The organism is Marinomonas aquiplantarum, assembly GCF_003314975.1.
Lineage (GTDB): Bacteria > Pseudomonadota > Gammaproteobacteria > Pseudomonadales > Marinomonadaceae > Marinomonas > Marinomonas aquiplantarum.
Genome location: NZ_QNRF01000005.1, coordinates 55,615 through 286,300, shown reverse-complemented (window position 1 = coordinate 286,300; position 230,686 = coordinate 55,615). Strand labels below are relative to the sequence as shown.

Here is a 230,686-nt window from a genome sequence, read left to right as displayed (position 1 = left end):
TCGGCCATCAAATCAGATACCGTCACCAAAGTCAGTGGAATACGCAAATCTGGCTTGTCGCTACCATAGCTTTCCATTGCTTCTGAATAAGGCATACGCGGGAAGGTTCCCAGATCAATGTTCATTAACTCTTTAAACAAGTTAGTGATCATTTCTTCCGTCATGGCAATGATCTGCTCTTCGCTCATGAAAGAGGTCTCAATGTCCACTTGCGTAAACTCAGGTTGACGATCAGCACGCAAATCTTCATCACGGAAACATTTAGCAATTTGATAGTAACGGTCGAAACCAGACACCATCAACAATTGCTTAAACAACTGTGGCGATTGTGGCAGTGCAAAAAAGCTACCTTGCTGCGTACGGCTTGGTACCAAATAATCACGTGCACCTTCTGGGGTTGCGCGCGTTAAAATTGGTGTTTCAATATCCAAGAAACCGTTGTCGTCTAGGTAACGACGTAGCACAGAAGTGACTTTCGAACGAAAACGCATTTTTTGTTGAATTTCAGGACGGCGTAAATCGATAAAACGATTTTTAAGACGAATGTCTTCGCCTACCGCTTGATGTTCATCCAATTGGAACGGTGGCGTTTGCGCAGCATTAAGAATCTCTAAGCTTGTGCCTAAAACCTCAATTTCACCAGTACGCATGTTTGGATTGATCGTGCCTTCAGGACGAGCTCGAACCAACCCCGTTAACTTGATCACATATTCGTTACGAACACTGTCAGCCAAAGCGAAGCTATCCGCACGATCTGGGTCAAAAACAACCTGAGTGATACCTTCACGGTCACGTACGTCTAGGAAGATAACACCACCGTGATCACGGCGACGATGAACCCAACCGCATAAAGTAATTTCTTGTGAAATGTTAGAAGCATTTAATTCGCCGCAATAATGGCTGCGCATAATTTCTTTCCTATTACTGTCTCAGTAAGAGAGCTATGTTCTTAGTGTGTCATCCTGCCAGCCAATCAACGTGAATAACTCCGTCATTTCAACCAGCAGGATAACAGAATATTTTAAGGCCAAGCATTATATGCGAAGCGAGTCCGACTCTCTATAGGTAGAGCCAAATTTGTCACGAGACAATGCAATTATTGAATTAAGTCAATCTCAAACTCTGTGCTTTTTCCAGCTAAAGTAAGTGAAATACACTCTCCTTCTTCTTGGCTTAGCAGAATTTTACCAACCGGGGTCTCTGGCGACACCAGCACCAAAGAAGAACTCTGGTACTGCAAACTCAAACCACCAGCAATATTTGAGATGAAAAAATACCTCAGAGGCATTGAACTGTTTAAGGGGACTAACCTAATTAAAGACCACAAAGCAACTTTTCCCTTCGCGTCGCCTTCAACCGGCACTTGACGACTAAATTGCATCCAATCATTTTCACATTCGATGACTCGTTGTGATTGACCGTGTGCTAAATAAGAGGATTCAAGACCAAACGTATCGTATTTAGTTTCAGCCACACTCTCCTCGTTTATTGCCGCCTCTCTTGCTTGCTGTGCAGCCGCTTTGGCTGTCTCAAACCGCGCCTCAAGCGCCCTTATAATTAAATCGATAACTGTCTTTCTATTCATATAGCGGCATACATTCTCAACATTTCTGAGCCTAGTTTTGGGATCACTTATACTAGCGTCCACAGATTCAATTATGCAAACAGTGAGATCTTGTCTAATAATAAAAAAATCCAAGTTGACAAAGTCAACTATAAAAAGTAAAGTACAATCATTCTCAAATAGAGGCAAGCCACATGCAACACAATATTAGCGAAGCACTACATGGCTTAACACTAAGTTATCGCAAAGCATTAAAGTCACTCGCTGCTGAGGCAGGTATTTTAATCCCTGTCACTCACATTCGGGCACTAAAGTGCATCACTAACATTGAAAATTGCAGCGCTCGCGATATTGCCCAAAAGTTGAGACTAGACAAATCTCAAGTCGCAAGGTTAGTAAAAGATTTGCTGGAACAAGATTACATTGAAAAAGCCAAACATCCGACTAATAACCGTTGCCAAGTTATTTCATTAACGGTGGCCGGTAAAGGATTACAACAAAAAATTGCCCATGTTGATAAACAGGCACGCACTCAAATGTGCAGTGGCATGACGCAACAAGAAATAGAAAGCTTTATTCAACTGACCGAGTTGATGAAAAGCAACCTAACTCAGTATTCAAAAGATTAAGGCCAAACATTATGAGCAGAATGCAACCTCGAGACTTCATTGTTATTCGTAAAGAACTGATTACACCAAATATGCTCAGAGTGACACTCGGTGGCGAAAACATTCAGACCATTCCAGATGATCAAGAGAGCGGCTATGTAAAGCTCATTTTTCCAACCAATGGTAAACCTTTATTTCGAACTTATACCATTCGCCATCAACGTCACAATGAAATTGATATCGACTTTATGCTACATGAGGATGGCGGTCCGGCATCATCATGGGCAAAATCTGCCGAGCCAGGCGACAGCATTAGCATTGGCGGCCCTGGCCCCAAAAAAATGATTGCCAACTCTGGTGACTGGTTTTTATTAGCGGGAGATATGACGGCTCTACCTGCCATCAGTGTCAATCTAGCTCAATTATCTGCAGACGCAAAAGGCTATGCTGTTATTGAAGTGGTATCTGAATCGGACATCCAGCCACTTACACACCCTGAAGGCATAAAAATTGTTTGGGCAATCAACCCTCACCCTGGTCAACAAAGTGATTTTTTACTGCAACAAGTGCAAGCACTAGACTGGCTACATGGCTTCCCTGCCGTATGGGCGGCTTGCGAGTTTAATAGTATGAAAATGCTTCGAGACTTCTTTAAGAAAGACAAAAGCGTGTCAAAAGAGAATCTCTATATTTCCAGTTACTGGAAATTGGGAAGTAATGAAGACCAGCATAAAGAAGCAAAACGACAAGATGCTGAAATGGCTTAATCCCAACAACTAGGATTTGTCCGCATGACGTCATGTTACAAACAAAAAGGCCTGCTCTTAGAGCAGGCCTTTTGCGTATTAAAGAAAAACCGTCTTTATAATCGAATGCTTTCTATGATTTGCTCAACCACATCGTCGACCACAGATCCAGTGATTGAATAATCAGCAATGTTGTCATCAGACACTAAAATTGCCACACCTGTTTGGCGAACCAAATTCGCTTCTTCATCGGTGGCATTCGCTTTCGCAAGAGCCGTTACACCGCTTCTTAACAGCAGACGCTCAATCAGTTCTGACTTATCCAACACCTGAGATGACAAAGCAATAATAGCTGGCTTTTGACCAAGGCGAGCCGCACGATCTTCAGCGGTCACTAGAGACTCTTGGTCTAACTCAACTACGGCCTCTTCGACCATACCAGCACCAACGGTAACATTGGTGAGACGATCAATAATGACCAAAGCCCCTGTCAATCGACTGTTTTGGTATTCATCAAATGCCACAGGCGTATCAAATTGTAAGACAGCATCACCAATGCCATTTAACTCAAGCTCATCAATCACACTATGCTCAAGAGTATTTACATCGATCTTATGATTAAAATGATGCACTTTACCTGGTACGGTCTGCGTACCCAACTTAAAGTCATACAGTTTACCAGGCACTAATGGCTGTTCCGCCATCCACACAAGAGACGCACGTAGTGCAGATGAAATCAACGGTTCTGCGTCTGCATGAGATAACATGTCACCACGGCTGATATCAATTTCATCCGTCAAAGTAATGGTAACGGCTTGCCCCGCTTTCGCTGAATCCAACTCACCATCAAAGGTAACAATTTTATCCACGTTAGAGGTTTTACCTGAAGGCAAAGCCACAACTTTGTCACCAGGTTTTACTTGGCCAGCTGCAATCGTGCCTGCGAAACCACGAAAATCCAAATTAGGACGGTTTACATATTGCACTGGCAATCGGAAAGCGGACTGCTTTACGTTACGATCAATTTGTACCGATTCGAGAATCGACATCAAAGAACCACCTTTATACCAAGGCGTACTCTCAGATGGATTAACAACATTGTCACCACGTAAGGCTGACATAGGAACAAATTGAATATCGGCAGGTTTACGATCGCCAAGCTGATCGACAAACTTCAAATAATCTGACTGGATGTCGTTAAAAGTTTGCTCAGAGAAATCAACTAAATCCATTTTATTAACGGCCACAACCACATGCTTAATACCCAGCAAAGAGGCAATATAGCTATGACGGCGTGTTTGTGTCTGCACACCATAACGGGCATCAATCAAGATGATCGCTAAATCACAGGTCGAGGCTCCGGTCGCCATGTTACGAGTGTATTGTTCGTGCCCAGGTGTATCGGCAATGATAAATTTACGTTTTTCCGTTGAGAAATAACGGTAGGCCACGTCAATAGTAATGCCTTGTTCGCGCTCAGCTTGTAAGCCATCCACTAGAAGCGCGAGGTCAACCTCTTCGCCCTGTGTGCCGGACTTTTTACTGTCGCGTTTAACCGCGTCCAAATGATCTTCATAAATCAATTTTGAATCGTGTAACAAGCGGCCAATTAAGGTACTTTTACCATCATCAACGTTACCACATGTCAGAAGACGCAACAGGTCTTTTTCTTCATGCTGTTTTAGGTAACCAAGTATGTCTTGGCTGATCAGTTCTGACTGGTGAGACATGCTCTTTTACTCCAAACTTAGAAATAACCTTGTTTCTTCTTCTCTTCCATAGACCCTGCTGAGTCATGGTCAATCATTCGCCCTTGACGCTCTGAACTCTTGGTCAGCAACATTTCCTGAATAATTTCAGGGAGTGTGTTGGCTTCTGACTCAACCGCCCCAGTCAATGGATAACAACCTAATGTACGAAAGCGCACAGATTTCATTTCAGGCTGTTCACCGTTTAATGGCATACGATCATCATCAACCATGATCAAAGTACCATCACGCTCGACAACAGGACGTTTTTCAGAGAAATACAAAGGAACAATTGGAATACTTTCTAAGTAGATGTATTGCCAGATATCCAGCTCAGTCCAGTTTGACAAAGGGAAAACACGAATACTTTCGCCCTTGTTCACTTTCCCATTATAGATATTCCATAATTCAGGACGCTGATTCTTAGGGTCCCAACGATGTTGCTTATCACGAAAAGAATACACGCGCTCTTTCGCACGAGATTTTTCTTCATCACGGCGAGCACCGCCAAATGCCGCATCAAAACCATATTTGTCTAAGGCTTGTTTTAGAGCTTGGGTTTTCATCACATCCGTATGTTTCGCACTGCCATGAGTGAAAGGCCCAATACCCTGTTCAAGGCCTTCCTGATTTTGATGAACAATGAGCTCAAGGCCAAGCTTGGCGACCATCTCATCACGAAACTTAATCATCTCTTTAAATTTCCAACCCGTATCCACATGCATTAGTGGAAACGGTGGCTTTCCTGGATAAAAAGCTTTCATGGCCAAATGCAGCATTACCGCTGAGTCTTTACCAATGGAATAAAGCATTACCGGATTATCAAATTCGGCAGCCACTTCACGGATAATATGAATACTTTCCGCTTCCAGCTGTTTTAGGTGTGTCAGTCTTGCCTCTGTCATAATGTCCCATCTCTAATATTAAGGCTTTAGCATTTCTCACACTATAACATGCCTTTAAGTTATAAAAACCACACCATCTAGACTTTAGTAGAATATGTATATTAAAAAAGCTATATAGACTCAACTTATGTAAAAGTACAAAAAAGGCTAAAGAGTCTCCCCTTTAGCCTTTTAAATTAGTGTGTTTCGCTGATTTCTATTGGGCGTTAAGTTGTTGCTCTAACATCAGCTGATTAATCTGCTTACGCAAACGGATTATTTCAGCATTTACCTGCGACCGGAAGGCGTCACTAGATTGAATCGCTTCTTGCTGTTGCTTCAAAGTTTGCTGCACTTGAGTTAAGTCTGACGCATTTGACGTCGAGGCTTTTTCTTCAACCGTGTTTAACTGATTCTGTAATCGGCTGAGCTCCTGTGATACGCTTTCAATGCTCAAAGCAAGCGCTTGTGTCGCTCCTTTTTGCTCATTGAGATTTTCGTCTACCCTAGTGAGCTGCACTGATTGCTGTTGAATTTTATCACTTTGACTTTTGACTTGCGTACTCAATTCTTTTGTTAAGCCGTCCATCTCTGCCACTGTTGGTAACAGCTTATTATAAGCGGCTTCCAAATCACTAAACGCATCATCTTGGTAAGCGATGCGTTTAGCTTGTGTGGAAAGATCTGATTTTAGCGTTTTAATCTGCTGCTTCAATAAATCAACAGCATCGCTGTTCTCAGCAATAGTTTTGCGGTTTCTGTCATAAGACACACCCCAAAGTTTACGGATCTCACTCTCATGAGTTTTAAGCGTTTGCTCAACGGTTTGCCCTTGTTCATTAGCCGATACATCTGCGGCCAGTAATTGATGATCAAGGTTTTCAATTTCGCTTTTTGCACCGTAAAGCTCGTTACGTAATTGCTGATTTTGCTGCCACAGCCAAAAACCAGCCGCCGCTGAAAAAACTAATATCAGAAACAAAAGAAGGTATATACCGAACAGGCTTTGCTTCTTATGAACCACAGCGGGGGCATGAGCGGGTTTAGCAGGGGAAGGCGTTGGACGCGTTTTAGGGACGTCACTCTTCTGCCTTCTTTCGCTTACTTCATCTTGATCCAAAGTCATACTTGGGATCTCTACATCATCGTCTCTTCGCATGAAAATCTAATATATTGGTTATTAACAAAAATTATGGAAAATCCAGATAGAACAATTCTAAATAATATTATCTTAGTTCTTTCGGTGCTACTATATAAGCACCATTAACTGCTTGATAACAAGCACTTTAGTTAATTAAAAGCAAGGAGAATCGTAATGTCTTTTGAATTGCCCGCGCTTCCATACGCGAAAGACGCACTAGAGCCACACATGTCTGTAGAGACATTGGAATATCACCACGGTAAGCACCACAACACATATGTTGTTAAGCTTAACGGTCTTGTTCCTGGCACTGAATATGAAGGCAAAAACCTTGAGGAGATCATTGAGTCAGCTCCTGCAGGTCCAGTTTTCAACAATGCGGCACAAATCTGGAACCACACTTTCTTCTGGAACAGCTTAAGCCCAAATGGTGGCGGTCAGCCTACAGGTGCACTAGCGGATGCGATTAATGCTAAATGGGGCTCTTTCGAAGCCTTCCAAGAAGCGTTTAACGACAAAGCCGTTAACAACTTTGGTTCAAGCTGGACTTGGTTGGTTAAAACCGCTGCTGGTGAACTAGAAATCATCAATACTAGCAATGCTGGCACACCGTTAACTGAAGGCCAAACACCGTTAATCACGGTTGACCTTTGGGAACATGCTTATTACATCGACTACCGTAATGTTCGTCCTGATTACCTAAAAGGTTTCTGGGCGCTTGCAAACTGGGAATTTGCAGCAGCGAACTTTGCCGCTTAAGATTCGTCAATCTCAAGCCAGTCAAAAAAAACGGCCTTAGTCTAACTAAGGCCGTTTTTTTATGGTTTAAACTGCGATAAGCAGTAATCACACTCTATTGCTGCAATTCTTGTTTGACCGCCAATTTAGACTGTATAAACTCAGAGTGAGGCATAAAGAGTAGTTCACTAATACGGCGTATCCTATGATCTTCATGGGCATCAAGATCGCCATCCGATAAAGCCACATGCCAAAGCCCTTTTAATAACTGCATTTTTTGCTCTAAGGATGCATGGTCATTGATCACTTTGGTAAATTGATACAGATCATTAGCCTCATCAACCCCTTTACGAGCCTCTTCATATATTAGTTCTATGTCATCACCAAGATCACTGACTTCATTTAAAATGCGTTTAATTTCTTTCTCTTCTTCTGGCGCCACGTGATGATCCGCTAACATCACCTCCATTAATAATGCCGCCACCGCCTTCTGATAGGATATTTGCTCTTCTGGCTCAATCGGCATGGAAAAAAGGCTTTTTAATAGGTTTAACATTTATAAGGTCTCCAACAAACTCTGTCTTAACTCTGAAATTAATGCATTTGGAAATTGACGATAATCTAAATATGGACACCAAACATAAGGTGGTTTAACCCAGCAATCCTGCCCCACCTGCACACTGCCTTCTAATACAGGCCATTCCTGTCGTAATTTAAGCCCAACTATAAAGACGGTGTTTGCCTTATCAGCAATGGGCTTTAGTTCCTTTGCACTAAAGGTGATCCCCACTTCATCAAATAAAGTGGCCTGTTTGTGTTCTCGCCACTGGTCAGGGTTAGCTGACGTTAACTTAGCCATGATAGTAAGGATTTTACGCCAATGATTGCCGTTCAGTTCAATCAACTGATCAACACTGTGATCTGTAGACAAGGTGTTTTCATCCAGCTTAGGTGGGGTTGGCAACAAAAATACATAATTAGCCGTCGTAATGTTTTTGCCCAATCTCATCGCATCCATATACCCTCTTTCAATAAATGAGGTGAATTTTACTAAATTCAACCTAAAACATTAGACAATACTAATAAATATAAATTAGAATTATCTAATATCAAAGGAGATCCTAATGGAAAATTTAACATACCCAATACTGGGTGGCCTATTAATTGGCCTGACAACCAGTTTCTACCTTATCACAACAGGTCGTGTGGTTGGCATAAGCGGAATTTTAGCACAGCTCTTATTCAATAAATGTCGTCTTCTGCCATTATTGTTTATTGCTGGTTTGATACTTGGTGGCAGCGCTTATGGTGTATTGGTTCAGCCAAGTATCCCCTTCCCTGAAATGAGAAGCCCTTTACTGCTGATTATTTCTGGCTTGCTGGTTGGCTATGGTACGCGCTTAGGGGGTGGTTGTACGAGTGGCCACGGGGTCTGTGGGATTTCTCGCTTATCGATTCGATCCATTGTTGCCACCATGGTATTCATGGCAACGGCCATTATTACAGTCGCAGCCACCAAATAGGAGTCGCTCATGTATGCATTCGTAACATTTTTAGCCGGCTTATTATTTGGCCTAGGCTTAGCCATCTCGGAAATGACGAACCCAGCTGTTGTCATTGGCTTTTTGGATATTTTCGGCGATTGGAACCCTTCACTAATTGCTGTAATGGGAGGTGCAATCTCTGTTGGCATGTTGGGCTACTGGATCAAAAATAAGCGTTTCAGCCCCATTATGTCGAAAGAGTGGCACGTTCCAAATCTAAAGCACATCGACCGCAAATTGCTGATTGGCGCAGGACTATTTGGTATTGGTTGGGGGTTAAGTGGCTACTGTCCAGGACCTGGGTTAACGGCATTAACAAACAACCCAATGGAAGGCATCTACTTTGTTGGAGCCTTGATAATAGGTAGCGCCATCCACCACTTTCAAAATGTGTTGTTTCGTAAATAACGTCTAAAAAAAGTGCAAACTATCCAAGGGGCTTTTTATTGCCCCTTTTTTTGTTTAAGGTGCCAAAAAATACTTGACGGGCAGTTAATTCAGCCTTAAATTGCGCCCGCGTCATTGCTGAACATAATCCGCACCGCTTCAACTGCTGCGCTAGTCGCTTAAGGCCTTCGAGCCGGATAAGTAACAGCCATAAGTAGGACGGGAGAAGGTAAAGACGTTTACTAATTTTCGGTTTATGTTTGCTTAATAGGAGCACCTCCATGTCTATTGACGTTAATGAATTCTACACACCAGAACGTTTTGCTCGTCTAAAAGCGTTTGCAGATAAAAAAGACACCCCTTTTGTTGTTATTGACACAGAAATCATCGATGAAGCTTACACTGAATTAAGTAAAGGCTTTCCTGTCGCTGATATTTTTTATGCGATCAAAGCTAATCCGGCACCACAAATTTTAGAACTCCTTAGAGATCGCGGCTCTAACTTTGACGTGGCCTCTCGCTATGAGCTGGATAAATTATTTGCCATTGGTGGCATATCTCCAGATCGTGTGAGTTATGGTAATACCATTAAAAAAGCCAAAGACGTACGCTACTTTTATGAAAAAGGTGTGCGTATGTTCGCGACAGACTCGGAAGCGGATTTACGCAACATCGCCAAAGCCGCTCCAGGCTCTAAAATCTACGTACGTATTTTGACAGAAGGCACGGTAACAGCTGACTGGCCACTATCACGTAAGTTTGGTTGTCGTCCTGACATGGCGATGGATTTGTTGATTTTGGCGAAAGAGCTTGGACTTGTTCCATACGGAGTGTCTTTCCATGTTGGCTCACAACAACGTGATATTGGCGCATGGGATGCAGCCATTGCCAGTGTGAAAGTGATTTTCGAACGTCTTAAGGAAGAAGATGGGATTATCCTTCAAATGATCAATATGGGCGGTGGCTTCCCTGCGAACTACCTTTCTAAGACAAATGAGTTATCGGTTTATGCTGAAGAAATTACTCGCTTCTTAGAAGAAGATTTTGGCGATGATATTCCACGTATCATTTTAGAACCAGGTCGCTCATTGATTTCAAATGCGGGTATTCTCGTCAGTGAAGTCGTGCTAATTTCCCGTAAATCCCATACTGCATTAAACCGCTGGGTATTTACAGATGTTGGTAAGTTTTCTGGCTTAATCGAAACCTTAGATGAATCGATTAAGTACCCTATTCATGTCGAAAAAGGGGGTGAATTGGAAGAAGTAATTATTGCTGGCCCAACCTGTGATAGCGCTGACATCATGTATGAGAACTATAAGTATGGACTGCCATTAAATTTGGCCATTGGGGATCGTATGTACTGGCTTTCGACTGGTGCTTACACAACCACCTACAGTGCCATCGAATTTAACGGTTTCCCACCATTAGAATCCTACTATCTATAAGCGTTTATCTGTGCTTATTAAAAACCTCGGAGGCTTGTGCCCCGAGGTTTTTTTATTCTTCTTTCTCAAGCACTGAAAATACGCAATAATAATTTCTTCAAGCAGGAGTTGTTATGTCTTATTTGCTCAGTGAACTTGCCATTTATCCGATTAAATCTATCCATGGAATCCAAAGCTCAAGCGCTGAAGTGCAATTTTCAGGGCTAAAGAATGATCGTCGCTATATGCTAATCAAGCCAAATGGCGAATTCATCACGGGTCGTAAACACCCTCAACTAATCCGAATTAAGGCTCAGGTGTTGCCGAACAATCAGCTTGAACTTAGTCACCCTGATGCACAAAGTACGTTAATTCTGAATCCAAATGAGTTTCCTCAGTCTTATCGAGAGGTGATCATCTGGGGCAATTCTATGGCCGCCCAGTCAGTAGGTGAAACGGCAAACCTTTGGTTTCAATCAATATTATCCGTCGAAACCGAATTGGTGTTTTTTGGTGAATCATCACAACGTTTCACCAGTCGTCGTCCTGATTCGCCTGTCGGCTTTGCCGATGGTTACCCATTTTTATTAACCACCGAAGCATCACTAGAAGAGCTCAATCGGACCTGTCCAGAACCTATCCGCATGGGGCAATTTCGCCCTAACATCGTAATCAAAGGCAATGAAGCGTTCGCTGAAGATACCTGGAAGCGCATTCGTATAGGTGAAGTGGAATTTGAAAACATTAAGCCTTGTGTGCGCTGTATCTTTACTACCATTGATCCTGATAATGCTGAGCGCAGCAAACTAGGCGAACCCCTAAAGAGCCTAGCAAAGTTCCGTAAGCTAAAAAACACCGGCATTACTTTTGGCAGCAATATGATTGCGTTAAATCAAGGGGTTATCCGACAGGGTGATAAAGTAGAAATATTAGAATATCAACAAGCGGACATCTATGAAGATAAACGCTAAATTAGCATTATCATTAATTTAAAAATAAAAAAGGGAAATCAATCGATTTCCCTTTTTTATAACAGTCTTTAGCAATGTGTTGCTAGCTGTCCATTTTGGCTAGATACTCATCGTATGTACCATGGAAATCCACAATGCCATCCGCAGTCACTTCCACGATGCGAGTTGCCAATGAAGAAACAAACTCACGGTCATGACTGACAAATAACAAGGTGCCAGGGTAATGTTCAAGCGCTAGGTTTAAGGATTCAATCGATTCCATATCCATGTGGTTAGTCGGTTCATCCATCACAAGAACGTTTGGCTTTTGCAACATCAACTTACCAAATAGCATTCGACCTTGCTCACCACCAGACAAGACTTTGACCGACTTTTTGATGTCGTTTTGTGAGAACAACAAGCGACCAAGAGTGCCACGAATCACCTGTTCATCGTCCCCTTCTTGCCCCCACTGTCCCATCCATTCTAATAGATCTACGTCTTTTTCAAATTCATGAGCATGATCCTGAGCGTAATAACCAATGTTCGCGTTATCCGACCAGTTTACGTCACCTTGAGTCAATTCAGTGTCGCCTACCAGACATTTTAGTAGGGTTGTTTTACCAATACCGTTTGGACCAATGACCGCAATACGCTCACCTACTTCGACCATCATATTCAGATCACTGAAAATCTTTTCATCGTAGGATTTTGCAACATTCTCAACCTGTAAAGCTAAACGGTGTAGCTTCTTCTCTTGCTCAAAACGAATAAATGGGTTTTGACGGCTAGACGGCTTAACCTCTTCCAATTGAATTTTATCAATCTGTTTGGCACGAGACGTTGCTTGTTTTGACTTAGATGCGTTAGCAGAGAAACGGCTAACAAAGGATTTCAATTCATTGATTTGCGCTTTCTTCTTCGCATTGTCGGCCAACAAGCGTTCACGTACCTGAGTCGCTGCAGTCATGTATTCATCATAATTACCAGAGAACAAACGCAGTTCACCGTAATCCAAGTCAGCCATATTGGTACAAACAGAGTTCAAGAAGTGACGATCGTGGGAAATAATAATCATGGTGCAAGTACGTTCGACTAACACCCCTTCCAACCAGCGAATGGTATTAATATCCAAGTTGTTGGTCGGCTCGTCCAACAATAAAATATCAGGATCAGAAAACAAAGCTTGAGCCAGCAAAACTCGCAGTTTCAAACCAGGTGCGACTTCGCTCATTAAACCGTAATGCTGCTCAGTTGGAATACCAACCCCTAACAATAACTCACCGGCACGAGCATCCGCCGTGTAGCCATCCATTTCAGCAAACTCAGCTTCTAAATCACCAGCTCGCAAACCATCCTCTTCAGTCATTTCAGCTTTCGCGTAGATGGCATCTTTTTCAGATTTAATCGCCCAAAGTTCAGTGTGTCCCATAATGACAGTATCAATAACTGAATATTCTTCGTAAGCAAACTGATCCTGTTTCAGTTTACCTAGGCGCTCATTAGGATCTTTAGACACGTTACCCGCGCTCGGCTCTAAGTCACCACCTAGAATTTTCATGAAGGTGGATTTACCACAACCGTTTGCACCGATGAGTCCATAGCGTTTGCCTTCGCCAAACTTTACAGAGACGTTTTCGAATAGAGGTTTTGCACCAAATTGCATGGTGATATTGGCTGTTGTTAACAAGGTTTTGTTCCACTCTTCATTAAATAAATTGTTTTTGCCCCATTGGGGCAATTAAGTGCGCGCATTATCGCATAGAAAGCCCATGGGTTGCGAACCTGTTCTGATATCGATCAATACACTTATTGCGAATAACGGACATTTCATCACCGCACTCTCACTTATGATTACAAAGGAATATGATGCGTTACTCGACCACACAAAAAGCACCTAGTGTATTGGCATCAATCGCGCCACACTTAAATTATGAAAAAATCATTTAGAAACACCAAAATTGGTCGATGATTAATAGAACAAAGAAAATGACGGGAGGGTTCTTATGCAAACCGTCTTAGCAAATGAAGCAAAATACGACATATCACCAGCTGAATTAAAAAAAGGCTCCATTTTTGGCGCTCTATCTGATTCTGGCATTCAATATCTATTGGATAATGGTGTGATTCATCAAGTGGGTATGGGGGAAGAGATCTTTTCCTATGGTAGCAAAGGCAATAGTTTTCACGCTGTGCTGCATGGCAATTTGGATTTCTATAAACAGCATGGAGATAAGCAAACTCGAACCCGAACAATTAAATTCGGTGAAGCCATAGGGTTTGTCTCTATGATTGCACTCCATGAGCGAGTCGGAAGCTTGCACGCTAATGAAGACAGCCTATTACTGGAAATATCAAGTCAGCTGTTTAGTGACTTTCATGACGATTACCCATTCGACTTTGGCATCTTACTCATGAACCTTTCAAGAGATATGGCAAGAACCATCAGAGTATTAAGTAACGCTTTAGTCGAAAATGATGTTGTCGTAAAAAGAAATTAAAAACTGGCATCGAACGACACCAGTTAATATTAAGCGAAAAATTATTTTTCAGCTGCAACCACAGAGACTTCAACTAACAACTCTGGGCGAGCCATTCTAGCCTCGACGCAAGCACGGGCAGGAGCATGCCCCTCTGGCACCCAAGCATCCCAAACGGCATTCATTGCTGCAAAGTCTTTCATGTCTCGAATGTAAACCGTCGCTGAAAGAATGTGTTCCTTATCTGAGCCTGCCTGAGTCAATAATGCTTCTACTTTATCTAGCATAGTTTGTGTTTGCTCAGCGATTCCAGCATTAGCATCTGCAGCCACCTGACCACACAAATAAATTGTGCCATTGTGTTTTACAATGCGGCTCATGCGTTGACCCACTTCCAAACGCTCAATAGAAGACATATCTCACCTCAAATACTGTCGATATAAAAAGAAAAATCATACCAGTGTGTGAGCAGTATATTCATCCAAATAAATTTCAATATATAGATGAAATCACCAAATTAAACTAAAACTCCAACCCTTTCTGCGCTTTTATACCACGTTTAAAAGCATGTTTGACTTCCTTTATTTCACTCACCGTATCAGCAAGCTCAACCAACGCATCTGAAGCGCCACGCCCCGTCACGACCAAATGTTGATTTTCTGGACGCGCCATCAAGGCATCCAAAACCTTACCTTCATCAAGGTATTCATAATGCAAAAGGTAGGTTAATTCATCTAACACCACAAGATCGAAACTATCGTCTTGTAACATTTCTTCAGCTTGACGCCAAGCTTGCTCAGAGGACTGAATGTCAGCGTCACGATTTTGTGTTTCCCAAGTAAAACCAGAAGGCATGATTTCCCAGCGAACATGCTCTTGTTTACGGAAGAAATCAATTTCACCTGTATTCCATTCTCCCTTGAGAAACTGCACAACCCCTACTTTCATCCCATGACCTAAGGCGCGAGCCACCATGCCTAAAGCCGAGCTGGATTTACCTTTGCCATTTCCGGTCAAGAGTACAAAGGTACCTTTATCCTCTTGTGCTTTGGCAATCCGCTTATCAACATGCTTTTTGATCGCTTGCATGCGATTTTTATGCTGTTCTGAGTCCTTAATAACCTTAGCCATGAAATCTCTCTGTCGATTTAGCTTTACACACGATCGTCTTCTGGATCGTATCCTAGATTTGGCGCTAACCAACGCTCAGCGTCATCTTTGCTCATGCCTTTACGTTCTGCGTACTCTTCCACTTGGTCTGGGCCAATTTTGCCGACACCAAAGTAGGTAGAATCTGGGTGCGCAAAATACCAACCACTTACGGCAGCCGTTGGCAACATAGCAAAACTTTCGGTGAGCTCCATATCAATACGCTCTTTAACCCCAAGCAGATCCCATAATTTCGTCTTTTCGGTATGATCAGGGCAAGCAGGATAGCCTGGGGCAGGACGAATGCCTTGATATTTTTCTTTAATCAATTCTTGATTGCTCAAGCTTTCTTGTGGCGCATAACCCCATAAGTCTTTACGTACTTTTTCGTGCAAGTATTCGGCTGTGGCTTCTGCTAAACGGTCTGCGACAGCTTTAATCATAATGGAATTATAGTCATCATGATCCGCTTCGTATTGAGCGACCAAAGGATCGATACCAAAACCCGCAGCACAGGCGAAAGCCCCCATGTAATCGGCAACACCAGATTCTTTCGGAGCAACAAAATCCGCTAAGCTGTAGTTGTATTTGCCTGGCGCGGTTAATTCATTTTGAATGCGTAAGAAAGATAAGGTTTCCACTACCTCATCACGTGATTCATCAGCGTAAATCTCAATGTCATCATGGTTCACTTGGTTTGCGGGGAATAAACCCACTACAGCTCTTGCTTTCAGACTCGCTTCAGCAATCACTTTATCTAGCATCACCAAGGAATCTTGATAAACACGAGTTGCTTCTTCGCCAACCACGTCATCCGTCAGAATGCGCGGATAAGCCCCCGCCAATTCCCATGTTTGGAAAAATGGTGTCCAATCTATGTAATCCTTAACCACAGAAAGATCGATATCTTTTTCACTGAGCACAGTCACGCCAAGTTGTTTCGGTGTCACCACTTGTCCGTCAAAGGTTACCGGTGGTTTGTTTTGTCTTGCTTTATCGATACCCACACGACGTCCAGCTTTCGCTCTGTCTTTATAGCGAATGCGAGTCTTTTCATAATCCGCTTTGATGTCATCAACAAAGCTCTGACGTCGATCAGCATCTTTGCTTAGCAAAGCACTGGCAACACCAACACTACGAGACGCGTTAGTCACGTGCACCACTTGATTACGCTTGTAGTTTTGTTCAATTTTCACTGCGGTATGGGCTTTTGACGTGGTTGCGCCGCCTATCATCACAGGTAAATCAAAACCTTGACGCTCCATCTCTTTGGCCACGTGAACCATTTCATCCAAAGAAGGTGTGATCAGACCAGACAAACCTATCATGTCCGCACCCTCTTCTTTTGCAGTACGCAATATGGTTTCCGATGACACCATAACGCCAAGGTCTATCACTTCAAAGTTGTTACATTGCAACACCACACCAACAATGTTTTTACCAATGTCGTGCACATCGCCTTTCACAGTCGCCATGACAATTTTGCCATTACTCGACGAAGCCGTGTCCATGTTTCGCGCTTTCTCTTCTTCAATAAAAGGCATCAAGTAGGCAACCGCTTTTTTCATCACACGTGCCGACTTAACAACCTGCGGCAAAAACATCTTACCCGAGCCAAACAGGTCTCCGACAATGCTCATGCCGTCCATTAATGGTCCTTCGATCACCTCCAATGGACGATTGTAAGACAAACGCGCTTCTTCAGTGTCTTCGTCAATAAATTCCGTAATGCCTTTAACCAGCGCATGAGATAAACGTTCTGCCACGGGTAAACCACGCCACTCTTGTGTTTCCTTCTCTGCTGCTTCTCCCGTACCTGCAAACTCTCCGGCAATAGCCAACAAGTTGTCAGTGGCATCAGGAGTGCGGTTCAAAACCGCATCTTCTACGGCATCGCGTAATTTCAACGGAATATCTTCATACAAAGCCAACTGACCCGCATTGACGATACCCATTGTCATACCTTGTTTTATAGCATGGTAAAGAAAGACCGCATGAATGGCTTCACGAACAGGGTTGTTACCACGAAATGAGAAAGACACGTTCGAGACACCACCGGACACCTTGGCATAAGGCAATTCTCGAGTGATGTCGCCGGTGGCTTCAATGAAGTCCAGCGCATAGCGGTTGTGCTCTTCTATGCCAGTGGCAATAGCAAAAATGTTTGGATCAAAAATAATGTCTTCTGGTGGAAAGCCAACTTCATCCACCAAGATATGATAAGAGCGACGACAGATTTCAATTTTGCGCTCACGAGTGTCGGCTTGTCCGGCTTCATCAAACGCCATGACAATCACGGCCGCACCGTATTTCATCAGTTTACGAGCTTGCTCTTTAAACTTCTCCTCGCCTTCCTTGATACTGATGGAGTTCACAACCCCTTTACCCTGAATCCATTTTAAACCGGCTTCAAGAATCTCCCATTTCGAAGAGTCCAACATAATCGGCACACGGGAAATGTCTGGCTCAGACGCAATCAGTTTCAAGAAACGTTCCATGGCCGCCTGTGAATCCAACATGCCTTCGTCCATGTTGATGTCGATGATTTGTGCACCGTTTTCTACCTGCTGACGCGCCACATCCAAGGCCGTATCAAAGTCCCCTTCCTTGATTAAGCGTTTAAACATAGCAGAACCGGTAACATTGGTTCGCTCGCCTACGTTGACGAATAAGGCATCAGCACCAATATTGAACGGTTCTAAACCTGACAAACGACACTCTTTAACAACCTCAGGAATAAGGCGTGGTTTTGCCTCGGAAAAAGCGTTTGCAAAGGTCTTAATGTGTTCAGGTGCCGTACCACAACAGCCACCAATAATGTTTAAGAAGCCAGACTCTACCCAACCTTGAATCTCTTCTAACATTTCCTCTGGAGATTCATCGTATTCACCAAAGGCATTTGGCAAGCCTGCGTTAGGGTGAGCGGAAACATGGGTGTCGGCAATGCGAGACATTTCTTCCACGTATTGACGTAGTTCTTTTGGTCCCAGAGCACAGTTAAGGCCAACAGAGATTGGCTTAGCATGGGCAATGGAATTCCAGAACGCTTCTGTCGTTTGACCCGATAATGTCCGACCAGAGGCATCGGTAATGGTGCCTGAGATCATGATCGGATAACGTACGCCAGTTTTCTCAAAGTAATCCAGTACAGCGTAAATGGCCGCTTTCGCGTTCAATGTATCGAAAATGGTTTCGATCAAAAGAATGTCCACACCACCTTTAATCAAGCCATCAACAGCCGTGGTATAAGCTTCTACCAATTCATCAAAGTGAATGTTTCGAAAACCTGGGTCATTAACGTCAGGAGAAATAGTACAGGTTCGGCTGGTAGGACCAACGGCTCCCGCCACAAAACGAGGTTTGGCTGGATTGTTAGCCGTAAATTCATCAGCGGCTTCGCGGGCTAATCGTGCGGATTCAAAATTTAATTCATAGCTTAAATCTTCCATGTGGTAGTCCAACATGGAAATATAGTTGGCATTAAAGGTGTTGGTTTCTATGATATCCGCACCCGCTTCAAGATACTTGGCGTGTATCTCTTTAATGATGGCAGGCTGCGTGATTGACAATAAATCATTATTGCCTTTTAAATCACTCTGCCAGTCAGCAAAGCGTTGGCCTCGGTAATCCTCTTCCTCAAGCTTATAAGCTTGAATCATGGTTCCCATCGCACCATCTAGGATCAATACATTTTCAGATAGACGCTGCTCAAGAACAGAATACGATACCGATTTAGCCACTCTTCATACCTCAGATAATTTTAAGCTAAGCTACTATAACAAAAGCATTCTGCTTTACGTTGAAAAAAAGTAATGTGCAAATGAATGATTCAGGAGTTCAAATACTCAGCATAAAAAAAGCCCATTCAACAATGGGCTTTCGATGTATATTTTGGGCTGAAATTTAAATGTCTACCAAACATTGTTGATATTACACTTCTGCTTTTAGCAAGCTGTCTATGTCTACTTCACCATTGCCCACTTTGTTAGGGTTGAACTATATCAGCAAGATACGTGCAGAAAAAAGCCAGCCCTTAGATAAGAGTTGGCTTAGTCATAAACGAAGATCTTCCTAGGTTAACTCACCTGAGCTGGCGCTTTTCCTTTACCAATACGGCCAATTAAGAAACCTCCTAGCAAGCCTAATAAGATGGCAATGGCCCAGTAACCGTATTTCTCAAATAGGTTGGTATTGATTAAGGCTAAACTCTGACTGTCTTGATAAACCAGTCTTTGTATGGCCTGATTTTTGAAGCTTAATTGTTGTCGAATCAGAAGATTAAGTTCCGCTTCAGGGTTCTCATTTAAACCAGCTACACGCCAACGCCATTGTAACTGTCCACCTTCTACGTTGGCCTTAACTTTGCTATTGCTAATCATTTGAATTTCACTATCGGTAATCAGTTCCGCTTCATAACTCTGTCCTAAAACGGGTTGTGCCACTGTTGCTGTGACTAGGATCTCGAATGTATCATTTAGTGCCATTTCATTTGGTAATTGCCAATTCACTGTTTGCATGCTGGACGCCAACTGTAAATCCATCGAGTGACTTTCGGCTTGTAAAGAAATGGTATCGTTTTCTAACACACCAAGATCATTTTTCAGTTTCACTAACGCTTCGTTAAGATCTGATACTTGCTGATTTTTTTCATTCAGACTCGCTTGAGCACTTGCTAATTGCTGAGCTAGGCGGGCGTTATTGGCCTGTGCAGTGGCCAATTTTTGGTCCATCGCCAGCCAGCGAGCTTCCATATCGGCATGACCGTCAATGGCTCCTTCCAATGCAATTACCTGCGATCGATAATCTTTTAAAGCCATTTCTTGACGACGTATCCTAGCTTGATAATCAGCAATACTGTTTTGCAAAGATGTAATTTGCTTGGCTTGAGCTTGCTCTAAGACATTAGATTCCGAGGGTGCGTTAGACAATTGATTGTATTGCTCTCTTAATAACTGGTGTTCTTCACGGGCTTCAGCTAACTCTCTGGCTAAAATACGGTTTTGTTGATGCAATTGTGAGACTTGCTGCTGTAAGCTTTGTTTTTCATCCAATGCTAATAAGTAATTTTGCTGCCATTGTTCACTTTGACTAGATTCACTGGCCAGTTGCGCCAATTGCTCATTGAGTGCGGTATTTTCTGTGCTTAACTGCTGAATTTTGTCTTTTAGCTGATTGTTTTCAAGCTGTAACGCTTGATATCGAGCTTCTAGAATATCACGTTGTGTTTTTTCACTTTCTAGATCAAGCAAGACTTCTGCATTGCTCGTAGATGACTGCAATTGTGCTATTTGACTGTCTTTGTCGTCGAGTAAACTGGCTAGTCTTTGAAGCTCAGCTTCGTTTTCTGCTAACGCTTGATTAAGACGGAGAATGTCTGAGTCAGACTGAGTTGTTGCAGGGTTTGCTTGAATAGAGGCAGCTGTTTGTGTCGACAATTCCATGTCTATTGGCGATTCTTCGCTACTGCTTTGGTCACTTGTGCTGGTACTTTGGTTACTGCATGCCGATAACAATAAGCCAACTGCAACGGGAACCCATAACGCCGTACGTGCTTTCATCATTCGCTCCTTAATCCCAAGGTAGTTAAACCTTATGCCAGATTTAAGTATAGAATGCAAAAAAGCCGTAAAGAAAATTATTACAAAAAGTATAAAAAAGCCAGTGAGTTAACTTGAGTAAAACTAACCCACTAGCCATGTTTGCTTTGCGACTAAGCGAGGCTTTTCGAAATCACTTCGTAAACGTCTTTCGACAACTCATTCGCCATAATGCGCTCCAACTCTGCCTTCATTTTGACGCTTAATTCAGGCGCCATTTTCTTCCAACGAGTGAGTGGTGTACAAAGACGTGACGCTATTTGCGGATTTCGCTTATCCAAGACTAATATTTGATCCGCTAGGAATTGATAACCGCTGCCGTCAACCTGATGAAAGGCGGCTATATTTTGACCAAAGCCACCCAAAAGAGAACGCACTTTATTTGGGTTTTTAAGGTCAAATGCCTCATGCTCCATCAGTGCAGTAACCTTGGCAATAGCGTCTTCCTGTTCACGGCTGGCGCTCAGCATTAACCACTTGTTTACTACCAAAGGCTCATTCTGCCATTGCTGATAAAAAGCATCGAGCAAGTCGTCCGCCTTATCGTGACCGTGATGGACAGCAATGGATAAAGCCGCAAACTGATCCGTCATATTATCTGCCGATTCAAACTGGGCAACGACAACCTGTTTCGCTGCGTCATCACCACTTTCTAGCCAGTATGACAAAGCAAGGTTCTTCAATGATCGACTGGCAATGTCTTTCGCTTCTGCTTGATATTGGCCAGTTACTTGATGCTGCTGATACGCTTGAGCAAAATCAGCCTGCAAGGACTCTGCTATCTGTTTTTTTAGATACTGGCGTGCTTGTTTAATGGCATTAGGATGAATCACCTGAGCCAACTCGGACAAATAAGCCTGACTTGGCAAGTTTAAGATCAAAGCTACCATAGCAGGATCCAAACTCGCATCTTGTAATAGAGATTTGAAACCTTCTACCAAGTTTGAGGTTAAAGACAGCGTTTCGCCTGCTACTGCTTGCTCAATCAAAGTATTGAGTTCATTCACAGCAAGCTGTTGCCCAGCATTCCAACGATTAAAACCATCTTGATCGGAGGATAACAGTAACAACAAATCAGCAGAAGAATAGTCGTAAGAAAGCTTCACTGGCGCAGAGAACCCTCTTAGCAAAGACGGTACTGGCTTGGTTGCAACTTGCGTGAATTCAAACACCTGCTCGGCTTCTGTCAATTCCAACAAATGCTCATCGGATACATGACCACTTGAAGAGACTGATAGTGCATTGCCAGACTCATCAATCAAGCCTAATCGCACAGGAATATGCAAAGGCAATTTGGTGGGTTGGCCAGGTGTCGCTGGTGTTTCTTGCTGTAAGGTTAACTGGTAAGTTTGGCTTTGCGCATCGTATTCGTCTGTAACACGAATCTGCGGTGTGCCTGCTTGCGAGTACCAACGCTTAAATTGTGTCAGATCGACACCGGAAGCGTCTTGCATCGCGGCGACGAAATCATCACAAGTCACGGCTTGACCGTCGTGACGCTCAAAGTACAAATCTGAGCCTTTGCGGAAGTTTTCAGCGCCAAGCAAGGTATGAATCATGCGCACAATCTCGGCGCCCTTTTCATATACGGTTAAGGTATAAAAATTGGAAATTTCAATAAAGGAAGCAGGACGAACCGGATGTGCCATTGGGCCTGCGTCTTCCGCAAATTGAGCCGTTTTCAAGAAAGACACATCTTCAACACGCTTTACTGTGTCTGAATGCATGTCCGCTGAAAAGCTTTGGTCACGGAATACAGTGAAGCCTTCTTTCAAACTTAACTGGAACCAGTCACGACAAGTCACTCGGTTACCAGACCAATTATGAAAATATTCATGTGCCACAATGGCTTCAACACGAAGATAAGTATCATCCGTGGTGGTTTCAGGGCTGGCTAACAAACAAGAAGAATTAAAAATGTTTAAGCCTTTATTTTCCATTGCCCCCATATTGAAGTCATCTACAGCAACGATCATAAAGATATCGAGATCATACTCTCGGCCATAGACGTCTTCGTCCCAACGCATGGAACGCTTTAAGGCTTCCATGGCGTAATCCACTTTGTCGATATTGTGTGCTTCGGTGAAAATCTGCAGCTTTACTTCACGTTGACTCTGGGTAACAAAGGTATCGTTTTTGACTTCCAGATTTCCGGAGACTAAAGCAAACAAATAAGCCGGTTTTGGGAAGGGGTCGTGCCAGACCACAGAGGTTTTGCCATCTTCTTGAAGTTCACGTGAAATTTCATTGCCGTTAGACAGCATCACTGGGTATTTAGTCGCATCAGCAATAATGCGCGTGGTAAACACAGACATCACATCAGGACGATCCAGATAATAGGTGATGTGGCGGAAACCTTCTGCTTCACACTGAGTACAGAACATAGAAGAAGAACGATACAGCCCTTCTAAGCGCGTGTTGTTTTGTGGCTCTATCAGGGTTTCACAGGTCAACACAAAATTGTCTGCGGTAGCGGTGATAATAAGCTGATTATCCACCAGCTGATATTCCCCAGACGGTAACACGTAATCGTCCATGGCAACTGCAACCAATTTTACATCTTCACCGCCATCCAAAACCAAGGGCGCGGTATTTTCAGTTGAGTCTGGATTGCGTCGCATGTGCAACTTGGATGTCACTACCGTTGTGGCTTCGTCTAACTCAAAAGTTAATTCTGTTTTATCGATCAGAAACGGAGGGACTTTGTAGTCTTTCAGGTAAATCGCTGACGGTTGACTCTCTTTCATAATCACTCTCCTAGAAACTTAAACTGGCTTGGTAACCTGTGTATTTGCGTAAATTGATGACACCAGTATCGAGAATCAAATATTGGCCTTTGATGCCCATTAACACCCCTTCAATCACGGGTGTTTTCTCTGCATTTAGACTGGTGATCTTAGTGGGGTATTCCAACACTGGATAGGTAAATTCGTGGGTTTCATTCTGGTCGGATAGATCGGTAATGGCCTGCAGCCCAAACTCTTGCTGTAAAGCATCCAATCCTTCATATAGCTGGCCAATCAAACGTTCTTGTTCTGCTTCAAGGTCTAACACTAAGTCGGAACCTTTTAGCATATTACGCCAGTTAGTTTTATCCGCTACTTCGGATTTAAATAAGGTTTCAACCAAACCAGACAAACGACGATTCTCAACACGGAAAATAGGTCTGGCTTGGGTTGCCCCTTGGTCAATCCAACGGATTGGTAGCTGATCGCCACGAGTAATACCGATTTTTAATGCAGAGGAATTAGCCAGATAAACATAGTGACTTTGCATGCAAAACTGCTCAGCCCACTCAGGTTCGCGGCAGGTGCCCAAATGATAGTGGCATTTTTCTGGGCTCATAATGCAGGTATCACAAGCTGCTAATTTACGAAAACAGTTAAAGCAATACCCTTGGCTAAAAGACTTTTTGGTCTTCTTCTGACAGTGAATACAATGAATGTCGCCACTGAAATCCAAGCGTATTTTTTGTCCCAAAAGATCATTCATCTGTTGTGATTGATCATTCAGATTAAGTTGGTATTGCACCTTGCCATCAATGGCCTCAACCTTCATTTTACGAATTTGACCTTGCAGCATTAAGATTTGCCTTCTGCTGAGTTATCAACCCACTTGATGGTTTCATGCTCATTGGTCGATTGTTTGCTATCACAGCCTTGATGAACTTGCGTATCAATGTATCCCACGCGCTTTTCTTCGGACTTATTGGTGTAATCGTAGGTAATCACTGCTTGCAAACACAATTCTTTTTGTTCTTCCGTTAAACGCACGCCATTTGGCCATTTACCAAGCTCTACAGCTTGCTTCAGACTGGCGTAAACTTCCGGTGACATATTGTCGATCATTTCTTTAAAGTTCATGTTTTCTCTCTTAAAACTGAATCCACAACAGCATTAATCGGCTTTATTTTGTTTACCAAAAAACGCATCAAATAATCCAAAACACACGCAAAGCGCTAAGCCGGAAAGCAAACCGATTGTATGTGCTGTGTTAGCAATACTGCCTAATCCCAATGTTTCAGGTAATGAAGTGTAGCCCACACCCAACCAAATCATAAAAAAGACCATTAAGCCCTTACTGATCAAAACAGGATAATGCGAACGCACAATCGGCAATAGCCAAGCGAAACCAATCAAACCATATACCACACCTGACAGGCCGCCAAAAATGGGATAACCACTAAAATAATATTGTAAAACGTTACTTAAGATTGCGGTAATCAAAACAGTAAACAACCAAACTAGCTTGCCGACCAGCACTTCTAACTTACGTCCTATATCCCATACCCATAAGCCATTAAAGACAATATGAACCACACTAAAATGCAAAAAAGCTGGCGTTAATAGTCGCCAAAACTCACCTTTCGCCATAACGTCGGATAAATTCATAAAATAGATATGACCATTAGAGACATTAAATGGGCTAATGGTAAACAGACTGACTAAAGACAGGTTCGCGCCCAATTCAGTTATAACAGCAAGGATAAAGCTGATCAGAAGCACAATCACAGTTAAGGGAGATTGTTTGGCTTGCGTCATTAGGTTGGTTGGTGATTTTCGCTCGACAGTCTTATTAACATGGGAGTTTTGCAACAGGGATGGGTCTTCCTTCCAGATCAGAATCAATTGCTGAACAGTCGCTTGTTGACTGGCGTCTAGCAGCCACAGCTCCCTTCCCTCTTGTTTGTCAACAATTTGGTGAGCCACTTTATGATGCCATAAAGCATTCGCTAGTAATTGCGGATCTTCTGTCTTGTCAAAGCGATATACAAAATACATGAAATTCTAAAAAGATACCTTTTTTAGACAATACCTACTTAATCTAATGAGATGAGATTAAGGACGATAACTTGACTGCCAACCCAGTTTATCACGACAAACATTGTAGAAATCATGGTCCTTGGGATGAATAAGGCGAATACCACCCTGCTTCTTGGTAATATGAATTTCGTCACCAGGAGCTGCAGTAATGTTCAACTGCCCATCACAACTTACGCTTGGATAGGTTAAATTGGATTCACACACCACAATTCGAATTTTTGCATTTGCATCAATCACAATAGGACGATTACTTAAGGTATGCGGGTGCATAGGAACCAGCACCAAGGCATCCAATTTCGGCAACATAATTGGCCCGCCTGCAGATAAAGCATAAGCAGTGGATCCTGTTGGTGTCGCGACAATCAAACCATCGGACTTTTGATTCATGACAAACTGGTCATCAATAAAGAGATCAAAACGTATCATTCGAGCCGATTTACCTGGGTGTAGAACCAAATCGTTTAACGCAATGCCATCACCACTCGGTCGATTCTGGCGCTTGATCTTAGCCTCTATCATAAAGCGTTTCTCTTCATGATAGTCACCTGCCAAAATAGGATCTAACTCTTCTTGTAGATGTTGAGGAGAAATGTCGGTCAAAAAGCCCAGAGTACCACGGTTAATTCCCAGCACAGGAATATCATAGTTACAAATTGCTCGAGCAGCGCCTAGGAAACTACCATCGCCACCAACAACCATTACCATATCACAATGATCGCCTAATTCTTTAAGTGGGGCTTGAGCTACTTTGATGCCGGGCATCATCGCCGCTAATTGACTTTCGAGAACAGGCTGCACCTCTTTATCCTGAAGATAATCCATTAACTTCTTTACGGTGTCTAAAATTTGCGGTTTGTCTAATCGGGCAATAATGCCAATACGTTTAAAAAGACTCATGCGTCCTTCTCTTTCCTGCTTTCAATGTATACAAATGAACTCAATGCGATCGCTATTGGAGTCTTACATAATTTGCGCCACTTTAACATGAAGCAGGCTATATTCGCTATGAGCGAAGCTTAATATCAAACTCAGATTGACTTTTTTCTTTCAAAACGGAGTCTGATGTGACGCGTATCCTCGCCACCCTTGCATTCCACCAGTATGAATCATAAGGGTTTTAGTATGCGGCCAAGAGCCAGCTTTCATTTTATGCCAAATACTAAATAGCACTTTTGAGGTATAAACAGGGTCCAATTCAACATCTGGGTTGGCGTCTGCAAATGCTTGAAGAAAGGTAATTAATTCTATCGGAAGTTTAGCGTAACCACCCAAATGAGCGTCATCATGAAAGTTAAGTCGATCACTAAAATACGTTAAGTTGTCCTGATGCTCCACAAGATCAGCAGCCAAAGCCACCACTTCCACTTGTTGTTGAGCCATCCCTTTTAATGCACTAAATACTTCTAATTTTGGACATGCCTCACTTGATAAAAAACCTGCAGCCGTGGTGCCGGTTCCGGCAGCAATAGCCCAAGCAGAATACTCGCCTGAAATGGCACCAATAGCATTAGCCCAGTCCGCACAACCCTGTGCCCCCAGCTTACCGCCACCGCCTTCTGGCACCCAGTAAATATTAGAATAATACTGTGTAATGCGTGATACCGCGTTGGCTTCTAACCCTAAACGAAAATCCGCACGCTGACTTGGCCAAAGCTCCGCTCCGTGTGCTACTGCATCTTGTAAAGTCGGCGTTAAGCCTGCTTGTAATTCGCCACGAACTAGCAGAACAGCCTGTTCATCTCTATCCTCGAGACTAGCAGCCAAGGCATGCAAATGATTTGAATAAGGCCCACCTAAAGAGCCAATGTATTTGGCATTTTGTTGTTCCGCAGCTTTTAAATGATGGCGCAACTTATGCCACTTATTGCCTGGCGCCTTAGCATGTTCTAAATCGCCACGATATAGGTCCAACTGATAGGATTGGTTAAGGTTAGACGCACCTAAAAAATTAAGGTTAATGGATTGAATTAAAGTCACAGCAAGCCTAATCAAAGTCGATTAATAAAATAATGCCTGCATTATACTCGGTATGACACATTGGCAGATTATCCTAATGATTTTTTTGTTAGAATCCCCCACTCTCATTACTTGTATTGCTCCCTTTCTTCAGACCTAAACTCAGATCGAAGTTAGAGTAAGACACCGTACTCAACAAGGATCTCCATGAGCCAACATAACTTATTGTATGATGCCGCCGATGAATTCGGTCCCATTCGTGTCTTTGATGATGGACAATATCGGATTTTATCTTTTGCTGATGGCGACGAACAAAGTCGTATTCGCTTATCTACGCCGCACGTATTGCAGCACGAATACACTCAAGCCATGATGCTCGCTTTATTATTTTGTACGCCTAAACGAGTGTGTATTTTAGGTTTAGGGGGCGGCACCTTGGTTCATGCTTTATATTATGCTGTGCCGAGTGTTCAAATCAGTGCCGTTGAATTAAGAGCCGATGTTTTGGATGCGGCCGACATGTTCTTCAAATTGCCAAAAGGTAAACGCATACAGCTAACCTTAGGCAACGCCATTGACCATGTTGAACAAGGACTTGATAAAAAAGTTGATCTGTTAATGACGGACATTTACAACACTCAAGGCATGGATATTCATGTACTTGCTCCGAGTTTTATTGAAAACTGCGCCAAAAACATTAAAGAAACAGGCTGGCTTGTTCTTAATTGCTGGATAGATCAAAAGCACAATGACGATTTAACCCAATGCCTAAAAGAACATTTCCGTTCCGTCAGTGCATTGGATACTGGAAGCGGTAATTGGGTGATTTTAGCAGGCAAACAAAAACCAGATCACACCGCTAAAGAGCTTAAAACCATGGCGCAAAAAATGAGCAACACTTTAGGTTTTTCTCTTAATAAGTGGCTTACCCGCTTGACTGAGCTTTGATACAAAAAAGCCAGCCATGCTCTTAGCTGGCTTTTCCATGTTCAAGTTGCACTGGGTTTAAGCTAAAACCGAATTAACTAAGGCTTTCGCTTCTACCTCAAGTGCAGATAAATGTGCTTCTGAAATAAAACTTTCCAGATAAATCTTATAAACATTCTCCGTACCAGATGGACGCGCAGCAAACCAACCGTTCGTTGTAGATACTTTTAATCCACCAATGGCGGCTTGATTCCCCGGAGCATGAGTTAGAATCGACTCAATTTTCTCTCCTGCGAGTTCTGTTTGCGTCACATTGTCAGCCTGTAAAGCACCCAATAAACGTTTTTGCGCAGGCGTCGCAGCCACATCAATACGTTTATAGTAAGGTTTGCCGTAACGCGCCACTTGCGCTTCATACAGACTCTGCGGGTCTTTACCTGTTACCGCTAATATTTCCGCAGCCAATAACGCCATAATAATGCCGTCTTTGTCTGTAGTCCAAACGCTAGCATCCTTACGCAAAAAAGATGCTCCAGCACTTTCTTCGCCGCCAAACCCCATGGAGCCTTGGTACATACCTTCTACGTACCATTTGAAACCAACAGGGACTTCGCACAATTGTTTGTTTAAGCCATTCACCACTCGATCAATCATGCCGCTAGAAACAAGGGTTTTACCAAACATGGTATCTGCAGGCCAATGTGGACGATGTTGTGACAAATACTCGATGGCGACAGCCAGATACGCATTTGGGTTCATTAAGCCAGACTTGGCACAGACGATACCATGGCGATCGTAATCAGGGTCATTGCCAACAGCAATATCAAAATCGTCTTTTAATTTGAGTAAAGACTGCATGGAATAAGGCGATGAGCAGTCCATGCGGATACGACCATCTTTATCCAATGGTACAAATCGAAATGTCGGGTCTACTTCTGTATTAACAACAGTAATGTCTAACCCATATCGATCTGCAATGGGTTTCCAGTAGTGAATACCGGATCCGCCCATAGGGTCAACACCGATACGAATCTTGGCTTTCGCAATGGCCTCCATATCAATCACATTTTCTAAATCACTGACATAATGTTCAATATAATCAAATGATTCGATCAAATCTGAGGCGTCTACTTCGCTTTGCTGAGCCGACTTAACGTCTCGCAAACCCGTTGCTAATAATTCATTCGCACGATTGGCTACCCAATCCGTAATGTCTTTATCAGCTGGACCACCTTTGATGGAGTTGTATTTTATGCCGCCATCTTCTGGCGGATTATGAGACGGTGTAATGACAATACCATCACTTAATTCGCTTGTATTCGCGTTGTGGGTCAAAACAGCGTGAGAGACTACTGGCGTCGGCGTAAAGCCACCTCCCGCCTGTACGCGCACCTTGATATTATTTGCCACCAACACGCTTAATACGGTTTGAAAAGCGGCCTCAGACAAAGCATGAGTGTCTTTAGCTAAGTAGACGGGACCGGTGATCTTTTGAGCCACTCGATATTCTGCCAATGCCTGGGAAATGGCGAGAATGTGATCTTCATTAAATGTGGTTTGTAGAGCGCTACCGCGATGACCAGAAGTACCAAAGCTGACTTTTTCATCTGGATGATTTACAACATCTGGCTTACTGCGATAATACGCTGTCATCAGTTGCGGTAAATTCACCAAAGAATCGTGATGTGCAAGCTGTCCTGCTTGTGGATGAATTGCCATTTAGAGAGCCCTATTGAATGTATTTACAATAAAGTCTCGCCTAAAATCATTAAATTTTCAATGAGTTATCTTAACCACAAAACGGGCTCAACCAGTATACAGAAATACCAGTTGAGCCCGTGCTGGGTGAGTTCGTTCAATGTTACTGACTAAACCAATCAGGATTAACGTTTTTTCAGAATCAAACTACCAATAGAGTAACCTGCTCCAAACGAACAAATCACACCAATATCACCTTGCTGTAGATCTTCATGGTATTTCGCAAAAGCAATAATGGAACCCGCTGACGCTGTGTTTGCATATTCATCTAGCACCACCGGTGCTTCCTCTAACCTTGCATCACGCCCCAGCAAACGCTTGCTGATCAATAAATTCATATTAATATTCGCTTGATGCAGCCACCAACGTTTCAGCTGCGATACTTCAATACCTTCACTGTTTAAGTGACTTTCAATGTGATCGGCAGCCATAGGGCAAACTTCTTTGAACACCTTACGACCATTTTGATGGAATAACTTATCTGCACCGTACGGATCTTCGTCAGTAATACGAGTCAGATAACCAAAGTTCGAACGGATATTATTGGAATAGGACGTCACACACTTGGTGCTTAACACTTCAAATGAATGATCAGATTGGCAAGTTTCTGCCAGCTCAACCACCGTCGCTGTCGCCACATCACCAAAAATAAAGTGTGAATCTCGATCCATGTAATTAACTTGAGCGGATGTCAATTCAGGATTAATAACCAACACCCCTTTTGCCGTACCCGCTTTCACCGCATCGACAGCACGCTGCAAACCAAAGGTCGCCGCGGAACAAGCCACCAGCATATCAAAGGCAAAACCGTCAATGCCTAGTGCCGCTTGAACTTCAATCGCGATAGCAGGATAAGACCGCTGCGTATAGGCACAAGACACAATCACCATATCGATGTCTGCAGAGGTTTTATTTGCTGCTAGCAAAGCTTTGTTTGCAGCGGCAATCGCCATTTCGGCCTGATGAGAGACTTCATCATCCTCACGAGGTGCCAGTAAAGGACGCATTCGATCAATGTCCAGTGCGCCCTCTTTCGAATAAATATAACGACTTTTAATACCTGACGCTTTTTCAATAAAAGCCGCACTGGATAAGGGCTTTGCTTCTAATTCGCCTTGCTCAATCGCTTTTGCATTCGTTGAATTGTATTTTTCCGCCCATGCGTTATAGCTATCGACGAGTTCTTCATTCGTGATGGAATGTGCAGGAGTCCATAAGCCGACTCCGCTAATGACAACAGAAGAATTCATTTCATTCGTCCTTATTATTGTTTTGCAATGTTAAGTATAGATGAGATTGTGAACGACAAATTCATCTTCGTCTACAAAAATGTAATATCAGAACAGCACAATCATTATCTAAATGCATAACACTATTGGATTTTTTACTCTATCTTCACCATACTCAATGTGAGTGATAAATTGTTTATAAGAAACAATAAGCTGGCTTGGATGTTATGAAAAACAATAATGCATTGATTTTATCGGGTGGCGGAGCAAGAGCGGCGTATCAAGTCGGTGTTTTATCTGCCATGGGAAAAATGCTACCCAAAAAAACCGCATTACCCTTTCCGATATTATGCGGCACATCTGCAGGTGCATTAAATGCGACTATGCTCGCCTCCTATGCTGATAATTTTTCTAAAGCTGCCTCCACTCTGGCATTTGTTTGGCGGCATTTAAGCCCGGATCAAATTTATACCTTAGGAAGATGGCCACTTGCTACGTCTGTCACCAAGACCTTATTGTCCCTTTTCCATCTTCACAATCACGCTGAATCCATTGCCATCATGAATAATGACCCTTTACGAGAATTACTCAGCAAGCATTTGGATTTCACAAAAATTCAGCAAGCGATTGATAACGAACTGCTATCAGCCCTAGCGGTGACTGCGATGAGTTACAGCACAGGGGAATCGACAACATTTTTTGAAGGGCGAGACACATTACAAAACTGGCAAGGTAAACGCCGTAAAGGCATAAAAGCTAAGCTTGGGGTTGATCACTTACTGGCTTCCAGTGCCATCCCTGCAATTTTTCCTGCTCATAAAATCAATCAACACTATTATGGGGATGGCGCGATTCGCCAAAAATCGGCCATTTACCCAGCGCTTCAATTAGGCGCTGAGAAATTATTTATTATCGGTGTAAGCGGCAATCGAAGTCCCAAAAAATGGTCGCAGTCAGAAGATAAAAATGAAGTCAGTGCACCAAGCATGGCGCAGATTCTAGGCCAACTCTTAAACAGTGCGTTTATTGATAATCTTGAAGATGATATTAACCAGTTAGAATTGATGAACTCTTTAATACGAGACTTACCCGCTGAGAAACGACAAAACTACCCTCAATTGCCAACCGAAACTTTAATTATTTCCCCTTCAGAAGAATTAAATGAAATTGCCAACCATTACCTGCACACTCTGCCTAAGAACATTCGGGTGCTATTAAAATCGGCTGGTGGATCGTCCACAGACAAAATCAGCTCAGCGGCCAGTTATCTGCTATTTACACCGCAATATTGTCGCGCTTTAATGGAGTTAGGCTACCAAGATGCCATGTGGGAAAAGGATAAAATTTTGGCTTTTGTCAATCCGAGCTAAACAGAGACAATACGTTTCTTATAGACTCGATCAGGCTGACACACCCAATTCAACAATCGCTCTAAACTGTCTTCTGATGAACTCGTGCATAAATCAATCTGTCCCTCTTTAGAGGAGTGGATAGCCAGACTCATTTTTTCAGGGTAAGCAGCTTCTAAGCGTCTTTTTAATTGTGCAGACACCCCTTCACTAGGCTCAACAATGTCGCACGCTGAACCAAGACACTCAATGAAATATGACTTTACTAACGGATAATGTGTGCAGGCAAGCACCAAGGTATCTATTTGATCCTGTTTCATCTTTGCACACAATGACTCAATGGTCTGTCGCACTCGCCCCTGACTTTCTGGCCAAGCATCGATATCATAGGCCAAGCTAGCACTCGACATAATGTGTACCTCACTGTCCGCTTGCCACAATGCAATCAACTGGTTTAAACGAGGACTTTTGGCGGTCACTGGCGTGGCCAATACAGCGACTTTGCGCTTCTTGCCTAATCGAAAAGCTGGCTTTACTGCGGGTTCAACACCAATAACCGGTAAATAGGTATTCGCTCTAAGGGTATCAATTGCGGCCACCGTTGCGGTGTTGCATGCTACAACGATAGCGGCAACTTGTTCCCGCTCAAAGAATTGACCAATGGCGATCAAACGCTGCTGAAGTTGCTCTGTTGTTTTGTCACCATAGGGAGCAAAACCATCATCTGCTAAATACAATAAATCTAAATATGCTTGCTTCTTATGGATAGCGTTTAAGATGGTTAAGCCTCCAGCGCCAGAATCAATCACTCCAACCTTCAAGTTTGCGGCTCCTCATTCGGCTTAGGCATCTGAACAGGCTCTCGCTCAAGCTCAACACCATATAAGTTGAGCACATTGGCTTTTATATTGGCTTCAAGTTCCAATAATGGTTCGGCCTTTACGGCTTGATGATTCACCAATACTAAAGCTTGCTTTTCATACACCCCAACACCCTGCTGAGTTTTACCTTTCCAACCAGCTTGATCAATTAGCCAACCAGCAGCCAGTTTAAATGCATCACCATGGGGGAATGACACTAATGATGGAAACGATTTCTTGAGTTGAATGTGCTGCGCCATACTGACAATTGGGTTTTTGAAAAAACTGCCGGCATTGGCTAATACTTTGGGGTCTGGCAGTTTACTACTACGAACCTGACAAACCGCTTGAAACACTTTTTTCAAGCTTGGCTCACCATCAATTTGATTGACTAGTCCGCCATAGCTAAGCATGAATTCAGCGCGTTTTTTTAAACTTAGTTCGATGGCAGTAATGAAATATTTATCTTTCCACTGACCTTTAAAATGACTATCACGGTAAGCAAAACCGCAGTCTTGAGCATTAATCCAGTAGACATCCAAAGTGTTTCGATCTAAAACCTGAACACGGGCTAATGCATCCTTTACTTCAACTCCATAAGCACCAATATTCTGTACTGGCGCCGCTCCAGCAGTACCCGGAATCAACGCCAAATTTTCAATGCCAAACCAATCGTTTTGCACAGTAAATTCAACAATTTCATGCCAATTTTCACCAGCACCCACTATTAAACTGATGCGATTACCGCTTTCTTCCTTGGCATGACAGCCTGTAAGGCGATTGATAATCACAAGACCAGGAATGTCCGCGCAGACTAGCAGATTACTACCGCCGCCTAACATAGTGATGTTGATATTCTGTTGTTGGGCCCAACTTACGAGAGACTTTAGTGTCATTAAATCTTCTACAAGGGCAAAAAATTCGGCCTGATAATCAAATCGAAATGTATTGTATTGCTGCAGAGAAACGTTTTTTTCTACCTTTGGTGGCAAAATCGTCGCGTCAGTAATATGTTGAGTCGAGTCCATGAGTCCAAGCTTAGGGTTATATGCGTTAATGGGAAGCGATATGATCTAAAAAGCGTTTGGCAATCTCAGTGAGATGATGACGCATTGCAGTAAAGCCTTCATCGCCACCATAGTAAGGATCGTCAACTTCACCTAAAGATACATGGTCTACAAATTCACCAAACATCACTAACTTAGCATGAGATTCACTTGGCTGAAGCTGCTTTAGGTTCTGATAATTTGCTCGATCCATGGCTAAGATCCAATCAAATGCAAAAAAATCGTCTTCTGTCACCTGTCGTGCCCGTTGACCGGTGATATCGATACCCACTTGTTTTAATGTTTCTATGGAACGAGGATCTGGAAGCTTGCCGATATGGTAAGCCGCTGTTCCAGCTGAATCTAGAGAAAGATTAAGACCTTTACGCTCAGCCTCATGCTGCAAAATCCCCTGTGCTGCAGGTGAGCGACAAATATTTCCTAAGCAAACAGTAAGTACCCGTATTGGTGTCATTTTGAAGAACCAGATTCCAAGCGTTCATCTGTATTTAAGGTACGTGCCTCTGTCTCTAATAGAACGGGAATACCATCACGAATCGGGTAAGCCATGCCGCCCATTTTACTGATCAGTTCAGTACCATCTTTACTCAATGTTAAACCAGACTTGGTCACTGGGCAGACTAAAATATCTAATAATGATTTATTCATGAGTCACTTCTACTTTTATCGAATTAAGTTTGGCTATAAAAGCCTTTTTAAAATCATCCGGTAACGCTAACGAAATAGGCAGATACCAAATGTTTGAGTTATTGAGAGCTAAAGCCTGACACTTTACAGCGTCTTTTTCCGTCATAATAACGGCTTTATCACTCGGAATGTCCGACGCCTTAAACCCATGATGATCTGAAAACCATTGATAAGTACACATGGCTTCATCTAAGCCTTTTTCCGTTAGGGTTTGTTTAAACCGTTCCGGATTACCAATACCTGCCATCACATGCCATTGTCGAGGCTCTAAAAAAGCAGTTTCACAGGCAAGTTGTCGTTTACCATCCAAAGAATATAAACAATCAGAGGTTAAAGGCATGACGCACACAGGTTGACTTAACGCTCTTAAAGAAGCAGTTTGCTGCTGCGCAATACTCACCACAAAATCCACTTCATTGAGGCGATTTTTTGGCTCTCTTAATGGCCCAACTGGCAAGAGTTTCTCATTACCTAATCCTCGCTGAGCATCTATCATGGCAATTTCGATATCACGATCTAAAGCATAGTGTTGCATGCCATCATCACTGATGATGACATCCAAAGTATGCTCTTCTAATAAAAGCTCAATGGCTTTTTTACGCTCAGGAAATACCACCATTGGACACTGAGTTCGCCGTGCCAGCATAACGGGCTCATCGCCAACCACTTCAGCCAAACTGTCCGCACTCACTTTCTGCGGTTTGGATAATGTCGCACCATGTCCGCGGGAAATGATGCCTACTTTATACCCGCGAGCGGTGAGCAGTTCGCACAAAGCCACTACCATAGGCGACTTACCGGTACCACCAACACTAATATTACCGACCACCACGACTGGAACTGGCGCACGATAACTGGCTGTTTTTCCCTGCAAAAAGTTTTGGCGTTTGTTCGCAACAAAATAACGCACCAAGGGTTGAATCGGCTGAAAAACATGAGTCCAACCAAATTTCCGATACCAAGCGCGTGTGAAGCAAGACTCTATTGTCACGGATTTGTCTCTTTTTGTGCCGTATGAGCCAGTTTAGTAATACCCAATTTAGCGGCCGCATCATACACTCGCAACACCATTTCATAAGATGATTGAGCGTCGGCTGTAATGATCAAGGGCCGAGTATTATCCCCTTGTGTGACTTCACTTAAACCTTGCACTAATGTGGCGACTTTTTCATTGATCAAGGTCTGGCCATTAATGACATATTGACCATCAGCGGTAATAACCAACTCAACGGTTTTATCTCGATCACTAGCCGGTGCATCCGAGGTGGCCGTTGGTAAATCGATGGTCAGTTCAGTGCTTTGGTTAAACGTGGTACTGACCATAAAAAAGATTAACAACAAAAAAACCACATCGATTAACGGCGTCAGGTTAATTTGCACGTCATCTATTTTTTGACGGCGAAATTTCACTGGGCCACTCCTGATTTTTCTCTATCACCATGAATAGCATCTACCAATTTAGTGGATTGTTGCTCCATAGTCACAACAAGTTCATCAATTCGGCGACTAAAGAAACGATGAAAGATTAATGCTGGAATGGCAACACCTAAACCTGCCGCCGTCGTCAACAAGGCTTCTGAAATACCACCTGCTAATAAAGCGGTATTACCTGCACCGTTTTCCATCAAGACGGAAAAGACCTTAATCATACCCACCACGGTTCCCAATAAGCCCAACAGAGGCGAGATGGCAGCGATGGTTCCTAAGGTATTCATAAAACGTTCTAATTCATGGATAACATGGCTTGCCGCTTCTTGCACGCTCTCTTTCATAGCACCACGACCATGCTTAGAAGACACTAAACCCGCAGCAAAAATGGAAGCCAATCCCGTATTAGACTGCATACCACGAATATATTCTAGGGTCATTTTATCGTCTCGCAGACGCATCATCACATCGCTCAACAATCCTTTTGGTGCCACACTATTTTTTCGCAATGTCCAAAATCGTTCGAGAATGATGGCCAATGTTAAAATTGAACAGGCCAATAATGGCCACATAAAGAAACCACCCGTTTGAATAAAGCTTAGCAAGGTCACTCTCCATTTTAAGTTTGATGTTAATTTAACACACTCTCTAACTTTTCTGCACGCTTGCAAGTGTCAGATTTAAAGAGAAAAAATGAATATCGACAACGGCTATGCTTAAGACGGATACCATCATCACGAAAATAAAAAGACAGCGTCTCGGATTGATTGATATTCAACCAATCAATTGACAGTGCCGTAAGGATGGCTTTATTAAAATGATCGTCGTTTTTAGCAAGAATAAGCCAATCTGGATTCACTTTTAACAAAGTTAGTGGTGACAGTCTATCGAGTTTATCCGGTGCCAACATAATAGACGTTTTTTTGTCATGCTGAGCGAATAAAGACTCTAACAGCAAACCAGTAGAAGGCTGAAACCAATCATTTGACCACTGCTCTTCACCCTTCTCTATTAACAACCTGCCTTGATCGTTTCTCATCACCATATCAGCCTTAGATTCGACAAACAAAGAATTAGAAAACAGTGATACCCAGATAATGCATAGCGCTATACCACCTCGCTTCAGAGGGGTTTGAAACACCCAAAACAATAGTAGAAAAAGCAAAATAAACTTAGGGAGACGAGAAGTCATGACGTCAAAGGTCAGTAGAGAGCACTCAAATGCAACCCACTCCAACAGACTAATAACATGAACCAAGCCCCAATCTAACCAAGCATATACAAACTGAGTTTGAAAAATAAATGCTTCAAGGCAAGCCAACATCCCCAGAGGAAACCAAAGACAGGCCGCAAAGGGGATCATTAATAAATTAACGATAATAGATGCAATGGATATGGCGTCTTGCCATCCCAAAATCAACACCATAGATGCAGTACTCAACATCACTTGAGTCGAAATCATTCGTCGCCACTGCCATTGTGCTATTGGGTAAAAACCAATGAGCAAATACACCATACTAAATGACAACCATAACCCAGGGCTTAATACACTTCTTGGGTTAACAAACAGTACTAACCACAAGGTAAAGCCAATTACCTGAAAAGCGCTTAGCTTTATCATCAAGACTCGACTTATTAAGTACACACTGAGCATGATGGACGCTCTGACAACCGGCTCCCCCCAATCAGTGATGAAGCCATATAACATTAACAAGGGTACGACCAAAGCGCACTCTAATTGCCAACGAGTAACACCCCGTAATAAAAAGCTGGAAGGAAAGCCCCACCAAATCACACGAGCAAAGACAAAACCAATCACCGCCATGAAACCAGTATGCAAGCCTGAAACCACAAATAAATGCGCCAACCCTAACGTCCTTACTACCCAGGTATCTCTTTGACTCCATAAATCATCGGAGCCTAGTAATAAGGCTTTTGAAAAACGCCAAGACTCAAACAATTTAAAGTCTTCATCCAGTCGATTTAATACTCCATGTCTAACCCCCTTTGGCAATTGCTCTAGCCACGCCCGCTCAACTCGAAACACCAATTGAAGCGCTTGTCTTTCAATGTAGAGATTCTTCAACCACCAGAGTCCCTCTTTATCCGCCAACGCATACCGAACTAACTTGGCTTCTTTATAATGAGACGGTATCCGACTGACGAGCAGCAATTCAAAGTCATTAAATTCAATCATCTTTAAGTCTCTTGATTGCTCATCTGGCGATGCTTGAAAAGTTACTTTCGCGCGTTTTTCCAGTCTCTCAGGAGAGTCAGTAGAGGAAGGCTTATCACTCAGCAATAAGACTTGTTTGCCTTCTACACTAATAAAATACGTATCATTTTTACTTAGTGAGATGCTCTGTTCGTTTTCCGTTTCAGAAACCACCACGGACAAAAGTGAAATAACGGTTAAAAACAAAACTAATACACGCTTTGTGTAGATTAGGTAGAGACAGAGAAAGGTGATATGCGTAGAATACAGCCACGAATAATCACTCGGCACCAAAATGGCGCCCATCAAAGTGGACAAACTACTTAGTAACATAAGACCTCCATGTCTTAGATTGCTAAATGACTTTTATCTGATTATGCCTAAGAATTATCTAAAGAAGTACATCCCAGATCCAGAGAAGTTAAGGAAAAATAAAGCTCTCGCGATTCTTGGATCACAAATTTATGAAGCAAACTTATGGCATCTTAACCGTCGCTCCGTTGCGCGTGCTTTTTTAAATGGTTTGTTTTGGGCCTTCATTCCCATGCCGTTTCAAATGCTGGCAGCGGCCTTGTTGTCCATTCCTCTAAGAGCCAACATACCACTTTCTATTGCGCTTGTTTGGATAACCAACCCCATTACAATGCCTTTTGTATTTTACTTCAATTACAAAGTCGGCACCCTTATCCTAGGCACACATCGCACCAAAGAATTCAAACTCTCTGTCGAATGGATCTGGGACAAAATGGAACATATCTGGCTTCCTTTATACACTGGATCCGTTGTCACAGGTCTCATGGTAGGCGCGATAAGCTACATAGGCATCACTATCTTATGGCGTTTACATGTAGTCAAACGCTGGAAAGAACGTAAACAGCGTAAATAACCCCTCTTAGATCGCTTTATTGATCAAGACAAAGTGCCAATACTGGTCACAATTCACCTATGACCTAACAAAAAAACCACTGCTTGATGTCATTCAAACAGTGGTTTTGATTAATAAAATGATCTCATTCAGCCAATTTTAACGGCTAAATCACCACCTATTTGAAGCCAAACAAGGCTTCTCTGGCAATGTTCAAAGCGGTGACAGCATCTTGCTTGCTCTGAGCTTCTTTCAGGGCCTCCCAATCCATGCGATCTAATGCGTTATCAATATGTTTTAGAAAAGAAATCGCACTATTGGCTGCAGCAACACAATCTTCTCTAAAAGGGAATTGATCAAGCTGCCATACACCTTGCCAATTATTTTTTCTCAAAACATAAAAGAATTCCATTAGCTCAATAGGGTGTACTGAGCCTGCAATCATATCGTCATCCCAGTTTCTAAGATTATCATTCACATCCATACCAAATAGACGTCCGTAATCAATGGCCAGTTGCGCTGAGTCCGCTGGCGATTCACCGCCATAAAGTGCATGACCAAAATCCAATAACACACCTATGTTTGGTAGATTAATTTTTTCAAGGGCCAGGAGCGTGCGAGTCATGCTGTCATAGCTCATATGATTTCTTGGTTCACGTGGCTTATATTCAACAACAAACTTTAAATCGGCATTTTTCTTAGCGACATTTGTCAGACCTTCCATTGAAAGGCGCCATAAATCATGGTGATCTACTTGGAATGGGTAATCCCAACCATCTTGACCAGGCCATAGTTTTACATACTCAGCCCCTAACTCTCTGACCATATCAGCCGCTTCATCAATCAAATCCTCAGCCAATTTACGAACCTCAGGGTCTGGATTAGTAAAAGCACCTTTGGAAAATTGACGAGTATAAATTTCTGGCGTAATGCCAATCACGCTTAGATTATTTTTCGCAAGAGCGGCTTTCACTTCAGAAACAGACACATCCCCACCGGGAAAGGGGTAGTTAATGTCTACTACCGACAAATCATCCACTTGACCCGCTAAATCAATCATTTCAAGTAACGATCTTTTCGGTCCATAACCATCCGTTGCGTAACGATCTACATAAGTCGCAAAGTGCCAAATACCGGCACCAAACTTTAGATTGCTAGACATATCCTACCTCATTGCTTTGTTAATTTTATTGTTACAAGTTCAGTAAACAGAAAAAAGCCACCAAGATTTATTGTTATCAGGAACAAAAATTACGTTGGGAACTGGTCTATTTATAAATCGGAATGAATATATTGTCAATACAGAATAATTATTCACAAATATTAATACTTCAATTTCTTCGACTGCTTTTCAACAAAAAAAGACAGTTGAAATTAAATGATATAAACCTGCGTTCGTATAAACATCACATGCAGTAATAACGAATGTGCTTTGAATCAAGCAAAGGAAGGCATTACACCAACCCAGTTAGGCTGGTGTAATGATATATATAGTGTCAGCTATTGGCTTTAATTGGACTGAGCTTGCCTTGTGACAATCGATAAGCTGAATCCATCCAACTCAGCATTTTTTCATCATGAGTTACGATAAGAAACGCCATATCGTATTTAACTTTCAACTCATTAATAAGATTTTGCACTTCTAGGGAAGTCGTTTCATCGAGGTTACCTGTTGGCTCATCCATCAGCACACATGCTGGACGGTTCGCCAAAGCTCTCGCAATAGCAACACGTTGACGCTCACCACCCGAAAGTTGTGACGGTTTGTGATTCAATCGCTCTCCAAGACCAACTTGAGTTAATAGTTCAGTACCTCTTGAAATCGCTTGGGATTTATTCATGCCAGCAATCCACATTGGCATCAAAACATTTTCTAAAGCGGAAAACTCGGGAAGCAAGTGATGGAACTGATAAACAAAGCCCATTTCTTGATTGCGAATCTTGGCACGTTTAGCATCGCTCAAACTAGACCAGGATACTTGCGTCAATTTTACATCACCTGAGCTGGCCAAATCTAAGCCAGCTAACAAGTTAAGCAAGGTAGTCTTACCTGAACCTGAAGCGCCAACAATGGCACAGGCTTGACCCTTGTTAAGCGCAAAATCAATAGATTGAAATACGTCAACCGTTTGCTTTCCATCTTGATATTGCTTAGAAAGTGCCTCGCATTCTAAAACTAAATCACTCATATCTTAGCGCCTCCGCTGGCTCAACTTTCGAAGCTCGCCACGCTGGGTATATCGTCGCTACAACAGTCATAATAAAAGCCGATGTGACGATTAATTCCACATCAGACCATTCTAATTGTGAAGGCAAATAGTTAATAAAGTACACATCAGCACTTAAGAACTGCACCCCCAACAAAGTTTGAACACCAGCAATAATATCGCTTACGTTCAACGCCAAACTGACACCAAGGATGACGCCAATAAGCGTCCCTAACATACCGATAAACATGCCTTGAACAATGAAAACCCACATAACTTGAGTTGAGGTTAAGCCCATTGTTCGCAAGATAGCAATGTCATTACGCTTATCGGTAACTACCATCACTAGAGTAGAGACAATGTTAAACGCTGCCACTGCCACAATCAGCAGCAGCAGCAAACCAATCATGGTCTTTTCCATCTTAATGGCTTGAAATAAATTACCATGAGTCCGTGTCCAATCACTCACACGGTTCTGCCCAGGCACCGCTCTAGCAATGTCCCAAATTTCTTTTGGTGCAACAAACAGGTCAGTAAAAGAGATTCGTAATGCTTCGACCTTACCAGGTTGATAGCGTTTCAACTTTGCCGCATCTGTTATGTTGATGTATGCCAAACTGCTGTCCAGTTCGGCTCCAACCTCAAAGGTTCCCACCAAAGTAAAACGTTTTAAAACAGGTGCGACACCGGCAATAGAGACGCTTGCTTTAGGCAAAATGGCTGTGACTTTATCACCAATAGAAACTCGGAGTTGTCTTGCTAACTGAGCGCCTAGAACAATACCAAAGCGCTGATCTTTGAGCGCATCAAGCGAGCCGGACGCCATATTATCGTCAATAATCGATACTTTCTTTTCCATATCAGGGTTGATGCCATTGAGAATCGCACCATGAACACTGTCACCTGATTGAAACATTACTTGTGCTTGAATATGCGGGGCAACGGCCACCACATTTGGCATTTTTTCAACTAACTTCGCAGTTTCCTGCCAATCATCCAATATTGGATTTCCCCATAGTGTTGCATGAGGCACCATTCCTAATATTCGCTCTCTGAGCTCACGATCAAAGCCATTCATCACCGAAAGAACGGTGATCAACACCATCACCCCAAGCGCCAACCCGGCGATCGATGAAAAGCTGATAAATGAAATAAAATGATTGGAACGCTTTGCTCTAGCGTAGCGTAGCCCAATGGTAACCGGAAGGAAGTTAATCAAAATATACCCTTACATGGCAAAATGGAGGACAAAGCCTCCATTAGTACAAATTGCCAAGACGAATTAAGCGTCGAAGTCGATGCCAATACGACGGCCAATGTCCTCGTATGACTCAATCACGTTACCTAAACCTTGACGGAAACGGTCTTTATCCAGTTTTTCTTTGGTTTCTGCGTCCCACAGACGACAGCCATCGGGTGAAAATTCGTCGCCTAACACAACCTCACCTTTGAAAAGACCAAATTCCAACTTGTAATCCACTAAGATCATGCCGCCTTGAGCAAACAATTCTTTTAGAACATGGTTCACTTTGTAGGTTAATTCTTTCGCTTTGGCTAAATCATCTGCTTTTGCCCAACCAAAAGATTCAACATGAGACTCATTGATCATCGGATCGCCAAGTTCATCGTTTTTCAAAAACAGTTCAAATGTTGGCGGTGTTAATGTCGTCCCCTCTTCAACACCTAAACGGCGGCACAAGCTACCAGCCGCAACATTACGTACCACACATTCTACTGGCATCATATCAAGACACTTTACCAAACACTCAGTGTCGCTGAGCAGTTTTTCAAAGTGAGTTGGAATGCCAGCTTCTTGTAACTTAGTCATGATGAAAGCATTAAACTTGTTGTTGACCATGCCTTTGCGGTCCAACTGTTCAATTTTTTTACCATCAAAAGCTGAGGTATCATCACGAAATACTAGAACCATTTTGTCAGGATCATCTGTACGAAATACAGATTTTGCCTTACCTGCATATAGCTCTTGTCGTTTTTCCATTGGAGAGTCTCCGGTTTAATTACGAGGGGTTAGTCTTAAATTATTTTACAAATCGCTGTGCAATTCTAAAGGAAGCAATTTCTGGGTTTTCTAGGGCAGATACATCAACCACTAAGAAATTACCTGCTTTCTGCTGAGTGATTTGATAAGGGTATTCTCTTTCTTGCCAGCTAACGTCGTCCAGATCGCGACGATACACATTGAATAACTTCTGCTCTTTGCCATCAGCACCCAGTGGCAACGTAAAATCAATAACATCCCCAACACGAGCCACTTTATCAGCTGGTACAGGTGCCAATAACTTCTCATCACCTGGCATTAAGTAAATTCCTGATGCATTCAGTTTTGCCTCAAACTCCGCTTCAGAAAGATTTTTGCCTAAATAAATAGCATACATCCCCTGATGGTCAACCCAAATAGGGAAGGCAGCAACACCATCCTTGCTATTTGAAAGATATGCAGAAGACTGATTGAGCTGACGACCAAACGTTCCCCAAAGACGAACCGCTACGGATTCAGCATCATGATTGGACATAGGCGATTGCCAATTGATCGTTTGCTCGTCGCCCTGCTCTACTTCTCGGTATTGCAAGGTCACGGTGGTGACACCATCTGTTTCATTAAACTGGAAGAAAAAGGCCGTCTTCGCAGGGTGCACGCGAGTAATATCGCTCCATAATGACGCCCACCAGCCCTGCGGATGGAAATCAAACGGAATAGAAGTGATGGTATCATCCGTTTGAGAAGCAACAGATTGTCCTGCACCATGCAGAGCAGTTAGAAAATCAACAACGATTTGCTTTGCGTCTGCAGCTTTTGTGTTGAGAGTATAAGTCACGGATGTGTCTTGTTCAGCAAAAGCGACTTTATCCATTGGATAATAGACAAATGGAGCACGAGGCGTTTCAAACGGTTCTGGATTGTTCAAATCCGCTATGTCATTTTCATTTGGGATAACCAAAGCATCTTTAGACTCTATCGAGCCCGCTGGCACTTCTAGAGTATGATGAGTACCTGCTTCTTGCTGGTAATCATTTGAATGATCGGTAAAAAAGCTACTACAAGCCGTTAATGTCAATGCCACGCCTGTTGTACCAACAACTTTAATCAAACCCTTATTCATACTAATAACACTCCTGCTTCAACCATAGCTTGCCTAACCGCTGCATGATATTGCTCTGACAATGGCGTCAAAGGCAAACGAATACCGTCATGACACAATCCAAGCTGGCTAGCAGCCCATTTAACTGGGATTGGATTGGATTCTAAAAATAGGTTTTTATGCAAAGATGAAATGGAGCTGTCTAAGCTGTGGGCTTTTTCAGCATTTCCTGCAATGGCAAACTCGGCGGCTTGAGCAACTGCTTTAGGGGCCACATTGGCGGTCACAGAAATATTACCTTTACCACCCAACAACATCAGTGCTACAGCGGTTGGGTCATCACCGGAATACACAGCAAAATCAGCAGGAACGGCTTCTAGCAAAGCTTGCCCACGTTCCAAATCACCCGTTGCATCTTTGATGCCCACAATATTGCTCACGCTGGTCAGACGAACCACGGTCTCATTCTGCATATCACAGCCAGTACGTCCGGGAACATTATAAAGGATTTGAGGAATATCAACGGCTTCCGCGATGGCTTTGAAATGTTGATACAAGCCCTCTTGAGTTGGCTTATTGTAATAAGGCGTCACTAACAAACAAGCATCCGCACCAGCCTCTTTTGCACTCGCCGTAAGGTCGATGGCTTCATGAGTTGAATTCGCCCCAGTACCTGCAATGACGTGAACTCGTCCATTCACTTTTTTCACAACCTGACGAATCACATTGGCATGCTCTTCATGGGTTAATGTAGACGACTCACCTGTCGTACCAACGGCGACAATACCGTGAGTTCCTTCATTAATATGAAACTCAATTAGATCATCCAACTTCTCAGTGTCTACAGCGCCATCGGGTAACATGGGAGTGATAAGCGCAACTAAACTACCTGTGATCATTTTTGAGTCTCCGATAAAATTATAAGCGCGCCTATAGTACCGCTCAGACACAGGTTTAACAATAATGGAGCGCTGTAAAGCCTATGTAATTTTCGCTTATCGAGGTTTCACAAGATTTTTTTGCCTTGAATTGTTAAGCTAATAATATATCTATCATTTTCATACAATTTAGAGAGATTTTATGACCATTGAAGTAGGACAAGTTGCACCTGATTTTTCGGCTAAAGATCAAAATGGCGAAACCATCACCCTAAGCCAGTTCAAAGGTAAAAAAGTCGTTCTGTATTTTTACCCGAAAGACAACACCCCTGGTTGTACCGCTCAAGCTTGTGATTTACGCGATAATTATCAAGCGTTACTAGATCAAGGCTACGTGGTACTAGGAATTAGCCCTGACACCGAGAAAAAGCACCAGAACTTCATCGCTAAATACGAACTGCCTTTCCCACTGATCGCCGACACCGAGAAAGAAGTTCATGAACTTTATGGCACTTGGCAGCTGAAAAAATTCATGGGTAAAGAATACATGGGGACAGTGCGTACAACCTTCATCATTGATGAAAACGGTGTGATCGAAGAGATTATTGCAAAGGTAAAAACCAAAGCACACGCAGAACAAATCTTAAAATAACCGCATCACAATAAAAAATGCTCCTAAGCCACTGGTTTAGGAGCATTTTTCTTACCTAAATACCGCCACGAATATGCTGGCGTACTTTCGTTTGATAGAAACGCTTTAACATAGCATGAAGTTCACCATCCAAGGCAGGCAACTCTGATGCTTGTGCATTTCGAATAACCTGACTCGACTGGCTAGCCCCAGCGATAATAGTTGAAACCTGTGGTTGATCAAGTATCCAACGTAAAGCTACATCTAACACATTCTGATTGGCTGTTAGCTTCGCGCTTAGTTCACTAACTAAATCCACTCCAGTGTCGAATGGAATACCATTAAAGGTTTCACCGACATGGAACGCTGCTCCATCTTTATTATAAGAGCGGTGATCCTGTTCACTAAATTGATAACCGTGATGCATTTTTCCTGTTAACAAACCACTGGCAAGGGGCAGGCGAACAATCACACCAATATTTTGCTGCTCAACGAGTGGAAAGACCTCTTCAACGGCGTCTTGACGAAAGACATTGAACAGCATTTGCAAACTAGCAAGCTTATCACTTTGACAACAGAACTTAGCTTCATCAAGCATCTCAACACTGGCACCAAAATGCTCAATTACGCCCTCCTTCTGCAAGTCTTCCATCCAGGCCAATATGTCGCCCGCAAACAAAACGTCTCTCGGCACACAATGAAGCTGAGCGAGGTTGATGACATCAACGCCAAAGCGTTTAGCCGAGGCTTGAAGACTCTGTTTAACTTTTTCTTTGGTGTAACCGTCGGGATAAAGAGCCGCGTCACGACCGACCTTTGTTGCTATTTTTTGCTTACTTGATGATGAGGCTAGCCAACGACCAATTCTCTCTTCGCTCAACCCTGCGCCATAGACATCAGCTGTATCAAAAAAATTAATACCTTGTTCCATAGCCGCCTCTAATACGGCTAATGCTTGTCTTTCTTCAACTGGCCCAAAATCATTACCTAATTGCCAACACCCCAAGCCTATTTCTGAGATCGTCCAGCCGGTTTTGCCTAGTATTCTTGTTTTCATCTGTTATCCTTATTTTTTCGATTTTAATCATGCAGTTAAGAGGCATTTGTGCTTTCCTCAATTACCCTCGCTCTCACCCCCATCATCCTGATTGCAGGTCTAGGATTTTTATTAGGTAAACGTACAGATTATTTAGATGCACCGCAAATCGGTAACCTAATATCCAATATTGGTATGCCTGCACTGCTTTTGACTTCCGTCTTATCGATGAACATGGAAATCTATTCCATGGCAAAAATCCTACTTGCCAGCATACTGATATTGTTCACTATGACACTTATCACTCTAGCTTTCCTTAAGCTAACAGGTCAATCCATTCGCTTTTACCTGTCACCTTTAGTGAATCCAAATGCCGGTAATCTGGGCATTCCAATTGCTTACGCTCTATTTGGTGAATCTGGGCTAGCCGTCGCCGTTGTAGTATCGTCGGTCGTACAAATTAGCCATTTCACCCTAGGGGTGGGTCTGATGTCGGGTCAATACCACCCTAAACAGTTACTTAAGAATGGACCTGTGATTGCCCTGCTAATTGGCGTTATCGCCTTATCACTTTCCATTAAGCTGCCTGACGCCATCATGAATACCTTAACAATGGTCAGCCAAATCACCTTACCAATGATGCTCTTACTGCTGGGAAATTCTTTAAGCAAACTGACTATCAAGGACAGCGGAAAGCTGAAAAATGCTGTTCTTTTCTCTTTCTATCGACCTTTTATGGGCACTTTGGTAGCCCTAGGCATTACCAGTCTATTGCCTCTGACCCCAGTGGAGAAAAGTGTATTGATTATTTTGAATGCTATGCCTGTGGCCGTTATCAGCTATATGTTAGCAACCAAATACAAGGGGCCAAAAGAAGAAATGGCGCTGATGATTTTAGTGTCCTTACCGATTTCATTAGGCATCAGCGGAATGCTTGGCTGGCTCTTCTAACAGATTAAGAAGTGACTTTAATTTGCCATAAAAAAACCACACTATGTGTGGTTTTTTTATGGCTCAAATCCTACTGCCTACTCAGTCTATCATTACCTAAGACTAAGCCTTGCTGAGTTGAACGATATGGGTTGATGTCCAAACCACCTCGACGCACATATCTTGCATACACAGTCAAAAACTCTGGCTGAAAATGACGCATGATGTCGATAAAAATGCGCTCAACACATTGCTCATGAAAATCGGTATGCTCACGGAAAGAGATAATGTATTTCAACAAGCTTTCATGATGAATTTTTGGGCCACGATAATCGATAAACACCGAGCCCCAATCAGGCTGATTGGTCACTGGACAATTTGATTTGAGCAAATGACTCACCAAGCGCTCTTCAACCTGTCCAGCCTCTTTATCAAGTTGCAACAGGTCACTGTTGGGATGATAGTTCTCAATGGTCACATCCAAATCGTCAATACAATAGTCTGGCGTTAACACAACCAACGAGGACATCGCATCAAGATCTCGAATGGCGACACTAACGCTCGCTCCCGCGGCGGCGGACAAGTCTTTCTCAAGGATGTCTTGAACCTGATCACGACTCTCATAACGCATTTGATTTAACGAGTTAAGGTATAATTTGAACGACTTAGACTCAATAATATTAGGCGACTCACATGGCAGACGAAATTCAGCCATAGCAACCACAGGTTTGCCATTCATATCCAACCAAGACAACTCATATGCATTCCAAATGTCTTCTCCATAAAAGGGTAAACGTTCAGACGCGATTCCCATCTCTGTCCATTTATCAACCCGTGCAATGGGATAAAGCAACCCTGCATCGTATTCAGAAACATACTCCGTTTGCTGACCTAAGGGTAAAAAGCCCATAACTTACCTCAACTTCGAATGCCTTTGCCCTGATTGAGCAAACGCAAACCGTACCAAAACAAAACCACAATAAACACACTCACCATCACTAGGGCCCAATATATATTGATATCAGAGACACCTAAAATCCCGTAACGGAAGGCATTCACCATATACAGAACTGGATTCAATAAAGATACCGACTGCCAAAAGTCAGACAGTAAATCAATCGAATAAAACACCCCACCCAAGTAGGTTAAAGGCGTCAAAATAAAAGTAGGAACAATGGAAACATCATCGAAACTACGAGCATAAATCGCGTTCACAAAGCCACCAAGCGAGAACATGATGGCAGTCAGGCAAACCACCAACACTGTTAAAAATAGGTTTTCTAGTGCTAAGTGAGTAAAGAAAAGCGACAAAATGGTTACAATGAAGCCAACAAACAAGCCACGAGCAACCCCACCTAGCACATACCCTAGCAGGATAACCCAATTAGGCGTTGGCGAAACAAGTAACTCTTGAATGCTGTGCTGAAACTTCGCCGAAAAGAAAGAGGACGACACATTTGAATACGAGTTGGTAATTACCGACATCATAATCAAACCAGGCACAATGTATTGCATGTAACTAAAGCCGCCCATTTCACCAATACGGTCACCAATCAAATTACCAAAAATAGCAAAATACAAGGTCATGGTAATGGCTGGTGGTAACAGAGTTTGCGGCCAAATACGTGTAAAACGGCGAATTTCTCTCACCAAAATGGTATAGAATGCAATCCAAATTTCTGAGTTTTTCATCTACTTAGCCTTTAATCAATTTAACAAACAGCTCTTCCAATCGATTCGACTTATTGCGCATGCTAACCACATTCACATTCGCCTGATCTAAAGCACTGAATATACGATTTATCGATTGCCCTTTTACCACCTCTACTTCCAAACTGCTGCCGTCATTATTCAAAACGACATTAAAGCCTTCAATCGACCAGTCCAGCGGTAAAGCTTGATCCAAATCCAAAATAAAGGTTTCTTGATTAAGCGTTTTTAAGAGCGCTTTGACACTGGTGTTTTCAACAATTTCACCCGCATTGATAATGGCGATATTACGGCAGAGCTGCTCAGCTTCTTCGAGATAATGGGTGGTTAAAATAATAGTGGTACCATTTTCATTTAATCCTTTAATGAATTCCCACATAGAGCGACGCAGCTCAATGTCCACGCCAGCAGTAGGCTCATCCAAAATTAACACTTCAGGCTCATGAATTAACGCTCGAGCAATCATTAGACGACGCTTCATTCCACCCGACAACATGCGAGATTGAACGTCTTTCTTATCCCACAAATCCAGCTCTTTAAGGTATTTTTCGGCACGCTTAGCGGCAGTCTCTTTATCAATGCCATAAAAGCCAGCTTGGGTTACAACAACATTAAAGACCGTCTCAAACACATTAAAATTAAACTCTTGTGGCACGACCCCTAGATACTGTTTTGCTTTGGCAAAATTTTTATCGATGTCTTCACCAAAAATCGCCACTTTACCTGAAGATTTATTGACTAAAGAACACAGAATGCCAATGGTAGTAGACTTGCCCGCTCCGTTTGGACCAAGTAAAGCAAAGAAATCGCCCTTCTCTACCGTTAGGTTTACGCCTTTTAATGCCTCAAAACCACTTTCATAACGCTTTTTGAGGTCACTAATTTCGATCGCATATGTCATAATTACCGCTCTCGTACGGCATCAGCCGACTCAATAGTTACTAATTAAATAGGGTTTTACGTGGAATCACGCACACAATACATACTGAGCGCCTTTGCAGACTTACGTCAGCGAATTGCCGAACATGATCCTTTTAACACAACAGATCTGGCAGAAGAAGAAATTGATTTTCTTGAAAAGTGGGATCAACTAATCGCTCGCATTGAATCAAATGCACCAGATTATACATTTGATGCCCAAGAAGTATTGTCTCGCTTTATTCGCTGCTACCCAAACCTCGTCCCCTTGATTAAACGTGAGTTACTTTGGTTTATGGGCGGTGAATGTTTGCATTTCTTAGGCGATGAAGAAATCAATTTCTACCAACAGCTTGAAGATCAATTATATGAATTAGACCGCCAACAAATTGACTATAATTTGCAGGACGAAATCGACAAGCTAAGAGACACATCAAAAAACTTGCACTAACGGAAAAGTTGGGCGGCGCAAACCCGCCCAACTCAGCCTATAGCTTTTTAAACACTAACGTGCCATTGGTCCCACCAAAGCCAAACGAATTGTTTAGCACCACATCTATCTTGCGTTTCTGTGGCGTAATCGGTACATAATTTAAATCACAACCTTCGCCGACTTCTTCCAAATTAATGGTTGGTGGCGCGACCTGGTCGCGAATCGCCAAAATAGAAAAAATAGATTCGACGGCACCAGATGCGCCCAACAAATGCCCAATCATAGACTTAGTTGAGCTAATGGCCACGTCAGAAGCGTCTTCTCCCATTACCGATTTTACAGCTTGAGTTTCGGCTAAATCCCCAGCCAAAGTGGATGTACCGTGGGCATTGATGTAATCAATTTCCATTGCGGCAATTCCTGCATCGTTCAGAGCGGCCGTCATCGCAGCCGTAGCACCTTCACCACCTTCTGGCGGCGCGGTCATATGATGCGCATCATCACTCATACCGAATCCTGCCAATTCCGCATAAATGGTCGCACCACGTGCAACAGCCTGCTCATATTCCTCTAGTACAAGAATGCCGGAACCGTCACCCATAACAAAACCATCGCGGTCTTTATCCCAAGGACGACTCGCTGTTTTAGGATCGTCATTACGGGTTGATAAGGCCCTCGCTGCCCCGAAGCCCCCAATTCCTAGTGGAGTGATCGCCATTTCAGCGCCCCCCGCAATCATGACATCTGCATCACCATAAGCAATCATTCTACCAGCCATGCCGATATTGTGAGTGCCCGTAGTACACGCTGTCACAATTGAAATATTCGGTCCTTTAAAGCCAAAACGTATCGCTACGTGGCCAGAAATCATATTTATAATCGCGCCTGGAACAAAAAAAGGCGAAATACGTTTAGGGCCGGATTCATTCAATAGCTCTAGATTTTTTTCAATCATTGGCAGACCACCAATGCCCGAACCTATTGCACAACCAACGCGAGCCAGATCCACTGTCTCATCACGAATGTCAGCATCCTCCAGTGCTTGAACAGCAGCGGCGATACCATATTGAATAAAAAGATCCATTTTGCGTGCTTCTTTAACGCTCATATATTGAGTCGCATCAAAGTCACTTACTTGAGCCGCAAAACGCGTGGAGAACTGATTAGTATCGAAAGAGGTAATGTCAGACACACCACTTTTGCCTTCTAATATATTATCCCACGTATCTTTCACATTATTGCCAAGGGGTGTCACCATTCCCATACCAGTGACTACAACCCGACGACGAGACATAAGATTCCTCCAGAAATCCACCACCACAACTTGAGATGGCTATTAATAAGAAAAGCCGCTGTAGCGAATACAAGCGGCTTTTCGGGAAACTCAGTTCACCAATAGATTACAAGTTAGCGTTGATGTAGTCGTTCGCTGCTTGTACTGTAGTGATTTTTTCAGCTTCTTCATCAGGAATTTCAGTATCGAATTCCTCTTCAAGAGCCATAACCAACTCAACTGTGTCTAGGGAATCTGCACCTAGGTCATCAACAAAAGATGCTGAAGCGACAACCTCTTCCTCTTTAACACCTAGTTGTTCACAAACAATTTTTTTAACGCGTTCTTCAATGCTACTCATTAGAAGTTCCTACTCTACTCATTAACAGCTCATTGTGAGCATATTATAATATTCGATCGCCTTACGGCATGATTCTCAACATGAACCGGAGACGTATTTTCGTTGAATTAAAACTAAAATTCAACTCAAATTACGACATATACATGCCACCGTTGACATGTAAGGTCTCACCGGTGATGTAAGCAGCGCCTTGCGACGCCAAAAATGCGACAGCAGCCGCAATTTCTTCAGGTTGACCAAGACGAGCGGAAGGCACTTTTTCAACCAATTTGGCTTTGTGCTCTTCTGGTAACACCTTAGTCATATCTGTTTCAATAAAGCCTGGGGCAACACAATTAATAGTAATGCCACGAGAAGCAATTTCAGCAGCCAAAGAGCGACTAAACCCTTCTAGACCCGCTTTCGCTGCAGAATAGTTAGTTTGTCCACCATTCCCCATAGAGCCAACCACTGAACTAATGCTAATCACTCGACCAAATTTTGCCTTGGTCATGCCGCGCAAGCAAGCTTTTGTCACACGGAAGACAGATGTCAGGTTAGTGTTTACCACTTGCTCCCACTCATCTTCTTTCATGCGCATCATTAAATTATCGCGAGTAATACCGGCATTGTTCACCAAAATAGTTGGCGCACCGAACTCAGCTGTAATTTCTTTAACAACAGCATCAACTGAATCACTGGATGACACATCCAAAACCCAACCTTTACCATTTTCACCTAGGTATTCGCTAATACTTTGCGCACCAGATTCACTTGTCGCAGTTCCAATTACCGTTGCACCCTGCTCAGCAAGAACGGTTGCAATGGCTTTACCTATGCCGCGTGTCGCTCCTGTCACTAGGGCAATTTTTCCTTCAAGACTCATGCCTGTCTCCAATATTTACAAATTAAACTGAATACTTATCCAGCCAAAGTTGATTCAAAGCCAGCCAAATCTCCAATAGAAGACGCAGCTAGTCCTTTGACAATTCGTTTGTTCAATCCACTCAACACCTTGCCAGGACCACACTCAATCGTTGTGGTCACACCCAGCTCAGACAGCAATAACACAGACTGTGTCCACAACACTGGTTCACTCAGCTGTGCCACCAAGTTTGCTTTGATTACCTGCGGATCGGAAACGGCCTGACCAGTCACATTTTGCACCAAAGTACAGGTCGGCTCTTTGAATTCAATAGAATTTAACTTAACCGCCAGTTTTTCACCAGCTGGAATCATTAATTCACAGTGCGATGGCACGCTAACAGGTAAAGGCAAAGCACGTTTAGCACCGGCCTCTTTTGCGTTTTCCATTGCTGCTTCAACGGCTGCAACATGACCCGCAATAACGACTTGACCTGGGGAGTTGAAGTTAACGGCACTAACAATTCCGTCTGCCGCCTCACAGGCTGCGACGACTTTAGCATCATCCAAACCAATGATCGCCGCCATTGCACCTTCACCAGCAGGAACAGCCTGCTGCATATATTCACCACGCAACTTAACCAGCGCCACAGCGTCAGCAAAAGCCATAACACCAGAACACACTAAAGCAGAATATTCACCAAGACTATGACCTGCGACATAAGCAGGCTGATCACCGCCCTGTTGCTCCCATAAACGCCACAAAGCAACACTTGCCGTAAGAAGCGCTGGCTGAGTTTTATCGGTTTGACTAAGTTTCTCGGCATCATTCTGCACAAGATCCCACAGATCATAACCAAGTACTTCAGACGCTTCAGCAAAAGTTTGCTGAATAATGTCGTGTTTTTCAGCTAAATCAGCCAACATCCCCAATTGTTGAGAACCTTGACCCGGAAAAACAAACGCTGTTGTTGTGCTCATCACATCTCCTCTTTACTAAGTCGCGACTCAATGGCTTCACTTAAATTAGCCCGCGCAATATCCATTCCATATTCTATCGCCCCAATCATAGCAGGCAGATCAGAGCGACCATGACCTTTTACCAAATTGCCACGTACACCCACTAGGCAAGCACCATGGCGACGTTCAGTTTGGTAAAAAGTCTCAAAAACAGGCGCAACCTGTTTTGAATCACCAAATTTATTCATCAAAAAAGACAGCAGACCTTCCGAAGCTTTTAGGACAGCATTGCCAACCATACCATCACAAACGATGACATTTTTTTCGCCTTCAAATAGATCAGTTCCTTCAGCATACCCTAAATAATTAGGCCAGCTCTTATCAATTAAAAGGGCATCGGCTTCTTTTATTACCACACTTCCCTTTGAACTCTCCACGCCAACATTGAGCAGACCAACATTGGGAGTCTCATCACTTAATGCCTCGACGTAAGCCGCTCCCAACTCTGCAAATCCTACCAACATAGAAGCTGGACAATGCACATTGGCGCCCAGGTCAACCAAACATCTCAGTGGATTTGAATACAATTCGCGAATTAATGCTGGGTATAACTTCGGCCGGATAACTCCTAGCAGATGTCTCGCTAAAGCCACCATAACGCCTGTATTACCAAGAGTTACAACTACATCAGCTGCGCCCGATGATAATGCATTAATGGATTGATAAAGTGAGGTATCGTGTCGACGAAATAGAGATAAAACAATCTCTTCATCCGCTTTAATCACGTCGCGACAAGCGATCAATGTTAAGCGATCATGATGTGCAGGCAGATCAAGCCCATCAATTGGAGTGTAGTAGAGAGTAATCACGACATCCGGATATTGAGACAATATCGAGACCGCACCCTCAAAAGCAATGCGGGGACCTAAGTCCCCGCCCATAGCGTCTAAAGCTACCCTGATCATGGGTATCTTAGTTACTCACCTTTAGGGGCGATAACTTGACGGCCACGGTAAAAGCCGTCTGCAGAAATGTGGTGACGACGGTGAAGTTCACCAGTTGTCTTTTCTACAGATAGTGTTGCGCTAGTCAAAGCATCGTGTGAACGACGCTGGCCGCGACGTGAACGAGTTACTTTACTTTTTTGTACTGCCATTTTTGGAGCTCCTAACTTTACTTAGCCTTTAATTGGGCCAATATACTAAATGGATTCGGTTTTTCGTCATCCGCTGCGTCATCGGTAGACGATGCATACTTTTGAGCTGTTGGGTTGCAACCACTTTCTTCGTGATAAGCGACTATAGGTAAAGCGAGTATAATTTCTTGCTCAACCATGTCTGCTAAAATTACTTCACCATCGGTCATGACAACAGGATCGTAATTGTTAGGAAGATTCTTAGCATGATCTTCGTCATAGACGAAACCCAATGCAAGATCGACCTCCAAATCATGATGAACCGCACCCATACAACGCTGACAAACAACCTGTACATTTGCAGTCAATGATCCGGTAGCAATATATCGCCTATCCTCATCAACTCTAAAGTCTAAATGTATAAATGCATTACCCTCATCAGAGGCTAAAATAGCACAAAGCTCCTCAAATTGATTAAGGGGCATGTTCCCTTCGAATGCCAACTCATTGTTAGCATATTTACGAGGGTCAAAATATTTAGGTAATGTGTCATTTAACATGGCGGCAAATGATATTGCCAAGGGGCGCTATTGTCAAAGTCTAAGTACGCTTTAAACGCTTTTTTTCACTTTATTTTGAAACAGATAGGCAAAAAAAAGTAAAATTCATTCACTCCACTGCAATCTGGTTGAATTAACATGCAAAAAAACATCATTCTAGGCTCCTCCTCTCCTTATCGAAAGGCGTTACTAGAACGCTTACAACTGACATTTGAATGCCTATCACCAGATATAAATGAAGAGGCACACCCAGCAGAAACACCGCAACAACTAGTAGCACGACTCAGCATTGAAAAAGCTGAAGCCGTTGCCAAACAACTAAAAGAACAAAAAACCTCAGCAGATGAAGTTTGCGACATCATAATTACATCCGATCAAGTCGCTGTATTAGACGGTGTCATTCTTGGCAAGCCACACACTCACCAGAAAGCCATACAACAACTTACAAAATTCAGTGGACGTAAAGTCAGCTTTTTAACTGGGCTGTGTGTTTACAATAGCATCACCAATAATTACGAATACAGCTTGAGTCAGTATGATGTGCATTTTCGCTCCTTAAGTGACACGGAAATAAAGCACTATATTGAGATTGAACAACCCCTTGATTGTGCAGGCAGCTTCAAGTGTGAAGGGCTAGGAGTCACCCTGTTTGAGAAAATGGCAGGCAATGACCCAAATTCATTGATCGGCCTACCATTGATTGAGTTGTGTCGATTACTTAGAAATCAGGGCATCAACCCTTTGGAAATGAGTGATAAATCGATTGATTAGACTCAAGATCGGTAACTGCCTTACGAGCAACCTGATAACCAAATTCAACCAACTCTTCAGCTCGCCAAAATTCATAGAAGCCTGAAATATCTTTCGGTATGGATATCAACAAATCTGGCGGGTAACCTGCCAGTTTGTATTGAGTTAGCGACTCCTGCATGGTTTCAAACATCATGTTAATGGTTTGCAAGCGCCCCCAGCTTTCAGCGTCATAATTTGAATTTGCCTCCACTTCGTCTTGCTTGTGCTTAGAAAATAAGCTTTTTGCACTGCTCCACCAAGCAGGACCATCACCTTCAGCTTCTTCCTCTTTTTCTGCCATACGAGCCAGATTATCAGCTGGTCCATTCAAATCCACGGCGATAATATAATCAGCCCCAACAGGCACAGACGGAATAATTGGCAATGGATTCAATACACCACCATCGACATACTTACGACCATTAATTGATACCGGAGACACAATAGAGGGAATTGCAGACGATGCACGCATTGCACTGATTAAATCACCACGCTGAAACCAAAACTCCTTTTGGTACAGCAGATCAACCGCAACCGCGGTGTAATCTATAGGTAATTCCTCAATTGAGGGAGTACCAATAATTTCTTCAATCCTCTCAAAAAATTTATCACCCTTAATATAGCCGCCATTGAAAATTGACATATCCAGGAGCCTGAGCACGCTCACTTTATCTAAAGACAAGGCCCATTCTTTATATTCATCAAAGCATCCCGCGGCATAAGCTCCACCGACAATGGCCCCAATAGAACAACCTGAAATACTAACAATATCGTAACCTTGTTCTTCAATTGCCTGTATCACGCCAATATGTGCATGACCACGCGCCGCGCCACTTCCCAAAACTAAAGAAACCGTTTTTTTCCTTTCAACTTTTTCCATGTTACTTCCTAAAACTATGGCCTAGCCATCACAAAACTCACGCGATCCACACCAAGAGACGCTCGTCCCATATCGGCTAAATTAATAAAACGCACTTTTTCCGCCAAACGCACTCCCAGTCCGGAAATCAAATCTTCAATATAACGATCTCCTACACTCACCGCGGACTCTCTATCTCGTTGCTGACTAGTGACAAAACCAATGACTGATTGCCCAGCAGGTAAATCGGTTAATAAACGACGGATACGAGGTATGTCATTGATATCGTGTTGCGCCATGACATTAACAAACGCCATATCTTCGTTAGGCATAGCCACTTGATCTAAACGCACCATAACATCACCCGCACCACGGCGGTTTACATACAATATTTGATACAAACTGCTGGCTGTTTTCACCACCAATAGAGACTGACTTTGATCTGAGCCATACAACAAGTAATCGTCAAAAAAGTTATTTGCCCAAGCATTACTGCTACCACAGCTACGACTCTGACACTCAAACAAGATCTGATGATTATTTTTCGTTAATTCAGCGTAGTAGTGCTGGTAAACATCGGTTAAAAGCGCGTTACGATCAATTTTATACAAGGAAGTCACAAGATTTCCCGTTAAACGCTCAACCTTCTCTGGCTCCCAACCACGACCTGATCGTTGAATCTTTGCTAATGGCACTTCAACTGATACAGCCTGCTCGGAACGACTTTTCACCAGTTGCGCATCTCGGTAGCTCTCAACCCCTAATGAATCAGCAAACGTAAAGCTCGCCCAAGAAAAACCTAACAATGCAAAAAGACCGAGCTTAACCATAATTTCTTACCCTTACACAAGCTAACCTGTGGCCAATTAATTTTGATCAATAAATTGCTTAATTTCTGTGGCCACTTCAAAACAGCTATCAGGCTCCAGATGAAAATGATGATTCCCCTCGAGCCACTTCATTTTCACCCAAGGAAATTGCTTTATACGCTGATCGACCGCTTCTGGATGGCTTTGATAAATACCGTCTTTTGCCAACAACACTAACGTTGGACATTTAATCTCTTGGATAAACGCCTCAACACCAGCTTCATCCATGCGAAAAGGTGATGGAAACGTCAGTTTTACATCATGACGCCAAACCCAGCGCTGTGACTCTGCCAATTTAGCCCCTCGATCCACCAAACTTTGTGATGCGGCTTTAGAAAGTTTAGTAAAACCCTCCATTCTCGCCAGCACCATTGCCTCTTCTGATGGATAACCGGTTTCTCTGCCTTGCTTTAGCTTGGCCATTTTGTTCACAGCTCGCTGTAAATGAACCACTCGCTCCGAAGCCGTCCCACTCATTGGCCCTACGTTATCCAAAACAATTAAACCGCGGACTTTATCCGGAGCAATGGCGGCCACCAACATAGCAACGGCACCGCCCATACTGTGCCCTATCAACCATACACTTTGCTTAGATTGATTTAATATCGACACCACATCCAGAACATAATCCCATAAGTGATAAAAGCTGCCCGCAGGACGATGGCTCGATAATCCATGCCCCGCCAAATCCAATGCGGTATGGGAGTAATCAGACAAATAAGGAGCAAGCTGACTAAAACTGCCAGCATTATCCAACCACCCATGAAGGGATAAAATTTTAATGTCAGAGGAATCTTTAGAAAGCCATTGAATGGCCGCCAGCTCAGTATGTGCTAGCTTATATACGATGTCATGTCCCATAATACGTACTACCAATCTATGAGAGTTATTATCATTATCTAGGGGAAGTATACCAACGAAATTGACAGCAAGCTGGCGCTAATAAATCCCCTTCTAAAGCAGCCATTGTGGCCGTTGTCATAGCAAATTGAAGCGGCAATGGCTCGTCACTTAAATATTCCACAAGCTGTTGCGCAAAGGGTTGATGTGTCACCAATAAAATCGACTCGCCATCCTGCTGCTGTAACCAGTCCACCACATCAGATAACTGACCGGATGGCGTTATCTTTGCTGTCGTATCAAAGGACACACTCACGTCCAATTGAGCCAAAAATATTTTTGCCGTCTGTTGAGCTCGAACATACGGACTAACAAACACACGATCAAACACCTCGGACTTTGCCATGAACGATTGAGCCGCTGACTTTACCTCAGCTACCCCAAGATCGGTTAACTCTCGTAACTCATCCCCGCCATGACAATAAGGCGCAGCGTTACCATGACGCAAAACATATAGACGCTTAGGCTTCATCATCAGGCGTAACTTGCGGCCAAGGTTGAAAAGGAAAAGGTTTTTCCTCATCTACATAAGACAAATAAGCAAATATTTGACCGATAAAAGCGGAGACATTGGTTAGCCAACAAGCCAAAGTAACAGGCTCATGCTTTGAGCCTAACTTTACCAAACTGACCAACACCACCAAGATACCAAATACAGTTAGAGCCAAATTTAGAACAAACCAATAAAACACCATAAAGATCAAACGAAACCAAAAGTCTTGTTTAGCATAACCTGGTTTAGACATGTTTATTCTCCTCATTCGTTGCAAATTCAACGTCCCACTTCTGCTCACCTGTCATCATAGAACCAATAAGAGAGTCCAAAGTAGCACCGTCAAAAATCAATTTAAACAGACCTTCAGCAAGTGGCATATAAAGACCATGCTTATGAGCCTCCTCAACCACCATTTTCAGGGTATTAACCCCTTCTGCCACTTCACCAATCGAACCAACCGCGTCATCTAAGTTTTGGCCAGATCCAATAGCAAAACCAACCCGGTAGTTGCGACTTAATGGCGAAGTGCAAGTGGCAATCAAGTCGCCCATTCCAGCCAAACCTAAAAAGGTCATCGGATTGGCACCAAAGTGCACAGCAAACCGACTCATTTCAGCCAAACTACGGGTCATGATCATCGACATGGTATTCTCGCCCACTTTAAGCGCTTTTGCCAAACCACATACAATCGCATAGATGTTTTTTAATGCACCCGCTAATTCCACACCCTTGCTGTCAGCATTTTCGTATACACGAAAAGTAGGTGATTTAAGTAACTCTATCACTCGATGACGAACTAAGTCATCAGAGCTGGCGATAACAGAGCCTGTCATCTGACCAGCAGCAATCTCTTTCGCTAAATTAGGACCGCTTAACACCCCAATTTTTTGCGTCACTGCATTTCGCTTCAACACATCGCTCATCAACTCAAAGCGATTCGGGTTGAATCCCTTAGTCGTACTAATTAGGATCTTATCTGGTGTCAGCAGCGGCTCTATTCGCTCAACCACTTGCTCAAAAGATTTAGAAGGAATGGACACAAATACTGTATCACTGTCACGTATCGCTTGCTCTAAATTACTGGTAGCCAACAACTCTTGATGCAAAGGAGCATTAGGAAGATAACGGCTGTTCAATCCGGTTAAATTAATCTCTTCAACTTGTTGCTCGTTACGCATCCATTGACTCACTTGGTGACCATTCGTTGCCATAATATTGGCTAGTGCGGTACCAAAACTTCCGCCACCTAAAACACATACTGAATGCTTAATCATGATCTGTTCCTTTCTTGCCATCTTAACGTTAGGATGAACAACTGACTTCTAAGGATTTTCCCCATTCAGGCGACCTTTGAGCGAGCTCATCAGACTCTGGGTGCTCTTCGAAGGGGGAGTTTAAAACATTTAACAAACGTCTGAAGGGCAAATAATCGCCCTGCTCAGCCGCCTGAATGGCACTGTGCGCCAAGTAATTTCTCAGTACAAATTTGGGATTGACCGCTAGCATAGCCTCTGACACATCACTCCAAGATAGCGCATTCGATTGTCGAGCGGCCTGATATCGCTGCAACCATGCTGATAAAGCCTGACGATCTACGACTTCATCCAACAACAGATCAAATTCAGCCTCTTCTAACTGAGCCAACAATCGGAAGAACACACTGTAATCCATTTTTTCTTTAGCCAGTAATTGAAACATTGAAGGCAACAAATCATGAAGATCTGTGGTTTTTTCCAGTCCCATTTTCGCCAGCATCAAGTCGTCATAATGTTGCTGTAGCTCGGCTTCATAGGTTTGTAAAATTGAAACTAATTGATCTCGCTCTAAATGCTTAGAAAAGCAACGCATCAAACAATTCAAATTCCATAACCCAACACCTGGTTGACGCGAAAAAGCATAACGCCCTTCATAATCAGAATGATTGCATACCCATGATTCATCAAAGTCTTCCATAAAACCATATGGACCATAATCAATGGTCTCCCCAGTAATGGAAAAGTTATCCGTATTCATAACCCCATGCTGAAAACCGACAGCCTGCCACTTGGCAATCATCTGCGCCGTTCGCTTCACCACTGCCAGCAACATAGCGACAAGGGGATGTTCTGCACGAAGACACTCTGGGTAATAATATTCTAGACAATGTTCAATCAACTGATCTAATTCAGCCTGTTTACCTTGGTAAAAGAAAAACTCAAAATGGCCGAAACGAATGTGCCCGTTTGCTGTTCGCAACAGCATAGCTCCGGGCTCAGGTCTTTCTCTGTAAACCGCTTCCCGACTATCAAATAGTGCCAACGCTCGCGAACTTGGAATAGACAAAGCAGACATGGCTTCACTGGCCAAATATTCGCGAATACAGGATCTTAGTACCGCACGACCATCCCCTCGTCGAGAATAAGGCGTCGGTCCGGCCCCTTTCATATGCAAATCATATAAAAGACCATCCTGACCACGAACTTCACCCAGTAACACACCTCGCCCGTCACCCAGCTGAGGTGAAAAACCACCAAACTGATGGCCTGCGTAAACCATACTTAAGCTCTGCGGCAAAGTTACTTCGCCCATCAGTAACGCTTTGGTGTGAGGAGATTTGATATCAATCGATAAGGAAGTGGCTAGCGTTTGGTTAAATTCAACCAAACGCTGCTCATGAAGTGGCTGAACCGCCACATGCGTGTAAAAAGCGTCACCCAGAGTTGCATAATGATGTTCTAAGTTCATCCTAGCCTACTCGTTAGATTTACTTATTTAGACATGTCTACCATGTACTCACAACGAATACTTTCCCCTACCGTTTTTTCAATTTCAGGAATCATAAAAGCATCGTCTTCACTGGCAAAACTAACCGATTTACCCGTTTCACCACCTCGACCAGTACGACCAATACGGTGTACATAATCTTCAGGGTCTTCAGGCAAAGCGTAATTCACCACTAATTCAACGTTATCAACGTGGATACCACGACCAGCAACATCGGTTGCCACCAACACTTGGATACTACCGTCTTTGAAGCTTTTAAGCGTTTTCACTCGCTTATCTTGCGCGACTTCGCCTGACAAAATAGCACAATTGATTTTTTCCATTTTCAAACGTTCGTACAGATCACGAGTTTCATCTCGACGATTGGCGAAAATAATGGTTCGTTGACTGCCATTTTCTTCGATCAACTGTTTTAACACAGGCCACTTTTGATCGGCTTCAACCGTATAAATGACTTGATCAATGTTTTGATTGGTTGCTTCTTTCGGTACAACAGACACTTCTTTCGGAAAATACGTCCACTGCTTAGCCAACGCTTGAATGTCTTTCGGGAAAGTAGCACTAAACAGCATAGTTTGACGTGTTTCTTTATGCGGCGTCATACGAATAATGCTTTTTACATCAGGAATAAAGCCCATAGACAACATACGGTCTGCTTCATCCAGAACCAAACACTCCACTTTGTTTAGTAAGACTTTACGACTGCGCGCAAAATCCAACAATCGGCCCGGAGTAGCCACAAGAATGTCTACATTTTCAGTTTGCAAAGCCTGCTTTTGCTTTTCGTAGCTTAACCCACCAACCAACGCCACAACATTCAAATGACAGTTAGCGGTTAGTTTTACCGCTTCATCCGCTATCTGTAATGCCAATTCACGGGTTGGCGCAATAATCAAACCACGAGCAAGGTTGTTCGCTCGCTCTTCTTCTAATGGGTAATCAAGAAAATCTGTGATCATAGCAATCAAAAAAGCGGCCGTTTTACCGGTACCCGTTTGAGCCTGACCTATGATGTCATAACCTTGCAATGTGGTTGGCAAGGTTTCTGCTTGTATCTCACTGCAGTATTCAAACCCCATTTCAGCAATGGATTTTAACACTCGATCCGGCAAATTCAGATCATGAAAGCGCAATTTGCCTTCCACTTCTGGCACCTGAAAATCATCAATAGACCACACACCTTTATTCGACGTCGCTTCATCCATTTTTGCTTCACTCGTCTTACCTTGAGCTTTTCTAGGTCGCTTATTCTGACGACGAGTTCGTTTCGGTTTCGGGGTACTTTCTGGTGCTACGTCTTGATTTTGGTTTTCCATATCGGAATCTATACACTTCTTCGGTTAGAGGTTAATTATCTGAGCATGGAGTGTACCTAATTGATCCAGCTTTATCATCTTTTCCTTTCAAACAGGGTCAAACGTAAAAGACTCATTGACGATCACTTTCACCATTACCCCAATCGATAAGGCGGTAAACTTTGCACTAATTGATTTCCATAACGCTTCGTTTTGAGACGTTTATCCAATATGTGAATGGTCCCTGAGTCTTTTTCACTTCTCAACAAACGGCCAGTAGCTTGTACTAAGCGCAAAGAAGCATCTGGAATGGTGATTTCCATAAAGGGATTACCGCCACGCTTTTGAATCCATTCTGCTAGCGTTGCATCCACGGGGTCATCCGGCACAGCAAACGGAATTTTGGCAATAAACACCGACGTCAGATAATCACCAGGCAAATCCACCCCTTCTGCGAAACTGGCCAAACCAAACAACAAACTGCCTTTACCTTCATCAATTCGAGCTTTATGAGATTCCAAAATAATTCGTTTAGATTGCTCACCCTGTATAAGCAAAATGTCTTTTAACGATTCTTTTAGCGATTGCGCAACCTCCTCCATTTGACGCCGAGAGGAGAACAACACCAAACTGGCTTTGTCTTGAGCGACGTTCTCATTAAGATAGTCAACAATTTCAGCCGTATGCTGTTCAACCTGATTCGGCTCAGACTTCATTTCAGGTATCACCAACACCCCATTATTCTGAAAATCAAAAGGACTTAATACACGTAAATATTCACTTTCTCTCGGCACTCCTGAGCGCATATTAAAACGATGAAACTGATTCAACGCAGTCAGTGTTGCGGATGTCACTACGGCACCAAAACACTTATCCCACAATTGCTGACGTAAGGTATTGGCTGCCAATATTGGTGAGGCACCTAATTCAATATCTTGCTCCATACCTTGACCAGATAAAATCAGCCAACGGGCATTTGGCGGATACTGCTGGTCATCCGTTGTGGAATACAATTGCCACAAACCGACACTTTGCTCAATTCGCCCTAGTATCGCTCCTAAAATAGGCTGCCAAGTTTCGGCCATTTCCGGCGTGACACCCATACCCTCATTTTGCTTGGCCTTTTTGCATTCATCCTGAATGCTTTCAATACTGTTAAATAACTTTTGATAACTAGTCGACAAGCTGTATGCCAACTGTTTCAGCTCATCCGGCACAACACCAAATTCAAAGCGATGTTGATTATTGTCCTGATCTAACCCTAAGCCATTAATATAGGGTGATAAGCCTTGCTGAGCATATTGTATGAAATTCACAATGGTCTGGATTTGTTGCGGTATTTTGATCAGCAACTGCCCCGTCAAACTCACTTCATCAGTCAATTCCTGCTTCAAATTCACCAAATTCTTTTCTAACTGTCGAAGCCAGCTAATACTTTGCTGCAAGCGGACCTCATGACGAAAGTGCCCAATCGCTTTATCTGGCAGATGATGGCCTTCATCAAACACATAAATGGTTTCTTTCGGCGCAGTCAGGATAGCGCCGCCACCTAGGGATAAATCTGCCAGTACAAGGTCATGGTTCGCAACAATGACATCCGCCACATCTATCTCAGCACGGGCTTTGAAAAATGGACACGCCGAGTAATTGGCACAATTACGGTTTGTACATTGTTGATGATCCGTGGTTAAACGACGCCAGTCTTGCTCTCGTACAATGCCTTCCCAATTATCTTTATCGCCGTCCCATTTACCTTTACTCAGTGCTTCATCCATTTCCTGATATAGCACAGTATTGACATCATCGGATTGCAAATGTTGCTCAAACAGACCAGCAAACATATCGTCCATGGCCTGCTCTTCTGCCCCTAGAAACGCCTCTAAATTATTAAGACAAAGATAACGGCCACGACCTTTCGCTAAGGTGTATTTGAAATTTACCTCAGTGTTAGACAAGATATCGGGTAAGTCTTTATGAAGAATCTGTTCTTGCAACGCTACGGTCGCCGTCGAGATAACGAGTTTTAACCCTCTTGCCTTCGCAATAGGAATGACGGCAAGACAGTAAGATAAGGTTTTACCCGTACCTGTGCCCGCCTCAATGACTGCCACATGCTTTTCATCGAGCCGCTCCCCCTCGGAATCTTGTTTAATATTGCCCAAAGTGCGCGCGATCGCGCCTATCATTTGGCGCTGACCAACCCTAGGCTTATGGGATTTAGCATCCAGCATATCGCGATAGGCTGATTGGATTTTATTTTTTAATTCGTCTGAAAGCATTTATTTTATTGAGAATCGTTAAGAATGCTGTATATAATAACAGTTACTGTATAAACAACCAGATAGTGCCATGATTAAATTAACCAAAAGACAATCTGATGTGCTCGATACCATTCGCGAGTTTATTAATGAAACCGGATTCCCACCCACTCGTGCGGAAATCGCGAAACGACTTGGCTTTAAATCCCCAAATGCAGCAGAAGAACATTTAAAAGCCCTATGCAAAAAAGGTGCGATTGAAATGCTTTCTGGCGCCTCTCGCGGCATTCGATTGGTTGAGTCTTCCGAAAACAATGCCCCAGAAGACGACTTAGGTTTGCCTGTTATTGGTAAAGTGGCCGCAGGATACCCTATATTAGCCCAAGAGAACATAGATACCCATGTCACCGTACCTGGCAATATGTTTTCCCCTAAAGCAGACTATTTCCTGTCAGTCTCAGGCACCAGTATGAAGAACATTGGCATTATGGAAGGCGATCTACTGGCCGTTCATAAAACCAATACCGTTCGTAATGGCCAAATTGTCGTTGCACGCATTGGCGACGAAGTCACCGTTAAACGCTTCGAACAAAAAGGGCGTATTGTTCGTCTAATCCCTGAGAATGAAGACTATCAAGACATTGTTGTTGATCTTGAAAGTGAAGAGTTTGCCATTGAAGGTTTGTCAGTTGGCGTCATTCGACAAGGCCTGTAAACAATACAAATCCAAAAAAGGTGGCCTAAGCCACCTTTTTTTTTACTTTTTAACTTTTTTAAAATTCTTTAATGAAGAATTTTTGGACGAAAATCATCGTCCATGTAATCCAACCCTTCGTCAGCCATAGACTCATCCGAATACACAAAATCAATGCCTGCATGGAACATGCATTTTGCCAATTCAAAATAACGATCCTGTAGATAAGAACGTGTCGTGTCTGAAATTTTCAGGGTCGCTAACGGCTCTGCTTCCTCGCCACTGTCACTGGCTGGACGCAATACAATATCGCCGTTTTCCAGCTCAACAATTTCAAGGTATGACTCTTTCATATTAATACTCAGATGACTCTTCTCTAAAACGTAACACCAAGTCAGTTAGCCTGGTCAAATACAACTGCATTGAAGCCCCATCATCGCCACCAGAACCGATAAGATCCGCTCGATCAAAAGATGATTGAACCAAATGACACTCTAGCTGTTGCTGATAAGCACTCAAAAGCTGACAACACCAAGACCTAGGCTGAGCCATTAAATCCTTAAGCTCTGACAGCACAGGGACAATAGATTGTTTGGCTTCTGCTTCATTTGCCAAGGCAACCACATCCAAACAATCAGACAAAGCATAGGATTGCGCTACTTCTTGCAACAAACCATTGAAGGCGCTTCGCAACTGAAACAAAGCTGAACCTTCAAAGCTACTAACCAACCAAGTCTCTTCGCTAGATTGGGCAAGAGCCAGCAAGCGCTTAGCGGCATCAAGCCTTTGATTGGTTGCGCTGGCGTAACTGACGCTGATCATTTTTTCTTTTTACCTTCTTCGATGACCCATTTACCGCCATCGTAAAACGCTTTCCAACCCGTTGGCTTCCCTTCGTTCTCCGTCATAATGTATTGCTCTTTCGTCTTACGACTATAACGAATCAAGGTAGGACGCCCTTCAGAGTCCGCAACGGGTGCATCCGCAAAAAAATGATACTTAGGATCAATTTGATCCATGTAAGGCAACAACTCTTTTACATAAGGTGCACGGGTTTCTCGCTTACGAGGGAATTGACTAGCCGCCAAGAACAAGCCGGTCGCACCATCTCGCAGAACATAATGATCTTCCACTTTCTGACACGCCAAATCAGGCATTGGCACTGGATCCATTTTAGGCGGCGCCACTTCACCACTCTTCAACAGCTTACGAGTGTTCTTACAGTCTTCATTGGTACAGCCAAAATACTTACCAAATCGCCCTGTTTTAAGCTGCATCTCAGATGAACATTTATCACATTCGATAACAGGCCCATCATAACCTTTAATCTTGAAACTCCCGGCCTCTACTTCATAACCAGAGCAGGAAGGATTGTTACCACATACATGTAGCTTACGATGTTCATCCATCAAGTAACTGTCCATGGCAGAACCACAGATTTTACAACGATGTTTGTTAATCAGGGCTTTAGACTCACCTTCTTCATCATCAACGGCAACCGCTTCATCACCACGAATAAGGTTAATAGTGGCCTTACAGCGTTCTTTTGGCGGCAAAGCATAGCCAGAACAAGACATGAAAACACCCGTACTGGCAGTACGTATCTGCATGGGGCGGCCACAAGTTGGACACTCTACATCCGTTGGAGTCGGCTCATTTGGCATCATACCGTCATCAGGTGACTCTGCTTTTGCCAGCACATTACTGAAATCACGATAGAAAGCATTCAAAGTCTGAATCCAATCTTTATCGCCTTCAGCAATTTCATCCAATCGCTCTTCCATTTGGGCTGTAAAACTAAAATCCATCAGAGATGAGAAGCTACCAACCAAACGATCGGTGACAATGTCTCCCATTTTTTCCGCATAGAAACGACGATTTTCAACTCGAACATAACCACGATCTTGAATGGTCGAGATAATAGACGCGTAGGTAGAAGGTCGACCAATACCACGCTTTTCCAATTCTTTCACTAAACTGGCTTCGCTGAATCGAGCCACAGGCTTAGTGAAATGTTGTTCAGGCAACAGCTCTTTAAGCTCTAAAAATTCACCCTGAGCGACATCAGGCAAGATGTTATCTTCACCTTTCTTGACAACGGTTTGCATGGCTCTGGTGTAACCATCAAAACGTAAGATACGACCTTTGGCTTTGAACTCATACTCATCAGCGGCCACCGTAATGGTCGTAGAAGTGTACTCAGCCGGCGTCATTTGACAGGCCATAAATTGACTGCGAATCAAGTCATAAAGACGATGCGCATCTTTTTCCATGCCGAGCAAATCATCCACGCGGACATTCACATCAGAAGGACGAATCGCTTCGTGGGCCTCTTGCGCACCTTCTTTGCTGGAATAGCGAATGGGATCGGCTGGTAAATAGGCCTCACCAAATGAATTTAGAATGTATTGACGCAATGACTCTACCGCTTCCGCACTCAAGTTAGTCGAGTCAGTACGCATATAGGTAATATAACCCGCTTCATACAAGCGCTGAGCCAACATCATGGTTTTCTTAACGCCATAGCCTAAGCGAGTACTGGCTGCTTGCTGCAAAGTTGACGTAATAAAAGGTGCTGAAGGCTTACTCTTAGTCGGTTTGTCCTCACGACTCCGGACAAGGTACTTAGCTGCTTGCAATCGAGCCACATGCTCATCTGATTCTTGCTGGTTAACAGGACGATATTCTTTACCCTGATATTTCGCAGCCTCAAATTTAATGATGTCACTAGCGGAAGTTGACAACATAGCGTCCAATTCCCAAAACTCTTCAGGAACAAATGCACGAATCTCTTTTTCACGCTCAACAATCAAACGTACCGCTACCGATTGAACTCGACCAGCAGACAAACCTCGCGCCACTTTCGCCCATAGCAAAGGCGACACCATAAAGCCCACTACGCGATCTAGAAAACGACGTGCTTGCTGAGCATTAACTCGATTTAAATCCAGCTCAGACGGGGTTTCAAATGCTGATTGAATGGCTTTCTTGGTAATTTCGTTAAACACTACACGTTTATAACGGCTGTCATCACCACCAATGGCTTCACGTAAATGCCACGCTATCGCTTCCCCTTCTCTATCCAAGTCGGTCGCGAGATAGATAGTGTCAGCATTTTTGGCCAGCCGTTTGAGCTCATCAACAACTTTCTCTTTACCAGGCAGAACCTCATAATTAGCATGCCAATTATTTTCAGGATCCACCCCCATACGCGCAATTAACTGCTTACGAGACTTACGGCTTTTATACTCAAGCTTTTCTTCAGGACTCATCTTGCGTGTCAAAGCCGCTTGCTTAGCTCGCTCCTGAGGCGTCGAAGTCGCGGTTTTACCCGACGGAAGGTCTCGAATATGACCAACACTCGACTTAACGACAAAGTCATTGCCTAAGTATTTATTAATAGTTTTCGCCTTGGCTGGCGATTCCACGATTACCAGTGATTTTCCCATTGAACTGTGTAAGCCTTTTATAAAGTCGATCTGCAAATACTAATTGCACGAAGTTTAATCTCTCGGGGCGCTGATATTAAGCAAACACCTTTTATATGACAAGCGATCCCTGTATTGTTTCAATAATAATTCTTGCTGAACTTGGTATTTCTTATTTAACATACTGAATTCATTGCTAAAGGACAATCATGGCTACGCTGCAAATTTTAACCATCGCGTTTTTAATTATCATAGTACTGTTATCAGTCATCATTGGATCACGCGCCCATCAAAAAGAAAAAGAAATCACTGAACGTCGAGTTAAGCAACTTCAACTGTCTAATCGCGCCGATCGAGTAGAACAACATATCCGCGGTTTAAAGGACATCAACACTGACACCATCGCTTCAGATGTTCTATACGACTTCTATCTAGACACACTTCGAGAGCTTCTGCAATATTCCGACGATCCAGAAAAAATTGAAATTCGCATCGCGACCGCCGAAGAAGGCCGCAATACAGAACCGGTTGAATTTAGCCCAGAACCTGAATTGTTCAGTTTTCAAGAAAAAAGCAACTATAAAGAAAGGCTGACCAAATTAGCCAAAATGTTACTTTATTTACGCCGTAAAGGTCGCATTAGTAATGCCCACTATCAAGCCTGCTACGACTATTTACGTTGGTTGAACTTGTGGATTCAGCTCAATCGTCAAATTGTTCAAGCCAATAAAAACTTTGATAGCGGTGATAACCGTGTCGCACAAACCCTATACGGCGTTATCTTGTCACACCTCAAATCTGACTCGATTGAACGGCCAGAAAAAAACACCTTAAAAAACTTTGTTACAGATCGTATGAAGGAAATCCTATCGCCACAAATTGAAGCCATGAAAGACAGTGAAAACCCAGAGGAAGTGCTGGCTAAATTAATGCAAAGCGTAGAATCCCCAGACGCCCCATTGAAACCTAAATAACACAGCAAACAGCTCATTAATAACCAACAAAGCCCCCAACTCGCTTATGCTGGCTGCCATGAGCTTAAGCTTTTCAATAGCTCAGCAATCGACTCGACACTGGCTTCATCTCCCTGCTCCTGCCAATAAAAGTCAACACTGCCAGCGTGTATTTTAATGCCCTCTATTCGACCCTCAAATTCTGACAAAATACCCTTATCACGCTCAGTTAAAGTCATTGACTGACTAACCCAAAAACCGGCAGAAATTGAATCGAATTTCCACACTTCATAAGGCAAAATCCACACAGGTTTACTGAATGAGGACAAGGGCTTGGCTCGATATAAAGAATAACTAACCACTTTTTTGCGTGTCATTGACTTATCCCACTTGTCAGGAAGGTCAATTGATGTAAGCTGGACAGTGAGGTTTAGCTGACGCGCATGCATACGCAGAGCCATACGTTGACGCTCTTTTCTTGGTGGCATAATCCACAAAGCGGAGCCCATTAAAGATAGAACGATACAAATAACAATAAGAGCAGTCATTTTAGTGTCTCTTTGATTTTAAACTACAATGAATATATCAAGCCAACTCTGGAGGTATTCTAGATGTATAACAGAATTCTACTCGCTGTTGATCTAACGGATGAAAGTATCAAGGTGGCCAATAAAGCTGTTGGTTTATGCAAGGCAACAGGCGCCAAGTTAACCATATTGCATGTTATTGAGTCACTTAACTATGCTTATGGCGGCGATGTCCCTATTGATATCACCGACATTCAAGCGCAACTTCAAGACACAGCAAAAGAACGCATTGCTATCCTCGAAGATCAAATTGACGTACCCGTTGATGAATGCTGCATCACGCAAGGCGGCATCGAAAGCGAAATTCACCGCATTGCTGAAGAGAAGCAAGTTGACTTGATCGTGGTTGGCAGCCATTGCCGTCACGGCTTAGCCCTTCTACTTGGCTCCACAGCAAACGGCGTCCTTCATGGCGCACCCTGTGATGTGCTTGCAGTAAAAGTCGTCAAAGACTAAACCTTTAGCGATACGCAAAAGAAAGGCGATGCACACATCGCCTTTCTCAACTTTTTATCACCTTTAATGGATTAGCTTCTTGTCCAAGTAGTGCCTTCACGACTGTCTAACAGCTCAATACCTTGAGCCGCTAATTCATCTCGAATCTCATCACTGCGAGCAAAATTTTTGTCTTTACGAGCTTGAGTTCGCTCATCGATTAATGCTTGAATGGCTTTTTCATCCAACCCTTCGCTTAGAGTACTGTTTTGCAAAAAGTACTCAGGCGCTTGATGAAGAAGTCCCAGCAATTCCGCCAGAGTCTTCAGCTCCGCCGCCAAGGCTTCTGCTTTAGCTGGCGCCTCTGTTTTCGCCTTATTTAACTCTCGAACCAACTCAAACAACACAGACACAGCAACAGGCGTATTGAAGTCATCACTCATGGCTTCTTCAAATCGCTGAGTATACTCTGTTGCTTGATATGACTCAGCAATAGACTGTTGACGCAAAGCCGTGTACAAGCGCTCCAAGCCGACTTTTGCCTCGTTCAAGCTTTGATCTGAGTAATCAATCGGACTGCGATATTGGCTAGACACCATCAAGTAGCGAATTACTTCCGCATTGTATTTTTCCAATACATCACGCACCGTGAAAAAATTTCCCAATGATTTAGACATTTTTTCATTGTTAACGCGAACAGCACCACAATGCATCCAATAGTTCACATAATCTTTGCCAGTCGCCGCTTCAGATTGCGCGATTTCGTTTTCATGATGGGGAAACTTAAGATCAGGGCCACCACCATGAATGTCAAAATGACTGCCTAAGCAGTTAGTTGACATGGCCGAACACTCAATATGCCAACCAGGACGACCCAACCCCCAAGGAGACGGCCAAGCCACCTCACCAACTTTTGCCTGCTTCCACAAAACAAAATCTGCAGGATGCTCTTTTGCTGTCTCTACATCAATACGTGCCCCCGCCAGCATGTCTTCTAGCTTACGGTTATTGAGCTTACCGTAATCTTTAAATGCATTGGCGCGATAATACACATCACCAGATGAACCTTGATACGCAAATCCCTTATCAAGCAGGATTTGCACCATATCAATGATTTCCTGCATAAATTCAGTCGCTTTCGGTTCACGATCAGGCATTTTATTACCTAAACGCAATTCGTCTTCACGCTGTGCGGCAATCATACGCTCCGTTAGAGCTTGCGTACTTTCATTGTTCTCTTCAGCACGCTTAATGATCTTGTCATCTACATCCGTGATATTACGGACATAATTTAACTCATAACCTAAGTGACGAATAAAACGCGAAATCACATCAAAAGAAATCATGGCACGAGCATGACCAATATGGCAGAAGTCATATACTGTGTTACCACACACGTACATGCCAACTTTACCTTCTTCAATTGGTTTGAAAATTTCTTTCTTCCCACTTAGGGTGTTGTAAATCTTCAACATCGCCATTATTTTCCTTTTGCTTCAATTTTCGCCCACGAGTCACGCAAGGTCACGGTGCGATTAAACACTAAACCGTCTTCTTTTAAATCACGGCAGAAATAACCTTCGCGTTCAAACTGGAAGCCTTGGCCTTTCTCTGCTTCTAACAAAGAAGGTTCAACTTTCGCACCCGTTAATACAGTGAGAGACTCTGGGTTAATAAAGTCTAAGAACGTCTTATCTTCGTAATTCGCATCTGGTGCTTCGTTATCAAATAAGCGATCGTATAGGTTCACACTGGCGTCAACAGCATGCTTAGCACTTACCCAATGAATTACCCCTTTCGGCTTATAACCTTCTGGATTCACGCCAAGAGTGTTTTCATCATAACGACAACGTAGCTCAACCACCTCGCCGGCTTCATTCTTGATCGCTTCATCGCAAATAATCACGTAACCACCACGAAGACGAACCGCGCCTTCTAATGTTAAGCGTTTCCATTTACGAGGTGGTACTTCAGCAAAGTCAGCAGCATCAATGTACAGCTCACGACTGAATGGCACTTGACGTTGACCGGCATCTTCATTTTTGGGGTGATTGCTTACCGTGAAGATCTCTTCTTTGTCTTCAGGGTAGTTAGTTAATACCACCTTGATTGGATTTAGAACGGCCATAGCTCGATTGGCATTTGCATCCAGATCTTCGCGAATCGCGTGCTCCAACATACCAACGTCCACCACACTGTCCGACTTGGTCACACCAATTCGTTCACAGAAGTTTCGGATAGATAATGAAGTGTACCCACGGCGACGTAGACCAGAAATAGTTGGCATGCGTGGGTCGTCCCAACCTGAAACATGCTGCTCATCCACCAGCTGTTTTAACTTACGCTTACTAGTCACAGTGTAATTCAGATTCAAGCGTGCAAATTCTATTTGCTGCGGATGGACCGTACCCAGTGTCTCCAATACCCAATCATATAGAGGGCGGTGATCCTGAAACTCCAAAGTACAAACAGAGTGAGTAACGCCTTCAATCGCATCAGACAAACAATGAGTGAAATCATACATTGGATAAACACACCATTGATCACCGGTTTGATGGTGATGAACATGGCGAACGCGATAAATAATAGGGTCACGTAAATTGATATTTGGGCTTGCCATATCAATCTTAGCGCGCAGTACCACTTCTCCATCGGCGTATTTGCCGTTTTTCATGTCTTCAAAAATCGCCAAATTCTCTTCAACAGAACGGTCACGGTATGGACTATTTTTACCTGGCTCTTTCAAAGTACCGCGATACTCACGCATTTGTTCGGCATTTAGCTCACATACATATGCCTTGCCCGCTTTGATTAGCTGTACAGCAAAGTCATAAAGCTGACCAAAATAATCAGAAGCAAATTTAGGTTCGCCCTGCCATTCGTAACCAAGCCATTCAACATCACGTTTAATAGACTCAATATATTCAACACTTTCCTTTTCAGGGTTCGTATCGTCAAAACGCAAGTTACACTGACCTTGGTAACGCTGGGCCAAACCAAAATTCAAGCAAATGGACTTGGCATGACCTATATGAAGGTAGCCATTTGGTTCAGGTGGAAAACGAGTCAGCACTTTGCCGCCGTGCTTGCCTGTTTCATTATCTTTATCAATGATTTGGGTAATAAAATTACCTGGTTTTGACGTTTCTGACATGTTTGATGTAAGTCCCGATAAATATTCGTCTAACTGAGAAAATTTTTTCAACGTGCAAGTATATAGCATTTAAGTTTGTATGGGAGATGACTCAGCAAATTTCTTTTTCTGCCACTCTGATTTCTGTGCTCACAAAGCATATCGAGCGACAAAAAATACCAACACACCAACGACGATGGTAAGCAGTTGTTGCTGCCGATAAATGCCTACGGCAAATGCCGCCAATGCACCAAGCAACCAAGGATTATCAAGTGACAGCGACATCTCTCCACTAGGCATTAACACCATAGGAGTGATAATGGCCGTTAATACCGCCACCGGCACATATTTTAAGGCTTGCTCAACATAACTCGGCATAGTCACCTTGTGCGCGCGTGCTAATAGCACAAAGCGAATACCAAAAGTCACAACAAACATGCCCAAAATAATCACCAAAGACTGTAGAACACTCATGAATCCACTCCCTCAAATTGAGTCACACTTTCATGGCGCCTCTTCTGCTGCTCAGCAAAGAAACCAACTAACACACCAATGACGGCCGAGCTCAATAGACCTAGGTTATTTGGAAGGCCTGCCAACACAATGGAAGACACGGCAGCACTCATAAGACATAACCAAAATGGCTGAGTTTTTAAATAAGGTGTAATAATCCCAATAAAAGTTGCCACCATTGCAAACTCCAAGCCCCACTCACTCATACCAGGAATCAATTCACCAGACAGTACTCCCAGCACCGTAGTGATATTCCACATAATATAAAACGCTAAAAACGACCCGAGATAGGCCTTATGACCTGTTTTATCATTTAAAGTACCTACCGTATAAAGTGGCCTTACAGCCGCGTAAGTTTCATCAATGAGTCCAAAGCCCATAATGAGTCGTGTTGAAAATGGCAGATGTTTGACATATTTGACCATATCTGCGGCATACAAAAGATGGCGCAGATTGACAATAAAAGTAGTAGACACAATTACCCATATCGGGGCATTAAGTGCAATCAATCCCAACGCGACAAACTGCGCAGAGCCAGCAAACACAATGGCAGACATGGCAATGGCGAACCAAGGACTTAAACCATAACTTGATGCCAAGGAACCAAATAAAATTCCAAAAGGAATACCGCCAATAATCATAGGAATGGACGCGACAATACCTGTTTTGACGGATGCAAATGTATTCAACTATTTTCTCCCAGTACTTTTTCCATATATAAATCCGCTCTTTCATATAAAGAGGTGAAAGGAACAGGCTTTGCCACAAAGCCATTTTTTTCATATAAAGACTTAGCGGCCAACAAGCAGCTTGCCGTTTCCAGGCACAAGACTTTCATGCCTTGCTCATGAGCGACTTGCAAACAGTGATCTAACAAACGCTGAGCAATACCCATTCCCTGGCAATGATCAGCAACAGCAAGCTTTAAAATCTCACCAACACCGCCAGGATGAGGCCTGAAAGCAAGACAACCTAGTACAGACTCTTGCCCCTCTCGCTGACTCACAGCCAACCATATTCGCCCATTGTATTTAGTCACCCACTTCATAGGTGACTGCAATAAAGCAAGATCATGCTGATTTATTTGCTCAGGAAAATGACGCTGAAGCCAGTGCATATTCAAATCATAGAAAGCTCTTTTGTGTGCTTCCGATTGCAATTCCACCAATTTAATAGCGGACAATCGATCTAACACCTTACTCGCCACACTATCCGTTAAGACTTGCTGCTCCAAATTTACCAAAGCCGTCATAAAGTCATCACTTGAAAAGGACAGCATACGTTCTAATACTTGCTGCATCTCTAGCAAGATTGGCTCAACCTTCTCCATTGCTTGCTTCCCCATTGGCGACAAGGTCAACATGGTCCGGCGCTGATCATGTGGATCCTGAATTTTTTCCAATAAAGACTCACTCAGCATTTTACTGATCTGCTTACTTACCGCGGGGTGACTCAAATGAAGACGATCTGCCATCTCTGTGACAGACAAGCCCCCTTCTACCTGCAACAAACGCAATATTGGAAAATAGGTCGATGAAATGGGAATCTCACAATACCCATAAATTTCTTGAACTTGCGCAAATAGATAATCACTTAAACGCTTTAATCGACTACCCAATGTCAGTACACCAAACTGCTCCATACCCACTTCCTCACAACCAAAAACAGCCGCCTCGAAACGGAATCATAACAAGCTTTTTTTATTTTACGTAACCGGTTACGCATATTTCATGGGAAAGATTAATTTAAAGCCTCGTAAGTTCTCGTTTGATATCCTTAACCTCTGCTATACTCCGCCACCAATTTACTCACACTGGAGAAGCAAAATGTCAGAAAAAGCCGTCGTGGTATATTCAGGCGGAATGGACTCATTCACTGTGCTAAACACCGCCATACAAGAAGGACTAGAAGTCTACGCAATATCCTTTAACTATGGCCAAAAGCATAATAAAGAGCTTGAAGTCGCTGCTCAGGTTTGCCAAAACTTAAACATTCCACACAAAATCGTTGATATCACCGCAATCAACAGCTTGATGGCAAATTCATCACTTACTAGTGGCGAAGACATTCCTGAAGGCCATTATGAAAGCGACAGCATGAAGTCTACTGTCGTACCAAATCGCAACATGGTGTTGCTGTCTATGGCCATCGCTTATGCGGTATCGTTAGAAGCTGGTAAGGTTTATTACGGTGCGCATTCAGGCGATCACCACATTTACCCAGATTGCCGACCAGAATTTGTCGACGCGATGAACGCTGTAGCACAAATAGCCAATTATCAGGCAGTCGATATTGTCACTCCTTTCTTACATTCATCGAAAGGTGACATTTTAAAAGCGGGTTTAGACATGGGATTAAATTACGGTAACACCTGGACTTGCTATAATGGTCGCGAAAAGTCGTGCGGTAAATGCGGAGCTTGCCATGAGCGCTTAGAAGCCTTTGCCGAACAAGGTAAAACTGATCCACTAGAATACGAATTAAACTAAACTTGCTCTAACACTTGGCTTTTGTTCCACAAATGCCCAAGTCATTAGGTGATAACCCTACCTCGACTGTTTTTCGAGGCGCACAAGGTAAACACATGTACTCTATAAAAGAAGCCTTTTATTCCCTACAAGGAGAAGGTGCACATGCTGGACGCCCAGCATTATTCTGCCGTTTTACGGGCTGCAACCTATGGTCAGGCCTCGAAAAAACACGAGCTCAATCCGACTGCCAATTCTGTGATACAGATTTCATCGGCACAGATGGCCAAAATGGTGGCAAGTTCCGCTCTGCCGATTTATTACTCAAACATCTCGACTCATTATGGCCTGCCCAGCAAGGACATAAATACGTAGTGTTCACTGGCGGCGAACCCGCGCTGCAATTAGACGAGATCTTAATCAATACCATGAAACGGGCAGGCTATACGATCGCCATTGAGACCAATGGAACCCTACCATTGCCGAAAGGAATTGATTGGATTTGCGTCAGTCCTAAAACCAATAAACCTCTAGTGGTTACCAAAGGAAACGAGTTGAAGCTTGTCTATCCACAGCACCATTTGCAACCAAGCCTATTTGAAACCCTAGCCTTTGATCATTTTTACCTTCAACCCATGGATCAAAGCCACTTAGCTGAGGGACAAATTCCATTGCAAGACACGCAAGCGGCCACTTTAAATTATTGTTTAGCATATCCAAGGTGGCGTCTAAGCCTACAAACACATAAAATGCTCAACATCGATTAGCTGTCCAAATTTAGACTGATATAAAATAAGGAATAAAACATGATTATTTTACACACCAACCACGGCGACATTCAGATTGAACTTGATTACGAAAAAGCGCCTAAGACAGCAAAAAACTTTGAAGAATACGTGACTTCTGGTTTTTATGACGGCGTCATCTTCCACCGAGTTATTAATGGCTTCATGGTACAAGGCGGCGGTTTTGAGCCAGGCATGACTCAGAAAGAAACACGTGCACCAATTGAAAACGAAGCTGACAATGGCCTAACCAACGAAGTTGGTACATTGGCTATGGCTCGTACAATGGACCCTCATTCAGCTTCCGCTCAGTTCTTCATTAACGTGGCTGATAATAGCTTTTTAAACCACCGCAGCAAAACACCAGATGGCTGGGGTTACGCTGTTTTCGGTAAAGTAACAGCAGGCATGGACGTGGTAAACAAAATCAAAGAAGTGAGCACAACCGTTAAAGCAGGCCACCAAGATGTGCCAGCTGAAGATGTGATCATTGAATCTGCTGAGTTGGTAAAAAGCGAAGGCTAATGACTCGATTCTTTATTTCAGATTTGCATCTAAGTGACAAACGCCCGGATCTTATCCGGGCGTTTGTTCAAATGATGGATGAACTTAAGACACAGAAAACGCCTTCTGAGCTGTACCTCCTGGGGGATTTTTATGAGGCGTGGATTGGTGATGATTACCAGCCTGAATGGAATCACCCCATCGAACTTGCCTTAGCCGAATTATCTCAAGCGGGTTGGCAAATATACTTTCTACACGGCAATCGCGATTTTTTAATTGGGCAAGCTTGGTTGGCACGTATTGGCGCGACACTGCTTGATGAGCAGAGCGAACTCATTCTCGAAGAGGGTAAGCTACTCTTAGCTCATGGGGACGAATACTGTCTAGCCGACACCGAGTATCAAGCCTTCCGTCGCACTGTTCGCTCAACGGCTTGGCAGGAGCAAATCCTAAGCTTACCGGTCGAGCAGCGCATTGCTTTAGCCGCACAGTTACGCAACGATAGCCAAGCCATGGCGACAGAAAAAACCATGAGCATCATGGATGTAACGGAACAAGCCGTTGTGGAATCATTGCAGCAGCATAAATGTACCGCCATTATCCATGGCCACACGCACCGACCAGACATTCACCTTAATGGTCAATATGTGCGCTGCGTACTTGGCGACTGGGACAGCAAAGTCTGGTTCGCTGAGCTCAAGCAAGGTCAATTTACTCAATCTAATGCAAGTGTTGAAGCCTTTTTAAAACAAGGGTTAGAGGCTCTGCAAACAGTCCATCAACAAGCGTTATTTCATTAGCGCACAAAAAAACCAGTAAGTGCTTATGCTTACTGGTTTTTCATCAGACGTTTTTAACTCACCGACCTAGCAGTTCTTTCACCCAAGCCGTCTCTTGTGTTTTACGTGAGCGGTCAAACTCAAGATTACGATGATGCAACATGGCAATCGCTCTGAAGAAGGCGTTATTTACCATCACTGGTGACAACTTAACACCATGCTCTTGCCACCAATAATGCTGCGCTTTACTGGTTAACACTTGATATAAATAATCCAACTCCATTGAGCCGCGGTACATCACATCCAAATCAACTACCGGATCGACTTTTGCGATTTCCAGCGCCAACCAATAGGTCACGTCGGGTAAGGTTTCACTTTTTTGCGAGCTCATAAGCTGTTCTCCTAACGAGATTACACTATGAGTTTAGCAGTTCACTTCCTTACCAATGTTAAAAACCGAAATGGCTTTGTGCTAATTTGTAATTTACGCGCCACTTGGCGGTCCACTGTGCACACGAAACTCAAGATCAGGTTCGGTAATCAATTGATGCTCCAACTCACGGAAAAACGCGACTCGCTCATCAATGGATTCATTCGCATATTCTTCTGCCAAGGCAAGATAGTCTTCAAAATGACGCGCTTCAGATTTCAGCAAGGAAATATAGAACTTAGACAATTCCTCATCTAGGTGCGGGGCGAGTGCTGCGAAACGCTCACAAGAACGGGCTTCCACGAAGGCGCCTATGATCAAAGTGTCAACCAAACGAGCGGGTTCGTGAGTCCGAATATGCTTACGTAGACCATCGGCATAACGTGATGCGGTTAAATGCTCATAAGCCACGTCACGCTTTCGCATGAGCTTATGAACTTGTTCAAAATGCAATAGCTCTTCACGAGCTAATCGAGACATTTTATGCAAAAGATTATCGCGATCCACATAGCGATACATTAAGCTCATGGCCGTTGAAGCCGCTTTTTTCTCACAATGAGCATGATCATTTAAAAGTAAGCTTTGGTTTTCTAAGGCCCAGTTCACCCAAGCTTCAGGGGATTGGCATGGAAGAAACGCAACAAGCTCAGGGTACGCGGATAACATTAGTCTACCTTTTTGTGTTAAAAAACGAGATTATACTAGGTATTCGCCATTTAGGCAGCAACGTCTTGATTTGGAAATCAATTTCGTAATGAATGAATTTTATCAACCTACAAAATTAAAAATCGGCCAACATGTTGGCGTCGAGCTAGACCCTTACATTTTGAACTACCCTATGGATAGCCAGAAAACCACTTGGATGGCAGATCAGGGCGGGCGCCCATTTGTACTACGTTTTTATCAGTCAGACAAAGGCAAGGTAGAAGACTTCTTACAAAACGCTCGCAAATACACCAGTATAAAACACCCTGCGATCACGCCGAACTACCCTCCTTTCTATTCAAACCTATGGGTATTCTCTTGTTCAGCGGTCTGTGGCGGTGAAAACCTTTACAGTTTTTTAGGCAAGTACCCTGAAGGAGCACCACTGAATGTAGTGATCGGCTTATTAGATGGTATCGCCAAAGCATTGGATCAAGCTCACAACAATAACTTGTTTCACGGCCATCTTGACCTATCATCTGTGCAAGTCGTCAATGGTATTGGCATTATGACAGGATTTGGCGCACACAACTGGATGCAACAAATCGACGACAAAGACATGGATGCTCGCTTTATTCCACCGGAATACCGCAAACAAGACCAAAAGAAATCTCCCGCTGCCGATCGATACGCTTTTATGCGCCTTTTAATGGCAGCATTGTTGGGCGAATCCATACTGGATAAAAACATCTCATCCGAGCTGCCAGAGTCACACCCACTGTTAAGTGACAACACTTGGCAAAAGCTACTCAAATGGGCTCGTGAAAACGAACAAGCCAGACCGAAAAACCTCACTGAAGTCATACGTCTGATTCGCGCAAATCTCTACAAACCGGACACTCAAGGGGAGTCGGCATTCAAAACCTTCATCCGACGTCAGGCAAAAAAGGTCAATAAAAAATGGCTTGCGATAAGTAGCGCAACCGTTGCCAGCGTGTTCTTGGCGATGATTTTTTGGCCAGAACCAAGCGAAGACACTACACCAATTCAACCAGCACCGGTTAAGATAGCAAAACAAGAAACTCCTTTTGAAAAACTTCCAAAGGTACTTGAGGAGCCCCTCAAAACAGGCGGCACCGCTCCTAAAGTCGAAAAAATCCCCCCTGCTACTTTTTTAATGGGCGATCAAAACCACCTTGGAGATGACAATGAAAAACCAGTTCACGAAGTGGATATTCCTAATGGCTTTTACATTAGTAAATACGAAGTAACCTTCGCTCAATATGACAAATTTGCTCAGGCCACTGACCGCCCTCTTCCTCCCGATAATGGTTGGGGTCGTGGCACAAGACCTGTGATTAATGTCAGTTGGTACGATGCTAAAGCCTATGCTGCATGGCTATCAGAGCAAACAGGTCAAGAGTATCGACTACCGACGGAAATCGAATGGGAATACTCAGCACGAGCCGATTCTAATACCGCATTCTGGTACGGCAATGAAGTCAAACCAGGCTACAGTGTGTGTGATAGCTGTGGCAGTCAATGGGATGCTGTTTCGACAGGCCCAGTAGGCAGCCAAGCAAGCAATCCTCTGGGCTTGTTCGACATGCACGGCAATGTGGCTGAATGGATCGAAGACTGTTACCACGACTCTTATGATGGCGCGCCAACGAGCAATCAAGTCTGGTTGGATAATCAATGTGATAATCGAGTCTTACGTGGTGGCTCATGGTTCGATATTCCAAGAGTTGGCAGAAGTGCAACACGCTATCGCGCGCAACCAGATCTAAAAGCCAGTAATTGGGGATTTCGTGTAGTGAGGGTGATTCGCACCCTCTAAAAACCCGTGTTTGCTAAATCAGAATAATTCCACTAAATGTCACCTATTCGAAATTGTTATGGTCCAGCCGCACTCTTGCCAAGGTTTTTCCTATAATATAAGTAGGGTCAAACGTATAGAGTTGTTTTTACTTCATGGTCTGGCAGCGGGCCATTTATAAAATACGTAATATTTTCGCGAATTAAAGTCCAGAGGTGTTATATGAGCCTGTATCAAGCATACTTGCAAGAAATTGAAGACCGTAAGGGTGAAGGGTTACACCCGAAACCAATTGACGGCGGTGAATTATTGTCCGAAATCATCGCTCAAATCAAAGATACTGAAAACGAACACCGAGAAGATTCTCTAAACTTCTTCATCTACAACACCCTACCAGGCACCACCAGCGCCGCTGTTGTGAAAGCCAAATTCTTAAAAGAAATCATCCTAGGTGAAGAGTCTGTTGCCGAAATCTCTACAGAACGCGCGTTTGAGTTCCTTTCTCACATGAAAGGCGGACCATCTGTTGAAGCATTGATCGACCTTGCTCTTGCGGATGACGCTGAAATAGCGGCTGCGGCGGCTGACGTATTGAAGACACAAGTTTTCTTGTACGAAGCTGATATGGAGCGCTTAGAAGCCGCTTACAAAGCTGGCAACGCCGTTGCCAAAGAAATCCTTGAAAGCTATGCGAAAGCTGAGTTCTTCACCAAGCTTCCTGAAATCAGTGAGAAAATCGAAGTTGTTACCTACATTGCAGGTGAAGGTGATATCTCAACTGACTTATTGTCTCCAGGCAACCAAGCTCACTCTCGTGCTGACCGTGAACTACATGGTAAGTGCATGATCTCTCCAGAAGCTCAACAAGAAATTGTTGCGTTAAAAGAGAAGCATCCGAACGCCAAAGTCATGTTGATTGCCGAAAAAGGCACCATGGGTGTTGGTTCTTCACGTATGTCTGGTGTTAACAACGTTGCCCTATGGGCCGGTGAGCAAGCGAGTCCTTATGTACCATTTGTTAACTTTGCACCAGTGGTTGCGGGTACGAATGGCATTTCCCCAATTTTCTTAACAACCGTTGGTGTAACTGGCGGTATCGGTATCGATCTTAAGAACTGGGTTAAGAAAGTTGATGAGAATGGCAAAACCGTTGTTGATGCAAATGGCGACCCAATTCTAGAAGAAGCTTACTCTGTTGCAACTGGTACCGTTCTTACGATCGATACTAAGAAGAAGAAATTGTACAACGGCGACAAAGAGCTAGTGGACATTTCTGACTCGTTCTCACCACAGAAAGTTGAATTTATGCGTGCTGGCGGCTCTTACGCTGTTGTCTTCGGTAAGAAGCTACAAACATTTGCAGCTGAAACCCTAGGCATTGAAGCACCACAGGTTTATGCACCATCTAAAGAAATTTCCGTTGAAGGCCAAGGCTTAACCGCTGTTGAAAAAATCTTCAACAATAATGCAGTTGGCGTTAACTCAGAAACGCCACTACATGCAGGCTCTGACGTTCGCGTTAAAGTCAATATTGTTGGTTCTCAGGATACGACTGGCCCAATGACAGCCCAAGAGCTGGAATCTATGGCGGCGTCTGTTATCTCCCCTATCGTTGACGGCGCTTACCAATCTGGCTGTCACACTGCATCGGTTTGGGACAGCAAGGCACAAGCTAACATTCCTAAGCTAATGAGCTTCATGAGTAACTTCGGTTTGATCACTGCACGTGATCCAAAAGGTGTTTACCCACCAATGACCGACGTAATCCATAAAGTATTGAATGACATCACTGTCGATGACCGTGCCATCATCATTGGTGGTGACTCTCATACCCGTATGTCTAAAGGTGTCGCATTCGGTGCTGACTCAGGTACGGTAGCCCTTGCTCTAGCAACAGGTGAAGCAGCAATGCCAATCCCTGATTCTGTCAAAGTAACTTTTAAAGGCCACATGAAGAGCCATATGGACTTCCGTGATGTGGTACACGCCACTCAGGCGCAAATGCTTAAGCAATTTGGCGGCGAGAACGTGTTCCAAGGTCGCATTATCGAAGTACACATTGGTACGCTACTAGCCGACCAAGCCTTCACTTTCACAGACTGGACTGCAGAAATGAAAGCGAAAGCGTCAATCTGTATTTCCACTGATGACACACTTGTTCAATCACTTGAATTGGCGAAGAGCCGTATTCAAATCATGATTAACAAAGGCATGGAAAACGAAGCAAAAACTCTTCATGGTTTGATCGCGTTGGCTGACAAGCGCATTGCAGGCATCAAGTCTGGCGAACAACCAGCCCTAGCGCCTGACAACAATGCCAAATACTTTGCTGAAGTGGTAGTGGATCTAGATGAAATCTCTGAACCTATGATCGCTGACCCAGACGTAAACAACGATGATGTGTCTAAGCGTTATACTCATGATGTTATCCGTCCAGTGTCTTTCTACCACAACAAACCTGTTGACCTAGCGTTCGTTGGTTCTTGTATGGTCCACAAAGGCGATATTCAGATCATTGCGCAAATGCTTCGTAACATTGAATCTAAACAAGGCAGCGTGTCTTTTAAAGCACCACTTGTTGTTGCCGCACCAACTTACAACATCGTTGACGAGTTAAAAGCGGAAGGCGATTGGGAAGTACTAGCGAAATACGCTGGCTTTGAGTTTGACGACACCAACCCGAAATCAGTAGCGCGTACTAAGTATGAAAACATTCTGTACCTAGAACGCCCTGGATGTAACCTATGTATGGGTAACCAAGAGAAAGCGGAACCAGGTGATACGGTTATTGCGACATCTACTCGCCTATTCCAAGGCCGTGTTGTTGCTGACTCTTCAGAGAAGAAAGGTGAGTCACTATTAGGTTCTACGCCTCTTGTTGTTCTTTCTGCTGTATTGGGCCGCTTCCCATCAATGGATGAGTACCTATCTGCCGTAGACGGAATCAACCTAACTGATTTTGCGCCACCACTAGAAGATATGACGACTGCTCCTGCAGAACTCATTGCTGTTAGCAGCAACTAAGTCAATCTTAAGCATTTGTTCAATATGAACAAATTAAAAAGCCGATACTGTTCTTCAGTATCGGCTTTTTTGTGAGGTTGGGCTCAGATTGCGACAGAGCTCTCTATCGCTTACTTAACAACACACTAACCTCTCGCCATGCTCACCACTCAGCAACCATTAGCGGCGCGACAGACACTTTAACAGAGAAGCATATGATAAGAGTCATTTGATATAACATAAAGGTCATTAGATAGACATTAAAAAGCCCCGCAAAAGCGAGGCTCATTCTGATTAGAATGGGTTAATTAAATCACTTCTCGTTCCACTAGCTCGTCAAATTCGGCTTGCATTTGCCTTTCTGTTTGACTTTCTACATCCTTAGCATTGATGTGATGCTGTCGGCCAGAGTGCTTTGCTTTGTGTTTAATTAACTGTTTTTCTAATTTACCAACTAAAAGGTCTAGGGCGGGTTTAAGTTGCTTATCTGTCTTAACGGTTGCAAATAAGTCATGGCCAGGAATGTGAACACTGGCTTCTACAATAAGTTCATGGATCTCATGCTTTTCAGTATTTAGAATCACTTTGATGCTGGTTATCTGATTATTGATTCGCGCCAAGTGATCCATTTTTTCTTTGACTACTTGTTGTACTTCTTCACCAGATTGGACATGGTGACCGCTGATATTCAATGTATACATATAGCATTTTCCTTCTGTTTTAGTCAGACGTTTGATTTGTTTATTTTTAATCCTCCTCTTGCCTTCCTATTATTAATCTATGGACGATTGCATCCAATTTCAATCCCAATAATGTAAATACTTGCTCAAGATCATGTAGACAAAGGGTGAATTTTTCATCGACCTGAATTCCTCTCTACCAGTAACAGAACATTTTCTAACGCTATAATTTCAGTGTAGCAGGGCCACGCTAAGTCACCATTAAATTATGTAATTAAATTTTAATGAAAACATGATATGTCATAGAAAAACAGGCAAAAAAAAGCACAGCTCAAAGGCTGTGCTTTTTATCAATGTGTCTGCACACTAGTCTGCAAGTAAGATTCGCAGCATGCGACGAAGTGGCTCTGCCGCTCCCCACAATAGCTGGTCCCCTACAGAGAAAGCACTGATGTATTCAGGCCCCATGTTCAGTTTACGAATACGCCCTACTGGAATGTCTAACGTACCGGTTGCCACTGTTGGCGTTAATTGTTCCATTGTTGCTTGCTTATCATTGGCTACGACACGCACCCAATCATTATGCTCAGCCAATAAACCTTCAATATCTGCAACAGGAATGTCCTGGTTAAGCTTGATGGTAAAGGCTTGACTATGGCAACGCATGGCACCAATGCGAACACACAAACCGTCAACAGGAATGATATTTGACGTGTTGCCAAGAATTTTATTTGTCTCAGCTTGCGCCTTCCACTCTTCACGACTTTGACCATTATCTAACTGTGCATCGATATAAGGTATCAAGCTACCAGCCAATGGCACACCAAATTGATCGACAGGCATATCCGCTGAACGCATTTTTTCTGCGACTTTACGGTCAATGTCTAGGATCGCACTCGCTGGGTCAGCCAACTCACTGGCGACTGTACCTTGTAACATCCCCATCTGATTGATCAACTCACGCATATGGCGAGCACCGCCACCAGAGGCCGCCTGATAGGTCATAGAGGTCATCCATTCGATATGACCTTTTTCAAACAGACCACCAAGAGCCAATAACATCAAACTAACGGTACAGTTACCACCGACAAAGGTTTTAACGCCATCTTGCAAACCTTGTTTGATGACATTTTGGTTTACTGGATCCAATACGATGATGGCATCTTTGTCCATACGTAACGAAGAAGCCGCATCAATCCAGTAACCCTTCCAACCAGCATTACGCAACTGAGGGTAAATCTCCTTGGTATAATCACCACCCTGACAGGTGATGATAATGTCCATTTTTTTCAAAGATTCAATGTCTTTCGCATCTTGAAGCAATGGAATATCTTTACCAATTTCTGGCCCTTTCTGCCCCGTTTGAGACGTGGTGAAAAAAACTGGATCAATGTGATCAAAGTCATTTTCAGCCAACATACGTTGCATCAGTACGGAACCAACCATTCCGCGCCAACCGACTAAACCTACAGTGTTTTTTGACATGGTTTTCTACCTTTTTTTTGTGGGGTCACTCATACCAAGAGCAATATCCCGAATGAATGCTTAACGGTCTATTGTTAAGCCTTTAATGCTGCCAGTACCGCATCACCCATGGCTTGCGTACTAACAGTTGTACAGCCTTCAGACGCAATGTCTGACGTTCTCAACCCTTGGTCAAGAACCTTACTAACGGCCGCTTCAATCGCATCTGCAGCGGGCTTAGCCGCCAAAGAATAGCGCAACATCATAGCAACGGACAAAATCGTTGCCAATGGATTCGCAACGCCCTGCCCAGCAATATCTGGTGCAGATCCATGGCATGGCTCATACATGCCTCGTCCTTCTGCATTAAGAGACGCAGACGGTAACATACCGATTGAACCCGTCAACATGGCTGCAGCGTCTGAAAGGATATCACCAAACATGTTGCCAGTAACCATTACATCAAACTGTTTTGGCGCCTTAACCAACTGCATAGCAGCATTATCAACTAACATATGCGTTAATTCGACATCAGGATACTCTTTGGCCACTTCTTCCATGACTTCTTTCCATAAGACAGTCACTTCAAGCACGTTGGATTTATCAATGGAGCAGACACGTTTACCGCGTTGACGAGCCGCTTCGAATGCTGAACGAGCAATACGACGAATCTCGGATTCACTGTATACATAAGTATTAAAGCCTTCACGCTCACCATTCTCTAAAGTGCGAATGCCTCGTGGTTGGCCAAAATAAATACCGCCCGTTAACTCACGTACAATCAAGATATCCAAACCCGCGACAATCTCTGGCTTCAAACTGGAAGCATCGGCCAACTGTGGGTATAAAATAGCAGGACGCAAATTAGAAAAAAGTTCTAAATTAGAACGCAATCCTAAAAGACCTTTTTCGGGACGCACAGCCATGTCTAAACCATCCCACTTAGGTCCACCAACAGCACCCAGTAGAATTGCATCAGCGACTTTCGCCTTTGCTAATGTTGCTTTAGGTAACGGCGAGCCCGTTTCGTCGTATGCAGAACCACCTACTAGAGCACTTTCGTGCTCAATACCCAATGAAAAGGCATCATTAACCGCATCTAAAACGCGAACAGCTTGCTCAACGATTTCTGGACCAATGCCGTCACCAGGCAAGACCAATACTTTTTTTGTCATTACGAATCCTTATTAATTGAATTACTGTTCACGGCTTAAAAATAACCAAGGAGCGTCATTCATTCGCTTCTCTTCATAGCGACGAATGCTTTCTTCCTGCTGTAGTGTTAGACCAATATCATCCAAACCATTCAACAAACAATGTTTACGAAATTGATCTACCACAAATTCAAACTTAGCGCCTGATGGTGAGGTCACTGTTTGATTTTCAAGATCGACGTCAATTTGAGCACCTTCTTTCGCATCGACTTCAGCAAACAGTTGATCAACTTCTTCTGCATCTAAAACAATGGGTAATAAACCATTTTTAAAACAGTTATTGTAAAAAATATCGGCAAAACTTGGCGCAATAATAGAACGAATTCCATAATCATCCAGCGCCCAAGGCGCGTGTTCACGGCTCGAACCACAACCGAAGTTCTGACGCGCTAATAGAACACTGGCACCAGCATATCTAGGTTGATTTAACACAAAGTCATGGCGCAATGGACGACGTTCACACGATTGGTCTGGTTGCCCTTCGTCTTCATAACGTAATTCGTCAAATAAATTTTTACCGAATCCCGTGCGCTTGATGGACTTCAAGAACTGCTTCGGAATGATCATGTCAGTGTCAACGTTTGCCAAATCCAAAGGAGCCGCCAAACCTGTGTGTTTTGTAAAGGGACGCATATTCTCTCCTAGTGTTTCACAAATTCGCTAACGTCAACGAAATGACCAGCTATCGCCGCAGCGGCCGCCATGGCAGGACTGACTAAGTGGGTACGCCCACCAAAACCTTGTCGACCTTCAAAATTACGATTTGAAGTAGAAGCACAATGTTCGCCGTTGCCTAATTTATCTGCGTTCATCGCCAAACACATTGAACATCCAGGCTCACGCCACTCAAGACCCGCCGCTTCGAAAATCTCATGCAGACCTTCTTTTTCAGCTTGGGCTTTCACTAAACCAGAGCCAGGAACAACAATAGCTTGTTTCAAACTGGAAGCCACTTTACGCCCTTTCACAACTTCCGCAGCGATACGCAGATCTTCTATACGAGAGTTTGTGCAAGAACCGATAAACACTCGATCTAAAGTCACATCCGCTAAGGTTGTTTTACCTTCTAGCCCCATGTATTTCCAAGCACGGGCATAACCTTCTTTTTTCACAGGATCGATTTGATCTTCAGGACGAGGAATCGCCTCATCAATGGCAATGACCATTTCAGGAGAGGTTCCCCAAGTCACTTGAGGTTTGATGTCTTCTGATTTGATGACGACCACTTCATCAAACTGGGCGTCTTTGTCTGACACTAAATCTTGCCATGCTGCTACTGCCATATCCCAATGCTCACCCTTTGGCGCATAAGGACGGTTTTTCACGTATTCGATCGTGGTATCATCGACAGCAATTAGGCCAACACGAGCCCCAGCTTCAATGGCCATATTACAAACGGTCATACGACCTTCCATCGACAGAGATTGGATTCCCGTACCGCCAAACTCGATAGCATAACCAGTGCCACCCGCGGTACCGATCGCACCGATAATGGCAAGTACCACATCTTTAGCAGATACCCAAGGGGACAATTCACCGTCGACGCGAACCAACATGTTGCGGCTTTTCTTTTGTACCAAACACTGAGTCGCTAGCACATGTTCAACTTCTGACGTGCCGATACCATGAGCCAAAGCCCCAAATGCACCGTGTGTAGACGTATGGGAGTCACCACAGACAACCGTCATACCTGGTAAAGTAGCACCTTGTTCTGGCCCAACAACGTGCACAATGCCCTGACGAATGTCTTTCATGTTGAATTCAGTAATACCAAATTCGTTACAGTTTTCATCCAGTGTCGTTACTTGGATCTTTGACACAGGGTCTTCAATACCATCAACGCCTGAAATACGCTCATGTTTGGTTGTTGGTACATTATGATCCGGTGTCGCCAAACTGGCTGAGGTACGCCATGGTTTACGACCCGCCAAACGCAAGCCTTCAAATGCTTGTGGTGATGTCACTTCGTGTAGTAACTGTAAGTCGATATAAATCAACGCACTACCGTCATCTCGTTGTTGGACAAGGTGGGAATCCCACAATTTGTCGTAAAGGGTTTTACCAGCCATAAGTTCTCTCCTAAAAATCTTATTGCGCTATCCTAAAACTTTGGCTTAAATTACTCAAATTCATATTTTTCATATTTTGGATTATTTTTTGGAATGCTAGATATTGCCGAGTTACTCACCTTTATAAAAGTCGCAGAAACCCACTCTTTTTCGGATGCTGCGACACGACTATTTGTCACCCAGCCGGCGGTCAGTAAACGCATTGCCGCTTTAGAATCCAACCTTGGCGTGAAACTATTTGATCGCATTGGCAGGCAAGTCCAGTTAACAGAAGCCGGAATTCGTTTGTTACCTAAGGCAAGGAAAATGGCTGAGGACCTTGAAGACATCAAACGCAGCATGACTTTACAAATGCAAGACGTAAGCGGTGAGCTTAGACTATCAACCAGTCATCATGTTGGTTTACACCGACTACCAGACTCACTGAAACGTTTCCAACAAGACTACCCTAGTGCGCAATTGGAAATTGAATTTACTCAATCAGAAGAAGCGTATCAGCACGTCCTAAAAGGTCATGCAGAACTTGCTGTGATTACTCTGTCTAATAAAGAAAATAGCTTATTAGAATCCATCCCAATTTGGTCAGACCCCTTAACCTGTGTGGTTAGTAAAGATCACCCTTTAACACACCTGGCGCAGATAAGTTTAGTGGACCTCGCCCAATATCCTTGTGTCTTGCCCAATAAAAACACCTTCACACGTCAGATAGCCGAGCAAGTGTTTGGTAAGCAAGGTCTGAAACCTCAGGTTCGAATGAACACCAATAACCTTGAAACCTTGGCGATGCTTGTGAGTATTGGTTGGGGCTGGTCTTTACTGCCCTCCACGTTAGTAGACGACAGGCTGACAGTATTAAATTTTCCCGAGCTCAATGTAGAGAGGAAATTGGGAGTGTTACACCATAAACAAAGAACCCTTAGTCGAGCGGCCAATGCGTTTATATCCTTGTTAAAACAGGCCTCACATTAAGGCCCGTTTTAACGCCATGCCTTATCGACCTTTCTGACTGACGATCAAGATAATCAAAGCGAGCCCACTTACTATGGCGGCAGCGGTAAAGGCCCAAGCACCTCCAACCCATTCCCAAAGGTAACCAGTCACCACCATACCTAAGCCACCGCCTAAACCTATGGCAAAAGCACTGTACATCGCTTGTCCTTGACCCGCATAACGCTCTGGAAACAAGCGTCTAATCTGCTCGATGGATACCATGTGAAACAGCGCAAAGGTAATGCAATGAAGCATTTGTGTGAACATTAATATCCATACGTTCGAAGTAAACCAGCCAACGAGAAGCCAGCGCACCACACCACAAACAAAACACAGCATGACCAAATGCACGACATCAAATCGCTTAACGGTATTACCAAAAAATAAAAACAGGATGATTTCAATGATCACACCAAATGCCATTAAAAGACCAATGGCTTCACCACTGTAGCCAAAGTCCGACAGGTGGACCGCAAAAAAGACATTGAAAGGGGCATGCGACATAAAAGCCAAAAACGCCAGACCAAAAAACAGTAATGATTCAGGTTCTTTCAATAACGAAGCAAACGATGCCGGTTCTTTATGATTGCTTGCTTCATATGCCTGCTCTTTAACAAAGAAAATGGTCACTACCGCCAGTGCGAGAAATGCGCACATGGTGGGTATGACGATCCAGGCACCAAACTGACCAATCAAAAAGCCGCCCGCCGCGACCGCGACCACATAGCCAATCGAACCACCGACCCGCAATCGTGTATAGGGCACATCCAGGCGACGAATACTGCGAACCGCTAGCGAGTCAGTCATCGGGAGTAAGGCTGAATAGAATAGCGCCATGCAGCAGGTTAATAACCAAAGGCTTTCAAACTCTTTATTCCAATTAAACGGCAAAACCGCAATAAAACAGCCAATCACCGCACATTGTAAAATCCGCTTAGGTAAGCCAATCTTCGCTGTTAGCCACCCCCAAAAATGCGGAATGACGATACCTGACAAGGTGAAAGTTGACATGAGTCGACCGATTTCAGACGCAGACAGGCCAATCGATTTATAATAAACCGAGATATAAGGCATCATCACACCAATTAAACAACAAAAGAAAAAGTAGAAGAAAAACAATGGCCAAGCCACTGATCGAGCTTTTGGTGAAAACATCTTAGCTCCAAAGATCACATCCATTCGTAATCATTATTATGCAAAAATCAATTTCTTTGAGTATGCTGGAAATATCAGTAAAAAGCACGATCCACCCAATAATAACAATCCGCTCAATCTAACCTTAACCTTATGTTCAACTAACAAAGGAACTCGTCATGACAACCAATCAGCCATGGTGGCGCGGTGCCGTTATTTATCAGGTGTATCCTCGCAGCTTTTTTGATGCGAATAATGATGGCATTGGCGACCTCGCCGGTGTCACACACAAAATGGATTACATTGCGAATCTAGGTGTAGATGCCATTTGGCTATCACCCTTTTTTACCTCACCGATGAAAGATTTTGGTTATGATGTTTCAAACTACTGCGATGTCGATCCTATTTTTGGCAAGCTAGACGACTTTGATCAGTTAATTCAGGCCGCACATGAACACGGATTAAAGGTCATTATAGATCAGGTACTCAATCATTCCTCAGATCAGCACCCTTGGTTCATAGAGTCTCGGCAAAGTCATGATAACGATAAAGCAGATTGGTATATCTGGGCTGACGCTCAAGCTGATGGAACAGTGCCGAACAATTGGCTATCGGTATTTGGCGGGCCAGCGTGGCATTGGGACAGTCGACGTCGTCAGTATTATTTACATAATTTCCTCGACAGCCAGCCCGATTTAAACTTTCATAATCCTGCCGTTGTCGACGCATTATTAGAGACCGTGGAGTTTTGGTTAAAGCGCGGCGTAGATGGTTTTCGTTTGGACACTGCGAATTACTATTATCATGACCTAGAACTCAGAAATAACCCACCAAAAGAAGAGGTAGTGGAAGGCAGTATTGGCGTTCGGCTAGACAATCCCTACGCATACCAACTTCACTTATACGACAAATCACGACCTGAAAATATCGCCTTTCTACAGCGTTTGAGACAGCTACTTAATCAATATCCAGGGACGACGACAGTGGGTGAAGTTGGGTGTGATTTCTCTCTCAAAACCATGGCCGATTACACGCAAGGTAATGACAAACTCCATATGTGCTATTCGTTCGATCTACTAACTCACGATAACAGTATGCAACACATACGAGATACCATGGAGACGATCGAAAATGGTCTCGGAGATGGTTGGCCGTGTTGGTCGATAGGCAATCATGATGTGGAACGTGTAGCGACTCGTTGGGGGAAAAATCAAGACAATATCGCCAAGAGTAAAATCTACATGCTGATGCTACTTAGCCTGCGTGGTAGCGTTTGTTTGTATCAAGGAGAAGAACTGGCGCTAACAGAAGCAGAATTAAACTTTGAAGAATTGGTTGACCCATTTGGTATTGCCTTTTGGCCTGAATTTAAAGGGCGAGATGGCTGCCGCACGCCTATGCCTTGGGATACAAACGAACAGGCTGGATTCAGTCAACAATCATCCCTTTGGTTACCCGTCCCTACTCAACACTACCCTCTTGCCGTCAATAATCAAGAACAAGACCCAAACTCGTGTTTGAACGCTTATCGAGATTTCCTAGCCTTTAGAAAAAACAGATTGGCGCTAAAAGTCGGCGACATCACATTTCTATTCAATGACGAGCATAGATTGATCTTCATTCGCCGATATCAAGACCAGAGCTGCTTAATTGCCATTAATACTAGCCAAGATGAGTTTCAACACCCGAGTCAACATGACTTAAAAGCCATCGAGTTGCCCAATAGCTTACCTGTAGGAAAAATCGAAGCGGGTTTGATTATCTTACCCGCTTACAGTGTTGTGATCGCCGATTTAATTGAATAATAAGATCGCGACAAGCTGTCTAGGGATTACTCGACCGTTGTTTGGTCGAGTAAATCTTCTTCCCCTGGCCAAGCATTAATAATGGCTTTCACTAGCGTAGCCAAAGGAATTGCAAAAAAGATCCCCCAAAATCCCCAAATACCACCAAAAAACAACACGGCAATAATGATGGCTAACGGATGCAAGTTAACCGCTTCCGAAAATAGCAAGGGTACTAAAACATTGCCATCCAAAGCTTGAACAACCAAATACGCGACGACAACATAAATAAATTCATTTTGTGTGCCGAATTGATAAAACGCCACTAGCACAACAGGAATGGTAACTGCTGCGGCCCCGATGTATGGAATAAGTACTGACAAACCAACCAATAAGGCAAGTAATTCAGCGTACCTAAGCCCAAACATCAGAAAGACCAGATAGGTCACCACACCAACCACTAACATCTCAATAAACTTACCACGAATGTAGTTAGCGATTTGATCGTTCATTTCATGTGAGATGCGGCGCATCATTTTTCTTTCTTTTGGTAACCAGGACGTCAGATAGCTCAGAATGGATCTTTGATCTTTCAGCAAGAAGAAAATGACCAAGGGCACAAGCACCAAATAGATGACTAAGGAAAACAAAGAAGGAATGCTAGAAATAGAGAAAGAGACAATCCATTGACCTAAATTCGTTGATTCATTTGCCAAGGAATTAATCACCTCATCTATGGCGGTTTGACTCACTATTTCACTGTGGCCTTCTGCAAAACGTTGCACCACATCTCTAAGATCGGTAAACATTCTGGGGGCATCTTTAAAAAAGCGATCTGCTTGACGCCAGATAATCGGCACCATAACACTAATGAAAACCACACAACTGGTCATAAAACCAACAAACACCACCAAGACTGAAGAAGTATGACCCAAGCCCATACGCTGTAAACGTTCAACCAAGCCCTGCAATAAAAAAGCCAATACGATGGCGATTAATACTGGCGCTAAGATACCTCCCCAGAATGCGAGTACACCAATGCAAGCTAGCAATAATAATAGAAAAACCACCACTTCTTCATTGGAGAAATAACGCTTAATTAACCCATCAACAATTTTTAACATGGCGTATCTATTGAATCCTTTTGAATAATGAAACAAAACTCGTTCTTATCGTCTGATAGGGACAGCAGTGAATGACCTTGGAGGTCTAGGTATTGAGGTATGTCTTTCAAAGATCCTGAATCACAGGTTGTCACACTCAAAACTTGACCTGACTGCATCTTGCTCAACGCTAACTTTACTTTAAGTAAAGGCATTGGACAGCGATCTTCTCTTGCATCTAAGATTACGTCATACTGACTACTGTGTTCGATCATACATTCTTTATCTGCTTATTTGACCGCCTTATTATGAGACTATTTTCCGTCGTTACAACCAAATTGACATTCATCACCTTGGTTTTTTCTCTTTCCGTAAGCCATTTTAGCCATGCGAGCATTCCTGATCTCGAAGCCAATAAAGACGAGAGAACATTGTCAAACCCATCCTACGTTTTAGGCCAGTATTGGTTTCGAAAGCTTAATGGTAGCCGCGCACTAATTGACTTTCCGCCTGCCTATGACTATTTCAAAGACACCTTATCTATCCTATTGCCGCAAACGGACTTGTATAATAAAACAGTCGAAATTACCTTCCTAAATAGCTCTCAAAGTAATGCCTTTGTCATTCCTGGTAATCACATGTTTCTGTATTCAGACATCATGGAAGTGATTACCAATGAAGACATGCTACTCGGTTTACTCGCACATGAATTGGCCCATTTAGACTTACAGCACTATGAAAGGCAACGTCAGAATTCGAGTGAGGAGTTGCGAAAAACCCTTGTGATGCTTGGTGCAGGTATCGCGGCGGCACTTGCAGGAGCAGGTTCCGATGCGACAACGGCTCTATGGTTGGGCGGCATTGCCAATCAAGCAGAAAACACACTTACCTATAGCCGTAACCAAGAGCAAGAAGCCGATCGCCGTGGCCGAGAATACCTTGTTAAAGCAGACATAAACCCTGATGGTATGACTCAGCTCTTCCAAGCATTTTTTAAAAAAGCGCTAGGCCGCCCCAAGCTGGAGTTTTTATCCACTCATCCGTCACCTGATACCCGAATGTCTGACTCCTTTAGTACAGACACCAAAGAGAGTATCTTAAATCAGCGCGATGGTCGGGATTTTGAGTTTTTCAGAGCCAGCTTACTCGCCTACAGAGCGGGTCTGGAAGACCAGCCTTATCAATACCTGTCTCAACACGTCCACAACCGTGATCCAAGTCATTTTGCGAAAGCCTTGTTTGCGTATTTAGTCCAAGCCCCTGAGCGTGCAATTCATTATTTAGAACAGATACAAACGCATAATCGTTATACTCATTATTTACTTGCTTTAAGCTATGCCTCCCTGAAACAAAACAATCAAGCAATAAAAATTTTAGATAAAGAACTCAACTTAGCACCAGACAATATTTATTTTTCCTCACTGAATGCACAATTAACCAACCAAAAACCGAGCATTGTTAAAGCAAACTACCTTTATCAAAAAAGAATAATTTGGAGAGCGTACATCCAATATTATAAAAACTTAAATAATAAAAGCATGGCCCTCTATTACCGGTCACTTCTTGACTTTAACAGAGGAAAAGAAAAAACGGCGTCCATATTATTAAAGAGAGCCATTAAATCGTCTGACAAAGTTAATATCGAGAAATTAAAAAACACAGAAAAAGAATTTGAAAGGATTATAAAAGCAGAAAAAGATGAAGATTTAGAAACCAAAGAAGATTAAAAAAAGCGCTCAAACAAAAAAAGCCAGATGAGAAACTCATCTGGCTTTTTTAATAATCAACATTATGATTCAGCGTGTAGTGAATCAAACTGAGCTTGTAATTCATCATGTTTCTGTTCATATACAGCTGTTTTTTGAGCTGGTGTGTAAGCACCATTCAAATCGACACTAGCATCAACATTTGCACCCATGTTTTCAAGCGTAGTAGCAAGCGCTTCAACACTACCACGAGCACTCATTAGACGGTCAGTAGCGCTTTCATCAGAAGATGCCATTGCCGCTGTTGAGAATACAGAAGCTGTTACTAGAGCTAAAATTGTTTTGTTTAGGTTTTTCATAATAATATCCTTTTTAAAAATTCTTTAATTTGATAATGAATAATTTTTCAATTAAATGTTATTCAGCTGATTGAGCGTGAAGTGCGTCAAATTGATCTTGTAGATCAGAGTATTTCTCAGCGTAAACGGCTTCTTTTTGGCTAGGAGTATAAGCGCCGTTCAAATCAACACTAGCATCAACAGTAGCACCCATATTTTCTAAAGTATTTGATAAAGCTTCGATACCTGCTTTCGTACTTTGAATGCGATCTGAGTAGTTATCATCAGACGCTGCAAATGCAGAAGTCATTGCAGTAGCAGTTAAAAGAGTTAGAGCGGCTTTCGTTAAATTTTTCATATATATCTCCTAAAAGGATTTAATTTAAATTAGTATTCATAAAGCTGTTTCGCTTCGGTAGATATATAGTAGTCCTTTTCGATCAATAAAAAAGCTTTCCACCCTCGCTTCCACTCTTTTTCCAAATACGAATTAAACAACGCAAGATTGAAGCAAATTCACATAAATACACTCTTTAAATCAGAAAATAAGGAATAAAAAAACAAACTTAAATTTTATTGAACTTTTTTAAATTACTTGTGAAGGCGGTCAACTTGCCCGAGAATAGAAGCCTAAGGAAGGGATGAATAGACGATCACATGACAAGCAATGAGCTGATCCCCTTCCCTACTAACAAAAGAAGACAGAAGCAGAAGAAACCACATGGCACCGTTAGCACTCATTGACAACCTAGAGCATCTTCCCAACCCTTTTACACAGTTTGAAGCCATTGCATCATCACTTACAGCAAACGCCCCACAACTTAAAGAAGTGCAATATCGTCGGGATTTACAATTAGCCTTGTGCTTTATTTATAGTTACAACGGATCCCAAGCTACCTTTAACTCCTATCGACGCGAAGTAGAACGACTTTTACTCTGGTCATGGAATATTGCTAAGACGCCAACCAGCGAATTGCGTCGCGAGCAGATCGAAGAGTTCATCCATTTTTGCATTGAGCCGCCTGAAAGCTGGATCGGCACTAAGAATGTCGCACGCTTTAAATTGCACATGGGACAGAGAACCCCTAACAAATCATGGCGACCTTTCGTTGCCCACGTGAGTAAATTAGCCTTTAAAAACGGTGATACTCCGAAAACCAAAACCCATGCTTTGTCGCAAGCTGCGATTCGCGCGACCTTCTCTATTTTATCCTCGTATTTTGGTTTTCTGATGCAAGAAGATGCTGTGCAGCAAAACCCAGTGGCACTAATCCGACAAAAAAGTAAATTTGTTAAAAAAGAAGTGACCCGTAAACAAGTACGACGCATTTCCAACTTGCAATGGGACTATGTAATTGAAACGGCTGAATTGCTCGCAGATGAAGATCCAGCCACTCATGAACGAACCTTGTTCATTATGAATGCTCTATTGGGTATGTATTTGCGTATTTCAGAATTAGTTGCCGACGAAAGATCCGCTCCAGTTATGGGAGATTTCACTAAAGACTCGGATGGGCATTGGTGGTTTAAAGTACTGTCTAAGGGAAATAAAGAACGGCTCGTGGCGGTTTCGGATGAAATGCTAAATGCTTTAATACGTTATCGCCAGTTCCGTGATTTGCCCAGCTTACCAACCGTTGCAGAAGACACGCCTTTGATTCCAAAAAATCGCGGCCAAGGCGCAATGACCAGTACACGACAAGTCCGTAATATTGTTCAATCGTGTTTTGATCAAGCTTACCTACGTATGTGTGAAGACGGTATGCAAACAGACGCTGAAGATTTACGCGTCGCCACGGTTCACTGGCTTCGTCATACTGGTATATCAGAAGATGTGAAGATCAGACCCAAAGAACATGTAAGAGAAGATGCAGGCCATGCCAGCATGGCCACCACAGATAAGTACATTGATACTGAGTATCGTGAACGTCATGCTAGTGGTCGTAAAAAAAGCCTACGACCTCATTAAATACTCGCCTTAGTAAAGTGGTTAAGACCAACGTTTTAGACTTAACTCATCTTTATCAACAGCAGAAACCCATTGGCCCTTTTCGCCCTGGGTTTCTTTTTTCCAAAAAGCAGCCCGACTCTTCAAATAGTCCATAATAAAGTCGCAAGCAGCAAATGCTTCTGCTCGATGTGCAGCACTTACACCAACAAACACAATTTGATCATTAATAGACAATCGACCAACCCTGTGTATTACAGTAACATCGAGTAAAGGCCATCTTTCTTTCGCTTCATTAACAATACTTTTTAGGTTGTGTTCTGTCATGCCCGGATAGTGTTCAAGCTCAAAATGACAGGCTTCGACCGGCAAATCCGAAAAATGCCTAACCAAACCGACAAACATCGCCACCGCACCCGTCACGTTCGCTTCCAGTAAGTTCTGATATAGCTCTTGAACGTGGAAGTCTTGCTCTTGCACCTGAATCATCTAGCCTCCAGTTACCGCTGGAAAAAAAGCCACTTCGCGGGCTGAGGTTGGTATCATGTCATTATCACGAGTGAACTCGAAGTCCACCGACGAATGCACGCCTTTATCCAACAAATGATGCCCTGCCTCGATTTCACTGGCTAACGTCTTCTTTAAGTCAACAACACTTAATGGCAACTCAACCTCAAGCTGATACTCCGCCATGGCTAACTTTTCTCTTAATGAAGCAAAAAAGACCACATTAATTTGGCTCATTTTTTGCGCTCCAATCACCACTTTTGCCGCCCGTTTTCTGTAGCAACTGAACATTCTCAATAACAATGCCCTTGTCTACCGCTTTACACATATCATACAAGGTCAACGCGGCCACACTAACACCTGTTAAGGCTTCCATCTCCACCCCTGTTTTACCAGACAATGCACAAGTGCAAAGAACTTCTAATTGGCATTCATTTAATTGTGTAATATCAACGCTGATCTTAGTGAGCATCAAGGGGTGACAAAGGGGGATTAAGTCTGAAGTTTTCTTTGCGGCTTGTATCCCCGCGATTCTCGCTGTCGCCAAAACATCGCCTTTCGCCAAACCACCCGCCAATATTTTCGACAGGGTTTCAGGCTTCATGGTCAGCACGCCACGTGCTGTCGCCGTTCGTTTTGATGGGGATTTATCAGAAACATCCACCATGTGCGCATGTCCATGGTGATCTAAATGCGTTAACGAGTGACTCATATATATCCTAAACAAATCAACATAATTTAAAATTTCACCTATATTTTAAGAAAGCCGAACGGATTGCAAGCCAAAACTGGGAGAAGTTTCAAATTGAGATGGGGCATCTGGAGAATGAACTCTTGTATAAAATTACTTTACCTATTGATCGTCTTGCTCGCCTCACAAGCTTCTTGGTCATATGATATTCAAACAGACACCAATGCCTTTCCAACCTTTGCGGAAAAAACACCCTTAACGCCAAAAGAAGCTTTATACCAAGAGTACAACACAGATTTGTACGAGAGCTCACAAGACTTCTCGGATCACGCCTACTGGCACAAAATTACGTTTCCTAGGGCCTATCCATTTTCAAAACAAACATTTTATTTGGAGTTAGATTATTACGTCATTGAAGAATTGGATTTTTATGTTTTCCATGACACTCAATTAGTAGAGCATTTAAGTCGTGGCGCCTTACAGGACTGGAACAAGCTTAGCGCTGTTTATGACGGCATTCTTATCCCTATTACCTTATCACCCTTTAATGAAACCCATTTACTTATTCGCAAAGCAGGTGAAAGCCCCCTATTGACGCCGATGCATTTGCTCAACAGCACTGAGGCTGAGTTTAGTCGACAACATAAGCTTATATTCTGGACAGCCATCATCAGTTGTCTTGTTATTTTATTGGCTCACAATGCATTACTTTTCACAATGCTCAGACAAGCTGGTTTTATTTATTACCTAGGCTTAAATGCACTCGTATTTATTGCTCTTTCCATTATCACAGGCTTTAGTCGCTGGCTGTTTAATGAAACTGTCAGTCAATGGTTGGTCGCAAATATTTTTCTCATATTTGGTGTCGGTGCTTGGCTGTTGTTTCGCTTTAGCGTGCATTTTCTTCGTGAAGTTCAAGTACCTTCACCAAGCAGCTTTATTGCGCGTCACGGTGACTGGGTCTTCATTCTCTTTTTTCTGAGTATCGCTTTTTTTCAAGTAAAAACCGTCGCCATACTGTTTGCAGGGATAGAAGTATTCCTTTTTATTAGCTGTACTTATTGGGGCATTAAAGCTTTTTTACGCGGCTTTATTGCCGTAAGGTTTTATCTGTTTTCATGGTTCTTTCTGATCTTAGGCAGCCTCATCAACACATTATTGTTCTGGAAATTGATACCAATTAACGATTTCACTGAAGCCATTTTCCCAGCTTTTAGTATTATTCAACTGCTAGGCTTTTCCTTTGCTTTGGCAGATAAAGCTAAGCAAAGTGAGCGTAACCGCCAGCTACAGCTGTTAACAGATCAATCAACTGGCTTACCTAATCGTTCATTTTATTTTGATGAGTTGCCAAACCAGCTTCAATCTCGCATAAAAAACCAAAACCCAATGGCTCTAGTCATTATAGACATCATCAACCATCATGCACTAAGCCAAGCTTTCGGACCCGCTAAAGCTGATGCAGTAATGTGTGAATTAATGCAAGACATTCACCTTCACCTGCAAAGCATTGAAGGACTGAAGGCGTTTCATTTACCCAATAAAACCCATACAAAACTGATTAGAATGACCGCTAAGAATTTGGCTTTTATCAGCACCACTCCTGACCTGTTAGAATCACAAATCCAGCAAGCTCAAAAAGTATTGGAACACCCCACGTTACTCAATAAAATACAATTTCGTCATCAGTACAAAATGGGCAGCGCCCTTTTCCCAAGTCAAGCAAACAACCTAGATAAACTCTATCAAAATGCCCTTATTGCTCATAATTCGGTTACCTTTTCTTCCGGTAATTGGGCTCCTTTCACCAATGAACTTAAAAGCGATCACGCGCAACAACTCACCATTATTACCTTGCTCCGAGAAGACATTCGAAACGGCAAACTTCATTACCATGTCCAACCTCAAGTCTGTTTACGGACCAATAAAATAATTGGCGGTGAAGTGTTATTGCGTTGGCATAACGAACAATTAGGTCCAGTTTCACCCGCAGAATTTGTCCCATTAGCGGAGCAAGCCGGTTTAATTTATCCATTAACTGAAATGTTGTTTGAAAAAGTCTTTGCTTGGGCAAGTCAGCATCAAGCCATTATCAAGACAACCAGTTTGTCTTTAAACATTTCCGCCTTGGATTTACTGCAAGCGAATTTTGCACAAAAGGTCAACGCCAGCATCAACACACACCAGTTAATTCCAGAGCAATTTACCATCGAGATTACCGAAACCAGCATGTTTCACAATAACGACATAGTGAACAATAATGTTGAAGAGCTGTATGCCGCTGGTTTTAAATTATCCATCGATGATTTTGGCATCGGTTACAGCTCTATGCTGAATTTAGTGGCACTAAAAACCAATGAGCTGAAAATAGATCAGTTTTTTGTCATGGGACTGTTTACTCAAAAATCCAATCAATATCTTTGTCAAAATATGATTCGTCTATGCCAACAATTAAACATCACCAGCGTGGCTGAAGGCATTGAAGATCAGCAAACATTACAAACTCTGAAAGACTGGAATTGTGAAATTGGGCAAGGCTATTACCTATACAAACCCATGACGCCAGATGACTATTTAAGACTACTGGAGAACAGCATTTGTGAATAGTTTGTACCTCTCTCGAATTCAGGCATAATGAACCTCATCGCTAGTTGACGACACATTATATAGAACATCATGAGCCTAATAGACGACTATCAGCTGCTGGAAATCCCGACCAATGCAAGTGAGCAAGAAGCCAAGAGTGCTTTTAGACGTCTAGCAAGGAAGTATCATCCAGATAAAAACCCAGATACGGATACCACTGAACTTTTCCAGCGCTTACAAGCGGCTTATGAAAATGTCCAAAACGCCATTCGTCAGGGAGCTCAAACCGCTGACTGGAAACCTTTCTCCTTTACTCAATCCGATCCATTCCAAACGGCTGGCTTTCGTCATCACCATTTCGATAGCGCAAGCGATAAAGAACAAGAAGCTTTTATTCGCGAACGACAACGTGCTTACGAAGAAATGAAGCGCAATAACGCGCATCAGGAAAAAGCACGCAATGAAGCCATCAAAGCGGCTCGTAACACACTGAATGAAAAGCGTATCAAGGCGCTTTATGAAGAAGCCTTCAAAGCATCAGAAAACTTCACTTCAGAAGGTTATAAAGGGTCTAGTAACCAACAACAAAATTACGACATTCCGCCCTATCAAAGTTTTATTGACGATGAAGTAGAGCAACCTACAGAGGAAAGCCCAAGAGTGCATGCGGTGAAACTGGATGCGGCCAAAGCGGCTTTTCGGGCAGCCACTTACATTGCCTGCTTTGCTGCGGGTATTTACGCCACCCTATACTGGCAAGATCAAACGTCAGCATCAGAACAGGACGAACCCAGCCCAGGGTTTGTGGCTGGTTTGTATCCTCAATTTCGAATTGGGACGAATCACACCTTACAAGCAAGCTCACTTTATGCTGAACCGGATCGCACAAGTAAAGTAATAGACAACTTACCGGCACAAGTCGATATTCAGGTATTTAAGCAGCAAGGCAATTGGTTAAGCATTCGCTATCAAAATAAAAATGGCTGGTTACCTGCACAATCTAGCGGCTTTGGCAGTATTAGCAATGCAAGAAAAACAGGCTGTTTCGGTTATCCTGGCATTGCCCCTGATCATGGTGAGCTCATCGGATCCGCCCAAGGCAATAGTCGCTTACGTATTTTAAATCAGCTACCAACTCAAAGTTTATTAACCTTTCAGTCGTTCGATGGTAAACCGCCGTTTTCAATCTATCTCAATAAAAAACAAGCTTTTGCCGCCAACTTTATCCCTAGGGGCCAATATCGATTGGTGCTAGAAACAGGATCCCTGTATCATCATGCCTGCCAGCAATTTCTCTTTAATGATAAGCAACGCATTATCCTTGATAAAGTCGATTTTGCTAGCACAGAACAAACCCTTACCCTGAGTAACTTATAAACACCTTGTAAAGCCAATTTATCGAGTAATTCATATCCATGCTAAGCAACATTCGTATCGTTTTAATCAATACTTTTCACCCAGGTAATGTAGGGGCGATTGCCCGTGCAATGAAAAACATGGGATTAACCAATCTTTATCTGGTAGATCCGAATGACTACCCTTCTGAAGAAGCCACCAGCCGCGCCGCGGGTGCAGTGGACTTACTCGAGAATGCCACCATAGTCCCTACCTTTGAGGAAGCCATTGCTGATTGCAGCTTGGTGATTGGTACCAGTGCTCGACACAGAACCTTCCAGTTACCCATTATGAATGCTCGTGAATGTGCTGAGAGCGTGATTCCTGAAGCAACGAATCATCAAGTCGCCATAGTCTTTGGTCGTGAAACCACTGGATTGTTAAACGAAGAAATTGCTCAGTGTCATCGCCAAGTTTATATTGATGCGAATGATGAATACCCCGTATTGAATATTTCTCAAGCCGTACAAATTATCGCTTACGAAATTTGGATGGCTAACCAAAATAAAGATTTTGTACCGAAAGAAACACCTGAGTACCCACATAAAAAGGACATGGATCTTTTTTATGATCACCTGGAAGAGACACTTTACGGTATCAATTTCATTATCCGTAACCACCCTGGAAAGGTGCTGGATAAGTTACACCGCTTCTTCAATCGTTCGCGCCCTGAAAAACAAGAACTTGGCATTCTACGTGGTGTGTTAGCTGCAGTACAAAGAGAAGCAGGCTTGGTAGAATCCAATAATCATCAAGAGAAAACAACGGATAAACCTGCGGACAACAAGACGGATCAATAACAAACGGGATCGTTCAATAAAACAGACTCCAACAATAAAAAAACGGGCCAAAGGCCCGTTTTTTTAAAGACTAGATTTACCCTTCACTCTCTGAGCGATTAGCGTTATGCTTATAACTTAAATTTATCCACTTGACCTCGTAGATTCTCAGCCAACTCTTTCAGCTTATTCGCTTGCGCTAAACCTTCACCCATTTCATCCTGCAATTGAGTAGACACTTCGCGAATAGCATAGGTATTTTGACCTATTTCACTGATAACACTTGTTTGCTCTTCTGCGGCCGTTGCAATCTGTGCCGTCATACCATTAATCATATCAATGGACTTGGCGATTTCAGCAAAACTGCTGCCTGATTTTTCTGTGTCGTCAACACTGGTCGAAGCCAACTTATGACACAAAGCCATCACGTCCACCGCTTTCGCCGTAGTTGTTTGCAGACTAGAAATCATTCCTGAAATCTCTTCTGTGGAAGTATGCGTACGCTGAGATAAAACACGCACTTCATCTGCCACAACGGCAAAGCCTCGCCCTTGCTCGCCGGCACGAGCAGCTTCAATCGCGGCATTCAAGGCCAGCAAGTTAGTCTGTTCTGCAATATCACTAATGGTCGACACGATAGAGTTGATCTTATCACCTTGCTGATTTAACTCAGTAATAACATCAGTCGCTAACGTTACTTCTTGCGCCAACTGACTAATGGACGACAAGCTGGTTTTCGCCAATGCTTGACCACTACCACTAATATCAACTGTATCATTGGCCCTTTGTGCCGTCTGTTCAGCATTGGTGGCGATGTCTTGTGTCGCGGTAGTCATCTGTTCCACCGCTGCAACAACCGATACCATTTCATCCTGCTGACGAGTTAGGCGTTTAGTACTTTCTGCCACAGATTCCGCACTGTGTTGTGACTGGTCAAAAAGCACGTTGCTTAGCTTATCAATATTCTTAATGATGTCTCTCAACTTCAACACAAAGGCATTGAAATTATTGGCAAGTTTACCAACTTCGTCCTGACTTTTCGTATCAATGGTGACAGTAAGATCACCATCACCTTGTGCAATGTCTTCTAACGCTGCAGAGACTTTAAACAAGTCCATCAATAAGAAGCGAATGAGTAGACTCAAGATTAGAGTTGATACAACGATCAGAACAAGCACCGTAACGACCTGATATAACATCAGCTTCTGAATAGGAGCAAGTAATGTAGACTTATTGCCTAAGGAAACCATAGACCAATCTGTGCCTTTAATTCGCACGGAAGACATGAGGTAATCAGAGTCATTGACGCTTACTTCGTCTAGCGCTTCAGAACGGATATTTGCCTGAATTTGCTGCAAGTTCAAATCTGATTTCAACTCGTTCAATGGTTTATTGTTCAAACTGCCATCAGGAAAGGAAATAATGTTGCCTGAATCAGAGACAATGAATGCCAAACCATTACCTGGCGTTTTTAAGCTAGAAACCACTTCGTTGATACCTGTTAAGGCAACGTTGGCTGTTACCACGCCCAAAAATTGACCATTAGAAGTCACTTTATCGACTGCCGACAAAATAAACACTTTTGAGGTTGCTGCAAAGAAAGGCTCTGTAATCGTCGGACCACTTGCCTGCGCACCGGCTTGATACCAATCACGGACTTTCACGTCATAGCCAGCTTTTGTGTTCTTGCCATTCACTCGGTAAGCATCTCCCTGCTCCGTCCCGTATAACACACTGATAAAGTCACCGGCGACCTTACCTTGAATCAAAGCATCAACAATACTCTCATCATCATTCGGGGCACTTTCTATGACAGTTTTCATAGATAGCACAACCTGCTGTTTGCTATCTAACCAGCTGCTGATTCGACTTGCGCTACTAACACCATATTGATGCATACTGATTTCAAGATCACTTAAAATCTGATTCCGCATTGAAGTAATAGAGATAAGTGCCAAGATACAGGCAGCGACAACCAGTGTTGAGCAACTGGCTAAAATTAATTTACGGTGCAGTGTCATTTTAAACCTCAAAAAAACAAACAAACCCTGTGTTCACGACGACTTTTAAGAAAACACAGCCAGAGAGCAAAAGGTTAAAATGCCCATGGCACAAGCCTAATCGCCCTCTTTTCCATTCGATTGATGGTAATCATCTCACTATCAATCACTTTTTAAGAGACATGAGGGCATAGGTTATTCTTACTAAGCCCTCAATGACTCTATTTTATTGCGGTAATGCGTCTGAAAAATGTCAGCACGCCATTATTTTTCGGCACGACCTGCAAATTTACGTTCTTCAACATTCACTCTGATACGATCGCCCGTTGAAATGTGTTCTGGTACTTGAACCACGGCACCCGTTGATAATACCGCCGGTTTGGTACGTGATGTTGCAGACGCGCCTTTTATAGATGGATCCGTCTCGATTACCTCCAACTCAACATTGGTTGGCATATCTAAAGCCACAGGCACATCATTGACCAGTACCACTTGAATGCCACTGGTTTCTTCATTCAAGAAAAGGGTTTCTTCTTCAATGGCCGCTTTATTTAAGTTATAGGGTGTATAGTCCTCATTATCCATGAAGACATATTCTTCACCATCCAGATAAGAAAACATGGACGGACGACGAATTAAATCTGCCATATTAATCATGTCTGAATCTTTAAAGGTGTCATCCAATTTCCGGCCTGATACCACATCGTACATACGCATCCGGTATAAACTCCCACCCGCTCGGCCTTGGGGAACAGAACGCTCAATGTCTTTTACGATGTAAGTTTTGCCATCGAGTTCAATGGCGGCATTTTTTTTAATCTCACTTGCCTTAGGCATACTGATCTTCCTAACAAAAAATTAAACAATACTGGCTTACGCCTTCATATAAGTGCTTTGAATCACTTGATATATTGGATAAAGAACGTCTGCGCCTAATATTTTCGCACGTTCAGGCGACCAGCCTACCGTGTCATCAGGCAGATTCTGATTATCTTTGAATGGCATTTCTAATGTAAAAGACAAACAGCGGTAGGTTTCTCCGACCCATTTGGTGGCTACCGTTAAATTCGCTTCCCCAAACTGATCCGGTGTGTAACCTATGTCAGTCTGAAAGTCAGGACTCACCACTTTAAACACATCTTTAAATAAAGTTTCCATGCCTTGCATACGCTCATCAAAAGACGGTACACCTTGGCAACCATCGACAAAGTTAACCGGTAAAGCTTCATCGCCATGAATGTCGAGGAAAAGATCGACTCCAGTTTCTGCCATTTTCTTCTGTACGGCTAAAACTTCGGGGCTAAACTCCTGGGTCGGATTTTTCCATTCACGATTCAAATTCACACCCTTTGAATTAACGCGCAAATTGCCGTGCACTGCACCGTCTGGATTCATATGAGGCACCACATAGAAGCGACAGTTTTGCAATAAACTTCGAGCCACAGGGTGAGATTCATCAAAGAGTCGTTCCAGTAAGCCTTCTACGAACCACTCAGCCATGGTTTCGCCTGGGTGCTGTCGTGCAATGATCCAAATATTCTTCGCCAAACCTTGAGTTTTGCTTACCTCTAATAAAGTAATATCACGACCTTCAGCGGTTTCGCCTAGATGATCTGTTATACAATCCTCATGACTTGCTGCCCATGCGATCATGTCTAAATGACGCTCATAGCTGTAAGGGGCAAAATAAGCGTAATAGATACTGTCTTGCTCTGGTTGATGACGAATCACTAATTTGCCGTCCACATACTCGGTTGGCACACGAAACCATTCTTCGCGGTCATAAGACGCCACCGCTTGATAATCTACCCAACCGTCAGGGTAAGCTGCTTCACTAGCGTTTTCGAAATACATCACGCATTCTTCACCCATGCCGCCTTGCAGACGAAAATAAAACCACTGCAAAAATTTAGAGTTTGTATCATGGGGGATCTTTACTCTAATATTGTCCGGCTCTAACGCATTAATAACGGAAATATTTCCACCATCAAATGCACTGCTGATCTTGATTCGGCTGGTCATGTTTCTTCCTTAACAAGCAACATTGGTTCTAAATTATGGCAAGTTTACCTATATTCATCACCGCTGTCGCCAACTCTTCTGACGACCCGGCCTTTCCACTCCTTTTTACCTGGTCAACCCACGAGGCACAGGTAAAAGAAGTCCTCGTTATTCCAGATGATGAGTGGCTAGAGCAACATAGCATTGAACAAAACCTACACGATTTAGATGAACAACAGCTTTACGAATTTGGTTTTGAAGGCAGTGATATTTTAGCGGAATGGACAAATGAATTTGATACCGATGTTATCTATGCCCTAGACCCAGAATTGATCACCACATTAGTTGATGCAACTTACGATATTAAAGGCTTGGATCCTAGCTTTGAAGTACAAAGTATTCACCACTGGTTTGAAGAACAAGGGATTAATTTAAGTGAAGCATTTGAAGAACAAGGTCACCATACTCCTTTGCATTTACTGGCACCGGATGAACTCATCATTCAACTACTTCAAATCGCAGCGGAACATGGTTTGATTGATCCAAATGATTTGATTGTTGAGGAATAATTAGGGAAGGTAGGAATAACAGGCTTTTATTCACATGCTGAGGCAAGAAAGCTTGTTCGCTCCTTCCTCAGGCACATCAAGTTGATCAATATTCAACATGATGATTTAAAACTGGTCGCTATGTTCCTCCTATTTTAGAGTTAGCTATGAATTTCCCTTCATGACGAAAGAGACGACCTGATGAATGACTTGTTACCTGACCTATGTGACCTATACCCTGAACAGATTCAAATTGCCGAGCCTGTCTTTCAATCCTACGGAAAACGCACTTGCTTTTATGGGCAAGTTATCACTGTATCGTGTTTTGAAGACAACAGTCGAGTACGAGAATTGGTCAATGAAAATGGCCAAGGTAAAGTCATGGTCGTCGATGGTGGTGGCAGTAAAAGACGAGCACTATTAGGGGATATGCTAGCAGAGAAAGCGGCAAGAAATGGTTGGGAAGGGTTTGTTATTTACGGTGCAATTCGAGACGTGAATGCTCAGTCAAAAATAGACATAGGGATTCACGCTCTTTGTGCACACCCTTTACCAACAGAGAAAAAAGGCTTGGGAGAAGTGGGTCAGACAGTTTCCTTTGCTGGTATTCAAATAGCGGAAGGCGACTATATCTATTGTGACCTAAACGGTACCTTGGTCTCCAAACAAGCGCTAGCCCTACCTGAGTAGCGCTAACCTGCTTGGCTCTCTCATAAACGAACTACAAAGACGCCATGGTGTGGGTAAACAAACTTCTCACACCATTTACTAACATTTGTACGGCCATCATCAACAATAACATGCCCATCAGACGCTCTAATGCCGCTAAGCCTTTTTCTTTTAAAATACGATTCAGTAACGGGGCAAGCGCTAAAATCACCACAGAAATCCCCCAAGCAGCAAAAACAGAAATCAGCAAGCCAATTTCATCCCCTGGGTAACTTTTCACCATGACTAACAAGGTTGCTAACGTGGAAGGCCCTGCCAACATAGGAATCGAAATAGGCACGATAAAAGGTTCAACAGGCTGATGTTTATCCACTTGAATCACGCTTGGAAAAATCATTTTCAACGCAATCACAAACAGCACGACACCACCAGCGATTGAAATAGATTCGGTTTCGAGATGAAGTAACGCCAGAAACTCGGCGCCAAAAAACAAGAAACTGACGAGTATCAGCAGACCAATCAAACCATCTCTTAACACAATTTGAGACTGGCGCTTCTGTGGCACCCCCTTCATCGCGGATAACAAAATTGGAATATTGCCAAATGGATCAATAACGAAGAGAAACAGCAAAGTGGCCGATAAAATAGAAAAATCAATATTCATGAACTACTCAAATAGGTAAAAATCGCCCGCATTTTAATCAAAATACGACACAGGGTCTAGGGAAGGCGCGAACAAGTCCTCTTACCCCTGCATGAGTATAAAAGCTAGTTATTCGAGACAGGTGCCAAATGTGAATAGTTAGCCTATTGTCGAAGTATTCAACAAAGAATACCGTCTTTTAGGTCTTGGCCTGCGAAGCTTACCAGACTTATTTGTACCTTCCCTATACATCAAAACAGACTCGATTCCGACCAGACGTTTTGGCTTCATACAACAACTCATCCGCCCGCTTTAAAAGCTGGTTTCGAGACTTACATTGATCTGAGACCGCGACGACACCAATACTGGTAGTAATGTCTATCAGTTGATCCTTGATCGTAAATTGATAACGTTCAATCAATTGACGAATTTCTTCAAACCGTTCAATTAAACCTTCTCGACTTTCAGACATAAGCAGTAAACCAAACTCTTCCCCTCCTAAGCGGCCAAACAAGTCATTCTCTGTCAAATGCTGTTGAATCACATTTGAGACGTCGATTAGTACTTTGTCGCCTATGTCATGCCCAAAGCTATCATTAATGTTCTTGAACTTGTCTAAATCCAAAATACCACAGGCGCAGCAACGACTGCTTTCGTCCCTATGAACATCAATCACACTCTCTAAACTCACTTCAAAGCAACGTCGATTAGCGATGCCAGTTAGATAATCCGTGGAAGCCAGACTTTCCAACATTTTGTTTGATTCGACTAAGCGACTTCGCATGTCTGAAATGCGTTTCATTGCATGCATCTTTGCTGCCAATACTTTTTGACTTATGGGTTTGATTAGATAATCGTCTCCCCCCGCCATAATGCCGTTTTCAACGTCTGTTTCATTACCACTGGCGCTTAGAAAGATAACAGGAAACCATTCTTGTTGATTTTGTTGCTGTATTTCACGAATCGCTTTAACCGCTTCAAAACCATTTAATACAGGCATTTGCACATCAATTAGAATCAAATCTATTTCATCTAAATTCGCTAAATATTGAGACACCGCTTCTTGACCGTTTTTGGCTTCGATAACCTGACAGCCAAGTTTTGCAAGATGTAATTTAAGCAATAAGCGATCGGTATTCGTGTCGTCTGCAATCAATACTTTCATAAATTCGCCATGACTCGTTGTAATTCATTTTTTACTTTTTGATAGGTGATAGTCATATTTTTCACATCTCGATCAAAATTAACTACCTGCCCTAAGCGTCCTTCGACTTCTAACTTGGCCGCCATTTCCGATAAAGACATAGCACCAACATTTTGACTTACAGACTTAAGACTATGGGACAAATGAGTAATATTCTCGAACTCGTCCTCAGAAAAATGGATTTTACTGAAGCTGTTCATAATCTGATCCACATCGTCATAAAAAGCATCAACCAGTAACTGCACATCGTCACCTAATGTCTGTTTTAATTCTTTTAGTACAGACACATCAATAAAACGTGGACGATCAGAACTCAGTTCGGTTTCTGCTGGTTGAATCACTTCTTCTGTTGAAAGCGCAGGGTTGTTATTCTTTGGTAACCATTCTTCAAATACTTGTGTTAGATGCATTTGTTTAAATGGCTTTGGTACAACACCATCGCCACCAGCACGAAAAACCTCGGCAGAAGTTTCTGGCATAATGTCTGCGGTTAGAGCAAAAATCGGCACGCGTTTTAGCTGTTCTAATTTTTCCGCTTGGCGAATGTGTCTCATTGCTGTCAAACCGTCCATGACAGGCATATGCAGATCCATTAATATTAAATCCGGTTGGTGCTGTTGCCAGCTTTCTACCCCCAATTCGCCATTGGTCGCCTCTATGACGTCAAACCCCATTCGCGATAACACACCATTCGCCACTGCCATATTGGCTTTCATGTCTTCAACGACCAAAATTCGACCGCGATTACTGCTCTCTTCTTGGTTTTTGTTATGACTGTTTTGATCTGGGTTATCAGAGTCATCAGTCGATACTTGATATGCTAAGACATCTTTTGAAACGCAATAGGCCAGACCTTTCTTCAGACTTAACGCGCCCATGGGTTTAGCAATACATAAATTAATTCCAGCGTCTGTTAACTCTTGATGAGACAACAAGCCAGCCGAAGAGGTAATCAAGATAGTAGGTTGATATAACGAGCCACAAAACTCTCGTATTTTCTTAGATAGCATCAAACCATCCAATTCTGGCATCATGTAATCCAGCACAATAATGTCGTATGGCTGTTGATTCTCATAGGCCCAACGGATGCGAGACAAGCCTTTACGAGGTTGAGACTCTGTATCTGCGGTAATACCAGAAGACGCCAACTGATTCTTTAAAATGGTCAGATTGGTTTCATTGTCGTCAATGACAATGGTTTTTTTACCAATCAATAAAGCTTCATCAGCGATAGTTTCCACTCTTGGCTTAGCATGACTTTCAGCTAAGGTTAAAGACACACTGAAGCAAGAGCCTTCATTTAGTTTACTTTCTAGGGCGACTTGACCATTCATCAAGCTGACTAATTGTTTGGTAATCGCCAAACCTAGGCCCGTACCACCAAAATTCCTCGTGGTTGAACTATCGGCTTGAACAAAAGCACTAAACAAATGTGGCTGCACATCACTAGCAATCCCCACACCAGTATCTTGAACAGTCATTGTCAGTGCGACTTGTCCTTGATGATCAACCTGCCCTTTGACGGACACTAAAACATGGCCGACATGGGTGAATTTTATGGCATTACTGACTAGGTTGGTGATCACTTGTTTGATTCTAAAAACATCACCAACGAGATAGCGTGGGCATGAATCATCGTACTCAACCAAGAGATCAATGCCTTTTTCTTCGGCCTTAATCATCAGCAGTCGCACAACATCGAAAATGGCTTTTTCTAAATCAAAATCGACCCTTTCGATGGATAAATGACCCGCTTCAATTTTAGAAAAATCAAGAATGCCATCAATCAATTCTAGTAAACTTTCACCAGAATCTCGCAACACCCTTAACTGCTCACCCTGCTCTCTGTCTAATTTAGTACCAGACAACAACTCTGCCATACCAAGAACACCATTCAATGGTGTTCTAATTTCATGGCTCATAGTCGCTAGGAAGTCACTTTTCGCTTTACTTGCGGCAACCGCTTGCTCACTGGCTGAGCGCAATAACTCTTCAGTCTCTTTACGGGATGTAATGTCCATATTAACACCGACCAGCCTTGTCGCAACACCATCATCATCAAATACCACTGCTGCATTTGATTTAAGGAAGCGGGTTTGTCCGTCATAGCGCGTAATACGAAAATCAAAATCCAGTTCTTCTGAGATGGCCGTCGCATCTTCTTCAGGTTGCACTGTGAAGCCAATTCTTTCAATCCGTTCAAGTGTGTCTTTTAATCTCTGCCTATCTTCCGGATGAACACAGTCTTCCCAGACATTTAACGGCGCTTTTTCATGGTCGCTGGGCATGCCATAAAGGCGATACATCCACTTGTCCCATCGTAAGCTTCTATCTTTTAAATCAAGTTCCCACACACCAATACCAGCGGCATCAGCAGCAATTGAAAGACGTAAATTGGTGTTGATCATCTTTTGCTCAACCGCCATTCGTTCACTGACATCACGCACATGTGCAATGTAACCCACCAGCGAACCATCCTCGGCTTCAATACGGTTACCAATGGTTTCCGAATGAAAAACCTTACCCTGCTTATTGCGATAGGACATATAAAAACGGTCATGCACTTTTTGAGCTTCACCGTAATATTCTTGTCCCTTCTCTGCGAAATCGGACTCATCGGCATAAAGTTGTTCTGTCGTTTTCTCTAACAACTCTTCTTCCTGATAACCAAACAGTTCACAAAAGGCAGGGTTTACCATTTTGATTTGTCGGTCTTTATTAACAAATACAATGGCTTCAGGCGCATTAACAAACAAAGACTCAAACATTTTTTTCTGTTCACGTAAGTCCTGTTCTGCTCTAATCTGTTCCGTTCTGTCTTGGAAGGAAACCACCGCCCCTGTGATCACATTGTGGTCGTCACGCACCGCCATACAAGAATATTCGCACACAAAAGCATGACCATTCTGAGACACATGCTCAGCCCTGGCATAGGTTTGCTGGCCAGTTTCAAGGGTAGTTTTTATGGATTCAATCACTGGTTGGCAAGACTGATATTTTTTCTCAGCGCTGCCCAAAAGGCTTAACACATTTTTGCCCAATAAATTGTCCAGTTGGTAGCCTAGAATATGACAAGAAGCCGTATTAGCAAACGTAATCTCCCCCGCAAGACTGATACCAAAAATACCTTCGTGAATGGCTTCTAAAATGAGATGCTTTTGATGCTCTGCTAGTTGCAAATTTAATTCATCTTGATGACGACTGATGGCATTTCCTACCCACTGAGCAAAGAGCTTAATGAGTTCATAATCGTCTTCACCAAACGCTTCATTTTTAGGATGAGGGCTGGAGAAATTCAAAGTACCATAACGTTTATCACCCACATAAATCACAACGCCTATGTAGGCTTCAAGGCCAAACGCTTGATAACAAGGGTGATTTTGAATATCACTGATTGCAGTATGATGATAGGAAGTCGGTGAGTCATTGTTTAAGGTATGCACACAATAAGTATTATCAACTTGAAACTTAGCACCGACTTCTACTTCACCATTCGGCGTCACAGCATACTTTATTTCATAGTCTGACCCTTCTATTTGGCTTATAAGACCAAAAGGCAAAGCAAACTGATGACAACCCACTTTTAAAATACGCTCAAGCTTATCTTCTAAAGGTAAAGTATTGTCTGCCGTCACCGCATGAAGCGATTTCAAGGTATTAATCATACGCCGTTGGGAAGTAATATCTTGCATACATAGATACAATCCCGTGACTTCACCGGCTTCGAACCTAGGCACATATGAAGATTTTAAATAACGTATTTCTTGCCCTTCTCCAACCGTAACCTGGTAGTTATACTGCACGGAAGCACCAAGCAACGCTTCTTTTAACTTGCCTTCTATTTGAGCATAAAACTCAGCTGGAATAAGTTCATTAATACATTTGCCAACAATTTCTTGCTGAGAAAGAGAAAAACGTCGCTCATAGGTGTCATTAACAAACTCATACCTAAGATCTCGATCGACTAGGGCTACGTACGCTGGAATATTGTCATGTAAATTCAGTAAATCCTGCTGGCTTACTTGCGTTTCATCATCTTGTCCGATAGCAGAAAGTAAGGTTACGACAGACGCAATATCCGCTTCCGTTTGCTCCGTTGTTTTAGAGTACGTAAGATGACCAAGACACACCAAGCTAGCTTGAATCTGTCTCACTGGTTCAACAAAGCAAAAACTTAGATTAGGCACATCGTTCAAGATAGGCGTCAGGTCATCCACAATACGGACATCAGCATAACGACACGCACCTTGCATCGCCATATTGGTCGCTAAGGCGTCAGGGTAAATGACCTTGTCTAGGGTGCCGACTGAAATTGTTTTACCATTTCTGTACACCAAAGCCACATAAGAAGCCCCCATAAGTCCCTGGACTACTTTTAATGTCGCCTCTATTTTTGACATTTACCCTCTCCATTACAACGGATCTAAACAAAGTACAATCTGATACAAGCACTCATAAACATAACAGAAATTTATAGGTTTGCTATGAATGAAAGAAAATTTTAGTTTAAAAGACAATGCTGTACATAAAAACTAAGCCAATACCTATTCATTTCAATGGCCTTCTCATTACAATCTAAATAGACGTTATATTAAGGAAGCAACTTATCAATCAGCACACAGTCTTCGGTGTCATTGCGACTGTTTTTCACCTTGTCTAAAATCTTTTGTGCAACGTCTTTTTGGCGGCTGGATATGTACTTTGAATCGACTGTTTTTTGTACATTATCAAGATACTTATTTAACTTTGGAGTGCAGTAGTCATCAAAAGCGAACAGGCTCGTTGAAGACAATCCCAAAAGACCAGTAAAAATGGGTAACAGAATAACTTTTTTAAATGACATACTTGCTTCCTAAAGAATCAATTTTTCAGCGAAAAATTAGACCACAGGCAGGCCTAAATATAAAGCCAGCAAGGTATTTTCTAAGATAGGAACAAAAACACCCGAATATACATTCGGGTGTTTTTCATACTCATGCTACCGGTCACGAATCCTTAGCTTAATCTAATCACTTGATCACAGGTCTTGCTGACTAAGTCTGGATCATGACTAACTAACAAAACAGCACAACCCGTTTCCCTTGCCAACTCGACCAACAACTGAGTCACCTCTTGAGCGGTAATTGGATCCAGCCGCGAGGTTGGCTCATCCGCAAACAAAAACACAGGATCCAACAACAACGCTCTAAGAATGGCAAAACGCTGCAATTCCCCACCCGATACAGACAAGCAATTACGTTCGAGTATACCCTCAGGCAAGCTTAATCGAGCCATTAATGGGGCAATGCGAGATTGATCAAGATGATGAAGTTGCACCAAGTCATCAAGCAACTGTTGTAAGCTAACGCTGGAGGTAAAAGCCGATGGAGGATCTTGATACAGTTTCAACCATTGATAAGGTTTGGATGCACTCGACAACCGATTAAGATGACCTTGCTGCAATGGTAATAAACCTAACAATGCATCGCCGAGGGATGATTTACCACAGCCACTGTCACCCACAACACCAACGACTTCATCTTGATGAACAGAAAACGAAATGTCCTTAAACAAGGTTCGACCGCCTCGCTCTATGGCCAACTTGTCAGCTTCTAACACCAAAGTGTTACCAACTTCAGCAAGTCTAGGCTTAGGCCATTGTTTTGGCTCAGCAGCAATCAAGGCTTTGGTATAATCATCCTTTGGTTGATTCAAAATTTGCTGGGCATCGCCTTCTTCTACTAAAGCGCCGCCTTTAATCACCATCAAACGCCCCGCTAATTGATGAGCAATCGCCACATCATGCGTAATGGTCAATAGGCTGCCACCCTCAGCCCGCGCTTGTAATAAACGCACAATATCATCACGGCGAGTAACATCCAGTCCCTTAGTTGGCTCATCGGCCAAAATCAGATTCGCCCCAGCAGCGGTTGCAGCAGTAATAGCCAAACGCTGTGCCATGCCGCCCGACAACTGACCTGGCCGCTTATGGCCATTTTCCGTTAAACCAACGTGCGCCAAATCCAGCCGGGTTTTGTGCTCTGCAGAAGCTTTGTCGTCACCCTGAACCAATTGATACACTTCTTTCACTTGATCATGCCCTTTCATCAAAGGATCAAGTGCATGCCAAGGCTCTTGCGGTAACATCACCATCTCACGCCCCCATAAAGCACGACGCTCTGCAAGCGATAAAACATTACCCAATACTTCTACTTGCCCTACCAGACGTAACTCATCAGGCAACAGCCCCATAATAGCCTGTGCCAGGAGGCTTTTACCTGACCCTGTTTGACCAAGAATGGTCAATGGCTCTCCTTCTCTCAAGCGAAATGAAATCGGCTCCAACAAACATACATCATCAACATAAACGGCCAGATTGGTAACTTTTAACATATCTCTCATGCGCGTTTACCTGCTAATAGATGAAAACCAAACACCATCAAAGCGATGACAACCAAAGGTTGAGCCAACAACCAAGGCGCTTCACTATAAAAAGGAAACAATTCCACTGTCATCAAACCAAGCTCCGCCAAAGGCGGTTGGATCCCAACATACACAAAACCCAATGACGCCATGGTAAGAATCGCATTCGCCCCGCCAAACGCCGCCAAGGTGAACACCGAAGGGGCGATAGCCGGCCAGATATGTCGCTTAAACTGATACCAAGTACCAAAGCCCATCATATTAGAGGATTGACGCGCAGGGCTTTGAATGACCCCTTGTGTAATGGCGCGAGTCACTCGGAAGTATTCCACCCATTGAACAAGGGAAATGGCGATATACAACACCCAAAATGAACCCGGTGCAATGGCAGCGAATAACAACACAATGACCAAACCGGGTAGAGCCAACAAAATATTAACAAGGATAGCTAAAGCCTGATCTACACGCTTTCCAGCCCAAACTGCCGTTACCCCAAGCGCTGTCCCCAAAAGAGCCGAGGTCACAACGCATAAGATACCAAGAGCAAACGACAAACCAATCGCGTGCGCCATACGAGAAAGCATGCTTCGCCCAAAGTGATCCGTTCCTAGCCAGTGATCGGCATTTGGCGGAACCAAGATGGCGTTCAAATCTTGCTGGGAAATACTGTAAGGCGATAAGGTGATGCCCAATACAGAAAACAGCATTAAACCTATTAACAAAGACAAACCTGCCCATTGAGATGCTCGTAATGTCATTGTTCAACTCCTCGTGGATCAATCCATAAACACAACAAGTCAACAAGTGTATTCAAAAGAACAAACACCACCCCCATGGCCAGAGCCGCACCCTGAATTACAGGAATATCACGAGCAAAAATAGCATGAGCCAAACCATGACCTATGCCTGGCCATGAAAACAAGGACTCAATCATCACAATCCCTTCAATCATACTAACCAACTGAATGCCGAAAAACGCCACAACTGGCACCGCAATGTTTCGCACCCCGTGACGTTGAAAGGTCTGCCAAGTGGAAAGACCTTTCACCTTGGAAAACTGGTAAAAAGCAGCACGGAATGTTTGCTTGGCCGAGTCACGAACCACACGATTTGATACGGCTGCCAAACTTAATGCGAGAGTCACCGCAGGCAGCACCAAATGCGCAAAGGTGCCGTAACCGGCAACCGGAAACCAGCCCAGATGCAAAGCAAACAGGAGCACGAATAGCACCCCGATCACGAACACAGGCATCGCACGGATGGCACTCGACAACCCCATCAAAACAGAGTCCAATGGATTGCCTCGCCAAGCAGACAGCAAGCCCAAAGGAATGGCGATTAAAATGGATACCATTAAGCCTGCAAACGCCAATAACATAGAGTGACCCAGCATGTGCTGTACCGATTCAATGACAGGTAAACCACTTACCATTGAATTGCCCAAGTTAAACTGCAACAAATCGGTTAACCAGTGCCAATACGCTTCTAAGGGGTGTTGATTTAAACCTAACTCCTCACGCACTAAAGCAGCAGCGTCTGAGTTTACGTTATCTTGTCCATAACGACTGGCAGCAATTCGATACGCCATATCACCAGGTAAGGAGCGCATCAGCACAAAGGTTAAGGTGCCAACGCCCCATACTACAGTGATCAGCTGTAACAGCCGTTTTAAAAGCAATGCCTTCATTAACGAATTAACTCCATCTCATTCAACAAAAATCGACGTTCAAACGGATCAAAATGAAAGCCTTTAACACGCTTACTCACCGACGTTTGTTGAACATAAGACGTTACTGGGATGACAGGACGTTCATTGTAAATATACTGCGCCACTTGCTGCGCTTTTTGACGATATGTTTGAGCGTCTGTGGTCTGCTCAAGTTCTGACAATAAACGGCTAATCGCATCGTTATGCCAATTCATCGCGCCCCACTCACCACCACCGTTTTGGCCATAGTCCGCCAATAAAACCGCTAATGGATCCGCAATAAAGCCATAATTTCGAGCAATCAAAGCGGCTTGCAAAGAACCATCCTGATGGCCCATTGGAATCGCACTGGAGTTCGTGACATCGACTTTTGTTTTCACTCCAATGGCTTCCCATTGCGCCTGAATCGCCGTTGCCACTGTCGTCAATTCTGGTCGGTCCGCGTAAGTGATCAAACGTACCGTGAAAACCTCACCTTGTTTCTCTAGGTAACCATCTTTATTTTTCTGCCAGCCAAGTTCTGCCAATAAAGCTTCAGCTTTGGCTTTGCCACCAGACACCTTGTTTGGAACATTAAGATGCCAATTTGACATGGAAGTAGGCATGATTTGTTCCGTTTCTGCACCAGGCGTTCGCAACACACCACGGGCAATGCCTACGCGATTAATGGCGTCACTCAAGGCTTGACGAGCACGAATATCCTTTAGGAAAGGGTATTCACTGTTTAATTTGATAACAATGGTTCTAGGAATGGCGTTCGAATGTAACGTAAGATTCGGCAGACGCTTCAGAATTGGCAGACTGGCAGGGTCCAAACCAAACACAATGTCCGCTTGCCCACTGCGTGCCTGTAAAACACGACTTTCTGCGCGGTGTCCAGTCAAATAACTGGCATATGGAATGCTGGCTTTTTTACCCCAGTAATCATCAAACTTCTCCACGACCAATTTGTGCGGTGGCGAAAACTGATAGAGCTGATATGGGCCAGTTGAAGACAGTGCCAATACTTCACCATCTTTTGCATAAGCACTAGGTGACAAAATGGCATTCGCATAATTGGCTAATACGGCACCAAGAACAACGTAAGGACTGGATAACCGAATAACGACTTGGTGATCGCCCAAGGCTTCGATCTGCTCAATTGGTGCTTTTCGCAACGCACCGTGTTTTTGCAATGCAATCTTTAGGCTCTTTACAACCGCAGCGGCATCCAGCAAAGAACCATCATGAAAATGAACACCTTGGCGAATATCAAAGGTCCAAGTTTTGGCATCATTGCTAATCGCCCAATGACTGGCTAACGCGGGCATTAATGCGCCCTTTTCATCAACATCCAATAGGGTTTCAATAATTTGCATACGGCTAAATATATAACCGTTCTTAGAGGGGTCTAAACTAGTGAACTCAAAAGCGGCACTAATAGATAATGTGTTTTCTGGAGTAGGTTTAGCCATACTTTGGCCACTAAACATAACGCCAAATACACTGATTAATACAATAAATAGCCTTGTCACAGAGATGATTTCCTATTCAATCACAAAAGAAAAGTTATGATATAACATATTTTATGAGAATCACACCCATTTAGAGCAAGTGCTTTTCTAAATCAAATGAAAAAAAGTCTGTGGCACAAGCAGTTAGGAAAAACAAAAAAAGCCAGTTTCAACACTCTGAAACTGGCTTTTATGTACTAGCAATTAAAGGATTAACGGAAGGCGCGCTTTCTTGCTCTTTCAAGACGTTTCAAAATAGCATCCAAACGCTCAGGTTTCACCATGAATTCTTGGAAACCTTTCATTCCTTCTTGCGCCATACTTGGTTCAGTATCACGGTCGTAAAACTGTGCTGTACCAGAGGCATTGTTCAGCATATCGACACCTTTATTTAAGAAGTAATTATCAGGTGCTTGGGCGTTAACATTCGGTGGAATTTGGATCAAAGCCGCATTCACCAAGGTTTGGTTATCGGCACGGGACATAAATTCTAAGAACTTACGCGCATCGGCCTTATTCGCCGCTTTGGATGGAATGTGAATAGTGTCCATTGGCGCGTCTTCTGCCATGCCAACACTTGGATCAATTTGTGGGAACTGGAAGAAACCAATTTTACCGTCTAACTCTTTCGGGAAGTTTGGCGTAATGAAATTACCAATCAAGTACATCGCAGCCTTACCGTTGTATAGGAAAGGTTGCGCTTCTTGCCAAGAGTATGATGCATGGTTTTTCAGGAAGTAGCCTTTATCAACCAGCACTTTCCAGTTTTCAAAAGTCTTGCGCACACGAGGGTCAGTGTAAGGAATCTTGCCATCCATTAAGTCAATGTGGAATGCCAAACCGTTTGTACGCATGTTCAAATAATCAAACCACCCTGCTGCCGTCCAAAGATATTTGGTGCCAATGGTGACAGGGGTCACATCGTTTGCTTTCAGTTTAGCATTTACCGCCAGAAACTCGTCCCAAGTTTTTGGTTCAGACAGACCTAAATTCTCGAAAATGTCTTTACGGTAATAGATGCCCCATTGGTAGTAAGTGTAAGGCATACCCCACTGTTTACCATCAATGGTCATGGCGGGTGCTGCTGAAGCCATATCTTTCTTCAGACCATTGTTGTCCCAAAGATCACTCACATCTTCAAACAAACCACGGTCAACAAAGGCTTTCATACGGTTGCCCGCATACCAAAACACCACATCTGGTGGCGTGGTCGATAGCCAGTTACGAATCGCTGTTTTATACGCTTCTTTATCATAAAGATTGTATTTAATCGTGATATCTGGGTTTTCTTGTTCAAATTTTTGAATGATTTCAGCGAAGGCTTTTTTGGGTGCCGGATCAGCTTGATCCGAGTTAATGACCAAGGTGCCCGCACTGGCGAGTGAAGCGGCCGTTAATGCCATTGCTCCGACCAACATGGATTGGATTTTTTTCATGATAAGCAAGTCCTCTTTTTCTTTTTATTTACTGGAACCAAGTTTCAATATTAAACATTTTTTCTAAACTTTCAATAAAAGAAACTTAGTTCCACTTTATTTTTTTGCTTTACTAGCACTTTTTCCAAATAGCAATATTTGCCGTTTCCAAACGGCGACTACCGATCACCAATTCCGCCCCTTCAGGAGCAAAATCGATTGTTTGAGAAGCATAATTCATCACAAAAATGAGCTCGCCTCTCTCACGGATTCTTACGCCTTTCGGCAGGTAATAGGTTTCCAGACCCGCTTTTTCAGCCAATTTAGCTAAACTGGCTTTTAACGCACCATTGTCCAGGCAAGAGCCTAAGTAATAATGTTGGCCTTGACCGACCAGCACAGGATTACCTGAGTTGTCTTTTAACAAGCAAGGTAAGTCTGTCGCAATTTGCTCGTGCCAATGTTTGAGTAAGCCTTCGCCCCAAGCGCCAGAAACGGCCATCTGAGTGTGATTAGGCAAAGCGTCAACACGCTCAACTTGCAATGGCATTAACTTAGCCAACGGACCGGGAGCGAGGTTTTCTGGAATTTGATAATTCGAGGTTTTACTGCCCGTTCGCGGGCCTGCTAACAACACACCGTCAAATGCTTCTAAACGCGCTAACAGGTCATCACTAATGTGTGCTTGCGCTGGCAACACGAGCATTTGATAGGTATCTAAAGGAGCGTTGGAAGGAATAATGTCAACTGACAAACCTAATTCACGCAATCCTTCATACATGCGATAACACCAGAAAAGATAACGATACGCTCGTGATTGCGGTTGAATGTCTAATGACCAACAAGCGTCATAATCAAACATCAAAGCTACCTTGCCAGCGCTCGGCAGAGATAACAGCTCATCCGCATCCATACCTAATGCAGCAGACAGTTTTACGACTTCCTGCGCGACTTGCGCCGCTTCTTTCGCAGCTTCCGCCTCTTCCGCATCGGGTCGCAATAAACCGGCGTGCATTTGCTCTTGCGCAAAAGGCGCCTGACGCCAACGGAAATACGATACCAGCTCAGCACCATGAGAAAAGGCTTCCCATGTCCACAAACGCACCGCGCCATCCGCAGGGGTCGGATTATGTGGCGCCCAGTTTACTGGCCCCGGTTGTTGCTCCATAATCCACAAGCGACCTTTGCCACAACCACGGTACAAGTCGTGGTGAAAAGCGCCGAAGTCAGGGTGTCCAACACGTAAATAAGTGTGCTTTTCTTCTTCGCTGTAAATGACTTCTTGATCCAAAAAGCCAAGTGGGTAGGTGTCCCAGCTGGCGACATCCAGATCCTGTCCCACTTTGTGATGATCAAACGCAGTGAAAAAGCCCATGTAGTTATGAACCAAATCTCGACCAGCAGAATGCTCTCGCAAAATATCTACCTGTAGCTTGTTGTAGGCCACCACTTGATCGGAACAACAACGCTGAAAGTCTACACGGTGCGAAGGATTGGCTTCCGTCACCGTCAGATTTGGCAATTCTATTTCATCAAAGCTGCGGTATTCCATGCTCCAAAACACGTTACCCCAGGCCTGATTTAGCACCTCAATGGTTCCGTATTTGTCTTTCAACCAAATGTGAAATGCCGCTAAGTCCGCTTCTGCATAACTTAAAATGGTATCGTGACAGCCGAATTCATTGTCAGTTTGCCAAGAAGCAACCGCAGGATGCTGGCCATAACGCTGTGCCATCAAACTGGTGATACGACGGCATTCTTCTCGATACTCTAAACTGGCAAAGGTGTAGTGACGACGGGAACCAAAGCCACGTACACGACCTTGTTCATCTTTTGCCAACATGCCAGGATAACGATCCACCAACCATTTAGGTGGTGTTGCAGTCGGTGTACCAAGGATCACTTTCAAACCGTTCTCATGCAAAATATCCAGTGATTCATCCAACCACTGCCAGTGCAATTCACCTGGTGTTGGCTCTATAGTGCTCCAACTAAACTCACCGACACGAACGTACTCAATGCCAATTTTTCTCATATGCTCAGCATCGGCTCGCCAACGGCTTTTTGGCCAATGCTCTGGGTAATAACACACACCTAATTTCATTTTATGCTCCAGCAAAAGGCTGACTTGGCTCACCTGCCACGTCTATGCCGTACTCAGCTTTAAGATCGATCGCCACCACATGACCTGCTAATGGCTGATGAACCAGTTCTTCTTCACTGCTTGCCACACTGGCAGAAGTGATAAACAAAGTATTGCCATCCACACCACCAAAAACACAACTGGTTGGCCTTTTAAATGGCAATTCAATCGTCTGTAACACCTCACCTTCAGGGCTATAACGCACAATGCGAGAACCGTCCCAATTGGCATTCCACAAACAAGCTTGCTGATCAATACAAGAACCATCCGCCCCAATACCTTCCTTCACTTCAAAAAAAGGTTTCTGAGAACGAATATCGTAGAATTCTGGATAAGGAAATGCGTGTACTTTGCGAGTCATAGAATCGCCAAAGTAAAAACGACCACGAGATAAGTCCCACGCCAAGGTGTTGGAAATACCAATGCCTTCTAACATCAGGGTTTTCTTACCCTCAGAAGTGACTTTCCATAAACGACCACTGGCTTTTTGCTCAGCGTCATCCATAGTTCCTACCCACAAGGTACCATCTGGGTCACACTTAGCATCGTTACTACGATTACCTGGAATGTCTGCATCAAGCTCACACAAGTATTCCAGCTCACCGCTTTGCTTATCCAAATAAGCAACGCCATCTGCCAAGGTCACTAACAAGCGCTCGCTTTGCGTGGTAAAAACGGCCGAGACTTTTTTCGGCAAGGTCCAATGCTGGGTTTGGTTACTGGCCTGATGCCAACACCAAACCTGGCACGCTGGTATATCCACCCAATATAAAGCTTGCTGCTGTGCGCACCAAAACGGGCCTTCTGCCAATTGATGTCGTTGTTCACTGATTTGCTGCATTTTAGTTAGCTCCCTGCCAAGCTTGCCAAGCATTTGCAAACGCCTGTGCATTGGCTTTTGTTGTCGCAACCGATTGGCCTTTTTTGTACAAGGCCGAACCCAAACCAAAACCTTTGGCACCGGCGGTAAAGTATTCCGCCACATTATCAGGTGTGACACCTCCCACAGGGCAAATCCAAGTATCACTCGGAATCACCGCACCCAAGGCTTTAATCACTTTAAGTGAAGGCAAGGCTTCTGCCGGAAAGAGTTTTAAGCCGTCTGCGCCAGCTTGCAAGGCGGCAAAGGCTTCGCTGGCAGTAAAAAAGCCCGGCAAGGCAAATAATCCGGCTTGTTTTGCGGTTTTAATCAGCTCCACATCAGTATGTGGACACACCATCAAGCCCGCACCAGTAGCAATGAGTTTCGCCAAGTCTTGCTGGGTTAATACAGTGCCCGCACCAATCAGTGCCTGCTCACCAAAAGTCTCTTGTAAAAGACGAATGCTGGTAAAAGGATCAGGGGAATTTAGAGGGACCTCAATCATTTTAAAACCAGCGTCTAATAAGACTTGCGTATGCTCTACCACTTCGTCGGACTGCACACCACGCAAAATGGCAACCATAGGAAATTCTTGCATTAATGCATCAAAGGAATGCGTCATTATTCTTTTCCTTCTGCTAAGTTAGGCGTATCAGACGTTAAATTCGCCAAACGCTTTAAACCTCGAATACTGGCTTCACCAGCTTCCATGAAATCTACATTCAAACCCTGTTTAGCTAAGGCTAATTGGTAGCGCTCGTTTAACCCTTTACTACCAATGATCAATACACTTTTCACTGGCTGAGGCAGGTCTGATAAAATGTCATTCACATCGTGTCCTATAACGATACCAGACAAGTAATCACGCACTTCTTCGGCGGCCAATTCACCACAGACATAACGGCTGCGCGCACTGAATAATTGGTGCATGATGCCACCCGCTTGTTGACTGGCTAGAAGACCTTTTTGAAACGCCTGCACGAGCAATTCGTCAGAGTGTGGCAAACCTTTTACTAAACTGGATTCATCATTCAGTCGAGCAAACAGCTCACCGGTAATGGCCGTTGAAAACCCCGTCACTTTACCTTGTTCAATCTGCACCCATTTACAGTGAGTGCCAGGCAAACAAAACACCCGATTTTCACTGCTTAGATTGTGACTTTCCAACCAATCTAATGCCCCTAACAACTGAGTTTCTTCACCGCGCATAACATCTGCCATACCAGCAATGCCCTGACTTTGTAGACCAGGCACGATGGCGACTTGGTTAGGCAATGAGGTCGTTAACCAATGCAGATGATTAGCAAGCTCGGTTAATGGAATAGGACAACTTTGATAAGGCACTTCTTGCCAGCCACCTCGGCTGCCAACCATACCCGCCATGTAAATGGGCAGACCCGACTCCAGCCAATCGCCAAGCAGATCCGCTAAAACAGTCTCAAACTCGTCACTCGACAGTTTTAACATCCCCTTATCACTGCTTCGCTGAGCTTGAATTTGCCCCTGCTGATTCATCAAAAAAGCACGCAGGTTGGTGGTTCCCCAATCTACTGCAATGAAGTTTGCTGAGGATTTTGATAATGGCGAAACAGAATTCACAGAGGTCATTACAAACGCCCTCCGTCGACGACAAGACTCTGACCTGAAATCATACGGCTATCATCGGCACCCAAGAAGAGCACCAGATCCGCCACATCTTCAGGCTCAATCTTTTCTTTTAAGGCTTGCTGGGTCATTAATTCCGCTTCCGCTTCAGGCGTCAGCCACAAGCGTTTTTGTTTTTCCGTCATGACCCAGCCTGGCAATACCGTATTCACACGGATTTTGTCTGCACCAAGCTCGCGGGCTAAGCCTTTGGTCAAGCCCGAAATACCTGCTTTGGCTGTGACATAACCTGGGTAACCAGCCAAACCCAACATCCAAGAATTGGAACTCATGTTAATGATGCTGCCACCACCTGCGGCGGCCATACCAGGTGCAACTGCCTGAGCTGCAAAGAAATGGTGCTTTAGGTTCACCGCCATGCATTGATCAAACTGCTCTGAGGTTAATTCTTGCAAACTGTGCCGGTGATCATTAGCCGCATTATTCACCAAGATACGCACTGCGCCCCAAGCGTCAATCCGCGCCGCAATGGTGGTTTTTAACAGGTCAATTTGCGTTAGATCGACCAGGTCAAAATGCACCTGATGACCCTGTTGCTGCAATTCGCTAACTAAGGCATCGCCTGCTTTCTGGTCAATATCAAAAAAGCTGACCTTGCAGCCTTGTGTTGTTAAAGCGCGCACTAATGCCTCACCTATGCCAGATGCGCCACCACTGACCAAAGCATGTCGCCCCGCTAAACTCGGGTAAGAGGTTTTATTGTTATTATTAGTCATTAATGAGACTCCCTACTGACTTTTGAGCCACTTTTGCCCACTAAGAAATCGAGATCAGCGCCACGATCAGCTTGCATCACATGATCGATATAAAGTTTGGCGTAACCACGATGATACTCACTCTCTTGTGCTTGCCAGTTCGCTTGACGCTCTGCCATCTCTTCATCCGAAATGTGCAAATGCAAACCACGTCCAGCCACATCTAAGGTAATTTCATCGCCATTTTTTACCAGCGCTAACGGGCCACCCATGGTGGCTTCTGGCGCCACGTGCAACACCACAGTACCGAAGGCAGTACCACTCATACGAGCATCACTGATGCGTACCATGTCGGTAATGCCTTGCTCTAACAACTTGCTTGGCAGTGCCATGTTGCCCACTTCCGGCATGCCCGGATAACCTTTAGGACCACAGCCTTTCAGCACTAGAATAGAGTCTTTGCCCACCTCCAGTTCAGGTGAATCGATACGTGCCTTGTAATCTTCAATGTTTTCAAACACCACGGCTTTACCCGTGTGCTGTAGCAAAGCTGGCGTAGCGGCACTGGGTTTAATAATGGCACCTTGTGGACAAAGGTTGCCTTTCAGTACCGCAATACCGGCTTTTTTACGCAGTGGTTTGTCTAGTGGTCGAATAACCTCGTCGTTAAAGCATTCCGCTTCTTTGGTTGAGTCGGCAAGACTCGAACCCGACACCGTCATCGCCTGCATATCAAATTCATCTTGAAGACGCTGGATCAAGGCAGGAAAACCACCAGCATAGTGGAAATCTTCCATTAGGAAACGCCCTGACGGCATGAGGTCAACTAGACAGGGAATTTCTGCGCCAATGCGATCCCAGTCATCCAATGTCAGTTCCACACCGACACGACCTGCAATCGCCAATAAATGCACCACAGCGTTGGTCGAACCACCAATGGCGGCATTGGCTCGAATGGCATTTTCAAACGCCGATTTGGTCAATATGTCCGATGGTTTTAGGTCTTCTTTGACCATTTCTACAATGCGCATACCGGTCAAATGAGCCAACGCCTGACGACGAGCGTCTACCGCCGGAAGCGTACCGTTTTCAGGTAAGGACATACCCAAAGCTTCGGTCAAACAAGACATGGTGGACGCGGTTCCCATGGTCATACAGGTACCACGAGAGCGTGACATACCAGATTCAGCGCGCATAAATTCGTCTAGGCTCATTTTGCCACCACGCACCGCTTCACTGAACTTCCACACATCGGTACCTGAGCCGATGTCTTTGCCACGATATTTACCGTTCAACATAGGGCCAGAACTCACTACGATGGCCGGCAAATCCACCGAACAGGCCCCCATTAATTGCGCAGGCGTTGTCTTGTCACAACCACCTAATAAAACAACGCCGTCCATACCATAGGCACGAATGGATTCTTCAACATCCATGCTCATCAGATTGCGAAACAGCATGGCCGTCGGTTTCATTTGCGTTTCACCCAACGACATAACAGGAAATTCAAGCGGCACACCGCCCGCTTCCCACACACCGCGCTTCACGTATTCGGCCAATTCGCGTAAGTGGGCATTACAAGGTGTTAACTCACTCCAAGAGTTACAGATACCAATGATAGGTCGACCATCAAAACTGTGATCTGGTAAGCCTTGGTTTTTCATCCAACTGCGATGAATAAAGCCGTCCTTATCGAGTTTTCCGTACCATTCTTGGCTACGTAACGGCTTTTTGCTTTTGTTCTCATCACTCATGTGTTTTTCTCCGAACTGGGCACAGCCTTGATTTCCAATAAGACAATGGACTCTGGATCTAAGATAGGAAGTTGCACTCCGATCTGCATCAAGCTGGCACCGTTTAAATGTAATTCTGTGTCCCACCAAGCCGGTTTGGCTTTCATTAAATGACCTGGTAAAGGGCTGTGTTCTAATACTGTGACTTGGTAATTCTGCTCAGGAATTAAGCCTGGTAAGCGAATTGGCAAGGTTTGCGCTTGCTTTGGCATGGCAAGCTGGCTGTAAACCGCGACGCCCTGCTGTCCGTCCTGACTAAGCGCCCATTGAGTTTGCGCATGGCCATCCGCGCTCGGCAAACGCCAATTATTCCCCTGATGAAGGCAATCACGGGTACGCTTGTATTGTTTTATCCAATTGGCAATGGTGGCTTTTTGCTGGGTATTGGCTTCCAACAAATTCCACTCAATACCAAGATGACCTAACATGGCGGTTCCTGAACGAAACGCCACATCATGTACACGACTCGTGGTATGACTCTTGTCTGGTCCAATATGGGAACCCATGACTTCGGGCGGGAAAAAGTAACTAAAGCCACGCTGTATGCTTTGACGCTCCAAAGCATCATTACAATCCGATGCCCAAAAGCGTTTAGTGAAATTCAAAATACCAAAGTCCACTCGCGCGCCACCAGAGGAGCAACTTTCGATTTCCATATTAGGAAACGCTTGATTGATCTCTGCCAGTAAGCGGTACAAAGCCAGTACCTGAGCGTGCGCTTGCGGCGCAATGGCACCACTTGGCTGAGAATAATCTCGGTTCATATCCCATTTCACATAATCAATGGGATAGGCTTTAAAAAGATCGAATAAGCGTTCACGCAGATAAGCGTAGGCTTCTGGAATGGCGAGATTGAGTACCAATTGATTGCGACCTAAACAGGCACTGTATTGTGGCAATTGCAATGCCCATTCTGGTTGAGCGCGATACAAATCGGAATCTGGATTTACCATTTCCGGCTCAAACCAAAGGCCAAATTCCATGCCCAATGCTTTTACATGACGGATTAAAGGCATGAGACCATCTGGGTATTTGGCTTCATCAACAAACCAATCGCCTAGAGCTGCGTGGTCATCATTGCGCCCTTTGAACCAGCCATCGTCCAATATATAGCGTTCCACGCCGACATCAGCCGCCGCTGATGCCAGCTCTTTTAATTTGGTCATGTCATGATCAAAGTAAAAGGCTTCCCAAGTGTTTAAATGGACTGGTCGAGGTTTGACTAATTGCAAACGCGCTCGGGCTTCACGGTGGAAAGCCTGACTCATGTGATTTGCCCCACAAGCGCTGTGACTGACCAACATTGGCGGCGATGTTAGACTTTCATTCGCCTCGAGCACTATTTCTCCAGGCAAGTACAAGGCTTCGGCCTGCAAATAGCGATGCCCTTCAATGCTGTAGTCGGCTTTTAACCTGTGATTACCACTCCACGCCAAATGCATGCCCAGCACTTGGCCTTGTTGTTCGGTAAACCCTGCTTGCCCTACTATCACACCTGGAAAATTAGCATGACCATTTCGACCATTGCGATTCTCTTGCAACCAAGTACTTTGCCATGGCTCTCTGGCCTGTTGGAATTCTTGACACCAACGGCCATAAAAGCTGATGCGTTCCGTTAATTCCACACTCACCGGCAAGGTACAAGCCAAACGCTGCACTTGGACATGAGCTGAACCCAAGTTGGTTAATGTCACTTGCTGATGCAAAACCCCAGAAGGCAACAAGCCAATTTGTAAGGTCAATGCCAACTGAGCAATCGGGTCTTCAAGCGCTATAAATAGGTCCTGACTTTGCTGGTCGACACGAACCTGTTGCCAGCGCATAGCCCATACCGGACGATCAAGGGCTTGCGCTTCTACTGCTGGCGATTGCAACCAACCACGACCCGCTTCTGGAATAAGGCTCATCGCTGCAGGCTGATCCAGCATGGCTTGCGGGATGCCTGCTTGTTGCGATAAATACACACTCTCTAGTGACGTCTCTTTTGGCAAAGCATCACCAAAATACACCAACTCGGGGGACGCCTTCTGATGACACGCAATCACCAGCGTTTTGTCCTGTTGATCGACACGATACAAGCTAGTTTGTTGTGATATAGACATAGCGATTACCCTTTTGTGGCGCCCAGAGTCAGACCCGCAATGAAATGACGCTGCATGGCGAAGAACAGGATAACTGGCGGTAATGCCGCCACAATGGAACCCGCTGCGATCAACTGCCAAGACGCCATCCACTGACCTTTCAACGCACTGATACCAGCGGTAATAGGTCGCACTTCATCACTTTGCACTAGGACTAATGCCCAGAAGTAGTCGTTCCAAATGAAGGTAAATATCAATACCGACAAAGCCGCCAGAGCGGGCCTGACCAAAGGCAAGACCACATACCAGAATATCTTCCATTCGCTGACACCTTCTACACGGGCAGCCTCAATTAATTCATCCGGTAAACCGACAATAAAATTACGCATAAACAAGGTACAAAATCCGGTTTGGAAGGCGATGTGAAAAATAATCAGACCCGTTGCCGTATCGTATAACCCCATGCCAATGGTTAAATCACGTACCGGAATCATCAAGATTTGAAACGGCACAAAGTTACCCGCGATAAAGGTAGCAAACATAGCCACATTGCCGCGAAACTTAAATTTTGCAAGGGCATAGCCTGCCAATGTCGACAAAGCAACCGCACCCAATACCGCCGGCAAAGTGATCAATACTGAGTTCAACAGGTAGCGAAACATGGGCGTTTGAGTAAAAACCAATGTGTAGTTTTCTAATAGCATCCACTCGGAAGGAATCCCCCAGTAATTACCGGCATTGATGTCCGCGGTAGAACGAGCGGAAGTCAACATAACCGCAATTAATGGCAACAACCACAACAGCAAAGATAACCAAATCGCGACGCGATAGCTTAAATTAAATGGCAAAGATCGTTTTTCAATGGGTGTAGGGAACATTAGGCTTTCTCACTCTTCAGCATGCGCCACAAGAAGTAGGCAATATAAATATCCATAATCAAGAACAACACAGTCGCAATCGCCGCACCGTAACCGGCACGATAATTGAAAATAGACTGTTCATACATGAAGTAGGCCAACACACTGGAAGAGCCAAACGGCCCACCACTGGTCATGGTTGCCACCAAATCGAAACTACGCAACGCACCGATTACGGTTACCACCACAGCGATGAATGTCGCTGGACGTAACTGCGGTAGAATCACATGCCACAACATTTTCCAACCGTGAGCACCATCCAAGCGAGCGGCTTCAATTTGATCTGGATTAAGGTTATTTAAGCCTGTGAGATATAAGATCATGCAGTAAGCGATTTGTGGCCAGAGCCCTGCTACTATGATGCCAAATGTCACCCAATTCTCATCGGATAAAATGGCCACAGGCTCCATGCCAAATAGGCCAATGGCCTTATTAAATAAACCAAATGAAGGGTCGTAAAACCAAGAGAAAACAAGGCCAACAACGACTTGAGAAATAACAAAAGGAAAAAAGAACATGGATTTAACGGCTCGGATCCCCATGACCTTTTGATTAAGGAACAGCGCTATGGCCAAGCCAATCGGTGGTGCCAACATGAAGAACACCATCCAATACACATTATTTTTTAATGCCACCCAGAATTGATAATCATCGAATAACTCGATGTAATTATCAAAACCAACAAATACCTTTTCTCCGATACCGTCCCATTCATAAAAGCTTAACCAAATACTTTGAAGAATTGGAAAGACAACGTAGACCACAAACAAAATGACTGCTGGCGCTAAAAACAATACCGGCATCCATTGCTGCTGCTTGCTATGCAACTTCTGCATGGCTCACACACCTCTTTATTTTTATTAAATAATGAATTGTCAAAACTTGACAGATCACTCACCTAATAAAATAATGGAATAAAGTTCCATTTTTTGCAATACTGATTTCAGAACATTTTTTAAGACAACTTTTCATCGCGATCTTATTCGCTATAAAAATAACAAAGGAAACACAATGTCAGTGCCTGAAAATAAAAGCGGAGGCTCGTCTCTTGATAAAGCACTTAGCCTGCTGCAAGAAGTTTGCATGACACCTGTGCCACTGCGTTTTGCCGAATTGGTTGAGAAAACGGATCTACCAAAAGCAACAGCCCATCGAACCCTGACATCACTGGCAGATAAAGGCTTAGTGCGTTTTGACGAAGAAAGCCAACTTTACTATCCAGGTTATGGCTTGTTGGAATTAGCCCATCAGGCTTGGGCGAGTATGGATGTTCGCGACATCGCCGCCGACCAAATGAAAGCGCTTTGGCAAGATACCGGGGAAACCATTCACTTGGCTGTCTTGGATCGAGGCGAAGTCATTTACATAGATAAGTTAGAGAGTCAAAAAAGCCTGCGCTTATTTTCTGCAGTGGGTAAAAAAGGTCCAGCTTATTGCACTGGGGTAGGCAAAGCCATGTTAGCGTTTTTAGACGAAGACAGCTTGACACAAGCCATCCAAGATCAAAGCTTTATTCAGCACACCGAAACCACATTGAAAAACGAGACTGAATTACGAGCGGCCCTAAGCCAAATTCGTAGCAGTCGCGTTTCTTTGGATTTAGAAGAACACGAAGACGGCATTCAATGTGCCGCCTCAGTGATTCTAAATCACAATCATGAACCCATTGCCGCGATGAGCATCACCGCTCCGAAATTTCGCGTCGATGATGCTCGCTTTCAACACTTTCAAACACTGGTCAAAGACGCCTGTACGAAAGTATCCATTCGAATGGGGGCCTCGGCCTCTAACTAGCATAGGAAAAGTCCATTATGGCGACGATAAAACTAACAAACGTCATCAAACGATTTAATGACATAGAAACCATTCATGGCGTCAACCTTGACCTAAAAGACGGTGAATTTGTAGTCTTTGTTGGTCCATCAGGCTGTGGTAAATCGACTCTTTTACGCCTTATTGCCGGTCTTGAGGACATTACCGAAGGCAGCCTAGAGATCAACGACGTTAACATGAATAACGTTGCACCAGCGGATCGCGGTGTGGCCATGGTGTTCCAATCTTATGCTCTCTACCCACACATGACAGTGGAAGAAAACATGAGCTTTGGCTTAAGAATGAATGGCGTGGCGCCGGAAAAAATCAAAGAGCAAGTAGCCAACGCTGCGAATATTTTGCAATTAAACGAATTGCTTGACCGCAAACCCAAGCAACTTTCTGGCGGTCAACGTCAGCGTGTCGCCATTGGTCGTGCTATTGTGCGTCAACCCGAGGTTTTCTTATTTGATGAGCCTTTATCCAACTTGGATGCCGAATTACGTGTTGATATGCGCATCCAGATTGCTCAACTGCATAATCGCCTTAAATCCACCATGATTTACGTTACCCATGACCAAGTGGAAGCCATGACGTTGGCGGATAAAATCGTCGTATTGCGTGCCGGTAACGTGGAGCAAGTTGGTTCGCCATTAGAGCTTTACCATAACCCTAGCAATGAATTTGTCGCTGGCTTTATCGGTTCACCTAAAATGAATTTCTTAGCCGCTAGCGTCACCAGTATTGACGCAGATAATATGGCAACCATTGCCGTCGCGGGACAAAGTGTTCAATTACCCGTTGATACCAACAAGGTATCGGTTAACAGCCAGATCAAACTGGGCGTGCGACCTGAACACATCACTGAAGACACAGATGCCGCAGACTTTACACTCAATCTCGACATCGATGTGGCGGAACACCTTGGTGGCTTAACTTACCTGTACGGTCAATACGATAATGAAAAACTGACCATTGAGGTCAACGGTGGCAACTTAACGCGTCATGGTGAGAACATTACTGTCGGCATTAAGAAACAGGATTGCTACTTATTCAATGCACAAGGTGAGTCTATTATCCAACGCCCTGTTCCTAAAAGATAAGCCTAGCATTGTCTCGTTCTAAAAATACCAAAAAGCCAGTTCACCGAATGAAGTGGCTTTTGTGTATTTGCCCAATTTCACTTAAACAACGGGAAACTTAAGACAATTCTGCTAAAAAATGAGTGAGGTAAGCAAAACCTCGCTGCGCAACTAATGGATTGTATAAGCTGCCATGATCAGGGTTATTGGCACTGGGCAACATAAAGGAGTGCACCGTGTTACCAAAATCGAAAAACTGAAAATCAATCCCTAAACCGGACCAATATTGTTTAGCAGATTGGGTGTCTTCATCGTTTACCAAAGGGTCTTGATAACCATTCATGATCATCAATTTCACATCTTGATTGGCAAGCTCCGCAGACTGAGCACGGTAAAAGGACATTAATCCGTGAAAACTTGCCGCGCCTAGGGTTTCTTTGAAATGCAGACCCGCCTCAAGCGCCAAGCGACCACCTAAACAAAAACCAATGTGCACAATGGGTGAATCTCCCTGTAATGCTTGCTGAGTTAACTCCTGTTGCAAGCCATGCAAAGACTCCGCTTCAGCCAGCAAGGCTCCCATTTTGGCTTGCTTTTCGGGTAAGTCTTGAGGATTTTGCCCCTGACCGTATAAATCAATCGCCGTTACCGCGTAACCTTGTTCTGCTAAACGATCTGCAAACTGCTTTTCAAAATCACTCAAACCGGAGAAGGTTGGCCAAATGATTATCTGTAAGGGAGTAGAATTCGCCTCTGCACCTATTTGATAATGCTGTCGCTCGATATCGTGTTTAAACAAAGAATCAAAATCTTGGTTCATAGATCACCTCCATTTATAAAGTTCATCCAGTCTAGCCCTGAGCTTTTTACCAGTGCAATGCTATGAGCCACTTTACCTCTTTATTGTCATAATGCTGGCTAACTGCATTGTATTAACCATAAAAAAACAGGCACAAAAAAACCGGTATGGCCTAATGACCACACCGGTTTTTCAGAGAAAGGCTTAGCTTATTGGCTTAATTGCACAATCAACTTATTCATGCGAGAAACAAAGGTCGCAGGATCTTCTAACTGACCACCTTCTGACAAGGTCGCTTGTTCGAACAACAACCAAGCCATGTCAGCGAAACGCTCCTCGTCCGCTTCTGCATCCATTTTCACTACGATTGGATGATCTGGATTCACTTCCAAGGTAGGCTTAGAATCTGGCAGTTTTTGACCCGCCTGCTCAAGCAAACGGCGCATCTGCAGACCCATATCGTATTCACCTACCACCAAACAAGCTGGTGAGTTAGTTAGACGATCCGTTGAGTTCACATCGGCAACCTGCTCTTCCAAGACTTTTTTCATGCGCTCTAGAAGAGGTTTAATTTGCTCCGCTTTTTCTTCCTTCTCTTTTTTAGCTTCTTCGCTATCGTCTTCCGCGATATCAAGTTTGCCTTTGGTCACGTCTTGGAAAGACTTACCTTCAAACTCTTGTAGAGACGACATCATCCACTCATCAATACGATCGCTTAACAACAAGACTTCGAAACCTTTTTTACGCAAGATTTCTAGGTGCGGACTGTTTTTCGCCGTGTTGTGATTTTCTGCGTAGATGTAGTAAATCTTATCTTGGCCTTCACTCATACGAGAAACATAGTCAGCCAAAGATTCTGTCTGATCAGCACTGTCAGTATGTGTTGAGCTGAAGCGTAACAAAGCGGCAATCTTGTCTTTGTTACCCATGTCATCCGCTGGGCCTTCTTTCAATACATTACCAAACTCGTTCCAGAAAGATTGGTAAGTTTCTGGATCGTTTTTGGCCATTTTAGACAACATGTCCAAAACACGTTTCGTCAAAGCAGAACGCATTGAATCCACTGCGCTGTCGTTCTGTAGAATTTCACGAGACACATTCAAAGAAAGATCGTTAGAATCGACAACCCCTTTCACGAAGCGCATGTATGGTGGAAGGAACGCTTCCGCTTCATCCATAATGAAAACACGCTGAACATACAATTTCAGACCGCGCTGCATGTCACGATTCCATAGGTCATATGGCGCTTTAGAAGGAATGTAAAGCAAGCTAGTGTATTCTAACTTACCCTCAACCTTGTTATGTGACCATTTCAAAGGCTCTTGAAAATCGTGTGAAATGTGCTTGTAGAACTCTTTGTATTCTTCGTCTTTTACTTCGTTACGAGGACGCGTCCACAACGCTTTTGCCGAGTTAACAGCTTCAAATTCAGGCGCTTTACTTTCATCGACAGGTTTTGGGTTGCCCTCTTCATCCATTTCTGGATAAACCACTTTTTCCATTTCCACTGGAATGGAAATGTGATCAGAATACTTAGTAACAAGCGTACGCAAACGGTAGTTATCAGCAAACTCTTTTTCGTCACCTTTTAGGTGCAAAGTAATGCGTGTACCACGAGTGGCTTTTTCGATGTTTTCAATAGTGAATTCACCTGAACCGTCAGACACCCAGCGTACTGCTTCACCTTCTATTGCCCCTGCACGACGAGTCTCAACCGTTACCTTGTCGGCCACAATAAAAGCAGAATAGAAGCCCACACCAAATTGACCAATCAATTGGCTGTCTTTTTTCTGGTCGCCACTTAATTGTTCAAGGAAGGCAGACGTTCCAGACTTAGCAATGGTACCTAGGTTGGTAATCGCCTCTTCACGAGACATACCAATACCATTGTCATCGATAATGACCGTGCCTGCGTCTTTATCAAATTCAACGCGAACACGTAAATTTGGGTCATCAGATAAGAGATCAGCGTTTGCGACAGACTCAAAGCGAAGCTTATCCACCGCATCAGACGCATTTGAAATAAGTTCACGTAGAAAGATTTCTTTGTTTGAGTACAAAGAATGGATCATCAAATGAAGTAGTTGTTTTACTTCCGTCTGAAACCCTAACGTTTCTTTTTGAGTATCAGTTGACATGTTTTTACTTGCTCCTATTTGAATGAACCTTTGGTCTCACCAAAGGCGTAACACTTACTGCATGTGCAACATAGATAAAGCCTCTTGAATGGATTTCAAGAGGCTTAGACACAATTTTTTTGTGGAAATTCAAATTGCTAGGACAGGTGAAATGAACAAGCTCATTAATTTAATCGAACAATGGTTAAACCATCGCCAATTGGCAACTGTGAAAATGTGACGGTTGGATCTTGGTGAATGGTATCATTGAGATGGCGAACGATTTGCGTGTCCTTGTCATCAAAACGGTCGTCGGCGACATTACCCCACCACAGAGTATTATCAATCACCATGCAGCCACCAGGTCGTAATAATTTTTTGCCCAGAGCGTAGTAATTGAGTAAATTGGCTTTATCCGCGTCGATAAACAAGAAGTCATAACTGGCACTTTCATGTTCCACTTTGTCTTGCATTACTTGCAATGCATTTGCACACAGAGTGTTTACCTCTGCCGACAAGTCCGCTTTGGCCAGATATTTGTCGGCAATGTCTAACCACATTTGTTTTTTATCAATGGCTAACATGCTGGCATTTGACCCCAAACCACGAGCAATGGAGATAGTGCTGTATCCTGTAAACACCCCTATTTCCATCACTTTTTGAGGATTTAGTAGGCTTATCAAGAGTGTTAAAAACTGCCCCACTTCTGGAGAAAGCGCCATACGAGCCATATGATATTGTGCGGTTTCGCGGCGTAAATCCTCCAACACTTGAGGTTCACGCACAGAGTGATCAATCAGATAGTCATACAGTCTATCATCCACTTTTACCGTTCGATTGATTGGACGGTTCTCTTCAGAAATGGGTTTGGGGAAATTAGGCAGCATTTGAGTTCTTCACCAATCCACGACTTAAGGTTTTGAAGGTTTTTGATCGAAACTCTCGACGATACAACACAGCAACCACCATGACACTAGCCGCCATACAAAAATACGGCCCTAAAAACCAACCACAAAATGCCATAGCAAAATAATAGGCTCTCAAACCGTAATTAAACTGATTGGCCGCCAAACTGCAAATTTGCGCCATATGGTTGGCATACAATTCTCGCTCACTGTCTTCAATGCCTCGCTCGGTTGCCAAAGGTGCGCTGCCTACTAACACAGAGCAAAAATTATACTGTCGAACAGACCAAGTAAAGGTAAAAAAAGCATAGGAGAAAATCACCACTAACACGATAATTTTCAACTCCCATTCCTGTTGACTCATTGGCGCTAACAAGTAGAAATCCGAGATGATGCCCAAGGCTTTTTCCGAATAATTAAACGCCGTGAACAAGCCAGCAATGATCAACAAACTGCTGGACGCAAAAAACAAGCTACTGCGTTCAAGGTTTGCCATCACGGACGCATCTGCAATGCGGTTATCTCGCCTCAACAAACGCGACATCCAAGCCAAACGAAATTGATGCAATACACTAACCAGACAAGAACGTCGCTTAGAATTGTATTGCGCGTACAAAGCGTACCCCCACCAACAGGCAAAGAACACAAACAGGGTTGTTAGATCTAATGGGTTTAATAACAAGGAAACTGAACGACTTTCCATACAATAAGACTCAACTATAACAATGGCTTAAGCTAGGGAAGGTGTGAACAAGTCCTCTTGCCTCAGCAACCGGATAAAAGCCTGTTATTCAAGGCGAGTACCAAATGTGAATAGTTAGCCTATTGTCGAGGTGCTCAACAAAGAATGCAGGCTTTTAGAGCTTGCCCTGCGGGTCTTTCAGAGAAAACGCCCTACTGCGTAACGACTCTTTGAAAGGTACCTACATTCCTTCAGAGTCGCGCCTTGTTTGACGATTTCTCTGAAAGACTGAGGCTTAGTCGACTTATTTACCTTCCCTAATCCAATTAAAGCATTTTTACAGCTTGCTGTGTAAGTTTATAGTCGATATAAATTCACCTTATCGATGAGTATATTTACAAACAAAGCCTGATGAAAAAACTTGCATCCGCTAAAAATATCGGTAATATGCCAGCTCTCTATACGACATGCGGATGTGGTGGAATTGGTAGACACGCTGGATTTAGGTTCCAGTGCTTCACGGCGTGAGAGTTCGAGTCTCTCCATCCGCACCATTCTTCAATGATCTCTTTCCTTCTGAAACAAACTCCCTATTTTTCTAGAAAAGCCAAATACAAAAAAACCGAACCCATTACTGAATTCGGCTTTGTGTTTATCATTTTAATAAACTTAAGCTTTTAGCTTCCAAGACACTTGCTGGCCAGAGTAAAAAGGCACAATCGGCTCACCATTTGCCAAAGCAATGCTGTCAGGCACCTGCCACTCTTCTTTCACCAAGGTTACCGTGTCAGTATTGCGTGGCAATCCATAAAAATCAGCACCATGCAAGCTGGCAAAACCTTCCAACTTATCCAATGCGTCAAGCTCTTCGAAAACTTGCGTATAAAGCTCCAAGGCAGACCAGGCACTGTAACAACCAGCACAACCACAAGCGTTTTCTTTTTTATGACGCGCGTGAGGCGCTGAATCCGTTCCAAGGAAGAAGCGATTTGAACCCGATGCCACGACCTGACGCAAAGCTTGTTGGTGAGTTGAACGCTTAAGTACTGGCAAGCAATAGTTATGCGGACGAACACCGCCTACTAGCATATCGTTTCGGTTCATCATTAAGTGTTGCGGAGTAATGGTTGCCGCCACCCCGTCACGAGCAGAGAGCACAAAATCAGCCGCATCCTTTGTGGTAATGTGCTCAAACACCACTTTCAGATTCGGTACGCTATCAACAATTTTAGCCATGTGTTGGTCAATGAACTCTTTCTCACGGTCAAAGATGTCAACATGGTTATGCGTCACTTCACCATGGATCAGCAACAACATATCGTTTTCAGCCAAGGCTTCGAAAACTGGGTAGCGAGATTCAACAGACGTAACACCAGAATCTGAATTAGTGGTGGCGCCAGCAGGGTACATTTTTACAGCCACCACACCCGCCTGCTTCGCTGCTTTAATGTCTTCAACCGTGGTTTTATCCGTCAAATACAAGGTCATCAGAGGCATGAAATCACTGCCTTCTGGACGAGACGCTAAAATACGCTCTTTATACAAGACCGCCATCTCCGCATTAACCACTGGCGGCACTAAATTCGGCATCACAATAGCACGAGAGAAACAACGAGCAGTTGCTGGAACCGTCTCCAATAACATGTCGTCATCACGAAAATGCAAATGCCAATCGTCTGGTTTAATGATGGTAATTTCGTTCATCTTTTGCCCTTTAAGATAAATAAAAAAATACGTTAAAAGTGTATCGCTTAACCAAAAAAAAGCCGCTGGTTAGCGGCTTTTTTAATTACTTAACTGTCTTTACGAGGAGCACGAGGACGACGCTCACCACGGTCACGACCGCCGTTTGAACGACGACGCTCACGGTCACCGTAACCACGACGCTCGCCACCACCAGAACGACGACGTCCAGATGGCGATGCTGCGCGTTTGTTCAACTCGTCAGCATTTTCTAATTTAGCGATGTCAGTACGTTGACCACAGATACGCATTTTGCTCAATTTACCTAACGCACCTGATTCCAAGTTTGAAGGTAAATCAACGGTCGCAAAATCTTCATAGATTTCGATGTGACCAATATAACGACTTTCAATAGACGCTTCATTCGCTATCGCACCGACAATGTTACCTGGTTTAACACCAGCACTGTAACCGACTTGAACAACGTAACGTGTCATTGCAGTATTTGGATCATCCTTAAGCGGCATCGCATCAGCCGTTACTGGACGAACTTTACGCTCACGTGGTGCTCTGTCTTCACGACCATCGCGGCTGTCACGACCTTCGCGACGTTCACGACGTTCTTGACGAACTTCCATCTCAGACAACAACAAAGGCGTTTTACCTTGTGCCATATGCGCTAATGCTGCCGCCATTTTAAGAGGATCAACTTCGTTCTCTTTTTGGTAGCTTTGTACTAGCTCCAAGAAGAAATCCAGATTCTCATTATCCATGGTGTCAGTGATACGTTGTTTAAAACGACTCACACGTTGCTCATTGATGTCAGATGCGGTCGGCAAATTCATCTTTTCGATTGGCTGACGCGTAGCTCGCTCAATGGCTTGCAACATACGACGCTCACGATGAGCAACAAACAAAATAGCCGTACCAGAACGACCCGCACGACCTGTACGACCAATACGGTGAACGTAAGATTCAGTATCGTATGGAATGTCATAGTTAACAACGTGACTAACACGCTCAACATCCAAACCACGTGCTACCACGTCAGTCGCTACAAGAATGTCGATTTGACCTTTCTTAATACGATCAACGGTACGCTCACGCAAATTCTGACTAATATCACCATTCAATGCCTCACAAGCGTGACCACGAGCGGTTAGCTTTTCAGCCAATTCAACTGTCGCCGCTTTAGTACGAACAAAGATGATCATGCCATCGTGTTCGTTCATCTCAAGAATACGCGTCAAAGCGTCTAGCTTATGCAGACCACTTACTTGCCAATATTTTTGAGAAATTGTAGTTGCTGTTGATGTCTTAGTGACAATTTTTACTTCTTTAGGATTGTTCAGGTGACGGTTAGCCACTTGACGAATCACAGACGGCATTGTCGCCGAGAACAAAGCAATTTGGCGATCTGAAGGCGTTTGCTCCAGAATCCACTCAACATCATCAATGAACCCCATGCGCAGCATTTCGTCGGCTTCATCCAACACAAGTGCTTTTAGGGTATCCAGTTTTAGAGTCTTACGACGGATATGATCCATCACACGACCCGGTGTACCAACGACCACTTGCACGCCACGTCGAAGTTGACGTAGTTGCGAGTCATAAGACATACCGCCGTAAATCGGCAATACGTGGAAGTCAGGAATATTACGAGCGTAACTTTGAAATGCTTCAGATACCTGAATAGCAAGTTCACGAGTTGGAGCCAATACAAGTAATTGTGTCGTTTTATCTGTCACGTCAATGCGAGACAAGAGCGGAAGCGCAAATGCTGCCGTCTTACCAGTACCCGTCTGCGCTTGCCCCAAAAGGTCGTGACCTTCTAATAGATATGGAATACTTTGCGCTTGGATAGCAGAGGGTTGCTCGTAACCGAGGTCAGCAACCGCTTTTAGAACAGGGGCAATTAAGCCCAACGAATCAAATGTAGGCTGAATATCAGCATCAGACATGTAAATGTGTACCTTTTTTTGGTGGGAGTAAGGCCTGTAACAATTTACATGCCTCAACGAAACTTCTCAGGGATTTCTCTAGAGGAAAATCTAAGTGCGGTATTATATACAATTAATCTAAAATACGCTAGCAAGATTTGAAATAAGATACCAGTCTTTTGATTTTATTTTTCTACCTCTGAAATCCCTTTGTCAGAATCCAGCATGATGGCCAACCAACGCATCTTAGGGTTCGCTTCAAATGCCAGCTTTACAATAATAGTCAATGGAATCGATAAAAGCATACCTACCGGACCAAAAACCCACCCCCATAAGAGTAAAGATAAGAAAACCACTAACGTCGATAATCCCAACCCTTTACCCATGTACCTTGGCTCAATGATATTACCAACAATCAAATTCACAACCACAAACCCAAGCGCTGTCAGACCCGCCGATAGACTGCCCAGCTGAACAAACGCTAACAACACAGCGGGGATAGCGGCGATAATTGAACCTATGTTTGGCACAAAATTAAGCAAGAAGGCACATACCCCCCAAAGAATTGGAAAATCAATGCCCAAGACCCATAACCAAGTGGTAATTAACACTCCCGTTAAGATACTCACCAAGGTTTTAATCACCAAATATCGGTTAACCGAGTTAATAAAGTCTTCAAAACGCCCCATTGACTCTGATGCATCATTTAATGCACGAGACAATTTATGAGGCAACTCAACCGCCTCAAACAAAATGAAGATCACGATCATCACCACCAAAACCAGATTGGTTAAGGCGCTGCCCAAGCCTCGTAACGCATTAGCAACCATCTGCATCAACGAAGACGGATCTATGTAGCCTTTTACCTGATCATAAGACACTTGAATGCCAACGTTATTTAACAATTGAATAACGCCGGACATCTCTTCGGCAAAACGCTGTTTATAATTGGGCAACTGACTTGAAAAGCTGTCGAGAGACGCCCCAACTAATAATGCAATAGAGCCAACGCCGATCAGGATCAAGAACACCACCAGCACGATGGATAACCAAGTAGGCACGTTACGTTGTCGTAAACTCGACATTGCGGGTGCACAAATGATGGCAATAAACACTGACAACATAAAAGGCACAACAATTTGCGAGGCGGCTTTTAACCCCGCAATAATAATAATGAAGGCTGCAAAGCCGACTAGCCATTGAATACCTTTATGCTGTTCACTCATTTTTCTGCCTTACATATCCATTGGGTAAATACTTTGCGCATAGTCCGCTAAATCTTGCAGCATGATTTGTTGGTGGCTCGACAAATCTGGTGTTTGGGCGATAGCATTTAAACGATCAAAATACTGCGCCATGGTTATGGAGCCACCGCCATCTGCCTCTAACAATCGAATTTGACGATATTCTTCCCATTCCTGTCGTTGTTGTTCAGTTAACTGTTCCGGGTAATTACGACCAATGTAACGCGTCAACATTTCAGGTAAACGTCGATCATCAAAGGACAAACTCAGCTCAGCCAAATGCTCTGCTGGTGTCGATCGAATGGTATCCATTCTGGTTTTATCTTCCCGCGAAAAGAAACCACCTGAATACAACATTAAATCCGGATCTTTATCTATCTTACGTTCTTCTTGGATAAACACATCACTAAGCTTGGCAGCCAAACCAGTATGCTGTTTTATCATGGCAAGATTGTGACGACATTTGTCCCCATCTAATCCAAGGCGAGTCACGATCTGTTCGTCTTTTAAGAAGGTCGCAGGCGCTACCGCGGGCGCACGATTGTAATGAATTACCTTTAGCGGTAAACGCGACACATTGCCAAGCTCATCTTGCCGAGCAAAAACCCGATGACGAATTTGTTCCACACTTAACTCTAAAAGGGGTTGGGCATCTTCCATTAAATCCCACACAATCACACCATTTTTATTCGTTGGATGTGGCGCAATAGGCACCACAAACGCTGCATAATGTCGTGCCTGTCCAAACATGCCAGAAATATGAAGAAAGGGCTTCATACGGACAGGATCAATGAACTGTTGTAGTTCATGCTTTTGGCGCATTTTAAAATAATACGAAAATAATTTAGGCTGCTTGTCTTGGATCAATTTTGCTATTTCAATGGTGCCGTACACATCCGATAAGGCATCATGAGCTTGTTCATGAGCAATATTGTTTGCCTTAGTCAGATCCTCTAACTTCATGGACACCTGACCATCGTCTTTCTTTGGCCAGACAATACCATCTGGCCGCATGGCATAGGTCATACGAACTAAATCAATCATATCCCAACGGGAGCAATTATTTTGCCATTCACGAGCGTATGGGTCGATGAAGTTACGATAAAACCCATGTCGCACCACTTCGTCATCAAAACGTATGGTGTTATAACCGAGCGCACAAGTTCCAGGAAGGGATAACTCCGCTTCTACTGCCTGCATAAATTCCGCTTCACACAAACCTTCACGATTCGCATCTTGCGGACTAATACCTGTCAATAAACAAGCTTCCGGTTGAGGCAATGTATCTTCTGCCAAACGGCAGTAAAACATAACAGGCTCACCAATAGGATTAAAATTGAGATCGGTTCTAATGCCGGCGAATTGCATAGGACGATCTCTCGCTGGGTCCGTTCCTGTTGTTTCAAAATCAAACCAAAAAAATGACGTTGGGCCCGCTGCAGTCACAAATAATTCCTGTTAGCCGTTAAAGAAAAACCGTATTATACGCATCTTAAAGTGTTTTTGGCGATGAGAGGAGCTGTTCTATGCCAATCCCTGTGAATTGCCCATGTGGAACGGGCAATCCTTACGAAATGTGCTGTGGAATGTACCATAACAACCCTGGTACTGCGCCAACAGCGGAAATTTTAATGCGTTCACGGTATACCGCATTCGCGATTGGCGACTTTGAGTACATTGCGGCTACTCAAAAGCTCAAAGAAGACCCAAAGCAAAATGCGAATGACATAGAAGAAAGCAATCAACACACCCAATGGATTAAACTCGAAATCAACGACACAGAAGACGGTTTAGAAAAAGATAAAACTGGCATGGTGTCTTTTTCAGCTCATTTCAAAGAAGGGAAACACATAGGGCGCCTCAGTGAACGCTCTTTGTTCAAGAAAGTGAAAGGTCAATGGTTTTACTTATCTGGTGAGCATGAGGTAGAAAAAAACACGCCTTTAATCAAATCCGATGAAATGAAGATAGGCCGTAATGACCCATGCTCCTGTGGATCCGGTAAAAAATTCAAAAAGTGTTGTGCATTAACTTAGCACCAACCCAATCTTCCCTCTCTTCCACGAACTAAGGCTCTATTAACAGCCTTAGTTTGTTTGCTCTAATTCTCGTAGATGCCATTTTTTCTGAATGCTAATCAGCTCGTCTTTGATGGATAAAAATAGACGCACTAATTCTGGGTCAAAATGAGAGCCAGCCGAACGCTCAATGTGCGCCAACGCTTCCTCAATCGTCCAACTATTTTTATAGGAACGCTCCATAGTCAGCGCATCGAAGACATCCGCCATTGCCACGATTCGAGCCGATTGAGGTATAGCCTCCTCTGCCAAACCATATGGATAACCAGATCCATCCCATTTTTCATGATGACCAAGTGCCGCCTGAGCAGCCAATTGAAATAATGGCGCATTACTTTTACTTAAAATATTAAAACCTGCCACCGTATGCGATTTCATGACCTCCATTTCCTCATCCGTTAGCTTATTAGGCGATTTTAAAATCGAATGAGGTATGGCGACCTTGCCAGTATCGTGCATGGGTGCGGCTAACCGTAACAACTCCACTTGCGCTTCATCCCAGCCTGCCGCTCTGGCTAACGCCGCACTGTAATCTGCCATTCGCCACATGTGAATACCCGTATCGGAATCATTCAAATGCCCCACTTCCCCCAGCATGGTTACTGCCGATTCAAGAGCCTCATCTAACTGCTGAGTACGGGCCGCAATGATGGCTTTATTTTGTTTATCGTTTTCCGATAATTTCAGATGAGTTGACACTCTCGACAAAGTCGTCATGGGTGATATAGGCTTAGTAATGAAGTCCACAGCCCCCACCCTAAAGCCTTCAATTTCATTTTGAGCATCGGTTGCTGCCGTTAAAAAGATCACCGGAATGTCTGCCGTTTGCTGCTGGCTTTTTAGCCTTTTACATACTTCAAAACCGCTCATCCCAGGCATCATAACGTCCAACAAGATTACATCTGGCACACTAGCCGCAATAACGCTCAACGCGGCTTCGCCACTTTTTGCGACCTGAACCTGATAGTGCTCTGCCAGAATGCCTTTAAGCAAGTCAATGTTTCTTGGCACATCATCCACGATCAACACTTTTTTCTTGCCTTTGAGCATATCAATACCTTCGGTCATCATATTCATTGGCTTTTGTCCGTGTAAACTCATGATAAATACAACCTTTTCAATTCTTTCAAAACCCTAATAGCATCTTGGAAGTCATAGTTCTTAATATAGGATAATACTTGCTGAAGTGTTTCCTGCTGACTTTTGTCCTTCAGCTGAATTAACAGCTCTTCCACTTTACCTTCAGAAGACACATCCCCAACCAGTAACAGCTGCTCAATGACTTCGATCTCTGCCATTTTTTCTTTTTGATCAGGCGATTTGAGCCCCGTGGAAACGACTGTCTGTTCGTGACGAATCGACTCTTTCGCCGTTAGTAACGATATTGTTTTCTTAATTAACATATGATGATCAAGTGGCTTATACATGACATCATCAAATAATGAGCCCACCTTTTCAGCACCATCAACGTTCACCACATCTGCGGTTAAACATAAAATAATGGGGGCTTTGTCACCTAATGCATCTCGAATCAGCTGGGTGGCTTGATAACCGTCCATAATCGGCATCCGAATATCCATCAAAATCAAATCATAATGAGTCTCTATAGCATTAGCATAAGCTTGTTCACCATTCTCTGCCCAATCAAGTGTTATCCCCATTTTGTTGTAGATCGCCTTCACTATATTGGCATTCACAACATTATCTTCTGCCAATAGAATGTGTTTATCCTTCATGAAGTGGGATTCTAGTGAGCCATTTTGTTCGGATGCATCGTCGCAATCATAGGCAAACATTAACACCCGGTTCTTGTTTTTTAACTCTTCAACCTGATTTGGCGTTACTAAAACCGAGCAAGATTCCGTGTGCTGAGGCATATCTTGTTTACAATAAATTGCCGCATGATTCTTCAGTGTTTGACACAAATCAGGGTACTCATGCTTAGATCGAGAAAAGTAGTCGTAACTCACTAAAAGAGTACCAAGAGCTAAGCCTTGTGACTGACTTGAAAAATCCTTAACAACCTCTTCGGCCTCAGACAACACAATGTTCTTCATGCCACTTTCAAGTAAAAACGCCGCTAGATAAACATCATCTTTTAACAACACCAAATTAGAATTTTGCTGTCGAGTTGACTCCACCGGTCGATACGGCAAAACGACTTTAAACAAAGTCCCCGTCCCGTCACCGCTAACATAAGTGAGTGCACCACCAAATAAATCCACTAGTTGACGTGTAATACTTAAGCCTAAGCCAGTACCACCAAACAAACGTGTAGTACTACTGTCCGCTTGCATAAAAGATTCGAACACATCCACATTGTTCGCAATACCAACACCAGTATCTTGCACTTCTATAAGCAGATGACCTTCGTCAGCCAACCCTACTCGCAAATCGACTCGCCCTTCATTGGTAAATTTAATGGCGTTACTTAGCAAATTAATCATAATTTGCTGTAGTCGTGTTTGATCACCAATCAAACGATTGGATAACTCAAAATCCCTGCTAACACTAAAATGAAGGTTCTTCTTACCAGCCATCTCTGCATTGACTTGATAAACGTATTCCAAGACGTTATCCAGACTAAACTCTGCTTCTTCTAGCTCAACACCGTCTGACTCCAGTTTTGAAAACTCTAATATGCCATTGATAATATGGAGCAAGGCATCGGCAGAAGTTTGGATTTTTTTTACTCTATCATGAACCTTATCGTCTAACGCCTCTTCTAAGAGTAGATGACTAAAGCCGATAATGGCATTCATTGGGGTTCGAATTTCATGACTCATTGTTGCCATGAACTCTGATTTCACTTTTAGAGCTTCTTCGGCTGACTGTACGGCCAGCCCCAATTCATCGGTAAGCTCTATGGATTTTTGATAGGATTCCGTCGCAATTCTTAATTGCCTGAACAACATATAGATAATGAACATCACGGTCATCGCCAACACTAAAATCAGACTGGCCAACTTGATGAACAAATCATAAGACACAGCTCTTCGCTCAACCTTTTCAGCCGACCTTAACGTAAGCGTATCTAATACGATGGATTCGGTTGTTTTAAGGATACTATTGCTTTCCTTAAGTGCATTTTTTACATCCACCTGATCGTCGTCAACAAACAATAATGAATCGAGATAAATTAGTTTTTGGGAAATTACTTCGATTACCTGATCAGCATTCGGTAATCGTTGAAACACTTGCTTAAGCTGACCAAACTTCACAATATTTAAGCGGCTATAGAGAATATCAAAACGATCTCGTACCTCTTGTAAGCGCTCTTCATCTGCTTGGTCCTCCAACAACTTCAAAGCATTTCTCAGTTTTAATGCTTCTCTATCCAGTTGATAAGATGCCCACAAAGCATCTTCTTCAACAGCAGACATAATTACTTTTTGCCGCTCGACCAACTCATAAAAAATCCCCGCCGTTACTGCTAAAAATATGACCGCCGCACTCACCAATAAATATATTGATGAACGTTTTTCTGCAACAGAACGCAGCGGTCTTGGTAGCGACAAAGCCTTCATCAGTAAATTACTCGACTAGCATAGCTTTAATTTGCCAAACTGAACGATTGTGAATGATCTCGTTATTTAGCTCTGGCATGTCGCTGAAAGGATAGAGAACAAACAGCGGACCTTTATCACGAATCGACATTGGCTTTCCGTTCATGTCCATTGCTAAAAGAACATCATAGTCAAATGCATCAGAAACCGGCATCTTTGCACTGTAGTCGTTTAGAGCAGACACTTTCAAAGTGTCGCCCATGGCGCCAACTACTTGTAAAACGGAACTTAACATTGGCCCCTGATACAAGTCAGACCCTTCCGTCCAAGGAGTGACCGTTTCAACATCAAATACGCCCAAAGACAACAGCATCTCACGATCAAACTCGGCTGTATTATTGTCGGTATTAGTGTGAGTAATTTGACCTGAAATCGTTAAGATCACCTTACCAGTTGGCTCAGGTAAGCTGGCCGCTGAAGCAGTGATACTGATAACCGCTGACAAAATGTAAGTGACGCACGCTAGAACACTGGATTTAGTCATACTCTACCTCGTGAATTGAAATCACTAAGCAGTATAAATAAACCAAGCTGGCTTTTATCTAGGCGCTTACGAAACGCTACGCTTTATCAACCTAGCAAAACAAAGGGCTATAACACGAGATACAAAAAAAGCCGCTTTTGGCGGCCTTTAATGCATCTAAATACTTGCTTTTACGGCACATCATGACCTTGTGACGCAATAAGAACACGAAACCAATCGTCGTCACTTAAACGAATCTGACAAGCCTCAACGGCACTTTGTAATCGCTCAATATTACCGGATCCCATTACAGGACAAATACCAGCAGGGTGCCTTAACAACCAAGCGACTACAACTTGGTCAACGGATACTCCCAACGCTTCAGCCAGTTCATTTAGCACATTACGCACACGCAAGGTTCGCTCAGTTTGTCCGCTAAACAAATCACCACCAGCAAAAGGCGACCAAGCCATTGGGGTAACCGCATGCTGCTGCATATGATCTAAAGTACCATCCTGAAAATGCTGCAAGGCCAGTGGCGATAACTCAACCTGATTAACAATTAATGGAGCATCGGTGCGTGACTGCAGTAAATCAAACTGCTGCGGAGTGAAATTAGACACACCAAAATGCTTCACCTTGCCCAAGGTGAACAAGTGATCAAATGCCTGCGCCACTTCATCGGCATCCATCAAAGGGCTTGGGCGATGCAACAACAAAGTATCAATGTATTCACATTGTAGATTGTCCAATGAACGATCCACACTCGCTAAAATGTGCTCACGACGATAGTCGTAACGATGGACTTTTATCTCTGGACGTTGTTCTGACGGCAATAAAATACTGCATTTGGTGACAATTTCCATCTTGTCACGAAGCTCTGGCTTACGCTTTAATGCCTCACCAAACAAGCCTTCACACTGATAGTCGCCATAAATATCCGCATGATCAAATGTGGTCACGCCGAGCGCCAAACATTGCTCGATAAAGGTTAATGTTTCTTGTGCTGACCAACCCCATTCTTGCAAACGCCAAAAACCTTGAGCAATGCGAGACCCTTCAAAACCCAATGGATGATACTGATGGCGCATAATGAAATCCTTAATCGAAATGAACAATGGTCACGTATTCTATGCAATCAATAAGATAACTCAACCATACACAGAAAGATTCCTAGCACTCATGCCTGACACACCTCTCGATCAAATGTATAATGTACCTCATTCAAGACTGACCTCTAACACAGAGCGACGCGACCACTTACAGACGGGATATTTTTTGAGCCATACATTGACCCTTTATTTATTTAGCCACTAGGCGCTCATTAACAACAAACTTAAACCACTGTGATGGATACAAACATGAACTCTATAACTCTTGGCCCTCTTTCTAAGGCTGACGGCGAAATCCAAATTCCAGGCTCAAAAAGTCTTTCAAATCGCATTTTGTTACTAGCAACCCTTGCCAAAGGTACCACCAAAATCACCAATCTATTAGACAGTGATGACATTCGCCATATGCTCGAAAGCCTGACTCAATTAGGCGTAAACTACCGCCTAGAAGATAAAGGCACAACGTGCGTATTAGAAGGTCTGGGTGGCCCCATCCAAGCCGATTTCGGTGACTTATTTCTGGGGAATGCTGGCACCGCAATGCGCCCTTTAACTGCAGCACTATGCCTTGGTCAAGGCGAGTTTCGCTTGCACGGTGAGCCACGCATGCACGAACGCCCGATTGGCGACCTAGTCGATGCCCTAAAAGCACTTGGTGTGGACATTCAATACGAAGGCGAGGTGAACTATCCACCACTGCGCATTAAGGCCAATGGTTTAAACGGCGGCGAAGTATCCATTAAAGGCAACATTTCAAGCCAGTTCTTGACAGCCATTTTAATGAGCGCACCGCTAGCGCGACAGGACCTTACTATTAAAGTTGATGGTGAACTGGTTTCTAAGCCTTATATCGATATTACCTTGCATGCCATGAAACAATTTGGTGTCGAGGTAGAAAATCAAAACTACCAAGCCTTTATAGTCAAAGCTCAACAGACTTACCAAAGCCCTGGCGAAATCATGGTCGAAGGTGATGCCTCATCTGCCTCTTACTTTTTAGCTGCCGCAGCGATTGCTGGTGGTAAAATCAAAGTGCATGGCGTTGGTACAGACAGTGTTCAAGGGGATGTAAAGTTCGCCGAGGTACTGGAAAAAATGGGTGCGAAAATCACTTATGGACCAACTTGGATAGAAGCAGAACGTCAAACGCTAAAAGGCGTAGACCTAGATATGAACCACATTCCAGATGCCGCCATGACGATCGCCACGACAGCCCTGTTTGCAGAAGGCACGACTCGCATCCGTAATATTTATAACTGGCGCGTTAAAGAAACGGACCGTTTAAGCGCCATGGCCACCGAGCTTAAAAAACTGGGTGCCGAAGTCATTGAAGGTGAAGATTTCATTAGCGTAACACCTGTAAAAACCTTACAGCACGCGGCTATCGATACGTACAATGATCACCGTATTGCAATGTGCTTCTCATTAGTCGCCTTCTCAGATACACCGGTCACTATCAATGATCCAGGTTGCACCTCTAAGACCTTCCCAACCTACTTTGAGCTATTCAATCAAGTCACTCAATCGTAACGGTTGACCAGACAGACCAAGCCCCAGTGACCTATGCATTCTTTCACAGGTCACTGGGGCTTTTTTATAGGAAATTACTTTTGATTCTCAGGCGTGGCTGGCGTTTCCAACATTTTAATCTGTTTCGGTGTCAGCAACTCATACAGAGACGCTCGATTCTCCGCATACGCCATGGTTAGCGCCTTAGTTTGCTTGGCACTTTTATCTGCCAGAGTATCAACTTGCTTCAAATAGCCTTTTGAATTAGGCGTAAGCTGACTCAATGCCACTTGAGTTTTGTGGAGCTGTTCTTGAATTTTGCGGATTTTTTGACCATCTCGTTCAAACAATGCTGACACTTTTTCTTCCGCATTACTGTCCAAGCCCAACTTATCGGCAATGCGTTCCGCCAATTGCTCATGATTGGGTGCCGCCATTTTCGCATCTTCAGGTTCTGCAAAGGCTTTCATCGTCACACCAGCAATTAACGCAATGCCCAAACATGTGACAGCAATCATGCCAGTTTTTTTGTTGGTCAACATACTTTCTCCTCAGTCGTTCTGTTTGCGATGAAGACATTATGTCTAGAGTTACGTCAAACCGAGCCAAAGACCAAGGAGAGAGTGATAAAGCTTGTCAACATGGCGTCAACAAGCTGATGAATGTATCCACCAAGCTAAATAAAACACTCAGTGAATGCACATTTCCCAAATTAAGATCGACTTGTTAAGGCTGGATCCCAATCTTTCCAAACTACCTCTTTCCCTTGCGCGTGAATCATCGCTGCAATCTCAGCGACGCTTCTTTCATCACTAATTTCAAACTGTTCCAAAGCAGGCTCAGCTTCTTCGGCATAACCCCCTGGCTGAGTTTTTGACTCAGCGCTCATGGTCGTAAAGCCCATTTTTACAGCATGTTGTCTAAAACTAGGGGATTCACGTGTCGACAGACTCATCTCTAAATCCGCATCGAACAACCGCCAAGCGGCAATCAATTGAACCAGTTGGCGATCGCTGATCACGGATTTAGGTTCAATCCCACCTTTACAAGGACGAATCCTAGGAAACGCCACACTAAAACGACTACGCCAATAACGCTTTTGCAAATGGCGTAGGTGATGAGCCATGGCAATAGAATCCGTTCGCCAATCCTCTAAGCCCAACAGTACTCCTAATCCTATTTTATGAATCTGCGCCTGACCAATACGATCCGGCGCATCTAAGCGATAATGAAAGTTGCCCTTATTGCCGCGCAAATGATGCTCTAGGTAGGTTTTACGTCGATAGGTTTCTTGATACACCAAGACCGCATCCAGTCCCAACTGCTGAAGACGCTCATAATCCGTCTTTTCTAATGGCTGAACTTCCATTGAGAGCTGACTAAAATGAGGCTTTATGCGCGGCAACATACGCTCAAAATACGGCATAGCGACCTTATTTGTCTCACCAGTCACTAGCAGGATATGGTCAAATCCTTTCGCCTTAATAGCAGCCACCTCAGCATCTACTTGCTGCTCATTAAGTGTCAGACGGCGAATGGCATTCGACATAGAAAAACCACAATACGTACACTCATTGGCACAGGTATTCGACAAATACAGTGGCGCAAATAAACTAATCGTGTTGCCGAAACGCTGTTGAGTAATACGCTCACTCTTGCTCACCATCTCCAGCAAATAAGGCGCTGCAGCGGACGAAATTAACGCGGCAAAATCGTCTACGTCCAACTTATCTTTTGCCAGAGCCCGAATCACATCCTGTTCAGTTTTCATTTGATGACTGCGAGTCATGGTTTGCCAGTCCAGACCTTCAAGCACCTGACTGAACTGACCTGCAATAGCTGGGCTCTGCTCAACAACACGCAAAACAGACGCCTTACTCATGACAAAGCCCCGATAAACTCCGTTAGTGGGCTAGTGGCATGCGCCGCATCAAACCGCTTCTCCCCTAATCCAGATTCGTACGCTAATCGACCTGCTTCGACCGCCAAACGAAACGCCTTACCCATTTGCTCTGGTTGTTTCGCTACAGCCATCGCGGTATTCACCAAGACCGCATCCGCCCCCATTTCCAAAGCCAGAGAAGCATCCGATGGCGCACCAATCCCCGCGTCCACAATCACTGGTACATTAGCCTGTTCAATAATGATGTCTAAAAAAGGTCGACTCGCCAGCCCCATGTTCGATCCTATAGGCGAACCTAAAGGCATGACACATTGACAGCCAACCTCTTCCAGACGTTTGCACAGAACAGGGTCAGCATGCACATAAGGCATTACAACAAAGCCTTTTTTTACCAACGCCTCTGCAGCGGCCAAGGTTTCATTACCATCCGGCATCAGGTAACGTGGATCTGGGTGTATTTCTAGTTTCACCCAATTTGTCTGTAACGCCTCGCGAGCCAACTCAGACGCAAAGATGGCTTCTTTTGCATTTCTTGCCCCAGACGTATTAGGTAATAACTTTACCCCCATGCTTTGTAAGGGCTTGAGAATATTGTCCGTTTGATGCTGCAAATCCAAACGTCGTAAAGATAGCGTTACCAATTCCGTGCCACTGGCCAAGATGGATTCCGTCATCGCTTCGGCGCTGGCATACTTTCCAGTACCAGCAAACAAACGAGAACAAAACGCATGATCAGCAATAATCAAGGGTTCCATACCTAACCTCCAGCAATGGATTCAAAAATAAACACACGACAAGAAGCGAGTAGATCGGTCGTTTCCCAAGCACTGCGAGGAATGATGTTCTGATCTATGGCCACCGCCACACCATTAGACTCTTTTTGCAACGTATCAATTAAGTCTTGAACATAACGACCATCAAACTCGAACGGTTTGTCATTAAGATATATTTGCATTTTCGACCTCTTTTGATTGCGCAAACTGCTCTATCAGAAAACGAGTCACCTGTTCAGGCGATTCGGCTAAGGTAATGGCGGTTACCATAGCGACACTGTTTACTCCTGTGGCCGTAACAGCAGCAAAGCGTTCGCAGTTAATCCCGCCAATGGCTACCGTAGGGTAATGACCTTTGAGTAAATTGACGTAATGCTGCAGACGCTTAAGCCCCTGAGGTTGCGAAGGCATTTGTTTTGTTTGCGTGGGATAGATATGCCCCAGCGCAATATAGCTAGGCTTAAACGCCAGAGCTCGAGCAATCTCAAAATACCCATGCGTACTCACGCCTAAACGCAAACCAGCTTGTTGAATACGTGCTAAGTCAGCCACCAACAAATCTTCCTGCCCTAAGTGCACACCATAAGCACCGTATTCAATGGCTTTTTCCCAATAATCATTGATGAACACCTGTGCTTGGTAAGTTTTTCCTAGCAAGATCGCCTGCTGGATTTGCTCATCGAGTTGAGCTGAATCGGCGTCCTTAATGCGCAACTGGGCAATGCGAACCCCTTGCTTCAACACTCGCTCCAACCAATAAATGGAATCCACTACAGGGTATAACCCCATTGAATCCACATTCATTTCTGCAAATGCCAGCGACTGTCCTAAGTTACTTTCAGCGGTAACAATATTAGGTAAGTTCTCAATTTTCTCCGGCCAACCTGGTCGACCTAATGGCCCGGCTCCTTGCCCTATTTGCACGCCAGTTTTAAGCGCACCGGTAATGTAAGCCTTTGCCATAGTGATCGCATCGTCAGCAAAGTAGTCATATCCCAGAAAACAGGCCAACGCAGTTGATAATGTACAACCTGTGCCACGAGTATTATGAACAGACAACTTGTCCGTTGAAAAACCACACACACTTTCGCCTTTAAACCACCAATCTGTCGCCGTGGCCGCTTCATGATGACCGCCTTTCAACAACCAAGAAACTTGGTTAACGCCATATTTCTCAGTGATTTGAAAGGCAATTTGGTTGACCGGTTGATGCGCCGAAATCTGAGTTAACGCTTCAAATTCCAGTAAGTTTGGTGTGAGATAATCCACATAAGGCAGCATTAGAGTCAGTAACTCTGTGGCCGCCTCACTTTGTTGTAACCGATTACCTGCTTCGCTGCTGGCCGCCATAACCGGATCAAACACAATGCTAATTTCAGGACGTTGCTGTTTTATGTTTGCTAACCACTTACTACACGCGACAACCAACTCATAATTGGGCAACAAACTCACCTTAATGGCTTGCGGCCACACATCATCCAACAGCGTGTGCCATTGCGCATCAAACATCGCCACACTAACGGGCTCAACTGAATCAACAATTTTAGAATTTTGCGCCGTCACACAGGTGACGATTGATTGCACATGGCATCCTAGGTCTTGTCCGGTTCGTAAGTCGGCTTGCAACCCTGCGTGTGCTGACGAGTCAGACCCGCCAACACACCAAATAACAGGAGGTTTTGACATTATCTCACCTCCTATTTAAGGTTGGCCTGTTTCAAGATCCGTTGTCGCAGCCGTTTTATTTACCGCTGACACCTCACTTGTTGACGACTCAGAGAATCGGTTTGAATCAATTTTATCCGTCGTCAAATACACATCACTGCCTAAATCTCGAAACTGCTCAGACATTTTTTGCATGCCAGCAATCGGATCATTTTCCTCAATAGCAACTAAATCAATGGCATTCGCTTCTAGTCCAGCGGCATAATCACGTACTTCTTGAGTAATCTTCATCGAACAGAATTTTGGACCACACATAGAGCAGAAATGCGCCACTTTACCTGATGCTTGAGGCAAGGTTTCATCGTGATAAGCACGAGCGGTTTCTGGGTCAAGAGACAAATTAAATTGATCTTCCCAGCGAAATTCAAAACGCGCCTTCGAAAGAGCATTATCGCGAATCTGTGCGCCTGGATGACCTTTAGCAAGATCCGCTGCATGAGCGGCAATTTTATAGGTAATTAAGCCCTGCTTTACGTCTTCCTTGTTCGGCAAACCTAAGTGCTCTTTCGGCGTCACGTAACACAACATGGCACAACCATACCAACCAATCTGAGCGGCACCAATACCAGACGTAATATGGTCATAACCTGGTGCGATGTCTTGCGTTAATGGCCCCAATGTATAAAAAGGCGCTTCATGACAATGCTCTAATTGCTCAGTCATATTCTGCTCAATTAACTGCATCGGCACATGCCCTGGCCCTTCAATCATGACTTGAACATCGTACTCCCAAGCCACTTTTGTTAACTCGCCTAAGGTTCTCAATTCCGACATTTGCGCTTCATCATTGGCATCCATAATAGACCCTGGGCGCAGACCATCTCCTAATGACAACGCCACATCGTATGCCGCACAAATCTCACAAATCTCACGAAAGCGCTCATACAAAAAACTCTCCGTATGATGAGCCAAACACCATTTAGCCATAATCGAACCGCCGCGAGACACAATGCCAGTCAGTCGCTTCGCCGTCAGTGGGACATAACGCAACAAAACCCCAGCGTGGATTGTGAAGTAATCCACACCCTGCTCCGCCTGTTCAATCAAGGTGTCACGAAATACCTCCCAGTTTAAGTTTTCCGCAATGCCATCGACTTTTTCCAAGGCTTGATAAATCGGCACAGTACCAATAGGAACGGGGGAATTACGTAAAATCCATTCTCGGGTTTCGTGTATGTTTTTCCCCGTGGACAAGTCCATTACCGTATCCGCGCCCCAACGAGTTGACCAAACCAGTTTTTCCACTTCTTCCTCAATGGAAGACGTCACCGCCGAATTACCAATGTTGGCATTCACTTTAACCAAGAAATTACGGCCGATGATCATCGGCTCAGATTCTGGGTGGTTAATATTATTAGGGATAATGGCACGGCCTCTTGCTACCTCGTCTCGCACAAACTCTGGTGTAATCTTGTCTTGTAGGTTGGCCCCAAAACTTTGACCTGGGTGCTGCTTAAGAAGCAACTCACTCTTAATGGCTTGCAAGTTTTGATTTTCACGAATCGCAATGTATTCCATCTCGGGAGTAATTATTCCCTTTTTGGCATAATGCATTTGAGTCACACATTGACCAGACTTAGCACGACGTATTTTAGGTAGATGCTGGAACCTCAGTTCATCCAACTTACCATCGTCTAATCGAGATTGAGTAAAGCTGGAACTGACCACGGAAAGGGTTTCTGTGTCATTACGCTCTTCAATCCAATTGGCTCGCAATGGATTGATCCCCTGATGAACATCGATTTTTTCTTGTGGATCGCCGTAAGGCCCTGAACAATCGTATACAAAAATGGCTTCGTTTGGTTCAAACGTCAGTTTGTCAGGGTCCGAACCGATCGGCGTGTCGGTGAGATTGATTTTACGCATTGGCACACGTACACCATCCCGCTTACCCTCTAGATAAATACGTTCCGAAGCAGGAAAAGGCGTGGCTTGAAGTGACTCGATAAAGGCTTTTGCAGCCAAACGAGACTCTTCGCGTGACTGTTTGTTTGGTTTTTTGTTGTTGTAGCTAGACATGAGCATTTCCCTTTTTAATAACGTGAGAATTGCTTGTCTGGGGTGCTGTTTATCCTAACGAACTGATTTAGACATCAGACTAGGCAAACATGGAATCCTGAAATGATAGAATTGAAATAGACGAGTGACTGGCTGCATCGAAAACAATTCAACAAAACAGGAGTTCATTCGATGCAGATAAGAAAAAGTATGACTTTCTTGTTTCCTACGCGGGTATCAACCCGATCAGGTTCTGCGGATCCCGCATTCAATTATGCGATCTCAGCCAAATGGCACTCCGACAAGTAATCATGAGTATACTTATTCAAACGTCCTTGTAAACCCAGTTTTTAGTCTTGAAAGTTAAATGGGTAAGGCTACAACAACACAACTCAGTCCTGCTGCATCTCTAACGCCATTTTATAAAGTTGATTCTTTTTCCCGCCAGTGAATTTGGCTGCAATCGAAGCCGCCTGCTTTAAAGGCAAAGATTCTTCTAACAACAAAGCCAACACTCGACGAGCTTCCTGCAGTGATTCATCTTCTTCTGGCAAAGATAAATTCAACATCACCACAAACTCGCCTTTCATCTGATTCGCATCTTCATCAAACTGCTGCAGAATTTGACTAGGCGAACCAGATAAAAAGGTTTCAAATGTTTTGGTAATTTCACGAGCTAACACCAAGTTGGCTTGATCACCATATACGGCCTCAAGATCGCTAATAGAATCATAAATTCGGTGCGTCGATTCGTAGAAAACAACGGTGCCAGCTTGTTTCGCCCAAGCAGCAAACACATCACGACGGGCTTTACTCTTTGCCGGCACAAAACCCGCGAAGAAAAACTGATCCGTTGGTAAACCAGACGCACACAAAGCCGCCACCACAGCACACGAACCTGGAACAGGCACAACTTTATGCCCCAATGCTCTTAAGCTTGATACCAAGTGGTAACCTGGATCCGAGATCAATGGTGTACCTGCATCCGATACTAGGGCGAGGTTTTTACCTTCTGAAAGTAAACTGGCAACGTACTCTGCTTTGTCTTTTTCATTGTGATCGTGTACAGAAAATAACTTGGCCTCAATGCCAAAATGATTCAACAATCGACGGGTGTGTCGAGTGTCTTCCGCCGCGATATAGTCTACATTGCGTAAAGTTTCTTCTGCTCTTTTGGTAAAGTCGTCTAGATTGCCTATTGGTGTCGCAACTATATACAGCGACCCTCTCACTTCATCCGAAGTATGTGATACCATGATGCCTCTTTCATTTGTCATTTTTAAGATTATGAGCCTATATAATTACCGCATCATATCATTAACCCTCTGCTCTTTTCTGCTGGCGGCCTGTAATTCCGCGAATTTAAATATGCCGCAACAAAACACCACACGAGTGCAGCAAAACACAGCCAACCAAGAGCGCACATTACCGCCTAGCATTTACCAGCCGAAAAAGGCCTTGAGCTCAGATCAGGCGATTCGCGATGCTCTACAACTCGCTCAAGATAACTATGACAATGGCAATTACATCCAAGCCATTTCAATCCTAGAAAAAAATGTTTTAGGCAAAGAGTCATCGGTTCAATTTGATGCATTCCTTTTAGCTGCAAACATCAATTCTCAGCTAGACAATGCTCTAGACGCTTTTCATCAGTTAAACAAAGCCGAACAATTGCCTGTTGCCCGTCATCCAGACAAACAAAATGCCCTGCAAGAAACCCGTGCCAGCATTCTAGAGCATTTTGGTAATTGGCCTGAAGCCGTGAAACTTAGAATGGCATTAAGTTATAGCCTGCCACTGGATGAAGGTGAGTCTAACCAAGCAAAACTATGGCTCGCCGTTCAGAACCTGACACAAAATGAAATTGATAGCCTATATCAAGAACGACAACCTATCCTAAATGGCTGGCTAACCATCAGTAATATTTTACGAGATCAATCTCTATCTATTGAGCAACAGCTGGCTAACTATCAGAACTGGCAACAAGAAAACGCCAACCATCCTGCAGCGATAACTCCGCCACAAGACTTTCAAATTATGGCGTCCGTTGAAGAAATGGCGCCAGAAAAAGTCGTGTTAATGTTACCAATGACAGGCAAATTAAAGCGCGCGTCACAAGCCATTGTCGACGGTTTTTTTGCCACCTACTACAACCAAAAAGAAAAGCGCCCACAGGTCAATATCGTCGATGTAGATCAGTTCAATGACATTAACGATGCTCTACAAGCAGCCAATGACATGACCCCTGACATTATTATTGGGCCGCTACAGAAAAATAACGTAGCACAAATCAGTCGCCTTAACTTGCCATACCCAGTCATTGCGCTCAACCAATTAGACTTTAATAAAGCTGCTAACAATCTGTTTCATTTTTCGCTAAGCGCGGAAGACGAAATCCATGAATTAATCAGCTTCGCCAAACAAGAAGGCGCGACCAAGGCCGCTGTGTTAAGTACTCAAGATACTTGGGCTCTGAAACAGAACGATGAGTTCACTCAAGCTGCCGAACAAGAGCACGTAACCATTACCTCAACCCAATCTTACGCCAACACCCCACAGGGGCGTCAGAGTGCCGTACAAAAACTACTCTTAATCAATGAAAGTACGTCACGCCGTAGATCCGTTGAAAAATGGACTGGCAGCAAGGTTGAGAGCATCGCCCGACCAAGACAAGATTTAGATTACGTTTTTTATGTTGGCAAGCTTGATGACGCCAAACAAATTCGACCATTGTTAGACTTCTATTTCGCAGATTCTGTCCCTATGTTAGCCACAAGCAGCCTAAACGACAGTGCGCCAGACAAAAATGGCAAAGCGGAAGACATTGAGCGAATCTTGTTTACGGAATTGCCAGCTCTTGCATCCAATAAAAAGACAGCCAGTGCCCTGCCCGCGAACCCAGGGTCAAATATTTTACGTCGGCTGCAAGCAATGGGCGCAGACTCTTACTTGCTAGCGAACAAATACCAACTGTTTGCTTTGTTAAAAAGCACTAAGATTTCTGCCAATACAGGCATTATCACCATGGATGACAAAGGCGTTTTTCACAAACGACCTGAGATAATGACCTACCGAAGAGGGAACTTGGTTTATGCGCGCAGTAAGCAATTTTTTCAAAACGAAGAAAACAGTAGCGAAGAATAGCGGACAAAAAGCCGAGCAAGCAGCCGAAGCCTTTTTGTGTCGCCAAGGATTAACCTTTGTAGAACGTAACTTCTATTGTCGAACCGGCGAAATAGATTTGATTTTTCTTGACCAGCAGACCTATGTGTTTGTCGAGGTGAGGTTCCGAGCAGACCAGACTCATGGGACAGCAGCGGAAAGCCTAAGCTCATCAAAGTTAATGAAAGTTCGCAAAAGCGCAGCCCTATGGCTACAAAAAAACAACAAAACCGACGCCTCCAGTCGTTTTGATGCCGTACTATTTGATATAAAAATTGACCATAAACATTTAACTTGGCTTAAAGCAGTATTTTAATCACTATGGATTTTCAAGAAGCAATTTACACGCAGTTTGCACAAAGTTTTGAAGCTCAACAGCAGGCACTGGAAAGCCTCCCTCCCTACATAGAACATGCTGGGAAAGTCATTTTCAACAGCATCGCATCGGGCGGCAAAGTCATCTGCATTGGCAACAGCACAGGCTCACATTTGGCGCAGTATTTCAGCACCTTAATGTTGGATAAGATGGACAGAGAACGACCAGGACTGCCTGCCATTAATCTAAGCGGTGAAGGCTCTTCAATTCTAGCGATTACTCATAATGACAGCTATCACGATGTTTTCTCCAAGCAAATTACAGCGCTTGGCAACCCAGGCGATATCCTCTTTGTGATTGCCAACCGAGGAAACACCTCACCCATCATTCAAGCCATTCAAGCAGCCCACGAACGAAAAATGAGCGTGGTGGCTTTGACCAGCCCAGAAGCCAAAAACATTTCCTCTTTGACGTCACAAGATGATACTGAAATTAAGGTCAATTTATTAGGCACAGCACGAGTTCACGAATGCCAAATCACCGTCATTCATACTCTGGTGGACTTACTGGAAAGACAACTCTTTGGCTATGAAGACTAATAGCCAAAACAAATCTAAATGACTAAGATGCCCAGGCTAACACGGTCAGCTTATTGGGCACTTAGTCGACAACTTAAGAAAAGACTCACAAAGAAAAGCCCCTAATGTCATAACATCAAGGGCAGAACAATCACTTAACTACTTTTAATTGGAAGCCTTTTGGCGGTGTCGGTGGCGTTGGTGTTGGCTCTTGTTCAAATTCTTCATCTGGAAACACAAACCCATCACCATTTTCTTTTGCATACAGCGCCATCGCCGCTTTCATTGGCACATAAACCTGCATCGGTTTACCACTAAAACGCGCCTCAAATGATACAGCGTCTTTGTCCATAATAAGATGACGAACGGCACTCATACTGATGTTCAGTACAATTTGACCATCTTTCACAAACTCAGTTGGAACGACAACGTTTTCCTGTTCTGCATCCACCAATAAGTATGGTGTCATTTCATTATCTGCCACCCAAGAATAAGCAGCATTCAATAAGTAAGATCGTTTCGGAATCATCTCTTTTATCCTTTTTACGAATAAAAAAAAGGAGCACTAAAGCCCCTCTCTTTTACATTTATATCATCAAATGGCTTAGTCTAAGCGCATTTCTTGCTCTGCTTCAGAAAGGCTTTCTTGGAAAGACTCACGAGCAAAAACAAGATCCATGTATTTATGAAGCGACTTAGCTTGCTCTTTAGGGATATCAACACCTAAAGCCGGTAAACGCCATAAAATTGGTGCTAAGCAGCAATCTACAATCGTGAACTCTTCGCTCATGAAGTAAGGCTTTTCATCAAAAATTGGCGATACACTGATTAAACCTTCACGTAGCTCTTTTTGTGCTTGAGCAACGGCTTCTTTGTCTTTACTAGACAAAATTAGGTCGACCAATTTAGCCCAATCACGCTGGATACGATACATGTATAAACGACTTTCAGCACGAGCAACTGGGTATACTGGTAATAATGGTGGATGAGGAAAACGCTCATCCAAGTATTCCATCATGACATTTGGCTCATACAACACCAAATCACGATCGACTAAAGCTGGAAGTTCATTATACGGATTCACATCTGCCAATTCGTCTGGCTTGTTAAACGGGTCTACATCAATGATATCCACTGTTACGGCTTTTTCTGCCAATACGATACGCACGCGATGGCTGTAATGATCTTCTCCATCAGAAAAGAACGTCATTGAGGAGCGCTTTGCAATAACACCCATGTCTAACCCCTATATTGAAGACTTCAAAACCCTCTTAAACAAGAGGACAATTAAACTATATTAGCAAAACCTATAATAAGATATCAGCGCTTTACTAATACAAATAGATTGGATTGAGCCATAAACACACTCAATGAAAAATGAATGAATTTATCAAATTATCAATTACCGCAGTGCGGTCACTTGCTCATTCCCATGAAGCCAAACAATGACTTCAACTAAAAACCCTATTCTACCATCTTTTCAAATATTTTTCTTTGAAAAATCATTTTGTTACAAGGTAAGAACAGGCTTTTTTTAAACAAAAAAAACGCTTGGCATACACCAAGCGTTTTAATACAGATTCTAAAGCGAATATTAACGCTTAGAGAACTGAGGACGACGACGTGCTTTACGAAGGCCGACTTTCTTACGCTCAACTTCACGAGAGTCACGAGTTACGTAACCTGCAGAACGTAGAGAACGACGAAGAGTTTCATCGTATTGCATTAGCGCACGTGTGATACCGTGACGGATCGCACCAGCTTGACCAGAAATACCACCACCTTTAACAGTGATGTATACGTCAAACTTTTCAGTTGCTTCAACAAGCTCAAGAGGCTGACGAACAACCATGCGAGCAGTTTCACGACCGAAGTACTGATCGATAGAACGGTTGTTGATAACTAGGTTACCAGAACCGGCTTTTAGGAACACACGAGCGGTAGACGTTTTACGACGACCTGTACCGTAGTATTGAGTAGCTGACATAATGATCTTCCGTATTAAATGTTAAGTTCTTGAGGCTGTTGAGCAGCATGTGGATGCTCAGTACCAGCGTATACTTTCATTTTCTTGTGCATTGCACGGCCCAATGGACCTTTTGGCAACATACCTTTTACGGCGATTTCAAGAACGCGCTCTGGAGCGTGATCAATCAACTTCTCGAAATTCATAGAACGCAAGCCGCCTGGGTAACCAGTATGGCGGTAGTATTGTTTAGCTGCAGCTTTGTTACCTGTAACGTGAACTTTCTCAGCATTGATAACAACGATGTAATCACCAGTGTCAACATGAGGAGTGTATTCAGCTTTATGCTTACCGCGTAGACGGCGAGCAATTTCGGTCGCCAAACGACCAAGAGTTTTGCCTTCAGCATCAACCACGAACCAGTCGCGACGTACTTCAGCAGGTTTAGCAGTAAAAGTTTTCATCAAAAAAACCCTATCAATACGCGTGCTTATAACACGCTATACCTATTATTATTGGTTGGCCGATCTTATTCAGATCAATCAACGTACACTTACCTTTTAAAAAGGCGAGCGAAGTATACAGCATTTCTAACGCATAAGAAAGCCGAAATCATCATTACGGGCGGTGTTCAAGGGATAAATATTCTTCAGATTGCATTTCTAGCAAACGACTGATCGTTCGGTCATATTCGAATTTCAAGCGCGTCCCTTGATAAATGTCTATGATGGCCACTTCTGCGGAAAATATCACTTTAACGTGGCGATCATAAAACTCATCTACCAAGTTAATAAAACGTCTTGCCAAGTCATCGCGAGAGGCATCCATTTGTGGCAAACCGGAAATGATCACTGTGGTATAAAGTCGAGCGATTTCAATGTAATCCACCTGACTTCGAGGCCCATCACACAAGGCATTAATATCAAACCAAGCTAAATCTTCACAGCTTCTTAATAAAGGAATTTCACGGCCTTCAATTTCAACGCTGCCACCTTCTACAATATGTGAAGCATCAGTAATCAGGCTCATAAACCTTTCATTCAATTGATCAGCGGATTCAGCATTGAGCGGGTAATGGTATAATTTAGCTTGCTTTAGCGTTCTTAGACGATAATCGACGCCACCATCAACATTCATCACCTTGGTGTATTGTTTCACCAAATCAATGGCTGGCAGGAATCGTGCTCGCTGCAGGCCATTTTTATACAAGCCATCTGGCTCAATGTTGGATGTAGCGACCAAGCTAGTACCGTTTTTAAATAATTCTTCTAACAAGCCAGCCAAAATCATCGCATCGGTAATGTCTGTCACGAAAAATTCATCAAAACACAACACCTGAGCTTTATCGGAAATTTGCTTACCGACGATTTCTAAGGGGTTTTTCACATCGTTTAACTTTCTAAGCTCTTGATGAACCATCTGCATAAAGCGATGAAAGTGCAACCGCAACTTTTTTTCAGTCGGTAAGCAGTCAAAAAAAGTATCCATCAAGTAGGTCTTACCGCGACCGACCCCACCCCAAAAATACAATCCTTGCTCAACTTGCGGCTGTTTCTTTTTCTTAAACATGCCGAACAAACCAGTTGATTCAGGCTCTTGCTTAGCAAGCAGTCGATCAAATAAATCTTGTAACGCTTCTACTGCTTCTTCTTGTGCTGGGTCGTAATGAAAATCTTCGCGCTTGAGGTCTTCTTTATAACGTGTGATTGGTGTCATGTCAGTCTTTCGTATGAATAAGTGAATTGCATGCATTCTAACAAATTGTAACTTAAACAACACCTCTCATCCTGTTACGCTTTTCCCTATATAAGCTATAATGGAAATATGTTTTAAGGAGAGAGTTATGAATTTAGAAGAATTCAATGTCATTGTTTTTATTACAGGTATTATTGTTGGGGGTATCGCCACCTACTCAATAAAGAATCTGCTCGCTAAGAGCAATATCAAGCAACCAGACACAACTGGCAATCTGGTTACCATGAAGTCTCTACAACAGGAACTTGATAATAAACAAGTCATTATTGATAACTTCTTTGCAGACAGTAATGAACAAATAATCATGGTTGAAAAACGCCTTGCTGAACTAAAAAACAATCTAGCCAGCAATGCTTCACAACTAAGCAATGTCAAAATTGATTCGGCTCCAACAAGCCATCACAATGATGAAAACATCCCTGCAGAACCACCTAGAGATTACGCTCTTAAACAAGCGCAAGATCAAGGCATGTTGAGCGAAGCATTTGGCCTTAAAGAACCAGAGATTGAGCTTGAACCCAAGCGTGGTATCTAAACCTCACAGTGGCTTTAACCAGCATCACTGAATCTCATAAAAAAACGGGCTATTCACATAGCCCGTTTTTTTATGAAGAAAAGGATCTTTTTTAAGCTGGATTATCAATATCGATAAATATGGCTTCCAGCCCAGATTGCTCCGACAAGAATTTGGCCATAGACTGTGCACCAAAACGCTCTGTCGCGTGATGACCAGCAGCAATAAAATGAATGCCCATCTCTCTAGCAATATGAATCGTTTGCTCCGATACTTCCCCAGTGATATACACATCTGCGCCAACATTAATCGCTTGCTCAATATACCCCTGCGCACCACCAGTACACAAAGCCACTCGCTTAATCGGCTTTTCAGACACACGCTCAAACAGCACACTTCTCTTCACCGCTTGCTCAATCAGCAACTGAAAGGAATCCAGGGACATCTCTTTCTCCAGCGCCCCCACTAAACCAATGGATTCCTCTAGGGGCACACCTGACTGCAAACTTTCGCGAGATGTAAGACCTAAAGCCGTCGCCAAACCGGCATTGTTACCAAACTCGACATGCGCATCCAAAGGCAAATGGTAGCCATATAAATTAATGTCATTCTTAATCAAGGTGGCAATACGGCGATATTTCATGCCAACAATTTCAGGGGATTCATTTTTCCAAAAGTAACCGTGATGGACAAAAATCGCGTCCGCCTGCCAAGCGACAGCCGCATCGATCAAAGCCTGGTTGGCAGTCACTCCCGTGACAATCCGCTTAATTTGGTTTTTCCCTTCAACCTGCAAGCCGTTTGGCGCATAATCTTTAAAACGACTTGGCCTTAGCGTCCGATTCAGCAATAATTCAAATTCACTGCGTAACAAAGCAACCCCTTATCAATGATGAAGCTAAAAATTTACTGGATGCCCGCTATTATCGCCATTCTATTAGGCGCTTGTATAGGTCTGACCACACTACTCATCCAAGACAATCGTAAAAGCCAACGTCCCTTTAGTTTTGCCGACATTGTCAAAGCCACCACACCTTCCGTTGTCAGCATATATAGCCAAAAATTTACCAAGCGCCGCTGGACTGACAAAACCGCTGCCACACAAACCACCAGCTTGGGCTCTGGGGTGATCATGACCTCAGATGGCTTCATCCTCACCAACCACCACGTAATCCAGAATGCCCAAAGTATCACCGTAGCATTAAACGATGAAAGACGGCTCGCTGCCAATTTAATCGGCTCTGACCCCTCAACCGATCTGGCCGTTCTAAAAATACAACTCAATGATTTGCCCAGCATACAAATCGGCCAGAGCGAAACAGTACAAATTGGCGACCAGATTTTAGCCATCGGCAACCCATTTGGTATAGGTCAAACCGTTACTTCAGGCATTATTAGCGCCAAGGGTCGCAACAGTATCGGCTTAAATACATACGAAAACTTCCTACAAACAGACGCCGCCATCAACCCTGGAAATTCAGGTGGTGCTTTGGTCAATATGCAAGGTGAATTAATCGGTATTAGCTCCGCCATTTATTCAAGTTCTGGTGGCTCACAAGGCATTGGTTTTGCCACACCGATTGATGATGCAATGAGTGTTATGCAGGACATCATTACTCATGGCGAGGTTATTCGTGGTTATTTAGGTATGGAAGCGCAAAAAATCACTTACAATCTTGCTAATAATTTAGCCCTGCCATCAGAATACGGCCTGCTCGTGAGTGACATAACCAATGAAAGCCCTGCGGATAAAGCAGGTATAGAAGTGGGTGACATCATTCTAGAAATTAATCAAACCCCAAGCAGAGACCCGATTCAAATAAAAAGACTTATCGCCTCCCTGAAACCGGGCACCAGTATTTCATTACTTGGATTAAGAGGGCAGCAATCTTACCAAACAAAGATCACATTAGATAAACAGCCAGCCATGCAAAGAGTTGCTTATTGAACCTGACTTTCCACCAGATTTTTCAGTTGTTGCAAGCTAATTTCAAAGTTCTCGCCTGCCATGTCGTTTGCAAACAAGGCCAGATAAGGACCAATAAAACCAACGTCTAAATTCCCTTCTATTTGCCATACAACTTTAGTACCTTGCGGCACAGACAAAAAGCGAATCTGATTTTGCACCAAATTAACGTTTGGCTTAGGACGAACATCAAAAGTAAATTGTGACGCACTGACTGATAACAAGGTGAGATCTCCTTGTACAGCTTTATCTTGATAGTCAATTGCAACACTTTGCCCGACTGACAACTGACCTTGAGAATCACGCAGGCGGCCATTTTGAACATGCATCCACAAAGGCAATTTACGGCCATCCAAAGCCGTATCAAGAATGCTTTCTGAATTCGCGTCAATGATCACACTACGCTCAACTCGATAGTCTGTTGGTAGGAAAAAACCAGCCCCTACCAATAGCAAAATAACCAACGCCAACATTCGCGTAACACGGCGAATCGAATAAATCGCATTAGAGTGACCGTGACTTTTGCCCAGCATGATTAGTCCTTAAGAATACGGTATTCAGCTGACATAGCATGCGCTTCCAGTGACTCACCACGAGCCAAAGGCGATGCAATTTTTGCCAACTCACTCGCCCCCTGAGGCGAACAGTTAATCAAAGAGCTACGCTTTTGAAAGTCATATACACCTAATGGAGAAGAAAAACGCGCGGTACCAGAGGTTGGCAACACGTGATTCGGGCCAGCACAATAGTCACCCAGTGCTTCCGGTGTATGACGGCCCATGAAAATCGCCCCAGCATGTCGAATTTTTTCCGCCCATTTTTCTGGCTCATCAACCGACAATTCCAAATGTTCAGCGGCCACTAAATTGGCAATGTCCATCGCCTCTTCCATATCAGCCACATGGATCAAAGCTGCACGACCTTCTAAAGACACTTTAATGATGTCTTTTCGGCTTTGAGACTCAATCAAGGTTTCCATGGATTGTTTAACTTGCTGAATGTAATCCGCATCAGGCGAGATCAAAATCGATTGTGCATCTTCATCGTGCTCAGCTTGCGAGAACAAATCCATTGCAATCCAATCAGGATCCGTTTTGCCGTCACATACCACCAAGATTTCAGATGGCCCAGCAATCATATCAATGCCCACAGCACCAAATACCATGCGCTTAGCTGTCGCCACATAGATATTGCCAGGACCGACAATCTTATCGACTTTAGGGATGGTTTCTGTACCGTAAGCCAACGCTGCGACCGCTTGCGCACCGCCAACGGTAAAGACTCGATCCACACCGGCAATATAGGCAGCCGCCAAAACGATGTCATTCACAAAGCCATCAGGCGTCGGCACCACCATAATGATCTCACCAACACCCGCCACTTTTGCTGGCATCACATTCATTAAAACAGAAGATGGGTAGGCAGCCTTACCACCAGGAACATAAACCCCAACTCGATCTAATGGCGTCACTTTTTGACCCAGCACCGTGCCATTGGCCTCTTGGTACTGCCAAGAAGGTTGCTTTTGTCGCTCGTGATAATCATGCACTCGCTGCGCAGCGGCTTCTAGACTAGCCACCAGCTCATCACTGACACGCAATTTCGCTTCCGCTAACTGCTCACGCGAAATTTCTAATTCAGTTGCAGCGCTAACATCACGACGATCAAAACGGTTTGTAAATTCAACAACCGCGTCATCACCACGTTGCCTAACTTGCGTGACGATATCGGTAACGGCTTGCTGAACGCCAGCATCAGAGACAGAGTCCCAGGCCAGCAAAGCTTCAAGCTCTGCACGAAAGTCTACAGAGCTCGAAGAAAACTCTCGTATATTCAGTTTCAACTATTTACCCTCGTTTTCTTCTACAGCCTTTCTCAACATTTCAAGAATCGGCTCAATCTCAGCGTATTTGGTTTTATAAGCCGCTTTATTCACGACTAAACGCGTACTAATGGGCGCAATCAAATCTCTCGCTTCCAGACCATTTGCTTTCAAAGTATTGCCGGTATCCACAATGTCGACGATTAAATCAGCCAAGCCCATAATAGGGGCCAATTCCATCGCGCCATACAGCTTGATTACATCCGCTTGAATGCCTTGTTCAGCAAAATAGGCTTTCGCTGTTTTGGAGAATTTGGAAGCCACTTTCAAACGGCGTGTTGGCAAGGTTTGCCCCACCACGCCCGCTGTCATTAAACGACACTTAGAGATTTTTAGATCAAGTAGCTCATATAAATTTTTGGTGCCAGCTTCCATCAACACATCTTTACCAGCGACACCAAAATCAGCAACGCCATGCTCTACATAAGTAGGCACGTCTGTCGCACGAAGAATCACTAATTTAATGTGCTCGTGATTGGTATCGAAAATCAGCTTACGACTTTTACTGATATCTTCAGCAGGAATGATGTTGGCTTTTTCCAACAAAGGTAAGGTTTCACCCAAAATACGCCCTTTTGAAAGGGCGATGGTTAATGCTTTGCTCATATTAATTTAAAACTCGTGAAATTTTAGCACCCAAAGCACCGAACTTTTCTTCGATACATTCATAGCCACGGTCAATGTGATAAATACGGTCTATTTTCGTATCACCTTCCGCCACCAAAGCAGACAATACCAAGCTGGCTGAAGCACGAAGGTCGGTTGCCATAACCGGCGCACCTTTAAGCTTATCGCAGCCTTTAATAATGGCGGTATTCCCCATCACCTCGATATCAGCACCCATTCGCAACATTTCGTCTACGTGCATAAAACGGTTTTCAAAAATGTTCTCAATCACTCGACCAACGCCAGTTGCCACTGAGTTAAGAGCAACAAATTGCGCTTGCATATCGGTTGGGAAAGCCGGATAAGGAGCGGTACTAATATTAACCGCATTTGGTCGACGCCCTTCCATATCCACTTCAATCCAATTTTCGCCACAAGTGACTTTCGCACCCGCTTCTTCTAACTTAGCTAACACCGCTTCTAATGATTTAACATCCGTATCAATCACTTTGACTTTACCGCCCGTGATCGCTGCAGCAACTAGGAAAGTACCAGTTTCAATGCGGTCAGGCATAACAGGGTAAGTTGTGCCATTTAGTGACTCAACACCATCAATCACAATGGTATCTGTTCCGTGACCAGTAATCTTCGCACCCATGGCAATCAAACACTCAGCCAGATCAACCACTTCAGGTTCACGAGCCGCATTTTCCAAGATCGTTTGACCTTCCGCTAAAGTCGCCGCCATTAACAAGTTCTCTGTACCTGTTACCGTCACTTTATCAAAGAAAATACGAGCGCCCTGTAAACGACCGTCTACCGTTGCGACAATGTTACCGCCAGTCACATCAATTTTTGCACCCATGGCTTCCAAACCACGTAAATGCAAATCGACAGGGCGACTACCAATGGCACAACCGCCAGGCAAGGACACAACAGCGCGACCAAAATGACTCACCAATGGACCCAACACCAAGATAGAAGCACGCATGGTTTTCACCAATTCATAAGGCGCTTCACAATTATTAAGTGTTGAAATATCCAGTTGCACACTCATTTTTTCATCCACTACCACGCCACAACCCATGGAACCTAAAAGCTCCAACATAGTCGTAATATCGTGCAAGTGAGGCAAATTCTTTATGGTAATCAAATCCTTGGTTAACAAGGTCGCCGCCAAAATAGGTAACGCGGCATTTTTAGCACCTGAAGCTCGTACAACACCATTTAAGGGCGATCCACCCGTAATTAAAAGCTTATCCATACAATCAATCTCTTATAATATTTTTTTACAGCTTACTGGCTTGTTCAGGCGTGTAAGTTTTCATGGTAACGGCGTGAATAGCACCACTGGCAATAGCATCTTGTAAATGAGAATAAACTAGCTGCTGCCTCTTTACCGTTGACATGCCTTCGAATTCGCTCGACACGACAACTACTCTAAAATTACAACCCTCTCCTTCTGCAAGAACTTCACTCTCACGGATAGAAGATTCCAAAAGTGCTTTTACTTCACCTGCGTTCACAGTCGCTCCAATCATAAATTGTTCTATAATGACGATATTCTACCCTAGTCACGCCAACTTCTTAACACCCTCTCACGATTCAATTAACAAAAAAGCACTTGTTTTCTAACATTTTATCGATTGATGACGCTTCTTTCTCATTTCAAATGGCGATACGCGCTTTATTTCACGGTGTCCAAATATAAGTTAGGCTAACTGTACTTTCTGTCCAGACCTAGTCTCTCATGATTGTAGAATCATAACCATTGCCTTGATGCATGAGAACATGCGCAACCGATCGACTCCTTTCGCAATAAGTTAACCTCTCGCTTTATTCACCCTACCTACAAAACACTCTCTACTTAGGAGAATCCATACAAGCAAAATGAAAACCCATCTCGCAAGCGCCCCACCCCCTTCCTTCTATACAGATCAATAACTTATTAATTTTCAAATAGATAGGTTTATTCAAAATAACAAATCGTTGCAATTCCCCTCATAAAAGACACTCGCCACTCACCTACAATCCAGCCAAATCTTCAAAGCAAGGGGCGGGTTATGTTTCGTAGAGTTTGCGTGTTTATTATGTTCTTTTCAGCCTATGTGTCAGCAGGCTATTACGATGGCACCGAAGGATTAACCGGTGAAGCATTAAAAGCCAAACTCCACACCATCATAGATGGCCAAAAAGCCCTCAAATACACAAAGAGTGGCAATACAGATTGGTACGATGGTGTAAAAATGGATGTGTGGGAAGCTCTGGTTTACACCGACTCTGCTTGCCCAGATGACAGGCCAAAATGCGGATTAGTACAAATGTTGTACTTAGATGACGTGAGACACATAGACCAAGCAAACCGAGGAAAAAGCAAAAACGATTCATGGGATCGTGAACACGTGTGGCCAAAATCCCGTGGTTTCAAAAAACAAAGCCAAGACGGTTACACAGATTTGCATCACCTGCGCCCTGTTGACCGCAACATAAATGGTGCACACAGCAACTATGGCTACGATAACGGTGGCAAACCAGTCTATGACAAGCTAGTCGATGGCAGCCAAGTCTTATCTGGTGCTTATCTAGACAAAGCCAATGAATCCTTCGAACCAACAGACAGAGCCAAAGGTCAAATCGCTCGCATGCTTTTTTACATGGCAATTCGCTACGAAAAAGGTGACAGCGCCTCACCAGAGAATATGCCTGATTTAATTATATTAGACAGCAACGAAAAACAAAGCGGACAGCCTTCCATCGGCGACTTGTGCACGTTACTTGAATGGCATGAAGTGTTTGCTGTAAGCCACTTTGAAAAACGTCGAAATGATCGAGTGGAAGAACTACAAGGCAACCGAAATCCTTTTATCGATCACCCTGAGTTTGTGGATGCGATATGGGGAAGTAAGTGTTCATAGACCAATAGAAAACAGGACAGGAATTTAACGTGTCCGCTTTCACATATTGAAATAGCGCCTATCTAACGGTCGTCGCTAGTGCAAGCACATAGTGAACTTGCGCAAGTACCTCGCACGTCTTTATCGAATGTCGCTCTCATCTTATGAAAGCGACATTTAATGGTTAAAGACTTGTATTTATTGGGCTAGAGACAAGCGCCTTAGCAACTCAATGGCGGCATGTTGGCGGCAAATCACAAGTCTTTTTTGATAAAAACGTTTTGTTCAGTCACAAACAAACTACCCGAAGGTGGTTTTAACTATCAGCTTCTGAAACTATTTTTTCGTATCGGTATTCTGTTCATCCGGAGTTGCCACAGGCGTTATTGGATGGAGTTTTATAGTGTAAACCTCTTTTACATAAAGATAAAAAAACATAAATGACATAAATAGCACAACCAACCCTATAACAGATGAGCTAAATTTAATCCCAGACTTTGATAGTTCAATAGATGTCTTAGCATCCCCAGTACTGCCTTTTTCTCGCACGGAATCGGATTTAAACTGCAAGTAGGATAAGTAAAAACCACCTAAAACAAGAGTAGAAACAATAAAGAAAATCGCAATAGTAACCCAGTGTTGTGTTCTATAACCAGTTTCAGCTATCTTCATCAATTGTATTTGATGTAGTGCGTGTTCTCTGAGAAGGTTTTCCTTCACCGCTAACAATTCAGAATTACTATTACTCGTAGCGATGTCATATTGAAATCTAGCCTTCATACCATCAGCTTGAAGATCTTTAATATCTTGAACACTTGCATAGCTGGTAAGTGAAAATGAACATAAAAATATCAAAAAAAACAAATCAAAACCCTTCATATTTAATCTCCCTGATTTTGACAAAAAATTGAGCTACGATATATGTCCATAGTACAAATTTCTTTTAATTCTAATGGCTTAGTTACGGAATGAAAAATGACTTCTGTTGTGTCCGGCAAATCCTGACAACTATCGCATAATATTCTAGAGTTCACTTTAGGGAGTGCTTTCAAAGTTTTAAATTGTAATGGAATTTCCTTTTCAAACGAAAAACAAGATGAAGAAAATAGAAGTAACAAAAAATACACTAGAAGACTTTTATTCATATTTTTCTCCTTATTAATAGCCCATTGTCCTTATCTCGTACTCAATCTACTCAAAGCTATCTGGCCAGCCATTTTCTTCAACATAAACTTTAAGGTTTTTTGGTCTATAACTTGGGTCGCTATCCCAACGTCTCTTAACCGATTTATGAATCAGAACGTTACCTTTTCCATGACCTATCGGGCGAAGATGCTTATCTCTCAATCTATAAAATGACCGCCGAGAATTGTTCAGCTTAGGCAAGTCATCTGAGTCGACGACAGAAGTCCAATGTGGCTCAAAACCTAGGCCAAAGCCTAATGCTTCACTAACCATCCAGTGCATTGGATCATCTGATGCAATTAAACCGCGCTTATCCGGCTTATAACTACCTCCAACATCACAGTGAACACCAGAAAACCATGTCTGTTTAATATCAGCCCCTGGGCGTGGCTCCCAAATAGTTGGTTGAAAATCGGACCTATGTTCATCAATCGCCATCGCATGACGCGCCGCCCCAACATTACTCCCAAGCTTTGAATCATAAAATTCATCTTTATCTTCAAACATTCCCAAAAACGATATTGGAATGCCCATTGCACCAACGGTATCCCAAACGCCAACAAACTTTATATTCCTGTTTTCATGAGAATAGGAAGAGCGAAATTCAATGGCATTTTGTCCATTTGGCTTATTCGCTTTACCAGATTTTTTATATAAATTAAAAGCTTCTTGAACCCTATTGGCATTAGGGCGTTTTAATATTCCACAATTATTTATCAAGCCACATAAAGATCTAACGGTATAAGCGCCTCGACTAAATCCAAATAGAAATATTTCATCTCCGTCAGAATAGTTCTGAATAATGTACCGATATCCGTCCATGATATTCTTATGAACTCCTAGCCCAGTTGTGCCGCCCATCACAGAACTGTAGTAAGACCCAACCCCCCAATCGTAAAACACCTGTTGCTGAGTTCCATCATCAGCCACAGGCTGAATCGAACGAGCGAACTTCAATACATTGGTAGGAAAGTCTTTCTTGAGATCTACTTCTGGCTTATTCCATGTACCATCAGCACATATAACTATCCGCTTCGCCATCCTAATCTCCTAAATTTTTACCACATAAAGTGGCTAATACTTTATTAAAAAATGAATTCACGATTTTCCTGTATTTAAAAGATACAAAGCGGATATTTATACAAAATAGACGTCACCACACGTATCTAATAATTTACATTTATATACACTATTCATTCAGAATAGTACAAAAAACAACCAACCCAGGCATTTTAATTAAAAATAACCATTCTCACTTTATTGGTCAATCATTGGGATGGCTGACCACGGCTGTACTTACGAACCACACCCGTCACCACGCCGAAAATCTCCAACTCACACTCTTCCGTAATATGTATGGCTTTATAGGCTTTGTTTTTCGGGCGAAGCAACACATTGGGCTTCAGCTCAAGCGTCTTCACCGTGATTTCACCATGAATGCACGCAATCACAACGTCCCCATGCTTGGCCGTGAGAGACCGATCAACCACCAACACATCATCGTGAAAAATGGCCTCCTCCTTCATAGAATCGCCACTCACTCGTACAAAGAAAGTGGCATTAGGATCGGCAATACACAAATCATTTAAATCCAACGTTTTCTCAACAAAATCTTGCGCCGGTGATGGAAAACCCGCCGACACAGAATCGCCATAAAGCGGAATCAACACTCTATTTTGTGCAATGTAAGAAGCGGAGCCGGATGCCCCAAGATATGAAACACGCATAAACCACCTGAAACCTTACTGTATATTTATACAGTAAGGTTTCAGAGATCGATAAAGGCCAAATGAAATTTTGCAATAGATAGGACTTCCGTTTTTACGACCGGAAATGAGGCGGGATTTCAAGAATGACGAAGGTTAAGGTAAAGTAGCGAGATCAATTACCTATTCAAGGGCGTCACCATGCTCAAGCTCATCAAGCAAATCTACAGCGATCTCACTGAATTTTTCCTACTACTGTTTACTGGTGTTTTTGCCGGATCAATTTTCACCTTGGCCTACCTTAAGACCTGGCAAGAAGGCGATGTGACCTTTGCAGACATCGGTGGGATGCTGGCGGGTGCTGCTACTCTAGGCCTATTTCTTGCTGGCTTATCTTGGAAAAAGCAAATTAGTTACCAAAATAATCTTAAAGCCCTTTCAGACTGGTATATAAGATCACTCAGTTATAATAGATATTTGAAGGATACGTTAGGAAGCAGCCTAGCTGCTTACACGTTCTTCCGAGAAGAGCTCCATGAAATTAAATCTAATGGGAGAAGTATTAAAGATGAACTTGAAACAACAAAAGATATCCAGGCTCGTTCAATTTTAGTTAGTGATCTCGAAAAAAATGATCAAGAACTGACGAAAATAAGAGAATATTGGCATATACACCAAAAAGAATATCTTAATGCATATTATGAAAGTAAAAAGCAAAAATACCCCCTACAAGATCTAGAGAGTATTTTAATATCATTGCTTACTGACCAAGCACAAAAAAATGAACTACTCCAGTTGAATGAATACTTCCGTTATGATGGAAAAGAAGTTGGTGTTCACGGTCTAAAAACATATGAACACCAGTTTCATAAAACGATTGATGATAAAAAAATAGCAATTGATAGGTTTTACACCAAATCAATAACAGAACTTCACTAACCTTCTCCGAAGTGTCGGCCTGTAGCGTTTTTGATGCGTTCGATGGTTTGGTCGACCCATGCGGGGTTGGTTTGGATTTTGGCGAGTTGTTGTTGGTAGTTGCGGATGGTTTGGACCATGTCCATGATGTCGGTAGCGGAGACGACGGCGATGCTTTCGGTAATGCCTAGGGATTTGGCGACGTCATTAATGAGTTTGAGTTTTTCGTCGTCTTGGATGGGATTGGGTAGGCTTTGTTGGGTGGGTTCTGGCGGTTGTTCTGTTTGGGCTTGGTCGAAGGCGCGGATGACTTCTAGGTTGAACTTCGGGCTGATCCACATGGCGTAAGCGTAAACCAGTTCTTTGCAGACATAGGTGCCTACTCCCCTAATCGTATTTACTGGGTTGTCCAGATCTTAAGAACTTTCAATTTCGGAAATTAATTCTTGTGTGGTTTCTAATCGTAAAAAGTTTGCTGGCTGATGCTTCTTGCTTGCACCAGATACTTTATGAAGATCATTAAGAGAATACAGTCCGTCGAGTGTACGGATGTCTTTTGAAGCAATCATTAAGTGAGCCATCTTTGGCCTCCTACGGTCTAAGTTAGACCACCTAAACAAGGTCTCAAACTTATTAAGGTGGTGGATCTAAATTCAGGTTGAGACTACCGCCCGTAGGAACGGCCAGCACGAATGCTGCCCAAACAAAGACCCACCATAACAGGCGGACTCCGGCCACAAAAAAACACGCGGTGCGTGTTTTAGGCCGCTACGGTTCAAACGGGGTCTCAATCCCGACACTGGATTTTGCCAGTGCAGTGAAATAGTAGATCAGGAAGCGCAGGAGGTCAAGATAAGGCTAAAACTGGATTAAATAGACTATTTAATGGACAAGGGGATTAGTCAATCGGCCTTCTTAAGGTTTAGCCTTTCTTGCATAAGGTTATAAATTTCGATCGCAATTTCAGGGCTAGCTTTATCCTCAAATATAGACTGTGCAGATAGCCAAGCAATATTTAAAGTGTCATTTACATCAACCGCAGCATCACGAATCTCACTAGGTATGCTTTTATTTACTTTTAAATGAATGTCAAATGCGTTTTCAATTTTCATTTTAATAATCCCTTAGATTTATATTAAATCATCATACTTACAAGGTTAGTTACAACCCAAATCAGTATAATCACTAAGCTTAAGTTAAACTTAGCAAGTTTTTCAAAAGCCTGAAAGTCTAGTTTTTTTCTAGATGGGTCATTTCTGTATATATTTGTATCAAGTATTACGTGATGCATGTGTAAAACTCCATTTTATTAAGGTTTCAGAATAGTTTAAGTTAAATAAACCAATTCATTAAATTAAAAACCAAAAATCAAATAAATAATCAGAACATGAACCTTTATGCTAACTGCACAGCTAAAAATTGCTCGATGTCTTTTATCATGTTTTTTACATCATTTTCAGAAAAATCATTTGGTTTACCATGAGCTGCGCTATTTCGGATATCCGCTAAAGCCGTGATTCTTTTTTGCTGCAATTTATTATAAACACCTTTTTTAGTGAGATCAGCATTCATTTTATCTAACTTTCCAGTAAGAATACTTTCTCGAACACAAAGATCTCTAAGAGCTGTTTCTAGAACAACACCAGCAATCACCGCTGAAGCAAGCTTATAACCACTATTAAGTAATTCATTAGCTTGCTCAAGCTCACTATCAAAAACATCAGCTTGAATTAAGTTCTTTATTGATGTTAAAAAACCACCCTTATAATCATCCATTGCAGCAATAAAAACACTCTGCAATCTTTTAAATACATCAGAAGTCGATTCATATTGATGAGTTTTTTTTGCCTCAAGAAATTCAGAATAATGAATAGACTCCTTACCACAAGAGCTTATAAGCAAACTTTTAACTTTCACTTCCCAAACTAAGAGGGCAGCTTCATCCATTTTATAGTAACCACCATCAACAGGAACAATTGTAGATTCTAATAATGGAACCTCTTTAAATAACTCATCAAATCTATTCGATAATTTGTTTAGCAAAACTAATCTCCATATATATTGAATTTTAAAGTGAAGTACCTTCTTTAAATCACTGATCTTAGTATACTTTTTTATTAATACAAGACTTATCTAACTTCCTCCCCCACTCCCCCAACGCTTTGCGCATCTGTTCTCTGGAATGGGTGTGCATGTAGCGTTTTTATAACCAGCTAATTAGATAACATCATCCAACTTGCCATTGATCCAAGGCTCAACGAATTGAATGTAAAGAGTGGTTAGAGAAGCCCGCCATTCAGCATCATTATGTGCATCAGGACCTATTATGGTTAACAGTAAGTATTTATCATCAAGATCATCATAGGCATAAATGAGCCAATAGTCGTTCTCGGGGTCTCCCGCTTTAGTCGTTCGATAGCGAACTTGATCTATTCTGGGGTAACGCTTTGACCATTCTTTAGCGAGTTTTTCAGTAACTGCAAGGTGAATATGATATACAGTAGGATGGCTTAGTTCTGCATCCCGTCCAAAGTAGTCAGGAAGCCTGCCATAAAGCTTGTAGGACTCAAATGAGTTTTTATGAAGTTCCCAGTTATCAGCTAATCTGAACAAGGAAGTGGTTTGAACAATAGGCAAGCTATCCCTTAGCTAATTGCTCTTTGGAAGTAGGAAAAGACCCATGCTTCTTGAAGTAAGCAAACGCAGCGTCTCCAACGGCAGCAGCAGACTTAACGTCTTTCGCGGTCGCTTTTGGCTTTTCTTGTCTTGCTTTAGGTAAAGGCATAAGGTTTATCTCTCAACTATTTTACTCTTTGACGGTACCGTCAATGCTTATAATAGTTAAGCTAGCTTAAAAAGCACAATTGTTTAAAAGTATTAACATGGTTAAAGCGATTAATTTATGTTAATACCAACTCATCAATTTGTGTGACTACTTATCCCAAAAAAGCCGCACGAATGCGGCTTTCAACACTTAATCAGAAACCACCTAACCCAGTGAATAGTGAATCACCTCTAGTTTGTTAGGCACTACTCTGAAGGAGAATTAAATTTACTGATAAAGCCTGGAAGATGTTTGTTATAATGTCTTTTTTGAAGATTGTATACACACAGATCGAAGTCTTCCTTTCTCTTACAAATTTTTGTTACTAATTCGCCATTCTCCTCGAATCCTGCCCGAGCTGCAATCATAAAAGCATGGCTAACGTCACGGCAAACATCCTCTTTGCTCCTGCTTTCATCCGTAATAAGTTTCTCTCCTTTCATACACTCTATTAATAAATCATCTTCATATTCCTTCAATGAGAACCGATTTTCTTTATTAAAAGGGGAGCTACTGCAACCTGCTATAACTAATAAAGCAACAAGAAAAACCCCATTTATTTTGTACATAATTTTTTCCTTAGTGTAAAAGCATCCAATATAAGATTATTTCTATTAAAAATTGATTTATCAATCTTAATAGCAAAGAAAGACTAAATGAGAATACAAGCAGTTTCAACATAGCTCCTCCCCTGCTGAAGCATAAGAAGACAAAGCGTCGACTATATTTTCAGCTCCGAAGTAAAAACAATATTCAACGATCTATTCTGTTTTTCCAAATACCCAACGCTTTGCGCATCTGTTCTCTCGAATGGGTGTGCATGTAGCGTTTGTCCAGTCCGTCCCGTTCGTGGTTGAGTAACATTTCCCCTCTTTCCATTACAAGAAAGCCCAGTCGATCCCTGCTCTTCTTGTCTTGCCAGCTGTCACGAGCGAGTTTGCGTATGTCGTGGCTGGTGCCGTTGGCACTGAATACGTAGTCGCCTTGTTTGGGTAAGCTGGCGATAAGATCCATGGCCTGTTGGGTGATGGGCAAGCGGCATTCGTTGCCGTTTTTGGTGTTCTCGGCGGGCAGGTACCATTCCAACATGTTGGTGGAAAAGTGCGACCATTTGGCAAGGCAGGTTTTGACTGTTCTAGCACCAGTGATGAACTAAATAAAACTAACTTGTCATCTAGAACTCCCTTTAAGAACGTAAACAACGCTTCCTCCTTCCTCCCTTCACAAAACTGAAAATAAATTACGACCAATTCGTCTTTCTCTTCGCTCTCGGGAAAACTAGCCGTATCCCAATCCTGTAATTTTATGACATAATAACGACACTCATTTATTGCTGTCTTTTGGGGCAATGCCCCATAAGTCACCACTTTTACTTTTTACGATCATTTAAATGCAAGCAGACACTTTGAATACCATTGACGCTACGTCAGATAACACAAGCGATACACTAGACCGACGCTTCTCCGTCGCACCCATGATGGATTGGGCATACTTTTAGAAAACCTTTTTTATTTCAATAAGATATATTCCACTTCATTTTTCTTTAGCATTTTTTTAGCATTTCGATTTTTCTTTCATTCGAATTTCACGCCTTTTTGTTCAAAAAACGCACTCCATATGTAATGATTAAAAAGCTCAAGGAATGAGCAAATTACCCATAAAGGAGACGACATGGAAAGTTTAAAGGTACTTCTCAGAGATTTGGAATGCATTTCACTTGCTGATATTTCAGCGTTACCAGAATCAAACCAGCACATTATTGCTGAGCACCTTGAAGAGCTTCAAGACGAGTTGAAAGAGGCTTTAAATAAGGAACGGCAATACAATACTGCACATTGCTAAAAGCAGTATTTGGAAGGCTACGCAAGACTGTTAATTTTGCGTAGCCTTAGAACCAAATGAGGCCGACGAGCAGAAACTTTATTGAGTAATTACATCATCATATTCTCGAGTAGCATTGCTGACTAGACATCCAATCAATGCACCTAAAGCACCAAACATTAATGCACTTTTAATATTTGGTTTTCCTCCTGAAATGTAGGCTCCAGCAAATCCACCAACAAATCCAACCCCAGTAGCTGCAATCTGAGGGCTGTATTTTTTCCCTGTAAGTAAAAAGCTAGACACTTGTTCGCAGTTGTTAGAGAACAACTGATATTTAGTCTCTTTGCTTAATAATGTCTGCACTCTCGCATTTAGCTCGCCTACATCAGTATGTTGGTTGCTAATGACTTTCACAGCCTTACCGTCAGCAAACTCTTCTAGCCCCACAACTTCAGTATGGTTAGACGGTGAGTTGTGAACCACTTGGTTGTTGCCTAGGTACACACCGCTGTGTTCAACGATGCTTTTTGAGCGATATAACTTATCACCCGGTTTAATTTTTGAATCCATTTAAGATATCCTTATAAATATAGGTTTAATTTAATGTTTTACGTTTTACGTAAAACGCTACCTTAAACCTAAATTAAATCGTTGTAAACAAATTTATTCCATTTGTGTTATGGTGTGCACATGAGCATTCAAAAAGTTACTTATTCAGCAATATTGGGCGTGGTTCTTTCGAACTTACGTAAACAACAAAGTATTGAGCAAGGAAAGATGGCAGAGCTAATGGGGCTGTCTCAGGCGAGCTATAGCCGTTTAGAGGCTGGTAAAGCCACATTTAGTATTGATCAAATGTATCAAGCAGCCATCGCGCTAAACGTATCAATGACAGATATTGTTGGTAGAATTGAAACGTATTCAAAGGAACTTAAAGCCCAAGGCTATGCCGTTGAACCTCAGATACGGGGCAACACCACTCAAGCGTCAAAGTCCGAATCATCAGATACGACAGGCAAAGTAATTGCTGGTGCGGCATTAGGCGCACTTGTGATGGCACTTCTTTCAGGTAGATAATTCTTAAAGCACAACAAAGCCCACCGTTTGGTGGGCTTTGTTGTGTCTATGGCTTAGAAATCAACGAGGTTACGTTGGGTGATGTCTTTTAGTCGGGTGATGTTGTCGTTTACCCAGTCGGGTGTGCGGAGCTGGGCGATTTGGGTTTGGTACAGACGCACAGCTTGAATAAGGTCGACGAGTTCTTTCGAGGGAACCACCACTGGGTTGCTTTCCAGTTTCATGGCTTTGATCATGTTGTTGAGGACTTGGTATTTTTCGAGGTCTTGGAAGTGGTGTGTTTGGTTGGCTGGGGCGGGAAGGTGTTTTTGTTCGTGGAGTTGTTTTTCCATTTGATTGAAGGCTTTTATGTAGGCTTCTTTGAACTGAGCGGCTCTTGCACCGGTGAAGCCCATCGCTAAATAGACGAAACCATCTTTAGTGATGCGATACATAGGGCGCAACTCCCCTTTTCCGTCTTCATATTCAACCACCTCAAAATTGAGGGCGTTAAATTCAGCGCTGCAATCCAAGCTTTCAATCTTACGCAAAATGTTGTCATGACGCTTGCCAAAGCACTTGGCGATGTCGGTAGAAGTCGTAACGATTTGATCATTACTAATTTGAACGGATGGAGCATTATGAGCAATCTGTTTATCAGCCATCTGTGGCCTCCTTCGGTCAGTTTATTGACCACTCCTTGAGTGTGAGAGTCTCAATGGGTGGTGGGTCTAAATCAGGATCTCACAACCGCCCGAAGGAACGGCCCAGCCGAAGCTGGCCCAACAAAGACCCACCATAACAGGCGGACTCCGGCCACAAAAAAACACGCGGTGCGTGTTTTAGGCCGCTTCGGTAAAACGGGGTGAGATTCCCGACACTGGATTTTGCCAGTGCAAGAGAAATACTAGATCAAGATGCGGGAGGGGTCAATGGCTAGATCGTTACTGAAAAAGCCCTTCATCCAAAGTGCATGCCTCTTCTGGAATTATTTTAATATTTGATCTTTTTAAATTAGTTCCTTTAAACTTTTCTTTATTAGAAAATAATAAATTTATTTTTTTACAAAATAAATCTGGATCTTCCTTATCCAAATGAAACTCAAACTCTATAAATGAATTATCGTCAAAAATAGAATTTACAACATCAAATTTCAAAAAATGACTCCTAAGCCTAATTGTTGTGCCTTTAAAATAATAATTTTGAGCCAAAAACTCACTAGCATTAAAGATAGATATTTTTGAATTGATAATAGACTTAATTTTTTTATCTTTTAAATCAAAAGCTCTCGCCTGATCAAGAACCACTTCAGCCAACTCTTTACTAAAATCATCTAAATTAATAACACCATCATATTTTTTATTAATTACTCGATCAATATAATCATCTATTCTCAAATCATTTAAATCAAAATCTCTATAATACAAATAATCACATCTAAATCTATCTTGACTGACATCATATCGACGCATATATCTACTATATATTTCTTTTTTCATATAAATACAATTAGTGACACTATGTAAAAAATAATCAATACCCATAACCTTTGACAAAAAATTAGACGACGTTCCTTTTAGAGTGAAAACAGAATCATCAATTATTATTTCAGCCTCATCAATCTGAAAAGAATTATAAACAACCTTAGACTTATAAGCATAAAATTCATAATTATTATTTTCATTAAAAAAAACTATTTTATTAGAACTAATTATTCTATATCTAAATCTTTCAAATTCAGGCTTATTTAAAACATTTGACCTTATTATTAAATTATTTCCAAAACTAACAGTAAAATTATAGTTAGCATGTTCATCCCTATTATTAAATGATATGGAGTTGACACTTTTTTTCACACATAATTTTAAGGTAGATAACTTTTCACTTTCACAAAAAGCTGAGCCAGACTGAATATCAACAATAGAATTCTTAATATAATTTATAGCAACATTGCTATCATTAATATATGAAAAATCAAAATAATCAATATTATAATTATTGCAATTTTTTGCCGGATAAAGATGATCCTTAAAATCTTGATTATAACCACAAACCCCAATTAACTGTAATTCGGTGTCATTCAATAAATACCCTGAAAAATTATTATTATTATTGCCAATTTTGATTTTAGATTTATAAGAGGTAATAAAAGAACTCGACACATCTTCAATGTTAAATTTTAAAGAAGAATTGAATATATTTAAAAGTGATTCCCCACCCTCTAGGTTCAAAGAATATCGGCCACCAAGACTTCTATTACTTATATCTAAATTCATATCATTTCTATAAGATGAAACTATATTAAAAGCTTCAGAATAAATATCAGACCTTGTATTCGGATCAGCTAAAATAGAATATGCTGACACTTTATTCGTCAACTCCAATGTTTTACTTGCAATTTCGTTAGACTTCCTAGCCTCTATTACCTGCCAAACACCTAAACAAATAACTATAAGCAGGGTAATTGCCGCACAAAACTTAACGAGAGGATGTTTTGGTTCTTTTTCCAAAAAAAGAACTATATAAACATAATTAATAAAATAGCTTCCTGTTTTTTTAAGGAACTCTTTATGTAATTGATGTCTCTTTTTACTCTCTACACTCTCTGTATCTTCTGAATCATGCTTGTCCACAGCCATTCCTTAAGCAATTTTTACACAATCTTTAAAGTACAAGATTCGCACAGCATTGAAAAGTCCATTCAGAGCGATATCACAATAATTTAATCAGGCAGGTTGTGTAGCCACCACGCTACACCGATACCCTGCTTTGCTGTCGCCGCGGGCGGTGACTTTGTCGATGGACCAGTTGCCGCGCATTTCGGGTGGGAAGGTGTCGTTTAGGGTGAGGATGCCTTCGGCAACGAGTTTGGGGTTGCCTGGTAAGTCGAGGGTGACGCTGGTGCCTTGGCGTTGGCTTTTGATGAGGTCGTCTTGGCAGGCTTGTTGGGCGTTGGCTTGGCTGTCGTAGGTTTGGCGCAGTTTTTTGAGGCCGATGAAGATTAGGCGCTATTTTTCATCTGCCCCCAAATTCTCCAAATTCTATAGTTATGTTTGTAACTGCTTCCATGACATTATTGACTCATGAACTATGTTCAGGAGCTCATTGTTTTTGATGTTTCGCGGATGATTTAACTCGGCTTTATCTGCAATGACCTCGGCCAAACCATTTATAAATTCAACCCCTTGATTCTTATAATTCGTTTTCTCAGAGCCATTGAGTTGAACGAGAACTGAGAAGCCCACCAAACCACTGCTACAGTTTACATCGATATAGTACTCGTCATCTTGTTCCAAGAGAAACCATGCCGCCGGACTGTGTTCTACTACGTTCACTTAATCTGCACTCCTGAAAGCAATTAAGGGGCTCAGCCCCATTTATCTCTACAGTTTCTATAATTCTATACGATCAATTAAAAAAGATACTATATAAAGAGGTGCCCAATGATCCCACAGCCAAAATACCTGAAATAAAGATTGACCATATGGCAATATTCTTGGCTTGTTGTGCTGACTTCACCGAGTGCTCGAATTCAATGAGCCCCATGTAACCAAACAATGCATCCGGTTTTAAATTCCAATTTCGAACTTCACTAGAGTCCATCTCATGCGAAACATTGGAATCGAGGGTATAAATAGCTTGCCCTGTCGTTACAAATTCTGAAAAACCCATTCCAGTTTCGTTCAAAGCCTCTCCAACAGAAAAGGTCTTTTTCTTTATAGAAAAAGATATTAGCTTCATAGTTCTATCTTTATGCAGTTCTTCGGGAGTAATCCCTTCACTTAAGTTTTTAGATTCACCTACCATCTACATTTCCCTTTTAACGTAAGCTGCTGATATCGTGATCATTTGATACTAAGCACTTTCCCCCCTTCTGCCAATAAAAAAACCTCAAACCACCTCACTTGCAACAATAGAACACCGATACCCTGCTTTGTTGTCGCCGCGGGCGGTGACTTTGTCGATGGACCAGTTGCCGCGCATTTCGGGTGGTAAGGTGTGGTTTAGGGTGAGGATACCTTCGGCAACGAGTTTGGGGTTGCCGGGGAGTTCTAGTTGTACGCTGGTGCCTTGGCGTTGGGTTGGCTGTCGTAGCTTTGGCGGAGTTATTTAGAATCAATAAAAATTAAGTATTATTTTTTATTTGCCTCAAAATTCTACTATGGCTTTATTAAGTATTGAGCACCTAAACTATTTGCACGGTCCCGACAATTTGGTAATAGTTCTTGAATGTTTTCCTTAAAATACTTTATTGCTAGCTGAAAATTCCACGCATAATGATCAACGTTATATCCGAAAGAGACTTCTGGGAGTTCTAAATCTTCACACATGGAGGCATCTATAAGCCATTCTATAAAGCACTCTATTTCTGTATTGTTTTCAATATCTAACTTAGAAGCACGCAATGCAAATGATTCAGAGAATGAGAAGGTTTTAGCAGAAGGAAATTCATACCAAGGCTTTTTAGAGCAAAATTCTGGTCCTTTTACTGATAAGTCCATTAATGCCTCTGACGGCTCGTCTTCAATAAGAATTTGTTGGTCTGCCCAAGCAATAACGTCCTCATTTGTGAGAAAACCTTCCTTCCATAATCCCATTACATTTTCGATATGACTCATTTTTTTCATGCTTATTTCAATAGTGCGCATGCGCGTTTAGTCATTTACCTACAGCCTGCTATTTCTTGGCTATAAACCCTTATTCTTTGATACTAAGCACTTTCACACCATCTGCCAATAAAAACCCCTCAAACCACCTCACTCGCCACAACCGAACACCTGTACCCTGCTTTGCTGTCGCCTCGGGCGGTGACTTTATCGATGGACCAGTTGCCGCGCATTTCGGCTGGGAAGGTGTGGTTTAGGGTAAGGATGCCTTCGGCAACGAGTTTGGGGTTGCCGGGGAGTTCTAGGTGTACGCTGGTGCCTTGGCGTTGGTTTTTGATGAGTTCTTCTTGGCAGGCTTGGGTTGCGTTGGCTTGGTTGTCGTAGGTTTGGCGTAGTTTTTTGAACGGTGCGGTTCCGACGGCGACGGTGTGTTCTTCCCCTGTGTTGCTGTTTGTCCAGTTGGCTTTTACGCCTTTTATGCGCTGGCGGCTGGGTCTGTCGAGTTGGGCGTTGATGAAGCGCGCCTGTTCGCTTGGGGCGTTGTTGCTTGGCAAGGTCACCACTACAGGCGGGATGGCTTGCCCTGTGATGGTTTTCACCTGGCCGCGCTTGGCGAGTACGTACAGGTCGTTGACGGGTTTGGCGATGGCGTCTCGTTCCCGCGCGATACGCGCCAGAAAGGCGCTGTCGGTTTCGTCGATTTGGTCTAGGTGTTCGATAGTGAGGCTTTCAAACTCTTTGGCCACCCGTGGGCTGAATCCGTGGGGCGTGACGACGTGGCGGAACAGGTCGGCAAGGCTGACGTTTTCGAAGGTGCGTGTGCGGCGTTCTTTAAAGCCGGTGTTGTCGTCCACCTGAAACGGTGCGGCGGTCGCCACTATGGTCACGCTGGGCGGAAACAGCTTCGGCACGATGCGGGTAATTTTGAACTGGCCTTTGTCGATCAGGTTGTCGCCGTAGCCTTCTTGCCACGTGAGCACCGCGCCCTCTTTGGGCAAGCCTGTTTGCCCTGTGGTGTCGATGTGCAAGGTGAGTTGGTCGCTTTGCGTGCCTGCGGCGTCGATGCGCTCCCACAAGGTTAGGAGGTTATTGATGATGCGCTCGCCTGCTCCGCTCACGCGCACTCTTGGCAAATAGTTGGATGGTTTGTCTAGTCCCATATGTTGGTTACCGTCTCGGCTGCTTTTTCTGACAAGGTGGGGATTTGGATCACAACGCCAGCGGGAAGCACCGGCCCGTAGGCTTCTATGCCGGGGTTGAGTTCGAACAAGGCTTCTTCTGCTTCGTCGTCATTGCGTTTTAGGGCGATCCACAGAATGTTGGATATGGTGTCGCCGTCGCGGCTACGGATGGTTGTCATTGGCGTACTCTTCTAGCTCTAGGGTGAAAGCGAGGACGAAGGCGGTGCCGTCGTCGATGATCTTATCTTGTTTTTCTTGCAAGCGTTTGATGGTCCATTGGCCTAAGTTGTTGCCGTAGCCATCGGCCAGCACCAAAGGCTCTCGTTTGCTTTGCAAGGTGCGCAAGGCATTTAGATTGGTCATGCCCTCCCCTTGAAACCACGTGCCTGTGACGGTGATGTTTTCCAACTGTTGGCCGGTGTTTTGGCTCATCGGCTTTTGACCGTATCGCGCCACCGCGACCCAACCGCCGTCGCTAGTGCGCTGCAAACCCTCGTATGGCGTGCCTTCGCTCAGCGAAAACACAAAACCACCGAGCGACATCATCTGACGCATGATTACTCCTTAGATAAAAATGGAAAGACAGAAACGAAAAAGCCCATCAGAAGGATGGGCTTGGGGGTGTTTGGTTTGGGGTGCAGAGGTTCAGGGGGTTATCTGACGTTTGCTGTAACGCTAAATTTTAATTTCTTACTGTTTGGCCAATACCATACTTAGATTCCATGTAGTTCATTAAATCCTTCAAAGTTGATTCAATAGTTTCCATAGAATGAATCAAGTAATCATAAGAAATATCAATAAATTTTGGATCAACTGTAAGACCGACAACTTCATCAGCAATTTTTTCTAATTCTATAATTTTTTCTTTACTAATATTACTAATATTACCATTAGCATGAGCAACATAATTCCGTACTTTAGATATATTATTTATTTTATTCATGATCGCACTGGAAAACTGATAGTCATATCCTAAAACATGCTTCATATATTTATTTTGTTTAGATAAAGGGCTTCTTCCATTTATATCTTTAAGAGATAGCTCGTTATTTTCTTTTATCTTTGCATAATCTAACAATCGTTCAACCGAATTTTCGAAAAGAGCATATATCGAAACCACGAATGGCATTCTAATAATTCGTGGGAGTTCATCTTCAGCTATATTATAAACATGCTGATATTCATAGTACTCAGCATCTTTAAATGTTTTTTCTTCTTCCATTATGTAGTTTTCACAGACTGAATTCACGCCTTTTTCCATTTGAGAAAGATATGCACGTAAAACAATTAACTCAACTTTAATCTCAATACCCGGATATCGAAGATCCATAGGGAAGATTCCCTTTAAAGAAACCATTACATCTCCAAAATAGATAATTTTGTATGAAACATGTTCAACTCTTAAATTCATCAATCGTAAAACTATCCCTATACCCCATGAAAAAGCAACAACTAAAGCCCACTTTCGCAGGCTTGCTTTTGTTTGCTGCAAAGGCTTACCGCTTAGAAGTCTACGAAGTTGCGTTGGGCGTAGTCTTTGACGCGGGTGATGTTGTCGTTTACCCAGTCGGGGGTGCGGAGCTGGGCGATTTGGGTTTGGTAGAGTCGGATGGCTTGTATCATGTCGGTGATTTCACTCGCGGGTAAGACGACTGGGTTGCTGGTGAGTTTCATGGACGACACGATGTTGTTGAGCAGTTGGTACTTGTCCGTTTCTGCGACCGCGTTACTGTCGGTGGTCGCGGGAAGGTGTTTTTGCTCGTTGTGTTGTTTTTCCATCTGATTAAACGCGTTGATGTAGGCTTCTTTGAATTGGGCGGCTTTGGTGCCGGTGAAGCCCATGGCCAAGAAGACGAAGCCGTCGCGGGTGATGCGATACGCTCGATCTTGACGAGTTGCGCCCTTACCTACTTCCACATCAATTATCATCTCCTCAAAATTGAGGGCATGAAAATCTGCACTGCATTCTAGGTTTTCTATTTTGCGTAATATGTTGTCATGGCGCTTATGAAAGCACTTTGCGAGATCAGTCGAAGTGGTGGTGATTTGATCGTTAGTGATTTGTACAACGGGTGCGTCATTGCTTGAGATAATGTCCGTAGCCATATTTGGCCTCCTGTGATTTGCCTTATAAGTAAGACCACCTCAACGCCAATTAAGGTGGGCAAGCTATACGGGTTGGCGTACCAGTCACAGGGCTGGCGCGTCCGAAGACGCCCCGCACAACTTACCCATAACAGGAAAGCTATGCGCCAGACACAAAAAAACCGCTTTAAAGCGGCATCTGTATCCGCTGTGATTTCGGAACGCCAATCCCGAGCACTGGAATTTGCCAGTGCAAGGAGAATGGTAGATCAAGATTTGGGTGGGGTCAATGTTCAGAAATCAAATTAAGTCATAATGGGACAGATGAAACACTGCTGGCTTTCATCTGCCCCTAAACTCTCATGCTTTGTCTGGTGAGTAACAAACTGTTTTAGTCCTGTTTTGCACCCTGCTAGTAGTTTATTAAACCCAGCTTATCAGCGCTTTGTATTAAAGAAGTAACATTTGAGCTAGTTAATTCCTCACATTGATTATAAATCACACCTATTTCATTTAGTTTGTTAGGTTGACTAATTAAATAAGAAACATCATCAAATTTTTTCATAAAAAGATCAGATATATTTTTTGGTGTTTGGTCAGAGTAGATAGTTCTAAATATTGAAAAATCAAAAATAATGCCATAAACAGTAACCCAAGCATGTCCATCCCAACTAGATAAAACATCATTACCAGTAGAAAATATTCCGGCTATATTTGAATGGCTAAATATAGTTTTACCTTCTACAACCAAACTTCCAGTTACTAACTTTGCATCTAATTCAGTGTTATCATTAATCATTGCAACTAACATAGCACTGATATACAAACACCCTCCATGCATAGGAGGCATTATATCTAAAATTTCACGACCATTTTCTACTATTTCAGAAATTTCTTGCGAACTAATCATGGGATTCCAATATATTAAAGACTGCTAACAGGTATATTTTGTGTAGCTTGGTTCTTTCAAGCGCAGCAAAATATGTCGCTAGATAAGATGACTAGACATAGTCGCTAGCCCCCCGTTCCAATGAGCTTTGACCCTTTAGATAATAAGGTGCAGAAAATTTATTCACATATGGGTTAGACCGAATGTGATTCATTAAACGCCAAAACCATTGCTTTGCAACTTCACTATGGAGGTCTAGAGGATATTCATATTGATATGAGCCCCCATCATCACCTTGTTTATAGCAAGCACTATACATTGGCTCTAAGTACCTCTGTATCCCCCACCTCACATCATTCAAAAGCTGAACCATCCATGTACCATAATATATGAAATAGTTTTCTGATAGATGTTCCTGAAAATCCTCTAGCGCAAGAGGTATTACCTCCAAAGGTACATCATAATTGTGCTCAGCTAAAACCTTATGTATCTTTTTAGACACGCCAGTCAACCTCGAAATATTATGCTTTGAGTGATTTCCTGCGATATACAGAAAATCAAACCTCGATACATTAATTGTTGCTTCGAGATCTAATGTAGGTAACCAAAGCTTCAGTGGTAACTTGAAGTTCAACCAGTCATCTAGGTTTTTCAATGCGACATCCAGCTCACCCACACTATCATGAATATTGAAATTCTTGTTTTCACACGCATGTTTGAGAACTTTGATACAAGAGCCAGTTACACCTGTTAATTTACTATCGCCAGATTCTCCTGAAAAATCTAAGAAGCGTATTAAAAATAATGATCGGTGTATGGAATCTTTAAAATAGACTTCAGCGTTCTCAGGGTTCTTTGAACTGGTACGAATATCTAGCAGAGCATGATTCACTACTTCATCTATCGCTTCAAGACTTATACATAAGCCAATCGTTTCTATCTCTGCAGAGTTTAGGTTCACACTATCTCCTCATGCCTAACAACCTTATCAGGACACACATGTTAAAAACCTTTATTTACTTAAAATTAAAACCAAAAACTCAGATACAAAACAATACAACAAAACAAAACCTGCACTCAGACCAAAAAAAACTGTTGGTATAAGAGTATATATCCATACTCTACTAGATCTTAGCGCACTATTTTCTTCAATAATTTTAACTTCAGCAATTGTATTTTCAAATGAGTTTTGTAGGCGTTTTGAAATACGATTCATTTTAATCGACAACTCAATCATTTTATACAGCTCAAAGCATATAAAAATAAGTAAAGATAATAAAATACAAAACCCAGAAACCAAAATAGCCCAGCTTGGTAATTCTTTCCTCAAACTCCCCCACAAAGTAAAAAAACCAATATATCCAGCTATTATTATCAAATTACTATATGAGCTTCCTTTTTCATAAGAATGCGTAAACATCTCTTTAGCTAATTTTATATTTTCATTATTAACCATTCTAGCCTGCTGATTACTAATAACATTAAAATTTTTAGCCAATTCGTTATGCCTGTTTACACACCTTTTGTCCATTTCATGAATTTCGCGACTCATTTATTCTCCTCTAGGTTCTAAACAACCATAAATTAAAAAACAACCACTCTCAGATTAAATCTAATGATACCTAATACCTTCAGATTTCAACACCAGCAATTCACCTCAACTTCTAACTTAATTCCCCCGCTTATCCGTCAAGCCCCATCTGCCCTTGTGGATACGTTCATGTTGCCCATTCCCTGTACCTATGGTTACAAGGAGGAACGATTCGTTCCTCCTTGGTGCTTTAAAGCATTTATGGGGGGCTGCATTTCACCGACCCCCATTTAGCGCCGCACAAGCGACTTAGAAAGAGCCAACCTGAGCTACCAAAACGGTAGATCAGGTTAGACATTAACTCGTTCGTTTGTCAGTCAAGCTCCCATCCGCCCTTGTCGCCACGTCCATGTTGCCCATCATGCCGGGTGCAAATCCGGACGATTTTCAATGATATTTTTTGAAACAAAGTAGTGACCAACTCCATTTATCTATGTAAGATGGCTTCAAAGTTAAGCAAAAACACACCAAATATAAAGCTAGGATGGCCCATTCAATTATGTCTAGATCTACTTTTCAACATACATTTTCGATGGAAAACAAAGAGTTCATGGCTATGATGCAGTCTCAAATTTGCTTGAATGCCTCCATCATCTATCAATCTTAGATATGCAAAGAAATGTATTTTTTTGAGTTAAGTTGTCGTAAATACCAACTATTAGACACTGTTAAGTTCACTAACATGATCTAAGCTGGTACTATCGGCGAAATTTTGATCAGCATGTATTTTGGAAATTTATTAATGTCAGAACCACAAGTAGCCTTTTCAGAAAAGCTTCAAGAGATTGAAACTCTATGTGATGAACTAACATTCGCAAGAAGTTTTTTTGGCAAACGCGATGAGTTTACGATACATCGTATGACTCAGAACATTGAGCATGAGGTTGCTAAATTAATTAACTCTGCGCCATTTGTTGGATACTCTGCTGAAATGATGCTCGCAACGGCTTGTGCAGATAGAGCTAAACTAGATGAAGCATACTATAGTGCTTTAAGTTGTAATGAAAATGAGACTGTGAGCCTTAACTATGCAATGGGATTAAGGATGATGGGGCAAACTAAGGATGCAATTGCGATCCTTGAAAAATTAGCATTCTGTAATCCGCCGTCAATAAATGCAGTAAGAGAGCTAGAAAAAATATATAGATATTTAGGAATGTATGATCAATATCTTGTAAAGTTGGAGCCATATATGTCGCGACTTAATCTAACAGTTGATGAAAATCAAGCTTACGCTTCAAAAGCATTATTAGATTTTTTTGAAGAAAGAGACATTTCGATTGAACAGTATGTTGAATATAATACCTTTTTAGATTCCTTTTTCAGTAAGTACCAAATTGAGAACTTCTCAGTTCAGTCTGAGACAATCACAGATGAATACGAAGTTTGGCTATCTAATTTAGTTACATTCGGTGCTGTGCATGATCCAATGAAAGTATCAGATTTGAATGACCTTTTCATTGAAGAATTAATTGAACAGGAACACCTTGACGAAATATCTGATCTAGTCGTGACCAGATTTATCTAACCATAAGGAATTTGAGTCTATGACAGCTACGGATGAGTTGATTGAGTTTTCTAAATACCTATTCAATGAAACGACTATTGAAGATTATGCACATAAAAACCAAGCCCTAAGAACTTGTATTCATAAGAGCTATTACGCAGCCTATCATGAGTGCAAATTGCTAGGTGATAAGTTACCTCAAGCTGAAAATACTGATACAGGCTCACATGAGCGTTTAATTCAGCAATTAAAGAATGTTCCTACATCTTCTGCTGGCAACAAAAAAAATGCTCAACGCATGAGAACCATTTCACGATGGCTACTTCAAGCAAAGACATTGCGGTGCAAAGCTGACTATTTACTTGATAGTGAAATTGATGTCCGTGAAATAGAGCAACACAATATTAATGTAAAAAAAATATTACGCGACTTACCAATTATTGTTAATGACCTTACACCACAGCAAAAAACATCCAACGTCTAAGCCTTAAGCCAAATTAGATCTATTGACTTACCAGTGCCTTTCAAACCGTTGAAAGGCACTAAGAACCTAACTCCCTCGCTTATCCCCCAAGCTTCCATCGGCCCTTGTCGCCACGTCCATGTTGCCCATGGCGCTATAGCCAAATTCGGCTTTGAGTCTTTCTATCACTTGGTCACTGAGCTGTTGGTCGTAACTTGAGTTGCCTGTTGGTGTAAGGTGGATGGTTGGCGCGAAGGTCATGCTTTTGTTGTTGTTTTGTAGCTGTTGGCTTTGCTTGGCGATGGCATCTGGTGCGGGTTGGTCGGTTTTGTCTTCGGAGAACCAGCCGCCCAGTTTGCCGCCTATCCATTCCCCCAAAGAGCCACCGCCCATGCCACCTGCGATGGAGCCAACTAAACCACCAATGGCAGTGCCGATAATGGGCACGACGGAACCTATGGCGGCTCCGGCTAGGCCACCCGCCGCCGCGCCGCCCATTCCCCCTACCATGTCCCCTGCGGTCGCGCCGATGTCGGTGCCGCTGCCTTGGGATATGGCGGAGGCGAGGCTCATGCCCTGCATGGCCATGTCCAGCGGTCGGAAGAATCGCCCTGCGCTTTTTAGGCCTGTAAAGCCGCTGAGTTTGCCAAAACGGCCAGCTATTCGGCTGCCTTTTCGACCACCCGCGCGTTGGCGGGTGGTGTTGGCGTCGGCAATGTGTTCTTCATGGTATCTGAGGGTGGCGAGTCGGCTGCTTCCTCGTGTGTTTCCGCTGTTTGCTGTTCTTGCGCCTGCCCTTCTTGCTCTGCCGCCATACCCTGCGCCTGCGCCGAGTCCGTTTAGTTTGCGGTTGAGTCGGTCTAGGGAGCGTGATGCTCGGTTGGCGCTTTGTGTGGTTTGGTCGGTGCTTAGGTTGAGTTTGGTGCGCCCAAGGTTGAGTCGGTCACGGCCGTTGCCAAGGGTGAGTTTGGCGAGTTTGAAGGCGATGGCGCCGGCTTTTACGGCGGCGATGGCAGCGGCCACGCCCAGCAAGCTGCTGGTGAGCTTGGGGTTGGCTTCGGCAAAGTTGGCGATGCCGTCTACGGCGGTCATGAGTGGCGGTAAGACGGCGTCGAGTACGGGTAAGAGTCGGTCGCCTAACACTATGGTCATGCGGTCAAATTTGGCACCGAGCATGGCGAGTTTGTGGCCACGAGTGGCAGCACGGTTGGCGTATTCGTCGTTGACGCTGTTGGCTCGGTCGGCTTGGTTGGCGACTTTGGCAAAGGCGGCGACGAGGCCGTTTTTGTCGTCATCGAGTGTGGTTACGAGTTTGGCGACCGCGCCTTTTACTTCTTCCCCAAAGAGTTGGGAAATGACGGCACCTCGGTCGGTGGCGTTGACGTCTTGTAGGCCACGCATGACTTCCACCAGCGTGCCTTGGGCGTCTTGTTGCATCATGTCCGCGAGCTCTTCCGCATCAAAGCCGATGCGCCCCATGGCGTCTTGTTGGGCGGCGGTGGCGGCGTAGCCTGTGGTGAGGCGGCCGGTGATGTTTTTGAGGGCGGTGGCGGCGACTTCTTGGGTGGCACCACCGGCGATGAGGCTGGCGGAGAGCGCGGCGGTTTGGTTGTAGTTAAGCCCTGCACCCATGGCGGTGGAGCCTTGGCGCACCATGACGGCGGCAATGTCTTTTGCCTTGGCGTTCATGTTGTTGCTGAGGTAGTTGGTGCTGTCGGCTAGGTCTAGGGCGTTCTTTTGGGTGAGGCCCATGGCGGCGCGCCATGTGGCGAGTGTGCTGCCGGCTTCTTCGGCGGATACGTCCCACGCGACGCTCATTTTGGTGGCGGATTCGGCAAATTGTAAGAGTTGGTCTTTTTCGATGCCGGATTGGCCTGCGGCGGTGACGATGTCGGCGATGCCTTGTTGTTCTACGCCTAGCCGCCCTGCCAGTTTCATCATTTGGGTGCGGTATTGGGCTTCTTCTTTTTGGTCGGTGAAGTTGACGACTTTTTTGACGTCGGCAAAGGTGCTTTCGTATTCGACGGCACGTTTGCTTGCCATGATGAGCGGCGCGGTTTTGACGGCAAGGCCAACGGCTTGGCCGACGAGTTCGCCTTTTTGGGCGTTTCTGTCTGCTATGCGCCCTTTTAGGGTTTGGATTTTTTGCAGTTTTGCTTTTTGGCGGTCTAGTGCCTGGCTGGCTTGGTCGGTTTGGCGCGCGAGTTTGAGCTCTTGTGCGCCGAGTGAATTCATTTTCAAGCCAGCGGCGCTCATGTCTTTGCGTAATCCGCCTAGTTCTTTGGCTTGTTTGCCGTAGGCGTTGGTGAGCTGGGTGCTTTTAATTTGGGCGTTTTTGAGCTGGGCTTGTTCTTGTTTGTAGGTTTTTTCGGCGGCTTTTTTGGCTTGGGTGAGTTGTTGTACCTTGGCGGTGGCGGCTTTGACTTGTTGGGAATGCGCGCCATAGGCTGCTGCGGCTTTTTTGACGTTGTTTTGGGCGTTCGCCAGCGCGGTGGCCTGTTGCTTGGCGGCTATGGCTTTGGCTTTGGTGAGTTGTTGTACCTTGGCAGTGGCCGCTTTGGCTTGTTTGGACTCGGCACCGTAGGCTTTGGCGGTGTTTAAGGCTTGTTTTTGGGCGTTGGCGAGTTCGGCCGAGTATTGCTTGGTGGCGGCGCTTTGGGCTTGGGTGAGTTGTTTTACGTGTTGTTTGGCTTGGGCGAGCTGTTCGGCGTGTGCGCCTTGGGTTTTGGCCAGTTTTAGGACGCTGCGCTCGGCTTGGTCTAGAGCTGTGGTGTGTTGTGCCAGTGCGGCTTTGGCGTTGGTTTGGTTTTGTTTGAGTTGGTTGGTTTGTTGGGCGGCTTGTTTCATGGCCGCGCGGGTTTGGTCTAGGCCTGCGGTGAGTTTTTTGAAGCGGGTGATTAGGTTTTGTTGGTCGCTTAGGCCTTTTAGGTGTTTGTCGGTTTGGGTGATTTGGTGTTCTAGCTTCCCTGCTGTTTGGATGATGTTTTTCGCGGGTTTGGTGAATTTGTCGACGGCGGAAAGTGCGATGGAGATTTTGGAGTCAGCCACGGTTTACCTCTTTTGTATTCCTAGTTTGGCGGCGGCTAGGTGGTAGCGGCGCATGGCTTCGTCGATGCGCCAGTTTAAGATTTCAGACGGTGGTACGTGGTAAACCAGCGGGATGATGTCGGTCAGGGTTTCTATGTCTTTGGGTGAAAGTAAGCCGCCGGTTGTTGCAAAAAATCAATGAGTCGCTCTTGCAGTTGGTTCCAGTCTGACAGGCTGAGCCGTTCTAGTTCGCTTTGGCTGAAGCCTGTGCAGCTTGAGCTGATGAAGATGGTGCGCTCCCATTCGTTGGCGTGGGTGTCCATTAGGTCGGTGGTGGCGACGGTGGGCGGTTTGAGGGTGTATTGGGTTTTCTGTTGGCCACTGTCGCTTTGGATGGGGATGAGTAAGGTTGGCGCGGCGCTGTCGAATTCGCCTTCTATAAGTTGGCTGGCGGTGGCATTCATCAGCTCTAGCACTTGGTTTTGGATGCTGGTGTAGTCTGGGGTGACGAGGCTTTTGATTTCTGTTTCGCTTAGGCCGGTGCTGGCGCTGATGCAGGCACGCAGGAGCTGGGTGTCGTTGTTTTTGTGCTGTTCTGACAGTGTTCGGTGCTGCCCCATGGTGAGGGGTTGGTAATGTACGTGGGCGATGGGTTCGCCTTTGTCGCTTTTGGTTGGCCAGACGAGTGTGTGTTTTTGTGGTTGGAACATGGGGGTTCTCTTTGGTGTGTTGTTTGGGAGTGCCACCTAGTGGCCTAGGTGGCGCTTTGGGTTGGGATGAAGTGGTTTGCTGGCGAGTGTTTACGGCAAGCCGACGTTGCGACGGTGGGCGGCCAGTAGGTCACCGTTGCCAAGGTTGAGGATTTGGGCGTTACGGTCGATTTCGTAAAGGGTTTTGCCCGCTTCGGTTTTTTTGTAGGCGCTGACTGTCATTTCAATTTCGTGGTCTGGCAGTTCGCCCATTTTGCTGGCGGCTTCGGTGACGCCGGTGATTTCCCCTGTGATGCTGTATTTGATGGCGAAGTGGTTGCCGTCTTCGTCTTGGTGGGATTCGTTGACGTTGACCTGGCACATTTCGCCATCGGCCAGCCCAAAGGCTGACAGCAGGGCTTGGTTGGCGCCTTTGATTTTGTATTTGGCAGTCATTTTTTCGAGGCCAACCATGATTTCACCGGGGATGAAGGAGCCACCTCGGGTTTCTTGCATGGTTTTTTTGACTTCGGGCGGGGTGAATTCGTCCAGTTCTTTGATGAGCGGTTCACCGTTGATGATGGCCATGCGGCTGATGCGGGTGCGTTGTCCTGCCATGTTAGAGAACTCCTTCTAGGAATGATTCGACGATGCCTACGTCTTCGATTAGGTGGTACACCATGTGTTCGTTTGGCGCGTAGCCGTGGTATTTGATGGCGATGTGCCATTCGCCGTTGGTGTAGTTTTCGACGTTGTTGAGGGTTGGGTGCAGGTAGACTTGTGCGCCCATGATGGTTTCGTCGGCTTGTAGGGATTTGAGCCAGAAGTTGAGTTTTTCAATTTCTTGGTTCATGAAGGATTCGCTGAGGTTACGAGCCATGGCGCGCTGGGCGGTTTTGGCCAGTTTGCGAATGATGGTGTATTCCAAGCCCACTTGTGATACGAAGCGCCCCATGACGCAGCGGTTGCCTATGAGTGAGAAGCCACCGAGTGAGGTGCGGGCAAAGTAGGATAAGCCAAAGCGGTTCATTAGGTCGCCATTGGTGGCTTTGTCCATGATGTTGTAGTCGATGGTGCGCGCGGTGCCGTCGATTAAAACACCCATGCCACCTTTGGCTGGGCTTTCCCATGGGTTGACCCGTGCAAAGCATGTGAGGGCGATGGCGGCGGCTGAGAAGTAGACGTTGCCTTTCGCCGCTTGGCTGTAGACCGACACAAACGGATCGACTAGGTAGTAAGCGTCGTAGCCTGTGCCTTCGCCACCCAATGATTTTGAGTATTCTACGGCTTGGTTGTCGTTGGTGTTGGGGCCGTCTCCCACTGGGATGGCAAAGAGGCGTTTGCCCATGGCGGCGAGTGCATCGGCTACGGGTTTGGTGTTGAACCCCGGTGCGGCGATGTGGGTGGGGACTTCCATGCAGTCGGCTAGGGCTTGGATGCCGGTTCGCTGGCCTGTTGTTGGATCAATGCTGCCGAGGATGTTGTTGGTGGTGTCGGCGACATCGTTGCCCTCTTCTACGATGATGACGTAGATGGGTACGGAAACGATGCGGAGCAGCTCGTAACAGGTGCGCCATAGGGTGCCGCGTTCGTCTCCCACTGTGTCGAGTTTGGCCGCGGCGGCCATGTTGGCAACTCGAATGGGGGTGTTTTTGGCGTAGCTTTCGTGGGCGTCAGGGGCGGTGCCCACTACGCCGATGACTACGCCACCTAATGGCCCCATTGGCGGCGGCGCTGAGTGGGTTTCTACGCTGATGCCGTTGTGTACGAAGGATGCGATTTCTGGCATTAGGCCTCTCCTTTGGTTTTGGTGGCGCTTTTGTTGGCATCGGTCGCTGTGGCGATTTTGCCGCTAAGCATGAGGAAGTCGGCTTCGCTTGGTAGCAGCTCGACGCGGTCGCCCACTTGGTGCCAATGCTTGGTATTTGGGCATTGGTATGGGGCTTTTACTTGGTATTTCTGCCGCGTGGTGGCGGGCTTTTTGGTGGTCATGGCTTTCTCCAGACGTAAAAAAACCGCTTTCGCGGCTGGGGTTATTTATTCAGGTTTTGTTGGCCAGACCACATCGTCTGGGTTGTCGTAAATGTTTGGAATATCGCGTAAGGCTTGGCGATAATCTGCCCACTCTTTTTTCTTTTCGTCGGACAGTGGAGAATCCGGCATTTGGGTGTAGTCTGACTCAACCAACAGCTGAAAGCGCCGTGTTTTAATATTTCGCCATTTTACAATGGGATGCATTTCTCTTTCTAAATCAATCATAACAACCCCTAACTTTGATACATAGAAAACCACTGAGACGGATGATCAACAACCCCTGTACACACTCCCGCAAGAGCAACCTCAACCACACCCTCATCTGTACCTCGGTACGGATGGGATACAGTATACGCACCGAACTCCCCCGTCGGTTCAACAACAAACGAACACCAGCGCCACTTTCCAATAGTAGAACCATTACACCAGCGACCCCAAGAAGAACCACTGACGACACGAACAAATGCTCCCATCGTCACATAGCTATTATTAGACACTGACAGAGAACCTACAGATCCCACATCCGATGAATACGGATAAGCCAGCCACGACGTATTTTTAGTAGACCAAGAGAACCGCCAAACATTAAATGGAACTCTATAATATTCGCTCGATCTAATATCAAAATCAGGATAAACCTCCCTTATATCCCGCTCTATCTCATCTAGCATATCTACAACAGCTTGTGTCCGCCCAGCCGCCTGCGAGCTCTGCACAACAGAAAAAATTAACTCACCGTCAACATCCGCTGCAACCCCCCAGTCGTCCGGCAGACCATCGTCATTTCCATCCATCATTTGCATATTCTTAGTCACTAACAGCCGCGGCAATCGTAAATTTAACGCGTCCAAACTATCATCAACTCGACGCTCTAATTCGAGTGATTTTGCATCAATCTCTCCAACCTTACCACTCACCGTATCCGTCATTTTGTTGACCGATTCGATTAAAGCGGCTGTATCTTGTGTACTCATAATACTCTCCTACACACCATTAATTTTGTTTGTGCCACTGTCGAAAGCGGCGGTTAATTGTTCAATCACATTCGTGAGCTCTTGGTTTGTGGCGTTTAAGTCCGTTTGCTTCGCGTAATAAGCTGGTGCTTTGCCATCAAGTAGCTTTGAGTCTTCTGACTTGGCACCTTTAAGCAGATAGCGCGCATCCGCCGTGACTTTGTCATACACATCTGCGCTATTTGCTTTTTTTGCCAGTTCTGTGAGTATCGTCCCAATGCTGTCTTTATTGCCTTTAAGCGCTTCTGCTAATTCGTAGATGGTGTCTAGCTCTGGTGGTGACATACCAATCAGATTATTAAAAAGCTGATTCACTTCATCTTTGCTATAGGTCACCGCTTTGTCAGCTTTGTTTGCTAATTCGGCAATGCTCAAGGTGATTTCAACATCACCCGAACCATCAAAGGACACTTGGCCAGTGCCATCACCAACCAAGCTAAACAGTCTTGCAACTTTCAACGCGTGAGCATGATCAGCCGTTGCCGCTAAGCGATTTGTCACGGTTAAGTAATCAATGGTACCGCCCGATTTATCCAGCTTATTTCGGAGCTTCCCATCAATGGTTCCTAAGAGCGTACTGAGTTTGCTTAGCATCAATTCGATAGGGCTTTGTGGTTCTGCCATCCGCTACTCCTGCGCTTCAATTGCGCCTATAAAATGGTTTAGGGTTAGGCTCATACTGCTGACCATGTTTAGATGACTTTGGCTGGCTTCGAGGGCTTTTTCCTTTGCTTCACTAGCAAGCGTTTTGGCTTCTTGTGCCATTGCCAATACATTTTCAGCAATGCTACCTACTGGCCCCTGAGCACCTAAAGAAATCACGTTTATTTTTGGGCTAGATTCTTGGTGGACGGTAACTCGGTTACTACCCATTTGAAGATGGACGAGGTGCTTTACGCTGTGTTTGATAACCACTCGATTGATATTGTTGTTCATCTCACCACTCCAAAAATTAACTTAACCCACCCCCTCACCAAGCTATATACATCATCACTAGGGAAGATCACTCTGACTTCCCAGCGGGCTTCTTTCCATGCCGTAACATCTTGATTCGCGGTTTTGCTTGGTGCTATATGAAACTGCATTTTTCCAGATAGAGGGTCGGTTACGGTTACTTCCCCAGCTTGCGTTGAGCAGCTTAGTAAAAGCGAATCATCCACCGCATTACGTATTTGTAGAACGACCTGGCATCCTGTTATATCGACAGGCTCAAGCTCAGCATCTGCGTTTTGCGTCTCCCAAGTCAGTTCAAAATCAAAGGTGGTACCAGCAACAATTGATAGAGTTTGATCTGTCATTAAACACCTCTACCGGAGTCGCTTTTCCAAATCCAACAAACGAAACTCTTGCAAGATTTGTCGGTGCATCGTCTGTACTTGAGCCGTTGCCATTTTAGTAAACTCATCTTCAATGAGTATGTTTAAGTTTTCTGTTCCCACGACTACGGTGACGGTTTCGCTGGGTAAGGCACTCAAGTCCAACGTGATAGGCTGGATACAGTGACCATCTTTGGCTTTGTAGTTGAGCGTTGTATCGGGTGCTGAAATCACGCCCAATAAGGTGCCTGTTTCTAACCAAAAGCCCAGTTCTTTGATTGGATATTCTTGCGGCCCACTGAACTTGGCGACAGCTTGTAGTTGGCTGGCTCCGGTGTCTTTGTATTCTCCAAATTCAACACGCTGAATTTCATTTACTAAAGTGGTTTGATCTGGATTTGGCGTATAGGCTCGGTCACCCGCTGAAACCCATTTCAAGCGCGCTTCTATTCCCTTTCCTTTTGCGCTAATACATTCATTTAACCCCTTATGGGTTATCACTAAACTAAGTTGGTCACTCATTTGATTTACCTTAAATAATGGCTTTGGCATGCACTGGTGAAATGGTGAAGCTGTGATGGCTTGCTGATGCGGTTATACCTAGCTGGCCATAACTTTTGATCACGGGAATGAAGGCTTGAAGGTTAAGCGGCTGAATGGTTACCGCTGGCGGAATGGCGGCAGCAATGGATAACGACACACTCGCTTTCGGCATTGGCCAAAGGTTGGCGCCTGCCTGGGCCTCTTTTACATTGATTGATGGCGCTCGCGCTCCCACCAACCCTAAGCTTGTTTCCACCCCAAACATCAAGGACAGTTCAATGTTGTCACGCTCTGATTTGGTGTTTTCTATGTAGGCCATAAGCTTTTTAGCATTGGTCACATTTACGGGCTTGTTACCCTTTTCCCACGCAACAATGTCTAAGCTATACGGCTCTGTTTTTGGTACTTGTTGATACCAAGATTTTATTTCGCTTAAGAATTCAAACGATTCTAAAGCCAGCGCCAGCCCCGCTTTGGTGCCGCTCAACTGCCGAACTTTCCAAGCATTCCCTGCTAAATTCCGTTTAACTTGCTCTGTATCTTCCGTATCCCAAATCGGCACTTGTTTTTCAGCAGCTAGGTTAGAAACTACTTCTTTTTGAGTTTTATACGCATATAGCAGTTCAGGATATGGATGATTAATCGAATACAGGGCTTCACTCAAAACAAGCTCTAGGGCACGTTCTAGTGAACTACGATTATCCGGTAGGACACTATAGGTTTTCAGTGTTGACGGTAAATTTGACTGACTCAAGGTAAGGTGCCTCGTTGTATTGGCAACGCAACGGCTGATTAGGTTGCACTATGTCGCCTCGATGAGCGCCAGTGGTTTTAAGCAACACGCTGTAAAGCATAGAAAGTTCGATATTGCCGCCAAGTCGATGCTGTTGCTCTGCATACTCTTTTATGGCTTTTTCTGCTGCGGCTTTTACAACATCTGCATCAGGGCCCGTGCGGATGTAAAGTACGGCTTCGCATGACCAGTTCACGATGGCTGGTGCCTTGACGGTGAGTAAATCGGTTTCTTGCGCGATGTCATCTCGTTCAAGATAAGCCTGAGTGGCTTGCAATAGCTCGTTACTTGGTGTGCCATTGCCTGAGTGAGATAGGATGTAGCAATCCACTTCACCTGGAGCCACTTGGCGAGCTTGGGCGTCTTTGGTTTGCCCTGCCATGTCGTGCTCTTCAAACTCGTAGGTGACAATGACTTTTTTCGTTTCATTGCTTTCAACGGTCATTTTTGGGCGGCCGCCTAGCGTCATGGCATTGAAGCGATAACCCGACCGCGTCCCCGTCGTGGCTAAGGCATACACCGCTAGGTAATACCGAGTTAAAAGTGCATCGTTGCTTTCCATGGTGGCTGGTACTTTAGGAAAGGCATTTGGGTCGCCCTCATCAATAATCTGTCGTTCAATTCCAAGCTGGCTTACGATCAGATCGACCATGTCGTCATCTGTAGCGTACATGCCAAACATTTGCAGAGCCTGCGCATTCATTTGTCGAAAATGGCTTTGCAATATCACGGTGAAAGCTTCTGTAAGCTTGGTCATAAGCTCCGCTTGATTCGCAAAGGTTTCCGCTACGGCTTCCACGTCGTCTGGGGCATGTTCTTGCAGGTAACCCAACACATTGTTTTTAATGGTCTGAAATAAGTTATCGAAACTGGGGGTTTTGATGATCTCAGGTTTAGGCAGTGGATTTTGATGGGGAAACATCCAGTGGTACCTCAAATTCTATTTTCTTTCCCTTCCATTGCCCTTCAAAATACAGAGCAAGGCCATTGGTTAAACGCCTGGCAACACAGCGTGAAGGCACAAAATCCGTTAAGCCATTTTCGGGTTCATAGAAGGCTTCAATGGCGGCCGATTGAAGACGAATTAAGGTGCTGTCTGTCATATTCGCGCCTAAGTATTGCCTAACATCGCTGCCAAAGTTGGCGCGTTTCACTCGCCCTGCTTTGGGTGTGGTCATCACCTGTGTGATGCGACTAACGAGCTGTTCAAAGTCTTGTATTGTCCTTCCAGTTTTACGATCAATGCCTATCATGCGCTCACCTTCTGTTGTTATTAAGTGACTTTGTAGGTACCTGCCGATGAACCACTTGCCACGGCAACCTCGGCGTTTTGTGTAATGTGATTCACAATGCCTTCCGCAAAGGCTAACCACCATTCATGCCCTGCGGCTTTGTTCGCGAGTGGATCAAAGCCTTTGGCTTGCATGGCAGCCTCAATGTCTAATGCCAGTTTCTCTGGATTTAATGCCATCTAGGTTGTCTCCTATCACTTAGCTGCGGTGACGGTGGATGAACAGTCTGCATGGGGTAAGCCTGTGATCATGCATTTGTGTGCACCCGTAACGACACCAGTACCACCGTTTAATTTGATGTTTGCCGCGTCTACTGTGGTATCACCAGAAGATTTCAGTGCGGTTTTGCCCTTTACGTCGACGGTTGCATTTTGCTCCACGGCGACCACGGCTGAGCCACCTACATTGATGCTTAGGTCTCCAACCGATTTGATGGTCATTTGATGCTTTTGAGTGTGATATGACACCAAAGACCCGTCTGGATAACAGCGGATAATTTCATTGGCATCCTGACTTGAGGCTGGAAAGGTGTCGCTGAATAAACCTATCAATGCGACGGTTTGTGTGCCGTTGTTTCCAGCTCCGTAATTCAGTAATACCGCTTGCTCTCCTAGTGATGGACAACGGTAATCTGTGGTCGCGCCTGCTGCAGAAGAAAACCACCGAATGAAGGGGCTTTTCAATGCGCCGTGCTGAACTCGAATTAACGTATTGGATTCATGTATTTCGCTGACAAAGCCCAAACGAATTGCGCTTTGAAGGCGTCTTCTTAGGTCTTCAGTTTCTTCACTGAGTTCTTCAATGCGATCTAGGTATGGGGACAACATATCTCGCACCATGGCTTCAACAAGCTGTCGCATTAAATACTCCGGTACTCGTCTTGGTCGTTTTCATCGATTGGGTTGGTTGCTAATCGAATGCCGCTTTTGATCGTTTCGGGCTGCCAAGTGGACGCGCCGAGGTAGAGTTTTTGCTCCCAATTCACTACCCATGAATCAAAGCCACCTTGAGTTTCTTTGCGAAAGTTGCCGGGGTAGGCTTCGATGTTGAACGGTTTTTCAACTACAGAACCGGTTAACCAGATGCCCTTTTCATAAACAAATTGGGAAACGGCGACGGCAAACTCTTGGAGCTCTATTTGTAGGTTTGGCACTTCTCGCCCCAGTACACAATGGATGGCAAGTTGCGCCACAACAGGATAACGGCCATCGCCCACATCTGGGGCTTTGGGTAATTCTTCTATATTCAGCAAGCACGCCGGAGCGAGCGTTTCGAGATTGTCATTTGGGTCATAGCTGTCTATGGTGACTCTATGGAAGCGCGCTTTCAGGGCATCGATGATGGCTTGGTGTACATCGCTTAAGTTGATATGGGTTGCCACTCACTGCCCCTCTATGTTCATTGCAAAATGTATTTCTTGCTTGAGTATCTGCTTGAATCGCGCCTCGGCTCTGGCGTGATAGCGTTCAATGATGGGTTGCGCAATCTTATCAATTTCCATAGTGACGGCTTCAATGGGCAACTCTGTCCATTGTCCGTCTTGTCGTTTGGTGCGCTGGCCACCAGCGGCATATTTTCTTTTGAAGATGCCGGTATGGCCGGACTTCATCGTCGCGATAAAGGCCCCTACAAAATGATGCTTACCCACTCTGACACCAACATCGGTTTGTCTGGCTTTACCAAGTGAATAAACGGAAATGGGGGCTAAGCCAAACCAAACACTCACCGTTCGCTCTCCATTTTTTAGATAAAAGGTTTTGTAGTAGCGCGCCGCCAAAACTCGCTGTGGTACGGCTAACGCCACACCCAGCTCTCGTTTGGTGTGGGTTTCTAGCCAACGAGCCGTTTTCTTTAGCGTGCGGGTGACGGCCTTCTGCAACTGACGAACGGATAGCTCGAGCTGCTCTTCTAATTCAGCGATTTCGCTTCCTAAATGAATTTCTAAAATCATGTCAGCGCCAGCTGTGGTCTTTTTGTTGGGTCACTTTAAGGGGTAATACCGTTTCAAATTCCCCTTTGTTGAAAGGTAGTATCAGATAATCCACACCATCTATCTGCAGCGTGTCACCGTCTTCACACACACATTGGTTTGGTCTAACGCAGAACGTGGCAATCACGGTATCTAGGTAGATTTGACCCGCTTGCTTTGCCTTTGAGTGAGTGTGTATTTCTTTTTCGATAAAAGAGAACGTCCCTGTCAGTGTGCCGGTTTGCCCGGCTTTAGAGAGCCATGTCGCCTGTATGCCAAACAACTCATCAATGTCACTTTTTAAGGCGTCTAAGTCAGCATGGTGCCTGAGATTCATAAACGCCTCATGTGATTTTGATTAAGTATTTGGAAGGAGAATGGCTAGTTGGAAGAGAAGATTTCTGCTAACAAGGAAGGATCACGAGCGATCGGCAAGTAAATCGCACGAGAGCGAATTTCCAAACCTTCGTCGTGGTCTAGCTCTTTGGTGGTGATGTGACATTCACGGGCTTTTGCAGAGCTGGCGTGCAGCACGTCCGCAGGTGCTCGGAGCATTCCAAATAAGCCTTTGATGCCTACTGGGAAAGAGGCGCCTTTGGTGACCACTTCATCGGCTTCGTCCGCAATGAATTTGATACCACAAATATTGATTTCACTTGGGTCATCCGCGAAAGCCACCACACGTTTGGCGTGGATTTCTTCACTGTAAAACGCTTTGATGCTGTCGTGATTCAAGATTCGTTCAATCATTTCTTGACCAATACGACACTCGACGCCTTGCAGGGTTAAGTGACCGTGCTTTTTGGCATTATCAACCGTTTGTTTACGAAGCGCTTTTAGCAATTTGGGAACATCTGTGCCGGCTGTACCTAGTTTCAAATCCAGCTTGCGCTCTTCTACACCCAGCACTTTGTGAAGATCGATCAGCACTTTGTTTTTCTTGTTTTTCACCTTTCCTTTCAATGCGGAATAGGCGGTAAAAGCAGCCGTGTAGCGATGGTTGTCTTTGTGCTTGCCCATGTGACTTTTGACCAAAGCCGCTAATTCTTGAGCTTTGATTTTTTTATCACGCAAAGAAGCAATGCGTGTTAAATCACTTGGCACAATTCGCGTATCAAACGGATAGCGAATCAAATGCACCGGTACCGCGCTTTCGGCATCGTGTTCGTCGATGTTGGGGTTTTGGCCGATTTCACCTGGCATCAAGACTTGAAGCTGTTGGCCTGACTTCACAATCATGACATTACGATGCTCTACATTTTCCACTGTGAACATGTCCAGCACGGCAGCATCAATGTGAACGGAAGCATTAAAGCCCGCGGTGAGAGCGACGTTTGAAAACGCCTCGTGATCGAATAATTCTCTTTCCATTACTGTGACCCTTCTTTGATAACGATGAATGCTTTTTCAAGCTGTTCGGTGATCAAGGCCTTGATTGGCTCGGTCACCCCTTCTGGCCACGCAATGTAGAGCGTATTGAATACGCAATTGGCCCAGTACACTTTGCCGCCACCCGCATGAATACCGTAGGCATCACTGCCATCGTAGTTTTCATCAGATACGGACAAGGCTTCACCTTCTTTTGTCACGATAGCCCACTCTGGTTGGGAAGCCGCTGCATCGATTTGCTTAATGCACATTTCCCCTTGTTCATGAGCCCAAAGAAGAATCAGCGACTCGGAGACTTTGTTATGAATCTCTTGCATTACGCTTCCTCAATCAGTTGTAGCATGTCGTAGTCTTCATCCTTGGATGACTCCAACCCGCTGGTTAATGAAATGTCTTCGTCCTTTTTAGCGGCGGCTTCCTTTAGCGCTTTTGCTGCCGCTTCTTCACTGGCGTTGTCTTGAATAAGTTGCCCTGCCATTTCTGGTACTCCGGCGGCTTGGGCAAGCTGGTTAATTTTCTGGGCGAGCTCTTTGTGTGAGCTTTCCTGTGATTGCAGCGAGGTTTGTAGCGCTTGGATCTGTTCTTTCATGTCGGCTGTTTCAGCCTCATGAGTGGCTTGAATCTCGGCGACAATTCGCTTGTGCTTTGCGTCTGTCATCATGGCGTGGATTTCTTCCTCTGTTTTGATGTCGTCAATTAAACCGTGAGCCAGTAGGTCACGAGCGGTAAAGGATTTCGCTTGAAGGGCTTGCACCTGAGCCGCTTCGATACCTCGGTTGTGAGCCACTAGCTGAAAGAACGCATCGCCTAGTTGGTTAACCATGGTCTGGTGTCTCGCTCGCTCTTCGTCACTCAATGCCAAATGCGGTGAGCCATCGGCTTTGGCTTCCCCTGTGGTGAAGTAGGTAATGGTTTCTTTGTCGTTGTGAACTTCACGGCGACCAAAGATCACGCCAATGGAACCGGCCATGCTGTGAGGGCTGGCATACAGTTCAGTGCACGCACTGGCCAGTGCGTAGTTGGCTGAGTAAGAACCACCATTGATGAAGCCAATCACTGGTTTGATCGCGCTAATGTCTTTGATTAAGTTCGCCAGATCAAAACAACCACTTGCTTCTCCACCGGGGCCATCAAATTCCACAAAGATGCTCTTCACGGAGTCGTCTTCAACAAGGGCATTGAAGCTTTGGCGCAACGATCGATAAGACAGTACTTGGTTACAATGCGCGTCTAGGCCATTAAAACGGTGTGACGTTGGACCAAAGATGCCGATGTGGCAAAAAGTGTCTTTGTGCGTTTCTTGTTCATTAGAAAAGAACAGCTCTGGATTCAGGTAAAACTGGTTAAGTAAACTGAGATTGGCCTGATGAGCGTCAATCGTCATCATCATCGGAGCGTTCGTCATCAATTGCAGTAGATGGCGCATCTTGTATTCCTCTTGTTTGTTTGGCGTCCTGACTGCGTTTCACCCCATCAAGATGTTTATCCAGCGTTTTACCTCGGCTGTTTGATACTTCTTCCAATGAGGTGATGTCGTTCTGAACTTCGAGCACTAGCGCCTTGGCCGCTTTGAGTGGGTCGATTTCTTCCCATTCTGGCCAAATCCACGTGGGATTCAGGTAGGTGTATGGGTTTTCAAAGTAGTTGGGTAAGCCGTCTGTGTTGGCGAGGTGATAGGCGTCAATAAACCAGCCAAGCACACGATTAAAAGCAGGGCCAAGCATGATGTCTCGTAGCTGGCTAATCAGCCTGCGGTGGTTGATCATGCCCGCTCGAATGCTAGAGTAGTTCACCTGGGTTAGGTCACCTGTGAGCATTTCGTAGGTAATACCCAGTAAACCGGCGATCATGCGGAGCACTTGGTTGTTGTGCTCTTGATAATTTCCCGCGATCTCGGCTGGTGAAGCGGTTTTCACTTCTTTGACGCCATTCAGAAAGGTCACACCGCCTGCGTGATGGACCAATTTGCTTGGGGATTTCTGGCTGTTTGGACCCGCCATCGTTTGGCTCACTTCGGCTTCTTTTAGAGCAAACACTTGTTGCCCTACTCGCTTCATTCGAGATTTGATTTCAACGGTTTGGTTGTCCTGGTATTGCTTGGCGAAGTCAGCCCCTGGGGAAATCCAAGGTTGCGCTGTGCTTTGTGACACATGCACGACGTCACGCAGGTGAATCACGTCTTCTGCGGGGAGCCAGTTCACCGAGTCTTCATCAAAGTCTGGATGGTCTCTTGGCAGTTTATAAAAAGCGTACTTTTTGATTTTACCGTTCTTTGCGTACATGATGCCGCCACGAACATAGCTACTTGACCCAGTTAGCTCTAAATCGATTGCCAAACTAAGTGGACTGACAACTTGAATTTGCAAAGGAATGGGGTGCAAGGTGCGTCGACGAACTAGGAAAGCACTGCCGTCCAGTAGCATGGTCATGACGGCCAATGCCTGTACACCGGCTAAGTTGGTATTGTCATAGAAGTCACAATACAGCTCCCATTCTTGAAAGCGTTTGATAAAAGCTTCGTTGAATAACTCAGGATCAAATACTGGTTTGGCGCCACCACCAATACAGCTTGCCCGAAAGCGAGACGCCCCTACTCGCAATAATGGGTTGTTACGAATGAGGTGATGACTGGCGGTGATCTCTTTTAAAAGATGGCTTTCGCTCTTTTCGTTATCATGCAATTCAGCCCCTTTGAATAAGGGGGATTTGGCAACACTAGAATAGCTCAAAATAGCACCTCGACATCAACGCTTTCCATAAGGGGCGCGGCTTGCAAATCGCTGATCATTTGACGCTCTAAACCACGTAACTCGGACAAGCTCACTTCTGTGTATTGCATAGCCGTGCGACCACCTTGCGGGTTGGTGTACTCCACTCTTACTTTGCGCTTGCCTTGCACTAGGTCGGTGATGGCTTGTTGAACGATTTTGAGATTGTCTTCAGTGGAATAGATCGGCATTAGTAATCTCCATAATCTGACGTTTCGTAGTAGTCGCCATAATCGTTCTCTATCACGTCGTCCGAGGATTTGTGTGCATTAGGGTCAATGAGACCTAGTGGTTCCTGTGGGGAGGCGTGTTTGATTTCGGGGCGCAGAAAGTCCCATAACCACAGTACGTACACGAGTAAATCCCACGGTTCGTTGCGCTTTTGGTCTGGCTTTTTGTCCCATTTCACATTGCTGCCACTGCCTTTTAGTTCCTCGGCGGTGAGCATTTGGAAATACGTTAGATCAAACACATCACTCACGGGAAAGTGAATGTAGTTTTTACCGGGGGCTTCGTTGTTTAGTCGTTCTGCCGCTCGGTTCTTAAGCTGGTGAACATTGAGGCTGCGGTACTCACACTTCACTTCGGGGTGTACTTTAAAGCTGAGTGTGAATTCTGGCTTGAATTTGGTTTTGGCGTTCACTTCACCACGAATAGCGAAGATCCACCCCTGATACGGGGCGCAAAACTCCAGCATAGCCTTCCAAGCATGACCATTACAGTCCATGGCCGCTGCAAACACACCAATGGATTGCCCATCGGATAAGGTGAATTCGGTTTCTAATTCATGAATGAGGCTTTGCTGTGTCGCGGCGTCTTCTGGGTCTCCATGGACTTTGCCATAGTGAACCGCCCACATTTCACCGCGATCTCCAATGGCCCAAAAGTGATAATCAAACCGATCCTTTTGGGTATCGATCGTTGCCAGCACACAGCACGTTTGCTCCGGTAAGCTTTCCATTGGCGAGTAATATTCTCGTCGTTGGTATAAGGCCTCAAAATTATTGAGTTTGTGGATTCGCGCGGCATCAGAATATTCGACACCCACCTTCGTGTTCATGAAGGTCTGCATCTTTCGTGGGTCTTTTTTCGCCTTATCGTATTCAGCGGCAATCGATGGCAAAGAGGTATTGGGGTTGTCGTTGTAAGCCGACCAAATATGAAAGCCTGCGTCTATTTTGCCACGTTCGTTGGTGTCACCTGGTTCGCCACATTTGCAGCACAGTGCGCTGCCGGTTTCATCCCACTTTTCTGGTGTCTGATGAACGCCGCAGCATTCAAATTCACGAGTAGCACGCCATTCACCGGCTTCCACCATATTGAACTTATGATGTTCTTCTATCTTGCCGCTGCAATGAATACAAACGAAATGGGCATTTTTGTAGTTTTTAGGAGAGAATCGAAAGTTCTCTAATTTTAATCTCTGCTTGAAAGCACAATGTGGACATGGCACATACAAATAACGCTGATCGGTTTGCAAAAACTCGCGGGTAATCTTACAAGTGCCTGCTTCCTTTGGTGTGGAGCCAAGTACAATTTTGCGCTGGCCTTCACTTTCAGTTCGAGTGATCGCCAAATCAATTGGGTCACCCTCTTTGTCTACATTGTCGGTCCAACCCGATATCTCGTCCATGAAAAGATACTTGATGGTCACCATCCTAAAGCTACTGGCCGATGTGGCCCAGACTATGGACAAATCACCGCCAAAAAAGCTCTTCTCTGTGGTGGTGTTTTTGCCATACAGCTTAGAAATCACTGGCACACAGTGACTAAACACCTTACCTATCTCTTTCGTCGCAAACTTTTCGGCATCGCCCTGAGTGTTCTGAACAATCATGATGTTGCTAGGGTCATTTGAGACCAGCCATGCCACAGACGTATTGATAAAAATGGCATAACCAACCCGAGCACTCTTAGATAGAACTATTTTTTCAATGAAAGGTGATTCCATTGCAAGCAACCAAGCCTTTTGAAAAGACTTAGGCGGGTAAATCTGAGCATCGGAGTTATAATTTTCCTTGCTCCACGGTATCAGCGGCACCTTCTTCGGCGGGGACGTAATGCTTAGAATATTTTTCGAGAATGTTCTCGATAAGCGACGGTAATTCATCATTTCCAAGCTCATTTAAACTGTCAAAAGCGCCCTCTACGACTTGCTCAATCGATTTCACCTCTTTGGGAGATAGCTTTAAGCGTTTTTGTAACTGGTTTGGTACATCTAAAAGCCGCCTTCTAAACATCGAAAGTGGGCCATTTACCAACTCTAAAAGCGCGTCATAAGGGACTAACTCACCGCTTTCACGACCATTTTGTAAATGGAGTTTTATGGCCGCCTGCTTTTCCTTCTCTTTTTTCCAATCATCAAGGGTTTTGGGTTGATTACTGTTTCTTCTGCTTCCCCCCGTTTTCCTCCCATTATTTGCTCTTAACTGTCGAACAGTTTCTGATAGGTAACTCACATAAGCATGTACCGATTTTTCGATGTCAATTGAGTCTGAATCATCATAAACAACGGCATAACCTTCTTTTTCATGATTGCGAATCGTCTTCACATTCACATCTAAAGCAGCGGCAAGCTGTGCTTTCGTAGCCATAAAGGATTTACCCTCTATTCATAAGAGTTATGGTTAAATGGGAATGGGTAATAGAAGCCATTTTCTGAAAAATTTCTGTGAGGCCGCGCGTCTATGACTCGCAGAAAAAAGGGCCCTGTAGAGAGTACCTTTTCTATATAAATCAATATATTACAATCAACCGAAAAAGCTGACCGATCGATCAGGAATGACCTAAAAAACGGCAAATTTGCACATTTATTGCACATATTAGAGGTGAGCTATTTTGTTAGCATTTTGTGGAATTTTTGACAAAACGAAAAACACTCGAATTTAGACAAAAATCACGATTCGTTGAGAGCTTTTTTTACTTCGTCAACAAGCTTATCATCGAGAGTATTCGTGCTCTTTTTTGTCAGGAATTCGGCCACATGTAAGAACACCGCAATTAACACCTTTTCAGTCACCAATTTAGTGAGCATTGTCTTAAAAATTGCTAATAAAATCGTAGTCATTTTTGCTTCTCCAAATTTAATCCATCCCCATACAACTCAGATGGAAAGTTATTGATAAACTCTTCAACCGTTCCAGCCCCCAGGTAAGTGTTGTAATGATCTTTCCAATATTCCCCTAATGCCGCTATATCATTGGCCTGCGGCATAGACTGAGGTTTACGCCAGTAATGCACACGACACATTGCCACGGCGTATTTCAAATTACTGACTAGCTCAAGAGGGTCAGGCACCCCACTCACCTCATACACGTCATCCGCTTCACCAGACAACAAACCGCGCAAATCACTGATAAGCGCTTGTTTGTAATGGATAAAGTTCACCCAAAGGTCGTGGTGTGTTGCTGGCTCCATCTGGATCAGCCCCAATGCAGGGCCTTTACCAAGCTGCTTCAAGTAGACAGCACGCGATTCCTGCGTGATCGTCCCCATAACCAACTGCTCGGCCGCTAGGCTGTACATGCCTAGGTTAGAAAGCGTTGGCATCACAACGAATTCGCGTAATTGATTCAGATCCAAACTCATGACAAACCTCGCTTAAATCGATCTATGAATAGCTTTATGGCTTCGTCTCCCATCAATCCTGCCACACCCGCCATAAACCCAGTAAGTGGCCCGCCCATATTGAGAGAAGTACACAAAAAATAGGTCAGCATCCCAAGAAAACCGCCAGTGAACACAGCGATAAGCATATGAATTAACGAGAATTTCTTTGCTTTGTATTGAAAGTCGCGAAGATATTTCACAGCACCACCTAGCACTCCGACCACCACGAAAACTGCAGTTTGTATAAGCTCATCGGGCAGGAATTTCATAAAGTGCGTCCAGTCCAGAAACGAAAAAGCCCCGCAAGATGCGAGGCCCAGAAATGACAAAGCCCCGCAACAAGCGAGGCTCTAAATTGTGTTGCCGCCACACACAAGAATGACAGCTTGAATAAACTGTAACGGCTAATTCCTAGGCTCGCAAGCCTCACGCGCGTATTTATCGAATGTCGTTCTCTTCTTATGAAAGCGACATTTAATGGTTAAAGGCTTGTTTTTGTTGGGCTAGAGAGAAGCCCCTTAGCAACTCAATGGCGGCATGTTGGCGGCAAATCACAGATAATTTTTAAAGAAAACGTTTCATTCAGGCACAAAAAAACCACCTGAAGGTGGTTCATGTACGACTAATTTTTATCAAAACTTACGCTTGCCACGTTTATCGTATGGCTCTTGAGCATTGCCAAAGATATCAGAATATCCAATAACAAAATCAATTCTATTTAACTCAGCTAGTATGTGATCCGGAGCCTGAGTAATATTTTCATTTAATACGATTTCCATGAGCACAACGTCACTAGCTGGTCTAAATGCATAACCAGAAGTAAGATATTCACTCGAAAAATCAGATATTTTTAAATCAAGCTCCTGAATAGCAACCTCTAAAGCATGATGACTCTCATTACCCGAAGCCAATTCCCCATCAAGATAAACATCAAAACTGTTAATCATTGCTGGCCCTAAGCCATTATTTTCCAGTGTGGCAGTAAATTTTGGTTGGTCTCTATATGACACAATTGATAAGTGAGGTTTCACAGACATCACCGCGGTTTCTTTTGCATGCTTAGCCGCCTCTTCAGTTGTTTTTCTTGTAAATTCTGCCGTTTCTTTTGCCAGCTTTGCGTCTTTTCGACTTTGAAGCCAAACCAGGAACGCTACAAAAACCCCTACCGCAGCTATGGTTGCCGAAACAACAAAAGTAATGAAATCAAAATTTTCCATCAACCTAATCCTTTGCTTCGAACTTGAATAGTTCTCTATGTTTTGCAAGGTAATAAGCGTGCTTTTCAGTCAGACCACTTATTTTCATTTCAGGGTCAATCCCCAATAATCTAAGCGACGTATCGTCTATTTTATCGCTTTTAAGTAAATGACCATCATTGCTAAACGACACATAGCCTTTATCAAACAGCTTATCGATTGATGGAGACAAAGGTAACCCATTGTAAGCATCTAATCTTTCTTCATTATTAGAGGAATTCCATGGATTGATATGTGAAGCAACTAAAAGTGATGGCATCTTGATATCAGTAACAGGGCAAGTGTTATCCCACAAAGCTAAAACATCTTTACGAAATTGCCCTTGACCAACTCTTGACTTCACAATGGATTCTTTCACGGTCCGATCAACCGACTTTTTAGTCTTTGTTTCCTTTTTTGCGAAAAGATTAGGACTATATTTCTGAGCTTTAAACTCTAAATCAAAAACAGCATCACCAAGCTCCTGGAGAATTATATTTGCAGCACTATCAGGTATTGAGATCATATAGTTCTCAGAAACCTTTTTAACTGAATTTAAAAGCTTAGGAACGCAGTAGTCATTATATAGATCGTAAATGGTATCTCTAAATGAATCGATAGAAACCATATGATCAAGTTCAAGAAGGTCCACATCAATTTTGTAACCATCCATTGGCCATTTAGAAAAAACTGCTGCAGAGGGCTTAATTGACTCATATGCATCCATTTTGGCTATTGCTGTGTAAATTATATTACCTTTCCAATAACAAAAAATGATATCTCCCTTAACCACATTAGGCACAGCTTTCCAGCCAGCCTTAACGGTTTTATTGCCCTTTGAAGTGAAGCTATGCGCTGGCGCCCACAAAAATTCACCTTTAAGCACTTCTTTAAATGTATCTCCTAAATTCACCCAGTAATAAGCCATAGATCCCTCAAAACATAAAAACACATAGTATATACATTAACTTGTAGATCTCCCCAACGCTATGATGACCAGCCAACCAAATCCATCAAACACAAAAAAACCACCCGAAGGTGGCTTAGATTTTACTAATACTTCAATGATGCCCTTTACCAAGACAGTTTGGACACGTAACTGTACGCCGTTTTTCAACCATCCTTGCCCCACTCAAATGATTATCACGTTCGGTATAAACTTCCTCTACCTTTCCAGTCATACCACAATAAGTACAAGGTGTTTTTTTTATGCTTACATTGGATTGCTTGGAACCTTTAGATTTATTAGAATTGCCCATAAAAGAGACAACCAAAATCACAACGACTATAAAAAAGAGAATCTCCACTTCCACCCCTCCTTACACTGCCAATAGCAAAAAACCACCCGAAGGTGGCTTTTAAATCGCATTAAAGACTAAACAATAACTCAACAGGTCTATGATCAGGCTTGCTTTCATCATCTTCACAATATTCTGCATCTCGAAGCAAAATATCCGAAGCCGCTTCACCAACATCCGACGTAACAAACGCAAAATCTAAAATGCTGTTATAGCCTGGAGAGCAACTGGTTTTGATCATATTCACAGGCTTAACCCAACTAAAAACACCATTTTTCGTCATGTAGTCATAACCCGCATCGCGATAATCACTACCAGGGTTAAGATCCCAATCAAAGTTATAATCACCCATAGCGATAATAGGCAAAGAAACACCACTCGCATAAGCATTCAGCTTCTTAGCTTGAGTATGGCGGCCTTCTTCATTTCCCCTTTCCAAATGGTTAACCATAATCTGGAAAATCTTTCCAGAAGACAAATCCTCAAGCGTGGCAACCAAAGGTGGTCGCGAATAACGATGAATTTTCAAACCCAACAACTCATCAGTCGACAACAAACGAAACTTACCGGTATCAATCAAAAGCATCAGAGTATCAGTTGTATCAATAGCGCCATTGGTAGAAATGGCAGTAAATTCATCCCCAACCGCATCCAACAACTCGTCTTCCCAACTGACCGTAACCTCAGACAAAGCCCAAATATCCGCATACCCAATCGTAGTCATATTTTCTACGACAGTATCCACACTGGCCTCACTCTTATAACCACCTTCCACGTTGTAGCCAATAACGCGAATGGCGCCAACATTCTCCTTACTAAACGAAAAAAGGTCGCTTCCCCCACCGCCTGAGCGCTCGCCACCTTGCATACTCTGCGAATTACAGCCAGTAACAAACACCAACAATAAAGCAGTAACAAACGTCTTCATCCTTAAACTCCCATCTTTAAATTAAAAATCATCAGATCGGACCCGTTACGCCTTGAGCCTCAAAATTACCTTATCAATGAAACATGGCTTATTCCAATAAAAATGTACAAAAATCGTACACACTAAACACCACGCGCCACATTGCGCACCACACAAGTCACCACGCCCATTATCTCCAAGCCTGATTCCTCCGTAATGGGAATCGCCTTGTAAGCCTTGTTCTTCGGGCGAAGCAACACATTCGGTTTCAGCTCAAGCGTCTTCACCGTGATTTCACCATGAATGCATGCAATCACAACGTCCCCATGCTTGGCCGTGAGAGACCGGTCAACCACCAACACATCATCATGAAAAATAGCTGCCTCTTTCATAGAATCGCCACTCACTCGTACAAAGAAAGTGGCATTTGGATCGGCAATACACAAATCATTCAAATCCAACGTTTTCTCAACAAAATCTTGCGCCGGTGATGGAAAACCCGCCGACACAGAATCGCCATAAAGCGGGATTCGCACACTATTGGCCGCGATAAACGCTGCCGACTCAGACACACCAAGATAAGTCACACGCATGATTAACACCAAAATACTGTATAAATATACAGCATAATTTTAAGTAGCGGGAATGACCAAGTAAATTTTTGTTACAGTAAAGATTTCCTGCTTTTCGACAGGAAATGAAATGAGGTCAAATAATTTATGCTATCTTGACAACTTGTGTAAGTGACCAGCAACAGGATAAAACAATTACGGCATTTCAAAAGGACAAAGTATGTCGACACTGCAACAGATACAAAGCTTTTTAGATACATTAAGACAATTACCGAAACCAAATACACCAGAGGCCACTATTTTCAGCATCGGTAGTCGTGGATATTATGAAAACCCAACCACAGATATTTTAGCATTTTTCTGCAATAACAATGGCGAACATGGTTTGGGTTCACTAGTGCTAGAGGCTCTTGTCGATATATTGCCAGAGAAACTTCAATCGATTAGCTGCTCATTATCAACACCGCCAGAAAGAGAAGTAATAACATCGTCTAACAAACGTATAGACTTGATTTTTGAAGGTAAAGACTGGGTAATGATAATCGAAAACAAGATTTTTCATGAACAAAATAACCCGTTTGATGACTATCAAAACCATTTCACTAAAAACGAAGAAAAGCGCTTTAAGAATAAAGAAGCTATTTTCATTGTCCTTTCTCCTTCAGGAGCAACACCAACCGACTTCGATAAATGGATCGGTATTAGTTACCCACGTCTTATCGACTCGATCAAGCACAGACTCGCTGAGTATTTTTTTAAGCAACCACTCAATAAGTGGACGGTTCTGCTACGTGAATTTCTATTACATCTGGAGAGTATAATGAGTACTTCCTCTTACCCTGAAGAAAACATTGACTATGTTATAGCCAACTTATCTCGATTTAGAGAAGCTCAACAATTACAAGATCAATCATTAAAAGCATTTCAAGAGCAACTACAAATTCAGTTAAGTACTGAGTTAGGCGTTATAATTAACGTCAAAGCAGACAATTGGGACGGCTCTCCAGTAATGAGGTTTGCTTACCAATCATGGATTTCAAACTCAGATATTGCCCTATCTTTTGGGTCTTCAGAGGATAATGAAAACCGTTACCGTATATCTTGTTATGCCGGTAACATAGTAAATGAAGAAGATCGCAATCATGCAGACAGCATCTTAAATACGAATGATTGTGATATTGCTCCATGGAATGAGCTAAAAAACACTTTTAGATGCTATAGAACGTATCTTGAAGACTTCGATAGAAAAGAAATTCTAAAAAAATTAGTCGAGAAATTAAAGCTCATGGATAGCTTTGAAAAAAGATGACCTAAAAACACAAATAACCAAGGGGCTTTCGCCCCTTGTCCTTCTCTGTTCTAACCCTCCCCGAAGTGCTTTCCTGTGGCGTTTTTGATGCGTTCGATGGTTTGGTCGACCCATGCGGGGTTGGTTTGGATTTTGGCGAGTTGTTGGTAGTTTCGGATGGTTTGGACCATGTCCATGATGTCGGTGGCGGAGACGACGGCGATGCTTTCGATAATGCCTAAAGATTTGGCCACGTCGTTAATGAGTTTGAGTTTTTCGTCGTCTTGGATGGGATTGGGTAGGCTTTGTTGGGTGGGTTCTGGCGGTTGTTCTGTTTGGGATTGGTCGAAGGCGCGGATGACTTCTAGGTTGAACTTCGGGCTGATCCACATGGCGTAAGCGTATACCAGTTCTTTGCAGACATAGGTACCGCCATTTCTCCCCTGAGTTTTCTTTATTACTAAACTATGCGAATTAGCATAGTTTTCAATTTCATCTATTAACTCTCGGGTTTGATTATTTCTAAGAAACTGTGCTGGCAAATGTCGTCTTTCACTTCCAGCCGCTTTATGAAGATCATTAAGGGAATACAATCCGTCGAGTGTACGGATGTCTTTTGAAGCAATCATTAAGTGAGCCATCTATGGCCTCCTGTTGTCATCATTGACCACCATAACAAAGGTCTCAATCTCAATTAAGGTGGTGGATCTAAGTTCAGGTTGAGACTACCGCCAACAGGTAACGGCCAGCACGAATGCTGCCCAAACAAAGACCCACCATAACAGGCGAATCTCGGCCACAAAAAAACACGCGGAGCGTGTTCTAGGCCGCTGTTGTAAAACGGGGTCTCAATCCCGACACTGGATTTTGCCAGTGCAGGGAAATAGTAGATCAGGATTTAGGAGGGGTCAATCTCTCGATAAATTTAAATAAATTAATCTTAATTATTGACGGCTATGTCAATAGAATCTAAGATACAAATTATACAAAATTTTGTATAATTTGTATCTTATGACTAGTAGGTTACCACTATGGAAAAATTACATTACTCCAACATATTCGAAGCCATTGTAGATGATCCAGCAGAAGCTGCTGACCTTGAGTTCCGTGCAGACATGGTGCTAGTGCTCAGAAATTATTTCAAAGCTCAAGAATGGACCACGGCTGATATTATGGAAGCACTTGATATACCACAACCAAGAGTCAGTGAGCTTACCAGTGGGAAGGTATCTAAATTTTCGGCAGACAAGCTGATTCGATTTTTGGCTAAAGTTGGCTACCAAATCAAGCCTTCCATGAAAATCAAGAAAGATAAAACTGTTACATTCAAATGCACAACCAAAGAATTAAGCGCTGCATAAGTAGCGCTTAATTAATTAACTTGTAGCGCTCTTTGGCAGTCTTCATAGCTTTCTTATCCACTCCATTAGTCGTTTTCGAGAAGGAGTGTAATATGTATACTGTATCGTTATATTTCGCACAGTAGATAGATCTAAATGCTGGACTGCCATTTATTTTTAGCTCTATCGCGCCTTTACCAACACTTTTACCTATGTGCTCAAAATCGGTAAGCGGATCCTCTCCTTGTTGAACTGCATTGATACTGGCACCAAATTCCACCTGAATTTCTTTAGGTAACTTTTTGAACTCTTTTTTTGCTGCTTCGTTAATGAATTTAAAAGATTTCAATCCTCTGACCTCACACAATATAAATCCAAAATATTATTTCTAAAATAATACATTCAAAACAAAAAATCCGCAATGATATTAAAAAAACTTTTAATTAAATCTTACACAAAATTAACCATTTAACAAAAAAATAAAACACAAGCCATTGATTTCAATACATTATTTTAATTAATAATATTAAAAAACCAACTTCACTTCATTTAACATCAATCTATTAAGCTATTAGCTTTAATATTAATCTATTAATTTAATAGCCTTAATAACAAGACCATTAAAATATTAACTTATTAGCTTTAATATTAATCCATCAACACACTAAAATATTAACTTAATAGCCTTAATAATAAGACCATTAATCTATTAATTTATTAGCTTTAACATTAATCTATTCTCTTAAAATCATATTCCTCCCCCACTCCCCCAACGCTTTGCGCATCTGTTCTCTGGAATGGGTGTGCATGTAGCGTTTGTCCAGTCCGTCCCGTTCGTGGTTGAGTAGCATTTCCCCTATTACCCAGTCGATGCCCATGTCTTGCCAGCAGTCGCGGGCGAGTTTGCGTATGTCGTGACTGGTGAACTTAATGCCCACGTCGTCGCTCAGGCTTTGGTACCAGCGTTCTACGGTGCGCTTGGCGATTGGGCTGGTGCCGTTGGCGCTGAATACATAGTCGCTTTGCTTGGGCAAACTGGCGATGAGGTCCATGGCCTGTTGGGTGATGGGCAAGCGGTGTTCGTTGCCGTTTTTGGTGTTCTCGGCGGGCAGGTACCATTCCAACATGTTGGAGGAAAAATGCGACCATTTGGCGAGGCAGGTTTCGCCTATGCGAGTGCCGTGGAGTAATTGGGTCATGAAGAAAACGCGCTTCATGTGAGGCTGTCGGTTTATGGCGGCCACTAGGTTGGGCAAGTCGTGCGGTTTGAGTTTACCGGGCTTGCTGTCTGGCTGGGTGGTGGTAAAACTGCTGAAAGTGATGTGTTTGGTGGGGTTGGTGCTGATCAGGCCAAGTTCGCTGGCGCGGGTAAAGGCGGTTTTTAAGGTGCCCAGCACACCTTTTATGGTAGACAGCGCGTAGTCCTTTTGCATGGGCATGTAGAGCTGTTTGTACAGCAAGGCTTTGTTGATGTCGCTAATGCGGTAGTCATGAAGTACGGCGAGTAAGTGGTTACCAATGTAGCTGGACGCGGTGGCCACGTAGGACTCTGAGTAGGTTTTGTCGGCGTCTATGTGCTGCATGAACCAGAGTAAGACTTCGCCGCCGGTTTGGTAGGTGGCAACGGTGAGGCTGGCTTGCCGATCAGCCAACGCATTGGCACGTATGGCAGGAAGTTCAGCAAAGAGTGTTTTCGCGGTCACCGCTGGCCACTTGGCGAGCTTGGTACGCTGGCGCTTTTTGCCTTTGTAGACCACGTCGTAAAAAGTGCCACCGGTGCGCGCGGCGTTGATGTAAAACTCCACGCGGCGGGTGTCGTATAGGTAGGTTTTGTTGCTCTTTAGGGCGGCTCGGATGGAAGCATCTGTGATGGTTTTGGCAGAGCGTTTGGTCATGCAATGGCCTTGGTGGTTTGCTTGTTCCTTACTAGGCTGATCAGCTCTTTTTCAAGCCGTTTGATAAAGCGTTTGCGCCCTTCTGCTACGTTGTTGGCGAAGGTCTTTTCACTCATGCTTTTGTGTGCTGGGCCAATGCGCAGCTCGGCAGAAAAGACGGGCAAGCTAGCGGCAATGCGCGCGTTGCTTAGCGGTTTGCCTTGTGTGGTTTTGCGTCCTTCGGCCAACACCGCAGCGAATAAGCAAAGCTTTTGCATGCGGGATAAGTCAGCAAACAACCAAGCAAAGCCTTTGTCTTTGGCTGACAGCATGCGGATTTGTCGCATCATGGCGGCGTTGCTTTCCCCACCGCCCTGAAAGCTTGGCACCACGCCCGTTTGTAGAGATTCACAAATGCGCCCTGTGTTGCCCACGCCTGTCCAACCTGCATCAGCTGAGCTGGCGGTCAGGTAGGTAATTTGGTCATTGATGATCCGCCATCCTAGCGCGCCCAGTGTGTTTGGTTTGTCCCGGTCTAGCCAGCGCATGGTTTTTTTGTTCCTATTTAAAACGTGGTTGAGTGGTTTGAAACCTTGTTACTATTTTGGTTAGATTGTTACTTCACATAACGTCAAAGGATGATATTTATGAGATCAGCAACCGAGTCCCGCAAAATGCAATTCCGTCATGAAGCTCAAGCAGAAAAACACTTCCAAATAGAAGCTT

Annotated in this window: 240 protein-coding genes, 1 tRNA gene, 1 pseudogene and 1 riboswitch (2 of these 243 running past the window's edge); of the genes and pseudogenes, 53 read left to right on the top strand and 189 right to left on the bottom strand. The window is 43.7% G+C overall.

Going from position 1 to position 230,686, the window contains the following annotated elements:
* Positions 1-908, bottom strand: partial view of an aspartate--tRNA ligase gene (aspS, locus tag DFP76_RS11550; RefSeq protein ID WP_113874792.1) — the 5' portion only. It extends 862 nt beyond the left edge of the window; the window shows 908 of its 1,770 coding nt (coding positions 1-908); the start codon lies at positions 906-908; its stop codon lies beyond the left edge, outside the window.
* A 188-nt stretch (positions 909-1,096) separates the two neighbouring features.
* Positions 1,097-1,474 carry a transcription elongation factor gene (locus DFP76_RS18050; protein ID WP_147084206.1) on the bottom strand — a complete coding sequence of 126 codons (378 nt, stop codon included), beginning with the start codon at positions 1,472-1,474 and terminating at the stop codon, positions 1,097-1,099.
* Between the two features lie 284 nt (positions 1,475-1,758).
* Between DFP76_RS18050 and DFP76_RS11540 the strand changes: the two genes are divergently transcribed.
* Both DFP76_RS11540 and DFP76_RS11535 read left to right on the top strand, forming a co-directional pair.
* The gene (locus tag DFP76_RS11540; RefSeq protein ID WP_113874790.1) at positions 1,759-2,193 is read left to right on the top strand and encodes a MarR family winged helix-turn-helix transcriptional regulator; all 435 of its coding nucleotides are present in this window, start codon (positions 1,759-1,761) and stop codon (positions 2,191-2,193) included.
* A gap of 11 nt (positions 2,194-2,204) precedes the next feature.
* A complete protein-coding gene (locus tag DFP76_RS11535) occupies positions 2,205-2,939 on the top strand; it encodes a siderophore-interacting protein (RefSeq protein ID WP_113874789.1) in 735 nt (244 codons plus the stop codon).
* A 95-nt stretch (positions 2,940-3,034) separates the two neighbouring features.
* Here the strand turns inward: DFP76_RS11535 and cysN are convergent, their stop codons facing one another.
* The 3 genes from cysN to DFP76_RS11520 all read right to left on the bottom strand — a co-directional run bounded on the left by cysN (position 3,035) and on the right by DFP76_RS11520 (position 6,676).
* Complete coding sequence (cysN, locus tag DFP76_RS11530; protein ID WP_113874788.1) at positions 3,035-4,648, bottom strand: sulfate adenylyltransferase subunit CysN; 1,614 nt, start codon at positions 4,646-4,648, stop codon at positions 3,035-3,037.
* Positions 4,649-4,665: 17 nt separating this feature from the next.
* Positions 4,666-5,571 carry a sulfate adenylyltransferase subunit CysD gene (gene cysD, locus DFP76_RS11525; protein WP_113874787.1) on the bottom strand — a complete coding sequence of 302 codons (906 nt, stop codon included), beginning with the start codon at positions 5,569-5,571 and terminating at the stop codon, positions 4,666-4,668.
* Between the two features lie 196 nt (positions 5,572-5,767).
* Positions 5,768-6,676 (bottom strand): hypothetical protein, encoded by a 909-nt coding sequence (locus DFP76_RS11520; RefSeq protein ID WP_113874786.1) that lies wholly within the window; start codon positions 6,674-6,676, stop codon positions 5,768-5,770.
* 189 nt (positions 6,677-6,865) lie between these two features.
* Here DFP76_RS11520 and DFP76_RS11515 point away from each other — a divergent pair, with 189 nt between their 5' ends.
* Complete coding sequence (locus DFP76_RS11515) at positions 6,866-7,450, top strand: superoxide dismutase (RefSeq protein ID WP_113874785.1); 585 nt, start codon at positions 6,866-6,868, stop codon at positions 7,448-7,450.
* Between the two features lie 94 nt (positions 7,451-7,544).
* Here DFP76_RS11515 and DFP76_RS11510 read toward each other — a convergent pair whose 3' ends face one another.
* Together DFP76_RS11510 and DFP76_RS11505 are read right to left on the bottom strand one after the other, a co-directional pair.
* Positions 7,545-7,985 carry a tellurite resistance TerB family protein gene (locus tag DFP76_RS11510; RefSeq protein WP_113874784.1) on the bottom strand — a complete coding sequence of 147 codons (441 nt, stop codon included), beginning with the start codon at positions 7,983-7,985 and terminating at the stop codon, positions 7,545-7,547.
* Positions 7,986-8,447, bottom strand: coding sequence for a DUF6942 family protein (locus DFP76_RS11505; protein ID WP_113874783.1), 462 nt, complete (start codon positions 8,445-8,447; stop codon positions 7,986-7,988).
* A 106-nt stretch (positions 8,448-8,553) separates the two neighbouring features.
* Between DFP76_RS11505 and DFP76_RS11500 the strand changes: the two genes are divergently transcribed.
* The 4 genes from DFP76_RS11500 to DFP76_RS11480 all read left to right on the top strand — a co-directional run bounded on the left by DFP76_RS11500 (position 8,554) and on the right by DFP76_RS11480 (position 11,758).
* A complete protein-coding gene (locus tag DFP76_RS11500) occupies positions 8,554-8,952 on the top strand; it encodes a YeeE/YedE family protein (RefSeq protein ID WP_113874782.1) in 399 nt (132 codons plus the stop codon).
* A 9-nt stretch (positions 8,953-8,961) separates the two neighbouring features.
* On the top strand, positions 8,962-9,381 hold the full coding sequence (locus DFP76_RS11495; RefSeq protein ID WP_113874781.1) for a DUF6691 family protein: 420 nt from the start codon (positions 8,962-8,964) through the stop codon (positions 9,379-9,381).
* Between the two features lie 260 nt (positions 9,382-9,641).
* Positions 9,642-10,808 carry a type III PLP-dependent enzyme gene (locus tag DFP76_RS11485; RefSeq protein WP_113874779.1) on the top strand — a complete coding sequence of 389 codons (1,167 nt, stop codon included), beginning with the start codon at positions 9,642-9,644 and terminating at the stop codon, positions 10,806-10,808.
* Between the two features lie 113 nt (positions 10,809-10,921).
* Positions 10,922-11,758, top strand: a complete 837-nt coding sequence (locus DFP76_RS11480; RefSeq protein WP_113874778.1) for an MOSC domain-containing protein — start codon at positions 10,922-10,924, stop codon at positions 11,756-11,758.
* 82 nt (positions 11,759-11,840) lie between these two features.
* On the opposite strand, the gene DFP76_RS11475 is transcribed toward DFP76_RS11480, so the two are convergent.
* A complete protein-coding gene (locus DFP76_RS11475; protein ID WP_113874865.1) occupies positions 11,841-13,427 on the bottom strand; it encodes an ABC-F family ATPase in 1,587 nt (528 codons plus the stop codon).
* Between the two features lie 316 nt (positions 13,428-13,743).
* On the opposite strand from DFP76_RS11475, the gene DFP76_RS11470 reads away from it, so the two are divergent.
* A complete protein-coding gene (locus tag DFP76_RS11470) occupies positions 13,744-14,238 on the top strand; it encodes a cyclic nucleotide-binding domain-containing protein (protein ID WP_113874777.1) in 495 nt (164 codons plus the stop codon).
* Between the two features lie 41 nt (positions 14,239-14,279).
* Here DFP76_RS11470 and DFP76_RS11465 read toward each other — a convergent pair whose 3' ends face one another.
* From DFP76_RS11465 to DFP76_RS11420, 10 genes are all read right to left on the bottom strand, one after another.
* Entirely contained in the window at positions 14,280-14,633 is a 354-nt protein-coding gene (locus DFP76_RS11465; RefSeq protein WP_113874776.1) for a RidA family protein, read from the bottom strand.
* Between the two features lie 106 nt (positions 14,634-14,739).
* Entirely contained in the window at positions 14,740-15,348 is a 609-nt protein-coding gene (gene cobO, locus DFP76_RS11460) for a cob(I)yrinic acid a,c-diamide adenosyltransferase (protein ID WP_113874775.1), read from the bottom strand.
* 23 nt (positions 15,349-15,371) lie between these two features.
* On the bottom strand, positions 15,372-19,106 hold the full coding sequence (gene metH / locus DFP76_RS11455) for a methionine synthase (protein WP_113874774.1): 3,735 nt from the start codon (positions 19,104-19,106) through the stop codon (positions 15,372-15,374).
* Between the two features lie 336 nt (positions 19,107-19,442).
* Positions 19,443-20,927 (bottom strand): coiled-coil domain-containing protein, encoded by a 1,485-nt coding sequence (locus DFP76_RS11450; protein ID WP_147084204.1) that lies wholly within the window; start codon positions 20,925-20,927, stop codon positions 19,443-19,445.
* A gap of 149 nt (positions 20,928-21,076) precedes the next feature.
* Positions 21,077-23,710, bottom strand: coding sequence for an aminopeptidase N (pepN, locus tag DFP76_RS11445; protein WP_113874772.1), 2,634 nt, complete (start codon positions 23,708-23,710; stop codon positions 21,077-21,079).
* 10 nt (positions 23,711-23,720) lie between these two features.
* Positions 23,721-24,545 (bottom strand): DUF2797 domain-containing protein, encoded by an 825-nt coding sequence (locus DFP76_RS11440; protein ID WP_113874771.1) that lies wholly within the window; start codon positions 24,543-24,545, stop codon positions 23,721-23,723.
* On the bottom strand, positions 24,545-24,826 hold the full coding sequence (locus tag DFP76_RS11435) for a YeaC family protein (RefSeq protein ID WP_113874770.1): 282 nt from the start codon (positions 24,824-24,826) through the stop codon (positions 24,545-24,547). The genes DFP76_RS11440 and DFP76_RS11435 overlap by 1 nt, the downstream gene beginning before the upstream one ends.
* A gap of 33 nt (positions 24,827-24,859) precedes the next feature.
* The gene (locus tag DFP76_RS11430; protein ID WP_113874769.1) at positions 24,860-25,744 is read right to left on the bottom strand and encodes a rhomboid family intramembrane serine protease; all 885 of its coding nucleotides are present in this window, start codon (positions 25,742-25,744) and stop codon (positions 24,860-24,862) included.
* A 57-nt stretch (positions 25,745-25,801) separates the two neighbouring features.
* The gene (locus DFP76_RS11425; protein ID WP_113874768.1) at positions 25,802-26,683 is read right to left on the bottom strand and encodes an NAD(+) kinase; all 882 of its coding nucleotides are present in this window, start codon (positions 26,681-26,683) and stop codon (positions 25,802-25,804) included.
* Between the two features lie 150 nt (positions 26,684-26,833).
* Entirely contained in the window at positions 26,834-27,763 is a 930-nt protein-coding gene (locus DFP76_RS11420) for a cysteine desulfhydrase (protein WP_113874767.1), read from the bottom strand.
* 186 nt (positions 27,764-27,949) lie between these two features.
* On the opposite strand from DFP76_RS11420, the gene DFP76_RS11415 reads away from it, so the two are divergent.
* Positions 27,950-28,690 (top strand): spermidine synthase, encoded by a 741-nt coding sequence (locus DFP76_RS11415; protein WP_113874766.1) that lies wholly within the window; start codon positions 27,950-27,952, stop codon positions 28,688-28,690.
* 57 nt (positions 28,691-28,747) lie between these two features.
* Here DFP76_RS11415 and pgm read toward each other — a convergent pair whose 3' ends face one another.
* A complete protein-coding gene (gene pgm, locus DFP76_RS11410; protein ID WP_113874765.1) occupies positions 28,748-30,388 on the bottom strand; it encodes a phosphoglucomutase (alpha-D-glucose-1,6-bisphosphate-dependent) in 1,641 nt (546 codons plus the stop codon).
* A gap of 164 nt (positions 30,389-30,552) precedes the next feature.
* Positions 30,553-31,677 (bottom strand): beta-ketoacyl-ACP synthase III, encoded by a 1,125-nt coding sequence (locus DFP76_RS11405; RefSeq protein ID WP_113874764.1) that lies wholly within the window; start codon positions 31,675-31,677, stop codon positions 30,553-30,555.
* A gap of 206 nt (positions 31,678-31,883) precedes the next feature.
* On the opposite strand from DFP76_RS11405, the gene DFP76_RS11400 reads away from it, so the two are divergent.
* Positions 31,884-33,026, top strand: coding sequence for a patatin-like phospholipase family protein (locus DFP76_RS11400; RefSeq protein ID WP_113874763.1), 1,143 nt, complete (start codon positions 31,884-31,886; stop codon positions 33,024-33,026).
* Here the strand turns inward: DFP76_RS11400 and murI are convergent.
* Genes murI through DFP76_RS11360 form a run of 8 tightly spaced genes read right to left on the bottom strand, consistent with a single transcriptional unit; the run spans position 33,023 to position 39,595 of the window.
* Positions 33,023-33,826 carry a glutamate racemase gene (gene murI, locus DFP76_RS11395; protein WP_113874762.1) on the bottom strand — a complete coding sequence of 268 codons (804 nt, stop codon included), beginning with the start codon at positions 33,824-33,826 and terminating at the stop codon, positions 33,023-33,025. The two genes, DFP76_RS11400 and murI, sit on opposite strands and share 4 nt — an antisense overlap.
* Positions 33,823-34,893, bottom strand: a complete 1,071-nt coding sequence (gene murB / locus DFP76_RS11390) for a UDP-N-acetylmuramate dehydrogenase (RefSeq protein WP_113874761.1) — start codon at positions 34,891-34,893, stop codon at positions 33,823-33,825. The genes murI and murB overlap by 4 nt, the downstream gene beginning before the upstream one ends.
* A 25-nt stretch (positions 34,894-34,918) precedes the next feature.
* Positions 34,919-35,386 carry a low molecular weight protein-tyrosine-phosphatase gene (locus DFP76_RS11385; RefSeq protein WP_113874760.1) on the bottom strand — a complete coding sequence of 156 codons (468 nt, stop codon included), beginning with the start codon at positions 35,384-35,386 and terminating at the stop codon, positions 34,919-34,921.
* On the bottom strand, positions 35,383-35,580 hold the full coding sequence (locus tag DFP76_RS11380; RefSeq protein WP_113874759.1) for a Trm112 family protein: 198 nt from the start codon (positions 35,578-35,580) through the stop codon (positions 35,383-35,385). Before DFP76_RS11380 ends, DFP76_RS11385 begins: the two co-directional genes overlap by 4 nt.
* Positions 35,573-36,610: a tetraacyldisaccharide 4'-kinase gene (lpxK, locus tag DFP76_RS11375; RefSeq protein ID WP_113874758.1), complete on the bottom strand. Its 1,038-nt coding sequence runs from the start codon at positions 36,608-36,610 to the stop codon at positions 35,573-35,575. The genes DFP76_RS11380 and lpxK overlap by 8 nt, the downstream gene beginning before the upstream one ends.
* Positions 36,607-37,029: an ExbD/TolR family protein gene (locus DFP76_RS11370; RefSeq protein WP_113874757.1), complete on the bottom strand. Its 423-nt coding sequence runs from the start codon at positions 37,027-37,029 to the stop codon at positions 36,607-36,609. The genes lpxK and DFP76_RS11370 overlap by 4 nt, the downstream gene beginning before the upstream one ends.
* Positions 37,026-37,652 carry a MotA/TolQ/ExbB proton channel family protein gene (locus tag DFP76_RS11365; RefSeq protein WP_113874756.1) on the bottom strand — a complete coding sequence of 209 codons (627 nt, stop codon included), beginning with the start codon at positions 37,650-37,652 and terminating at the stop codon, positions 37,026-37,028. Before DFP76_RS11365 ends, DFP76_RS11370 begins: the two co-directional genes overlap by 4 nt.
* Before the next feature lie 26 nt (positions 37,653-37,678).
* The gene (locus DFP76_RS11360; RefSeq protein ID WP_113874755.1) at positions 37,679-39,595 is read right to left on the bottom strand and encodes a ComEC/Rec2 family competence protein; all 1,917 of its coding nucleotides are present in this window, start codon (positions 39,593-39,595) and stop codon (positions 37,679-37,681) included.
* Positions 39,596-39,638: 43 nt separating this feature from the next.
* On the opposite strand from DFP76_RS11360, the gene DFP76_RS11355 reads away from it, so the two are divergent.
* A complete protein-coding gene (locus DFP76_RS11355) occupies positions 39,639-40,148 on the top strand; it encodes a DUF2062 domain-containing protein (protein WP_113874754.1) in 510 nt (169 codons plus the stop codon).
* Between the two features lie 157 nt (positions 40,149-40,305).
* Here DFP76_RS11355 and DFP76_RS11350 read toward each other — a convergent pair whose 3' ends face one another.
* From DFP76_RS11350 to dapA, 6 genes are all read right to left on the bottom strand, one after another.
* Positions 40,306-41,289, bottom strand: coding sequence for a sugar phosphate isomerase/epimerase family protein (locus tag DFP76_RS11350; RefSeq protein ID WP_113874753.1), 984 nt, complete (start codon positions 41,287-41,289; stop codon positions 40,306-40,308).
* A 334-nt stretch (positions 41,290-41,623) separates the two neighbouring features.
* Positions 41,624-42,316 (bottom strand): ABC transporter ATP-binding protein, encoded by a 693-nt coding sequence (locus tag DFP76_RS11345; protein WP_113874752.1) that lies wholly within the window; start codon positions 42,314-42,316, stop codon positions 41,624-41,626.
* Positions 42,309-43,553, bottom strand: a complete 1,245-nt coding sequence (locus DFP76_RS11340; protein WP_113874751.1) for a lipoprotein-releasing ABC transporter permease subunit — start codon at positions 43,551-43,553, stop codon at positions 42,309-42,311. Before DFP76_RS11340 ends, DFP76_RS11345 begins: the two co-directional genes overlap by 8 nt.
* A 63-nt stretch (positions 43,554-43,616) precedes the next feature.
* Complete coding sequence (purC, locus tag DFP76_RS11335; RefSeq protein WP_113874750.1) at positions 43,617-44,333, bottom strand: phosphoribosylaminoimidazolesuccinocarboxamide synthase; 717 nt, start codon at positions 44,331-44,333, stop codon at positions 43,617-43,619.
* A gap of 40 nt (positions 44,334-44,373) precedes the next feature.
* Positions 44,374-45,456: a hypothetical protein gene (locus DFP76_RS11330; protein ID WP_113874749.1), complete on the bottom strand. Its 1,083-nt coding sequence runs from the start codon at positions 45,454-45,456 to the stop codon at positions 44,374-44,376.
* Positions 45,453-46,334 carry a 4-hydroxy-tetrahydrodipicolinate synthase gene (gene dapA, locus DFP76_RS11325; RefSeq protein WP_113874748.1) on the bottom strand — a complete coding sequence of 294 codons (882 nt, stop codon included), beginning with the start codon at positions 46,332-46,334 and terminating at the stop codon, positions 45,453-45,455. The genes DFP76_RS11330 and dapA overlap by 4 nt, the downstream gene beginning before the upstream one ends.
* Positions 46,335-46,515: 181 nt before the next feature.
* Here dapA and bcp point away from each other — a divergent pair, with 181 nt between their 5' ends.
* Positions 46,516-46,965: a thioredoxin-dependent thiol peroxidase gene (gene bcp / locus DFP76_RS11320; protein WP_113874747.1), complete on the top strand. Its 450-nt coding sequence runs from the start codon at positions 46,516-46,518 to the stop codon at positions 46,963-46,965.
* A 55-nt stretch (positions 46,966-47,020) separates the two neighbouring features.
* Here the strand turns inward: bcp and DFP76_RS11315 are convergent, their stop codons facing one another.
* On the bottom strand, positions 47,021-48,001 hold the full coding sequence (locus DFP76_RS11315) for an aldo/keto reductase (protein ID WP_113874746.1): 981 nt from the start codon (positions 47,999-48,001) through the stop codon (positions 47,021-47,023).
* A 48-nt stretch (positions 48,002-48,049) separates the two neighbouring features.
* Here DFP76_RS11315 and DFP76_RS11310 point away from each other — a divergent pair, with 48 nt between their 5' ends.
* Positions 48,050-48,931: an AEC family transporter gene (locus DFP76_RS11310; RefSeq protein ID WP_113874745.1), complete on the top strand. Its 882-nt coding sequence runs from the start codon at positions 48,050-48,052 to the stop codon at positions 48,929-48,931.
* Positions 48,932-49,001: 70 nt separating this feature from the next.
* Here DFP76_RS11310 and queF read toward each other — a convergent pair whose 3' ends face one another.
* The 3 genes from queF to DFP76_RS11295 are packed head-to-tail and all read right to left on the bottom strand — an operon-like array spanning position 49,002 to position 51,521.
* Positions 49,002-49,820 carry an NADPH-dependent 7-cyano-7-deazaguanine reductase QueF gene (queF, locus tag DFP76_RS11305; protein ID WP_113874744.1) on the bottom strand — a complete coding sequence of 273 codons (819 nt, stop codon included), beginning with the start codon at positions 49,818-49,820 and terminating at the stop codon, positions 49,002-49,004.
* Positions 49,821-49,828: 8 nt separating this feature from the next.
* Entirely contained in the window at positions 49,829-50,602 is a 774-nt protein-coding gene (locus DFP76_RS11300; protein WP_113874743.1) for an ABC transporter permease, read from the bottom strand.
* 4 nt (positions 50,603-50,606) lie between these two features.
* Complete coding sequence (locus DFP76_RS11295) at positions 50,607-51,521, bottom strand: ABC transporter ATP-binding protein (protein ID WP_113874742.1); 915 nt, start codon at positions 51,519-51,521, stop codon at positions 50,607-50,609.
* A gap of 60 nt (positions 51,522-51,581) precedes the next feature.
* Between DFP76_RS11295 and DFP76_RS11290 the strand changes: the two genes are divergently transcribed.
* Positions 51,582-51,989 carry a PA2817 family protein gene (locus DFP76_RS11290; protein WP_113874741.1) on the top strand — a complete coding sequence of 136 codons (408 nt, stop codon included), beginning with the start codon at positions 51,582-51,584 and terminating at the stop codon, positions 51,987-51,989.
* 37 nt (positions 51,990-52,026) lie between these two features.
* Here DFP76_RS11290 and fabF read toward each other — a convergent pair whose 3' ends face one another.
* From fabF to DFP76_RS11255, 7 genes are all read right to left on the bottom strand, one after another.
* Complete coding sequence (fabF, locus tag DFP76_RS11285; protein WP_113874740.1) at positions 52,027-53,265, bottom strand: beta-ketoacyl-ACP synthase II; 1,239 nt, start codon at positions 53,263-53,265, stop codon at positions 52,027-52,029.
* A gap of 106 nt (positions 53,266-53,371) precedes the next feature.
* A complete protein-coding gene (acpP, locus tag DFP76_RS11280; protein WP_013796367.1) occupies positions 53,372-53,605 on the bottom strand; it encodes an acyl carrier protein in 234 nt (77 codons plus the stop codon).
* A 130-nt stretch (positions 53,606-53,735) separates the two neighbouring features.
* Positions 53,736-54,470, bottom strand: a complete 735-nt coding sequence (gene fabG, locus DFP76_RS11275) for a 3-oxoacyl-ACP reductase FabG (RefSeq protein WP_063334304.1) — start codon at positions 54,468-54,470, stop codon at positions 53,736-53,738.
* A gap of 35 nt (positions 54,471-54,505) precedes the next feature.
* The gene (fabD, locus tag DFP76_RS11270) at positions 54,506-55,429 is read right to left on the bottom strand and encodes an ACP S-malonyltransferase (protein WP_113874739.1); all 924 of its coding nucleotides are present in this window, start codon (positions 55,427-55,429) and stop codon (positions 54,506-54,508) included.
* On the bottom strand, positions 55,429-56,373 hold the full coding sequence (locus tag DFP76_RS11265) for a fatty acid synthesis protein (RefSeq protein ID WP_113874738.1): 945 nt from the start codon (positions 56,371-56,373) through the stop codon (positions 55,429-55,431). Before DFP76_RS11265 ends, fabD begins: the two co-directional genes overlap by 1 nt.
* An 11-nt stretch (positions 56,374-56,384) precedes the next feature.
* Entirely contained in the window at positions 56,385-56,564 is a 180-nt protein-coding gene (gene rpmF, locus DFP76_RS11260) for a 50S ribosomal protein L32 (protein ID WP_013796371.1), read from the bottom strand.
* 17 nt (positions 56,565-56,581) lie between these two features.
* Positions 56,582-57,124 carry a YceD family protein gene (locus DFP76_RS11255; RefSeq protein ID WP_245931922.1) on the bottom strand — a complete coding sequence of 181 codons (543 nt, stop codon included), beginning with the start codon at positions 57,122-57,124 and terminating at the stop codon, positions 56,582-56,584.
* Positions 57,125-57,241: 117 nt separating this feature from the next.
* On the opposite strand from DFP76_RS11255, the gene DFP76_RS11250 reads away from it, so the two are divergent.
* Complete coding sequence (locus DFP76_RS11250) at positions 57,242-57,874, top strand: Maf family protein (RefSeq protein ID WP_113874736.1); 633 nt, start codon at positions 57,242-57,244, stop codon at positions 57,872-57,874.
* Here DFP76_RS11250 and DFP76_RS11245 read toward each other — a convergent pair.
* The 9 genes from DFP76_RS11245 to dinG all read right to left on the bottom strand — a co-directional run bounded on the left by DFP76_RS11245 (position 57,837) and on the right by dinG (position 67,356).
* Positions 57,837-58,775: a patatin-like phospholipase family protein gene (locus DFP76_RS11245; RefSeq protein ID WP_113874735.1), complete on the bottom strand. Its 939-nt coding sequence runs from the start codon at positions 58,773-58,775 to the stop codon at positions 57,837-57,839. The genes DFP76_RS11250 and DFP76_RS11245 overlap by 38 nt on opposite strands.
* A 14-nt stretch (positions 58,776-58,789) precedes the next feature.
* The gene (locus tag DFP76_RS11240) at positions 58,790-59,584 is read right to left on the bottom strand and encodes a DUF4892 domain-containing protein (protein WP_113874734.1); all 795 of its coding nucleotides are present in this window, start codon (positions 59,582-59,584) and stop codon (positions 58,790-58,792) included.
* A gap of 36 nt (positions 59,585-59,620) precedes the next feature.
* Positions 59,621-60,484 carry an alpha/beta fold hydrolase gene (locus DFP76_RS11235; RefSeq protein ID WP_113874733.1) on the bottom strand — a complete coding sequence of 288 codons (864 nt, stop codon included), beginning with the start codon at positions 60,482-60,484 and terminating at the stop codon, positions 59,621-59,623.
* A gap of 34 nt (positions 60,485-60,518) precedes the next feature.
* Positions 60,519-60,998: a phosphohistidine phosphatase SixA gene (gene sixA, locus DFP76_RS11230; protein WP_245931921.1), complete on the bottom strand. Its 480-nt coding sequence runs from the start codon at positions 60,996-60,998 to the stop codon at positions 60,519-60,521.
* Positions 60,985-61,269 (bottom strand): DUF4389 domain-containing protein, encoded by a 285-nt coding sequence (locus DFP76_RS11225; protein ID WP_113874732.1) that lies wholly within the window; start codon positions 61,267-61,269, stop codon positions 60,985-60,987. The genes sixA and DFP76_RS11225 overlap by 14 nt, the downstream gene beginning before the upstream one ends.
* On the bottom strand, positions 61,262-62,293 hold the full coding sequence (locus DFP76_RS11220) for an NAD(P)H-dependent glycerol-3-phosphate dehydrogenase (protein ID WP_113874731.1): 1,032 nt from the start codon (positions 62,291-62,293) through the stop codon (positions 61,262-61,264). Before DFP76_RS11220 ends, DFP76_RS11225 begins: the two co-directional genes overlap by 8 nt.
* 28 nt (positions 62,294-62,321) lie before the next feature.
* On the bottom strand, positions 62,322-63,743 hold the full coding sequence (locus DFP76_RS11215) for a protein adenylyltransferase SelO (RefSeq protein ID WP_113874730.1): 1,422 nt from the start codon (positions 63,741-63,743) through the stop codon (positions 62,322-62,324).
* A 23-nt stretch (positions 63,744-63,766) separates the two neighbouring features.
* A complete protein-coding gene (locus tag DFP76_RS11210) occupies positions 63,767-65,098 on the bottom strand; it encodes a DEAD/DEAH box helicase (RefSeq protein WP_113874729.1) in 1,332 nt (443 codons plus the stop codon).
* Positions 65,099-65,232: 134 nt separating this feature from the next.
* Positions 65,233-67,356: an ATP-dependent DNA helicase DinG gene (gene dinG / locus DFP76_RS11205; RefSeq protein WP_113874728.1), complete on the bottom strand. Its 2,124-nt coding sequence runs from the start codon at positions 67,354-67,356 to the stop codon at positions 65,233-65,235.
* Between the two features lie 70 nt (positions 67,357-67,426).
* Here dinG and lexA point away from each other — a divergent pair, with 70 nt between their 5' ends.
* On the top strand, positions 67,427-68,050 hold the full coding sequence (gene lexA, locus DFP76_RS11200) for a transcriptional repressor LexA (RefSeq protein WP_113874727.1): 624 nt from the start codon (positions 67,427-67,429) through the stop codon (positions 68,048-68,050).
* Between the two features lie 68 nt (positions 68,051-68,118).
* On the opposite strand, the gene DFP76_RS11195 is transcribed toward lexA, so the two are convergent.
* From DFP76_RS11195 to topA, 3 genes are read right to left on the bottom strand one after another with little or no spacing between them, the layout of a single operon-like run.
* Complete coding sequence (locus tag DFP76_RS11195; RefSeq protein ID WP_113874726.1) at positions 68,119-68,382, bottom strand: hypothetical protein; 264 nt, start codon at positions 68,380-68,382, stop codon at positions 68,119-68,121.
* Between the two features lies 1 nt (position 68,383).
* Positions 68,384-68,851, bottom strand: coding sequence for a DUF6586 family protein (locus tag DFP76_RS11190; protein WP_113874725.1), 468 nt, complete (start codon positions 68,849-68,851; stop codon positions 68,384-68,386).
* A complete protein-coding gene (gene topA, locus DFP76_RS11185; protein ID WP_113874724.1) occupies positions 68,848-71,478 on the bottom strand; it encodes a type I DNA topoisomerase in 2,631 nt (876 codons plus the stop codon). The genes DFP76_RS11190 and topA overlap by 4 nt, the downstream gene beginning before the upstream one ends.
* A 188-nt stretch (positions 71,479-71,666) precedes the next feature.
* Between topA and DFP76_RS11180 the strand changes: the two genes are divergently transcribed.
* Positions 71,667-72,431, top strand: coding sequence for a DNA topoisomerase I (locus DFP76_RS11180; RefSeq protein ID WP_113874723.1), 765 nt, complete (start codon positions 71,667-71,669; stop codon positions 72,429-72,431).
* A gap of 44 nt (positions 72,432-72,475) precedes the next feature.
* On the opposite strand, the gene DFP76_RS11175 is transcribed toward DFP76_RS11180, so the two are convergent.
* A complete protein-coding gene (locus DFP76_RS11175; protein WP_113874722.1) occupies positions 72,476-72,958 on the bottom strand; it encodes a hypothetical protein in 483 nt (160 codons plus the stop codon).
* Positions 72,959-73,021: 63 nt separating this feature from the next.
* Here DFP76_RS11175 and DFP76_RS11170 point away from each other — a divergent pair, with 63 nt between their 5' ends.
* The gene (locus DFP76_RS11170; RefSeq protein WP_113874721.1) at positions 73,022-73,453 is read left to right on the top strand and encodes a universal stress protein; all 432 of its coding nucleotides are present in this window, start codon (positions 73,022-73,024) and stop codon (positions 73,451-73,453) included.
* 71 nt (positions 73,454-73,524) lie between these two features.
* On the opposite strand, the gene cysS is transcribed toward DFP76_RS11170, so the two are convergent.
* The 5 genes from cysS to DFP76_RS11145 all read right to left on the bottom strand — a co-directional run bounded on the left by cysS (position 73,525) and on the right by DFP76_RS11145 (position 78,720).
* The gene (cysS, locus tag DFP76_RS11165; protein ID WP_113874863.1) at positions 73,525-74,907 is read right to left on the bottom strand and encodes a cysteine--tRNA ligase; all 1,383 of its coding nucleotides are present in this window, start codon (positions 74,905-74,907) and stop codon (positions 73,525-73,527) included.
* 5 nt (positions 74,908-74,912) lie between these two features.
* Entirely contained in the window at positions 74,913-76,586 is a 1,674-nt protein-coding gene (locus DFP76_RS11160) for a glutamine--tRNA ligase/YqeY domain fusion protein (protein ID WP_113874862.1), read from the bottom strand.
* Between the two features lie 129 nt (positions 76,587-76,715).
* Complete coding sequence (locus DFP76_RS11155; RefSeq protein ID WP_113874720.1) at positions 76,716-77,039, bottom strand: AzlD domain-containing protein; 324 nt, start codon at positions 77,037-77,039, stop codon at positions 76,716-76,718.
* A complete protein-coding gene (locus DFP76_RS11150; protein ID WP_113874719.1) occupies positions 77,036-77,767 on the bottom strand; it encodes an AzlC family ABC transporter permease in 732 nt (243 codons plus the stop codon). The genes DFP76_RS11155 and DFP76_RS11150 overlap by 4 nt, the downstream gene beginning before the upstream one ends.
* Positions 77,764-78,720, bottom strand: a complete 957-nt coding sequence (locus DFP76_RS11145; RefSeq protein ID WP_113874718.1) for a bifunctional helix-turn-helix transcriptional regulator/GNAT family N-acetyltransferase — start codon at positions 78,718-78,720, stop codon at positions 77,764-77,766. Before DFP76_RS11145 ends, DFP76_RS11150 begins: the two co-directional genes overlap by 4 nt.
* A gap of 184 nt (positions 78,721-78,904) precedes the next feature.
* On the opposite strand from DFP76_RS11145, the gene queC reads away from it, so the two are divergent.
* The 4 genes from queC (at position 78,905) to DFP76_RS11125 (ending at position 81,635) form a co-directional block, all read left to right on the top strand.
* Positions 78,905-79,567 (top strand): 7-cyano-7-deazaguanine synthase QueC, encoded by a 663-nt coding sequence (gene queC, locus DFP76_RS11140; RefSeq protein ID WP_113874717.1) that lies wholly within the window; start codon positions 78,905-78,907, stop codon positions 79,565-79,567.
* A 95-nt stretch (positions 79,568-79,662) separates the two neighbouring features.
* Positions 79,663-80,313, top strand: a complete 651-nt coding sequence (queE, locus tag DFP76_RS11135) for a 7-carboxy-7-deazaguanine synthase (RefSeq protein WP_113874716.1) — start codon at positions 79,663-79,665, stop codon at positions 80,311-80,313.
* A gap of 39 nt (positions 80,314-80,352) precedes the next feature.
* Positions 80,353-80,856, top strand: a complete 504-nt coding sequence (locus DFP76_RS11130; protein ID WP_113874715.1) for a peptidylprolyl isomerase — start codon at positions 80,353-80,355, stop codon at positions 80,854-80,856.
* A complete protein-coding gene (locus tag DFP76_RS11125; protein ID WP_113874714.1) occupies positions 80,856-81,635 on the top strand; it encodes a UDP-2,3-diacylglucosamine diphosphatase in 780 nt (259 codons plus the stop codon). The genes DFP76_RS11130 and DFP76_RS11125 overlap by 1 nt, the downstream gene beginning before the upstream one ends.
* A gap of 58 nt (positions 81,636-81,693) precedes the next feature.
* Here the strand turns inward: DFP76_RS11125 and DFP76_RS11120 are convergent, their stop codons facing one another.
* Entirely contained in the window at positions 81,694-82,005 is a 312-nt protein-coding gene (locus tag DFP76_RS11120) for a hypothetical protein (RefSeq protein ID WP_113874713.1), read from the bottom strand.
* 93 nt (positions 82,006-82,098) lie between these two features.
* Complete coding sequence (locus DFP76_RS11115) at positions 82,099-82,710, bottom strand: MiaE family protein (protein ID WP_113874712.1); 612 nt, start codon at positions 82,708-82,710, stop codon at positions 82,099-82,101.
* Between the two features lie 88 nt (positions 82,711-82,798).
* Here DFP76_RS11115 and DFP76_RS11110 point away from each other — a divergent pair, with 88 nt between their 5' ends.
* Both DFP76_RS11110 and DFP76_RS11105 read left to right on the top strand, forming a co-directional pair.
* The gene (locus DFP76_RS11110; RefSeq protein WP_113874711.1) at positions 82,799-84,529 is read left to right on the top strand and encodes an SUMF1/EgtB/PvdO family nonheme iron enzyme; all 1,731 of its coding nucleotides are present in this window, start codon (positions 82,799-82,801) and stop codon (positions 84,527-84,529) included.
* A gap of 201 nt (positions 84,530-84,730) precedes the next feature.
* Complete coding sequence (locus DFP76_RS11105; protein ID WP_113874710.1) at positions 84,731-87,532, top strand: bifunctional aconitate hydratase 2/2-methylisocitrate dehydratase; 2,802 nt, start codon at positions 84,731-84,733, stop codon at positions 87,530-87,532.
* Positions 87,533-87,819: 287 nt separating this feature from the next.
* Here the strand turns inward: DFP76_RS11105 and hpf are convergent, their stop codons facing one another.
* The 5 genes from hpf to leuC all read right to left on the bottom strand — a co-directional run bounded on the left by hpf (position 87,820) and on the right by leuC (position 92,938).
* Positions 87,820-88,212, bottom strand: coding sequence for a ribosome hibernation-promoting factor, HPF/YfiA family (hpf, locus tag DFP76_RS11100; protein ID WP_113874709.1), 393 nt, complete (start codon positions 88,210-88,212; stop codon positions 87,820-87,822).
* Positions 88,213-88,557: 345 nt separating this feature from the next.
* Positions 88,558-89,676 (bottom strand): aspartate-semialdehyde dehydrogenase, encoded by a 1,119-nt coding sequence (gene asd / locus DFP76_RS11095; RefSeq protein WP_113874708.1) that lies wholly within the window; start codon positions 89,674-89,676, stop codon positions 88,558-88,560.
* A gap of 74 nt (positions 89,677-89,750) precedes the next feature.
* A complete protein-coding gene (gene leuB, locus DFP76_RS11090) occupies positions 89,751-90,830 on the bottom strand; it encodes a 3-isopropylmalate dehydrogenase (RefSeq protein WP_113874707.1) in 1,080 nt (359 codons plus the stop codon).
* Between the two features lie 21 nt (positions 90,831-90,851).
* A complete protein-coding gene (leuD, locus tag DFP76_RS11085) occupies positions 90,852-91,502 on the bottom strand; it encodes a 3-isopropylmalate dehydratase small subunit (protein ID WP_113874706.1) in 651 nt (216 codons plus the stop codon).
* An 8-nt stretch (positions 91,503-91,510) separates the two neighbouring features.
* The gene (leuC, locus tag DFP76_RS11080; RefSeq protein WP_113874705.1) at positions 91,511-92,938 is read right to left on the bottom strand and encodes a 3-isopropylmalate dehydratase large subunit; all 1,428 of its coding nucleotides are present in this window, start codon (positions 92,936-92,938) and stop codon (positions 91,511-91,513) included.
* A 93-nt stretch (positions 92,939-93,031) separates the two neighbouring features.
* On the opposite strand from leuC, the gene DFP76_RS11075 reads away from it, so the two are divergent.
* Positions 93,032-93,907, top strand: coding sequence for a LysR family transcriptional regulator (locus DFP76_RS11075; protein ID WP_113874704.1), 876 nt, complete (start codon positions 93,032-93,034; stop codon positions 93,905-93,907).
* 21 nt (positions 93,908-93,928) lie between these two features.
* On the opposite strand, the gene DFP76_RS11070 is transcribed toward DFP76_RS11075, so the two are convergent.
* Positions 93,929-95,083: an MFS transporter gene (locus DFP76_RS11070; protein WP_113874703.1), complete on the bottom strand. Its 1,155-nt coding sequence runs from the start codon at positions 95,081-95,083 to the stop codon at positions 93,929-93,931.
* Positions 95,084-95,241: 158 nt separating this feature from the next.
* Between DFP76_RS11070 and DFP76_RS11065 the strand changes: the two genes are divergently transcribed.
* Positions 95,242-96,867 carry an alpha-glucosidase gene (locus tag DFP76_RS11065; protein ID WP_113874702.1) on the top strand — a complete coding sequence of 542 codons (1,626 nt, stop codon included), beginning with the start codon at positions 95,242-95,244 and terminating at the stop codon, positions 96,865-96,867.
* Positions 96,868-96,893: 26 nt separating this feature from the next.
* Here DFP76_RS11065 and DFP76_RS11060 read toward each other — a convergent pair whose 3' ends face one another.
* Both DFP76_RS11060 and DFP76_RS11055 read right to left on the bottom strand, forming a co-directional pair.
* On the bottom strand, positions 96,894-97,970 hold the full coding sequence (locus DFP76_RS11060; protein WP_113874701.1) for an AI-2E family transporter: 1,077 nt from the start codon (positions 97,968-97,970) through the stop codon (positions 96,894-96,896).
* The gene (locus DFP76_RS11055; protein ID WP_113874700.1) at positions 97,964-98,224 is read right to left on the bottom strand and encodes a sulfurtransferase TusA family protein; all 261 of its coding nucleotides are present in this window, start codon (positions 98,222-98,224) and stop codon (positions 97,964-97,966) included. Before DFP76_RS11055 ends, DFP76_RS11060 begins: the two co-directional genes overlap by 7 nt.
* Positions 98,225-98,287: 63 nt before the next feature.
* Here DFP76_RS11055 and DFP76_RS11050 point away from each other — a divergent pair, with 63 nt between their 5' ends.
* Positions 98,288-99,676, top strand: a complete 1,389-nt coding sequence (locus tag DFP76_RS11050; protein WP_245931920.1) for a M48 family metalloprotease — start codon at positions 98,288-98,290, stop codon at positions 99,674-99,676.
* Between the two features lie 62 nt (positions 99,677-99,738).
* Here DFP76_RS11050 and DFP76_RS11045 read toward each other — a convergent pair whose 3' ends face one another.
* Together DFP76_RS11045 and DFP76_RS11040 are read right to left on the bottom strand one after the other, a co-directional pair.
* Complete coding sequence (locus DFP76_RS11045) at positions 99,739-100,014, bottom strand: hypothetical protein (RefSeq protein WP_113874698.1); 276 nt, start codon at positions 100,012-100,014, stop codon at positions 99,739-99,741.
* Positions 100,015-100,072: 58 nt separating this feature from the next.
* Complete coding sequence (locus DFP76_RS11040; RefSeq protein ID WP_113874697.1) at positions 100,073-100,351, bottom strand: hypothetical protein; 279 nt, start codon at positions 100,349-100,351, stop codon at positions 100,073-100,075.
* Positions 100,352-100,714: 363 nt separating this feature from the next.
* Between DFP76_RS11040 and DFP76_RS11035 the strand changes: the two genes are divergently transcribed.
* Positions 100,715-101,962, top strand: a complete 1,248-nt coding sequence (locus DFP76_RS11035; protein WP_113874696.1) for a tyrosine-type recombinase/integrase — start codon at positions 100,715-100,717, stop codon at positions 101,960-101,962.
* Positions 101,963-101,983: 21 nt separating this feature from the next.
* Here the strand turns inward: DFP76_RS11035 and DFP76_RS11030 are convergent, their stop codons facing one another.
* From DFP76_RS11030 to moaC, 3 genes are read right to left on the bottom strand one after another with little or no spacing between them, the layout of a single operon-like run.
* Entirely contained in the window at positions 101,984-102,430 is a 447-nt protein-coding gene (locus tag DFP76_RS11030) for a molybdenum cofactor biosynthesis protein MoaE (RefSeq protein WP_113874695.1), read from the bottom strand.
* Entirely contained in the window at positions 102,431-102,685 is a 255-nt protein-coding gene (locus DFP76_RS11025) for a MoaD/ThiS family protein (protein WP_113874694.1), read from the bottom strand. It lies immediately after the preceding gene.
* Positions 102,672-103,160, bottom strand: coding sequence for a cyclic pyranopterin monophosphate synthase MoaC (gene moaC / locus DFP76_RS11020; RefSeq protein ID WP_113874693.1), 489 nt, complete (start codon positions 103,158-103,160; stop codon positions 102,672-102,674). Before moaC ends, DFP76_RS11025 begins: the two co-directional genes overlap by 14 nt.
* A gap of 114 nt (positions 103,161-103,274) precedes the next feature.
* Here moaC and DFP76_RS11015 point away from each other — a divergent pair, with 114 nt between their 5' ends.
* The 3 genes from DFP76_RS11015 (at position 103,275) to trmJ (ending at position 107,920) form a co-directional block, all read left to right on the top strand.
* Positions 103,275-105,746 carry an EAL domain-containing protein gene (locus DFP76_RS11015; RefSeq protein WP_113874692.1) on the top strand — a complete coding sequence of 824 codons (2,472 nt, stop codon included), beginning with the start codon at positions 103,275-103,277 and terminating at the stop codon, positions 105,744-105,746.
* Between the two features lie 69 nt (positions 105,747-105,815).
* The gene (locus DFP76_RS11010) at positions 105,816-107,102 is read left to right on the top strand and encodes a J domain-containing protein (protein WP_113874691.1); all 1,287 of its coding nucleotides are present in this window, start codon (positions 105,816-105,818) and stop codon (positions 107,100-107,102) included.
* A 38-nt stretch (positions 107,103-107,140) separates the two neighbouring features.
* Positions 107,141-107,920, top strand: a complete 780-nt coding sequence (gene trmJ, locus DFP76_RS11005) for a tRNA (cytosine(32)/uridine(32)-2'-O)-methyltransferase TrmJ (protein ID WP_113874690.1) — start codon at positions 107,141-107,143, stop codon at positions 107,918-107,920.
* A 110-nt stretch (positions 107,921-108,030) separates the two neighbouring features.
* Here the strand turns inward: trmJ and DFP76_RS11000 are convergent, their stop codons facing one another.
* The 3 genes from DFP76_RS11000 to DFP76_RS10990 form a co-directional block, all read right to left on the bottom strand.
* Positions 108,031-109,920: a methyl-accepting chemotaxis protein gene (locus DFP76_RS11000; RefSeq protein ID WP_113874689.1), complete on the bottom strand. Its 1,890-nt coding sequence runs from the start codon at positions 109,918-109,920 to the stop codon at positions 108,031-108,033.
* Positions 109,921-110,163: 243 nt separating this feature from the next.
* Positions 110,164-110,736 carry an elongation factor P-like protein EfpL gene (efpL, locus tag DFP76_RS10995; protein WP_113874688.1) on the bottom strand — a complete coding sequence of 191 codons (573 nt, stop codon included), beginning with the start codon at positions 110,734-110,736 and terminating at the stop codon, positions 110,164-110,166.
* 36 nt (positions 110,737-110,772) lie between these two features.
* Entirely contained in the window at positions 110,773-111,921 is a 1,149-nt protein-coding gene (locus DFP76_RS10990; RefSeq protein ID WP_113874687.1) for a M14 family metallopeptidase, read from the bottom strand.
* Positions 111,922-111,956: 35 nt separating this feature from the next.
* On the opposite strand from DFP76_RS10990, the gene DFP76_RS10985 reads away from it, so the two are divergent.
* Positions 111,957-112,469, top strand: coding sequence for a hypothetical protein (locus DFP76_RS10985; RefSeq protein ID WP_113874686.1), 513 nt, complete (start codon positions 111,957-111,959; stop codon positions 112,467-112,469).
* Positions 112,470-112,649: 180 nt separating this feature from the next.
* Positions 112,650-113,138: a putative 4-hydroxy-4-methyl-2-oxoglutarate aldolase gene (locus DFP76_RS10980; RefSeq protein ID WP_113874685.1), complete on the top strand. Its 489-nt coding sequence runs from the start codon at positions 112,650-112,652 to the stop codon at positions 113,136-113,138.
* 31 nt (positions 113,139-113,169) lie between these two features.
* Here the strand turns inward: DFP76_RS10980 and DFP76_RS10975 are convergent, their stop codons facing one another.
* The 18 genes from DFP76_RS10975 to DFP76_RS10890 all read right to left on the bottom strand — a co-directional run bounded on the left by DFP76_RS10975 (position 113,170) and on the right by DFP76_RS10890 (position 136,974).
* Entirely contained in the window at positions 113,170-113,781 is a 612-nt protein-coding gene (locus tag DFP76_RS10975) for a MarC family protein (protein WP_113874684.1), read from the bottom strand.
* Positions 113,782-114,004: 223 nt separating this feature from the next.
* The gene (locus DFP76_RS10970) at positions 114,005-114,925 is read right to left on the bottom strand and encodes a GGDEF domain-containing response regulator (protein WP_113874683.1); all 921 of its coding nucleotides are present in this window, start codon (positions 114,923-114,925) and stop codon (positions 114,005-114,007) included.
* Positions 114,922-119,364 (bottom strand): PAS domain S-box protein, encoded by a 4,443-nt coding sequence (locus DFP76_RS10965; RefSeq protein ID WP_113874682.1) that lies wholly within the window; start codon positions 119,362-119,364, stop codon positions 114,922-114,924. Before DFP76_RS10965 ends, DFP76_RS10970 begins: the two co-directional genes overlap by 4 nt.
* 191 nt (positions 119,365-119,555) lie before the next feature.
* Positions 119,556-119,807, bottom strand: a complete 252-nt coding sequence (locus tag DFP76_RS10960; protein WP_113874681.1) for a hypothetical protein — start codon at positions 119,805-119,807, stop codon at positions 119,556-119,558.
* Positions 119,808-119,959: 152 nt separating this feature from the next.
* Positions 119,960-121,345 carry an ABC transporter ATP-binding protein gene (locus DFP76_RS10955; protein WP_113874680.1) on the bottom strand — a complete coding sequence of 462 codons (1,386 nt, stop codon included), beginning with the start codon at positions 121,343-121,345 and terminating at the stop codon, positions 119,960-119,962.
* Positions 121,342-122,124 (bottom strand): ABC transporter permease, encoded by a 783-nt coding sequence (locus DFP76_RS10950; RefSeq protein WP_113874679.1) that lies wholly within the window; start codon positions 122,122-122,124, stop codon positions 121,342-121,344. Before DFP76_RS10950 ends, DFP76_RS10955 begins: the two co-directional genes overlap by 4 nt.
* A complete protein-coding gene (locus tag DFP76_RS10945; protein WP_113874678.1) occupies positions 122,121-123,053 on the bottom strand; it encodes an ABC transporter permease in 933 nt (310 codons plus the stop codon). The genes DFP76_RS10950 and DFP76_RS10945 overlap by 4 nt, the downstream gene beginning before the upstream one ends.
* Positions 123,053-124,528, bottom strand: a complete 1,476-nt coding sequence (locus tag DFP76_RS10940; RefSeq protein WP_245931919.1) for an ABC transporter substrate-binding protein — start codon at positions 124,526-124,528, stop codon at positions 123,053-123,055. The genes DFP76_RS10945 and DFP76_RS10940 overlap by 1 nt, the downstream gene beginning before the upstream one ends.
* Positions 124,529-124,779: 251 nt before the next feature.
* The gene (locus DFP76_RS10935) at positions 124,780-126,003 is read right to left on the bottom strand and encodes an ABC transporter substrate-binding protein (RefSeq protein WP_113874676.1); all 1,224 of its coding nucleotides are present in this window, start codon (positions 126,001-126,003) and stop codon (positions 124,780-124,782) included.
* 112 nt (positions 126,004-126,115) lie between these two features.
* The gene (locus DFP76_RS10930) at positions 126,116-128,086 is read right to left on the bottom strand and encodes a beta-galactosidase (protein ID WP_113874675.1); all 1,971 of its coding nucleotides are present in this window, start codon (positions 128,084-128,086) and stop codon (positions 126,116-126,118) included.
* A 1-nt stretch (position 128,087) separates the two neighbouring features.
* A complete protein-coding gene (locus tag DFP76_RS10925) occupies positions 128,088-128,966 on the bottom strand; it encodes an SMP-30/gluconolactonase/LRE family protein (RefSeq protein ID WP_113874674.1) in 879 nt (292 codons plus the stop codon).
* 1 nt (position 128,967) lies between these two features.
* On the bottom strand, positions 128,968-129,609 hold the full coding sequence (locus tag DFP76_RS10920; RefSeq protein WP_113874673.1) for a 2-dehydro-3-deoxy-6-phosphogalactonate aldolase: 642 nt from the start codon (positions 129,607-129,609) through the stop codon (positions 128,968-128,970).
* On the bottom strand, positions 129,609-130,595 hold the full coding sequence (locus DFP76_RS10915) for a 2-dehydro-3-deoxygalactonokinase (protein ID WP_113874672.1): 987 nt from the start codon (positions 130,593-130,595) through the stop codon (positions 129,609-129,611). Before DFP76_RS10915 ends, DFP76_RS10920 begins: the two co-directional genes overlap by 1 nt.
* On the bottom strand, positions 130,595-131,368 hold the full coding sequence (locus tag DFP76_RS10910; RefSeq protein ID WP_113874671.1) for an SDR family NAD(P)-dependent oxidoreductase: 774 nt from the start codon (positions 131,366-131,368) through the stop codon (positions 130,595-130,597). The genes DFP76_RS10915 and DFP76_RS10910 overlap by 1 nt, the downstream gene beginning before the upstream one ends.
* Positions 131,368-133,101: an IlvD/Edd family dehydratase gene (locus tag DFP76_RS10905; RefSeq protein ID WP_113874670.1), complete on the bottom strand. Its 1,734-nt coding sequence runs from the start codon at positions 133,099-133,101 to the stop codon at positions 131,368-131,370. Before DFP76_RS10905 ends, DFP76_RS10910 begins: the two co-directional genes overlap by 1 nt.
* On the bottom strand, positions 133,098-135,242 hold the full coding sequence (locus tag DFP76_RS10900) for an alpha-galactosidase (RefSeq protein WP_113874669.1): 2,145 nt from the start codon (positions 135,240-135,242) through the stop codon (positions 133,098-133,100). The genes DFP76_RS10905 and DFP76_RS10900 overlap by 4 nt, the downstream gene beginning before the upstream one ends.
* A 5-nt stretch (positions 135,243-135,247) precedes the next feature.
* Positions 135,248-136,099: a carbohydrate ABC transporter permease gene (locus DFP76_RS10895; protein ID WP_113874668.1), complete on the bottom strand. Its 852-nt coding sequence runs from the start codon at positions 136,097-136,099 to the stop codon at positions 135,248-135,250.
* Entirely contained in the window at positions 136,099-136,974 is an 876-nt protein-coding gene (locus DFP76_RS10890; RefSeq protein ID WP_113874667.1) for a carbohydrate ABC transporter permease, read from the bottom strand. The genes DFP76_RS10895 and DFP76_RS10890 overlap by 1 nt, the downstream gene beginning before the upstream one ends.
* 175 nt (positions 136,975-137,149) lie before the next feature.
* On the opposite strand from DFP76_RS10890, the gene DFP76_RS10885 reads away from it, so the two are divergent.
* Positions 137,150-137,932, top strand: coding sequence for an IclR family transcriptional regulator (locus DFP76_RS10885; protein ID WP_113874666.1), 783 nt, complete (start codon positions 137,150-137,152; stop codon positions 137,930-137,932).
* A gap of 17 nt (positions 137,933-137,949) precedes the next feature.
* Positions 137,950-139,053, top strand: a complete 1,104-nt coding sequence (locus DFP76_RS10880) for an ABC transporter ATP-binding protein (RefSeq protein WP_113874665.1) — start codon at positions 137,950-137,952, stop codon at positions 139,051-139,053.
* 97 nt (positions 139,054-139,150) lie between these two features.
* Here the strand turns inward: DFP76_RS10880 and DFP76_RS10875 are convergent, their stop codons facing one another.
* From DFP76_RS10875 to DFP76_RS10860, 4 genes are all read right to left on the bottom strand, one after another.
* Positions 139,151-139,852, bottom strand: a complete 702-nt coding sequence (locus tag DFP76_RS10875) for a dienelactone hydrolase family protein (RefSeq protein ID WP_113874664.1) — start codon at positions 139,850-139,852, stop codon at positions 139,151-139,153.
* Between the two features lie 188 nt (positions 139,853-140,040).
* The gene (htpG, locus tag DFP76_RS10870; protein WP_113874663.1) at positions 140,041-141,969 is read right to left on the bottom strand and encodes a molecular chaperone HtpG; all 1,929 of its coding nucleotides are present in this window, start codon (positions 141,967-141,969) and stop codon (positions 140,041-140,043) included.
* A gap of 164 nt (positions 141,970-142,133) precedes the next feature.
* Entirely contained in the window at positions 142,134-142,835 is a 702-nt protein-coding gene (locus tag DFP76_RS10865; protein ID WP_113874662.1) for an O-methyltransferase, read from the bottom strand.
* On the bottom strand, positions 142,825-143,556 hold the full coding sequence (locus DFP76_RS10860; RefSeq protein WP_113874661.1) for a DUF599 domain-containing protein: 732 nt from the start codon (positions 143,554-143,556) through the stop codon (positions 142,825-142,827). Before DFP76_RS10860 ends, DFP76_RS10865 begins: the two co-directional genes overlap by 11 nt.
* Positions 143,557-144,004: 448 nt before the next feature.
* On the opposite strand from DFP76_RS10860, the gene DFP76_RS10855 reads away from it, so the two are divergent.
* A tRNA-Leu gene (locus DFP76_RS10855) sits at positions 144,005-144,089 on the top strand.
* 115 nt (positions 144,090-144,204) lie between these two features.
* Here the strand turns inward: DFP76_RS10855 and pyrC are convergent.
* From pyrC to sbcB, 4 genes are all read right to left on the bottom strand, one after another.
* Positions 144,205-145,239 carry a dihydroorotase gene (pyrC, locus tag DFP76_RS10850; RefSeq protein WP_113874660.1) on the bottom strand — a complete coding sequence of 345 codons (1,035 nt, stop codon included), beginning with the start codon at positions 145,237-145,239 and terminating at the stop codon, positions 144,205-144,207.
* A gap of 89 nt (positions 145,240-145,328) precedes the next feature.
* Positions 145,329-147,179: a DEAD/DEAH box helicase gene (locus DFP76_RS10845; RefSeq protein WP_113874659.1), complete on the bottom strand. Its 1,851-nt coding sequence runs from the start codon at positions 147,177-147,179 to the stop codon at positions 145,329-145,331.
* A gap of 164 nt (positions 147,180-147,343) precedes the next feature.
* The gene (locus DFP76_RS10840; protein WP_113874658.1) at positions 147,344-148,384 is read right to left on the bottom strand and encodes an AI-2E family transporter; all 1,041 of its coding nucleotides are present in this window, start codon (positions 148,382-148,384) and stop codon (positions 147,344-147,346) included.
* A gap of 9 nt (positions 148,385-148,393) precedes the next feature.
* Positions 148,394-149,848, bottom strand: coding sequence for an exodeoxyribonuclease I (gene sbcB / locus DFP76_RS10835; RefSeq protein WP_113874657.1), 1,455 nt, complete (start codon positions 149,846-149,848; stop codon positions 148,394-148,396).
* A gap of 80 nt (positions 149,849-149,928) precedes the next feature.
* Here sbcB and DFP76_RS18360 point away from each other — a divergent pair, with 80 nt between their 5' ends.
* Entirely contained in the window at positions 149,929-150,438 is a 510-nt protein-coding gene (locus tag DFP76_RS18360) for a YchJ family protein (protein WP_113874656.1), read from the top strand.
* 51 nt (positions 150,439-150,489) lie between these two features.
* Here DFP76_RS18360 and DFP76_RS10825 read toward each other — a convergent pair whose 3' ends face one another.
* The 4 genes from DFP76_RS10825 to DFP76_RS10810 form a co-directional block, all read right to left on the bottom strand.
* Positions 150,490-151,581, bottom strand: coding sequence for a response regulator (locus tag DFP76_RS10825; RefSeq protein WP_113874655.1), 1,092 nt, complete (start codon positions 151,579-151,581; stop codon positions 150,490-150,492).
* Complete coding sequence (locus DFP76_RS10820; RefSeq protein ID WP_113874654.1) at positions 151,578-154,007, bottom strand: ATP-binding protein; 2,430 nt, start codon at positions 154,005-154,007, stop codon at positions 151,578-151,580. The genes DFP76_RS10825 and DFP76_RS10820 overlap by 4 nt, the downstream gene beginning before the upstream one ends.
* Positions 154,008-154,014: 7 nt before the next feature.
* A complete protein-coding gene (locus tag DFP76_RS10815) occupies positions 154,015-154,530 on the bottom strand; it encodes a putative pterin-binding protein (RefSeq protein WP_113874653.1) in 516 nt (171 codons plus the stop codon).
* 170 nt (positions 154,531-154,700) lie between these two features.
* The gene (locus tag DFP76_RS10810) at positions 154,701-155,600 is read right to left on the bottom strand and encodes an aldo/keto reductase (protein WP_113874652.1); all 900 of its coding nucleotides are present in this window, start codon (positions 155,598-155,600) and stop codon (positions 154,701-154,703) included.
* Between the two features lie 270 nt (positions 155,601-155,870).
* Between DFP76_RS10810 and aroA the strand changes: the two genes are divergently transcribed.
* On the top strand, positions 155,871-157,151 hold the full coding sequence (gene aroA, locus DFP76_RS10805) for a 3-phosphoshikimate 1-carboxyvinyltransferase (RefSeq protein WP_113874651.1): 1,281 nt from the start codon (positions 155,871-155,873) through the stop codon (positions 157,149-157,151).
* Between the two features lie 74 nt (positions 157,152-157,225).
* Here aroA and DFP76_RS10800 read toward each other — a convergent pair whose 3' ends face one another.
* The 7 genes from DFP76_RS10800 to rsmI all read right to left on the bottom strand — a co-directional run bounded on the left by DFP76_RS10800 (position 157,226) and on the right by rsmI (position 164,785).
* Positions 157,226-157,672, bottom strand: coding sequence for a periplasmic heavy metal sensor (locus DFP76_RS10800; RefSeq protein ID WP_113874650.1), 447 nt, complete (start codon positions 157,670-157,672; stop codon positions 157,226-157,228).
* A gap of 170 nt (positions 157,673-157,842) precedes the next feature.
* Positions 157,843-159,012 carry a 2-iminoacetate synthase ThiH gene (thiH, locus tag DFP76_RS10795; RefSeq protein WP_113874649.1) on the bottom strand — a complete coding sequence of 390 codons (1,170 nt, stop codon included), beginning with the start codon at positions 159,010-159,012 and terminating at the stop codon, positions 157,843-157,845.
* Positions 159,009-159,788, bottom strand: a complete 780-nt coding sequence (locus tag DFP76_RS10790) for a thiazole synthase (protein WP_113874648.1) — start codon at positions 159,786-159,788, stop codon at positions 159,009-159,011. The genes thiH and DFP76_RS10790 overlap by 4 nt, the downstream gene beginning before the upstream one ends.
* Positions 159,789-159,790: 2 nt before the next feature.
* Positions 159,791-159,988: a sulfur carrier protein ThiS gene (thiS, locus tag DFP76_RS10785; RefSeq protein WP_113874647.1), complete on the bottom strand. Its 198-nt coding sequence runs from the start codon at positions 159,986-159,988 to the stop codon at positions 159,791-159,793.
* Positions 159,972-161,492 carry a thiamine phosphate synthase gene (gene thiE / locus DFP76_RS10780; RefSeq protein WP_113874646.1) on the bottom strand — a complete coding sequence of 507 codons (1,521 nt, stop codon included), beginning with the start codon at positions 161,490-161,492 and terminating at the stop codon, positions 159,972-159,974. The genes thiS and thiE overlap by 17 nt, the downstream gene beginning before the upstream one ends.
* 15 nt (positions 161,493-161,507) lie before the next feature.
* The gene (gene thiC, locus DFP76_RS10775) at positions 161,508-163,550 is read right to left on the bottom strand and encodes a phosphomethylpyrimidine synthase ThiC (RefSeq protein ID WP_113874645.1); all 2,043 of its coding nucleotides are present in this window, start codon (positions 163,548-163,550) and stop codon (positions 161,508-161,510) included.
* A gap of 185 nt (positions 163,551-163,735) precedes the next feature.
* A riboswitch (TPP riboswitch) is annotated at positions 163,736-163,840 on the bottom strand.
* Positions 163,841-163,921: 81 nt separating this feature from the next.
* A complete protein-coding gene (gene rsmI, locus DFP76_RS10770; RefSeq protein WP_113874644.1) occupies positions 163,922-164,785 on the bottom strand; it encodes a 16S rRNA (cytidine(1402)-2'-O)-methyltransferase in 864 nt (287 codons plus the stop codon).
* 112 nt (positions 164,786-164,897) lie between these two features.
* On the opposite strand from rsmI, the gene DFP76_RS10765 reads away from it, so the two are divergent.
* The 3 genes from DFP76_RS10765 to DFP76_RS10755 are packed head-to-tail and all read left to right on the top strand — an operon-like array spanning position 164,898 to position 167,606.
* Positions 164,898-166,673 carry a penicillin-binding protein activator gene (locus tag DFP76_RS10765; protein WP_245931918.1) on the top strand — a complete coding sequence of 592 codons (1,776 nt, stop codon included), beginning with the start codon at positions 164,898-164,900 and terminating at the stop codon, positions 166,671-166,673.
* Entirely contained in the window at positions 166,621-167,007 is a 387-nt protein-coding gene (locus tag DFP76_RS10760; protein ID WP_113874643.1) for a YraN family protein, read from the top strand. Before DFP76_RS10765 ends, DFP76_RS10760 begins: the two co-directional genes overlap by 53 nt.
* 5 nt (positions 167,008-167,012) lie before the next feature.
* A complete protein-coding gene (locus DFP76_RS10755; protein WP_113874642.1) occupies positions 167,013-167,606 on the top strand; it encodes an SIS domain-containing protein in 594 nt (197 codons plus the stop codon).
* A 130-nt stretch (positions 167,607-167,736) separates the two neighbouring features.
* Here the strand turns inward: DFP76_RS10755 and DFP76_RS10750 are convergent, their stop codons facing one another.
* The 5 genes from DFP76_RS10750 to zapE all read right to left on the bottom strand — a co-directional run bounded on the left by DFP76_RS10750 (position 167,737) and on the right by zapE (position 171,267).
* A complete protein-coding gene (locus DFP76_RS10750) occupies positions 167,737-168,114 on the bottom strand; it encodes a ClpXP protease specificity-enhancing factor (RefSeq protein WP_113874641.1) in 378 nt (125 codons plus the stop codon).
* Between the two features lie 75 nt (positions 168,115-168,189).
* Positions 168,190-168,822, bottom strand: coding sequence for a glutathione S-transferase N-terminal domain-containing protein (locus DFP76_RS10745; protein WP_013796472.1), 633 nt, complete (start codon positions 168,820-168,822; stop codon positions 168,190-168,192).
* A 357-nt stretch (positions 168,823-169,179) separates the two neighbouring features.
* Positions 169,180-169,572 (bottom strand): 30S ribosomal protein S9, encoded by a 393-nt coding sequence (gene rpsI / locus DFP76_RS10740; RefSeq protein ID WP_063333982.1) that lies wholly within the window; start codon positions 169,570-169,572, stop codon positions 169,180-169,182.
* A gap of 14 nt (positions 169,573-169,586) precedes the next feature.
* Entirely contained in the window at positions 169,587-170,015 is a 429-nt protein-coding gene (rplM, locus tag DFP76_RS10735) for a 50S ribosomal protein L13 (RefSeq protein ID WP_013796474.1), read from the bottom strand.
* A gap of 154 nt (positions 170,016-170,169) precedes the next feature.
* Positions 170,170-171,267, bottom strand: a complete 1,098-nt coding sequence (zapE, locus tag DFP76_RS10730) for a cell division protein ZapE (RefSeq protein ID WP_113874640.1) — start codon at positions 171,265-171,267, stop codon at positions 170,170-170,172.
* Between the two features lie 127 nt (positions 171,268-171,394).
* Between zapE and DFP76_RS10725 the strand changes: the two genes are divergently transcribed.
* A complete protein-coding gene (locus DFP76_RS10725) occupies positions 171,395-171,841 on the top strand; it encodes a Z-ring associated ZapG family protein (protein WP_113874639.1) in 447 nt (148 codons plus the stop codon).
* A 91-nt stretch (positions 171,842-171,932) separates the two neighbouring features.
* Here the strand turns inward: DFP76_RS10725 and DFP76_RS10720 are convergent, their stop codons facing one another.
* Positions 171,933-172,694 (bottom strand): Nif3-like dinuclear metal center hexameric protein, encoded by a 762-nt coding sequence (locus DFP76_RS10720; RefSeq protein WP_113874638.1) that lies wholly within the window; start codon positions 172,692-172,694, stop codon positions 171,933-171,935.
* A 15-nt stretch (positions 172,695-172,709) separates the two neighbouring features.
* On the opposite strand from DFP76_RS10720, the gene DFP76_RS10715 reads away from it, so the two are divergent.
* Positions 172,710-173,768: a S1C family serine protease gene (locus DFP76_RS10715; protein ID WP_113874637.1), complete on the top strand. Its 1,059-nt coding sequence runs from the start codon at positions 172,710-172,712 to the stop codon at positions 173,766-173,768.
* Here the strand turns inward: DFP76_RS10715 and DFP76_RS10710 are convergent.
* From DFP76_RS10710 to DFP76_RS10690, 5 genes are read right to left on the bottom strand one after another with little or no spacing between them, the layout of a single operon-like run.
* On the bottom strand, positions 173,762-174,319 hold the full coding sequence (locus DFP76_RS10710) for an SRPBCC family protein (protein ID WP_113874636.1): 558 nt from the start codon (positions 174,317-174,319) through the stop codon (positions 173,762-173,764). The two genes, DFP76_RS10715 and DFP76_RS10710, sit on opposite strands and share 7 nt — an antisense overlap.
* Positions 174,320-174,321: 2 nt before the next feature.
* A complete protein-coding gene (gene hisD / locus DFP76_RS10705) occupies positions 174,322-175,629 on the bottom strand; it encodes a histidinol dehydrogenase (RefSeq protein WP_113874635.1) in 1,308 nt (435 codons plus the stop codon).
* Positions 175,630-176,274: an ATP phosphoribosyltransferase gene (hisG, locus tag DFP76_RS10700; RefSeq protein ID WP_013796481.1), complete on the bottom strand. Its 645-nt coding sequence runs from the start codon at positions 176,272-176,274 to the stop codon at positions 175,630-175,632.
* Position 176,275: 1 nt separating this feature from the next.
* Positions 176,276-177,538 carry a UDP-N-acetylglucosamine 1-carboxyvinyltransferase gene (murA, locus tag DFP76_RS10695; RefSeq protein ID WP_113874634.1) on the bottom strand — a complete coding sequence of 421 codons (1,263 nt, stop codon included), beginning with the start codon at positions 177,536-177,538 and terminating at the stop codon, positions 176,276-176,278.
* A gap of 25 nt (positions 177,539-177,563) precedes the next feature.
* On the bottom strand, positions 177,564-177,800 hold the full coding sequence (locus tag DFP76_RS10690) for a BolA family protein (protein ID WP_113874860.1): 237 nt from the start codon (positions 177,798-177,800) through the stop codon (positions 177,564-177,566).
* A gap of 537 nt (positions 177,801-178,337) precedes the next feature.
* On the opposite strand from DFP76_RS10690, the gene DFP76_RS10685 reads away from it, so the two are divergent.
* On the top strand, positions 178,338-179,189 hold the full coding sequence (locus DFP76_RS10685; protein WP_113874633.1) for an endonuclease I family protein: 852 nt from the start codon (positions 178,338-178,340) through the stop codon (positions 179,187-179,189).
* Positions 179,190-179,504: 315 nt separating this feature from the next.
* Here DFP76_RS10685 and DFP76_RS10680 read toward each other — a convergent pair whose 3' ends face one another.
* From DFP76_RS10680 to DFP76_RS10665, 3 genes are all read right to left on the bottom strand, one after another.
* Positions 179,505-180,047, bottom strand: a complete 543-nt coding sequence (locus DFP76_RS10680) for a hypothetical protein (protein ID WP_113874632.1) — start codon at positions 180,045-180,047, stop codon at positions 179,505-179,507.
* Positions 180,048-180,359: 312 nt separating this feature from the next.
* A complete protein-coding gene (locus DFP76_RS10670; RefSeq protein ID WP_113874630.1) occupies positions 180,360-181,394 on the bottom strand; it encodes a DUF2235 domain-containing protein in 1,035 nt (344 codons plus the stop codon).
* A 227-nt stretch (positions 181,395-181,621) separates the two neighbouring features.
* The gene (locus DFP76_RS10665) at positions 181,622-182,080 is read right to left on the bottom strand and encodes a LexA family protein (protein ID WP_113874629.1); all 459 of its coding nucleotides are present in this window, start codon (positions 182,078-182,080) and stop codon (positions 181,622-181,624) included.
* Positions 182,081-182,260: 180 nt separating this feature from the next.
* Between DFP76_RS10665 and DFP76_RS10660 the strand changes: the two genes are divergently transcribed.
* Positions 182,261-182,998: a hypothetical protein gene (locus DFP76_RS10660; protein ID WP_113874628.1), complete on the top strand. Its 738-nt coding sequence runs from the start codon at positions 182,261-182,263 to the stop codon at positions 182,996-182,998.
* Here the strand turns inward: DFP76_RS10660 and DFP76_RS18355 are convergent.
* The 7 genes and pseudogenes from DFP76_RS18355 to DFP76_RS10630 all read right to left on the bottom strand — a co-directional run bounded on the left by DFP76_RS18355 (position 182,995) and on the right by DFP76_RS10630 (position 186,836).
* A pseudogene (locus DFP76_RS18355) lies at positions 182,995-183,546 on the bottom strand (KilA-N domain-containing protein). The gene DFP76_RS10660 and the pseudogene DFP76_RS18355 sit on opposite strands and share 4 nt — an antisense overlap.
* A 333-nt stretch (positions 183,547-183,879) precedes the next feature.
* Positions 183,880-184,089 carry a hypothetical protein gene (locus DFP76_RS10650; protein WP_113874627.1) on the bottom strand — a complete coding sequence of 70 codons (210 nt, stop codon included), beginning with the start codon at positions 184,087-184,089 and terminating at the stop codon, positions 183,880-183,882.
* Positions 184,090-184,372: 283 nt separating this feature from the next.
* Positions 184,373-185,020 (bottom strand): DUF4145 domain-containing protein, encoded by a 648-nt coding sequence (locus DFP76_RS10645; RefSeq protein ID WP_113874626.1) that lies wholly within the window; start codon positions 185,018-185,020, stop codon positions 184,373-184,375.
* Positions 185,021-185,194: 174 nt separating this feature from the next.
* Complete coding sequence (locus tag DFP76_RS10640; RefSeq protein ID WP_113874625.1) at positions 185,195-185,614, bottom strand: type II toxin-antitoxin system YafO family toxin; 420 nt, start codon at positions 185,612-185,614, stop codon at positions 185,195-185,197.
* 1 nt (position 185,615) lies between these two features.
* Positions 185,616-185,762 (bottom strand): hypothetical protein, encoded by a 147-nt coding sequence (locus DFP76_RS18125; protein ID WP_181799839.1) that lies wholly within the window; start codon positions 185,760-185,762, stop codon positions 185,616-185,618.
* Positions 185,763-186,007: 245 nt separating this feature from the next.
* On the bottom strand, positions 186,008-186,370 hold the full coding sequence (locus tag DFP76_RS10635) for a hypothetical protein (RefSeq protein WP_113874624.1): 363 nt from the start codon (positions 186,368-186,370) through the stop codon (positions 186,008-186,010).
* Between the two features lie 184 nt (positions 186,371-186,554).
* Complete coding sequence (locus tag DFP76_RS10630) at positions 186,555-186,836, bottom strand: site-specific integrase (RefSeq protein ID WP_147084201.1); 282 nt, start codon at positions 186,834-186,836, stop codon at positions 186,555-186,557.
* A gap of 636 nt (positions 186,837-187,472) precedes the next feature.
* Between DFP76_RS10630 and DFP76_RS18120 the strand changes: the two genes are divergently transcribed.
* Positions 187,473-187,643 (top strand): hypothetical protein, encoded by a 171-nt coding sequence (locus DFP76_RS18120; protein ID WP_181799838.1) that lies wholly within the window; start codon positions 187,473-187,475, stop codon positions 187,641-187,643.
* Between the two features lie 78 nt (positions 187,644-187,721).
* On the opposite strand, the gene DFP76_RS10625 is transcribed toward DFP76_RS18120, so the two are convergent.
* Positions 187,722-188,195: a lecithin retinol acyltransferase family protein gene (locus DFP76_RS10625; RefSeq protein ID WP_113874622.1), complete on the bottom strand. Its 474-nt coding sequence runs from the start codon at positions 188,193-188,195 to the stop codon at positions 187,722-187,724.
* Positions 188,196-188,315: 120 nt separating this feature from the next.
* Here DFP76_RS10625 and DFP76_RS10620 point away from each other — a divergent pair, with 120 nt between their 5' ends.
* Positions 188,316-188,702 carry a helix-turn-helix domain-containing protein gene (locus DFP76_RS10620; protein ID WP_113874621.1) on the top strand — a complete coding sequence of 129 codons (387 nt, stop codon included), beginning with the start codon at positions 188,316-188,318 and terminating at the stop codon, positions 188,700-188,702.
* A 53-nt stretch (positions 188,703-188,755) separates the two neighbouring features.
* Here the strand turns inward: DFP76_RS10620 and DFP76_RS10615 are convergent, their stop codons facing one another.
* The 10 genes from DFP76_RS10615 to DFP76_RS10560 all read right to left on the bottom strand — a co-directional run bounded on the left by DFP76_RS10615 (position 188,756) and on the right by DFP76_RS10560 (position 196,575).
* Positions 188,756-189,346 (bottom strand): Rha family transcriptional regulator, encoded by a 591-nt coding sequence (locus DFP76_RS10615; protein WP_113874620.1) that lies wholly within the window; start codon positions 189,344-189,346, stop codon positions 188,756-188,758.
* A 279-nt stretch (positions 189,347-189,625) separates the two neighbouring features.
* Complete coding sequence (locus DFP76_RS10610) at positions 189,626-191,314, bottom strand: hypothetical protein (protein ID WP_113874619.1); 1,689 nt, start codon at positions 191,312-191,314, stop codon at positions 189,626-189,628.
* 414 nt (positions 191,315-191,728) lie between these two features.
* Positions 191,729-192,016 (bottom strand): hypothetical protein, encoded by a 288-nt coding sequence (locus tag DFP76_RS10600; protein ID WP_113874618.1) that lies wholly within the window; start codon positions 192,014-192,016, stop codon positions 191,729-191,731.
* Positions 192,017-192,089: 73 nt separating this feature from the next.
* Positions 192,090-192,488, bottom strand: coding sequence for a hypothetical protein (locus DFP76_RS10595; RefSeq protein WP_113874617.1), 399 nt, complete (start codon positions 192,486-192,488; stop codon positions 192,090-192,092).
* 353 nt (positions 192,489-192,841) lie between these two features.
* Positions 192,842-193,330: a hypothetical protein gene (locus tag DFP76_RS10585; protein ID WP_147084199.1), complete on the bottom strand. Its 489-nt coding sequence runs from the start codon at positions 193,328-193,330 to the stop codon at positions 192,842-192,844.
* A 98-nt stretch (positions 193,331-193,428) separates the two neighbouring features.
* Complete coding sequence (locus DFP76_RS10580; protein ID WP_245931917.1) at positions 193,429-194,406, bottom strand: contractile injection system protein, VgrG/Pvc8 family; 978 nt, start codon at positions 194,404-194,406, stop codon at positions 193,429-193,431.
* A 32-nt stretch (positions 194,407-194,438) separates the two neighbouring features.
* A complete protein-coding gene (locus DFP76_RS10575; protein ID WP_113874614.1) occupies positions 194,439-194,648 on the bottom strand; it encodes a tail protein X in 210 nt (69 codons plus the stop codon).
* A complete protein-coding gene (locus DFP76_RS10570; protein WP_113874613.1) occupies positions 194,632-195,024 on the bottom strand; it encodes a phage tail protein in 393 nt (130 codons plus the stop codon). Before DFP76_RS10570 ends, DFP76_RS10575 begins: the two co-directional genes overlap by 17 nt.
* Positions 195,025-195,151: 127 nt before the next feature.
* Entirely contained in the window at positions 195,152-195,961 is an 810-nt protein-coding gene (locus DFP76_RS10565) for a hypothetical protein (RefSeq protein ID WP_220150994.1), read from the bottom strand.
* Between the two features lie 11 nt (positions 195,962-195,972).
* Complete coding sequence (locus DFP76_RS10560) at positions 195,973-196,575, bottom strand: Rha family transcriptional regulator (RefSeq protein WP_113874612.1); 603 nt, start codon at positions 196,573-196,575, stop codon at positions 195,973-195,975.
* 141 nt (positions 196,576-196,716) lie between these two features.
* Here DFP76_RS10560 and DFP76_RS18115 point away from each other — a divergent pair, with 141 nt between their 5' ends.
* Positions 196,717-196,863 (top strand): hypothetical protein, encoded by a 147-nt coding sequence (locus tag DFP76_RS18115; protein ID WP_181799837.1) that lies wholly within the window; start codon positions 196,717-196,719, stop codon positions 196,861-196,863.
* A gap of 103 nt (positions 196,864-196,966) precedes the next feature.
* Here the strand turns inward: DFP76_RS18115 and DFP76_RS10555 are convergent, their stop codons facing one another.
* The 3 genes from DFP76_RS10555 to DFP76_RS10545 all read right to left on the bottom strand — a co-directional run bounded on the left by DFP76_RS10555 (position 196,967) and on the right by DFP76_RS10545 (position 198,995).
* Entirely contained in the window at positions 196,967-197,464 is a 498-nt protein-coding gene (locus tag DFP76_RS10555; protein WP_113874611.1) for a hypothetical protein, read from the bottom strand.
* A 91-nt stretch (positions 197,465-197,555) separates the two neighbouring features.
* On the bottom strand, positions 197,556-198,404 hold the full coding sequence (locus DFP76_RS10550; protein WP_113874610.1) for a hypothetical protein: 849 nt from the start codon (positions 198,402-198,404) through the stop codon (positions 197,556-197,558).
* A gap of 51 nt (positions 198,405-198,455) precedes the next feature.
* On the bottom strand, positions 198,456-198,995 hold the full coding sequence (locus DFP76_RS10545; protein ID WP_113874609.1) for a hypothetical protein: 540 nt from the start codon (positions 198,993-198,995) through the stop codon (positions 198,456-198,458).
* Positions 198,996-199,776: 781 nt separating this feature from the next.
* On the opposite strand from DFP76_RS10545, the gene DFP76_RS10540 reads away from it, so the two are divergent.
* Positions 199,777-200,562, top strand: coding sequence for a hypothetical protein (locus DFP76_RS10540; protein ID WP_113874608.1), 786 nt, complete (start codon positions 199,777-199,779; stop codon positions 200,560-200,562).
* Between the two features lie 19 nt (positions 200,563-200,581).
* Positions 200,582-201,025, top strand: a complete 444-nt coding sequence (locus DFP76_RS10535) for a hypothetical protein (protein ID WP_113874607.1) — start codon at positions 200,582-200,584, stop codon at positions 201,023-201,025.
* 66 nt (positions 201,026-201,091) lie between these two features.
* Here DFP76_RS10535 and DFP76_RS10530 read toward each other — a convergent pair whose 3' ends face one another.
* From DFP76_RS10530 to umuD, 32 genes are all read right to left on the bottom strand, one after another.
* Positions 201,092-204,052 (bottom strand): phage tail tape measure protein, encoded by a 2,961-nt coding sequence (locus DFP76_RS10530; protein WP_113874606.1) that lies wholly within the window; start codon positions 204,050-204,052, stop codon positions 201,092-201,094.
* Positions 204,053-204,183: 131 nt separating this feature from the next.
* Positions 204,184-204,741 carry a phage tail assembly protein gene (locus tag DFP76_RS10525; protein ID WP_113874605.1) on the bottom strand — a complete coding sequence of 186 codons (558 nt, stop codon included), beginning with the start codon at positions 204,739-204,741 and terminating at the stop codon, positions 204,184-204,186.
* A 90-nt stretch (positions 204,742-204,831) separates the two neighbouring features.
* Entirely contained in the window at positions 204,832-205,338 is a 507-nt protein-coding gene (locus tag DFP76_RS10520; protein WP_113874604.1) for a phage major tail tube protein, read from the bottom strand.
* A 1-nt stretch (position 205,339) separates the two neighbouring features.
* Positions 205,340-206,509, bottom strand: coding sequence for a phage tail sheath protein (locus tag DFP76_RS10515; RefSeq protein WP_113874603.1), 1,170 nt, complete (start codon positions 206,507-206,509; stop codon positions 205,340-205,342).
* Positions 206,509-206,712 (bottom strand): hypothetical protein, encoded by a 204-nt coding sequence (locus DFP76_RS10510; RefSeq protein ID WP_113874602.1) that lies wholly within the window; start codon positions 206,710-206,712, stop codon positions 206,509-206,511. Before DFP76_RS10510 ends, DFP76_RS10515 begins: the two co-directional genes overlap by 1 nt.
* 45 nt (positions 206,713-206,757) lie before the next feature.
* Positions 206,758-206,979, bottom strand: a complete 222-nt coding sequence (locus tag DFP76_RS10505) for a tail fiber assembly protein (protein ID WP_113874601.1) — start codon at positions 206,977-206,979, stop codon at positions 206,758-206,760.
* 8 nt (positions 206,980-206,987) lie between these two features.
* On the bottom strand, positions 206,988-207,728 hold the full coding sequence (locus DFP76_RS10500; protein WP_113874600.1) for a hypothetical protein: 741 nt from the start codon (positions 207,726-207,728) through the stop codon (positions 206,988-206,990).
* Positions 207,729-207,737: 9 nt separating this feature from the next.
* Positions 207,738-208,391, bottom strand: coding sequence for a hypothetical protein (locus DFP76_RS10495; protein ID WP_113874599.1), 654 nt, complete (start codon positions 208,389-208,391; stop codon positions 207,738-207,740).
* A gap of 3 nt (positions 208,392-208,394) precedes the next feature.
* Positions 208,395-208,703, bottom strand: coding sequence for a hypothetical protein (locus DFP76_RS10490; RefSeq protein WP_113874598.1), 309 nt, complete (start codon positions 208,701-208,703; stop codon positions 208,395-208,397).
* Positions 208,700-209,065, bottom strand: a complete 366-nt coding sequence (locus tag DFP76_RS10485) for a hypothetical protein (RefSeq protein WP_113874597.1) — start codon at positions 209,063-209,065, stop codon at positions 208,700-208,702. The genes DFP76_RS10490 and DFP76_RS10485 overlap by 4 nt, the downstream gene beginning before the upstream one ends.
* Positions 209,066-209,074: 9 nt before the next feature.
* Complete coding sequence (locus tag DFP76_RS10480) at positions 209,075-209,605, bottom strand: phage tail protein (RefSeq protein ID WP_113874596.1); 531 nt, start codon at positions 209,603-209,605, stop codon at positions 209,075-209,077.
* Between the two features lie 10 nt (positions 209,606-209,615).
* A complete protein-coding gene (locus DFP76_RS10475) occupies positions 209,616-210,380 on the bottom strand; it encodes a phage tail protein I (RefSeq protein ID WP_181799836.1) in 765 nt (254 codons plus the stop codon).
* Entirely contained in the window at positions 210,340-211,341 is a 1,002-nt protein-coding gene (locus DFP76_RS10470) for a baseplate J/gp47 family protein (protein ID WP_113874594.1), read from the bottom strand. The genes DFP76_RS10475 and DFP76_RS10470 overlap by 41 nt, the downstream gene beginning before the upstream one ends.
* Positions 211,313-211,672 carry a phage baseplate protein gene (locus tag DFP76_RS10465; protein ID WP_113874593.1) on the bottom strand — a complete coding sequence of 120 codons (360 nt, stop codon included), beginning with the start codon at positions 211,670-211,672 and terminating at the stop codon, positions 211,313-211,315. The genes DFP76_RS10470 and DFP76_RS10465 overlap by 29 nt, the downstream gene beginning before the upstream one ends.
* 20 nt (positions 211,673-211,692) lie before the next feature.
* Entirely contained in the window at positions 211,693-211,890 is a 198-nt protein-coding gene (locus tag DFP76_RS10460; RefSeq protein WP_113874592.1) for a hypothetical protein, read from the bottom strand.
* A 15-nt stretch (positions 211,891-211,905) separates the two neighbouring features.
* A complete protein-coding gene (locus tag DFP76_RS10455) occupies positions 211,906-212,571 on the bottom strand; it encodes a phage baseplate assembly protein V (RefSeq protein WP_113874591.1) in 666 nt (221 codons plus the stop codon).
* Positions 212,571-213,092 (bottom strand): hypothetical protein, encoded by a 522-nt coding sequence (locus DFP76_RS10450; RefSeq protein WP_113874590.1) that lies wholly within the window; start codon positions 213,090-213,092, stop codon positions 212,571-212,573. The genes DFP76_RS10455 and DFP76_RS10450 overlap by 1 nt, the downstream gene beginning before the upstream one ends.
* Complete coding sequence (locus tag DFP76_RS10445; RefSeq protein WP_113874589.1) at positions 213,093-213,662, bottom strand: hypothetical protein; 570 nt, start codon at positions 213,660-213,662, stop codon at positions 213,093-213,095.
* A 1-nt stretch (position 213,663) separates the two neighbouring features.
* The gene (locus DFP76_RS10440) at positions 213,664-214,017 is read right to left on the bottom strand and encodes a hypothetical protein (RefSeq protein WP_113874588.1); all 354 of its coding nucleotides are present in this window, start codon (positions 214,015-214,017) and stop codon (positions 213,664-213,666) included.
* Positions 214,018-214,061: 44 nt separating this feature from the next.
* Positions 214,062-215,051, bottom strand: a complete 990-nt coding sequence (locus tag DFP76_RS10435; RefSeq protein ID WP_113874587.1) for a major capsid protein — start codon at positions 215,049-215,051, stop codon at positions 214,062-214,064.
* On the bottom strand, positions 215,051-215,386 hold the full coding sequence (locus DFP76_RS10430; protein WP_113874586.1) for a hypothetical protein: 336 nt from the start codon (positions 215,384-215,386) through the stop codon (positions 215,051-215,053). The genes DFP76_RS10435 and DFP76_RS10430 overlap by 1 nt, the downstream gene beginning before the upstream one ends.
* Positions 215,386-216,495: a S49 family peptidase gene (locus DFP76_RS10425; protein ID WP_113874585.1), complete on the bottom strand. Its 1,110-nt coding sequence runs from the start codon at positions 216,493-216,495 to the stop codon at positions 215,386-215,388. Before DFP76_RS10425 ends, DFP76_RS10430 begins: the two co-directional genes overlap by 1 nt.
* A complete protein-coding gene (locus tag DFP76_RS10420; RefSeq protein ID WP_181799835.1) occupies positions 216,443-217,798 on the bottom strand; it encodes a phage portal protein in 1,356 nt (451 codons plus the stop codon). The genes DFP76_RS10425 and DFP76_RS10420 overlap by 53 nt, the downstream gene beginning before the upstream one ends.
* Positions 217,795-218,028 (bottom strand): gpW family head-tail joining protein, encoded by a 234-nt coding sequence (gpW, locus tag DFP76_RS10415; RefSeq protein WP_113874583.1) that lies wholly within the window; start codon positions 218,026-218,028, stop codon positions 217,795-217,797. The genes DFP76_RS10420 and gpW overlap by 4 nt, the downstream gene beginning before the upstream one ends.
* The gene (locus DFP76_RS10410; RefSeq protein ID WP_181799834.1) at positions 218,028-219,788 is read right to left on the bottom strand and encodes a terminase gpA endonuclease subunit; all 1,761 of its coding nucleotides are present in this window, start codon (positions 219,786-219,788) and stop codon (positions 218,028-218,030) included. Before DFP76_RS10410 ends, gpW begins: the two co-directional genes overlap by 1 nt.
* A gap of 55 nt (positions 219,789-219,843) precedes the next feature.
* Positions 219,844-220,431, bottom strand: coding sequence for a terminase small subunit (locus DFP76_RS18045; protein ID WP_147084196.1), 588 nt, complete (start codon positions 220,429-220,431; stop codon positions 219,844-219,846).
* Positions 220,432-220,900: 469 nt separating this feature from the next.
* On the bottom strand, positions 220,901-221,425 hold the full coding sequence (locus DFP76_RS10405; protein ID WP_113874581.1) for a hypothetical protein: 525 nt from the start codon (positions 221,423-221,425) through the stop codon (positions 220,901-220,903).
* Positions 221,422-221,715: a phage holin family protein gene (locus DFP76_RS10400; protein WP_113874580.1), complete on the bottom strand. Its 294-nt coding sequence runs from the start codon at positions 221,713-221,715 to the stop codon at positions 221,422-221,424. The genes DFP76_RS10405 and DFP76_RS10400 overlap by 4 nt, the downstream gene beginning before the upstream one ends.
* A 363-nt stretch (positions 221,716-222,078) precedes the next feature.
* Positions 222,079-222,663 (bottom strand): hypothetical protein, encoded by a 585-nt coding sequence (locus tag DFP76_RS10395; protein ID WP_113874579.1) that lies wholly within the window; start codon positions 222,661-222,663, stop codon positions 222,079-222,081.
* A 4-nt stretch (positions 222,664-222,667) separates the two neighbouring features.
* Complete coding sequence (locus DFP76_RS10390) at positions 222,668-223,609, bottom strand: HNH endonuclease (RefSeq protein WP_113874578.1); 942 nt, start codon at positions 223,607-223,609, stop codon at positions 222,668-222,670.
* Positions 223,610-224,049: 440 nt separating this feature from the next.
* Positions 224,050-224,907 carry an endonuclease/exonuclease/phosphatase family protein gene (locus DFP76_RS10385; protein WP_113874577.1) on the bottom strand — a complete coding sequence of 286 codons (858 nt, stop codon included), beginning with the start codon at positions 224,905-224,907 and terminating at the stop codon, positions 224,050-224,052.
* A 122-nt stretch (positions 224,908-225,029) separates the two neighbouring features.
* Positions 225,030-225,479 (bottom strand): translesion error-prone DNA polymerase V autoproteolytic subunit, encoded by a 450-nt coding sequence (gene umuD, locus DFP76_RS10380; protein WP_113874576.1) that lies wholly within the window; start codon positions 225,477-225,479, stop codon positions 225,030-225,032.
* Between the two features lie 199 nt (positions 225,480-225,678).
* Here umuD and DFP76_RS10375 point away from each other — a divergent pair, with 199 nt between their 5' ends.
* On the top strand, positions 225,679-226,767 hold the full coding sequence (locus tag DFP76_RS10375) for a PDDEXK-like family protein (RefSeq protein WP_113874575.1): 1,089 nt from the start codon (positions 225,679-225,681) through the stop codon (positions 226,765-226,767).
* Between the two features lie 50 nt (positions 226,768-226,817).
* Here the strand turns inward: DFP76_RS10375 and DFP76_RS10370 are convergent, their stop codons facing one another.
* A complete protein-coding gene (locus DFP76_RS10370; protein ID WP_113874574.1) occupies positions 226,818-227,387 on the bottom strand; it encodes a KilA-N domain-containing protein in 570 nt (189 codons plus the stop codon).
* 390 nt (positions 227,388-227,777) lie between these two features.
* Between DFP76_RS10370 and DFP76_RS10365 the strand changes: the two genes are divergently transcribed.
* Complete coding sequence (locus DFP76_RS10365) at positions 227,778-228,107, top strand: helix-turn-helix domain-containing protein (RefSeq protein ID WP_113874573.1); 330 nt, start codon at positions 227,778-227,780, stop codon at positions 228,105-228,107.
* A 7-nt stretch (positions 228,108-228,114) separates the two neighbouring features.
* Here the strand turns inward: DFP76_RS10365 and DFP76_RS10360 are convergent, their stop codons facing one another.
* The 3 genes from DFP76_RS10360 to DFP76_RS10350 all read right to left on the bottom strand — a co-directional run bounded on the left by DFP76_RS10360 (position 228,115) and on the right by DFP76_RS10350 (position 230,508).
* Positions 228,115-228,435, bottom strand: coding sequence for a type II toxin-antitoxin system RelE/ParE family toxin (locus tag DFP76_RS10360; protein WP_113874858.1), 321 nt, complete (start codon positions 228,433-228,435; stop codon positions 228,115-228,117).
* Positions 228,436-228,820: 385 nt separating this feature from the next.
* Positions 228,821-229,981: a tyrosine-type recombinase/integrase gene (locus DFP76_RS10355; protein ID WP_113874572.1), complete on the bottom strand. Its 1,161-nt coding sequence runs from the start codon at positions 229,979-229,981 to the stop codon at positions 228,821-228,823.
* Positions 229,978-230,508, bottom strand: coding sequence for a hypothetical protein (locus DFP76_RS10350; protein WP_113874571.1), 531 nt, complete (start codon positions 230,506-230,508; stop codon positions 229,978-229,980). The genes DFP76_RS10355 and DFP76_RS10350 overlap by 4 nt, the downstream gene beginning before the upstream one ends.
* A gap of 99 nt (positions 230,509-230,607) precedes the next feature.
* On the opposite strand from DFP76_RS10350, the gene DFP76_RS10345 reads away from it, so the two are divergent.
* A protein-coding gene (locus DFP76_RS10345; protein WP_220150993.1) for a hypothetical protein crosses the window boundary here: on the top strand, positions 230,608-230,686 show its 5' end (the start). Its footprint extends 185 nt past the window's final position; the window shows 79 of its 264 coding nt (coding positions 1-79); the start codon lies at positions 230,608-230,610; its stop codon lies beyond the right edge, outside the window.

What these genes read in the sequence shown, in the direction of transcription:
- DFP76_RS11405 (WP_113874764.1), bottom strand. Translation starts at nt 31,677, where the DNA reads ATGAATTCTTCTGTTGTCATTAGCGGAGTCGGCTTATGGACTCCTGCA.
- DFP76_RS11425 (WP_113874768.1), bottom strand. Translation starts at nt 26,683, where the DNA reads ATGAGTCTTTTTAAACGTATTGGCATTATTGCCCGATTAGACAAACCG.
- DFP76_RS11195 (WP_113874726.1), bottom strand. Translation starts at nt 68,382, where the DNA reads ATGAAAGAGTCATACCTTGAAATTGTTGAGCTGGAAAACGGCGATATT.
- DFP76_RS10615 (WP_113874620.1), bottom strand. Translation starts at nt 189,346, where the DNA reads ATGGCTGATAAACAGATTGCTCATAATGCTCCATCCGTTCAAATTAGT.
- DFP76_RS11000 (WP_113874689.1), bottom strand. Translation starts at nt 109,920, where the DNA reads ATGACACTGCACCGTAAATTAATTTTAGCCAGTTGCTCAACACTGGTT.
- leuB (WP_113874707.1), bottom strand. Translation starts at nt 90,830, where the DNA reads ATGACAAAAAAAGTATTGGTCTTGCCTGGTGACGGCATTGGTCCAGAA.
- rplM (WP_013796474.1), bottom strand. Translation starts at nt 170,015, where the DNA reads ATGAAAACTTTTACTGCTAAACCTGCTGAAGTACGTCGCGACTGGTTC.
- purC (WP_113874750.1), bottom strand. Translation starts at nt 44,333, where the DNA reads ATGGAAAAACGACAAGAGCTATATGCAGGTAAGGCAAAATCTGTATTT.
- thiE (WP_113874646.1), bottom strand. Translation starts at nt 161,492, where the DNA reads ATGTCAAAACCTCCTGTTATTTGGTGTGTTGGCGGGTCTGACTCGTCA.
- DFP76_RS11170 (WP_113874721.1), top strand. Translation starts at nt 73,022, where the DNA reads ATGTATAACAGAATTCTACTCGCTGTTGATCTAACGGATGAAAGTATC.
- DFP76_RS10570 (WP_113874613.1), bottom strand. Translation starts at nt 195,024, where the DNA reads ATGCGTCAGATGATGTCGCTCGGTGGTTTTGTGTTTTCGCTGAGCGAA.
- DFP76_RS10575 (WP_113874614.1), bottom strand. Translation starts at nt 194,648, where the DNA reads ATGACAACCATCCGTAGCCGCGACGGCGACACCATATCCAACATTCTG.
- trmJ (WP_113874690.1), top strand. Translation starts at nt 107,141, where the DNA reads ATGCTAAGCAACATTCGTATCGTTTTAATCAATACTTTTCACCCAGGT.
- DFP76_RS11145 (WP_113874718.1), bottom strand. Translation starts at nt 78,720, where the DNA reads ATGGAGCAGTTTGGTGTACTGACATTGGGTAGTCGATTAAAGCGTTTA.
- DFP76_RS11125 (WP_113874714.1), top strand. Translation starts at nt 80,856, where the DNA reads ATGACTCGATTCTTTATTTCAGATTTGCATCTAAGTGACAAACGCCCG.
- DFP76_RS11060 (WP_113874701.1), bottom strand. Translation starts at nt 97,970, where the DNA reads ATGTTAAAAATTGTTGATGGGTTAATTAAGCGTTATTTCTCCAATGAA.
- DFP76_RS11225 (WP_113874732.1), bottom strand. Translation starts at nt 61,269, where the DNA reads ATGTCTAAACCAGGTTATGCTAAACAAGACTTTTGGTTTCGTTTGATC.
- DFP76_RS10900 (WP_113874669.1), bottom strand. Translation starts at nt 135,242, where the DNA reads ATGTCTATATCACAACAAACTAGCTTGTATCGTGTCGATCAACAGGAC.
- DFP76_RS10555 (WP_113874611.1), bottom strand. Translation starts at nt 197,464, where the DNA reads ATGATTAGTTCGCAAGAAATTTCTGAAATAGTAGAAAATGGTCGTGAA.
- DFP76_RS11040 (WP_113874697.1), bottom strand. Translation starts at nt 100,351, where the DNA reads ATGAAAAATTTAACGAAAGCCGCTCTAACTCTTTTAACTGCTACTGCA.
- DFP76_RS10390 (WP_113874578.1), bottom strand. Translation starts at nt 223,609, where the DNA reads ATGGCTTATTACTGGGTGAATTTAGGAGATACATTTAAAGAAGTGCTT.
- DFP76_RS10445 (WP_113874589.1), bottom strand. Translation starts at nt 213,662, where the DNA reads ATGATTTTAGAAATTCATTTAGGAAGCGAAATCGCTGAATTAGAAGAG.
- DFP76_RS10660 (WP_113874628.1), top strand. Translation starts at nt 182,261, where the DNA reads ATGCTCAAGCTCATCAAGCAAATCTACAGCGATCTCACTGAATTTTTC.
- DFP76_RS10625 (WP_113874622.1), bottom strand. Translation starts at nt 188,195, where the DNA reads ATGGATTCAAAAATTAAACCGGGTGATAAGTTATATCGCTCAAAAAGC.
- DFP76_RS10985 (WP_113874686.1), top strand. Translation starts at nt 111,957, where the DNA reads ATGGCAAGTTTACCTATATTCATCACCGCTGTCGCCAACTCTTCTGAC.
- DFP76_RS10890 (WP_113874667.1), bottom strand. Translation starts at nt 136,974, where the DNA reads ATGCAGAAGTTGCATAGCAAGCAGCAGCAATGGATGCCGGTATTGTTT.
- DFP76_RS10480 (WP_113874596.1), bottom strand. Translation starts at nt 209,605, where the DNA reads ATGAGTGACCAACTTAGTTTAGTGATAACCCATAAGGGGTTAAATGAA.
- fabF (WP_113874740.1), bottom strand. Translation starts at nt 53,265, where the DNA reads ATGTCTCGTCGTCGGGTTGTAGTCACTGGTATGGGAATGGTGACACCC.
- DFP76_RS11330 (WP_113874749.1), bottom strand. Translation starts at nt 45,456, where the DNA reads ATGAATAAGGGTTTGATTAAAGTTGTTGGTACAACAGGCGTGGCATTG.
- DFP76_RS10400 (WP_113874580.1), bottom strand. Translation starts at nt 221,715, where the DNA reads ATGAAATTCCTGCCCGATGAGCTTATACAAACTGCAGTTTTCGTGGTG.
- DFP76_RS11430 (WP_113874769.1), bottom strand. Translation starts at nt 25,744, where the DNA reads ATGTATTTTGTATATCGCTTTGACAAGACAGAAGATCCGCAATTACTA.
- DFP76_RS11505 (WP_113874783.1), bottom strand. Translation starts at nt 8,447, where the DNA reads ATGGATGCGATGAGATTGGGCAAAAACATTACGACGGCTAATTATGTA.
- DFP76_RS10505 (WP_113874601.1), bottom strand. Translation starts at nt 206,979, where the DNA reads ATGATTGATTTAGAAAGAGAAATGCATCCCATTGTAAAATGGCGAAAT.
- DFP76_RS10910 (WP_113874671.1), bottom strand. Translation starts at nt 131,368, where the DNA reads ATGACTAATAATAACAATAAAACCTCTTACCCGAGTTTAGCGGGGCGA.
- DFP76_RS11030 (WP_113874695.1), bottom strand. Translation starts at nt 102,430, where the DNA reads ATGATTCAGGTGCAAGAGCAAGACTTCCACGTTCAAGAGCTATATCAG.
- bcp (WP_113874747.1), top strand. Translation starts at nt 46,516, where the DNA reads ATGACCATTGAAGTAGGACAAGTTGCACCTGATTTTTCGGCTAAAGAT.
- DFP76_RS10535 (WP_113874607.1), top strand. Translation starts at nt 200,582, where the DNA reads ATGACAGCTACGGATGAGTTGATTGAGTTTTCTAAATACCTATTCAAT.
- DFP76_RS11045 (WP_113874698.1), bottom strand. Translation starts at nt 100,014, where the DNA reads ATGAAAAACCTAAACAAAACAATTTTAGCTCTAGTAACAGCTTCTGTA.
- DFP76_RS11520 (WP_113874786.1), bottom strand. Translation starts at nt 6,676, where the DNA reads ATGACTTTGGATCAAGATGAAGTAAGCGAAAGAAGGCAGAAGAGTGAC.
- DFP76_RS11120 (WP_113874713.1), bottom strand. Translation starts at nt 82,005, where the DNA reads ATGAGCTCGCAAAAAAGTGAAACCTTACCCGACGTGACCTATTGGTTG.
- DFP76_RS11065 (WP_113874702.1), top strand. Translation starts at nt 95,242, where the DNA reads ATGACAACCAATCAGCCATGGTGGCGCGGTGCCGTTATTTATCAGGTG.
- dapA (WP_113874748.1), bottom strand. Translation starts at nt 46,334, where the DNA reads ATGATCACAGGTAGTTTAGTTGCGCTTATCACTCCCATGTTACCCGAT.
- DFP76_RS11315 (WP_113874746.1), bottom strand. Translation starts at nt 48,001, where the DNA reads ATGAAAACAAGAATACTAGGCAAAACCGGCTGGACGATCTCAGAAATA.
- DFP76_RS11240 (WP_113874734.1), bottom strand. Translation starts at nt 59,584, where the DNA reads ATGGTTAAGCTCGGTCTTTTTGCATTGTTAGGTTTTTCTTGGGCGAGC.
- DFP76_RS10875 (WP_113874664.1), bottom strand. Translation starts at nt 139,852, where the DNA reads ATGAACCAAGATTTTGATTCTTTGTTTAAACACGATATCGAGCGACAG.
- DFP76_RS18115 (WP_181799837.1), top strand. Translation starts at nt 196,717, where the DNA reads ATGCGCCAGACACAAAAAAACCGCTTTAAAGCGGCATCTGTATCCGCT.
- DFP76_RS10715 (WP_113874637.1), top strand. Translation starts at nt 172,710, where the DNA reads ATGATGAAGCTAAAAATTTACTGGATGCCCGCTATTATCGCCATTCTA.
- DFP76_RS11510 (WP_113874784.1), bottom strand. Translation starts at nt 7,985, where the DNA reads ATGTTAAACCTATTAAAAAGCCTTTTTTCCATGCCGATTGAGCCAGAA.
- DFP76_RS10395 (WP_113874579.1), bottom strand. Translation starts at nt 222,663, where the DNA reads ATGGAAAATTTTGATTTCATTACTTTTGTTGTTTCGGCAACCATAGCT.
- DFP76_RS10490 (WP_113874598.1), bottom strand. Translation starts at nt 208,703, where the DNA reads ATGAACAACAATATCAATCGAGTGGTTATCAAACACAGCGTAAAGCAC.
- DFP76_RS10520 (WP_113874604.1), bottom strand. Translation starts at nt 205,338, where the DNA reads ATGGCAGGACAACGCACCCGCATCAGCCGCATGGCCATCATCAACGGT.
- DFP76_RS10905 (WP_113874670.1), bottom strand. Translation starts at nt 133,101, where the DNA reads ATGAGTGATGAGAACAAAAGCAAAAAGCCGTTACGTAGCCAAGAATGG.
- DFP76_RS11245 (WP_113874735.1), bottom strand. Translation starts at nt 58,775, where the DNA reads ATGGAAAAAGTTGAAAGGAAAAAAACGGTTTCTTTAGTTTTGGGAAGT.
- dinG (WP_113874728.1), bottom strand. Translation starts at nt 67,356, where the DNA reads ATGCTTTCAGACGAATTAAAAAATAAAATCCAATCAGCCTATCGCGAT.
- DFP76_RS10635 (WP_113874624.1), bottom strand. Translation starts at nt 186,370, where the DNA reads ATGTACAAAATAAATGGGGTTTTTCTTGTTGCTTTATTAGTTATAGCA.
- DFP76_RS10955 (WP_113874680.1), bottom strand. Translation starts at nt 121,345, where the DNA reads ATGAGAGATATGTTAAAAGTTACCAATCTGGCCGTTTATGTTGATGAT.
- DFP76_RS11115 (WP_113874712.1), bottom strand. Translation starts at nt 82,710, where the DNA reads ATGTTATCCGCGTACCCTGAGCTTGTTGCGTTTCTTCCATGCCAATCC.
- DFP76_RS10935 (WP_113874676.1), bottom strand. Translation starts at nt 126,003, where the DNA reads ATGAAAAAAATCCAATCCATGTTGGTCGGAGCAATGGCATTAACGGCC.
- DFP76_RS11470 (WP_113874777.1), top strand. Translation starts at nt 13,744, where the DNA reads ATGCAAACCGTCTTAGCAAATGAAGCAAAATACGACATATCACCAGCT.
- DFP76_RS11415 (WP_113874766.1), top strand. Translation starts at nt 27,950, where the DNA reads ATGAGCCAACATAACTTATTGTATGATGCCGCCGATGAATTCGGTCCC.
- leuC (WP_113874705.1), bottom strand. Translation starts at nt 92,938, where the DNA reads ATGGCTGGTAAAACCCTTTACGACAAATTGTGGGATTCCCACCTTGTC.
- DFP76_RS10685 (WP_113874633.1), top strand. Translation starts at nt 178,338, where the DNA reads ATGTTTCGTAGAGTTTGCGTGTTTATTATGTTCTTTTCAGCCTATGTG.
- DFP76_RS10650 (WP_113874627.1), bottom strand. Translation starts at nt 184,089, where the DNA reads ATGAAAATTGAAAACGCATTTGACATTCATTTAAAAGTAAATAAAAGC.
- DFP76_RS10970 (WP_113874683.1), bottom strand. Translation starts at nt 114,925, where the DNA reads ATGAAAGTATTGATTGCAGACGACACGAATACCGATCGCTTATTGCTT.
- DFP76_RS10585 (WP_147084199.1), bottom strand. Translation starts at nt 193,330, where the DNA reads ATGCGCACTATTGAAATAAGCATGAAAAAAATGAGTCATATCGAAAAT.
- DFP76_RS10470 (WP_113874594.1), bottom strand. Translation starts at nt 211,341, where the DNA reads ATGTTTCCCCATCAAAATCCACTGCCTAAACCTGAGATCATCAAAACC.
- DFP76_RS10990 (WP_113874687.1), bottom strand. Translation starts at nt 111,921, where the DNA reads ATGACCAGCCGAATCAAGATCAGCAGTGCATTTGATGGTGGAAATATT.
- murB (WP_113874761.1), bottom strand. Translation starts at nt 34,893, where the DNA reads ATGGACTCGACTCAACATATTACTGACGCGACGATTTTGCCACCAAAG.
- DFP76_RS10790 (WP_113874648.1), bottom strand. Translation starts at nt 159,788, where the DNA reads ATGGAACCCTTGATTATTGCTGATCATGCGTTTTGTTCTCGTTTGTTT.
- DFP76_RS11265 (WP_113874738.1), bottom strand. Translation starts at nt 56,373, where the DNA reads ATGATCAGGGTAGCTTTAGACGCTATGGGCGGGGACTTAGGTCCCCGC.
- DFP76_RS11070 (WP_113874703.1), bottom strand. Translation starts at nt 95,083, where the DNA reads ATGTTTTCACCAAAAGCTCGATCAGTGGCTTGGCCATTGTTTTTCTTC.
- DFP76_RS11350 (WP_113874753.1), bottom strand. Translation starts at nt 41,289, where the DNA reads ATGTCTAGCAATCTAAAGTTTGGTGCCGGTATTTGGCACTTTGCGACT.
- DFP76_RS10980 (WP_113874685.1), top strand. Translation starts at nt 112,650, where the DNA reads ATGAATGACTTGTTACCTGACCTATGTGACCTATACCCTGAACAGATT.
- DFP76_RS11540 (WP_113874790.1), top strand. Translation starts at nt 1,759, where the DNA reads ATGCAACACAATATTAGCGAAGCACTACATGGCTTAACACTAAGTTAT.
- thiS (WP_113874647.1), bottom strand. Translation starts at nt 159,988, where the DNA reads ATGCAAATATATCTTAATGACAAACCGTTCGAGTTTGATGGTCGTTAT.
- DFP76_RS11495 (WP_113874781.1), top strand. Translation starts at nt 8,962, where the DNA reads ATGTATGCATTCGTAACATTTTTAGCCGGCTTATTATTTGGCCTAGGC.
- htpG (WP_113874663.1), bottom strand. Translation starts at nt 141,969, where the DNA reads ATGTCAACTGATACTCAAAAAGAAACGTTAGGGTTTCAGACGGAAGTA.
- DFP76_RS10965 (WP_113874682.1), bottom strand. Translation starts at nt 119,364, where the DNA reads ATGTCAAAAATAGAGGCGACATTAAAAGTAGTCCAGGGACTTATGGGG.
- DFP76_RS10845 (WP_113874659.1), bottom strand. Translation starts at nt 147,179, where the DNA reads ATGTCTGATGCTGATATTCAGCCTACATTTGATTCGTTGGGCTTAATT.
- DFP76_RS10810 (WP_113874652.1), bottom strand. Translation starts at nt 155,600, where the DNA reads ATGCGCCATCAGTATCATCCATTGGGTTTTGAAGGGTCTCGCATTGCT.
- acpP (WP_013796367.1), bottom strand. Translation starts at nt 53,605, where the DNA reads ATGAGTAGCATTGAAGAACGCGTTAAAAAAATTGTTTGTGAACAACTA.
- DFP76_RS11190 (WP_113874725.1), bottom strand. Translation starts at nt 68,851, where the DNA reads ATGATCAGCGTCAGTTACGCCAGCGCAACCAATCAAAGGCTTGATGCC.
- DFP76_RS10755 (WP_113874642.1), top strand. Translation starts at nt 167,013, where the DNA reads ATGGATTTTCAAGAAGCAATTTACACGCAGTTTGCACAAAGTTTTGAA.
- DFP76_RS11110 (WP_113874711.1), top strand. Translation starts at nt 82,799, where the DNA reads ATGAATGAATTTTATCAACCTACAAAATTAAAAATCGGCCAACATGTT.
- DFP76_RS11155 (WP_113874720.1), bottom strand. Translation starts at nt 77,039, where the DNA reads ATGAGTGTTCTACAGTCTTTGGTGATTATTTTGGGCATGTTTGTTGTG.
- DFP76_RS11360 (WP_113874755.1), bottom strand. Translation starts at nt 39,595, where the DNA reads ATGTTACTAAGTAGTTTGTCCACTTTGATGGGCGCCATTTTGGTGCCG.
- DFP76_RS10595 (WP_113874617.1), bottom strand. Translation starts at nt 192,488, where the DNA reads ATGGTAGGTGAATCTAAAAACTTAAGTGAAGGGATTACTCCCGAAGAA.
- DFP76_RS11535 (WP_113874789.1), top strand. Translation starts at nt 2,205, where the DNA reads ATGAGCAGAATGCAACCTCGAGACTTCATTGTTATTCGTAAAGAACTG.
- DFP76_RS11130 (WP_113874715.1), top strand. Translation starts at nt 80,353, where the DNA reads ATGATTATTTTACACACCAACCACGGCGACATTCAGATTGAACTTGAT.
- sixA (WP_245931921.1), bottom strand. Translation starts at nt 60,998, where the DNA reads ATGATGAAGCCTAAGCGTCTATATGTTTTGCGTCATGGTAACGCTGCG.
- DFP76_RS10355 (WP_113874572.1), bottom strand. Translation starts at nt 229,981, where the DNA reads ATGACCAAACGCTCTGCCAAAACCATCACAGATGCTTCCATCCGAGCC.
- queE (WP_113874716.1), top strand. Translation starts at nt 79,663, where the DNA reads ATGTACTCTATAAAAGAAGCCTTTTATTCCCTACAAGGAGAAGGTGCA.
- DFP76_RS10670 (WP_113874630.1), bottom strand. Translation starts at nt 181,394, where the DNA reads ATGGCGAAGCGGATAGTTATATGTGCTGATGGTACATGGAATAAGCCA.
- DFP76_RS11450 (WP_147084204.1), bottom strand. Translation starts at nt 20,927, where the DNA reads ATGATGAAAGCACGTACGGCGTTATGGGTTCCCGTTGCAGTTGGCTTA.
- DFP76_RS10915 (WP_113874672.1), bottom strand. Translation starts at nt 130,595, where the DNA reads ATGACCTCTGTGAATTCTGTTTCGCCATTATCAAAATCCTCAGCAAAC.
- zapE (WP_113874640.1), bottom strand. Translation starts at nt 171,267, where the DNA reads ATGACACCAATCACACGTTATAAAGAAGACCTCAAGCGCGAAGATTTT.
- DFP76_RS10375 (WP_113874575.1), top strand. Translation starts at nt 225,679, where the DNA reads ATGTCGACACTGCAACAGATACAAAGCTTTTTAGATACATTAAGACAA.
- fabD (WP_113874739.1), bottom strand. Translation starts at nt 55,429, where the DNA reads ATGAGCACAACAACAGCGTTTGTTTTTCCGGGTCAAGGTTCTCAACAA.
- DFP76_RS11105 (WP_113874710.1), top strand. Translation starts at nt 84,731, where the DNA reads ATGAGCCTGTATCAAGCATACTTGCAAGAAATTGAAGACCGTAAGGGT.
- cobO (WP_113874775.1), bottom strand. Translation starts at nt 15,348, where the DNA reads ATGGCTAAGGTTATTAAGGACTCAGAACAGCATAAAAATCGCATGCAA.
- DFP76_RS11355 (WP_113874754.1), top strand. Translation starts at nt 39,639, where the DNA reads ATGCCTAAGAATTATCTAAAGAAGTACATCCCAGATCCAGAGAAGTTA.
- DFP76_RS18045 (WP_147084196.1), bottom strand. Translation starts at nt 220,431, where the DNA reads ATGGCTACGAAAGCACAGCTTGCCGCTGCTTTAGATGTGAATGTGAAG.
- rpmF (WP_013796371.1), bottom strand. Translation starts at nt 56,564, where the DNA reads ATGGCAGTACAAAAAAGTAAAGTAACTCGTTCACGTCGCGGCCAGCGT.
- DFP76_RS10455 (WP_113874591.1), bottom strand. Translation starts at nt 212,571, where the DNA reads ATGCGACAGCTTGTTGAAGCCATGGTGCGAGATATGTTGTCCCCATAC.
- DFP76_RS10525 (WP_113874605.1), bottom strand. Translation starts at nt 204,741, where the DNA reads ATGTTCCAACCACAAAAACACACACTCGTCTGGCCAACCAAAAGCGAC.
- DFP76_RS10510 (WP_113874602.1), bottom strand. Translation starts at nt 206,712, where the DNA reads ATGACCACCAAAAAGCCCGCCACCACGCGGCAGAAATACCAAGTAAAA.
- moaC (WP_113874693.1), bottom strand. Translation starts at nt 103,160, where the DNA reads ATGAGTCACTCGTTAACGCATTTAGATCACCATGGACATGCGCACATG.
- DFP76_RS11220 (WP_113874731.1), bottom strand. Translation starts at nt 62,293, where the DNA reads ATGATTAAGCATTCAGTATGTGTTTTAGGTGGCGGAAGTTTTGGTACC.
- DFP76_RS11010 (WP_113874691.1), top strand. Translation starts at nt 105,816, where the DNA reads ATGAGCCTAATAGACGACTATCAGCTGCTGGAAATCCCGACCAATGCA.
- topA (WP_113874724.1), bottom strand. Translation starts at nt 71,478, where the DNA reads ATGGGAAAATCACTGGTAATCGTGGAATCGCCAGCCAAGGCGAAAACT.
- DFP76_RS10950 (WP_113874679.1), bottom strand. Translation starts at nt 122,124, where the DNA reads ATGACATTACGAGCATCTCAATGGGCAGGTTTGTCTTTGTTAATAGGT.
- DFP76_RS10500 (WP_113874600.1), bottom strand. Translation starts at nt 207,728, where the DNA reads ATGAGTACACAAGATACAGCCGCTTTAATCGAATCGGTCAACAAAATG.
- DFP76_RS10885 (WP_113874666.1), top strand. Translation starts at nt 137,150, where the DNA reads ATGTCAGTGCCTGAAAATAAAAGCGGAGGCTCGTCTCTTGATAAAGCA.
- DFP76_RS11400 (WP_113874763.1), top strand. Translation starts at nt 31,884, where the DNA reads ATGAAAAACAATAATGCATTGATTTTATCGGGTGGCGGAGCAAGAGCG.
- cysS (WP_113874863.1), bottom strand. Translation starts at nt 74,907, where the DNA reads ATGTTGAAGATTTACAACACCCTAAGTGGGAAGAAAGAAATTTTCAAA.
- DFP76_RS10465 (WP_113874593.1), bottom strand. Translation starts at nt 211,672, where the DNA reads ATGATAGGCATTGATCGTAAAACTGGAAGGACAATACAAGACTTTGAA.
- DFP76_RS10800 (WP_113874650.1), bottom strand. Translation starts at nt 157,672, where the DNA reads ATGTTGACCAACAAAAAAACTGGCATGATTGCTGTCACATGTTTGGGC.
- DFP76_RS11025 (WP_113874694.1), bottom strand. Translation starts at nt 102,685, where the DNA reads ATGAGCCAAATTAATGTGGTCTTTTTTGCTTCATTAAGAGAAAAGTTA.
- DFP76_RS10385 (WP_113874577.1), bottom strand. Translation starts at nt 224,907, where the DNA reads ATGAAGACGTTTGTTACTGCTTTATTGTTGGTGTTTGTTACTGGCTGT.
- DFP76_RS10920 (WP_113874673.1), bottom strand. Translation starts at nt 129,609, where the DNA reads ATGACGCATTCCTTTGATGCATTAATGCAAGAATTTCCTATGGTTGCC.
- hpf (WP_113874709.1), bottom strand. Translation starts at nt 88,212, where the DNA reads ATGTATACATTGAATATCAGCGGTCACCATGTCCAATCTGGTGAAGAA.
- DFP76_RS11055 (WP_113874700.1), bottom strand. Translation starts at nt 98,224, where the DNA reads ATGATCGAACACAGTAGTCAGTATGACGTAATCTTAGATGCAAGAGAA.
- DFP76_RS11175 (WP_113874722.1), bottom strand. Translation starts at nt 72,958, where the DNA reads ATGACTGCTCTTATTGTTATTTGTATCGTTCTATCTTTAATGGGCTCC.
- DFP76_RS11385 (WP_113874760.1), bottom strand. Translation starts at nt 35,386, where the DNA reads ATGACACCAATACGGGTACTTACTGTTTGCTTAGGAAATATTTGTCGC.
- DFP76_RS10560 (WP_113874612.1), bottom strand. Translation starts at nt 196,575, where the DNA reads ATGGCTACGGACATTATCTCAAGCAATGACGCACCCGTTGTACAAATC.
- rsmI (WP_113874644.1), bottom strand. Translation starts at nt 164,785, where the DNA reads ATGGTATCACATACTTCGGATGAAGTGAGAGGGTCGCTGTATATAGTT.
- aroA (WP_113874651.1), top strand. Translation starts at nt 155,871, where the DNA reads ATGAACTCTATAACTCTTGGCCCTCTTTCTAAGGCTGACGGCGAAATC.
- DFP76_RS10710 (WP_113874636.1), bottom strand. Translation starts at nt 174,319, where the DNA reads ATGCTGGGCAAAAGTCACGGTCACTCTAATGCGATTTATTCGATTCGC.
- DFP76_RS10745 (WP_013796472.1), bottom strand. Translation starts at nt 168,822, where the DNA reads ATGGGTGTTATTGCAAAGCGCTCCTCAATGACGTTCTTTTCTGATGGA.
- DFP76_RS11515 (WP_113874785.1), top strand. Translation starts at nt 6,866, where the DNA reads ATGTCTTTTGAATTGCCCGCGCTTCCATACGCGAAAGACGCACTAGAG.
- DFP76_RS18125 (WP_181799839.1), bottom strand. Translation starts at nt 185,762, where the DNA reads ATGCCTTTACCTAAAGCAAGACAAGAAAAGCCAAAAGCGACCGCGAAA.
- DFP76_RS10410 (WP_181799834.1), bottom strand. Translation starts at nt 219,788, where the DNA reads ATGGAATCACCTTTCATTGAAAAAATAGTTCTATCTAAGAGTGCTCGG.
- DFP76_RS18360 (WP_113874656.1), top strand. Translation starts at nt 149,929, where the DNA reads ATGCCAATCCCTGTGAATTGCCCATGTGGAACGGGCAATCCTTACGAA.
- DFP76_RS10495 (WP_113874599.1), bottom strand. Translation starts at nt 208,391, where the DNA reads ATGGCAGAACCACAAAGCCCTATCGAATTGATGCTAAGCAAACTCAGT.
- efpL (WP_113874688.1), bottom strand. Translation starts at nt 110,736, where the DNA reads ATGCCTAAGGCAAGTGAGATTAAAAAAAATGCCGCCATTGAACTCGAT.
- fabG (WP_063334304.1), bottom strand. Translation starts at nt 54,470, where the DNA reads ATGAGTCTTGAAGGAAAAATTGCCCTAGTGACAGGAGCGACACGCGGC.
- murA (WP_113874634.1), bottom strand. Translation starts at nt 177,538, where the DNA reads ATGGATAAGCTTTTAATTACGGGTGGATCGCCCTTAAATGGTGTTGTA.
- DFP76_RS10620 (WP_113874621.1), top strand. Translation starts at nt 188,316, where the DNA reads ATGAGCATTCAAAAAGTTACTTATTCAGCAATATTGGGCGTGGTTCTT.
- DFP76_RS11035 (WP_113874696.1), top strand. Translation starts at nt 100,715, where the DNA reads ATGGCACCGTTAGCACTCATTGACAACCTAGAGCATCTTCCCAACCCT.
- DFP76_RS10825 (WP_113874655.1), bottom strand. Translation starts at nt 151,581, where the DNA reads ATGAGTTTACACGGACAAAAGCCAATGAATATGATGACCGAAGGTATT.
- DFP76_RS10485 (WP_113874597.1), bottom strand. Translation starts at nt 209,065, where the DNA reads ATGACAGATCAAACTCTATCAATTGTTGCTGGTACCACCTTTGATTTT.
- cysD (WP_113874787.1), bottom strand. Translation starts at nt 5,571, where the DNA reads ATGACAGAGGCAAGACTGACACACCTAAAACAGCTGGAAGCGGAAAGT.
- DFP76_RS10925 (WP_113874674.1), bottom strand. Translation starts at nt 128,966, where the DNA reads ATGCAGCAAATCAGTGAACAACGACATCAATTGGCAGAAGGCCCGTTT.
- DFP76_RS11015 (WP_113874692.1), top strand. Translation starts at nt 103,275, where the DNA reads ATGAACTCTTGTATAAAATTACTTTACCTATTGATCGTCTTGCTCGCC.
- DFP76_RS10435 (WP_113874587.1), bottom strand. Translation starts at nt 215,051, where the DNA reads ATGGAAAGAGAATTATTCGATCACGAGGCGTTTTCAAACGTCGCTCTC.
- pgm (WP_113874765.1), bottom strand. Translation starts at nt 30,388, where the DNA reads ATGGCAATTCATCCACAAGCAGGACAGCTTGCACATCACGATTCTTTG.
- DFP76_RS10880 (WP_113874665.1), top strand. Translation starts at nt 137,950, where the DNA reads ATGGCGACGATAAAACTAACAAACGTCATCAAACGATTTAATGACATA.
- DFP76_RS11440 (WP_113874771.1), bottom strand. Translation starts at nt 24,545, where the DNA reads ATGCTGCAAGGTCAAATTCGTAAAATGAAGGTTGAGGCCATTGATGGC.
- DFP76_RS10440 (WP_113874588.1), bottom strand. Translation starts at nt 214,017, where the DNA reads ATGAATCTCAGGCACCATGCTGACTTAGACGCCTTAAAAAGTGACATT.
- DFP76_RS10540 (WP_113874608.1), top strand. Translation starts at nt 199,777, where the DNA reads ATGTCAGAACCACAAGTAGCCTTTTCAGAAAAGCTTCAAGAGATTGAA.
- DFP76_RS10680 (WP_113874632.1), bottom strand. Translation starts at nt 180,047, where the DNA reads ATGAAGGGTTTTGATTTGTTTTTTTTGATATTTTTATGTTCATTTTCA.
- DFP76_RS11295 (WP_113874742.1), bottom strand. Translation starts at nt 51,521, where the DNA reads ATGACATATGCGATCGAAATTAGTGACCTCAAAAAGCGTTATGAAAGT.
- DFP76_RS10545 (WP_113874609.1), bottom strand. Translation starts at nt 198,995, where the DNA reads ATGAGTCGCGAAATTCATGAAATGGACAAAAGGTGTGTAAACAGGCAT.
- DFP76_RS10840 (WP_113874658.1), bottom strand. Translation starts at nt 148,384, where the DNA reads ATGAGTGAACAGCATAAAGGTATTCAATGGCTAGTCGGCTTTGCAGCC.
- DFP76_RS10405 (WP_113874581.1), bottom strand. Translation starts at nt 221,425, where the DNA reads ATGAGTTTGGATCTGAATCAATTACGCGAATTCGTTGTGATGCCAACG.
- DFP76_RS11465 (WP_113874776.1), bottom strand. Translation starts at nt 14,633, where the DNA reads ATGTCTTCTATTGAGCGTTTGGAAGTGGGTCAACGCATGAGCCGCATT.
- DFP76_RS11500 (WP_113874782.1), top strand. Translation starts at nt 8,554, where the DNA reads ATGGAAAATTTAACATACCCAATACTGGGTGGCCTATTAATTGGCCTG.
- thiH (WP_113874649.1), bottom strand. Translation starts at nt 159,012, where the DNA reads ATGAGTAAGGCGTCTGTTTTGCGTGTTGTTGAGCAGAGCCCAGCTATT.
- DFP76_RS11235 (WP_113874733.1), bottom strand. Translation starts at nt 60,484, where the DNA reads ATGGGACATGACATCGTATATAAGCTAGCACATACTGAGCTGGCGGCC.
- gpW (WP_113874583.1), bottom strand. Translation starts at nt 218,028, where the DNA reads ATGCCGATCTATTCCACTGAAGACAATCTCAAAATCGTTCAACAAGCC.
- DFP76_RS10940 (WP_245931919.1), bottom strand. Translation starts at nt 124,528, where the DNA reads ATGGCTAAACCTACTCCAGAAAACACATTATCTATTAGTGCCGCTTTT.
- DFP76_RS10760 (WP_113874643.1), top strand. Translation starts at nt 166,621, where the DNA reads ATGCGCGCAGTAAGCAATTTTTTCAAAACGAAGAAAACAGTAGCGAAG.
- DFP76_RS10860 (WP_113874661.1), bottom strand. Translation starts at nt 143,556, where the DNA reads ATGGAAAGTCGTTCAGTTTCCTTGTTATTAAACCCATTAGATCTAACA.
- DFP76_RS11345 (WP_113874752.1), bottom strand. Translation starts at nt 42,316, where the DNA reads ATGAGTGATTTAGTTTTAGAATGCGAGGCACTTTCTAAGCAATATCAA.
- pyrC (WP_113874660.1), bottom strand. Translation starts at nt 145,239, where the DNA reads ATGAACGAAATTACCATCATTAAACCAGACGATTGGCATTTGCATTTT.
- DFP76_RS11250 (WP_113874736.1), top strand. Translation starts at nt 57,242, where the DNA reads ATGCAAAAAAACATCATTCTAGGCTCCTCCTCTCCTTATCGAAAGGCG.
- DFP76_RS10960 (WP_113874681.1), bottom strand. Translation starts at nt 119,807, where the DNA reads ATGTCATTTAAAAAAGTTATTCTGTTACCCATTTTTACTGGTCTTTTG.
- DFP76_RS10725 (WP_113874639.1), top strand. Translation starts at nt 171,395, where the DNA reads ATGAATTTAGAAGAATTCAATGTCATTGTTTTTATTACAGGTATTATT.
- asd (WP_113874708.1), bottom strand. Translation starts at nt 89,676, where the DNA reads ATGTCAAAAAACACTGTAGGTTTAGTCGGTTGGCGCGGAATGGTTGGT.
- leuD (WP_113874706.1), bottom strand. Translation starts at nt 91,502, where the DNA reads ATGCGTCCCTTTACAAAACACACAGGTTTGGCGGCTCCTTTGGATTTG.
- DFP76_RS10895 (WP_113874668.1), bottom strand. Translation starts at nt 136,099, where the DNA reads ATGTTCCCTACACCCATTGAAAAACGATCTTTGCCATTTAATTTAAGC.
- DFP76_RS10815 (WP_113874653.1), bottom strand. Translation starts at nt 154,530, where the DNA reads ATGACTAAATCCAGTGTTCTAGCGTGCGTCACTTACATTTTGTCAGCG.
- DFP76_RS11380 (WP_113874759.1), bottom strand. Translation starts at nt 35,580, where the DNA reads ATGAATAAATCATTATTAGATATTTTAGTCTGCCCAGTGACCAAGTCT.
- DFP76_RS10930 (WP_113874675.1), bottom strand. Translation starts at nt 128,086, where the DNA reads ATGAAATTAGGTGTGTGTTATTACCCAGAGCATTGGCCAAAAAGCCGT.
- DFP76_RS11180 (WP_113874723.1), top strand. Translation starts at nt 71,667, where the DNA reads ATGGCTACGCTGCAAATTTTAACCATCGCGTTTTTAATTATCATAGTA.
- pepN (WP_113874772.1), bottom strand. Translation starts at nt 23,710, where the DNA reads ATGAAAGAGAGTCAACCGTCAGCGATTTACCTGAAAGACTACAAAGTC.
- rpsI (WP_063333982.1), bottom strand. Translation starts at nt 169,572, where the DNA reads ATGTCAGCTACTCAATACTACGGTACAGGTCGTCGTAAAACGTCTACC.
- cysN (WP_113874788.1), bottom strand. Translation starts at nt 4,648, where the DNA reads ATGTCTCACCAGTCAGAACTGATCAGCCAAGACATACTTGGTTACCTA.
- DFP76_RS11300 (WP_113874743.1), bottom strand. Translation starts at nt 50,602, where the DNA reads ATGAAAAACTCAGAAATTTGGATTGCATTCTATACCATTTTGGTGAGA.
- thiC (WP_113874645.1), bottom strand. Translation starts at nt 163,550, where the DNA reads ATGTCTAGCTACAACAACAAAAAACCAAACAAACAGTCACGCGAAGAG.
- DFP76_RS11075 (WP_113874704.1), top strand. Translation starts at nt 93,032, where the DNA reads ATGCTAGATATTGCCGAGTTACTCACCTTTATAAAAGTCGCAGAAACC.
- umuD (WP_113874576.1), bottom strand. Translation starts at nt 225,479, where the DNA reads ATGCGTGTGACTTATCTTGGTGTGTCTGAGTCGGCAGCGTTTATCGCG.
- DFP76_RS11435 (WP_113874770.1), bottom strand. Translation starts at nt 24,826, where the DNA reads ATGAACTTTAAAGAAATGATCGACAATATGTCACCGGAAGTTTACGCC.
- DFP76_RS18120 (WP_181799838.1), top strand. Translation starts at nt 187,473, where the DNA reads ATGGAAAGTTTAAAGGTACTTCTCAGAGATTTGGAATGCATTTCACTT.
- DFP76_RS10665 (WP_113874629.1), bottom strand. Translation starts at nt 182,080, where the DNA reads ATGCGTGTTTCATATCTTGGGGCATCCGGCTCCGCTTCTTACATTGCA.
- DFP76_RS11485 (WP_113874779.1), top strand. Translation starts at nt 9,642, where the DNA reads ATGTCTATTGACGTTAATGAATTCTACACACCAGAACGTTTTGCTCGT.
- DFP76_RS10865 (WP_113874662.1), bottom strand. Translation starts at nt 142,835, where the DNA reads ATGCTGCCTAATTTCCCCAAACCCATTTCTGAAGAGAACCGTCCAATC.
- DFP76_RS11480 (WP_113874778.1), top strand. Translation starts at nt 10,922, where the DNA reads ATGTCTTATTTGCTCAGTGAACTTGCCATTTATCCGATTAAATCTATC.
- lexA (WP_113874727.1), top strand. Translation starts at nt 67,427, where the DNA reads ATGATTAAATTAACCAAAAGACAATCTGATGTGCTCGATACCATTCGC.
- hisG (WP_013796481.1), bottom strand. Translation starts at nt 176,274, where the DNA reads ATGAGCAAAGCATTAACCATCGCCCTTTCAAAAGGGCGTATTTTGGGT.
- queC (WP_113874717.1), top strand. Translation starts at nt 78,905, where the DNA reads ATGTCAGAAAAAGCCGTCGTGGTATATTCAGGCGGAATGGACTCATTC.
- DFP76_RS10370 (WP_113874574.1), bottom strand. Translation starts at nt 227,387, where the DNA reads ATGGCTCACTTAATGATTGCTTCAAAAGACATCCGTACACTCGACGGA.
- DFP76_RS10975 (WP_113874684.1), bottom strand. Translation starts at nt 113,781, where the DNA reads ATGAATATTGATTTTTCTATTTTATCGGCCACTTTGCTGTTTCTCTTC.
- DFP76_RS10365 (WP_113874573.1), top strand. Translation starts at nt 227,778, where the DNA reads ATGGAAAAATTACATTACTCCAACATATTCGAAGCCATTGTAGATGAT.
- DFP76_RS10430 (WP_113874586.1), bottom strand. Translation starts at nt 215,386, where the DNA reads ATGCAAGAGATTCATAACAAAGTCTCCGAGTCGCTGATTCTTCTTTGG.
- DFP76_RS10945 (WP_113874678.1), bottom strand. Translation starts at nt 123,053, where the DNA reads ATGAAGGCATTGCTTTTAAAACGGCTGTTACAGCTGATCACTGTAGTA.
- DFP76_RS11160 (WP_113874862.1), bottom strand. Translation starts at nt 76,586, where the DNA reads ATGTCAGAAACGTCAAAACCAGGTAATTTTATTACCCAAATCATTGAT.
- DFP76_RS10425 (WP_113874585.1), bottom strand. Translation starts at nt 216,495, where the DNA reads ATGCGCCATCTACTGCAATTGATGACGAACGCTCCGATGATGATGACG.
- DFP76_RS10765 (WP_245931918.1), top strand. Translation starts at nt 164,898, where the DNA reads ATGCCGCAACAAAACACCACACGAGTGCAGCAAAACACAGCCAACCAA.
- DFP76_RS10460 (WP_113874592.1), bottom strand. Translation starts at nt 211,890, where the DNA reads ATGGCATTAAATCCAGAGAAACTGGCATTAGACATTGAGGCTGCCATG.
- DFP76_RS10515 (WP_113874603.1), bottom strand. Translation starts at nt 206,509, where the DNA reads ATGCCAGAAATCGCATCCTTCGTACACAACGGCATCAGCGTAGAAACC.
- DFP76_RS10750 (WP_113874641.1), bottom strand. Translation starts at nt 168,114, where the DNA reads ATGATTCCGAAACGATCTTACTTATTGAATGCTGCTTATTCTTGGGTG.
- DFP76_RS11215 (WP_113874730.1), bottom strand. Translation starts at nt 63,743, where the DNA reads ATGAACTTAGAACATCATTATGCAACTCTGGGTGACGCTTTTTACACG.
- DFP76_RS10820 (WP_113874654.1), bottom strand. Translation starts at nt 154,007, where the DNA reads ATGAAGGCTTTGTCGCTACCAAGACCGCTGCGTTCTGTTGCAGAAAAA.
- queF (WP_113874744.1), bottom strand. Translation starts at nt 49,820, where the DNA reads ATGGGCTTTTTACCCTTAGGTCAGCAAACGGAGTATGTTTCTGAATAC.
- DFP76_RS10350 (WP_113874571.1), bottom strand. Translation starts at nt 230,508, where the DNA reads ATGCGCTGGCTAGACCGGGACAAACCAAACACACTGGGCGCGCTAGGA.
- DFP76_RS11210 (WP_113874729.1), bottom strand. Translation starts at nt 65,098, where the DNA reads ATGGAAAACCAAAATCAAGACGTAGCACCAGAAAGTACCCCGAAACCG.